This window comes from Furfurilactobacillus milii (assembly GCF_021654115.1).
Lineage (GTDB): Bacteria > Bacillota > Bacilli > Lactobacillales > Lactobacillaceae > Furfurilactobacillus > Furfurilactobacillus milii.
This window is the reverse complement of sequence record NZ_JAIWJF010000007.1, coordinates 1-164,634: the sequence shown is the minus strand read 5'-3', so window position 1 is coordinate 164,634 and position 164,634 is coordinate 1. Positions and strand designations below refer to the sequence as shown.

Here is a 164,634-nt window from a genome sequence, read left to right as displayed (position 1 = left end):
TAAACAACCGGCTACGGCGGTCATTGAACTATCGCTGCCCAGCCGATCTAATGCCTGAACTAGCTTAGCAACTAGACCACTTCTAAGAATAGATTCTTAGTGTTGCACTTGATTTGACAATTGAGGTCTTTTAAAATTCCGTTAACAGAATTACGAACAACTGCCTCTAGTTCGGACAGTGTAACGGTTTGTTTTGCTGATAATCGCTCTTGGACCAGCATAATAAATGGTCCAAACAGCAGTACCGTCACATAATCAAGATTGGTGATGTTTAGTGCATGCTGTTCAATTGCCCTATCAACCAACTGTTCAAGTGGTTTTGCCGACTCATTTCCCACCCTCAAAGCATTTTCATCAATCAGTTCCGGGTTAGCTCGGATGGCCGTGAGAAAAACGGCCTCAAGCGGATAATTGACATACATTCTAGCAAAGTGCATAACAGCCAAATAAATTTGGTCCGCAATTGTCTGCCCCTTGTCAATATCTGATGTCAGATTAGCATCAAACAAATTCTTTATCCTAAGGAACATTTTTGAAAGCATGTCAGTCTTATCCTTAAAGTAAACGTACGGTGTGCCTGAACTGACCTGTGCGTGTTTAGCAATCTTACCAAACGATAAACCTTGAATTCCCTCTTCCTTGGTAATCACTAGAACGGCCTGCTCAATTAACTGTCGCTTTTGATCATCTCTTTTTCGCATGTTCATTATACTAAACGATCATTTAAAAAAGTCAATAACTAAATGAATATTTAGTCATCGACTTTTTTCGCATTTACCAATTGAAGGAGGATTGGGGCCCTGTTATTCTCACTAACACTCTAACTTTATGCCACTTCCAAGTCGTGGGTATCCCCTGTGAATGCAATTCATTGAATTGCCGAAATAAAACATGACGAAGCCTTGCAAACAATAGTATTTGCACGGTTAAAAGGGATACCCGCGGATATTCGGCCCCATTCCTTTTAAATTTTCACTCGATTAACTGTGATTAACCGAAAAGTCCGCGAATTGATCACTAGCTGTACGAAATAGTTCGAGTTTGTTATGTAATAGTTCTTGCCTTTTTGTTTCAACGTAGTAGCTGAATCAGTTAGTATTTCACTTACCATCCTTTCGATATCTGAAATTGATAACTTATCATTTAATTTCTTATTCACCCGCTGATACACTAACTCTGTATAGCACACACTTTTTTTAATAGTTGATAGTGTCGCCAGTCGTTGTTCTTTATCGATGGATTGCTTAATTGGTGACGCTTGATATACCTTATCGTTCATCATTATTCAGTTCTTTTCCCTAACACCCAAGTATTTCAGTCAAGTTTCATTTAATACCCTCAAACAGTGTACAAGCCCTTCAACCGACAAGTGATTGAGGGGCTTGTTACATCTGAATTATATAATTCTCTTGCTATCAATATTAGTGGCCCCATAAAGTAGGGAACCAGCCCAATAGCAAAATAATTACCAAAATAACCCACCAGTACCCTGACATAAAATCCCAAAAGTTCATCTTGCCAAATCGCCGGACATAACGATTCTTCCTGGGATCATATGTGAATTGAGTAGGATCGACTTTAGCATCCTGTTCTTCAGTGCCAAAAACCAGTGTGTCCAAACTAACATTGAAAATATCAGTGAGCTTAATTAAGTTTGCTAAATCAGGCGTGGCATCCCCTGACTCCCACTTGGAAATTGCCTGACGGGTTACAAACAGTTTGCTCGCCAAATCGTCTTGAGTGGTGTTGGTTTCTTTACGCATCTTTTTCAGTTGCGCCGGAAATTTGTTCATTGTTGAAAATCCTCCATCAATTTAAAAGCGTTTCTTTCTAAAGATTAAATAACCAACCGTCACGAAAATCCCAATGTAGCTTGTGGTACTACAAAGCAGCTGCACATTCGAGAGATGACTCGTATCAACGTAAGTCGCGTAATTGTAGTATTGCCGCGTTAAATTCGTTAAGTTAAACGGATTCCACCGTAAAATATGTACTGCCTTATTGCCATTGAGTAAGCTAGCGGAAATAAACTGGCCAACAAAAATCATCAGCAGATTCACACTAATCACGACGGCATTGTTGTTAATCAAACAAGACAGCAAAAAAATCAGGCTAATAATGAACGTCGTTGTCAGCACATCTATTGCAGACGTCTTCAACATGTTCTCCCACAATGGTTGGTGATACAGATAAACTGTTGACCACGAAACTGGGCGACTGAGCGGCGTCATCCCTAGAATAATTGTAAAAGCCGTTGCAATAGCGTGCAGCAAAATGTTGTAGCCTAAAATCACAATATACTTTGAGAAATACACTGTCCGCTTATTAGCGGACTTATAAATCAACGTTAAAATGGCATTATTTTGAAATTCCATTGAGAAAAATGTCGCCCCAACTACAGCCAAAATCAATATGATCCAATCAGGCGCATCGTAACAAGTCGTCATTAGTAACTTACTTTCATTATAGCCAATCGTGAATCCCGTTGTCACCATCAGTCCAAGCAAGACTAATGGTGAAATCCAAACCATCTTTTGATGAATTAATTTATAAAACTCTTGGTATAGACTAAAACGCATTTTATTGCCCCTTCCCTACGCGAGATCAAACGTATCGTCGTTTGAACAATTGATAGCCAATAAATCCAAAACCAGCAGCGTAAATCAGATTAGCCACGACGATTTCTAAGTTATTCAAGTGAGACATGTTGGCATACGGTGAATTGGCCAATTGCTGTGTTACAAAAATCATGTTTAATGGATTCCAGCGCACAACTGTTGTCAAAGAAGTAAACGAATCCATGAGGGCCACCGAAATGGACGCACCGAGAAAACCCAGTGCTAATCCAATACCGATAACGGCAGTGTTCATTTTTAAGAGTGTAATCAGTAGAAAAGCCAACGTCACAATAAAAAGACTATAAACTAACGTTCCGATAACATTACCAAGCAACAAGTTAATGCGCGTAGGCTGTCCAGTGGAATACGTGAACCACCCGTACTGACGCCCAACCATCAAGAATTTCAAAACGAACGTTAAAACAACGGCAACCACCGTTAATAAAAGACTGTATAGCCAAACAACTACTAGTTTTGCCAAGTACGTTTGCCACTTGTGAGAATTCTTATATAACACCACAAGAATGGTGTGATACTGGTATTCCATCGCTAAAAAGGTTGACGCAACGCCAATAATAATCACTGGAATCCACTGAACGGCGCCGAACTCAAAGACTAAAGTAGTTGTATTTACACGCACCGTTAACACGTTGTACAACATTAAAATAACTAACAGAACGATACCGCCGACAAACGTTCTTTGGTGAATAAATTTAAAGGTTTCTTCAAGTAGACTACGCTTCATGATCGGCCCTCCGCTGCTGTTCAAGAATCGTGACCACAACTTGTTCAAAATTAGTTTCAATTGGCGCCAGTTCCTTGAGGTGAATCTGCTGCTGATACAAGGCATCCTGAACATCAAAAATGTTGTCTCGCTTAACCCTAAAAGTATTGCCCTCTTGTTTGTAATGAATTGCCCGCTGTTTCAATACCTGCGCAGTTAACACATCGTTTTCTGTTAAAAGTTTGTAATCTCGATGATGTAGTTGTTCAAATTTCTCAAACGGCTGGTTCACAATGATTTGACCATGATTAATGAGCACCACATGCGTCATAACCTTTTGCAGTTCACTCAGAATGTGGCTTGAAATTAGGAATGCAGTTCCTTGATCGGCATATTGCTTGATAAGTTTGCGGACACCAATCGTTGCTTCAACATCCAACCCGTTCATTGGTTCATCTAGAATAACTAGCTGGGGATGGTTCAACAACGCGATGGCAATGCCCAACTTCTGCTTCATTCCCAGTGAATAGCCTTTTGCTTTTTGCTGAATGTAGTCAGTCATCCCCAAATCAGCAATAAGTCGCGCCATGTCTTGATGATCATGAGAATAAAGCGCTAGATTTTGGCGACCTGATAAAAATGGATAAATTGCTGGGTGCTCAATCAACGCACCAACGCTGTTCAGTGCCTCGTGTTGATTTTCTGTAACGGGTTGGTGATTGATTTGAATACTACCTTCAAATTTAGTCAGTCCAAGAATAGTTTTCATAATGGTCGTTTTTCCGGCACCATTGGGTCCAATCAACCCAACAATATTTCCCGCATTAATGTCAAAGGACGCACGTTTGACGATTTTAGTTCGACCAATATAGGTCGTTACGTTTTGAACTTTGAGCATAATAATTCACCCTCCAAATTGCTTTTTGACTACCTCCACTATTTGCTATAAATCCGCTCGCAGACAAGCAAACAAATACTACTTTTCCGCAAATTGAAAGCCACATTCGCGCAACTGGTGGTGACGCAATCAAAGTGCAAACGCCGACATACCAACGTTCAGTTAGGTTGCATAGTGGAAAATGACGATAACCACCTTTCCATCTCTCTTTCTAATCGATTCGTCTACAAGTGGTAACAAAAAACGCCCAAATTAAGGGCTATTTTCGTGTAGATGCTGGAATATAATGACCCAACTCAAATCCTGGTGAATCGACAACAAACAATTTTTCTTTACCCGCAAAAGGTCATGCGGATGAAAAATCACCTTAAATGTGAGACATAACACTGGCTTCTGATCACCTAACACGAATAAGGCGTTCATGGGAGAATTACCCATGAACGCCTTATTCGTGTTGCCTGAGTTTCGTTGACTACTTGCAATCAAACTCAATCATCGTGCGGGGGACCTGATACATTTCATCCAGTTTCAACAAACTCATATTTTTCTTTTAGACCTGAACTAGTCACACCTTTTTATCATCAAGTGACTAATGTTAATCGCAATTTGTTCACGGGTCAGTCCCTGCTCACGTTGGTAAGCATAGCTATCACTTTTCAGCATTGAAATAAGCATGTCGGCTCGAAATTTCAATTCGCTCTCGCTAATGTTATCGCTGATTGGTTTTAGTGCCTGCATGGTCAAGTTAACTAACTGTTGATATAACGGGCTGTGATAAAACGTGCTCATGACAGATGGCCCAGTTTCAATTTCAGTCAACAACTGTATTCTACGCTCACGAAACTCAAGCCATCGAGTCAAAAAATTCTCGAACTGTTTAGTTACCGATGACGCAGAATTATGCAGTTGTGCCTCTTCACCCGTGATAAATTGCTGAATGTAGTCAAGTGACAGTGCCATGCAAAGTTCACTCTTATTTGGAAAGTTACGGTATAGCGTACCTGTTCCAATGCCGGCGACTTGCGCAATGTCCTTCATGCTGACAGTTGAAACCGCTCTTTCCTTAAATAACTTGGCAGCGGCATTTAAGATTTTTTGCTGATTAATTTGCGCATCTTTTCGCATCAATTAGCCCTCCATTATTACAACTAGTACCATACGCTAAAAGCGTGTTCTTGACAAATGGAGTATGCTCCGTTTATTATCAATGCAGACTCTTAACGCAAAGAAGGTTTATCTAATGCTCATTTTTGCCTATGGTTTAGTAATTGGAATTTTTGTTAGCTTGATTGGTGGTGGCGGTGCTGCTTTATACCTCGGAGTGTTGACCAGCCAATTAGGCTTGTCATCTGCGGTTGCAGTACCAACGTCATTACTCGTAGCATTACCGGCCTTATTCTTCGGTTTTCTGACACAATTACGTGTTAAAAACGTTAATTTTCATGTCGGCAACCAAATGATTGTCGCCGCTATACCTGGCATTTTAATCGGTACATACAGCGCACAATTCATCCCTAAAACACTGTACAACTGGATTGTCGGCACCATTTTCATTGTTATGGGCGCAATGGTTTTGTTTAAATCAATTCATCAAACGCACAATACTCACACAGACTCAACACAGGTATGGTTGGCGCGATTTTTTGGTTTACTAAGTGGTCTAATGGTCGGCATCGGCGGTTTAAGCGGCGGTGCAACAACAGCTGCAGGTCTCACATTATTAGGATTAACTGCCGTTGAATCCGCAGGTACGGCTACATATGTGCTCATGACCATGTCATCAATTAGCCTAATCGGTCACTTATTTATCAGTACGTTTGCTTGGCAAGCAGGTTGGTTGCTGATGCTGGGCGCTATCGTTGGCGCGGTGATTACGCCGGTGATTATTCAACACCTTGATTTGCGTCGAGTAAATCGTGTGCTAACTCCCTTCTTGGGACTGCTCATTATTTATTTTGGGGTAAAAATGTTTATTTAACATTTTAAATGCTAGGCCATTCACTGCGGTAAAAACTTGAGGCTCATAGACTACAAATAACAGCAAAAAACGCCCATCTAGAAAAAATTCTAGATGAGCGTTTTTAATTTGAATTATTTTAATTCGAGTTTCTCAGTAATTTGATCGTAGACAGCTTGCGTATTCATACCGGTTAATAATGGAACCCCATTAATAACCTTATCCTTAACGTTGTCTGGTACTAGCGTAGTACTAACAACAGCATCGTAATCATCGATGTGGTTAACTTCGTCAGAAATTTTGCTTTGCAACATCTTGACTTGACCATCAAAGCCTTCGTCAGCTAACCAATTCTTGATTTTTCCTGTAACAACCGTGGATGTTGCCACGCCAGAGCCACAAACTACCATTAATGTTTTCATATTTTCGACCTCCAATGTCGAGTTTCCTGAACAACTAATTCAAACGTTACTTTTTATCTGAAACCGTTGTTGCAGTTTTACGGAATTTGTTTTGCCAAATCATCAAACCTAATACCACGATACCAATTAAACCAATACCACCCCAGCTGATCAGTTTGCCCAAACCAACAATTAACAATGTGGTCCAAGTCCCACCATCACTTAATACAGAAATGGAAGAATTCCCTTGCAGACTGAAGTGAGCGCCCTTTGCGGCAGCGGTAACCAGCGGTGCAACCCATGATGCAATGTACAAACTAACCACGATATCGACAATACCGCCCAAGATAGTCCGTAAAATATCACCACGGAAAACAGCGGCCATAACAGCAATCATGAATGGAATGGTTGCCAAATCACCGAATGGCAACACAGTGTTACCAGGTAAAATAACGGCAATCAACAGTGTTAGTGGCACCAAGATCAAAGCTGAAGATAAAACAGCTTGCTGTCCAACAGCCAAAGCACTATCCATCCCAATGTATAAGTCACGACCAGGGAACCGTTTCTGAACAAAGGCGTTGGCCCCTTCTGAAATTGGTGTCAAACCTTCCATCAATAAGGACACCATCCGTGGCATCAATAACAAGACGGCAGCGGTGTTAACACCAAGTTGGAGGGTTTTAGCAACTGAGTAATGTGCTAGAGCACCGATGACTAATCCAATTACCAAACCAATGACAGTTGAATCACCAAAGATACCCATCCGCTTTTGGACTGTTTCTGGGGTAATCTTAACCTTGTTGATCCCAGGAATGCGGTCAAACAACCAGTTTAATGGCAATGCCATCAAGAAGCCAGGTGCTGAGGCCCCTTGTGGGAATGAAATACCTTCCAATCCGTAATACTTCTGAACGGTTGGCGCAGCTAAATCCGCCAATAAATAAATCAACATAACGTGAACAATCATGGTAAATAACCCGAGGGCAAAATCATGTGTCACAACATAGACAAGTGAACCTGTAAAAGCTATGTGCCAGTAATTCCAAACATCGACGTCCAATGTTTTCGTCAAGCCAACTAGTAACAAGATGACGTTTGCAATAACCCCAACTGGAATTGCCAAACTACCTAAAACAGTTCCGTAGGCGATGGCAGATGCTGCGGGCCAACCAATGTCAATAGAGGTCAGATGCAGACCAAAATTTTTAACCATCGCTTGAGCGGCCGGTCCAAGGTTTTTAGTCAACAGACTGATGACCAAGTTTAGACCAACGAACCCAACCCCGACCGTTAACCCAGCCTTGAATGCCTTACCGGGTTTGATGCGTAAAATAAGTGCAAAAATAAATAATAAAACTGGGAGCATAACACTCGCTCCTAAATTAACAAACCACTGTAACGCTGCCATTACAATTCCTCCAATAATTAATCAATCTCTGCTTGTTTCATAATGTCTTTGAAGTCAGCAGTAGTACTGATAGTCGTCAACTTCTTCATTAGGTCATCGTTCTGGAATAGTCCCATTAACCGCTGCAGCATCGCTAACTGCAAATCAGGATCATTCAGTGCCAACATAAAAATCAATTTAGCTGATACGTCGGCGTTGTCGCCCATTTGATTAAAATGAACTGGTTCCCTTAATTGAAGGAAGCCAATTTGTGGTTTAATCACGTGAACCGCGTCCGTATGCGGAATGGCCACTCCCATTGATGGTGCAAGCAATCCCGTTGGAAATTGCTTTTCACGACTTAAAATGCCTTCTTTAAAACTTGGTTTAACAACGCCAGCTTTTTGTAATGCATCGGCTAACGTCGTTAAGGCTGTGGTTTGATCGGTCATTGACTGGTCGAATAAAATCACATCTTTGTCAAAATACACGTGCGACTACCCCTTTCACTTCTTTTACTGCAATAATAATTGGACCTGTGACACCGTTTTTTGTGCCACTAATTTTTCTGTGACCTGCTCATCAGCTAGCTTCGTTAGCAAAGCCATCAACTGCGGATCCGTTTGTGCCGCGGAGGCATTGGGCGTTGCCAGCATCACAATCAATCGAACGCTTAGTACTTGGTTCCAATGCTGGGCTGTGGGAAATAAGCCAACCAAAACTGTGTTCTTAAGGACAACGGATCCCACAGCGTGTGGCATTAAGATTTGGGGCGCAATCATGGTCATCCCCTGTTGCTCACGTTTGACAATCAAGTCATTAAACGCGGTCACGTTGTTAATGCGATTCAATTGGCTCAAGCGTTGTGCCATGTGTTGAAACGTCTCTAAAGAACTGTCTGAAGGTGATAGTGACATGAAAAATAGCTCTTGCGGATCAATCATCAGCTGTCCCTCCGTTCAATCCAATTAGCGACTTGATCCCGATCAGCCTTTGTAAACATCGCACTAACCATCACCACACTGGTATCGTCAGCCGGTGTTACGTTGACCGTCGTGATAATAAGGTCAATGTGCCCGTAGTTAGCCGCATGCTTTAGATACCCGTCTTTTGAAACAACGGCCACCACATCCAAGTCTGGGAAAGCCTTCTGAACTTTCACCCGGATCAGTTGTGATGTCCCAACGCCGCTGGCACACATAATGAGAATTCGTTTGGCCGGCTTAGCCTGCTCTAGATACTTCGCAAAGTACAGGGTAATAAAACCACTTTCGTCAGCACTAATCGCTGCTGGCAAAGCAAATTTCGTTTGCGCCTCACTGGACAGTTGCTTAACTTGGGCAAGTTCATCAGGGTATTCGGATCCAATTTCCTTCAATAAATGATTGGCCACCGAAATGCCATTTTTCAATCGATTGACCATTGGCTTGATATGATTACGTAAATCCGCAACCAGCGCAGTTCGATCCACGGCACGGCCATTAAAATCAAAACCATCGACATAGAACACGACAAGTTGATCAACCAACTGATCTTCATGATTCGTACTCGGCAATTCACGGTCGTACCGCATTGAGACCATGTACTGAAGTAGATAAAAGTCTTCGATGGCAGGCAATGTTGTGTTAAGGTAGCGGCCAATTTTCCCGATAATTTCTCGAGCCACTTCTGCAAACTTGGGGTTGCGCTCTGTCAACGCCTTTTGATCAGCAGTCAGCCGATTCTGCTCCGGATCATCAACGACCTTGCCCTCACGAAAACGACTCATCAAAATATAGAGATGTGAAAAAATATTTATGTTATACGGGTAAGGAATCGTTAGCTTCAATGAACGCTCCAAGTATTCCAGTTGAGCGATTAAAAACCGCTCATCAAACGATGACAGCTCATGGAAATCATCGATAAAATCATCGATGCTTTCTTTATCCATGAGGTCACCCTTATTGATCGTATTTCGAATCGCCTGACGAATGTTTGGTTCGGGACCAGTTATAGATAAACGACGATAGCGATGCTTTAGTACCAGTCCAAAAGACAACGCTAGCTTATTCATCAAGGAAATATCGTTTTCAATCACCGTTTCACTCACGTAATAATGTTCATACAAGCGGTCAACGTTTAAATCAAACGGCGCGTTGAACAATAGCTCCAGTAAAATCCGGTTCCGTCGCTCAATTGGTGAATAGTCCAAGGTGTTATCCACGCTGGTATTCCGTTCATAAATATACCGATCGTAATTTAGGCGATACCCCCTTCCACGTACTGCCTCAATAACATCACCAGACTCGGAACTATCATTAATGCTGCGGACATTTCGATAAATCGTTTTAGTAGATGTGTTGGTGACCTCAGAAAGTTTGTGGGCAGTGATGTAATCGTTTTGTCGCATCAAAATATCAATCAAAGCTTGTTGCTGATCATTTAATTGCATAAACGCCCCACCCCTTTTAATATAATAGGCTAGAAAAAGTATCCGCTTTCACAAGATAATGTCCTTTGCAAGGGACATTTTGAGCGGGATTCCACCTAATCGCTCTTAAGTTTTTCAAAGTTGTTCAGGGAAAGTTTGCCCTGAAGCTATTCTCCTCGCGGTATTACGGATCTTTATTTTGCCTGATCCATCAAGGTTTCAGCAATTATTCTGCCTATTGGTCAACGATATATAGGATAAACCGTGCAACTAAAAAAAGGTTCTCAACCTGCACCAGTTGGTTGAGAACCTTAATATGAGTTATTTAATACTTTATATCTTGATGCTCCGCTTTTGCATTAAGCATCTCCGTCAAATAATTACGATACTGTATTGCTAAGGATTCAGGATACTCAATTTTCATGTTTTTGCCGTAACTTAGCAGGTATTCAACCATGTACGTTTCTTCAGCAATATTATAGCCACCGCAGACGTAAGTTTTATCGTTTTCCTCAACTAACCGCATATTCGGATAATGATCCCGTAAAAAGTGATCACGCCCTGCTTTGTTCACAACACATCTAAATTGGATATTGTGGTACGTCGCTTCATATTTATCCTGTAGCTGTCGTAGTTCAGCGTTCGAAAACAGTTCTACTTGGCCATCGTATAGGCTAATTTCGGTTAATTTATCGCAGCGGTAGGTTCCCCATTCATGTGTTGCCAAATCAACGGCACTACAAAACCAAATGCCATTTCGATAGAATAATTCAAAAACTTGAATGATGCTTTTTCTCACTACATGTTGCGTATCTGTGATTGAAAGTGCCTGTTCATTTAAAATCGATTGCATCACGATATCCAAACTAGCGACACTTTTAACCGGTGCTGTGCTATAGAAATAAACGGCGCTAGCCATCGAGTCAATGCCCTGCCGTTGCTTCTTTGGCAGTGTTTCCAATAGTTTCTTTTGAATTTGCGGAAATGACTTTTCAAACGGATTACTGGATAGTCCCTTCATCCCTGACAAAGCAAAGAAAATCGCCTGAACTTCCTGAACACTGAAGGTAACCGGCGGCAACAAGGTTTGGTTCAATAACGTATAGCCGCCATATCGGCCTGCATCTGTATAATACGGCAAACCAATTTCCGACAACTCGTCAAGGTCTCTTAATGCCGTCCGTTTGGAAATGTTAAATTCACTGGTCAAATCTTCAAGATGAAATCGTCTTTTATTATTGAGATAAAAAAGTTCTTGATTGAGTCGTTCTGATTTTTTCATAATGTCCTTAATGGTGACTTATTATGACACCTTTAACTGATAACCTTATGTTATCAAATCAAAAGGAGAAACGGAAACCATGAAAACATTATTAATCAATGCGCATCCAGATTTTGACAATCCTGAATCATATTCAAATACACTTGAGCAGAAGTTTATGAGCGACTATAACGAGAAATTCGAAGCCGATGATTTAACCATCCTTAATTTGTATGATATGGAAATACCTCGAATTGAAAAGGGGCAGCTCTTATCCGTTTGGAAAAAAGAAGCTGATCACATTGAACTAACGCCGACGGAACAACATATTGCTGATCTATCCGCTGAATTATTGAAACAATTGGAAGAAAACCATCGTGTGGTGATTTCTCTGCCGACCCACAATTTTAACGTCCCTTCTAAATTGAAGGATTGGATTGACAACATTCTGATTGCTAGAGAAACGTTCAAATATTTATCACAGCCATTAGCAAGTGGACAGTCTTCAAGAGGTTTAATGACGAACGACTATCGATTGATGATTCTTATCGCCAGTGGTTCAATTTATACGCGCGATGACTTCTACTCAGGAATGGACTTTGCAGTGCAATACTTAAAAGCTATCTTTGCCGGCGTGATGGCGTTTGGTCAAGTCAACATTGTCCGTGCAGAAGGCACTTCCATTATGCCGATTTCACGAGAGAATATTTTAAATGCTGCTTTTGCGGAATTGGATACTCAGTTTAATGAGTTCTACGAGAAACAGTAGAAATTCTGCACCGGTCTCGTTCTAAAATCAGACAGCAACGTCAAAACGACCTATTCTCTCAAAATTGTGAATAGGTCGTTTGGGTGGTTATGCAACATCAGTTAGATACCCATTCTAAATACACTTTTTTAAACCACCTTAGTCTGGATCGTCGGATTCTTGTCTGCAGAATTAAGCAAACGTGGCACAATCTGTAGGAAGATAACACCTGAAAAGATTGCGGCAACAACATCACAAATTGGTTGCGCTGCAAAGGCCATATAAGGTTGAAATAATACTGGTAATAACAGTACGCCAAGCACATACAATTCCTTACGAAATAACGAACAAATCAATGCAATCCTCGTTTGTTCCATCGCAATGCTCATGTCTGTTACCGTCCATTGAACAGCCATGAACAAAACACCGGCCGAATAAAGTTTGATGTATGGTACTGCTCGTTCAATTAGCGTGGTATCAGATGTAAATAAGTGCACAAATAGTGGTGTGGCAAACAAACTAAACAACAACATAAGTGAACAAAATGTTAAACAGACAAAGAAAACTGACCACAAAGTACGTTTAACCCGACCATATTCACGGGCACCTAAGTTAAAGCTCACAATCCCCTGTGACCCCATCGTAATTCCACTCAGAGGGGAGGTAATTAATAGCATGTAACTTTGAATAATAGTGGCACAAGTCACTAAAACATTGCCATTTTTTGGTCCGCCTGTTCGTTGCAAAACTGTATTTAATAGAATTAACAAACCACTGTCTAGTGCGTAGGTTAAAAATGGTGCAAGTCCTAATCGCACTATTTTTTGACACAAATGCCAATCTATTTTTCTCCAATGTAACCGAGCCGCTAATGGTAACTGACACAAGCAAGCAATTGCAAAGGTAGCCGAAACTGCCTGCGAGATAACAGTAGCAATGGCCGCTCCAGCGACGCCTAAATGAGCGCCAAAAATTAAAATCGGATCCAATATTATGTTAAGTACAGTTCCCATTAATACAGTTCCGACACCAATACCAGCATGGCCCTGCGCGATTAAGAAGCTATTCATACCCCCAGATAAAAGTGCAAAAACGGTTCCACACAAATATATTGATAAAAATTCTAAAGCGTACGGATAAATAGCAGTGCTTGCACCAAACCACCATAAAAGCTGTTTTCTCAACAACCAAAAAACAACTGTTAAGCTTAAACCAATTCCAATTAATAGTCGCAAAGAGTTCGCAATAACTGTTTCAGCCTTAGGAAAATTCCCAGCGCCCAATGCCATTGCCATAACTGGCGTACCACCTTGCCCAATCAAATACGAAAAAGCGTATAAAACTGCGATAATTGGACTACAAATACCGACACCAGCAAGCGCATCTGTCCCAATTCCAGAAATATGACCGATGAACATTCTGTCGACCACACTGTATAAAACATTAACGAACTGCGCCAACATTGTTGGAACCACCAATCGTAACACTAGCGGTAATATCTTATCCTGTCCTAAATTGTTTTCTCTCTTTTGAAACATTGCCAGTTCCCCTCTAATTCATTGCATTAAGGGAGCTTACATGAAATTGTATTTAATAGTTTTGAATAATCTTTTTGGCAGTTGACAACAGCAATTCACGTGCCTCAGTTGGGCGTACTAATTGAACTTGATTACCAAATGACAAAAGCCACCGAACCAGGCTCTGAATGTCACTGTACTTACCTGCAAGAAGTAGACGACCATCATCTTCAACATGCAACTGTTCCGGACTAAATTCGTCCATAACACGCCACTTAACTGATGAATCAAACAATGCCGTAAATTGAATCGCATTCTTGTCATGTTGAACTGGTCTCATATCCGGCATTGGCACCTCTCTAGGCCTAAAATGCGTTTCTTGCATCTTCATATCCGTCATTCGATTCAGCTTGTAAAGGCGACATTCATCGTTCTGAAGACTCCACCCCCACAAATACCAATTAGCCCACCTAAACACGACAAAATAAGGTTCAACTCTTCGCAATCCCTCATGTGATTTTGAAACATACATAAACGTTAGTAGATGGTGCTGTTCGATTGCATCTTGAATGACTGAAATTTTAGGTGCCAAACGTGCGTGATACCAAGAAGAAAGATCAATCAACATATAATCGCGTCCGTTGACAATTTCTGTTGAACCTACCTGGATTTTTTCCATGAGTTCTTCATAATAATGACTACCGCTAACACTATCTAGGCTCCGTAAACCCGCAAGAATGCTTTGCATGTCTCGTGATGTCAATAAGGTTCGGTCCATTCGGTAACTATCAACGATTGAAATTCCACCACCGGTACCACGGGTCGTGTATAGCGGCACGCCAGCCTGTGTCAACACATCAATATCGCGATTAATTGTTCGTTTAGAGACTTCAAATTGCGTAGCTAATTCTGGCGCGGTCACTTTATCCTTTTGCAAAAGAATGGCTAGAATACCAATCAACCGATTAATTTTCATGTAAACTCCCTCACTTGATTAGATTAGCAAAGTCAACGTGACACCAGTATGTCATGTTAGACAAAAAAAGAAAATTACTTTTAAATAAGAAATTACCAGACACGACTTGCTAAGCTTATTGGCAATTTTTTCTATCCGCGGTATGATTTAGTTAACATTTTGTTTTGGGGGAATAATCATGAATAAAGCGCGCCTTGAAGCGTTTACCGATGCCGTTTTGGCCATAATTTTCACGATTATGATTTTAGAATTCAAGACACCAAAATCACTAAAATTCAGCGCAATTTTTAGTCAGGTTCCTTATTTGATTTCATATGCCATCGGCTATCTATTTATCGGTGCAGCTTGGTACAATCACCACTTTTTATTCGGTAAGGCAAAAATCATTACACGTCATGTATTTTGGGCAAATAATCTGTGGTTGTTTGGCACCTCATTTTTACCAGTAGCAACTGCGTGGGTGAAGGCATTTTCGCCCGCGGCCCGCAGACTTTCTACATGCTAATTTATGCAGTTTGGACGATTGCGTTTGTCATCTTGGCCAAACAAATTATCAAGGCTAACGAGAACCATCCAGCTGTCGTCAACAGTATTAAACACCTGACGCTTTATCGTTATTTAACCTACTGGCCCGCTGTTACGGTACAGGTTGCGTTACAGATTTTGTCACTTCTATTCTTCCCTGCCGGCAACCTGATTCTGATTACTTTGCAGATCATTACGTCTGCCATTTTTTCGAATAAGGAAAGTGACAAGATTACTGGCCCTTAATTAACACGCATAAGGTCTATTTACCAATAATCGAATGATCACCTGTATTAATTAAAAACAATGTTTTCCCGTCCTCAGAAATTGTAAATAGTAATAACCAATTCTGAGATAAATGGACATCAAAAACGCCAGCAAGGTCACCACGCAAAGTGTGATAAAGATACTGACGTTTTAGCGTTTCTGTATCGTTGGCAATAATTAGATCAACAACTTGACTGACACATTTAACTGGATAATGCTTCTTAGCAAGTCGTTTCAAATTGCGTCTAAACTGTGGCGTGGTTTGCACAAATTCAATCATCCTGATCCTCATCTAACTGGCTAAGGTATTGTTCAAATTCGTCAACTGAGTATTTCTTTAATCCCTGACCATTTTGTATCGCCTTAAGGGCCTCGGCTGTTTCAAACGGCATATTTTTGTTTGTGGGTCTAAAGGGCATGCCATCATCCTTAATCATCTGTTCCACAAAGACCTGAATTGCACTACTCAGACTTAATCCCATCCTATTGGCAACACTTTCTGCTCGTGTCTTCTTTTCAGTTGAAATAGTAAAAGTAACTCTGGTTGTCGCTTTTTCAGACATAATCATGTCTCCTTTGCTGTGCATGAATGTAACATTTTATACACATTTTAGCACACAGATAAGAATTCAAAAATTATTTAACTTCACTTTTTTTAACAGTAAATTAACTTATTAATAGAATTCACCGCATAACAAAAGGCTCCCAACCAATCCGGTTGAGGGCCTCATTTTATATCAAATATTACTTGTCTAACTTAACCTTGCTTTGAACTTCCAACTTGTCGTTGAAGTCGTAAACAACTGGTTCACCAGTTGCCATTTCCAATGAGACGATGTCTTCGTCAGAAATGTTTTCAATGTACTTGGACAAAGCACGTAATGAGTTACCGTGGGCAGCGATGATAACGTTCTTGCCATCAAGCAACTTAGGTGCAATTTCGTCTTCCCACAAAGGCATAACACGTTCCAAAGTAACCTTCAGGTTTTCACCACCGGGAACGATCTTTGGATCCAAGTTAGCGTAACGACGGTCCTTTGATGCAGAACCTTCGTCATCAGCACTCAACAATGGAGGCAAAACATCGTATGAACGACGCCAAGTGTGAACTTGGTCATCGCCCCACTTTTTAGCAGCTTCAGCCTTGTTTTGGCCTTGTAAAGCGCCGTAATGACGTTCGTTTAAACGCCAAGTCTTGGTTTCAGGAACCCATAATTGGTCGGATTCTTCCAAAGCGTAGTGTAAGGTCTTGATTGCACGAGTCAAAACTGAAGTGAAGGCGTAGTCAAATTCCAAACCATGTTCCTTGATCAATTGACCAGCATGCTTTGCTTCTTCAACACCCTTGTCGCTCAAGTCAACGTCAACCCAGCCAGTAAACTGGTTAGATAAGTTCCATTGTGATTGACCGTGACGAATCAATACTAATTTAGCCATCTCTAATAACCTCTTCCTTAAATGTAATAATCAATTCATTATAACCGAAATCCGACACAAATTACATAGGTCACACTACTTTCCGTCATTCACGCTGGACTCACGTTTGGCACGTCGGCGTTCCCGCATCCGTTTGATACTCGGTCGTTCGCGACCAATTGACTTAACGCCCAGTAGATCAAGGAAAAATGTAAATAGTGGCACGCCGAAAATCAGTCCCCAGACACCGAATAAACGCTCACCAACTAGTAAAACGACAAACGTATAGAAGATGGGCAACTCGGTTCGACTAGCATAAAACTGTGGATTCAACACATAGGCTTCCAACGTGTGCACCACGAGGATCATTACCAAAATATAAATGACGTAGTCCAGACCACCGACAGAATAACCAATTAAGCCAAGCGGAACTACGGAAATAATTACCCCTGCCACCGGAATCAAACTTAGAATAAAGATCATTAACGCCAAGGTTGGCAACTGTGGCATCCGCATGAAAGCCAGCGTGACCGTTGTAATCACTGTATTGCAGATAGCAATGAAAAATTGCGCTTCAATAACAACACCAAACGTGTTGATGAACTTCTTAAATAGATAGGAAACGTCTTGAAAGAACCACCCGTATGTAGAGTCCAAAAACAGGTGTGAAAATTCGCGCACCCGCTTGTTCTCGACAGTGAAGAAGAAACTCAGAATCAACGAGAAGAACAAGGTTAACGCCATTTGCCCGATATAGCCGACGTAATTCAAAATGATGGTCGCCCAGTTTTTAAGCTGATTCATGAAGTCTAACCGTTTGGCATACTGATTAATGAAATTCACCACATAGTTCGTGTCATGCGATGGATTTCGATAAAAATTGTAAACGGTATTCGCCATTTTGACCGTTTCATCAATTAGTTTGGGAATATAATTCGTAATCCCTGAATATAATCCCAGAATCACTAACAAGTAAATGGCAATCACAATCACTGCCGCTGGTATCTTCACAAATCGGCGGATAAACTGTGTCAGCCGAGTAACCAAAAAGGTAAACACAAATGTTAACAGGACAATGCTAATCATAGAACGCATTAGCCACAGCGCCAGCACGATGAATCCCAACACGGTCCAACGCCGCAGCGACACGTTTTTCACAAATCGTTGATAGTATGTTGTCACAACCAAATCCCCCAATAATTTCTCTGCTCTAACTGTAACTCACTGCCCATTTTTCAGCCACTCACAGCACCACAAACTCATGAAGAACTTAATTTTTGGACTAAAAAAAGTAGTCGGCACTATTAGTCGACTACCCTTTGAAAATCGTCAGAAACGATTTTAATCATTGAAATTAATACTATTCGGCAACACTTTCAGCCTTGGCCTGGAAATCCAGCTTCAAATCATCGAGTCCCAGCGCGTGGTGAATGATATATGAAGTGGCCCCCAACAAAGCAGATTCAGTGTATCCCTTGGTCAGAATGACAGGCGTGTCGCCATCGGGCATCATCTGAACAAGTGAATTACGAACAGATTGAAGAATCTGTGGGAAACGTTTGAACATATCCCCATTTAAGATCACCACGTCCGGAGCAAAACTCGTGGAAAGATTCGTCAAAACCCGAGACAGGTAGTAGGCAAAATCATCAATCGGTTCCATAACCCGCTCATCCTTGTGGTAATAGGCCTCGGTAAGCTTTGCAAAGTCCATTTCCTGCCAACCCATACGTTCCCGAATCGCCTTGTTTAGGGCTGGTTCAGACGCATAAACGTCGGCGGCAGCCATCTTACTATGGTCATAACGATCTACAAGGTAGGCTTCACCAACTTCACCAGCATGACCCTCATGACCGGTATACAGATGCTGGTCTGCAACGATACCTGCCCGCAAGTGTTTACCAATCATCAATGTAACCAGATTCTTAAACAGCTCATTGTCATGAAAATCACGCTCATAAATAGCTGACAGATTAGCTGCGTTTTCAATCAATACCGGCACCTGGAATTTATCAGCAAAGTACTTAGCCAGGTCAAAGTTTTCCAGGCCTTTGAGTTCTGTATTAATAATGTGATTGTTATAAACAGTGCCGTCAATCACAAACGCAATACCAGCCAATGATTCGTCACTTAATTGACCAACCGCCTTAGCAATCGCCGCCGTAATCATATCCATAACAGTAGTTAAATTAATACCCTCTGTATCAATCGTTTGGGCGCTTAACTTAGATGCGTTAAAGCGACTAATTAAGATATCAACACTACTGCTGCCCAGGTTAATTGCCATAACGTAGTTTTTGCTAACGTTAAGTTCTCCCATTACTGGTCGGCGACCACCGTTTTTAGTGCTAACACCGTGACCAACCTCACGAATAACACCGGACTTCAATAACTGATTATAAATATCAGAAACAGTCTCCTTATTTAACTCCAGATTACGTGAAATCTGGCTACGCGAAATTGGTCCTTCATTAATAATTTGTTGGAGCACCTGCTTTTCATTGGTGCTGCGCATGATGTGCTTATTAATAATCATTTTAACGCGATAACAAATGATCTAAATCTAATTGCCCATTAAGTGTCTTAACAGAACGATTAGATTTAATTCGTTATCTCTACCCTCCTAACGTCGCCTATAAACATCTTTATATATTCATAATAAAATGCTAGTACGTAAAAGTACACAAAATAGGCATTTTTAGCCCTGTATTGAACAATGTTTTGTCTAATTCCTTTCGTGTCCGCTTTACAAACTAACTAACCGATGCTTTTCGAGTGACGTTACAACCTTAAATAAAGGACCTACTATATTTAAAACCAATTAATCAAAAGATGATTACACCGTCAGTATAACAAGATAGCATAGTCTATACCAATACAATCATCCGGCTTTTCTAAACTACTGAATTTTATATCCTGAAGAAATTTCCTGCAAATCTTTTGTTAGAAAGAATTGGTAAATTAACTGACAATCTAAATCAAGTTTGTTTGCGTTCTGAACAAATCGACTTATATAAAGCATTTTTAGCCATGTTTAAAGCGTTGGGTGTTTTGGCAAACAGCGTTATACTGAAGATTGTATTTTTAAAAAACATGATGGCATTTTTGCCATACGGGCACTACCATCAAACGGTTAACGAGAAAGGAACAGAAGGATTCATGCTGGATAAGACATTTTACAAGACATTTCTCAGTCACTCATTCAACATCCCTGTGCGTGTCAATTATTGGGACGGCACCAGCGATGTTTATGGTGGTGACGGCGAACCACAGGTGACAGTTACCTTTCATGAACTTGTGCCAATCAAGTCATTAACGCGCAACGCGTCATTGGCACTTGGTGAAGCTGTTATGGACGGCCGCATCGAGATTGACGGAAGTATTCAAAAGCTGATCGAGTCCGCTTATGAAAGTGCTGGCAGTTTCTTTAACAACAGTAAGTTCAAACGGTTCATGCCAAAGCAGTCACACAGTGAGTCACATTCTAAGGAAGACATTCAAAAACATTACGATGTTGGTAATGACTTCTATAAATTGTGGTTGGATCCAACGTTAACTTACTCATGTGCTTACTTCGAGCATGATGATGACACCTTGGAACAAGCACAGTTGAACAAGGTTCATCACATTATCAAGAAGCTTGACCCTCAACCTGGCAAACGTCTGTTGGACATTGGTTGTGGCTGGGGTACTTTAATGCTCACGGCTGCCAAAGAATACGGTTTAAAGGTCACTGGGATCACGCTAAGCCAAGAACAATATGACTTGGTTAAACAACGGATTATCGATGAAGACTTACAAGACGTTGCCGAAGTTCGTTTGGAAGACTACCGCGAATTAGGTAACGAAACGTGGGATTACATCACCTCAGTTGGGATGTTTGAACATGTTGGTAAGGAAAACTTGGGCGCCTACTTCAAGTGTGTGGCCAAATACCTGACTGATGACGGTGTCGCCTTGATTCATGGCATTACTCGTCAACAAGGCGGTGCCACGAACGCTTGGCTCGACAAATACATCTTCCCAGGTGGTTATGTTCCCGGTTTAACGGAAAACATCGACCACATGATCGACGCTGGTCTGCAGGTCGACGACATGGAACCACTACGTCGTCATTATCAACGGACCACGGAAATCTGGGACAAGAATTTCAATGAGCATCGTGACGAAATTGCCAAACAATTCGACGAACGCTTCATGCGTATGTGGGACTTGTACCTGCAGGCATGTGCGGCTTCGTTCCAGTCTGGTAACATCGACGTCATTCAGTTCCTGCTCACTAAAGGTGCATCTGGTCGCGTGCTGCCAATGACACGGGATTATATGTACAAATAATGTTTCACACCAACAACTGTCAATTTCTTGACAGTTGTTTTTTATTTCCGTCAAGCTAAGTTACAGTAGTCAAAAAAACGGAAAGGCCTGCACGTAGTTTCCCGTTCCGTCTGGCAGGGATGCCATTCCGTGGGACCGGTCCTCAGCCTCCCCAAACCGGAGTCTTTAACCTCGATTTTGAGCCACAAACCGTCTCAAAAGTCGTCCCGCAACACTACGTGGCCAAGACCCGCCACCAAGTGTTGCCTTCACGGAATTCTCTCCCTGCCCGACTTCACTCACATTATGGATTATTGACAACTTTAGCAATTGTAAGTGCAAGACAAGACAGCATATTCGACAACAGGCGGAAAGTTACCAGGCGATAACTTTATTCAGCATAACGATGTGAGAAAGTAGCTTGCATGCACAAAAAAACTGACCATCAAGAAACGATAGTCAGCTGTAAATTCATTTAATTTTATAAGAATGTTGTTAATGCCCACATGAGCAACAACCCCAATACCACGGACAGTGTCATTGAACGCGTGAAGTACGCGATGACAATGACAAGCACTGCGGAAATCATAGCGGCAATGTTACCTACAGAAAACGTATACGTCGAGGTGACGAAAATTTGCTTCACAATTAACGCGGTGAACAACGACACAGGCACAAAGCCCATCCACTCGTTGAACCAGTCTGGAATTTTACGTTTGGAAAAAAACAACATTGGGAAGTACCGCGGAATAAAGGCCGCCACTCCCGCCAATAACACTAAGGCTAAATCATTCATGGTCGTGATCCTTGTCTTTCTCTTGTTCTTCCTTCAACAGTCGCTCTTCAGTCAGCTCCTGTTCGTTAATCGTCTCGCGCGTTCCCGAAGGACCACGAACCTTGTACAGTAGGGAACTGCCCGGTGCCATCGAACGAATCACCCGATCAGCCAAGAATCCAGCTGTTGAGGCAAGCAACGTCGCAATCACAATCCCTAAGGTACTCTTTAACGCAACACAGAAGAAAGCAGATAATGCGCCCGCTAAAATGGCTGTCAGCAGCGTTAAACGGCGCTTAACCTGCATCGTAACCATAAACAAGAATAAAGCAGTCAATGCAAAGTCAACAATCACTAAATTAATGTGTAATGATGACCCGATTAAACTCCCAACCACGTTTGAAAATGCCCAGGTGTACAACGCATAGTGTTCAACCAATAAGGCATTACTTGGTGTCCAATATTTATCCGTGGCAAACTTCAAATAGTTTACCGCGTAGTTTTCGTCGTTTAGTGAAAACGCGAAACCCAAAATAAATTTGTGGGATGACTTTTTGAGATAGTGTGACAAACTAGAACCCAATAGTGCATACCGTAATTCAAGGAAAAACAGCATAATCACAATCTGGGAAATTGGTGCATGAATCGTTAACATGGTGGCAATCAAAAATTGCGCACCACCTGAATACACGATCAATGACACAAGTGCCACCAACCATGTATTCAAACCGCCCGCATGCAATAGCACACCACAAGCCAAGCCAATGGGAATATAGCTTAAACATAGCGGCATCGCAATCTTTAGCACTGCCAGCCAGTTCGCCGGTTCCTTTTTCAAAATGCATCCTCCATCATTAAAGCACGCTCAGTTAAACCCTCACCGTTCGTTTGAATGAAACTGAGCGGTTCGCTTTAGAAACAAGTAAGACTCAATGAATATCTCGAAACAATGCGAGTATATTTTACCATGATTAAAATGTCTTTGTAACCATGCAGATGGAGATTGACGAACATCGAGACAAATGAAAGCGTTTTTATTTAACAAAGGAGGAACATTCGGTAAAAAAAGACAGCAATATATCTGAAATGTTTAAAAATTCAGATATATTACTATCTCATAAAAAACTATTCAAGTTTAGTATCTTCAAGAAGATGAGCAAAAGCTGCGAAGTCAGTATGCAGCCGCATCATTTCTGCTTCACCCATGTTATTCAAGACTTGTGAGGCCATATCTTTTGCCTGGGCAACTTCATGATCGGCCACTTTTTGACCCTTGAAAGTCAATTTAACGATGTGACGCCGACGATCGTTGGGATCTTCGTCCATCTCAATCAGTTTGGCTTTCATTAACTCAGAAATTTGAATTGAAATTGCGCCCTTAGTCACGTGGTTTTTTTCTGCCAGATCAGACACATTTGCGCTTTGGTTCGTGGCCAACTGGTTTAAAATTGATAGTCCACTCCAGCCAACACCAAACTTGCTTGAAACCTTCCCAAGAACCTTTTCAATTTGGCGGAAGCTCGACAAATACCCTTCTGTCATCATATCAACGACCATTTGTTGCTGTTTTGTTGTTTCGTCCATGAGTGCACCACCTTCGTTTGTTGATGGAAACACCTTTAAACCAAGGTTTCGGCCACTGATTGCCTTAAACTCACTAAAATAGCAAAAATGGTGACTTTGTGCTCTAAAAACGCCGCTGTAGCAGTAACAATTTATTCGTGTTTTATTGGAAACACAATAATAAACTAAAATCAGCAAAATGCCGTGCGTTAGCTCGCTCAAAATAAACCAGTCGGGAATATTACTAATTTTGAAAAATGCCAATACACTGGGAATACTGTAAAATTCACTACTTGAACGATTCATATTATTAATGAATATATGTTATAATTTTATTAGTGGAACATTTTAGGCTAAGTCACGATTCTTGCTAGAGTCGTGACTTTTTTATTTTCCCAAACGAAAACCTCGCAACGCATTTTGAATGTCGAGCTCTTCGATGCCCAGGTAACGTTTGGTAACAGACTCACTGGAATGGTTTAACAAAATCATTAACGTCGCAATATCATGTGTTTGCTGATAATAATGATATCCAAATGTTTTCCGTAATGTGTGTGTCCCGATATCTTGACGATTGAGCTGCAAGGCCGCCTTTTGAAAGATTTTGTAAACCGAATTAACACGTAGCGGTTGTCCATAACTACTGACGAAAAGATAAGCACTATCAGGTAAGCCGTCAATGTAAGTCATCACTTCTTCACGAATACTTGCCAAATATAGTATTCGCTTTTTACCAGTCTTCTGCTCCGTAATCGTACAATTGTGAATTCGTCTAACGTCCGCGACCCGCAAACGGACAATGTCACTCATCCGTAGCCCTGTGTTCATGCCTAATAACACCAAAAAACGATTACGTTTACTAAACCGTCCAACGCTGACCGCATGAATAAACTGTTGAATTTCAACTGCTGTTCGCAATGGTTGCACATTATATGTCATAAAATAGTTTCCCGCTTTTTTATCCAACGATTATTGCCATTAATAGTTTACTCGATGCAATCATTAATACAGCGGTTGATGCCTAATTAAGGACAAAAAAAGCGCAGAATAATCTGCGCTTACTTTGTCCTGTATGTATCTTACAACCCAGCTCACTTAATTGGTGTGCTATTCAACGTTTCCGCGAATGTTGCAAAATTTTGGTGCAGGCGTTGCATTTCAGTTAATGGCATTTCATTCAAAACCCGTTGTGCAATCTCAGTCGCCTGAGTATGAACTCGATCAGCCACTTTTTCCCCACGTTTGGTCAGTTCAAGTCGATGTCGACGCCGGTCATTTTCATCTTCACTAATTTTAATCAAATTTCGGTTGAGTAATTCGGTAATTTGAAGTGACACGGCTCCCTTGGAAATATGGTTTTGCTGAATCAGATCAGCCGTGGTGACGCTGGCATCACTTGCTATCTGATTCAAAATAGAAAGGCTACTCCAACCTAGTCCAAATTTTTTGGCAACCCGTTTCAGCGTTTTCTCTATCGACCGGAAACTAGCCAAATAGCCTTCTGACATCATAGTAATCACCATTTCAAGTTGTTGCTCATTTTGCATTTGACTTCTCCTAATATATCCGTAACTTGCGCAACCATTTTTAATACGAATGGTTTAATGTCAATCCCGTCAATCTGTTAAACATTTATTTTTATATGATGTTTATAGTCAATGGGATTAATTTATATTTAAAGTATATCACGCACAATCAAATTATTGCATAAACGAGCACTTATTTATTTTTATTAAAGTCATTATCATTTGCGCACACCTGCTGTAACGCAAAAAAATTGCCACAGTCATTACGACTGTGGCAATTTTTTATAAAAGACTACTTTTCAACATCTTGTAACTTTTGATTGTCATCAAGCTGAGAGAAGCCTTGCAAATGCATGCGTTGCAATAACAACATTGATAACCATAACAGGAATGCGAAGATTACTGCCATGAGCAATAATAATCCAACTGCCTGTGTAACCGTGTCATTACCCAAGCCGGATGTTAATCCCTGACGTAAGCCAAGAATTGAGTATGTCATCGGCAAGTATGGATGAATGGCATTGTAGAAACCGTTTGTTACTTGCATTGGGAAGGTACCGCCTGAACCACCAAGTTGCAACATCAGAAGAACCATGGTGATAAAACGACCAGGGTTATCCAGTAACATGGACAGGAACATGACGAGGAACATCGACGCTATCGAGAAACTAATTGAGACGGCAAACATCTGACCAGGATGATCAGCTGACAAGCCGAATAACATCATCAAACCAGTTTCAGCAACTGCTTGAACCACGGCAACAACTAAACCAATCGTGGTCTTACTGAAGAACCAAGCCGTTGCACTTTGCCCAGACATCGAAACCTTCCGAATTGGGTAGGCAAAGTTGAAGACGATTGCTCCAACATACAAGGCAACTGAAAGCACGTATGGTGCCAATGCGTGACCGTAGTTGGCAACCTTACTGTAACTCTTGTGTGTCAACTTGGTTGGTGCACTAAACATGTCAGAGGTCTTAGAAGTTAATGGCATTGCGTTAACTTGATCAGCACCTTTGCCAAGTGCGTCTGACAGCTTAACAGAACCAGTAACCAGCTTCTTCGTACCGTCCTTCAAGGCTGGCGAGTTGCTGTTCAATTGAGAAGTACCATCAGCAAGCTGGTTAACACCATCTGTTAAGGCTGGGATCTGACTGTTCAGTTGATCCAAACCACCAGAAAGCTGGTAAGACCCATTAGCCAATTGTTGAACACCGCCGACTAATTGAGGTACCTGAGCGTTCAACTGACCGATACCACCGTTCAACTGGTTAGCACCTGATACAAGTGCACCAGAGTTGGCGTTCAGTTGTGATGAACCATTTGCTAATTGTTGAACACCGTTTGTTAACGTTGGAATCTGGCTGTTCAATTGGCCAAGACCACCGTTCAATTGGTTGGCACCTGATACAAGAGAACCAGAGTTAGCATTTAGTTGACCCAAACCACCGTTGATCTGGTTAGCACCATTTACTAGTGCTGCAGAATTGTTGCTCAATTGTGAAGAACCATTTGCTAACTGTGAAACCCCTCCAGTTAATGCAGGAATTTGACCGTTTAGCTGACCCAAACCATCTGAAAGCTGGCTTACACCTTGAACAAGCGTGGTCGACCCGTCCGTTGGATTAACTTTAGAATTCAACTGACCAACACTGTTAGCAAATAACCGCAATTGATCAATCTGACCACCCTTTGCTAAAGCAGCATTTATCGTCTTAGGCATTGAATCTAATGCCGCCTGAGTTTGTGGACTTTGCAACGTTGCTAACGTTTTCGAACCCTCAATAGTCGCTAACTGTTTTTGCAAGTCGGACAAACTTGACAGTGTCTTAATATCTGCATCAGATAAATTAATCTGTCCTAACTCGTCGGCCAACGATTTAACATTAGTCAATTGACCACCTGCTGTGCCCAATTGGTCGCTTAAACTTCCCGCACCCTCGGCCGATTGTTGTAGCCCTTTAGCTATTCCTTGCAATTGTGCTTTCAAATTAGCATCACTCTGACTATCAGCCAAACCATTTAAAGCAGTAACAGCACTTGAGTTTCCGTCTTTAATTGCGTTAGCACCAGCCTGAGCCTTAGAAAGTTGATCCGCCATACCAGAAATTTGTGAAGCCTGCTGCTTCATTGCAGGTAATTGTGGTGCTAACTTAATCAGAGGTTGAAGATCATTTAATGCTGTATCAAGACCTGAATTTTTCAATTGACTCTGTAACGCTTGTATCTGTGAAACAGTCTGAACACGATCGCTCATTCCATCCATTAAACCTTGAGCCTGCGTTAATTGGTTCGTTAAATTATCAAGACCAGAATTAACCTGACCAACATTCGATCCCAAGGCTGCTACACCAGTCGATAGTTCTTGAGTCTTCGTTAGTAGATCCTTTGATCCTGTATTTAGCTGGCCAACTCCGCCAGCCAACTGACTAGTTTTGCCATTCAACTCTTGGATACCAGAGTTCAAGGAACCAACACCGTTTGTGTATGTCTGTAAGCCGCTAGCTAATTGGCCTGAACCACCGGCTAACTGGCCGACACCGTTCGTGTACGTCTGCACACCATTAGCTAGGGCACTCGAACCACCAGCAAGTTGACCGACACCACCGGCTAATTGACCAGTACTGCCGTTCAACGTTTGAATACCAGAGTTCAGTGTTCCAACACCGTTAGTGTACGTTTGCACACCACTGGCTAACTGGCCTGAACCGCTGGCAAGCTGATTTACACCGCCAGCCAATTGACCAGTACTGCCGTTCAACGTCTGTAAACCATTGTTCAGCGTCTTACCGCCATCAGCCAACTTACCAACACCAGATGACAATGGGCCAACACTCATTTTCATGGTTTGGACACCATCATTCACCTGGCTCACGTAAGCCGTATAGGTATCGATACCAGTGCCAAGTGTCTTTTGACCCTTAGATAGAGTCTTAGCACCCTTAGCAGCGGTATTCATCCCCTTCCCAACCTTCTTAACTTGTTGGAAAGTTGCGTCGGCATAAGCCTTGATGATTGTTTGACGAATTTTTTCGTTTAACCCAGTGGCACCAATCTGACTGATAACTTCACCAATGTAGTTTAACGATCCATTGGTTTCGTATTGGATATCCATCTTTTTAGGGTTCTTGCTTAGCACGGACGCAGCGTTCTTAGATGTGTCCTTTGGGAAAGTAACAATCGTGTAGTACTTCTTGTCCTTTAACCCTTGCTTAGCCTTCTTTTCGGAAACGAAACGCCAGCCAAGCTGATGATCCTTCTTCAAGGATTTAATTGCTTGGTCCCCGACGTTCATCGTCTGGCCTTGATATTTTACCGGTTGGTCGTTGTTAACAACGGCAACAGGCAGATGCTGTGTTTCCCCATATGGGTTCCAAACAGACTTTAAGAAGAAAATACTGTACAAGAACGGAATGATCATAATGGCAAGAACGGAAATCAGAATTAACCGATTCTTTCCAATAAACTTCCATTCATTCGCAATCATCTTCACGTGGTGCCACCTCTTTTTCTCTCGTCATTCTAAGTTACATACAAACATTTTTATACGACCGTGCCCACAAAAAATAAGCATTTCATTGCGGACATTACAAGTCCACAATATACACCGATTGTTAACAAACCTCAACCATTTATCAGTGCACTAAAACGTTTTCTTAATTATTCCACTTCGTTGACAGCGCTTAACAATGCGGTTCTACGGCATTTCAAAAACACAAAAAAATCCGTTTCGAAACGAATTTTTTCGTTTGAAACGGATTATCTCTTCTATATAACAGCAGTTATTTAGGGCTGTTGCAATGGCTGATCGTGATGAATCGGTAAGTGGATCACAAAACTCGTGAGGTTTTCATCGGACTCAGCAAAGATATAGCCACCATGACGCTCGACGATACTTTGCGCAATGGCCAAGCCTAGTCCAGTCCCGCCAGTTTCCTTCGAACGTGATTCTTCAACGCGGTAGAAACGTTCAAACAGCTGATTTAACGCCGCCGTTGGAATTTCACGACCATCGTTGGAAACACGCACGATAACTTCGTTGCCCTTTAGCTTGGCATTCAGTTCGATAAACGTTGCGTTCTCACCATACTTAAGCGCGTTTGAAATCAGGTTATTGAACACACGCCCCAACTTCTCAGCATCAGCCTCCATCATAATGTTGTCAGGAACAGTCGTCGACGTAATTGTCAGTTGTTTCCGACTCGCTTCTAATTCGTAACTGGCAGCTAACTGTTCGAGCATTTGACTGAAGTTAATTTCATTAATGGTTAGCTCAGCTTCAGTACCGCGCATTTTCAGGTACTCAAACAGATCTTCCACCAGCGATTTCATCTGAGTGGCCTTCAAATAGGCAATGTGAGAGTATTTGACCAAATCTTCATCTGTCTGGTACTGGTTATTCTCAATCAAGCCCAAATAGCCAATAATGGACGTTAGTGGTGTTCGAATGTCATGACTGACGTTTGTAATCAATTCATCCTTAGAACGTTCTGCCTGGCGTTCATCATTCATTGACTGAGTGGCGGAATCAACCAAGGAGTTGACCGAATCCACGACCCGCTGCAAACGATGATTCAGTTTGAATGAAATACGATGCTCCAAGTGACCGTCTGAAATGTAGTGCAATTCGTCGATGATATGATTCATCTGATAAAGATGGTAGCGTCTGATTAACCGCCAATACAAAACAGCACAATCGATAAGAATCATGACTGCAATAAAAATATTTTGATAGCTCCAAATGTACCGTCCACCAATCACCAGTGACCGTTTGATCATGTACACCCCACCGGCAATTCCCGGATTAGAGTGCAACAGATCGTTCAAAATCACAACCAGCGATAGATTTAAAAGGAGCAGCAACACAATGGTTACTACCCCTTCAAAAATTAACGACCACTTTTCGCGTGGAGTTAGTTTCATCATTAGTGTGCCTCAATCTTGTAACCAACGCCCCAAACGGTTTCGATGACTTTCTCGCCGTTAGTTGCTTCTTCAATCTTGTCACGTAGATGACTCACGTGAACCATAACCGTTTTAGCGGACACAACGGATTCTTGTTGCCAAACACGTTCAAAGATATCATCAGCTGAGAAAACACGGTTTGGATGACTCGCCAACAGGTATAAAATACCAAATTCCAAAGCTGTTAATTGAATCGTTTGCCCATCAATCGTTTTGACTTCGTGTGAGTCTTTATTGATGGTCAATGGTCCAATGTCTAAGACGTCAGGTGTGTCACTGGTAACGTGATCTTCGGACCGACGTAATAATGACTTTACCCGAGCCATCACTTCAAGTGGGTTGAATGGCTTAGTAACGTAGTCGTCAGCTCCAGAGATTAATCCCTGAATCTTGTCCATATCACCAGTTTTAGCCGATAGAATCAAAATCGGAATTTGTGAGTCCTTACGAACTTGTTTAACCACTTCAATCCCGTTCATTTCAGGCATCATAATGTCCAAAATCATCAAGCCAATATCAGGATTGGTGTTCAGCTTTGTTAAAGCGTCCTTACCGGTATAGGCTGAAATTGGTTCGTAACCTTCATTTTTAATGTAAATTTCTAATAACTGTGCGATTTCTTTGTCGTCGTCAACCACTAAAATCTTCATCGACATTTTCCTCCATTATTGGAACACGTGGTGTGCTCAACGTAATCAAGTCGACTACGGAGCGAAATACCTGTGGTCTATTCTACTAGACATTGACGGCTGGGACAAATTAAGAAAGAGCAAAGGAAAAAGCCACCATACTTATGGCAGCTTTAGAATTCACAAATTTACTTACGTTGATTCTGTCTGTTCCGCGCATTGTTGGGGTTAGCAAACATCCCACCAATGATGTTGAAACGGCGACGGAGCCACAAATCAGCACCAAATGCAGCCAAGGCCAGCAAGATGTACAACCATGCTGGCAAGATCGGGTTAACGACTGGTGGTAACAAACTGACACCCATGAAGAGAACCAGAATCAATACCAGTAGTCCTGCCATCGCTAACAAGATTCGCCATAGTGGCAAACGTTTGCGACGATCAGTTGGGTTCAACATTGGCGTTAACCATGACCAACCCAGACCAAAGACAATTGACACGATCAGAATACCGACAATGCCCATTTGACCAGACTGCTGTGCTGGCTGTTTGGAGAAGAAGCCCAAGATTCCATACATCGCCGTGAAAATGGCCAAGATACTCAGAGCACTGTCAGCAGCGGTTGGCCAGAATCCTGCTGGTTCAGCGCCGTCACCATTTGTATTCTTGGCAGGTCCGTTAATCAGCTCATCGGCGTGGGCCGTTGGCGTGCCAAACAACTGTTTAGCAGTTTGACCAGTCTTTTGGCCTTCCTTCAGCTTATTTAACGTATCTTCTACCTTAACGTTACGCTGTTCGCCAGTATAATCCCGTTGATCCAAGATTTTGTTTAACTGGTACATAAATTCTTCGTTACGTTTAGTCAACCCTTGATCGTTAAATCGGCTTGTATCAGTCCGAATTTGACCATGATGCTCTTGTTTAGCACCCGCGTTACGTTCGCGATTTTCTTCAGTCACAATAAATCTCCTTATGTGTCAATTTCTAAACGTTGAACCGGAATTCAACGATGTCGCCGTCTTGCATGACGTAGTCCTTACCTTCAAGCCGTAACTTACCAGCCTCACGGACTTTTTGGACACTGCCGAGACTGTCTAAATCGTTAAAGGACATAACTTCGGCACGAATAAACCCACGTTCGAAGTCAGAGTGAATAATTCCGGCAGCTTGTGGTGCCTTTGTGCCAGCACGATAAGTCCAAGCGCGTGTTTCCTTACCACCAGCGGTAAAGAAGGTTTCCAAACCGAGAAGTTTGTATGAAGCACGAATCAGCTTGTTCAAACCTGGTTCGTCAACACCTTCAGCTTCAAGGAATTCTGGCTTATCTTCATCGTCCATTTCGGCAATTTCTTCTTCAGTCTTCGCCGAAACAGCAACCACACCACTACCTTCTGTTGCTGCAAACTTTTCAATCTGCTTAACGTACTCAGAAGCTTCCGGGTCAGCCATGTCATCTTCAGCAATGTTGGCCACGTACAGAACTGGCTTGGATGTTAATAAGAACAAGCCGTTGACAATTTTCTGTTCATCCTTGTCAAAGTCCAACGTCCGCACGGATTTACCGGCCTCCAAAACTGGTTTAATGCGCTTCAGCACACCATATTCAGCAATGGCATCCTTTTCCTTAGCGTTCGTAGCTGCCTTTTCAACCTTGGCATACCGTTTGTTCACAGCGTCCAAGTCGGCAATAATCAGCTCAGTATTAATGGTGTCGATATCTTCCAATGGGTCAACCGTGCCTGTAACACTGGTGATGTTGTCATCATCAAAGGCCCGGACCACATGAACGATCGCGTTAACCTGGCGAATGTTTTCAAGGAACTTGTTGCCAAGTCCTTCACCCTTGCTGGCACCCTTAACGATCCCAGCAATGTCGGTGAATTCAAACGTTGTTGGCACAACCTTGTCAGCTGGTTCGATTTCTTGAATCCGGTCAAGCCGTGAGTCGGGCACTTCAACCATCCCCACGTTTGGTTCAATCGTTGCGAACGGGTAGTTTGCCATCTCGGCACCCGCCTTGGTAATTGCGTTGAAAAGCGTGGACTTACCAACGTTTGGTAGTCCAACAATTCCTGCTGTTAAAGCCATGTTAACCCTTCACACTTTCTTTGTTTATTCGGCTGCCGATGCCTTGCGGAGAATCTTCTTGAGTTTCTTTTCAAACTCCCGCCGTGGCATCATAATCATGTGCCCACAACCGAGGCATTTAATCTTAATGTCTGCGCCTAAACGCAAAATTTCCCACTCATTAGTGCCACACGGATGTGGCTTTTTCATTTCAACAACGTCGCCTTTGTCGTACATCGCTTAACCTCCGCTGTTTTCGTGTTGCGTGACTAACAATTAATCCAATGAGATGCCTAAAATATCTAAGATCCGGCTAAGATCGTCATTTGACATATAGTCAATTTCGATGTGCCCTTGACCTTCATTGTTGGCGTTTGAAATTTGGACTTTCGTGCCAAATTTCTCTTGTAGCTGGTCCTCAGAAGCCCGCACATAGGCAGATTTCTTTACCGGTGTCTTGGCAACCTTTTGCTTATCGCCATTCATCTCACCAACCACTTTTTCCAACTCGCGCACGGTCATACCGTTCTTAACGACGCGGCGTGCCAGCGCAACCACTTTACGCTTATCCTTCAGACCAAGCAATGTTCTTGCTTGACCCATCGATAACTCGTTATCAGCTAACATTTTTTTAATGACATCTGGTAATCCGAGCAAACGAATGTAGTTAGCAATATAAGGCCGGCTCTTACCTAAACGTGCTGATACCTCAGCTTGCGTCAGGTTGAGCTTACTCATCAACGTTTGGTAGGCCTCAGCTTCTTCAAGCGGAGTCAGGTCCTCACGTTGCAAGTTTTCCAACACGGCAACTTCCATCATTTCCTGTTCGTTCATAGTCCGAACAATGGCAGGAATACTACTCTTACCAGCTAATTTGGACGCCCGAAAACGACGTTCACCGGCAATGATTTCGTAACGATTTAATTTTTCATCAGGTTGTCGAACGATGATTGGTTGAAAGACTCCTGATTTTTCAATTGAGCTTGCGAGTTCTTTTAGCGCCTTGCGGTCAAACGTGCGCCGTGGTTGATAAGGATTAGGCCGAATGTCTGACAGTGCAACATCCTCGACTTGTTCAGCAGTCACATCATTAAGACTGTCAGCCAACCCATTTTCCTCGAACAACGCGTTAATTCCCTTGCCGAGGCCTTTTCCAGTCGTTTTCTTACTTGCCATGCGCTTCGAGGACCTCCTCTGCTAATTGTGAATAAACTTCGGCGCCCCGTGACTTCGGATCGTAATCAATGATGGCGAGTCCGTGACTAGGCGCTTCTGACAAACGAACGTTACGCGGAATAATTGTTTTATAGACGCGATCACCAAAGTATTTTTGAACTTCGGCATTAACCTGAGCACCCAAGTTAGTCCGCGCATCAAACATGGTTAGTAATACCCCTTCGATGCGCAAACTACGGTTAAAGTGTTTCTGAACCAGTTTAATTGTGTTTAATAGCTGGCTAAGCCCTTCCAAAGCGTAATATTCACTTTGAACGGGAATCAAAATGGAATCACTGGCCGTAAAGGCGTTAATCGTAAGCAGTCCAAGTGACGGTGGGCAGTCGATTAAGATGAAGTCATAGTCGTCATGCACCTCTTGAAGGGCATCCTTAAGCCGTGTTTCACGGGCCATCAAGTTGGTCAGTTCAATTTCAGCACCGGACAACTGAATCGTTGCGGGTACAATATCCATGCCTGGATGATTAGTCGGTAAAATAACTTCTGAAATTGGGGTTTCATTAACCAACACATCATAAATATCCTTTTGAATATTGGCCTTTTGAATCCCAATCCCACTCGTTGCATTACCCTGAGCATCTGTGTCGACTAATAGAATCTTTTGACCCTGATTAGCCAGGCACGCACCAAGGTTGACGCTGGTTGTTGTTTTACCAACACCACCCTTTTGATTTGCGAGCGCAATTACATATCCCATCAACGTTAACTCCTCATATCCCTTTGCTTAATTCTTACTGCTACTATGACCATCTTTTGGTAAATCAATGACGATGCGATAACCGTCATCAGTGTTTTCTTCGTGCACATGAACGGATAAGCCAGTGTCGCGAATCATCTTGGCCGACTCTTTAATCGTATTAACCGCGATGCGAGTATCGGACGTCAAGCCTCGCAACCGTTTCTTTGGCCGCTGCGGTGTAACTGGCTTTTCTGTCGTTAGTTCTGAAACCAACCGTTCAGTAGCCTTAACGTTCATATCGCGATCTTCAATCTGCATTAACACGTGTCGTTGCTGATCAGCATTTAACGGTAGCAACGCCCGCCCGTGACGCTCAGAAATCTTCTTGGCACTGATGGCATCCAAGACTGGCTGACTGAGCTTCAACAAACGTAATTTGTTGGCAACCGCCGATTGACTCTTGCCGACACCTTTAGCCAGTTGGGTTTGAGTAACATCGTTAAGCGCCATCAATTGTTGATAGGCCTGAGCCTCCTCAACAGCCGACAGCTCTTCGCGTTGCAAGTTTTCAATCAACGCTAATGACGCTGTCTCATGATCGTCCATCTTTTCAACGATGGCCGGAATGGTTTCCCAATTCAACGAAGTCACCGCACGAAAACGACGTTCACCAGCAATGATTTCATACTTGCCGGTCTCGTATTCACGAACGACAATCGGCTGCAGCAACCCATGTGCCCTAATCGTCTCAGCCAACTCAGCAATAGCATGTTCATCAAACACCTGCCGCGGTTGAAAACGGTTCGGTTCAATGGCAGTCAACGCTAACTGTTCAATTTTCTGTTGCGGTTTTTCATCGCTCTTATTTCGATTCCCAAATAATGAAAAAGGCATCCGTTAATTTCCTTTCACCAACCATTAGTGTGCGTGTAACGGTTCTTTGTTTGGCGTTCCGGGACGACGTGGATAACGTCCAGGCGTTGCCCGCACCTTATCCAAAACAATGATTTCCCGTGGGTCTCCAGAAACTGGCAGCTCGAACTGATGACTTTGACTGACCTTCCCACCAAGCGTGTGAATTGCGTATGTCGCATCCGTCAGTTCTTCGTTGGCGCCACTAGCCTTCATTGCCAACATTTGTCCACCAACTTTAACCAGCGGTAAGCACAACTCACTCATGACGCTCATTCGAGCCAGCGCACGCCCTGTAACGTAGTCAAATTGCTCACGTTGCGGCGACTTTCTTGCACCAAACGTCTCTGCACGATCATGGACCAATGTGACGTCACGCAATCCCAAAGTGGCCACTAATTCTTGCAAAAAGTTAATCCGCTTGTTCAACGAATCAACAATGGTGACCTTCAATTGTGGGAACAAGATTTTCAGCGGAATCGATGGAAAACCAGCACCCGCACCAACATCGCATAAAGTCACAGATTGCGTTTGCAATTCCGGCACAAACAACGCGACTGTGATGGAGTCATAAAAGTGCTTGAGATAAACGTCTGACTCAGCCGTAATCGTGGTTAAATTAAATTTTTTATTGGTTTCGACCAGTAAATTAAAATACTGATCAAAAGCATCCCGTTGCTGATCCGTTAAGGTAATCCCGTGATCAGCTAGGGCAGTCTTGAACTGTTCTGGGTTCATAAAAACTCCTTTAATGTGAAACAACAGTGTGTTTCACGTACTTACACATTTTACCGAAAAAAAGGCAATAAAACAACCGCGCCCAGCGATGTCAACAAGGTTTTAACCCAGTTGCCTGCGCAAGGTCGCGGTTGTAAATTGATATCTCATTTTGATTACGTTTCATCTTAGGTTCGTTGCCAAATCGCCAGCCCAACCTTGAGTAGAATCCACCCAAGTAATCCACCTAGCGTGTTTAAAAGCAGATCGTTCAAATCAAATGTGCGCTCACCGAAGTTAAAGTAATTCATGACAAGTTGAGATGTTTCGATAAAAAGCGATGTACCAAACGCCAGTCCAATTGCGCGCCAGAATGGGCGTAGCTTGGCAGACAAGCCACCGCACAGTAAAGTCAGTGGCAATAACATCAAGCCGTTACCAGCTAATTGATACAGAACCGTTGGTTGGCGCCAGTTATACCACATCGCTAACGGGTGCACATCAATGGCCCCTTGGAAGGTGTAGCCACTGGCCGCCAACGTGCCAATATTGCGACTAATGTTAATCGGAAACAGCGTCATGTCAAAAACCGTCCATAGATAAACACATAAAACGGCTTGAAAAAGCACACGAACAAACTTTAGCCGATGGTGGCGAACGTCGCTTATGACGAGCAAAGTAAAGAAAAGCAACAGTGGCACAATTAAAATTTGACTGGTTACCAGCCCATTGTGATCGAAAATCGTCATCGTTGCATTCCTCCTCGTCGTCTTCATAAGTAAGCTTAACGCTGACCAGCGATGATTTGGGCTTCACGTGCTTAGACTTGGTAAATTCATAAACAAGTTGCGTAAAACTCTCTGGACATTGTTTCAGTGACAAGAATAATTTTGAAGTTAAGATTTCATTTCGTCGACTGTGGACGCCGTTTCATGGGACCGGCTCAAGCCCCAAAAGCGGTCTCGAGTTTTGATTTTGAGCCCCTAAAACCAGGTCTCAAAAGTCATCCTGCAATCCTAAGTGGCACAAGCCCCTGCCACTAACGATTGCGACCATGAAACTCTGTCCACTGTCGACTCCACTCATTCTCCATGTTGCCGTGCACTGTTACGTTTTCACCTAAGATTTCGAGTAAGCCCATCAATTTTTCGATTTGATAGTAACAAAAAAGGCGCCACAAGGGCGTCTTTTTATATTTGAGAAAATGAAGTTTTCTAAATCGAGTAAATGGGGCTTATTACCAAACGAATAAACCAACCATACCAGCTGAGAGTAATGAAACTAAGATACCTGAAAGTAACATGTAACCAACGTTGCTAGAAATCATGTCGTTCTTTTCTTTACCAACCATACCTTTGAAGGCACCGATAATCATACCAGTAGTCCCAAAGTTAGCGAAGGAAGTTAAGAAGACAGTCAAGATAGCGCGGTAGTGAGGGGCAAAGTGGTTAATTTTACCAGTAATTTCACCCATAACAACGAATTCGTTCGTTACTAACTTCAAGCCCATCAATTGAGAGAAGTCCCAAGCAGTGTGGACGTTCAAACCCATCAACCAAGCTGGGATGAACATGATAACACCAAGGATACTTTCCAATGACAATGGCTTCCAAATCAAGCCAAGTAACTTATCGATCAAACCAGCTAAGGCAACAAAGGCAATAACGTTGGCAGTGATAATCAGAACCAAAGTACCGGCACCTAAGATGGAGTCACCCAAGAATGAGAAGAATGGTTGACGTTTGCCGTTTGATTCAACAGCGCCAGTTTCTTCAGCAGCTGCTTCACTTTCGCCGCCTTCGTCACCAACGTTACCGATTTTAGCAATCGTGTCATCTTCAGGGTCAACTTCAACAGGGTTCAACATGTTGGTTACGATCAAAGCGTTGATACAGTTCAAAGGAACGGCGGTCAAAACAAATTGACCAGGAACCATTTGCGTGTAAGCACCAAGAATTGAAGCCGTAACACAACTCATTGACATCATTGCCAAAGTAACATCACGTTCAGCCTTCATGGTGGTCAATTGTAACTTAGAAACGGCAAGCGCTTCAGTGTTACCTAAGAACATCATTTCAACGGCGAAGAATGATTCGAACTTTGGTTGACCAGTGATAAAGCTTAAACCGCGACCAATCCATTTGATGATCCATGGCAATACACCAATGTATGTCAGGATATCGAATAATGGCACAATCAACAGAATTGGTAGCAAAGCACTGGTAATGAAGTTAACTGGTGCTGGGTGTGTACCCGTAGCACCAACCCAGTTAGGCAATGCGAAGTTGATTCCTTTGTAGGCAACTTGCACCAACCAGTTGAATCCATCAGCAGCACCCTTAACAACGGCACGGCCACCGGCGAAACTGGTTAATAACCAGGCAATAACTAAGTTTAAGACAACCATGATGCCAACAGAACGCCACTTAATCTTCGAGCGGTTCTTGGACAGTGCCCAAGCAATCGCCAAGTAGACGATAACACCAATGATGTTAACAACTAAATACATAACATATGTCCTTCTTTCCAAAATGATGGTATGTTTCAGCCCAAATGCTCCCATTTGAGCCACTCAGCGTTATGCATCGATTTTTCGACGCACACCTCGATGTCGAAAACCTCACCCCTCCTTCAGTTGAAAAGCGGACTTTAGAATAATTTTCACGAAATAATGGCTTGGTTGAAAACGCCTCCGCAAACGGAAAGGTACAGTCCGCCTTCCCTGACCAATTAATAGTACCGTTAATCGAGCTAGGTGTAAACATTGATTCCTCCGGTGAAGCTTCTTTTTAATTTTTAGAGCGGTTACGTGAATATTGAAAACGAATGAAAACGTTTACTGACAGTAATTTCCGAACGGAACGCCATTTTTATGATTTTAATTATTTTCTAACTTAGTACAACGCTTCACCTATTGATATATCGGCTTTACTGGCATTCTATCCTTAGCAAAGAATCAGCTATCACTAATGGTTTTGAAAATAACCGAATGTCGCAACATTATTCGGAATTTCCAATAATGAAAATGAGAGAAGAAAAAAGGACCTGCCACATGATGGCAGGCCCCTTTGGGTGGGAAAACGTTTTTTCGGTCTAGTGAAGGTGCGAGTAACACCCTGTTATGGTCGATCATTTTATTGTGGCAATGGTCTCACTTTCCTTCTACGCTGTGAATATCGAACACAAAGTCCGCTCCTAAGCGATTTCACTTCATTTTCTGACACGTTGTAAAAGTTGAACTTAACTTGACTGCGACGATCAAACACCCAAGTACCACTAGACCTCAACCGTTTTCTTGAGAGTAGTTTACGACCTGCTTTCCTTTTAAACCGTGAAAAGCCCTCGAAATAGCTTGATAGTGACAAAAATTCTCCGCCAAGTTTTATCAATTGACTAACATGCCAGATCGCGTTAGTCTATTACCATTAAATGAAAGGGGGTGATGTCTTTTGACCATTGGAAATAATCTTAAGGCATCAGCCCACGATGAGAGTGTCGCACGCTTCTAGCGTAAAACAGTCTTTATCCGGACTGATGCAGTAAGAAAGGCCCTGGGAAATTTTCTCCCAGGGCTTTTTGTTTACCCTGCTTCCTGCTACACTCAACATAATTCATTCAAACGAGGTTACGTTCATGGCCACTTCATCCTTTGCCTATCAGGTGTTTGCCACCGTGGTCGATAAGCATACATTCATTGCTGCCGCCGAAACACTTAATATCACACCAAGTGCGGTCAGCCACTCAATCAGTCAGTTGGAAACTCAACTTGGTTTTCCACTGTTTATTCGTAGTCGCACAGGGGTCACCCTCACTGCCGACGGGAACACCGTGTATCCAATCATTCAAGATATTCTCAATTCTGAGCAACGGTTGGCACAAGAAGCTGCCAATATTAACGGGTTAACACACGGGACGATTCGAATCGGTGCTTTCTCATCTGTACTGCTTAATTGGCTGCCCAGTATCATTCGTGAGTTTCGCCAGCAGTATCCTGATATCAACATCACCGTTTACCAAGGAAACTTCAACGATATTGCAGAGCGCGTTCGTTTGGGAACATTGGACATGGGTTTTTCGGCGCTACCACTCGATGAGAACATCGTGATTCATCCCCTCATCAAGGACGAAGTGTACTGTTTGACGCCGACGGACTTTGTGCCTAAGAACGGCCATGTCATGACCAGCGCTGACGTAGCGGATAAAACCTTTATTCTGCAACATTCTGACTACGATCGCGATACTAAGTTGACGCTGGACCGATACAATGTCACACCCAATTCGCTAAACTACTCCATTGATGACGCCTCAATCATTTCAATGGTTGAAGCGGGCTTAGGGTTTGGTGTTCTACCCGATTTGGCGCTCAAACGAATTTCTGGGAACATTAATATCTATCCATTTGATGAACCACATTATCGAACCTTATGTTTGGCCGTGAACAAGTCACTGGCACAAGCGCCCACCACTACACGGCTAACACGAATCATTCGAGAAAACTTAAGCCACGAGTACGGTGACAAATTATTGTGGCAATAAGCATAAAAAAGTATCTCCATCACGGTGTGACGGGGATACTTTTTTATCCGAAACAGGTTCAACTAAACGAGTCTAATTTCCAATTCTTTTCCAACACTCTGTGCAATTTTTTGAAGTGTCGACAATTTTAAATCCAAATTGCCATTTTCAATTCTAACAATTGTAGATTGCGCTGTCCCAGACACTTGTGCCAATTCACGTTGAGAAATTCCCATTTCTTCTCGTAAGTTTTTAACAGCCAAAGCAGCAACAATTTCTCGATCAGCCTTATCATACTCACGTTTGAATTCGGGATCATTTAGCTGACCAGCAACATACTCATCTAAATCATAACTTTTCTTCATCTCTGTGCCTCCGAATCTTCTCATCCCGAATTGACTTGGCATGATCAATCTCACGCTGTGGTGTTTTGCTCCTTTTTGCCTTTTTTACACTTAGGATCCGTTGCTCTAAGCGCCCTGTCTCATCAACAAATCAACCAATTCATTTTCGGTGACTTTACCGAAGTATTTTGAGACATCCGTGCTGTCGAAGACTTTCTTCACCGCGTTAAGTTCGTACTTAGTCCCAATCAAACGGTTTTCAACATCTTTAATATCTGCCTGACCAAAGAAGTCGCCAGTAATCTGAATATCCGTGATGTGACCCTCATCTACGTTCAGCGAGAATTCCACCGTTCCCGCCTCAAAGTGCTCACGACGTTTGACATTAAACGCTGGTGACTTGCCATAAATCCAGTCCCAGTTCTCAAAGTAACGTTGTTCCAAATCGTGAACGCCAGCCAACGCCTCATTATCTAATACATACGCATTTGCATCTTCGATGTTTTTAATGTTCAAAATTTTCTTTGCTAATGCATCTCTGAATTCTTCAATAGTCAGGTTTTGATAGGCTGGCGCAAAGTGTGGTTTCAGGTTGGTAACCCGACTCCGAACCGATTTAATACCCTTCGATGCAATCTTATCAGTTGGCACGTTCAAGGCCTTAGTTAACACTGATTGGTCGACATCATACATCAAGGTGCCGTGCGAAAACATCCGTCCTTTCTCAACGTGCATCGCATTACCAGAAAACTTCTTGCCACCGATTGTAAGATCATTACGGCCGGTCATTGCAGCGCCCGTCGCACCCATCTCGTGCAACGCGTTAATGACAGGATCCGTAAACCGTTTGAAATTGCCCACTGCATCCCCGTCATCCTTGGTAATAAAGCTAAAACTAACATTCCCAAGATCGTCGTATACAGCACCGCCACCAGAAGTTCGACGTGTCAAAATGATATGGTGTTGGTCAACGTAATCTTGATTGATTTCCTCAAGCACGTTTTGGTATCGACCGACGATAATACATGGAGAGTTAATGTAGAAATATAAAATTGGTTCATCTAAATTAGCGTGCTCCATTAAATATGTTTCAATCGCCAAATTTTCACGAATGTCCGTGCTTGGACTAGCTAAATAACGCATGTTATCACCTCAAGATTTTTCAAACGAACAAATGACTTCAACTCACGTCTATTTTACTACGTTTCACCAAATCAATTGCCGCATAACAAGTTGCTTCATACTTAATTCCTTGTGCATATTCATTTTTGTCTTGATACCTGTGCCACAATTTTTTAAGTGTGTCATTCACGCTTAACTCTTCAATGATTGAAACATAGCTGCCTACTAGTGTGCTTGTACCTCTCACTTTAGAAGTTGCTAATATGGCTAAATGTAATGTTTTGAAATCAATGTTTTGTATTTGTGTTTTATCAAATAGATACAAGTCATAGTACTCCTTTAAACGTGTATTTAGATCCTTTCTTGCCACCATTGACTCCAACTTTTCGGCCAAAATCGTTTCAACATTATAAGCCATGACTAAAATATCCTGATTATTAAATATCGTATGATGATGCCATGAAACTTCTCTTGGCGTAATCGTGTCTCCAGTCGATACGTCAATCTTTGCTTCAACTTCGCTAGCATAAATATCTGCGTGCAAGTGAACACGAAAACCCGCATAGTCTGCTCCAACACGAATGTCATCAATTTTCACGATGCGAATAATGATGTCATCATCCGGATTGCTTGCATTGATAATTTCTGTAAAAACCTTTTGCACTTCTCCCCTACTAACCGGCAATCCCTTAACTGCAGTATCAATGTCCCTTGTAGAGCGGGTGTCAACGCCCAACATCGACGCAATTAAAAAACCACCTTTTAGAATAAGATTATGACGATACCTAGAATGTGCAATACGATCTGCCACTTCATCTAGAACAACTTCTTGCATAAGCATTTGCGGGTTAACATGCTTTTGTCTCGCAAGCATCCGAACTTTAGATTTGAACTGTTGTCCATTGGTGAAGCCAAGTTTCATAGAAGAACCTCCATGTACGCTCTAATTTTATCTTTCACCTTAAAGATATCCGCATATTCACTTAAACGGTGTAAATCTTTATTCTTCATTTGTGCGAAGTACACCATAGCTTGTTTAATTGTTTCGACGTCCGAGGCATCACGTGTCCTCAATAGGTCACACAAAGTTCTTTCAACATTATAGGTACGAACCAGATGGTTCCCCGGACTCTTCACCAACTCCACACCAATTTTTTGCCATTCGGGTTTTTGACGATAAACTTTGACTGGATATCGACCAATTGCTGTAGGGTGATAGCTCTGTGGAAAATTCATTTCATAAATACCAGGTGTTCGGTCAATCATTCCATGCAAAAATAACGCAGAATCTTTGAAAAATACACCTTTACTGAAACGATATTGCAAAATATACATATCATCTTCAAAAATTTCGGGATCAATATAAACGCCTCGATCGACACGTTCTAAACTACCAGTTCGTGTAAGTTCGACCAACAAGTGTGGATCAATCCCTGCTTGAAGAATTTGTTGTCGTGTAATTTGGCCATTGTTAGACCGTAACAACTTTTTTAAAGAATCCTTTTGCATATTTGCCCCCCATGTTTAAACACTATATTACCATATAACTATGTTTAAACATGTAAAAAAGTATAATTTAACATCTGAATGTGTCGGAATCGGTTAAAATGCATTTTTTCGAAAACAAAAAAATCACTGTACGGACAGGCTTCTGTCCACACAGTGATTTTTGCAATGATTTAACTTTTAAACGGAGAATGTCATGCTCACTATTCCACCGCCAACGATTCAATTGGATCCAGTTTAGCAGCCTGATGCGATGGTGCTAGAGCTGCTAATAAGCTGATAATGATGCTTGCCAGTAATCCGAAGATAATGTAGCCAGGTGTCATCTGGATGATGCTGTAGTGAATCAAGCCATTAATACCGTGGTTGATCAGTAATTGAACAATCCAAGCCAGCACAATTCCTAAGATGGCACTGAACAAACCGATGAAGAACGCCTCGGAAACAAACAGGTTCCGAATGTCTCGACGACGAACTCCGAGAGCCCGTAAAACACCGATTTCTTTAGTTCGTTCAGACACACTGATGTACAAGACAACAATGATCATAATCGCGGAAACCAGTAACGAAATGGCCGCAATCCCTGCCAGTACATAGAATGCCAGCGAAATGTACGTGTTCAACGTATCAAGAATAGACCCGACACCAGTAATGGCATATGCTGTCTTACCGTTCGTCTTTAAGGCTTTGATCTTATTCTGAACGGTTTTGGTTGTTTGCACGTCCTTGGTTGATACCGCGACAAAATTAGCACGTAATTTTGCACCTTTGGCAGCGTACATCGACTTCAAGTTGTCAAACGACATTGCGTCAGTACCAGAGTTGATAATCCCTGAAACTTTGAGTTTTTGGGTCATCGCAACGGGCTGATTATTGTCATCCATCGCGGTCACACTCAAGGTGACTGTCTTACCTACTAGTGACTTGTAATCTTTGCTGATCTTCTTAGCATTCCGTTTGGTCAGTAAGATTTCCTTATCGCCAGGTTTGGACCCCGTCTTGATATCACTTTCTTTTTCAGTCTTATTCCAAGTTTGGAATTGCTGAATTTGCTGCGTTTTGCCGTTGTAATCGACCTGGACGCCGTTTGGAACATAGGTACCAAGAATGGCTTCTTTTACACCTTTGACCTTCGCCAACCGGTCGCGGTCAGACGGTTTCATCTCAACTGCTTCCGCCGTCTGTTTGTCAGTCTTTTGAGCGACTTGAATGGTCGTCGGATTAATTTGGTCCATGATTTGGTTATTCATGTACCCCTTAACCCCGTTACCAAGTGCAAGCATCAAGATAACACTGAAAATCCCGATGGAACCGCCAAACACAATAAGTAAGTTACGCTTCGTGTTGTACCGCATATGCTGCAAACTCATCTTCAACGTTGAACGGAAACTCAGGTGCTTTGTCTTCGTTGACAACTGTTTGCCTTCTATTGGGAAAGGATCCTTTAACTCACGATCTTCATTGATCTTCCCATCTTCCATGTGAACGATTCGCGTACCATGGTTGGCTACATCCTGACTATGCGTGACACAGATGACTAGCTTGCCACTTTCGGCAATGCCATCCATCAACTCGAGAATTTCTTTGGTGTTCTGAGAATCCAACGCACCAGTCGGTTCATCCGCGATAATAACGTCAGGGTCTGAAGCTAACGCACGTGCGATCGCCACACGCTGCTTCTGCCCACCAGAAATTTGGTTAGGATACTTATGAATATGATCTTCTAAGCCAACTTGCTTCAATAAACTCGTGGCACGTTCCACTTGTTCATGATGAGTCATGTTGGTCATTTCCAAACTGACCATGACGTTGTCCAGCAACGTTAAGTGGCTAATCAGATTGAAACTCTGGAAAATGAATCCAATTGTTTGTCGACGGTACGCATCCATTGCCTGTTCCTTCGCGGAATGCATGGACTTGCCGTTCAGTAACACATCACCCTCATAGTTGTGATCAAGGCCACCGATAATATTCATTAATGTTGACTTACCACCACCAGATTCACCCAGGATGGAAACAAACTCACCCCGTTCAAACTTAAGACTAATTCCCTTTAAAACAGGAAACGGTTCTTTATTCACGTAGTACGATTTGTGAATGTCCTTCAACTCTAGAAAGCTCATCAAATTGCCCTCGTTTTCAAAATTTTATGATTAATTCAAATTGGTCTTAACAGTAGCAAATTCACCCCCGTTATACAAATGATAACGGGGGTGAACTGATAGTCGTAATGCTTTCTTATTAAATTGTTTCCTGTGGAAAGAAACGTAATAACCCTTTATTAATTGCGTACGAAAAACTATTTAAAGAATTTTCTATTTTAAATATAAAATAGAACTTTCAAAGCATTTAATTGTCATCCTTATTGATTTTGCCAACTATAACCAAAAGTTAATTATTGTTCTGAGTTGCCACCCCACTGTCCCGTTGATTAGCCCCCAAAAACCAAGTTGTCGCGTTTTAAATCGACATTTGGCTACCTGTTGACAATCTGTTCTTTCCACATCTGACTAACATTAGAATTCATGAACCTTGTAACACCTTTCCTTGCGTCATCAGACATATTTTGCAATAACGTCGGATTTCGAATAAGCTTGACTATCCGATCCGCTAATTCTTGATTGTGACCATCCGAGACTAAAATACCGTTCTTACCATCATTAATAATTTCAGCAGGTCCATAAGCTACATCAAAGGCACACAGTGGTAAACCACAAGCTGCCGCCTCTGTCATGGCTAGTGGCTCAACATCTTGCTCCGTTGTCGTAACAAACAACTTGCTGGAAAAATATTCACTGATCAATTCTGTTGGCTTAAGGTATCCTTCAAATTTCACAACATCTTTTAACCCAGCTTTTTCAACAGCTTTTTTTGCGTCGTCTTTTACATTTCCGTAACCACAGATTTTAAGTACTAAGCCGGTTTCGTGGTTATGAATAATCTTAAAAACATCGACCAGTCTAGTAATTCCCTTACCATTTCCAAGCCGACCCGCAAAGATGATTTGATTCTTGCGGACACCCTCAATTTTAGGCAACTGGTCTTCGATTGTAGCTGCAGGTAAAGCGTACACAGCAACTTGTCCTTTAACCCGACGTTCAATATCCAGCTTTTGCTGCTCTGTTGCCACAATGATGCCGGTCAATTTAGCTAAATTTTCTGGTTTAAAGGCCTGTGTATAGATTTCATCCAATGCCCCATCAACCAACGAATACTTACTATCTGTCTGAAGCATAGGCAAGTAAATAAATTTCCGTGTTTCATTACTGAGTGCAAGAACCGGAGCATATGTTGATAATGGCCGATCAGCAATAAACGTATTAGGTTCATTACTTGATTGATCTAATTGCTGCAAAAAGTAAGTAAACAGTTCATCAATATTTTCGAAATAACGCTTATAACCGTCTCGTGAAGTTAGCTGAATGAAGGTTATGTTTTCTGGATTTGAGTCAACATTTGAATAGCCAAACTCTAACACTGGCGATCCCTGTGTATTGAAATATTCCTCGTGAATGAGATGCTTGTTAATATCATAATATTTTGTACAGCTTTTAAAGCCACGCCAGTCCCAAACCTCAGCCTTAGTTAAATTTTGGTATCTATCAAAATACTCAACAGTATCCAGTTGACCATATGTCCCAGCCATAAAGATAATTCTGTTAACTAGCCGATCACCCTTATATGACTTACTAACAGTGCTATCTGGGCTAACTTCATATTCAGGATTTATTTTGGCATCCGCAATAAGTGCCTTTTTGGGAGTTAAATTTACCGCATCTTGAAAAAAGTCAAACATGTTAATAATGCTTTCGTCATTTATTGGTAAATCGGCAATAAATCTATGAAGTTGCGGATTAAACATTCTGGTAACCAACTTTGCTGGCACGTTCATTTGTTTAAACAAAGATAAACGTTTAAACTCGGCAAATTCAATTCCTGAATTAAGTGGATAAATATATTCATTCACAAAGTAATACATAATTTTCCCTCACTTAGTTATTGAAATAATTATGAGCCGCCACATCCAACTTTTCCCATGCATGCCAGACGTTTTCAGACGAATATTTATTACGATCTTCATACGCACCGCGGCTCAACTTTTGCCGCAATTCATCATCACTCATTACTTTGATAATTTTTTTGGCAATTTCGTCTATATCGCCGCCCTTAACAAGATAACCATCTTTTCCATCATTAATAACATCTCGTGGTCCATAATTAATATCGTATGAAATTAGTGGAACACCGTAAGATTGTGCTTCTATTAAGGAAAGAGGTAATCCCTCAACCGTACTCGTTAAAATTGACAGTTGAGCATTCTCATAAACATCACGAATATCAGTTACGTACCCTTTAAAATGAATCGAATCAGTCAAATGCTTTTCCTTAACCAGTTGTTTGACTTCATCTCCGGTTTTACCATTTGCATATCCATAGATATTTAACTGAACGTTCGGACAAACCTTTAATACCTTTTCCATTGCCTGAACCGCATGATTTATTCTTTTCTCTGGAGACAAACGGGCAATCATAACAATTTCATTTGGATGACGTTTACTAATTGGTATTTGCGGCGACTTCAAGACTTTATCTTCGATGACACCCACTGGGATTAAAAATGTTTCAGGATGCTTGCCAAAACGTCGAACCACATTGGTCACCTGTGTCTGAGTCGGAGCAGTCACACCCTGCCACTTGGAAAAGTGACGTAGTGTATATTCATAATTGAAATTTAAGCTTGAATGTAAGGGCTCGTCCGCATCATTTGTATGATTATTATGCAATTGCATAAGTTTAAAAGATTTTTCCGTCGTGTCTAACAACGCTTTACCAAGTTGTAGACTAGCATCATTAACAAAAATATCATTTTCACCATTTTGTCGATCATACTTGATTAATTCATCAAAGAAAAATGTTGCCATTTCCTTGAAGCCATCAAATTCATAGTCATAACCATGATAATTAAGTATCCTGTACAAACAATTGGTAGATTTATCATATTTTTTGCCAAAATGATACGTTTCATAGAAAACAACCCCTTGTTGATTTACACCACGCTCAACATCAATTTTTTCATCCTTGTTATAATACTGTTCAAGAATCTTAAATCCTCTGGGATCCCACCAGTCAGTTTCTCGTGTCGCACCATTTTTGTCGTAATAAGTAACCTTTTTAACTTGGGACGTATCATCTGAAAACATTTCAACTTTTAGAATCAGTCGATTACCTTTTCTAACGTTGAACACTAAATTAACATTTTCAACCGCGTACTCTTTGGAAATATTAAGATCATCAAATGTGAATGACCTTTTTTTTAGACCAACCATTCCGCCAAAAAAGTCGAACATATTAATGTTTTCATTTGGTGAAATTCCTTTTTCTTCCAAAGCTTTCGGACGACGCAAGTCAAAATCAGTAGTTATCAACTTCACGGGAACACGGTTTTGTTTAAAAAGGAAAAACCGTTTGAGCTGTGCATGACCGATTCCTGACATGGTTGAGGTAAACGCGTTATTTATGAAATAATACATAATTTTCCCATCCTTTAGAATTAATTTGCTGCTATGTATAAAGAACAGACCATAAGTCTGTTCTTTTTATATGCCTCGATTATCTAACTTGAAAGTCTACTAATCAAACCTCACTCCAAGCTATTTAATCTAAGTCGTCATCTTGCTTCTTTCCTCTCTTTAAAATAAGGAAGAGGAACAATCCCGCAATAGCTGCAACTGCAATTCCAGTTTCAACCATTAAAGCATCGTTATTACCATTAGATTTCTTCGCTGACTTTGAAACCTTTGCTGAATGTTTCGACTTTTCAGTCGGAACATTCTTTTCATTAGAGGTATTAGCCGACTTTGCAGTTTTAACACTCTTTCGCTCAGTCGTCTTGGCGTCAGCAGCCTTCGTCCTTGTCTCGGTAGCACCAACGGTCGATGCAACGTTCAATGTATCACTCGCTTGTCCAGTGGTACCACCGGTTAAGTCATTGATACCCATCTGCGTCGCGCTTTGACTAGATACACCTGTTGTCAATTGATAATTGTTTGCAACAAGGACATATGCAGAATGCATTGGGTTAAGGACAGGCATACTCAATTTCGAGTTAGATACAGAAGCATAAGTGGCCAAGAACTGAGCAGGCACATTATCCATTGTCGTAACTCTAAATTCAAGGCCGGCACTGGCATCAGAAGCTGCTGCACTAGCCTTCTTTGAAGCATCGCTGGCCGCACTCGCATCCGACTTAACCGCACTGGTACTTGGCGTCTCTTGGCCCGCCGCACTCGCGTCACTCGCTGCTGCACTGGCATCACTTGAGGAAGCTGATGCATCACTCGCTGCCTTGCCGGCATCGCTGGCTTCCGCCTTCGCGGCGTCGCTCTTGGCCGCACTCGCGTCACTGGCCGCGTCACTGGCTTTCGTCTTAGCGTCACTGGCATCAGAAGCTGCGTCACTAGCCGCATCACTGGCCGCTTTCGCATCACTGCTTGGATCAAGACCGGCTTTCGCATCACTCGCCGCGTCGCTGGCCTTCGCCTTGGCGTCACTAGCTTCATCACTAGCCTTCGTAGCCGCATCACTCGCTGCTTTCGCGTCACTAGTTGCTGCGGAAACATCCGACTTAACCGCACTGTCACTTGGTGCTTCGCTACCCGCTTTGTTGGCGTCACTGGCTGCCTTACCGGCATCACTGGCCGCTGCGCTCGCATCACTTGTAGCCGCACCAGCCTTCGTGCCGGCGTCACTGGATGCCTTCGCGGCGTCACTCGTGGCCGCACTCGCATCACTAGCCGCATCGCTGGCTTTCGCCTTAGCGTCACTAGCCGCTACCTTCGCATCACTCGCTGCCTTACCGGCCGCGCTGGCATCACTTTGAGCCGCACTCGTATCGCTGCTTGGATCAAGGCCCGCACTCGCATCGCTGGCCGCCGCACTCGCATCAGAAGCTGCCGCACTAGCCGCGGCACTGGCATCAGAAGCTGCTGCACTAGCCTTCTTTGAAGCATCGCTGGCCGCACTCGCATCCGACTTAACCGCACTGGTACTTGGCGTCTCTTGGCCCGCCGCACTCGCGTCACTCGCTGCTGCACTGGCATCACTTGAGGCATCACTTGAGGAAGCTGATGCATCACTCGCTGCCTTGCCGGCATCGCTGGCTTCCGCCTGGAAGACATTAGAATAATCAATTGTAATCGCCTGACTAGCTTCGCCATCAACTGTATAGGTAAAACTCTTGCCATCAGTGTTCTTAACAATCGTTCCAGAACCAGACGTTAATTTAACGTCTGGCAGCACATTGTCAACAGCCGTTGGTGTAATAACCACAACATCGCCATATTTCAATGATAACGATCCCGGAAAATCAGACGACTGACTAGTTCCATCATTAACCGTATAGGCAAAGGAACTAACATTCTTAGGCTTATTCAAAACTGCAACACTAACTGTTTCTGAAGCGCCAACAACGACTAATGCTAATGCATTCAACCCATCGCTTAACTGTAAATGTTGTACAGAATCCTTACTTGATACTTCATATCCTGCAGATAATACATCACTTCCAAGCCAAACACTGACGTTTTGTCCATACGAAACCCCAGAAATTGACCCAGTCAGCTGACCATCCTTGGCCCCATTAGCCAAAGCAACAGACTTTGTATCAGAAGTTCCATCAACCTGGTAATAAGCAGTGCTAACTTTCAAGCCTGCCGGAACTGTCACTGTTAACGTAGCAGTTTCATCATTCAAACCATAAATGAGTTTAACTGTCTGATCCGCAGTTCCGAACGACCCTGAAAGGGTCTGCCCAGCTTTCAAGGTATAGCCCGTTAGCTTCGAAACTATTGTATTTGTGACATCATAGTTTGTTCCTGTTAGGCCAGTGGTAGTCCACGATGTTGATTCATTCGATGTACCAACAATATTTTGTCCATTAGCATCAACGGCCTGAAAAGTGTAGACAACATTTTTGGCAGGAACCAGTGAGTAGACAACATTAACCGTGTCCGTACTATTTTGAAAAGTTCCTTGCAGTTGACTCTTATCAACGACAATATATGAATCTGAACCCTTGCTAATCGAAACATGTGAGGACTCATCAAAAGTTCCACCAATAACGCCACTGTCAGTCCAAGAATCACCGATAGCATTACCAGACGTATCTACTGGTGTAAACGTCTTTTGCGAAGTCTGAATTAATTTAACTGTATATGAATAACTAGTGCTATATTTGGAGACCAAAAGTGCGTCGTTCTGCTTAATTGCCGTAGAGTTTGTCGCATATGACCAGCCAGAAGGTGTGTTAGGAAGTAAGTCTTTGCCCAAAAGATAAGTCGTATTAACTGGTTGCCCTTGTGCATCGTCATCAACAGCTGCCAATTGAACTGGCACTTTTGTATTCAGAGCAGCAATATCAGCATTCGTTACTGGATTATTGTTCGCATCTACACCAACAAATTTAACGGTAATAACTGAATATTTAGTTTTGTCTAATCCAGACAAGTACACATCGTAGTACAACTGCTTAGTTGCACCACTGAAACTGGCGTAATTTGAAGCAGCAGTATAACCAAGCGCACCCGAATCAGCAATCTTATCTTTATCAGATGAATTGGTCATTATCTGACTAGCAAACAAATTTTGCCCAGTAGCACTTTCCATCCAATTATCGAATGCAGACTGCGTCGTCAGAACACCACTGCCAGCATTTGTATCGCTATCTGTAGTAGCCTTGGTCTGTAAAGCAATAAGCTGAGCCATCTGATACTTAGCTACACTATCAGCAAGAACAGTAGCAGCCTCACTGGTATCTGAAAATGAAGGTGGTGTACTCAAACTATTCTTTAAATCCTCAAAATTGCTTGCATTTGTCCCTGTATCGCCATCTTTAATTATTTGCAAATATTTATTCCGTGCCGTGGCATATGCACCAGCAACAGAGTAAACAATTGAGTGTCGTAATGATGTATAAATTTGATCAAACAAACCGTACTGAGTGGGTATGCCATACTTTTGTAAATTTTCTAGATTGACCTGCAACCCATTAGTTTCATACCCAGTAGTATCAACTCCGCTTGCAGGATTAAAAATAATAGGCTTTCCAGTAGCTTTGTCTACTCCAGCAACATATAAAACATCACCTTTAGACGAAATCAAATGAGTATAACCATAAATGACACGGTAGTCACTGGACATTGGGTTTCCACCATCATACAGGTCCCCAAAATGAAGTTCTGGCAATTGTTGGACCAATTCCGAAATCGTTAGCGGCATCCCCAATTCGCCAGAAACAACATCAAGGTTATTAGCAATGGCATTGTAGACACTTTTGGCATCTGTGTCTTGAGTTGGCGACAACCCTAATGTATTCATCGAAGAACTGGACAAAAACGCATTAGCAATCGTGTTAAAAGTAGCCTCATCTGCAATCAGTGAAATATATGGCACAAATACAGCTCCAACAACAGGTTCAAGTTCTGTCAAATCTATAATTCGGTCATAGCCACTCGCTGTATTTGTTTTTAAAAATGTGTAAGAATCATCAGACGCTTTATAACCAACATATTTATAAACTTCATAGTCTGTGTTCAAATATGGTCCAACAGGAATTTGACTGCCATCAGCGTCCTTTGTTGGGGTTAAAACTGTATTTGAAGTCGCATTAGAAAATCCCATCAAAAGTTTCGCAACAGCATTTATACTGTTTTTAACAGTACCAGTTTGTGCCTGATTTGCAGTTTCGAAGAACGCATTTGAAAGCTCATCATAGTAATTAGTAGAGGTTGAAGAGGTTGCGACAGGTAAATCATGCAAAATGGCTTTAGTGTACGCCATCGCTTCGTTGTAAACCTTAGCCATATAGAATCGATATCCAGCCACAAACGATTGCACTTGATTAGTTGTCATACTAGAAAAAGCAGTCATTTTAAACCACTGACCGGTAGCTAGTTGTGCAAGATAACCTGAAATATCAGATGTGCCAGCCAACGCGCTGGTCAGCCAAAGACCCAGGCCATAAAATTGACTTGGCCCCATTATATTAGTGTCTTTCCCAGCTGTATTGTAGCCATTTTGATAGTCACTATCATTGGCAGTCACATAGCTAGCACCTGCAACTTCGTCGGGATTAATTGTCAATCCATTTAGATTCTCAGAAGCATCATTCCGAACAATATCTACTTCTTGTTGTATCCCTGCAGCTGTAATAATTGCTTTAGCGACCGAAAGTTGAGCACTTTGCAAGCCACTAACAATTATCTTTCCATCCTGTGCAGTAACAACCGCATTTGTTGGTAATTGACTAATTAATTTATTCACATTATCGGAACTAGTTGCTGCCGAACTTTGTGTCTGTTCAGGTACTTGCTGAGCAGAATCACTCATTACACCAGTTGTTGATACAGACGTTGAATTCAAGGCTCCAACTGCAGATTGAGACTGCACACTCTCCTGTGAAACTGATGCGCTGGCATTATTGAGCGGTGCAAGCACACTACTAGTTTGACTATTATCAGATTGTTTTCCCGAAACCGTGTCAGAATTGAGCGTTGAATCACTTGTTTGAGTTGTTTTTGCTTCGCTAGTGTCTGAACCATTCACAGTAGATGCCGACTGATCCGTCGTACTTTGCTGAACAGATAATGAGTCTTTAGATGTGATTACTGAACTTTCTGTGCTTGATGAATCAGACTTAGAATCTGTGCTTTGACTTGTCCCAGTTGCCGCCGCATCGCTCAACTTTGTATTTGAGGAAGACACACTTGATGCATCTGCTGCGCCTTCTATTTTTGTTGTATCTGACCCAGAGCTCACACTTTGGTTTATTTTAGATGTATCAGCATTGCTTTGTTGCTGTTGTACTGCTGATACATTAGCCGAAGAATTATCTGGAGTCGTTTGCGTACTGTTTGACGTTGAAAGGCTCTGATCACTTGACGATGAAACAGAAGATACTCCAACATTGTTTGCAACACTCGCTTTTAATACGACTGACTGAGAATTGACAGTAGCTGAATCACTGCTAATATTTGATTCATCAGTCGAACTTGAGCTTACACTTTCGTCAGTACTGGCCTGAGCACTAAGACCAGTCATGCCCAATCCAGCACCAAGTGTTAACAGCGTTAGCCCTGCAAAAAGCCACTGTTTACCTGCTTTGTACATTTTGTAGTGAAGTTTTTCTTGTGTTTCAGCAGCAAGAAGATTTTTTTTATTTCGATGTATCATTTCAATATACCCCCTAGTTTGTTGATCCATTCAACTTTTTCGCTACCGAAAAAATATTTACACGACAACCGTTAATATGTGACAATGATTTTGCTATCATCCATGTGCAGCTGTTCATAATAAAAAATTCTATGGTGATTCGTGATATGTTATAAAAACCGTTATTTTCTAATATGTCCAACTGTTATTTAACCTTATTTGCTGGCTTTGCTCACACGTTTCGACGTAATTAATGCGTATAGGGGACGAAGCCGTTTAGTGATAATTAGTTTTAGTGAAATCTTAGTTTAGATATAATTCTTATTTAGTTGCTAAAACTTTTGCTGATTTACTATGTCATTTTTTTGCAAAAGCTTTAGCAGAGAAAGTTGGTTTAAACATTGAAAAATAAACTCGGGCCATCTTTAGATGCCCTTCGCCAACTAAATAATGTTAGTATTCACCAACTTATTACTGGGATTATGTCATCGAGTACTTATTATCGTTTCACCCATGATGGGACAGACATATCAGCAGCTAAGTTTATTCAACTGCTAGATCGACTAGACAGTTCTCTGACGGACTTTATCAATTTGCATAGTCCTGAAGACATCACAAACCAGCAATTTTTCACCACTTATTTGCATTCGGTTTCGACAGGTAAAATAAACGAACGCGCCTTGCAAACATTGTTACTGCTGCTGCAAAAAGCCAACAACGATTACCCAACGCCGCGTTATCTCCACTACATTTGGTTGACTCAATCTTGTTTAGATAGAGCACATGGTCATCCTTACCACTATCAACAAGACCTCAATCGATATTTCACAAGTGTTACCACGTGGACATCATCAAGTTTAATTATGTTAGGGTTATCAACACAGTTCATTCCATTTCTTGCGTTAAGTTCCCTATTCAGTCCAGCCTGTAAGGCTTTTGAATCTCATCTAGACCGTTTCGATGTTCAGAAAGCCTACGGTTATTTTCTTGTCAACTTTGCTTTATTGGCCATCATGAATCAGTCGCAATTTGATTTTATGCGCGTTAGCAAACAATTCCGCAAACACAAGGTTCTTGATAGTACGTTGGCTATGTCTGTTTATATTCGTTTGATTAACTCTCTAAATACTTGGCTCAGCCATCCGCAAAAATTTGCTTCCAGTCAGTTAAGCTCGTTGACCAGCATCTTGCGCGATCTCGATGAACCTGTTTATGCTGATCAACTCAATGAATTTATTCAATTGTTCGAACGCAACTTTATTAGTGAAAGCCTGGGAAATCTCGGTCACCCACTGTATCAAGTGTTTTAAGCATTATCAAATGACAATTTCAATCAACTTCCTTAAACTTTCATAACGACAATTAAAAAGTACACAATCCCTATTCACAGGGCGCGTAAGCCATGCTACGATACTGTCAAAATATGCTGACGGTGGTGATGGTTTTAATGAGTCGACTGGGGAATTTCTTTATTCATCGAGCAAGTCATGAGAATGGCAAGGTGACGTTTGAAATCGGGGTGGATACGCACGCGCCAATGTTAGTGAACGCCTTTACGGAATCGCTGGACGACGTGGCGCATCTGACGATTAATTATTCGGCGGCTGACATTGTGTTACAGTCCACGGATCGTTCCGAACTAACGGTGCGTGAATATATGTTGGTAGATGAAGCTTCGTATTATGCGCATGTCAAACATGAGGACGACACGTTGGCCATCATAGCTGGTGAACGGCCAGCACGTGACAACCTCAACATTCGCATTGAACTGGAGATTCCGACCACCTATCATGGCCGTCTGGAAATCAGTTCAGTCAGTGGTCCAATCGAAATCGATAATTTGCATAAGTTGCGTAGTTTAGCGATTACGTCAACCAGCGGTGCTATATCGTTAGATGATGTAGAAACGAGCAGCCTAAGTATTGATTCCATCACTGGTACCATTAAAGGTCGCAGCCTTACTGCTGATGACTACACAATTAATGCCATGAGTGGCAACGTCCATTTGATGAACACCCGCGGTAATTACTCCGTTCGTTGCTCAGCCGGTTCGCTTCGGCTGGATGACGCTCATGGTCACGGTCGCTTTGAAGTAACCAGTGGCACGGCCAAACTGTGTTTTGCGGAAGTTGACGGCAACCTATCCGCCGAGTCATCTGCCGGTTCCGTCCGTTTGCAAGTGCCACGAGAATTAGATTATGGTTTCAACTTGGAAACATCGATTGGGAGTCTAAAGACACCTGATAACGCGCATTATTCAAATAACGAGCGCAACTACCAAACTGGCGCCATCGGTGATCCATCTGACTTGATGATCAGCATGATGACAGTTGTTGGTTCGTTGGCACTCGAAACACGATAAGGACACTAAAAAACAGGCTTCAGTCCATGACATCTCGCCATGGCACTGAAGCCTGTTTCGTTTGTTTCATGCTTTAAATTAATCTGACTGCCGGTACCAGTCATACACTGAATAAATCGCTTCATCCGGTAAATAACGCACAGTCACTTTACGCCCTTCGCTGCCAGCACGAACATTAAGTGTTAGTGACGCAAAGTGGCGTTGTTGCAGCCACTTGCTCTGTTTGACCAACAACGATTGCACGTTTTGCCGCGGCAAATAATATTGCTCACGAGTAAATAAAAAGTTCGTCTGAGCAAACGCAAAACGAGCATTCAACACCTGTACTTGTGTTCGCCGTGCCGTTAGATAAGCAGGAATGATCAGCAACAAGACCACCAGCACAATGGTGATACTGTCTGCAATCACCGCCACCCGCGGCCACGGAAATGTCATCCCCGTCATCGCAAGGACTATTCCCAGCGCAACTAGTCCAAAATTGCGTAGTTGATAGTATAAAGTACGTCCACTTTGACGACTAGGGCTAACCTGCCCAGTAGGAATGTCAGTGACAAACCGTTGCAAGAAGTCATCTACATCAGATTCCGCAATCAATGGCATAATCACCACGTTTTCCGTGTCTTTTTCTTTTTTCGAGTTCGACACCACGATTAGTTTGACTGTCGCCATGTGCAACCAAGACCGCAACAATGGTTGGCTAACTCGCACAGCCTGAATGCGACTTTGCGCTAACGTCACCGTGTTCCGCTGAAACAACCCACGGACCGTGGTCAGTTGACCGTCTGACAAGCTCAATGTAAATCGATAGTACTGAATGACAATGACGACAATTGAGCCCAGATACAAAACAAGCACCACCGCCAACATTCCCAGCGCAATTACGACCCAACCAGCCTGGCCCAAGTCTTTGACAGCCGTATTTAATAACTGTTCAGAAATGAGTTTTTGCAAACGACCATACACCGCCATAATCGCTAATAATGCTGTTAGGAACGCTGGTGAGGTCACCGCAAACTTCAACAGATCCCTTGTCGCGATTTCGTAAACGGCAGTTGGTTGACTGATCGTCCCGTTCGTCGCTGACTGTGACTCAGGTGACGCTCTGTTTGCAGGCCTAGGCACTGTTTGATTCTCACCATCGGCGATGTTTGCCAAACGCCGCCGGGACGCAAGTTCATCACGTAAACTCAACGGCACAGCGATGAGTGTCACTTCCGGTCCCTCATCGGAATGGCCAGCCGTTTCGACTTCTAGTGTGACTAAATCAAATGGCTTGAGAAAAAACCACTGTTTGACTGCCACATTTTGGATGCGATCGTAAGGAACGTGATTCTGCTTCCGAAAAATTAACCCATGTTTGACATAAATTTCCTGGTCAAGTAGTTGATACGTAAAGGTAAAGTACTTCAACAGCGGCCACACCAGCGCAAAGACTGCCAATATTGCAATGACGCCGGCAAAAGTGTCGGATGTTTGCGGTAAAGCGCCAAACTACCGATAACACCACCCGCGATGGGCACAATCCACTCGCGCAGCGTTTCGATAAAGAAACCGACTAACGCAATGGCATGTAAATGTCGCGCTGGCGTTGGCTCATGAGAACCACCATTAGAGGTCATTACGCGCCTCCTTTGCCAGTTTCATGATTAACTCTTTCAGCTGCTCGGCTGTTTCGGGGCTGACACCATCAATCTTATGAGAGGTCGCCGCTGTCACAATAGCGATCTCCTGTAGTTTCTGCCACCGCAGAAATGGTCCCTGATCCAACTGCACATTCTGAACACGAGCGATTGGAATCACAATTTGTTTGCGGAAAAAGTACCCCTTATGCAATTCAACATCGCGGTCACTAATCCGATAAGTCCAAAACCGCCAACGATACGGCACTAGTGCCAACATGGCGATTAAGGTTACCAATGCAATGCCAATAATAAGCCACCCACAAACTGTAAAAAACATCAGGCTGTTGCTCAGTCCAATCGCCAGACTGCCCCCGCCGATTGCACCGATAATAACTGCCGTTACTACGGCTGTTAATTGCCAAACATGCGTAATCTGACGCGGCAGCTGTTCCGTTTCATTTTCCAAGATTTCTCCCCCACCTGTTGCCTAGATCTCCATCAACAGCAACACAATTCAAACTTGTTAGTCACACTATACCGAAAAAGTGGCGGTGTACCAATAACACCGCCACTTTTTTGAATAAAATTTTTTTGAATAGCGTTTACTACCACAGTATCAACAGAGTGGCATCTCTCACATGTGGCTGCAATGAAGTGAAGTCGATTAGAGACAGAGCACCGTGTCGACAACACTTATGGCCTGATTTGGGGCCATTTAGTGTTGTGGGACGAGTTCTGAGACGATGAACTATTCGGCTCAGAATCGAGGTAGAAGACTCCGGTTCTCAGGAGGCTGAGACCGGTCCCCACGCTACGACGTCTCTAATCGACGTAACGGCAAACACTCTCCCCACACGTTTTGTGGAAAACTATTTGCCGTTATCCGATGCGCTAATTAACTGTTGTTGGTCATTAAAGAAACGGCGGTAAGCGATGTAACAAGCGCTGACAGAACCAAGGCTCGTCGCTGACAGTAACATAAACACCACCATAATCTGATATTTAATGGCATAAACCGGGTCAACACCGGCGAAAATCAGTCCGGACATCATCCCCGGTAAACTAACGATCCCGTAAGTCTTAGATGCGTCAATCGTTGGCTGCATTCCCGTTTTGATACACTCGCGGACGATGCCAATTGCGGAATCGTGCACACTGGCACCTAAGGCTAAACGTTCCAACACTTGTTGGCGTTGGTCCCGAAAAAGCGTCCGCATATTGCGATAACAAAGGCCAATCGCAACCATTGAGTTACTGGCAATCATGCCTGAAATTGGAATCATCTGTGACGGGACAAACTTAATCGCGCCCGCCAAAACTAAACCACTTAGCGTCACTGAAGTGCTGATTAGGATGGACCAAAAAGATGACCAAAAAATGTTTGGAATTCCCTTTCCCCGTTTCATCGCATTATAAGCCGCATTAAAGATGATGACCAAAATCATCGCTAATGTGAGCAACACGTTGTTGACTGCAAAGATATATTTCAGTAAGAAACCAACAATTGTTAGCTGAATAATGGCACGAACCACGCCGATAATCATATCGCGGTCAACACCAAGCTTCTGACGCCAGCCAATAAATAGTGCAACCAGCACGAGGCCAGCTGCAAACGCTAAACTTACATTATTAACATTCACCGCATTATGCATGACGTACCTCCTGAGTGTGTTTGCCCGCTACAACTTCATATAAATCATCCGCGGCAGCAATTTCACTTTCATCATGAGTAATCCACACCACGGTGCCCCCGCGATCACGATAATGATCAACTAGGCTGTGCACGATGGCTTTATTATCTGTATCCAAACCAGTCGTTACTTCATCGAGCAACAAAATGTCTGGTACAAACACCAGATTACGAATAAGTGCCACTCGTTGTCGCTCACCCCCTGACAACCCTGTGATGTCATGATTCAAATAATCCGGGGATAGGTTTACTTGGGCGAGCAATTCGTGCTGGCGCGTTTCATCAACACTTTGGTTACGAATTTCAAACGGAAAGTTAAGGTTGTCAGCCACCGTTTTGCCAAACAGTGTTGGTTGTTGAAAACAATACGAAACCCGACGACGGTAGACCATCGGATCGTAAGTAAACGCATCATGACCATCAAATGTCATTTGACCAGCGCTCGGCGAGATCATCCGCGCCATAATTTGGAGAATCGTGCTTTTACCCGAACCAGAGGGGCCCACTACCATCAAGTTACTCTCTTTTTCTAACCGCAAATTGATTTTCGTCAGAATTTGGCGCTCCCCAACTCGGTAGTCAATATCGGTCATTGTCAGTAATGCTGTCATTGTGTCACCACTTTCATCATTTAATCTAAAGTAAGCATAAAACATCACTTTCCGTTTGTCCGTTTACAAGACTTCACATGGGTTCTGACAATACGCAAACCACACCTTGATGCTCAAACATGCTATGATGGTTCTAATTATTACTAGAGTTAGCATCGGAGGACAATATGAAACCTCAATCACGAAATAACAGCAATCACCGCTCAGAACGCGGCGGTTCGCACTTTGATCACAACAATCACCAAACACATTCACAGCACCGCAACGACCACCGTTCGTTTGATCATTCACGAAACAATGATCACAATGGGTATCATCGTCAGCGTAGTACTCAATCAGAACAAACTGACGTTCAGGTCGAGGTTGGCCAACGTTTTCCATTAACCATCAAACGACTCGGCATTAACGGCGAAGGGATCGGCTATTATCGTCATAAGATTACGTTTGTACCAGGCGCCCTTCCAGACGAAGTGGTCGTCGCCGAAGTTACGCACGTAGCGGCTCATTTTCTAAACGCTAAAGTACATCAAATCCGTAAAGAAAGTGACCACCGGGTAACACCACCAGATACACAGTCAGCCGAAGTCGGTGGGTTCGAACTTTCCCATCTTGATTACCCGTCACAACTGGCCTTCAAACGTGATGTTATTCGCCAAGCGCTGGAAAAGTTTCAGCCCCGCGGCTGGGAAAACTATGACCTGCGCCCAACAATCGGAATGGCAGATCCCTATCACTACCGCAACAAAGCCCAATTCCAAGTACGGCAGGATGCGGACGGTAATGTGATTGCCGGTCTATATAAGGAAGGCACGCATGATCTTGTTGATCTTCCGGAAGCCAGCACTCAAAATGAAGCAACCATGACCGTCATTCGCGCATTAGTCAAAATGCTGCAAGAATTACAAGTTCCCATTTACAATGAAGAGGCCAATTCAGGCATTATCAAAACGCTCGTTGTCCGTTCATCCGAAGCCAGTGGCGAAGTTCAGGTCACGTTTGTCACAAACTCACAAAAGTTGCCGCACAAACGGGAATTATTAGCGTTGATCGAAGAACGTTTGCCACAGGTTGTTTCCGTCATGCAAAATGTTAACCAAAGCAAAACTTCGTTAGTTTGGGGAGATAAGACCACTAAATTAATGGGCCAAGACTACATTACTGAAACCCTATTAGGTAAGCAGTTCCAATTATCGCCACGGGCATTCTTACAGTTAAATCCTAAGCAAACCACTCGCTTATACGAAGAGACGATTAAAGCTTTGGACCTAACGCATGCCGACCACTTGGTAGATGCCTACTCAGGGGTGGGTACAATTGGATTATCCTTGGCAGACCGTGCCGGCGAAGTGCGTGGCATGGACACGATTGAAGAATCTGTTGATGACGCCAACCGTAACGCTGAATTGAACGGCATTACCAACGCCGAATACAGTGTGGGAACCGCCGAAGACTTATTACCACAATGGGTCAGCCAGGGATGGCGACCAGATGCATTGGTCGTTGACCCACCTCGCGCAGGCTTAGCCGACACAATGATTGATACCATTATGCAAGTACAGCCTGAAAAGTTTGTCTATGTTTCATGTAACCCGTCAACGCTGGCCCAAAACTTAGTTGAGTTAGGTCGCGTCTATCGCGTTGAATACATTCAATCCATCGACATGTTTCCCCAAACGGCACGCGTTGAAGCTATCGTAAAGTTGGTTCTGCGTTAATTTTTAGTAGTCCTGGCTAAATTTGACATGCTATAATACAAGAAGAAGGAAATGTCAGTCGCATGACATTTCCTCCTGCAAGCGCCGCCGAAACGGCTGGCATTAGATGAATATGAAACCGTTAATCATCCTCCAAAAGTTAGATTAGCGGTTTTTTCTTTGCCAAAACTCCGGATTAAGATCACGATGAAGGTTAGCAACGCAAGAACAAACATTCCAAACGTTAGCATCATCATAATCGCATTTCCGCAAGACAAAGTGGCGCCTCCCTCCACACAGATTTTCTGTATCGCCCATAGGCAACACCTCTTTGTGTTAGAATTTGCCAACCGCTTCAACTTAACTTGCTCAGTAATTTTATCATGTTAAATCAGTCATAATAACTAAAAGTTCTGGTTATAAAAAAATAAATTTTGACTATGTAAAATTTGATTAAGCAGCTCTTTTTGTCCATGGAGGTTTTCATGAAGCAACGCTCACAATGGATCTTATTAATGGCGACATCCTCGGTATCGTTCATGTCGACGCTAGATGCCAGTATTGTTAACATCGCCATTCCCCACATCAGCCGCGAACTTAATGTACCAATGAATGAAGCCGAATGGGTCGTTTCCGTCTACTTAGTGCTCATCTGCGTGCTCCTGATTTTCTTTGGCCGATTGTCTGATCAAATCGGACGCATCCCCGTTTTTCAAGTCGGTACTCTGGTGTTTATCACAGGCTCACTGTTTTGTGGTTTGAGCACAAACTTACCACTGTTGCTGGGTGCTCGGGCACTGCAGGCGCTTGGTTCTTCAATGGTGATGGCCACCAACTTTGGCATCATCACCCAAATATTTCCTTCAAACCAGCACGGTCGGGCTTTAGGACTCAATAGTTCGGTAGTTCAAATCGGTAACATTGCTGGACCAGGACTCGGTGGGCTTATCTTATCCGTTGTCAGTTGGCACTGGATATTCTTCATCAACGTCCCAATTGGTATTATCGCTTTTCTGTTTGGACACCGCATCTTTCCTCACCAGCAAATCCACTTCGATAAAATTGTGGTTGATTGGCCTGGTTATGCAACGTTTGCGACCATGATTAGTGCCTTTTTTATCGCCATCTACTGGGGCCAGGCGATCGGTTTCCATTCTGCCGGCGTACTTAGTTTGTTTGGTCTAGCCATTGTGATGTTGGCGGCCTTTACATTAATCGAACGACGCGTACAACAACCACTGATTCAACTTAAAATTTTCGCCAATCGTGGCTTCTCACTCGGCATTATTTCTGCGATGCTCGTTTACATGACGGGCTTTTTCAATAATGTCATTATGCCCTTTTACCTTCAGGAAACATTGATGCTATCATCGGCAACGGCAGGGCTAATCCTGATGGCCGTGCCGTTATTAAATATCTTCAGCGCCCCAGCTGGTGGCATCATTTCAGATCATATCGGTGCCGAACGTGTGTCGTTTTTTGCGCTTTTTCTCTTTTTGATTCCAGAGTTAATTTTTATCTTTGTGCAGCCCACATGGTCACTGGCTTGGCTCGTGTTCGGACTAGCATTCTTTGGCATTGCAAACGGGACCTTCCAAAACAATCCAATGATTATGGGCAATGCTGGCCCAGAATTTCAGGGTATCGCTGGATCTATTGCCGCATTGGGACGTAACCTAGGCATGGCAATTGGGCTCTCATTAGCGACATCACTACTTTATTCTGGTATCAGTCAACGTGCCGGGCATCATATGACTGCCTATCCGCACGGTCACGCCAGTTGGTTCGTTTATGGCATGCATTTCAGTTATCTATTTGCCCTCGGGTTAATCGTGATTGCCATTGGCTTACTTGGCTGGCTATTGTGGTCGAGAAAAAAGGCCTTACCTTCGCACAATTAAGTTATAACTAATCTGCGTTGGAATTATTTTTTCGGAAGAAATTGAACCACAGAACCGGCAAACGAAATTGCTTATTGGTCCTATTTTTCATCAAATCGGCTGGATTTCCAGTTTTAGATAATGCCACATCTTGTCCTAATGAAAAACACTTCTCTAATGTATCGCAATTATCTGCGACTACATCAAAGAAGTGTTTTTGAATTTAATTTGTTATTTTACATCAATATCGATTTGCATTGCGGTCTGTTCGTCTGGATTCAACTTTTCGTTATACGTCAGCTCCGCACGATCCAATTCATGAACAATTTCCTTTTCAACAACATCCAAGGGCCGTTTGTCATTCTTCAATTGGTTAACCATCAACGTAATCTTGTTATCATGCGGTTCTGAGATTGTGTATGAAACATCTTCTGTATTCAAAATCTCAGTAATTAACTTCCGTTCTTCCATCAGTCAAACCTCCAACAGTTTAATAACTCCATCATAGGTCTTGTGGCCGGAATTGTGAACCAGTACTTAGCTTGATTTTACCCGGATCCGTTTAACATAGTACCAAATGCCGCCAACCAAGAGCAAAATGGCCAACACAACAACCGTTACTGTTGAAAAAGTATCAACTGCTGCCGAGACCTGTGTCCAAGCATGACCTGCCAGACGACCGAGCACAATCAACACAACATTCCAAATCAGCGTTCCGATTGTCGTAAACAAAATAAACGATTGCCACTTCATCCGAGTCATTCCCGCTGGAATCGAGATCAAGCTACGGATTACCGGGATAAAGCGCCCAAAGAAAACGGTCTTGCCGCCATGTTTCTTGAATAAATTAGCCGTTTTAGTAACATCACTCTGTTTGAGGCGTAACAAACGCCCAAAACGGCTTTGCACCAAACGTTGTAATCGTTCCTCGTTTAACCAGTGACCGATTCCATACAGAATAACGGCTCCCAAAACTGCACCAATCGTGGCTGCAATCACACTGCCAGTAATCGTCAAATCCGCGGCCAACGTCATGAAGCCAGCAAACGTCAGAATCACTTCTGAGGGGATTGGTGGGAAAACATTTTCTAAGGCAATCAGCAAAACGATGCCCAAATAGCCAAATTGGTTCATAAAATCAATTAACTGTTGTTCCATACGGTGTCACCTTTCATTTACGAAGTGGTCAGAGCTGTGGGACGCGCAGTCATGCGCAACAAAGCGTGGTTTTATTATTCCTGATTCACATCAAAAAAGCGATTAATAACGTTTGAACTGAGAAAATCTTAAACATTGGTCCAATTTCGATTATACTAACCATATACTTTGTGAAAAGAGGACAGTCCCGTGCACATGAAAGATGCGAAACAGCGTTTTACCTGGCTCATCATTTCAATCATTTTGAATTCTGCCTTTAATGCACTCACGATTTCCACCAATATGGGAAGTGCCGTGTGGACAGCATCTGCCGTTAACCTTACCCATTGGTTATTGCATACGACGAGCCCCGCTGTGGCCAGTCAAGGACTGGGAATTGTCCTCACCGGTTACGGCGTGGTCATCGCCTTTCTGGATCAATTACTCATCGGCCGTTTTGACTGGGGCCGACTCATTCGTAACATCCTATATATCGTCCCGTTTAGCTATTTAATTCAGTTTATCGTCCCATTTTGGTCAGATGTGCTTGGCATCAAATACTTGCACGGCGATTTCAGTCACCCATGGCAGCTCACTGCATTAATCGTCATTGATATCATCGGCTTGTTTGGTGTTGGTGCCGCCGTTTCCCTCTATCAACGGGCAAACATCATCATGCATCCAAACGATGACTTATCCTATATCATTCGTTTCCGTTACTTACGTGGTCTCGCAACGGCTTCACAAATGTTGAGTTATATTCCACCAGTTATTATCATGGTCATTTGCCTGTTCACGAACCACTTCCAGCTGTGGGCGGTCAACTTCGGTACTGTTTGGGCCTTCCTCACGCAGGGTTGGGTTCAAGGTTGGTCTGACAAACATTTCATCCCATCATTAAAGCATCACTTCACAACACGAGTAGCTACAGAAAATAATAAATAAACAACAAAGCAGGTGAGCTTTTCCAATATTGGAAGCTCACCTGCTTTGTATTTATTGGCCTACAATTGTGGCTAAGACAGAACCGACTAGATATGCCGATTTATTAACTGTCTCGCTTTAACATAGGTAACGTAGCGGAAGGGCGTCAACATTGAGACAAAGCCGTGAAAATGTTGTTAATTCGAATGGTTTACTCGGATTTACAACATGGACGGTCGCAGAGACTCGGATTCTCACGAGACTATGCGGCGAGGTGAAAGACTCCGAACTAGGGATGCTCGAACCGGTCCCACGGCGTGTCTCAATGTTGACAACCGGACGCGCCATCTATCCTACTTTTAGTATTTTCTAGAGAAAAAGTAGCACACAAAGAACTGCAAACAGTGCGGGTAGTCCTTGGACAACAAAGATGCGCCGGCTCACCGTAACTGCGCCGACAATTGCAGCAACAACGACGAAGCCTGTAAAGAGAATCAATACGGATCGCATTTCCATTGTTGGCAACGCAAACAAACTCCATAAAATTCCGACGCCAACAAAACCGTTGTAGATGCCCATATTTTTGAAAATTGCCTTAACCTGTGGTTGTTCCAAAAATGATGCATCGCTGCCAAACGTTTGTTGTGCAATACGGCCGGTGGACCAGAACATCTCTAAACACATAATGAATAAATGTTCCAAACCAACTACGGCAACTAATCCCAAAGTGAATGCTAACATTATTTACCAACCTACTTTTCTAATTGTGGATTCCATACGGAGATTACACGTTTTCCGCGTTCATGTCCACTACCAACCACTTTAAGTGCTGCTCTGATAGCAGGTGCTGTGAATGGAATCACCTTTTCAACTAGCGGTTTCACCTGTCGTTTGGCCACTAGCGTTAACAATTGACCCAGCACACCGACACTTGGCTGTAATTGGAAGAACTCTCCAGCAAACGCACCACCTTCTGCAACAAGTAAATCTGGAGCGGCTTCAATCGACACTAAATGCCCACCCTGGCGTACGTAATTCATACTATCAACCAGCACTTTATCGCCCACCGTATCCAAAACAGCATCAACTGGTTGAATCACCTGACGAAAATCGACTACCTGATAGTCAATCGCTTGGTCAGCCCATAGCGCAATCCCGAACTTTTCATCGCGGCGTGGCACCGTGGCAATAACGTGCGCACCTAGTACATGGGCGATTTGGATTGCAAAGCTACCGACACCCCCAGCACCGCCCTGAATTAAAATTGTTTGATTATTATGCAATTTCAAAACATCTACAATCACCTCATAGGCTGTCTCTCCCGAAGTAGGTAAGGTAGCAGCCTGAATCGCACTAACTTGCCGAGGACGAACCAATGCTTGGCTTGCCGGCACCACCGTATATTCAGCAAACGTCCCTAACTGCTGTTCAGGTTGGTAGGCCACGACCTCATCTCCCAAACTAAACAACTTCACCCGGCTCCCCTTGCCAACCACCTTTCCAGCAACATCTCGTCCTAAAATTAACGGGAATGCATATGCACGATCATGTTGGCCCGTGATCATCTGAAAATCCAAGGGATTGAGCGCGGTTGCCTCCACACGTAATAACAGATCATCAGGTCCAACTTCTGGTATCAACATAGTTTGTTCCTGCAGTGTCGCCACACTTCCTAGACGGTTACTTACCATGGCCTTCATGAAAAACGCTCCTTTCAACGAGAAGCATGTCATTATCAACCCAATTATATGGAATCAACTGATTGAGCCCCAGCGAACTGCCTAGTTTGGCTCCCTCAGGGTTCTTTTTGGTCGGTTGGTTTGTTAATGGGTATAATAAAGGTTAGGAGGTCCTGTCCAATGTCATTAAATGCTGACGAAATTTGGCAACAATTCATCCAAAAGCATCCAACCGCTAAAAATACGCCACATCACGCGTGGTCGTTTGGCGGTGGCTCTGAGGCCGCCGATATTGAATCAATGCGTGTTGTTGCCGGTATGAAACAGGCCACGACAACGCTAGCGGCCCTGTACGAGCATGACAAACAAACCATGCCCATCCCCAATCATGATTATGAAATTTTGTTTGATGGCTCCGTTCATGCGGTGGCTATCCTTCAATATGTCGCCGTCCAACAAATGCCGTTTGACCACGTTACCGCGGAGCACGCATACCTAGAAGACGGCACTTCCCTATCCATCTGGCAAACGTCTCACCGCGCTCGATTACAAACGCAGGCCGAAGCAATTGGGCAACACTTCACGGATCAATCACCAGTGGTGGCTCTAACGTTTAAGGTGGTTTACCTGCCTACCAGCCTTTAACATAAAATGATTGTATAAAAAAAGAATCATCCGTTTGAGCACTGCCGCATTAATCGGTAGGTCAAACGAATGATCTTTTTTATTTTGATTTTATTGGATGTCAGTCCGCGTAGCTGTTATTACAAAGCTGTCCAACGTTTTCATCTGCGTTAAATCATAAGTCTGCAATGTACGAATTTCGGTTTCCATCAGTTGTTTAAACTTATCTGGCAAGGACATTTTAGTCACAGCCGCCAATCCGGTTTCGGCCGTGTAACTGGCTTCCCAATACCCATCCTCCATCTTCATCGCATCTTGACTGATTATTTGTACGGTATACCCGAGTTCATGGAGCACCTCAACGAGCCATTCCTTAGTTACCAGTGTTCTCACATTAGCAAAACTGTTAGGCGTAAACGCGGCCAGTTGTGTCTCGATCAACACAGCCAATTGATGAGGAACTTGGTTCACTAATCGCGGCGTAATATCCCAGTCAGCAAAGAAAATTCGTTTGCACCACGGTGCGACCTTCCGCAAGGTGGTCTGTAACTGTTCTAGACTGTCGAAATACCACGAAGCGTGCGCAATCACCAGCCCGTCAAAGTAATTGTCTGGATACGTGACGTCTTCCTGCATCACGTCAGTTGCCAAATGCACCTCAAGTTGTTTGCCAAACGATGAATTGGCCAGATGTTGCTGAGCGTCACCAATCGTAATCGGCGCGCCATAATCTTGCGGTGCCGGATCATAGGCTATCACGTGCCCATTTTCACCAACAGCTGCACCCAAAACAGCGGTCATGTCGCCTTGTCCACAGCCAAGTTCCAACAACTTCATGCCTGGTTCAACCTGCCAATCCTCAGCCAAGGCAATTCTGTACGCCGTTTGATGTTCCTGTACTGGTCGACCGTTGGGGGCCAGCGCCATTGCGTTAACAATAGTGGTTAAATCTAAGTGATTCATGTGTCCATCTCCAATGCATTTTATCTAGTTCGTTTGCACCGGTTTGTTGCTCATATCATCAGGGGCTTTCTCTTATTAATTATTCTAAGCATACTCGTTTTATCATTTGTTGATAAGTTGGCAAACTTGATATGGCAGCTTTTTAAATAACGTCATACCGTTACGCTGATCAGAAACGCCGTTCCATGAGGACCGGTCTCAGCCTCCTGAAACCCGGAGTCTTCTACCTTGATTATGAGCCGAAGTACACGTCTCATAAGTCATCCCGCAACACTAAGCGGCCAAGTTCTTGCCGCCAAGTGTTGCCGACATGGAACTCTGTTTCTGGTCAGCTCCACTACTATCATAAAATTGGGGCTGCATTTACAAAAAAAGTTTGTCGTTATAATTTGTCGTTATAATAATACATACTAAAAGCTTGCCACTATGTGAGCTGAAGGGCGTCAACATTGGTACCGAGCCGTGAAGGTGTTGTTAATCCGAATGGTTCTCTCGGATTTACAACATGGACGGTCGCGGAGACTCGGATTTCCACGAGGCTCTGCGGCGAGGTGAAAGACGGTGTGCTTCCGGCTTGAACCGGTCCCACGGCGAGCGTATCAATGTTGACAACCGCAAGCGTAAGCGTAATCAAAACAAGCCTCTAAATCATTATCTGTATAATTATGACCACCCAACCAGCTTGTTTGTTGCTGAAATGAACAATCGCGTGTAAACTAAGACGGTCGCATTGTTCGGCCATGCCGCAAACATCATCGCACAGACTGTGCCGTGATCATTTGCTACATAATATAACTAAAACAAAATTTTAATCCTCGCTGAGGAGGTTTTATTTTCATGTCTGACAAAACGAAACAGGCTGTCAAACACAGTAGTTGGTTGTTACTCGGCATTATCTTGCTGGGTTCCAGTTTGCGGATGGTCATCACCGTCATCCCACCAATTCTGGCACCCATTCAACACACGTTGCACTTATCAAGTGGACTGGCCGGTAGTTTAACCACTATTCCACTACTATGTTTTGCGGTTCTGTCCCCGACTGCCCCGCGTGTGTCCGCTAAGGTAGGAACCGAAGTGGCATTGTTGTTTGCATTAATTATTCTGGTAATTGGGAACTGGATGCGTGTTTATTCTGCAACAGCACTGATCATCGGAACTTTGCTCGTCGGTATCGGGGTTGCCTTTCTAAATGTCCTGTTACCAGCTCTGGTTGCAGAAAACTACCCCCACAAAATTGGTGAAATGACGAGTTTATATTCATTTTCCATGACGTTCTTCTCCGCCATTTCGGCCGGCGTTTCTGCGCCGCTGGCTGGCAAGATTGGCTGGCAATTAACCATCCAAATTTTCTCCATCGTGGCCATTATCAACATCATTACGTGGTTGCCAAACTTACGGTACAACCACAAAGCACAACCGGTTGACGAGCAAACAGCGACTACCCCACACGAGTCCGTTTGGAAACAACCCACAGCATGGATGATGACAATTTTCATGGGTCTGCAATCATTTGTCTTCTACACGCTGATTACGTGGTTGCCAACACTGATGACTGATCGTGGTGTGTCTGCCAACACCGCCAGCTTGTTGCTTGGACTATATCAGATTGCGTCACTGCCAGCCGCCTATGCGGTACCAATTATCTCAGCACGCGTTAAAAATCAATTTACGCTGCTGATGACGATTGGTGCAGGCTTTGTCATCGGAATCGGTGGCCTATTGTTACCGATTCACACGATTTGGTATTTTGCTATCATCTGTATCATCCTCGGATGTGCAACAACGGCATCATTCGCATTAGCTATGACACTGTTCAACCTTAAGACACGTACACCGCAAGAAACGGCTGACCTGTCAGGAATGGCACAATCTTTGGGCTATCTGATCGCTGCCGTTGGGCCAATCGCTTACGGCACGTTACACGTGATGCTAGGCGGTTGGAACATTTTGATGGCTGTTCTGTTGGTAATTTCAATTTTGACCATCGCAGCGGCCTTGTACGTTAATAGCAAGGAAGATGTATTTCATTAAGACTTTTCGTTTTAAAAACCACGCTTGGCTTTTGCCTAACGTGGTTTTTAATTTCTAAACATTATTTTTCTTATAACTAGTTGGCCTTGGCAGCGCTATCATGATACGCTATGACTACCCTTAGAAAGGTGGTTTGACTCACTATGACTATTAAAATGATTGCAACTGACATTGATGGCACGTTTATCACCAACGATCATGACTTTGATCGTATGCATTTCAAACGTGTACTAGATCAGCTTGAGCAGCGTCACGTTCGTTTTGTCATTGCGAGCGGCAATCAGCTTAAACATCTAACCGACATGTTTGCCGATTACGACAATATTGCGTTTCTGGCTGAAAACGGTGGTCTTGTCAGTTTAAATGATCAGGTCATTTTTGCAGATACCGTTTCGGCGACTGATCTCAATCAAGCACTCACCATGATTCGCACCGACCCTGTGCTGACCGGCGGTATGGTGATTCTTTCTGGTCGGCACGGTGCTTATGTTGAACGAGATACAAACACAGAGTTGATGGAGCAGGCCAACTATTTCTACAGTGGTCTACAGTTGTGCGACCGTTTGACTGACATTCATGACGATATGTTCAAACTGGATTTGGTGTGGCTGGACGATCAGGCAGGCCGACGAGCTGAGTATCTCAACCAACACTTGCCGAAAACATTAGCGGCGACAGCAAGTGGCTTTGGTGGCCTAGACATTATTCCCGCTCATATCAACAAACAGGTCGGCCTGCACGCACTTGAACAATACTGGCACATTAATCCTGACGACGTGATGGCATTTGGTGACAATGATAACGATATCGCGATGCTGTCCCACGCCGGCCACAGTTATGCCATGGCAAACGCGTCAGTCAAAGTTCAGCAAAGCGCTAAGGCCGTTACCGAATGGACCAACGACGATGACGGTGTGTTACGGACGATTGACATGGTTCTTAATTTAACTGCCTAACGCTAAGCAGCGTTGGCGCCCTTCCAGCAACTCAATTTCGCGCTTACTTAAGCGCGCTAAGGTGATCCTGAACGACCTGCACACAGGTGTTGATATACTGTTCTATTTGATCAAACGACAGCATTACTAATTGACGTTTGGGAACCGGTTCGAAATCATCCCGCAAGTCTTTAACCACTTGCATCACATCGCCATCACCAATTTCACGAACGACTGTGAAATCGTGAGCGGAATCCGGCACAGACAACGGCTGCAGTTTGTGGTGATTCGCAATCAAGAGATTGAGCGTATGAAAATCAGCGTAGTAAGCGGCCAATTTTTGATCACGCTGTGTGTTTAATTGCGGTCTGATGAATGGATTGAATACGGTGTCTAACCACACTTTGTCCTCTAATAAATGCGCATAATAGCCACAAACAAACATATTCGGTAATAGTTGTCGTTGATATTCTTCGGCAAACATCTCTGGATGAATCGAGCGCGTTTTACCATCTTCATTTAAAGTCATGTAGTGAGTCTGCGATTTAAAGTCAAAATTATGGCCGCTCACATCTGGTGCCAAACTACCAATCGAAAAAGCTGTACTTTCAGGTGTTAGTTGCTGTGCAATGGCATAATGCATCATTCTTGAACCCATTTTTTCCGCCACCTTTCTGGTCAATTGCATCGTTTCATGGTTAAATTAAAACACTAACCAACACAATGTCACTTTTCCTGTTTTAAATACAGTCTTTTCAAGTGACTTAATTTAGGCTTGATAAATATCAGCCAATCAAAATATTAAGGATATTATGAAAACAGATACGTACCACTATTTCTCACTACCTGCCACTGATAAAGCAGCGATAGCCGAACTCAGCCATCATTATTGGCCCAATGTCGAAGACGCTGACGAAAACGATTTGCGCTACTATCTTGAACAACAGATTGTCGTTGTCATGCATGACAAAAACGGGCAACTGGCGGGATCACTGAAAATCCCAACCACGTCCGTCACGCTTAATGATCAACGCTATCAAGTCAGCGGCCTATCCGAAGTGATGATTGCACCTCAATATCTCCATAAAGGGTTTGGCACGTCACTTATCATGACCGCCTTTGCTTTAATTCAACACGATGACGCCGACTTTAGCATTTTCACTTGTCCACCAGACTTAGTCCCATTTTACGAACTCGGCGGTTGGACAACCTCTCCCCAAACCGTTTTGATCGGCGGTTCCTCAAGTGAACCCATCAAAAGCGATAACATTGGCACCGTGTCAATGTTAAGTTGTTTTACGCCTGTCGCACTTGATCACCAAGAGCAAATTGCTAACTCAACCATTGCTCTAAACGTTGGTCCTAATGTGATGTGGTGATCGCTAAAAGCGCCGGTGACGAGAAATTCGGCCCTCTTCGCGATCTAAATTACGTTTTTTTAGAAGATCAGCATCCAATTGACGATGCTGATCTTCTTTTAGTTGGCTCATTCCCTGACGGATGGCCGCTAACCGCGTTTGTGTCGCGTCACTGAGCCGATCGGCTGGCAGCCAGTCAGTCAACTCATCCAACGCTGCTAGACGTGGTGTCACCTTTTCAGCAACTACCGCATCATAATCCCGCTGTGACCGGCTGTGTTTCTTTAACCGATTCGTTTCATTCAGCAATGACGTCACGCTTAACCACAAACCATCGACGATTTCGCTAATTGCAGCTGACGATAACATATTTTGCCTCCTCGAATTTTACCTTTATTAAAGAACTAATATCGTCTTTACACAAACGATACATAATTAACACAAAAAACTGTAGTTAACTTTTACATTGTTTTGCCAAACTTAAGCTGTATAGAGTCATTAGCAAAACTTTTATAGCGTTTTCCTGTCGTTTCAACTCAGCATCATCACCAACATGGAGGGTATTTGGGATGAAGAGAAATCATTGGTTAACTTGGTTGCTTGCAGTGCCGTTGTTAGTTGGATTTGCCACGGTGATCAAACCACAGCCGGCATCTGCCAGCCAAACAAAGAAGCGGGTCAACATCACACTGTGGCATGCCATGACGGGCCCGTCAGAAAAGGCATTAGCAGATATGGTTACAGATTATAATCACGCACAATCCAAGGTCCACGTCACTGCACTATATCAAGGCAACTATGGCGATCTCCAGAAAAAAATCATGGCCGCTGGTAAATCGAATACGTTACCTGCTCTGGGACAATTAGGTTACTCTGCCGTCCCAGATTTGCAAAGCCACCAATTAATTCAACCCATTACTAAATTGGTGAACGGCAAGCAAGGTTTAACTAAGAAAGATTTTGCCGATTTATATCCCACATTCACTAAAAACATGACTTACAAAAAGAGTTACTACACGACTCCGCTCAATAAGTCACCACGTTTGTTATTTTACAACAAGGCACTCCTCAAAAAGTATCATTTAACTGTCCCCAAAACATGGCAGGACATCGCTAATGATGGCGCTAAAGTTAAACAGGATAATATTACAGCACTAGGCATCGATGCTGGTTTTGACATCGAATTTGCCGGGATTGCTCAAGAATTTGGCAGTCCGATTATCAATAATCGTTTGAAGCCAGAAATGAACAGCAAAGGACCTAAGGCAACCAGCGCTTACTTTGTTGATAACATCAAAAAAGGCTACATCAAGCCGGCTGGATCTGACAAATACTATTCCGGCGCATTTACGCAAGGCAAGTCACTCTTTTACATCAGCTCTTCAAGTGCAATTCAAGCCATTCAAACACATGCCCCAAAGGACTTTAGCTGGGGAACGGCGGAAATGCCCGCTTATAAGTCGACCCGTTTATCCGCAGTCGGCGGTGCGGATTTAATGATGTTTAAGGGCCTGTCCACTGCCAAACAAAAAGCAGCTTGGAACTTTATGAAGTACTCCATGTCTACGAAGGCCAGCGCGAAATGGTCACAGGCATCTGGTTATGTACCAGTCAGAAAATCGTCAGTTAAGTTGGCCAGTTACAAACAGTACCTGAAGCAGAATCCAAACCAACAGACGGCCGTCGATTCTTTAAACATTGGTGTTCAGCAACCAACGTTTAAAGGGTACTCCGCTTTCCGTCAAGACTATATCACCGCCATTGATGATATGTTTTCACTGCGTAAGACACCAAAACAAGTTTTACCAGATCTTCAAAATAAAGCGCTAGCAGCACAGAAAAACGGCAACTAACGAACTTCTCTATAAACAATTTTCTAACTAACATGGAAGTGTTGGACTCCCTGTTCTCATTAGCCAACTCAAAAAATGTCGCTCCTGATTTTTAAGGAGCGGCATTTTTAAGATGAACATTCTTCATTACTGACAAGTATTTCTTAGTTGGTAATGCCCTCATGCGAACCGTTCAATATTGCTCGCATGCTCGTACCGCATCGATACTTAGCAATCCGATGTTCCGGTACCGTTGCCGGCTGACCACTGATGTCACTGATGACACGTGTTTTATTTGTATGAACGACAAATGTGCCAAAGCGGCGCAACTCAACATCCCGCCCGGCAGCAAGTTCCTCACCGATGCAGTCAAATAGGGCATCAATCACTTGTTGTGATGTACTTTGCGAGACCTCCGCATGTTTGGCAACCATCTTAACTATTTCTTTTTTCGTTGTTTTCTCTTTCATTATCTCAGTACCCCCTTAATTTGTTAACTGTGGAACGCTGCTATAACATTTCATGTTTGGCAAACCTAGCGCTATTTAAACCGCGCTTAATTTCAATTTGAACGGTCACGTGACAAATATTGAACCGTTGCTGTAACAGCTGTGTTTCTTGAGCAGTAATCCACTCGATGTCTTCAATCGCATCAGGCGTAATATTCACGTGAGCGGAAAAGATGATATCCTTCTCGTCTTCCATCCATGCGTGAAGATGATGCACATCGACCACCCCTGGCACCTGCGTCATTGCTTCAATAATGGCGTCATAATCGAGTAATGGTGCGTTTTGCAGCAAAATTTTGGACGTTTGTTTCACAACACCAACGGTCTCATAAATAATGTAAAGCGACACGGCAATGGTTAACGCTGCATCAATCCAATAAATGTGAAACGCCATCACCATCAAGGACCCAATAATTACCGCAATTGAGGCCAATGCATCCGCCAATAAATGTAAATACGTGGCCTTAATATTCAGGCTCCCCCGTGAATCTGCATGCATTAATACAGCGGACCCCATATTAAAGCAAAAGCTAACCAATGCCGTCCAAAACATGACAGATCCATTGATTGCTTGTTGGTGTAACAGTCGTTGAATCCCCTCCCACACCAAAACAATGGAAATCAAAATCAATACAAGGCTGTTGACAAACGCTGTCAAGATCTCAACACGATGGTAGCCAAACGTCGCCCGCTCATCCTGGTCGCGCTGGCCAATCCGCTGTGCTGAATAACTCAATACAATGGACAAGGAATCGCCAAAATTGTGAATGGCATCTGTGATCAGTGCCAACGACCCTGCTAATAAACCACCAATAATTTCAACAACCGTAATTGAGATGTTGAGCAGCGTCACAAACGCAAATTTGCCACCCGTAAGTGGTCGTTCATGTTCTTCCATAATCATCTGTCTTTCTGTACGTCAAATGTGAAAGGGACAGTTCAAAAAGAACTCACATTATTTCTACTAAGTTACTCTGATGTAAAAGTTCCACTAAGTTTGTTTGCTTAACCCATGCTGGTTAAACCTATGTAAGCTGACCTACGCAATCAAACTTAATGTTGCTTCTCGTTATCTTCGAAAATAATCCAATCTATGCCCCAAATATGAAAGGCGCGGGGCTTTTATCATCATGCCGTCTCCATTTAACATCATCGATTCAGGGACCTGTTGCATAATTGCACCAACCGTGTCGCATCGTTTGTGTAATACACGAACTTTATTATGACCAAATTGAGTTAACGTATATATTTTTTGGCCCGTGATTTCGTTCAATAAACGACGCTTTTTCAATAATGAAACCGTTTTTACAAGTCTATTGTTACCCGTCCCTAAAAATAGTGCTAGGTTCGTCTCACTTGTTTCGTGCCCCGATAGCGCCAATGTATCAATCGCTATCAGAATTCTGTTCGATAGTAAAATGACTTTCACATCCTTTCATTTAATTTTAGCCATCCCTTAAAAATAATATACCCAATTTTAAATTAAGTGTCCACAAATCTAAAAAGATGTTGTATTATATTCGGGTACCAATACTACAAAAGGAGGTATTTGCTTTTGGACACAACAAGCAAAAAACCGAAAAAAGAGCATTTGATTCATTATGCTAATGGCCGTTCGCTCGAAGAAATTAACGGTACCGTTAAAGTTCCGATGGGGAAGGGATTCTGGAAAACCCTACTTGCCTACTCTGGACCGGGTGCACTAGTTGCCGTAGGTTACATGGATCCCGGTAACTGGTCAACATCTATTACCGGTGGTCAAAACTTCCAGTATCTGCTGATGTCCATTATCTTGATATCAAGTTTAATCGCAATGTTGTTACAGGCCATGGCGGCTAAACTGGGTATCGTGAGTCAAATGGACTTGGCACAAATGATTCGTGCCCGCACTAGTAAGGCACTTGGTATCGTACTTTGGTTAATGACAGAATTTGCCATTATGGCAACGGATATCGCCGAAGTTATCGGCGCTGCCATTGCGTTATATCTTTTATTCCATATTCCATTGGTTATTTCAGTTTTCATTACTGTTTTTGATGTCTTGCTATTATTGTTATTAACTAAAATTGGTTTCCGAAAAATTGAAGCAATCGTTGTCGCATTGATCGTCGTTATTTTCGTCGTCTTTGCTTATCAAGTTGCCTTGTCAAACCCTGACTGGGGTGCTGCCATTGTGGGCTTGATTCCTAGCGCCAAGACCATTTCAAAAGGACCCGTAATTGGTGGTATTTCACCATTAACTGGTTCACTTGGGATTATTGGTGCCACGGTTATGCCACATAACTTGTACTTACACTCAGCCATTTCACAAACGCGTCAACTCGACCACAATGATGAAAACCAAGTTGCTCAAACGGTGCGCTTCACTATGTGGGACTCAAACATTCAATTAACAGTTGCTTTCTTCGTTAACGCATTGCTGTTAGTCATGGGTGTTGCCGTATTCAAGAGTGGTGCCGTTAAGGACCCTTCATTCTTCGGTTTGTACCAAGCTTTGAATGACACGTCGACCATGAGTAATGGTGTGCTAGCCAGTGTTGCTCGGACAGGAATCTTGTCCACACTGTTCGCTGTCGCTCTATTAGCTTCTGGTCAAAACTCAACCATCACTGGTACCTTAACTGGTCAAGTCATCATGGAAGGCTTCATCCACATGAAGATGCCACTATGGATGCGTCGTTTAGTTACCCGACTGATTTCAGTCGTTCCTGTTTTAATCTGTGTTGGTTTGACTAGCGGTCAGTCAGCTGTTCATCAACACGAAGCGCTAAATGATTTAATGAATAACTCACAGGTGTTCCTAGCCTTTGCCCTGCCTTTCTCAATGTTGCCATTACTGATGTTTACTAACAGCAAAGTTGAAATGGGTAAGCGATTCACCAACCATTGGTACACTCAGATTGCAGGGTGGGCAGCCGTATTGCTCTTAATTGGGTTGAACATCTACAACATGCCCGCTCAAATTCAAGCATTCTTCCCAGCAAAAGACATCAACATCGCTAACATTGTCGCTTACATCGTCATCGCTGCCATTGTTGCTCTACTCGTTTGGATGGTCATCGATCTCTATCACGGTAACAAACGTTACGAAGCACAACTTGCCGAAGCAGCCGAAGAAAACAATGCCACTGCTGAAGCTAAGTAGTCGATTTCAAATCTAATTTGAGGAGAATGAATAGACATGTCGGAAGATGTAGATAAGGTTTTCAAACGAATTTTAGTCGGGGTTGATGACTCCGCTGATGCTCAACTTGCGTTTAAATACGCCGTTCGTCGCGCAGCTAAAGATGGCGCCACATTGATTATCACTTCCATTCTGGAAAGCGACGATATGAACGTCTATCAAGCACTCACTAAGGACTATGTTCATGGCGAACATGATGAATTAGTCGCCCACGTTCAAGGTTACAAAAAGATTGCCGAAGATGGTGGCGTAGAAAACGTTGAAGTCATCGTTGATGAAGGCGATCCTGGTGAAACAATCGTTAAAAATGTAATTCCTGAAGTTAGCGCTGACCTGCTGATCATTGGCTCATTATCTAAAAAAGGAATTCGCAAGTACTTCGGTTCTCAAGCCGCATATATGGCAAAGTACTCGCCTATTTCTGTTATGATCCTGCGTTAATTTGAACTATCCCTGCTGTTTGAATGTACGCAAATAAGGTATCTAAGAAGTCTAATCACTTCTCGGATACCTTATTTTTTTACTTTCTGTTCACTTAAAATTCAACTGTTAATCTGATACATAAAACCTTGCCGTTACGCCGAACGAAGACGCCGTTCCATGAGAACCGGTCTCAGCCTCCTGAAGCCCGGAGTCTTCAACCTTGATTATGAGCCGAAGTACACGTCTCATAAGTCATCCCGCAACACTAAGCGGCTAAGGTCCCGCCGCCAAGTGTTGCCGACACGGAACTCTGTCTTCATTCAGCTCCACTCCTGTAGTCAATATTTCACTGTTCAGTGATTTACCGCTTAAACAGCAAATGAAAGTTAGCTGAAACTTGCTACTATTTAGCTGGAGGGCGTCAACATTGATACCGAGCCGTGAAAGTAACGTTAATTCGGTGGTTTATCCGAATTTAGGTTACGGACGGTCGCATAGACTCGATGGGCTTACGAGGCTGTGCAACGAGGTGAAAGACTCCGAACTGGGGAGGCTTGAACCGGTCCCACGGCGAGCGTGTCAAGGTTGACAACCGTAAGCAAACTCAAAGCCTCTATTTTTCAGCAAACTTCATCAAACAACGTTGAAGTTAGTTGACCCAAACTTGATTGGCATGGTGAATCTCAGCTAACTGGGACTTTCGGACCAGCCACAATCCAATCAGAAGAACTGGCAAATAATGAATCGCATCGCTGATCAGAGAAATCATCAATTCTTCCCCTGACATCGAGCCGCTAAGAACGTTGGCGTGTTCAGCAAATTCAAGGTAGAACGACGGCAAATCAAACGTTGCATGCATCACCATCGGCCAAAATAATGAACCGGTGCGCAGCGTCACCGCAGAGAAATACACGCCTAAACAAATAGCATAACCAATCTGAAGCGTTGTGTTAATTCCACTTTGACCGAAGTTGTCGAAAAAGTGGCCAGCATGCATAAGTCCAAAGAGAACACTGCTAACCAAAACGGCATTTACAATGCGATGACGCCCCTTAAAGTTATGCACGAGCTGCCCTAAAATGATGCCACGAAAGAGACTTTCTTCATAAAAACCGACGAGCAACGACATGACAACTGCTTCAATGCCTGGTACAAATTTTGTATTAACAAAATAACTACCAATAAATACCCCACCTTTAATGAATACAAGGAGTAATCCCAGCCAACAAACATTCCAAAACAAGCCATGCGTTTGCCAACGATAAGATAACGGCACGTGGAGCCAGTATTTATTCATAACCACAATGGCGATCACGGCAATCAGTTCGACGCTTAACTCCCACGCCGTCTTATCCATAAACTGACCAAACAATCGTCGAAGGACAATTAAGCCAATCATCATTGCCACTGTAATGCCTGTCAGAATACTAATTGTTTGGCCTACAGACCATTTTTTCATTGCAACATCTCCAAGGACAAATTTCACCGAATTTTTTAGTTCACGTTTACAATATTCTCAATACAGTAATAGTAATGGAGGCGTTTATGATGCAAAAACAAGCCATCAATACTGCGACAAATAACTGGTGGGTGCTCGTCGCCATAGGCATTTTCGCATTTATGTCCAATTTGGACGCCAGCATCGTTAATATCGCCATCCCCGTTATGGGACGTCAGTTGAACATTCCCCTAAACCAAGCGGAGCGGGTAGTTTCACTTTACCTCATTTTCATGTGTGCGTTACTACTTTTCTTTGGCCGTCTTGGTGATATGTATGGAAAAGTGCGCATTTTTCGCATTGGTACTGGTGTCTTCGTTCTTGGATCCCTGTTAGCGGCCGTCAGCACGACATTTTGGTTACTACTATTGTCACGCATCGTCCAAGCATTTGGTGGTGCCCTAACCCTTTCCAACACATACGGCATTGTAACCAGTACGTTTGATATCAACCGGCGTGGCCGGGCGATGGGATTTGTTGGCACATTTGTCGCGCTCGGTTCGGTCGCCGGACCAGCGCTAGGCGGACTCATCTTAGCGACGGGATCCTGGCATGATATTTTCTGGATCAACGTTCCAATCGGCTTAATTGCCATTATAATCGGTGCTTTTGCACTGCCTAAAACCGAATCACGGCCAGGTGGTGAGATTGACTGGTTTGGCTTGATTAGTTGGTCAATCTTCATTATCGGTCTGTTCGGCGGTGTATTCATCGGCCAACAAGTTGGCTTCACCGCTGCCATACCAATTATTGGTTTTGTCTTGGCACTAATTGCCATCGTGGTTTTTCTTCAACGAGAACGGCGCACATCAGCACCCATGATGTCACTGCATATTTTTAGTAACCGACCGTTTACACTCGGTGTGAGTGCTGCCGTCCTGATTTTCTTATCAAACTTTTTTAGCGTCGTCCTCATGCCATTCTACCTGGAAAATGCTCGTCGGTTCACACCTGGACAAGCCGGAATTTTACTGATGGTCTTCCCGATCACGCTGGTTATCGCCGGACCAATTGGCGGTTTTCTGGCAGACAAACTGTCACAGGCGACTGTTGCCAGCAGCGGGCTTGCCATTATCGCACTGTCGCAATTAGGCTTCGTGCTACTCTTGAACGGGACTACTCCCATTTGGCAGTACATTGTGATCACAATCATCATGGGGTTGGGAACCGGTCTGTTTCAGTCGCCAAACGGTGATATCGTTATGTCAGTTGTCGATAAGTCAGAACTTGGCATCGCAGGCAGCATTAATTCGCTAGCCCGTAACTTAGGCCTGGTTACGGGCACTGCAGCCGCAACCACGACCTTATTCGGGGCGATGAGCCACTTCATGGGCTATCATGTCACGACTTATTTGCCAGCACATCCAGACGCGTTTTACTACGGCCTTCGCGTCTCGTTTGTCGTATCGTTCATCATGATTGTCCTGGCGTTGTTGACCTCACTGCGTTTGTCTCACGTACTACGCGGTCGCGAATTAAAGTAGGTCTTGTAATTGTTGATTCTTGGCAATCTTGACGCGCAATAAGGTTTTCCGTTTGTCTTCGGCCACCCGCCGGAAATCAGACAGGTAAATCTCCTTGTGCGCCTTTTCTGTGCGTTCATAACCTTCATTGTGAAGAAAATAGTCGAGCCGCTCAAAATCTTCCTGTTCAGTGTCAAACGAACCAACGTGCAACAGCATCCCCACAAGACCTTCAGCAACCGTTGTGAGTTTCACCTCAGCTAGCAGTTCAGCGGGCACCTTCTCCTTAACCATTGTCTTCGCTTGCGCTAACACCTGTTCGTTCACGAAGGCTGGTTGTTTGATCATAATCGTATATAACAATTGCGTTTTATCAATTGTCGGTTGATTATAGCCTTCTGGCAGCGTCCAGCGTCCCTCAAGTGGATAAACGGTGTAATCAAACGCACCAGGAAAGACAATATCCTTTTTAGGTGCCATTTTAATGGCGTAGCTGATTGCGTACAGTGCAGCCACCTTATCACCAAACGGCGCGGTGTTTGGATCACCTTGCCCAGTTAAAGTAATAAACGTTTGCGCCGGGATGGTCGTAATCGTTGGTCGCTTCATGGTTGGATAAATGGCGCGCTCAGCTTTCCGCCATTCATATTTTTCTGTCATTCTTAGACCCTCCATACAATTCAAGCTCGGATTCTTTGGTAAAGTTACGCTACTTTCATTATACTGTTGCTAGAGTGCCGTAAACCATCACGACAACATAAATTGTAAACGAGGAGTAATTTAAAATTATGAAAATTGGCATTATCGGAGCCACAAACCGAACTGGAAACGTTATCCTACGGGAAGCGCAATCACGAGACATCGATGTTGAGGTCATCTTACGTGACCGCCGTCGAGTATCTTCGGACGCCGAGGTATTGGAAATTGAACCTACGTTATTAACCAGCGATGATATTGAAGATTTGGACGTACTCGTTTGCGCGTTTGGCACAGGTAAATTAAATGATAGTAGTCGTTTATATCCAGCCTTGATCAAACATTTAATTGAAATCACGAAGCAATCCAGTGTTCGGTTGATGGTCGTTGGCAGTTCCAGTTGCCTATACACCGATGCCGAGCGCTCACAACGGTTGTTTGATGAACCAGGATTTCCAGAAGCTGCCAAAAATTCAGCAAACAGTTTAAATGACGTCCTCAAACTTCTGCGGGCTAGCGATGGCGTTGATTGGACTTATATTTCACCAGCAGAAAAGTTTGTCTTTCGAGCACCTCGCACCGGTCACTATCAACTGGGAACTGATTTTCGTAGCTATAATGCCGCAGGTCTATGTGAAGTCAGTTACGCTGATTATGCGATTGCATTCGTCGATGAGATTCAGAATCACCAACATATCAACGAACACATTTCTGTCGTTTCACGTTAGTTTTCAAGAATAGTTCTTTTACCTGTTTCGTTTGCGAAATTGCTCGTGCATTGGCCACTCCGGCTGCGTTACAATCTTAGGTGACGCAAAAATTCTGAGGAGGCCTTTTTATGTCTAAATCTTTTGAAATTGAACCCGCATTCTGGAACCTGTTTCCTGACACAACGATTGGCATTGCCACATTGCACAACTTCGACAATCACGGTGAGTTCCCCCAAGCTGTGCTGGATGACGCTAATCAACAAGCACAACAGTTAGTTCCTGAAACGCCCATCGCTCAAAACGGTGTGGTTGCCGATTGGCGGGAAGCCTACCGCAAGTTCAAAACGAAAAAAGGTGCGCGTTCATCCATTGAAAACCTGCTCAAACGCGCCCAACAGGGTAAACCAGTTAGCAGCATCAACCCACTAGTTGATCTGTACAACGTTATTTCACTGCGTCACGCCCTCCCCTGCGGTGGTGAAAACATCGATGCTATGGTCGGCGATATCAAGCTAACCGTGGCAGATGGTGGCGAACCTTTCCATCCACTGGGTGAAGATGACGAAGAACCAGCTCTGGCAGGCGAAGTTGTGTACAAAGATGACGCTGGTATCATCTGTCGTTGCTGGAACTGGCGCGATGGTGAACGGACCATGCTTACCGAAGACACAACTAATGCCTTTCTATGCTTAGAATGTGTCAATCCAGAACGAAAAGACGCACTGGAAGCAGCGTTGACTGACTTAAAAGAGTTGACCAAGACCTACCTCAACGCCGATGCCGAAACCAGTATTTTAACAATCGATCAACCACGAGTAGTCATTAACTAACATGTTTGTTGACCAATAACACATATCATTTTTGATTCAAATAAAGCAGGACTGTGGGTGCGATAAGCATCTGCGGTCCTGCTTTGTTGTAATAAATATTTTAATTCCAATCAAAGTCGAACGATGCCCTGCGGTTGTCGACATTGACACACTCACCGTGGGACCGGTTCAAGCCCACAGTTCACGGTCTTTCACCTCGCCGCACAGCCTCGTGAAGTTCCGAGTCTATGCGACCGTCCGTGTTGTAAATCCGAAAGAACCCTTCGGATTAACAACACCTTCACGACTCGGTATCAATGTCGACGCCCTCCAGAGTACATTCGCCAGAAAATATTGTCCTAGCCCGACCACCCTTAACAATCAGAACCTGGCCACATATGGGTCTGTTTTAACACCCGCATTGTTTAAATATCAAAACGTAACTTCAAGGCCTCCGTTAACACACCAGACACATTGACCTTCTGCTCTTTTGCGATTCTGTCCAAATAATCCGGAATTGTGACACTTTTTCGAATAGTCTTCGAATGTTTACGTCTGTATGCAGCCAAATCTACTGGAATCAAAGCAACGGTTTCATCCTTTTTTAAATGGATGTCCTTTAAGTCTGTCGCAATCGGATAATCTGTTTTATCTTCAAGTAAAATTCCAATTGCATCCTCCGCCATTTTCACTGCGTCAACTAAATCTTCTCCCTGAGTTACCGCACCAGGAACATCCGGGATTTTGACCAAAATGTATTTACCATCCTTAGCAAAAACGGCCGGATAAATAACTGTTTGTTTTTCCATAATTGTCTCCTCCACAAAGCCAAACACTCAACTGAGTAAAATTTTTTACCCTCGTTCAATGCCTGCTTCTTTTAAAATTTCCGCCTCTAAACCCCTTCCAAGCTCTTTCGCATGTATTGGTACAATCACAGTTGTATTCGTCACAGCATTATACATTTTTAAATGCGACGAGCTATTTTGCGACTTTTTACGAAAACCATTATTTTTTAATAACTTAATCATTTCGCGCGGCTTCATTGGCATTTCTGTCACCTAAGTTAGATAAGATAATACATATTGTATATGCATTGATTTCGAAAAACAATTCATTTGACTTCTCCCGTAGAAAAAAAGACGGCTTCAATGCCGTCCTCATCGCTTATTCCAAATACAGTTGTTTTAGCATTTCAATTTTATCTGGCGTTAACCCGATCTTATCAGTTAGGTAATGTTTCATGTCACCCGACTGAACCCTGACTTCTTCCATGGCAGCGCCGAAGTAATCTTCACTAACGGTCCACAAGGCAGTCACGTTATCCTTTACCGCCTGTGATGCCCCTTCGTCTTCCAAACGTTGCTGATTTTCTGCCAGCATTGCCTTTGAGGCCAACCGAGTCAACAAATAATCTTCTAAAATCGTTTGCTGAGGAACGTCCAAAGCAGACAGCAACATGATTGCCCCTAAACCAGTTCGGTCTTTTCCTGCTGTACAGTGAAACAGAACGGCACCACTCTGATTGGCCAACAAGTAATCAAAAAACATCCTGTAGGCATTCTGTGAGAAATCGTCAGCAACCATCTCATGGTACGTTTGGACCATTTGACGATGTCCATAACCTGGCTCACTCAAATCATCACGTAATTCTTCACGTGAGGCGGAACTACGCGTATCATCAACAGCCAAGATCGGCGTATGGTAGTCCTTGGCACCGCCGGGAACACGATCCGGTGCGCTAAGCAATTCTTTGTTCGTTCGAAAATCAAGAATGGTGTGAACACCATAGTCAGAGAGTACCTGAAGATCTGCTCGGTCAAGTGTATTTAACTTTGCTGACCGAACAACGCGCCGCCAAGCGGTCGTGCGGCCATCGTTTGTCTGATAACCACCCAAATCCCGGAAGTTGTGCCCATTCTTAATTGGTAATATGCGTTCGATAGTTGCCGCCTCCTAAAGTTTTCGTTTGCTCTACTATTATACCTTTTCGAGCGGAAGCTTGTACAACCACAAACGTAGCAACTTTCAATTAAACTGCGACTTAATCAACACATTTGGTCGGCAAGCGTCTTCATTCATTAGAAAATGTTCATAATGTGCGAAAGCGTTTTCTTTTTGTTCGATTTTTTAGTATGATGAAAGAGAACCGTCGGTAGCGTCAGTGAGCGTTACGCCACGGAAGAATATACTGGAGGAATCATATTATGACTTACAAAGTAATTATGGACACTGACCCAGGTATTGATGACGCAGCTGCTTTATCAATGGCTTTAAACGACCCACAAATCGACCTGCAACTCATCACTGCTGTGGCCGGTAACGTTACGGTTGATAAAACGACGAAAAACGCACTGACCATCGATAACTTCTATGGCAAACACGTTCCTGTTGCAGGTGGTGCCAAAACGCCTTTGATTAAAGAATTCGAAGATGCTGCCCGCATCCACGGTGCTTCAGGAATGGCCGGATACGACTTCCCTGAACCAACTGACAAAGCAATCGACAAGTCTGCCGTAGAAGCTTTGCACGATGCCATTATGGCTAGCGATGAAAAAATTGTCCTTGTACCAACGGGTTCATACACAAACATCGCGCTATTGTTTATCCAATACCCAGAAGTTAAGGATCACATTGAAAAAATCATCGCCATGGGTGGTTCGTTAGGTCACGGTAACATGACCAGTGCCGCAGAATTCAACGTCTTCACTGACCCACACGCTGCCAAAATCATGTACGATTCTGGTGTGCCAATTGTGATGGTCGGTTTGGACGTTACCATGAAGGCCTTGATTACCGACGAAACGTTGGAAACCATCGACAAGTTTGGCCGCGCAGGTCACATGTTGCACGAAATCATCAGTCATGACTTCGATCACAACGAAAATGGGACCGCCGTTCACGATGCCAACACCATCTTCTACCTCTTGCACCCTGAAGCCTACACAACCAAAGATTACTGGGTTGATGTTGTGACAGATGGCCCAGCAAACGGTGAAACGGTTGCCGATGTCCGTGGAGCCTACCACGATGGTAAGACTAACGCCAGTGTCTGTGTCGACGTTGACGCCGCTGCCTTTAACAAGTGGTTCATTGACGAAGTTAAAAACTTTAAAGACTAATTTTAAACGTTTTAAAAGGGTCTACAACCTCTGTATTTTAAACGCTGACTAGACTGATGTTTTTATATTAGCTGTTGATCGCGATTCAGCAATCGTGATTAACAGCTTTTTGTGTGTCTTTCTTTATTTCTCTACACGCCCACTGCCCGAAAATGTTTCGACACTCATACATAATGTTAAAAGGATAAATAATTAGCAGACGTAAATTTCAGACATTTATAGCTCAACTACTTATTAATTTGAAAACAAAAAACATGTTAATTAGAATTATTCATCCCCTGTATTAGACATCTTATAATGCCCTGCTACAATCTCTTAGAGTTTTAAAATGCTGGCGTATCGGCATTTACAGCAACTAATGGTTATCTTTACAACTAAAGTTTCAATAAGACAAACGGGGGACTATTTGCAATGGGACAAACTAACAAAGAAATAAAAAAACATTACAAAATGTACAAAAAGGGACGGACATGGCTATTTGCTGCAACCATCTCCACAATTATTGTTGGTTGGGGAACTATAACTGCTAACGCGGAGTCAGCAACGAGCGCACCATTGGTAAACGTCACATCTCAAACTAATCAAGCGCCTGCCTCGTCAATATCACCGAACAATCAAAAACAACCGCTCAGCGCGGCGTCCAACGCAGCCAGTCAGGACCCTAAACAACAAGAATCACAGACGAGCGGTGTCTCCGCTACAGATAGCACTCCTGAGCCCCTAGCCCTGCCAACTAGTCAAGTGAATGCAGAGACAACCGTAAGCAGTCCGCATAGTCAATCTAATATCATGAGTACACAATCGGTGTCAGATGCAAGCCAAACAATCACTGAAACATCTAACGCCGCAAATGTAACTCCCAAAGCTAACTCATCGACAAATCAAAGCTATGTTTCGTCAATCCAATCTAGAGCATTGCCTTTAGACTTCATTCAGACTACTGAAACCCCTAACTTGAATAACGTCACGAAAAATAATATTGATGACTTTTTTAACGTTAATGGTAATGCCAGTTATGACAAAACTAATGGCATAGTCACACTAACTCCTAATCAAACGAATCAATCAGGAAACATCACGTTAAAAGACAAAATCAACATGGACGAAAGCTTCACATTGACTGGTCAAATTAACCTAGGTGACAAAGCACAACATGCCGGTGCTGATGGTATTTCTTTTGGGTTTCACGATGGTAATCCAGATGAAGTCGGCCTAAAAGGCGGAGCAATGGGGCTTGGAGGGCTTTCTAACGCCTTTGGATGGAAAGCAGATACATACTGGAATCAGGCTGGAACTGCTGAGGACGCTGGCTACTTTGAAGCTGACCCCACTAAATTTCGGGGTAATAGTGGAACCTCAGGTCATCATTACGACGGCGAAGGTTTTCCTTTCGGCTCATTTGTCTACACTCAAAACAACAACAATGTTCAAGAAGCACTAAATTACACTGGCTCGGACGCGCCAGCTCAAGAAATAAATAGTCCAGCAGGAAATGTGTTTGAACCTATTTCGTTTCAATATAACGGTCAAACCAAAATAATGACACTAAACTTTGAGGGAAAAAAATGGACGAAAGATGTTTCTTCCTGGATTCATTCGAACGCCGAAGCATTCTTTATAACCGCATCAACGGGTGGATCAAATAACTTACAACAATTCCTTTTAGACTCCTTTGTTTATTCGACGGCAGCCACCGTTAATGTTAAATATGTCAACCAACAAGGTACTGAGCTCGCACAAGATACGGCTCAATATCCTGATGGTGCGTACACTGGAAAACCATACACAACTACACAAAAAGAAATCGCCAATTATAATTTCATTAAGATGGGCGAGAAAAGTTTGGCAAAATCTGGCACATTAACAAAACCCGGTGACAATGGCACGGTTGTTTATGTGTATGCCCCTGCATACACGACAACATTTAAGAATGTAAAACAAGAAATTGACTATGTAGATCAAACCGGTGCTCAACTATCCCCTAAGCATGACACCACTGTCACTTTTATTACTGTAAAAAATCCATTAGACACCACTACAACGATTTATTTTTCAAACGGGTCATATACTTCAGCAACACTCAACGATAACGGGATTCCTGAAGGCACAAACTGGACTAAAGGAACGGGAACAAACTTCGGCGAGGTCAAAAATCCCACCGTTTCAGGTTACTATGTTACGAGCAACAATGCCCCACTTAGCAATTTAACGGCTGTGGCACAACAATCTGTTACCGTCAACGACAACGACCAACTTTTTACCGTGGTATACTCTCCAATTTTCTCAGTTGCTAACACAAAAACTGTTAACGAAACTATCAATTACGTTGACGAAAATAATCAAATTGTCTCACCTCAATTTAAAGCACATCCCATTACTTTCGTTACTATTGAGAATAATCAGAGTTCCTCGCAAACCGTATATTATTCAAACACTCTGTCCACGCCGAAAATTGACATCGATACCGGCATCCCAAAGGGGGATTGGCACACGGGCACGCCTAACTTTATAAGTGTGGTAAATCCAGTTATTAACGGACTTCATGTCGTTCATACAAATGCACTAAACTCTGATTTGGTACAAGTAGCTGCGCAAACTGTCACTGGTACAAGTCAAGATTTGGTTTTTACTATTGTTTATGCGAATGATGAGAGGACGTATCCCGTCCAGCCTGAAATCCCAGTAACACCTTCCCACCCTGGCACACCGGTACCACCATCTTTGCCTCAAACCCCGCAAGAACAATATGTACCATCAATTCCTTCCGAACCGGCAACATCATTTACACCATCAGTTCAACCTAAAACTTCCAATCAACCCTCAACGCCAACAGCTTTAGTAAACGAACCTGTTGTTCCAATCGAGTCAATGCCAAATGAACGCACACAGTCCAATCCCCCTATTTCAAAAGAACTTTCATTTAGTTCGGAGGCTGCACAGCAAAACATCGTCAATTCAGATGTTAGGCCTACTTACCGCAAAACGGTCGAGCCAATGATGAAGGATCACCGGATTTCAACAAAAGCCGCCATCCTGCCTAAAACAAATGAAGACAGTGATAAGCCCATGCGAACATTGGGCGCCAGCATACTAGCTCTGATAAGTTCCTTATGGACACTAGGTCGCTATAAGAGAAGGCATTAAATAAAAGTTCCCCTACTCTGGGTGCGTTGTGAAATGACCTGTAGTAGGGGAACTTTTTCATTAAAACAATCAGTGTTTTTAACTGGTTCATTACCATTTCAAAAAACCAATTTTAAAAATATTCCTCCCTGCACTAGATTACTCTTAGGCAAATTTACTTATCTAAAAATGGAATGTTTTTAAATCACTAATATTATTCTTTTGAAAAATCACTCAATTCAAATGAGTCAACAATTAATGCGCAATTGTTATCATGAAATTCCTAAGTGAGCTGAAGGGCGTCAATATTGATACCGAGCCGTGAAGGTGTTGTTAATCCGAGAGAACCATTCGGATTTACAACACGGACAGTCGTAAAGACCCAGGTTTCCACGGGGCTTGGCGGCGAGGTGAGAAACTCCGGTCCTCAGGAGAGTCGAACCGGTCCCACGGCGAGCGTGCCAATATTGACAACCGTAAGCGGCAGCTTAATCCACAACCTGCATCCTAATTGATACCGAAGTTTGAAATCGCTCTAATGATAAATCCATGCACTTTCACTCACGAAGAAATATACTAGTGGCAGTTACTTTATTGTGTTGGAGGCAGAACTATGGACATTGACTTAATTGGGGCTGGACCCCGCGGACTGGTAGCCGCTGAACGCTTAATTGAATGGCAGCGTCAGACAAAACAGTATGACCACCTGAACTTAACGTTTATCGATCCATATGGTATTGGCGGCCGCGTGTGGCCTGTCGGTCAACCCCACGAATTGCTTATGAACACGAATCCGGATTACATCACATTGTTCACTGACGAGAGTGTCCAAATGGAAGGTCCCATCGTTAAAGGACCAAACTTATATGAATGGGCACATAAACAAGCACCAGCTTTTTTGTTTGGACACCAATTGCCCAACCGGGCTGACTTACTCAATGAAGCAGCAGCATTAGTGCACAACGGCTACGCATCCCGCAGTCTCTTTGGCGCCTATCAACGCTGGTTCTATAACTATTTACAACAACGTTTACCTGACTCAGTTTCACTGACTCTCAAAAAAGAACAAGTCGTGTCAATTCGTCACATTGAGGATACGCATCGCTACTTGTTAAAGACGGGGGCGCATCGTTTCCAAACGGACGCTGTCATCATGGCTCTGGGTCATTATGAAGATGAACTCACTGATGAACAACAGGCACTTTTAAACTTTGCCGACGAAAACAACTTGCACTACACAGCACCGACTCAGCCACAAGAATACAATTTTACTGATTTAAAAGCTGGCGAAAACATTATTTTGCGCGGATTGGGACTGAGTTTCTTTGATGCCATAACGATGCTCACGCAAGGTCGTGGCGGTCATTTCAATCAAGCTCAAGATGGTGAACTCACTTACCACCCGTCTGGTATCGAACCTCACATTATTGCCGGTTCACGTCGCGGCTTTCCACTACGAGCTAAGGGGCGTAATGAAAAAGGCTATGGCGAGCTTGATCAACCACACTTTCTTACACCAGACTGGTTTTCACACTATCAATCAACTGGCTCCTTAATTGGTTCGAGGTTCATTGAGCAAGTTCATCACGAAGCGGAGTACGTTTACTATCAACGTTTGCTCGCTTTGAAGTATCCACAAGTGGATGCTGACGAGTTCTTGCGTGAGTTTGTGGCCGCTAAGGAACCATCAGCGATTGTGTTCCGCTCTCCCATTGTTGAGAGCGACTACCTTAATTGGAATCAACTGCTAAATCCGGCTGAGTTTGTCGCTAACAGTGACAAACCCGAAACCATGGCCGACTATTTGCAAACGGACGTTGAAGCGGCGCTGCTAGGCACCAAGACAGGCCCGCTCACTTCCGCGCTAGAAATGTTTCGTGATCTGCGTGATGTGGTTCGTAAAGTTGTTGATAACCAGCTGTTGCGACCGGAAGATTACCGCAACACGTTCCTCGGTCAATTTAACAATGAAAATTCGTATCTATCTGTTGGCCCACCTGAAACTCGCATTGCCGAATTGCGAGCGTTGATTCAGTCCGGTATTGTGACACTTCTTGGACCCAGCATGATGGCTGAAGCCGACACACAAACCCATCAGTTTGCCACATGGTCAAAGATGAAGCCTGAGGAACGCTACGAAGCCAGTTGGCTGATTGAGGCTCGTCTGCCTTCCGTTTCTGCCAGCCATACGCTGAACCCCCTAATCCAAAATCTAATCAAAGAAGGACTGGGCCGACCAGAACGCGTTACTATGGAAGATGGAAGCACCTTTGAACCTGGTGGCGTTGATGTCGACATGAGTCGGAATGAACTCATTGATAGTAATGGTCAGCATCGAACAGGTCTTTACTTTTGGGGCGTCCCAACAGAAGGCCGGCACTGGTTTACAACTGCTAGCCCACGGCCAGGGGTGAATGACAACCTCCTACGAACTGCCGACGCTACCGTTGCTGACCTATTCCACACCTTCACGAGCGTTCAATAATTCTTTGATTAAGGAAGCGTATCCCATTATGGCAACAACGTACATTACGGCAGCACAATCACAGGCATTTGACGCATACACGATGAATCAAATTGGTGTCCCTTCAATGGTTCTGATGGAACGGGCGGCGCTTGCTGTCGCCCATCAAATCGTAACCAGCACCAGTTTTGATCTAAAAAGTGTGTTAGTGGTTGCGGGCACCGGTAACAACGGCGGTGATGGCGTAGCCGTTGCCAGATTGCTGCACCTAAATCACATCCCAGTAACGATTTGGTTGCTCGGTAATCGAGACCATGCTTCTGAACAGACGCAACAACAACTGGCCATTACCGATCACTACAACATTTCCGTTGTCACCGATCAACCTGACATGGCGAATTACACAACAATCGTGGATGCTATCTTTGGCGTCGGGCTATCACGTAACGTTACTGGTAAGTTTGCCGACGTGGTCGACGCCATTAACGCCGCCAAGGCTAATGTGATGGCGGTTGACATGCCCACTGGCCTCGGTACAAACAACGGCCAGGTAATGGGCACCGTCATTGAGGCAACAGAGACAGTGACGATGAGTTATAACAAACTTGGTTTGGCAACTGATAACGGTCGTCGTTTTGGCGGCATTGTGACAGTTGCCGATATTGGTATTTACGATCCAGCAACACTGGCTGAAAGGAAGTCTTGAATCATGGCAGAAAAGAATAAAACGCTAGATGATTTTGAAACGAACGTTCCTGAAGTAGCAAATTTGTTGGCTAATGACCGTGAGATGCAAACCTTCTTTAGAAAGCTGACCCCGGGGTACCAACGTGAATGGGCGCGCTACATTTTCGATGTTAAATCGGAAGCAACCAAAGAAGCCCACATCGCCACCATGAAAACAGTGTTCAAAGCTGGTTATAAATCCAAACGTGCATACGATCAACGTGAGACTGAATAAAGAAAATGCTGCCCAGAGTTATGTGACTCTGAGCAGCATTTTAATTCAAAAACTATATTTTGTGATTATCTTTTTTGATTCGATTAACCGCATTGTGATAAACAATGTCATCCTGCCGCCGACCGATTGCAACGATATCAATGATTGCAATCGTATCCTTCTCTTGACCAAACACGATTCGCAGGCCCATCTTACGATTTTTCAATTTGCGATATCCTATGAGATCCCCTAGCAATGGTTGACCACAGTTAAGTCCTAAAATTTGAATTCTGGAGATTGCTTTATCAACAAAAACCTTTTGTGAGCCGTCAAGCTTTTGATAATCCCGTGCAGCATCCTTCAGATAACGAACACTAAATTTATTTGCCATTATTACTCCCAACCATCATCTGGATCTAGTTGATTGGGAATACTATTTTTGGATACTTTATCGGCCGAAATTCTAGTTCCATCATCATTGTTAATTGCTTCTCGTGCCTTTTCCTCAGCTTCAATATCTAAAAGCCTTTCTTGTGCTTCAACTAATTGTTGATACTGTTTCGGAGTTAAGGTCACACTAACAGCTTTACCTCGATTTAACACGTATACGCCTGTATTGAGATCGGCGGCCATTTTGGCAATTTTAGCTGGACTTTTTTTAACATCAGTCGTGCTGACGGTTGGAACATCCAAAATTTTCATAGTAGCCATCCTCCTTTTCTTTAGTTTATTATATCGCATCATTAAAAGTCTATAAAGAAACTTTAATTAGGCTTTTAAAATATCTTTGAAGCAAAAAGATATCCAATGTATTGTCCATTGGATATCTTAGTCTCGGCTCTTATATAAATTTATTTTGCAGCTTCCGCAACAGCAGCATTAACTTTGGCTTGTTCAGCTTCAATCAGTGCAACCCGACTTTCGATAACCTTAGTATCCATTTGGATCTCACGAGTTAAGCCAGGTGTGTTGAGTTTTGGTTCAAAGAAGGCTTTGAATTCAGCTAAGCGTTCTGGTGTCTTGAAGACATCAGCAGTCCGTGTGATAAATGTTGCAAATTCCATATCACCGCCAACAGTCTTTTCAAGCCATGACCATTCGTCACGAATCCAGTCCCATGCGGCTTGCTGACCATCTTTGTTCAGCAATAGTTCATAGTACCAACCGCGAAGATCTTGTGGCTTAATGACATCAGCATTTTCAAACTGTGCAATGGTCTTCTTCACCAAAGCAGCATCCTTGGTTGCCGTGATTCCTTCCAGCAAAGATGTCTTGTAGCTGGCATCAGAAGTCTTCTGATAAGCCGTCAAGAACTTGTTGAAGAGTTCCTCACTACCAAACTCACGCATTTCATTGATCAAAATGTACGGACGTAAAGTTGCGTTCAACGTTTCCAACTTATCCGCATTGGCTTGGTATAAGTCATGAGCGGCCGCAATTGAATCGGCATTCTTGGCAAACATTGAGGCGCCCAAAACGATTGGCCGTGTCATCTGGTCATCATTGGACTCACCAGCCTTGGCTTTCCAACCCAAACGAGCAACCTGCTTTGCACTCAGTTTGCCATACAATTGACGCAATTGCGTTTCTTCCGGTGTGTCAGGTAGCGTAAATTTGCGCAAGTTGCCTGCAACCGTGTATAAAGCAGTATTGACGATTGTTGATTTGCTGTCGGCAAATTGTGTCAACAATGGCACGATTGCTGCATATGACAGTTGCCGACCATCAGCCAGCATCCGCATGTCTTGCAATAATTGCAACTCATCAATACTGTCTAACTCATCTTTATGAGCTAAAATATCCTGCATCAAGGTGTCATCATATTCCACAACGAAGTGGGAGTTGTTGCCGACATTCAAACGGAATGGTTTGCCATTTGATTGACGTAAAGCATCGTAATCGCCTAAGACAATCTGCTTTTCTTTCATGATGGTTGGTGTTTCCTTGAAGTTACCGTTCAACGGAATCTGCCATTCACGGCCGGCATCCTTGCCGTCACCAACAAAGAATTGTTTTTGTGACAACGTCAGTTTGCCGTCAACCACAGCGGCGTTAACGACTGGGTAACCTGGCTGTTCCAACCATGAGTTCATGATTGCACCAACATCCATGCCAGAAGCTTCACCCAAGGCTGCCCATAAGTCAGCACCAGTAGCATTGCTGTAATGATGTGCAGCGAAGTAAGCTTTTAAGCCAGCACGTAACTTGTCGTCACCGAGCAATGCACGCACCATAACCAACATCCGCGCACCCTTGGCGTAAACGATATCTGCATCAAATAATGAGTCAATTTCGGCTGGGTTGTTAACCTGTACGTGAACAGGCTGAACCCCGTCCGTTGCATCACGGTTCAACGCACCAGGAACATCAGATGTTTGGAACAATTCCCAAACGTGCCAATCTGGCTCCAAGGCATCAACGGCCACGTATTCCATCATGTTGGCAAAACTTTCGTTCAACCAGAGATCATCCCACCACTTCATGGTTACGAGATCACCGAACCATTGGTGAGCTAGTTCATGCGCGATAACCGTTGCAACGAGTTGTTTCATCCGTAGTGAGGTGTTATCTGGATCCAATACTAGGTAAGCTTCACGGTACGTAACTAAGCCCCAGTTTTCCATCGCACCAGCTGAGAAATCAGGCAGTGCCAATTGCCATGAATGTGGTAGTGGATATGGCGTTTGATAGAAGTCTTCATAGAATTCAATCGAGCGTTTGGCGATGTCCAAGGCAAAGTCCAGTTCGTTAGCTTTGTGGGCCTTGGTTGCGAACACGCCAACCTTCACGCCACTTTTCGTGGTTGTCTGCTTGCTTTGTAAATCACCAAAGGCAAAGGCAATCAGATACGTCGACATCCGTACTGTTGTATCGAAGTAGTGCACACCATTTTCAGTGCGCACTTCTGGCATGTTGGCCAACACTGTTTCACCAGGTTGTTCGTCAAACTTCAATGCTAAGTCAAAGGTAGCCTTGGCTTCTGGTTCATCGACAGATGGAAAAGCCTGACGAGCAAACGTTGTTTCAAACTGAGTCCCGATGATTTGCTTCTTTTCACCATTTAACTCGTAGTATGAGGGGTAAATGCCCATCATGCTGTCAGTTAGTGGTGCCGAGTACTCGATTGCCACCGTCGCTTCACCAGTCTTAGGTAAAGTGATGTTGATCACTTCAGCATCGTCATCCGTTGTAAACGGAACGTCCTGACCATCAGCTTTAACGCTGGCAATGGTCATGCCCTTTTGATTAACCTGAATGTCCGTGGTCTTGGCATCCCCAGTAATGGTAGATGTCCCACTAATTTTCTTTGTATCACGTTCAACATCAATAAATAAGTTGTAGTGACTTGGTTGGAATTTCTGATAAAGTCGTGTTATTTCGGCCATAATTTCCCCTCGATTACATTAGAATACTCTAATTATACGCCATTCCATTTATCTTTTGTGGTTCAACTAGGATTACCGCTGCGCAATAATTTTGTTGGCTTCGTTTTCCAAACGGAATAAAGTGCCTTCTGGACTTTGCCGATAATCATTGGCAAACGTGGCACTCATCGGCTTCACACGGCCAACCCGTTTGCCCATAATGTCTTCAATTACAAGATCTTCACCATCCCAGAGCACGTCATCGTAGTGCCCATCAAGCAAATAGTCGGCCCAGTACTGCAACGTGTCATGAACAGCGTCTTTCATAACTTCCTCTTCAGTCACAACATCCGCGCCATGACGTGTTTCGTTTAATTCCTGCACTTTTAAAACGACTTCATGCATGTTTTCTGGTATTTCTTGACTCATTTTTTCACCTCATTGATAAAACTACATAATTTAAAATAACAAATCCAAACGTGCATGTGCGACCGCTACGTAGTGGAAATTCGTAACAGCCAATGTCTGCTCTAATTATACCGTTTACCATTACTTTCGCATAAAGGTTTGCACCGCAATTTTTGACGTGCTTCGGCTCACACAAAGTTAACCGCAAGCATTCATTGTATTTAATCCTAATTACGCACTGCTGAGTGCCATGGCCCTAATATAAATACTGTAATGAAATCAAACTAACAAATTTGTTGCCGAACGCCAATCTGGGCAAACACGCCTAAAGTACAAAAAACTGCGTAATTGCTGAAAATTTGGTACCCTTGCGTCGTAGTGAAAAAGATTTACTAACATGTGCTTAGCTTAGGAGGTTACACTTATGGCAAATATTGGTATTAACGGTTTTGGACGCATCGGTCGGGACTCCTTCCGGCGGATGTTGGCACTTAACGATCCTGATTTAAACGTGGTCGCTATTAATGATTTGACGAGTCCCGCAATGCTGGCTTACCTACTTAAATACGATTCAACCTTTGGTATTTTTGATGCCGACGTTAGCTCCACCGATGATTCATTAGTTGTTAACGGCAAAAAGATTCGGGTTTACGCTGAACGTAATGCCGCTCAAATTCCGTGGGTCGCAAACGACGGTGTCGATATCGTCCTTGAATGTACAGGCTTCTATACATCGAAGGAGAAGTCTCAAGCACATTTAGACGCAGGTGCCAAGAAAGTAGTCATTTCCGCACCGGCCGGCCCTATCAAGACCCTTGTTGAAGGGGTTAACGATGATTTGATTGCCCACGATGACCAAATTGTGTCTGTCGGTTCCTGTACGACTAACGCCTTAGCACCAATGGCTTACTTCTTGAATAAGGAATTCGGTTTGGAAGTTGGCACGATTACTGCAATCCATGCCTTCACCAGCTCACAAAACCTACTCGACGGTCCTAAAGGTAAAAACTTCCGACCAAATCGGACCGCATCATCCAACACCATTCCTCATTCAACAGGTGCGGCTAGCGCAATTGGCTTGGTCATTCCAGAACTTGAAGGCCATCTAAACGGTCACGCACAGCGGGTTGCTGTTATTGATGGTTCCATCTGTGAACTCGTTTCTATTTTGGACAAAAAGGTAACTGCTGACGAAGTCAATGCAGCCATCAAGCCCTACACAGAAAACAATCCAGCATTCGGTTGGAACGAAGATGAGATCGTTTCTAGCGATATTATCGGTGACACCCACGGTGCCGTCTTTGACCCAACACAAACAGAAGTTACTCAAAATGGAGACTTCCAAGTTGTTAAGACCCACACTTGGTTCGACAACGAATTCGGTTTTGTCTGCAACATGATTCGAATTCTGAAAAAAGAAGCTGTAGCATAAATAACATTCATTAGTAAAAAGAAGGAAACAGGCTGATATCATCAGCTTGTTTCCTTCTTTTTTTGCAGGGCCACATTAATAACAACTAGGCTTCTTTTTCATTTTTGTTTGGATAAAGAACGTCTAAAATTTTTCTGCTACGCTCTCTTGCACCGGCCCGAATGTAGGCCTCTTTCTCGTCATCAGTAGCATTATCTTCAAATTCATCTGAATTGTTATGATACTTTTCAACTAGTTCACGCATAAACTTCTGATCTTTAGTTTCCATTGACTATTGCCTCCAGCCTGTCTCTCGAAATGTCATTTGGCAAGTGTTCTATCACAGCTTCCACGCCGCGATAAATATGTTGTTGATGCCCCAAACCCGAGTACATCTCTATTTCTATTCGATCTCCATATTCATCCAAAATCTGAGCGATATTTTGTGGAATATTGAGGAAACCATTAATAAATGCCGCTTGGGGAACTTGGCGACCTGTTTTTATAGCCCGTTGAACAACAAACCGCCAATCAATTTCAGGTTCAAGGTAAGTATAGACTATCCTAACAGACTAATCATGATTCAACGCACGCTTAATATTACTAGCTGAGCTTTGGGAGTTGAATGTACCTTCAAAAATAAACGACTGATTTTCATTTAAGGCCCTTCTAAACGCCCTGTCAACTAACTTCGTCGCACCTTTCTGATAGTCAGCCGCATTAGCACCATTATATTTCGGAAAAAGTTTTCTAAAATCGTCGGCATCTATGTGCACAAAATCCTGCATCACTGGACCATAAATACTATCAATTACTTCTGACTTTCCAGATCCTGGCGCACCGGCGGTCAGTATTGCCCACCTGTTTTTCTTCTTTCTAACATCTGAAAATATCGGATTTAGGAACTCATCCTCGTGCGCACTCGCATATTCCCGCCAATGTTGCTTTAATTCGTCCTCGCTCATAAAATGAATATCCTTCTCCCCAGCCATCGTTCCGCATCCTCCTGCAACCTTCATCACATAGCAATCAAAATTTCAACATCAACCAGAGTTCGACCAGTTCCACGTCCTCTATGCGACTAACATAGCAAACTGAAATCCGGAAGTAAATTAGGGACACCTAGAAATGAAAAATGGATATTTTCGACTAATAATAAGCGATTTATGCACAAATTTTGTAATACTGACCACTTTTTGATCGATATCCGCAATTTTTGTCGCCTATAAACAATAATTGCTTTACGTGATCACTGACTCAAACGAAATAACCCACATGCCGGCAAAAGCCAGTATGTGGGTTATTTTAAATCAATTCACAATTCTACAAGTTAATGTCAAAATCAAATGTCAGTTTAGAACGGTTAAGTCCTTCAGTGACAAAGTGACCGATGATTGCCATCGTCTTGTCACGCATGACATCAACGATGTGGTGGTTTTGCTCTGTCAGATAGGCTGTCAAAGCATCGCCAGTCAAGCCCTTAGCCTGTGCTTCCTTGTCAATCCCGTCGATCAAGCGACGTAACTCTTCATGGCAGTCTTTAAGATAGTCAACATCGTCTTGGACAAAGTGACTGTAGTGACTTTCTGTCAGCATGGAAACCGTCCGGTACATCCAGTAAGCATCCTTGACATTGTAAGTCATGGATGTGTTGCTGTAACTAGGGTCCGTATCCGTTGCGTTGGCATAGAATGGCAGATATGGCGTAAAGGCAGGAATACCAATACAAATCCACATAACGGCAGACAACGCTTCTGGTACATCGTTACGGATTTGCAAAACATGACTTTGCTGTGTCCGGTTTAATGAAATTGCCCGGTAACGCAATTTGTCTTCATCAGAACCATGACCGAGTGGATCATACTTCGTTTCGTTATAGTGTGAGCCTTCGATATACTCAACATCTTCAACACTGATCAACCGATTGGCGTGGTTGATGAATGGCAAATCACTGGATTCTGGATCTTGTTCGATTTCTGGGTTCAGATAGCGTTGTGCAAACCAAACCCGTGGTGTGTTGTAGTAACGGTCCTTTTCGGTATCCGTTCCAAAAATGTGCCGGAAGTTCCAACCAGTCTTATCAGGGTTCAAATGATGTTCATCGACAAACTCGCGAATACCATCAGACCACATAAAGTTGTCTGGGTCATCGAAATCAATTTGTTCCTGACCAACCTGGTTAGCAGCAACGACGTAAGCATCATCGGGAATTCGGGAAGCAACCCAGTGATGACCAGTAACGATTTCCATGTACCAAATATCGTTCTTATCAGCGAAGATAACCCCGTTACCTTCTGGTGAGCCATACTTGGCAACCAACTTACCTAAATACTCAACCCCTTCTTTAGCGGAGTTGATGAATGGCAGAACCATCGTTTGCATAGTGTCTTCAGCCATGCCATCAGGCAACAATGGGTCATAAGCTAAAACTTTTTCGTTGGCGTAAACACTTTCAGTAGCGGACATGGCAACATTCTTCTCGTTGAAGCCACTTTCGTCATAGATGCCTTCGCTTTGAACATCCACATTTGGCGTTGCTTGATAACGATAACCACTTTCTGGCAGTGGTGCCTTAAAACCGTTCTGAGTAGATGCTAATTCCTCATGGCGCCCATTAGCAGCTGGTTTCATTTCAAACTTTTGTGGTGTGATTGGCAAGAATGTGTCGTCGTTACGTGCTACCATTACGGAGCCATCAACAGACGCCTTTTTCCCAACTAAAACGGTCGTACAAGCTTTATCCCATTTCATGTGTTTACTCAATCCTTCCAGTACATTTTTAACTACTTAACTGCCATTTTAACGCACCCAGTCAGGTTTTCACAACAGCGGACGGGACTAGAAAATTCTGTCAAAAACAGCAGTCTGCTATAATGATGGTAAATTCCGTTTATATTCTGGTATGGAGGATTATTTATGCAAAACTTTGTGTTTGATGTGGATGGTACACTGATTGATTCTGAGAAAATGTACATGTTGTCCATGCAGCGTGCACTAGCCGCTAGCGGTCGCCAATTCGACTATGACCAGCTGTCGCCAACGTTTGGTACAACTGGCAAAATTGCCTTACAAGAAATTGGCATTCCTGACAACGAAATCGACGGGTTACTCGATACGTGGCAAACGTACACAAAGGATACATATGACACCATGCACGTTTACCCAGGAATCACTTCCGCACTCGCCCAATTACATGAAAATCCGCGTCTAAAAACCGCCATCGTGACATCTAAAGCCGCACCAGAGTATCAGCGCGACCTTGTCGAAAACTTTCCGCTAGATCAATACATGGATGATCACGTTACCGCTGACGAAGTGGAACGCGGTAAACCGGCGCCAGACTCTCTGTTTGCCATCATTCATAAAATGAAACTCGATCCGACACAAACTATTTATGTCGGCGATACCATTTACGATCTACAAGCAGCCCACGCCGCTGGCCTAGCATTTGCTTTAGCTACTTGGGGCGGCCCCAAGGATCAAAACCTCATTCGCGACAGTGAAGAAGTGCTGGATAAACCACATGATTTACTTAATTTAATTTAATTTAGATATGAGATCAGTACCGTTCAATCCTGACATTCAGGAAATGGACGGTACTTTTGTTTTTGAAGACATCCGTTATGTTAGCTGTAGGGCGTCAATATTGATACCGAGCCGTGAAAGTGATGTTAATTCGAGAGAATCATTCGAATTTACATCACGGACGGTCGCAGAGACTCGTTTTCCCACGAGGCTGTGCGGCGAGGTGAAAGACTCTGGTTTCAGGAGGCTTGAACCGGTCCCACGGCGAGTGTGTCAATATTGACAACCGTAAGCGCCATTCTTGCCATAAAGATGAACTTGAAACGACAAAGAAGTCACGGTTTTAAGCCAAAAATAAAAGGAAAGAGCCAAGGCAGTGAAAAACCACATTGCTTTGGTTCTTTCCTTTTTCGAAATAGCAGTCAATCAGTCCAAGCCCAACACCCGTATGTTAAACGTCAGGACTTGTGTTTCAAAATCGCAACCGTTAGCTACGTACGTCCCAGACTTCAACAACTCGCCACCATGCGACTGGTAAAATCCGAGTGCCGGTACGTTACTGCTGAGACAATCAATGGTAAACGGTAGCAAACGTTCATTAAGCAGTTCCGCCCGTTTGCTATAAAACAACCGCGTCCCGATACCATGGTGCTCTAATTTAGGATCGACATATAAGCCGTAAATTTCGCCTGGATAATCTGTCATCTCTGGATGCGAACGTTGCGGTCCACCGGTGATGAAGCCCAACAAACGCCCACTGTGCTCATCAATGGCAACTAACGTGCGGTCTGACTGATAAATCTTTTCCCACAGAGCCAAACGGTCCGGATATGAATGCTGATCAATCACTTTGCGTGGCAACAAACCTGAGTATGTTTGCTGCCAACTGTCAACGTGAATTCTGGCAATTACTGGAACATCACTGGCCCGTGCTAACCGAATTTCCACGTTGCGTCGCCCCCCTCAAGGATTACTTACACTTTAAGTATCGAACGCAATGTGTAAACCCGTCAATTGAAAACCATTAGAAACAGGAAACTTTTATCGTAACCCAACCAATGTTGCAAAAATCGGCACTACCAGATCAACTACGATGCCAATAATAACCACCGCGATGGCCCCCATCGAGCCTTCGATGGTGCCTAACTCCAAAGCAAACGCCGACCCAATGGTGTGACCAGAAGTTCCTAATCCCAAACCAGTACCGATTGGATCAGACTTCAAACGGAAAATTTTAACGAGCCAGTTACCCAGTGCGTAAATAATCACAGCGTTTAAAATACATGCCATCGCTGTAACTGCCGCATTGCCGCCAATAGCTGTCGAGATCGGTAACGCAATCGCTGTTGTCGCAGCTTGTGGCAACATGGATGCCAGACCAACTTTGCTGAGACCAAATCCTTTGGCAACCAAGAAAATCAACGATAGTGCAATGAAGACACCAACAATCAATGACAATAAAATTTCGAGCCAGAACTTTTTCACGATGTCGTTACGTTTGTATAAAGGAATCGCAAAGGCAATCGTCGCTGGATTCAAGAACCAGAAAATGATATCACCGCCGGGTTTGTATGCCTGCGTATAAAAAGCAGCGGTGTCCATCCCTAACCACTTTGCAAGAATTGCTAACGCTAAGATTCCCATTACCATACCAACAAATAATGGTTGAAATAAAAAGAAGCCTTTTGAAATTTTAAATAACCACTGGCCCAATAAATAAACGGCAATTGATAATACGATACCAAAGAATGGCGTCACAAAATAAGCGAGTGGCCCCTTAATGACTGGTGCAGCAGCGGCTAAAATGAATGTGCTTGCCATGTTTGCCACCTACCCTTCATCCTTGGTATCCGCATCCACTTGCGCATCCTTATGCAAGACGTGCACGCGGAGCCAAATAAAGAAGCGCGTACAGTATGCAACAGAAACTAATAAGATCACGGTTGAAATAATGATGACAACGATTAATTTCCAGCCTTCGTTTTCCAAAATATTGAGCGTTCCTGCCAACTGGATACCGGAAGGCACAAACAGAAATCCAATAATACTAATTAAAAAAGCGCCTAAATCCTCAACCCACTCTACCTTAATAATGTGCAACGTTAACGCTAAATACATAAGGACTAATCCCACAACCGGTGTCGGTAACGGGAATTTAGGAAATGTCTTGTTACCCCACTCGGAAATAAGCCACGATATAAACAGAATTGTTGCGTAGATCCCAATTTGAATCAAAATTGGTGCACGGTTCGATGTCTTCTGTGGATGCTTACCCTGTGTTGCCATCTTTAATCGCCTCCAAAAAGGTCTGCCTATGCTTGTGAACAAAACTCTTCATCAGCAAAATTATAACGGATTATTTATGCTATGAACACCAATATCATAGCGATTGTAACCGTTTTCTTAGAGGACGACAGAATCGTTAAGTTTGTTCACAAAGTAAGTCTTTTTGGTAGTAATGTTGCCATTTTGGCGTACAAAAAAACGTCACCAACACATCCGTTTGGCGACGTTTATAAAATCATTTTAGAATTAACCGAGACCAACTAAGGCAGCAAAGATTGGCACAACGATATCGATAACGATACTGATGATAACCACCGCAATAGCAGCCATAGAACCTTGAACGGATCCTAACTGTAAAGCAAATGCTGAACCAACTGTGTGCCCAGAAGTTCCTAAGCCAAGCCCAGTCCCAATTGGATCTGAGTTCAAACGGAAGACTTTAACAAGCCAACCACCCAATGCGTAAATGATAACCGCATTCAGGATACATGCCATCGCCGTTACAGCAGCGTTACCACCGACAGCTGTTGAAATTGGCAATGCAATCGCAGTCGTTGCAGCTTGTGGCAACATGGATGCAATACCGACGTTGCTGAGACCGAACAGTTTGGAAATACCGAAGATAACAAACAGTGAGACGAACGCCCCGACGATTAGTGACAATAGAATTTCCAACCAGAACTTTTTGACAATATCGTTACGTTTGTACAACGGAACAGCAAACGCAATCGTTGCTGGGTTCAAGAACCAGAAGATAATGTCACCACCGGGCTTGTAAGCCGTGGTGTAGAACTTAGCTGTGTCCATGCCCAACATTTTAGCCATGATAACCAACACGATGATCCCCAGGACCATCCCAACAAATAATGGCTGAAATAAGAAGAACCCGTTAAATTTCTTGAATAACCATTGACCCAATAAATAAACAGCGATGGACAAGAAGATTCCGAAGAATGGTGTCGCAAAGTAAGCCAGTGGTCCTTTAATGACCGGTGCCGCAGCAGCCGCTAAAATTGAAACAGACATAAAGCAATCCTCCTTTTACTTTTGATCATCCTGATTAACAGTTGCATCGCCGTGGAACCAGTGAACCCGGATCCAGATAAAGAGCCGCGCAGTGTAAGCCACAACAACCAGCAATACGATAGTGGATAGAATAATAACAATAACTAACTTCCAGCCTTCATTTTGCAGGATGCCAAGCGTGCCTGCCAATTGGATACCAGAAGGAACAAAAAGAAAACCAATGAGACTGATCATAAAGCTACCAAAGGAATCAACCCACTCCACTTTAATAATTTTGAACGTCAATGCTAAGTAGAGTAGTACCAGCCCAATAACCGGCGTTGGTAGTGGGAACTTTGGAAAAGTCTTTGCAACAAACTCAGAAATGAGCCAGGAAATAAATAGTACCGTGGCATAAATACCAATTTGAACCAGAATGGGCGCATCTTTTTTAGTTGATGTCGCCGTCTTAGATTTATTATTTTCTGCCATGACAAACGTCCTTTCCATTATTGTGAATAGTGTCACTAGTGACGACAGAGTCTGTCGTACCAGCGCTTTCTAACAGTTAAAGTGTAGTCGCCAATTCACAAAAAAACGTGATTCACTTGTCAAACGCACATTTTGCCAGTTGAAATACCCTGCTCGGGAAGTGATTTACTGCTAGAGATTTGTTAGCTAACTTCACTAAGTTCATGATTGTTCAATCCATACTCAGTTCACGCTCATACACCTGTTTTTGGGTAAACACTCGGTAGCCATCTTACCGTTAGACATTAAAAGATATGCATATGAAGCTAACTACTATATAGCATAGCTGGAGGGCGTCAACATTGATACCGAGCCGTGAAGCTGTTGTTAATCCGAATGCTTCTCTCGGATTTACAACACGGACGGTCGCATAGACTCGGAACTTCACGAGGCTGTGCGGCGAGGTGAAAGACTCCGAACTTGGGAGGCTTGAACCGGTCCCACGGCGAGTGTGTCAATGTTGACAACCGGAAGCGGCATACAGAATAGTTACATGTTCAGACGATCTTTCATCGACTTAACGAAGGAACGGCTGACCGGCACCTTATCGCCATTGGTCAGCTTAATTTGATAGGTATGGTTAAACCACGGTTCGACCTCAGAAATGGCGGTGATATTAACGACAATACTTCGATGTACCTGCATAAACTGATCCTCTGACAATCGTGTCATCAACCAGCTTAACGTCTGATGGGTGTGGAAGCGACCGTCTTTGGTCGTCAATATTAACTCGCCGTTTTCAACGAAACCAGCGAGAATGTCACCCTGCTTAAGAACACGTGTCTTCTCGTTTTCGGTTATTGAAATCATCCCCAGTTGCTTACGTGGCTTGGTTTTGGCAACTGGATTGGCCTCTTCGCGAAGTTGAAGTACCTCGTCAACTCTTGATAACGCCTGATTGATTCGTTGCTGCTCAAATGGTTTAAGTACGTAATCGACCGCATTAATGTTAAATGCGCGAACCGCATAATCATCATAGGCCGTTGCTACGACCACTAATGGTGGATTCGCTAACTGATCAAGTTTGTTCGCCAAATCAAAGCCGTTTTCGTTATTCAGAGAAATATCAAGAAAAACGAGGTCACTGGGGGTAGTTAATAATTGGGTCAACGCCTGACTGATTGATTCCGCTTGAGACACCTGATCAACCAGTGGATTCTGCTTAAGCAAGTATTCTAGCTCGTTACGGGCGAGCGGTTCATCATCAACGATTAAGACTTTCATGAATTGCCTCCTGCTTATTTGGAATTGTTAAACTTACCGTCGTGCCAGTTGAAGATGTTTTAAAATGTAGCTGACTGTTTGGACCATAAAGACCTACCAGCCGCGCATTCAAGTTTTCCAACGCTGTACCACTGCCATTTGTAGAAGTTACCACTTGATGACCAAGTTGCGGTAAAACATCTTGGTCAATCCCGAAACCATTGTCGCTGACACTAATCTCAGTCGCATAGCGTTGGGCTTCAACCTTTACCCATACTCGATTACCGTATCGTCGATCATCAAACGCATGGCGAATCGCGTTTTCAACCAACACTTGAATGGTAAACGGTGGAATCAACACGTTATCATCCGTTGGCGTATCAAACGTAATGTCGTATTTATCCGGGAACCGCGTTTGCTCCAGCGATAGGTATGCATCAACATGTTCGCGTTCCTGACGCAACGGAATTTCCGTTTGCCGGACACCTTGTAGGTTTGTTCGGAAGTACGTCGATAATTGCAATAACAGCGTGCGCGCCTTGTCAGCGTCCGTTCGCATCAACGCAGATATCGTATTGATCGCATTGAAGAAGAAGTGGGGATTTACTTGAGCTTGTAAGGACTTAATTTCAGCATCCTTGACGAGCTTGGACTGTTCTTCAGCAGCCCCTAATGCTAATTGGCTCGAAAAAATTGAAGCGAGACCCGTTGCCAACTGTTCCTCAACCGGCGTTAAATCTTTCGGATTGGTAAAGTACATCTTCAGCGTACCCACAACGTGGTTTTGGACGACTAGTGGAATCACCACTGCGGCCGCCAATGGACATCCTGGATGTGGACAACCAATTTCGGCCTTAGAATGAGCAATTCTCATCTGGCCGGTCGCAATGACCCGTTTGGACAAGTCCGTCTTGATTTCTTTTTCTGGAATATGGTGGTCACTCCCCGGCCCCACATGAGCTAAAACGTCCGTCGTATCCGTAATGCCGATTGCGTCAAAGTTTGTATAATTGCGAATGATGGTCGCGACCTGTTGGGCGTTGGCTTCGGTTAAGCCGGAACTGAAGAATGGCAATGTACGGTCTGCCAGTTCCAACACATCGTGCGTTTGCACAGCCCGCAACTGTTCTTCCTGCCTAATGTAAGCGGAAATGACTGACATAAAGATGGCCGTTCCGGCACTATTCAAAATCATCATGGGGAAAAAGATGAGTTTTACCAAACTGAATCCAGAAGCGCTGAAAATGAAGATAAACAACATCTGGACTGATTCCATCATCAACCCGATCAGTGCTGACGTCGTCATGCTTGGATATCGGCTCTCGTTGAGATAACGTTTGCCAATCATCCCAGAAAGAAAACCAACGATAATTGAACTGAAAATATAGAATAAATCGGAGCCATTACCCTGAATCACACGATGGACACCGGCAATCAAACCAACCACTGTTCCGACCAGCGGTCCACCAACTAATCCAGACACCGTAATCGCTAAAGTTCTCGTGTTAGCGATTGAATCAGTAGCTGGCAGACCAGTTAGCCATGTTGTTGATACCAACGTGTTGTGGGAAGTAATCTCAACCCCCGTTAAGTTTGAAATAATCGCAAAAACAGCGAAAATGAGAATCAACATTCCCTTCGCTGTCCATGTATCATCAGCTTTGACTAATTGTCTGAAATAACTGACATTTACCAAAAGAAAGGCGAGGATAATGATCAGCCCAACCCGCTGCATCAGTAACAAAAATAGCGTTAACATGATTTCTCCTTGTCTCTTAAACCTTTATCATTATTGGTACTCATTTGTGTCCCATTGAATTATACCCGCGCAAAAACTTGTGAAACAGGGGCAAGTTTAAAAACGTTTGTGTGTCGGGCTTAAAGAGCATATATTAATATTATTCGATTGGTGGTGAGCAAATTGACTCAAAGTACTCCAAAAAATCCGGCAAGCGTGCAGGCTCTTTTCACTCGCATTGCGCCGGATTATGACCGCATGAACAACATTATTTCTCTTGGCTTACAACACAGATGGCGACGATATGCCATGCGTCAAGCCCATTTTTTGCCTGGCGACACAGTCCTCGACTTGTGCTGTGGGACGGGCGATTGGACAGTTGCGCTGGCCAGTAGTATTGGCCGTAACGGTCAGGTTATCGGGGTGGACTTCAGTAAGGCAATGGTTGAGCTGGCTCAACAAAAAATTGCCGATAACAATTTATCAAATGAGGCGACCGTTTCTTTTGGTGACGCGCTTCACTTGCCCTTTCCTGATGACAGCTTTGATCTGATTACAATTGGTTTTGGCATGCGCAATCTAGCGGACTTAAACGCTGGTTTAACGGAGATGCTACGCGTCTTGCGTCCTGGTGGCCAGCTCGTATGCTTGGAAAGTTCTCAACCAACCGCGCCAATTATCAAGCCCATTTGGCAATGGTATTTCGGCACCGTCATGCCGTGGTTGGGAGCCGTATTTGCCCATGCTCATGATGATTACGATTATCTTCAGCGAACTACTCAGGCGTTTGCCAATTATCAAACGTTGGCCGAAGCATTCACGACAGCCGGCTTTGAAGATGTCCATTACCGCCGTTTTACGTTTGGTGCCGCAGCTTGTCATACAGGAATTAAACCAACTAAGTAGTCGTTTACTAATGTGACAAATTTCGTTAAACTGGAGCCATTGCATTAACAGAAAGGATGGCGCTCGTGTCAGAAGATCGGTATTATCAGCCCAAAGATAGCAAAGATGCAATGCGGTATATTGAGCGATTATTTAACCGCTACAAGGATGCCCCGATTACGCAAGAACTGGTTGATTATAATCACAACTTAACTGCTGCTCTACGCAGTGATATTGCCCAAGCAGCCTTGACTGAAAATGCACCGCAACGTCATGACGCGGCCATCAACATGGCTGATGAAATGGACAAGTGGGCCCGCACACGAGCGGCCGGACAGCCATTTCATGGTCAGCTAAAACACTTCAAGTTCGTCGGCGAAGCGGCAACGCCACGGTTTAAAGCACACACAGTTAAAAACCATCAACGTGGCAGCTTACGCGCGTCACGCCATTAACCCATTCACATAAAAATCCTGTCGATTAGTTATCACTAATTAACAGGATTTTTGATTACAACCATGATTTTTATGTTAGCGTGATCTGCCGTTACGTCATTGAGAAACGCCATTCCATGGGACCGGTATCAGCCTCTGAAAACCTAGGCTTCACCCTCGACTTCGAGCCCCAAGCCCAGGTCTCGAAGCTCGTCCTGCAATGCTAAGTGGCAAAACCGGCCACTAACCATTGTTTTCACGGAACTCTATTTCTCACTGCCTTCACTCTTGTTCCAAAAATAAGCAGTGCAACCTCCCCATAACTAGGAAGTACTTAAAATCGACGATTAACTTCTATGTGAGCCGAAGGGCGGCAGCATTGATACCGAGCCGTGAAGGTAACGTTAATTCGGTGGTTTTCCCGAATTTAGGTTACGGACGGTCGTTAAGACTCGGCACTCCACGAGGCTTGATGGCGAGGTGAAAGACTCCGAACCTGGGAGGCTCGAACCGGTCCCACGGCGAGTGTGTTAATGCTGCCAACCGGAGGCGTACGTAATGACTAACTTAATTGTAAGCTTAAGGTCGGTTCCCTGGTTTGCCAAAGAGTAAGTTGGTGACTAGCTTGTAGCTACGGATTGTGGTGTGAATCTGATGGTGGTTGGTGTTTTTCATCAGAATTTCGTGATACTGCGGCACAATATCATGAACTAAATAACGTAAGGCCTGCGCCTGCACAATGGGCACGGAGTTGTCTGTATCTTCGCCGTTAGCAGAGCCGTAAACGTTAAAGATTTGTGCCTGACTATTAGCCCACAAATTGTTGCGGTCTGCGATCAACTGACGATAACTGTGTGATGAACGTTTAGGCTTTCCGCTGGGCAATACATCTTTAGGACGATCAATACTTTCATCGACAGGTGCGCTCAACAACACCATTTTATGCAACTTTGGCAGTCGCTCATCGTTACCATAACGGATCAACTGAGTGACCATCGCACTGCCGCCCCATGAATGGCCAACGGCATTGTACTCGTTAACGTGATAGCGACGTTTGAGCAACATCAGAATCTGATTGAGCCACTTTGCCTGTGGTTGATAACTGTTGCCCAGATTGCGATCAAACGTGACTTGAATGAGCGGATTAATATCCGTTTTTTTAAGACGGCCAGTCACGTGAATGCGACCAAAAAAGTCGACATTGATTCGCATAACTTTGCCTGCAGTACGTTCGCCTTGCATATAACCAATCATGGCGTTAAATGAATTAGCCGAAGTGGCCCAACCAGGCATGAAGATTGTCGGCGTGTGCGTTTGTATAACACTCTTGTTAACTTGGCTACTCTCCAGCGGTTCGGCAGTCACGCCAATGCTGGTTACTTTATGGAACAACACAAAACTTGCGCCCAGCACTAAAACGAGCGCACTAGTAATTGTCCAAATCCGTCGATGCACGTGCAAACCTCCCCATCGCTGAAGTTTCCCACTCAGCCGTTTATTTCTAATTAACTTTAACGCTTTCGAATCTTTGTGACCAGTCGCAACGCGTGACTTAACAGCAAATTAAGTTTGCCACAATAAGAATAATCAGCTCGTTTACAAACCGTTAGCTAACAATTATTCTGTTTTGTCGAAATAACGAGCATTATTTTCTGAGTTTTTCTGATCAATCATCTATACTGTTGCCAGACTTATATTGAAAGTGAATTGGAGGGATTATTATGACACAACCCGTTGTTGCAATCGTCGGTGTTGGTAAAACTGGATTAGCCCAAGCTCAGGCCGCACTTTTTGGCCGCCAAGGCTTCCAAATTGCTTTACTATCCCGCGATGAAAATATCCTAAAACAAACTGCCGACGACCTTCAACATCAGCAGATCAACGCCACTATTTTTCCAGTTGATCTAACGAAGGCAGCCACTATTGATGAAGCATTTGATCAGGTCAAACAGTTGGGCCAACTGACAGCCGTCATCTTTAACGCCACGTTCCGTCCTGGCATTAAGCCACGAGCACTCACGGCCGAGACAGCCGAAACTGGCATGCTGATTGGTGCCGTTGCGCCGGTAGCAGTAGCTCACGCAGCCATTCCGGCCCTACTTGAAAGTTCACAACCGACGGCCTTGCTGTTCACTAACAGCATCGCGGCTACCAAACCATCAACAGGTGCGCCTCTGCAAAGCATGGAAAAAGCGGCAATGAAGAATTTCGTCCTAGCCCTCAATCAAGATTTGGAAAAAACTAATATTTTTGCTGGCCAGGTCACGATCAACACGTATATCCGTGACGGACACCGTGAAAATCAGGACCCTGTTAACATTGCAAAGGCTTACTACAAACTATTTACAGAACGTGAGCCCGTCGACTTGGCATACCACGACCTCATTAAAGAGGACTATTAATTCGTACAGTCATACGAAAATGGTTCAAACGCAGATTATTGTGTTTGAACCATTTTCGTTTATTTAAGATTTTTGGTGCTTAACAAATACAAGTCGAATCAACAGCCAAGCATCGATCACAACCGCAAAAATATACACTAGGCCATATAACATAAATGTCAGCAGCGCTGAGCCACCGTTTGGAGAACCATGTGAAGCCCACGCGCTGTTGTATTCCGTTTGTGCAAAAGATTCGCCGTTTTCATCATAAGCACGCCGGATAAACCCCCGGTTATCATCTGCCTTGCCCTGCCGTCGGAGTTGACGCCAGCGACTAACACTCGCGCGGGCAAACGGATAAAGCAGTAGCCAATTTACGAGATTGCCATAATCAAACGCCGTAAGTGTGTAAAATAAGCCACCAGCTGGTTTCAAATGCGCTACCAAGGTAAAAAAGGCAAAGAAGATCAGTCCCAATGTATAGGAAATTACGAGCTGTAGCCACTTATTCATACCCGTCACCTGCCTCTAAAAGTCTTAAAATAAATTCATTTGTTCAGAATCATCTGACGCAGCATTACCGGAGTCATTACCAGCCACCGCTTGGTCCGTAATTGTCGCTAACGGGTTCACTTCGGGCCGTTTGCCGATCGGATTTTCCTCACTCATGGCATCCATTGTTTGATTCAACAGTTCATCCACAAACACGTTACCAGAATTGTCGGCGTGACCCTTCGTCCACTCAAAGCGTAGATGTGGAAAGGCTGTCAACTGGTCGCTCATTGCTTGCCACAGCTCTTTGTTTGCCAGTGGCGCACCGTTACTGCGTGCCCATCCCCGTCGTTTCCAACCGGCTAACCAACGTTTGGTAATCGCATCCAGGACATATTTTGAATCCAGTACAGCCAAAATTGGTTCTTTATTCAAACCTGATTGTTGTAAAGCCTGTAGCGCCCGCAACAAGCCAGTGATTTCCATTTTATTGTTGGTTGCGCCAAATTCGCCCAGTGAATCGTAATACTGCTGACCATCTTTTTTAATCAGGTATGCCCACGCCGCCTTGTCGCCTTGTCGTACGTGCCCACCAGCCACGTTACCCGTATTTCGAGAACCACCGTCAGAATACATGACGATTTTTTTTGTTACCGGTTGACTGGTTGTCGTGTGCTGCCGTGAAGCTGTTGCTACCGGTTTACGTCCTGACGCAGTGTATTGCCCACCAGCATCCAACCATTGCTGGGCGGCGTCACGCGTTGGAAAACTCTTGTATCGTGCTCCTGCCATCCCGTCAACTTGCTGCTTAGCGGCGGCCCAAGTTGTGAAGATGCCCGTTTTGCGACCATGAGCGACTGCATAAAACTTTTTTCCTGCCATAATAACCTCACTTTTTTGATGCAGCTTGCCAACGTCGCCATAGCTTTTGTTGTACAACTGGCATCGGATATTGATCAAACGCCGATTCAGCCACAATTTCACCCGCAAACAAACTGATGTCTGGGACTGTCGATAGCTCGGCAGAAACCAATCGAATTTGCCACTTTAAATGAGTGAATGTGTGTGTCACAGCGCGGCCACCAATCAAGGCTAATGAAACCGGAATTTCCGTTTCCGTTTCGAATGCTTGCTCAGCACGTGACACGATATCGACATCCATCAAGTCTGTTTTCTGCTCATCATCCTTCAACAAATCGCTTACCTTAACCAACGGAAAGGTCCATAAGTTGGCCAGTAATCCCGTCGATGGTCGTTTCGTCATTAAATATCCGGCCGGTGTATGGATGACTAGCGCAACATAATCGACTGGAACTGGTCGGGGCTTGGCCGTTTTAACCGGATAATCAAGTACATGGCCGGTTTCGTATGAACGGTCAAACATCTTTACTGGTGAGTGCTCAACATCCGGATTTTTCGCTGTCATATAGCTGCTGCCCAAGTCCATAATTGCTTGATTAAAATCGCCGGGTCGCTGTGGATCAATAATTCGATCAATCGTCTCGGCAAACAGCTGGCGAGTTGCCGGTTTGGTAATATCAGCATCAATCATCAGCAAGCGGCCAAATACCCGGAAAGCATTCCCATCGACCGCCGCCACCGGTTCGCCAAACGCAATGCTGGCAATTGCACCCGCCGTGTACGGACCAATGCCAGTTAGTTCCTGCAAGCCCGCGTCCGTTGTCGGCCATTCACCACGCCGGTCGTTGACAATTTCCTGCGCCGCTCGTTGCAGATTGCGGGCTCTTGAATAGTAGCCAAGGCCCTCCCACGCTTTCAACAATTGTTCTGGTTTAGCCGCTGCCAAATCATTAATTGTGGGAAACATGCTCATAAAGCGTTCATAGTAAGGAATAACCGTATTCACTTGCGTTTGTTGCAGCATAATTTCCGATACCCACACGTGATACGGATCATGATCACGACGCCATGGTAAATCCCGTTTATTTTCGTCATACCACTTTAATAATGTTTTTCGAAACGCTGCAATCGTTTCTTCTGACCACTGTTCCATTGCTGCGCTCCCATCCGTTTGTTAGTGGTGTTATCTTAGCATATTTCAGCTAACTGATGTGTAGTCTTAATCCCCATTATCATTCGAATCCACGTTATCAGAATCGACACTGACACTATTATTGCTATCTTGAGAACTACTGTCATCTTCACTCGATTGAGAATCTGAGGTCTCATCGCTTGAATCACTATCGTTGTTACTTTGCGAATCATCACTCACTGAATCTGACGAGTCATCATTGATCGAATCTGCATCGCTTTGCGAATCAGTATTTGAATCACCTTCATCCTGTTCTGTATGAGTTTGAATGCCAAAATAACTCAACATGTTTTCATAATTTCCAGATAAGTTTTCATTGCTTAATATTGAGCCATTTTTAGCATCGACAACCAGTTTCATATCAGGCTCAGAGGCTGCACCACTGCCTAAAATAATTGTAACGGTACGGTTATTGTTTTTTGTCAACACAATTCCACCATCACCGGCACCACTTTTGTTTACGTACATAACAAAGATACTATTGCCTGGTATTTTGTTCGAAGGCCAAGCATACGATGAGTCAGACACTCCTGTTAAATCAATGACATCTAAACCAATATATTCATGACCTTCAGGCGAAGCGCCGTACACCTTTTGTAGGAACGATGAAGCTGTCGCAAATGTCCAAGGTGCCTGAATAAATGCGTCAGTTTGGTCATTGTCATTCGCCGATTCATCGTTTTGATTTGAGTCTTGACTAGCATCACTAGTTGACGAATCAGCATGAGAACTCACATTTGTTTTGGAATGTTTAACAACCTTCTCGCTTTTATTAGTCGCAGCTCTAGAATTCTGTCCATTGCTTGAATTACCACAAGCAGTCAGCATAAGTAACGAAGCTGTTGATATCAGCAGCACAACAGTCTTTTCCATACTTAAATAGCTCTCCTGAATATGTATTTTCCCTTAACTCTCCGTATAAAATTATAAGTCAAACATTTGAAAACAAACGGCTTAGTTTTAGAACTGTTAATATCAGTTTTGTCAGACTTCCGAATGGTATTAGTAGTGTAGCCAGACAGGGACATAGTTCTGTGATACCAATACTTAGCGGCGCTTTACGGCCGCTTAGTATTGCAGGGCGACTTCAGAGACGGTTTGTGGCTCTGAATCGAGGTAGAAGACCGCAAAGCGGGCTGAGACCGGTCCCACAGAACGGCCGTCCCTGTCTGGCGAAACGGTCAAGATTTTTTCGTTTCTCAAGACACTAAAAAAGACACTCAATATAGAAGTGCCTTTCTGATAGCTATCATATTAAAGAACAACAGTTGCCACTTCTAATTCATCGTTAGCCAGATTTACCGCCCGCCGAATCTGGGTGTGATCATGATGATCCGAACCCATCACCAATACATCAAACGAAAAATCAGTGCAGTACACTTCTTCCGTTAACCGGGCCAGATTACTACCTCGCTTGATGGAAACTTTCACGCTCCTGGCACCCATCGCTTTAGCAACATCACTTAAATCTGTTGCAAACTTATCAGCCTGATCATGTTGTTTGTGAACGTATCTTGGGTTCAATGCATTAAAAACACTTAAATTATCATCATCTATCCATACAATAATGTTGAGACTGGCGTTATCATGAACTGCCGTCTGCAAAGCATAATCAAACGCGTCAATATTTTCTGTGGCCGCGTTAACCACAACAGAAACCATATCAAAACGAGTTGCTTCTGCTAAATCCATAAGATCACTTCCGTTTAAAAAATGATTGTTTCTTTTGGAAACAAAAACGAGTATAGCACCTATTGTTTCCAAAAGAAACATTTCGCGGTAAAATAAATATATTAATTCAAATGGAGGAATGGATATGGACCATTCACGTGCACAAGAAATCAACGATCTTTATACGGGCCTGCTCAATTTTGAAACGGCCAACCACCCGTTTGACATGCGTTTTCAGCAAGCCATGATGATGCACAAACGTTTTGGGGGTGGACCAGGAAATATGGGCCATCATAATCACCATGATCAACGTAATATGCAAGACTGGACCAATCATATCGACCAACATTTCCGTGGACCTCTTCGCGATGTTATGGAAACAATTCAGGCACATCCCCAAATCAATGCACATGGTATCAGTGACGCCCTCGACATTTTACCAGGTACGCTGTCCAAATATCTCAAACGCCTGATTTCACGACGCTTAGTCGATGAACAAACTAATCCAGAAAATCGGCGAGAAAAGTTTTATAGCCTGACGGATGCCGGCACATGGCTACTTTCTTTGGCCCATGGGATTCAGGATGATGATAAAGAAGCAAAGGAAACTGTCGTAAATGAATTTTCACCAGAAGAACAAGATGTCATCGTTCGTTTTTTAGTTGCCATGCGACACCGTAACGACAATGCTGAATCAACTAGTGATACTAACGATGTCAATACAAACAAATAACCACCAACGGTTAAAAGACTGAACCGTTGGTGGTTATCGACACGAATTATTAATCTGCATAAAGTGATGTTGAGAGATAACGTTCGCCATTATCGGCAGCTAAGGCAAGCACTTTATGGCCTGCACCCAATGTTTTAGCACGTTCAATCGCTGCCCAAACGGCTGCACCGCCTGAGAAGCCCAACAGGATTCCCTCTTGGCGGGCAATTAGCCGCGCAGTGGCAACTGCATCTTCACCAGTGACATCGGTGACACTGTCATACACATGAGTGTCCAAAATATCCGGCACAAAACCAGTTCCGATACCTTGAATCGGGTGTTTGCCCGGTTGACCGCCATTTAAAACGGCCGATGCAGCGGGCTCAACCCCAACGATTTCAACATTGGCATTAGTCTCTCTCAGGAATCGACCCGTACCTGAAATCGTGCCCCCGGTGCCAATTCCGGCAACAAAAACATCCGGCGTACCATCAAAGTAGTCAACAATTTCGGGGCCAGTCGTTTCATAGTGCGCCTGCGGGTTCAGTTCATTAATGAATTGTCCCAAACGGAAGTAGCCACCTTCCTTGAGTTTGTCATTCACCAAGTTAATGGCGCCCGTAATGCCTTCGCTACCTGGCGTTTCAATTAATTCGGCACCGTAAGCTTTCATAATTTGCTTACGTTCCTCGCTGGCCGTATCTGGCATAACTAGCACTGCATGGTATCCCTTAGCGGCGGCTACCGCAGCAATCCCAATACCAGTGTTTCCCGAAGTAGGTTCAATGAGCGTCATGCCATGCGTTAAAGTACCTGCCGTTTCTGCGGCTTCAATCATTTTTAAGGCGATACGGTCCTTAACGGAACCAGCCTCGTTAAAGAATTCCAACTTCACATAAACATCAGCGGCACCATCTGGCACCGAACGTTGGAGCTTAACAATTGGTGTGTGACCGATATAATCTAAAATGTTTTCTTTTTTAATCATGTTGATGACCTACCTTTGTATTTGTTTGAGTGTCTTCTAAATGCGTAACCGGTTCATTGGGATGCCATGTTCGAACGACCTTCGCCGGATTGCCAGCAACGGTATTGCCAGTGCCAACGTCGTGAAGTACAACGGCACCAGCGCCAACTTTAGCAAAGTCATGAACCGTAATATCGCCTAACAACATGGCATTTGCGCCAAGGAGTACGTGGCTACCAATGGTCGCTGATCATGACGTGAACCTAAAGTGACACCGTGAAGCATCGTCACATCATCACCAATCACTGCGGTTGCGCCAATGACAACCCCCATGCCATGGTCAATGAAAAGCCGCTCGCCAATAGTCGCCGCCGGATGAATATCTACGCCGGTATGATGACGTGTCCAGTGACTAATCAACTCTGAAAGCAATAAATGTTGCCTGACCCAGAGCCAGTGCGCCAATCGATATCCGACCAACGCCTGATATCCCGAATAAGTTAGCATAACCTGCCAACGCGTTCGTGCTGCCGGGTCTTCCTTGATAATACGGTCAACCGTTTTAAACATGGCAACCTCCTTTCTGTTACTGATAATTATGCGTTCCTACGGGATTACAGATAAACAAAAAAGCATCCACCACACCTGTCCTGGCCCTAGAACCAAGCAGATGGGTGAATGCTAACAAAATTTTCTCGATATCAATTGTTGAATGTCAGTTACGACACAGACAATTCAGATGTGTTAGCGGTTGTTAGACTTCCCCATAAACTTGGTCGGTTGATCAATCCGCTACAACAGTTCATGTTCATCATCGCTAACACCTCTTCCATAAATTTATACATGTAGTATACGTGCTTATCTTTTGTAAGTCAACGATTTGTATATTAATCGGTAAACGTCCTGGCTAACGTTTCTGCAAGACTCGCGCGTATAATAAAGCCAAATTCAACGTAAGGTTTGTGAACAAATATGAGCTTAGCTTTCTTTATTGGTATTTTGATTTTAGCCGTCATTGCCGCTGAAATCGTTTATAACCAGTACCCCGCAATTCCGCTGGCGTTCTATCAAATTGCGGCGGGCATTGCGTTATCATTCATCACTTTTTATCATCATTATCAGTTTGATCCAAAAATCTTTCTGTTTGCGATCATCGCGCCCATTATGTTTAATGACGCACAGGAAACATCAAACAGTCGGTTGAGGCGCAATTTTTCTGATACACTGTCGTTGGCAATTTTGCTCGTGATTACGACCGTCATTATTGTCGGCTTTGGTGTTCACTGGATATACCCAGACTTCGCCCTGCCACTCGCGTTCATGCTGATTTCTATTGTCAGTCCAACTGACGCCACGGCGGTTAGTTCAATCACCAAAAATCTGCAGCTACCTTCTGGGTTAATGGAAACGTTGAAAAGCGAGTCACTCTTCAACGACGCTTCTGGTATTGTAGCTTTTGACTTGGCATTAACGGCCTTTTCGTCTGGTAACTTTTCACCTGCCAGTGGTGTGCTAACTTTCTTGGAAACTTTCTTCGGTGGGATTCTAGTCGGCTTGATCCTCGGCTGGGCCATTGTTGGGTTGCGCATCAGCTTAATTCACTGGAATGTTGATAATGCTTCTACCAGTGTGCCAATCCAGCTATTGACGCCATTCTTAGTTTACTATGTTGCTGAAGAACTCGGTGTTTCCGGTATCTTAGCCGTTGTGGCAGCCGGTCTAATCCATAGTGTTGAACGAAACCAGTTACACCTAACCTCTACCAAAATGCAGGTCGTTAGCTCAAGCGTCTGGGGGTTACTCACGGACATTTTAAACGGATTTGTGTTCGTTCTTCTTGGCGTAAGTCTGCCAACCATCATGGACAATTTGTTCACCAAACACCAAGTTTCGATCTTAATCCTGCTTGGTTTAGCCGTCGGCATTTACTTATTGATGATTGTGATTCGGTTCCTTTGGATTCGCCGTTTTCTCAACTTACCATTTCGTAAAGACCCCAACCAGTCTGCGGCGCTACTGGCATTGAGTGGTGTTCATGGGACCGTCACGCTAGCAATGGCTTTCTCCCTGCCCTTAACACTGCACGGTGGGGCATTTCCGATGCGTAACGAGCTTATCTTCATCTCTGCGATTATTATTTTAATCAGTCTAGTCGTTCCTTTATTCACAATTCCGTTTATTTTACCTAAACAATATGACGACAATAAAGAAGACTTTCAGGTTTCACACCAAAACATGTTGGACTATGCGATTGCCTGGTTGAAGAATAACGTGCCAAACAACTCCGCTCGTCACACCGTTATTGAAACGTTAGTCGATGAAAAAGGCAACCTGCACCGTCCAGACAAAAAGACCGTATCCGCCCTGTTTGACGGTACGGCTCAGGCTGAGGCAGATGCTATCAATGACGCGATTGAAAATGGCAACCTCAATACCAGTGAACAACAGATTTACCGCAAATATCTGTTGATGATCACTAGTCGCCGAGCCAACGCTACTGTCAGCACTCAGTTCAAATTGCGTTTGAAATTTGTGTTGATGCGCTTACTCCACCCCGGCAAGCAACGACAAATTCGCAAACGTGGCCGGCAGATGTACAAGCAACACTTAGCCTCCTATCAAAACGAATCAGATCAAACAACTACGGTCATTGACGCGCCCGTTGATACGATTAAGGACATTACGCCCAAGACACAAATTGCGACTGATTCCGCATCGATTAGTGATGATGCGGCTACAAGTAATAAGTCCTCAGAACCTACTAGTGCGGCAAAGAGTGTTTCCTCTGCTACGGTAACCGTTCGTTCAGCTAACGATTTGCCGGCCAGTCTTAGCGGTGAAGAGGCCGTCTCTAGTGCCACTGCTGAAGCATTGACGAAGAATGACACGGCCTCCACCAACGCCCTCATTCAGGTTCTCCATGATAACCCTCACGCTGCTCGTTCCTACACCCGTCGTTTAATGCAAACCATCGAAAAACTTGGTAACGACGCTGCCATGGAGTGGCTATTCAACCAGGACATCACCCGTGATCCGGCGGCTATCAACGCTGTTCGTGATTCTTACATTAAGCGTTCGCAACGATTCAGTCGTGATCAAACGGACCAAAGTGAGGCCATCAACTCGCTTTTCCTGTCCGCCTTTCAGGCCGAGTATCAGTATATTCAAGACGCGCTTAGCGCCGATGAAATCTCAATGGATATGGCTAAAACGTTGCGAGAACAGGTGTCCTACGATCAAATGGTCTATATGAAGAATGCGGAAAGTGACAGTTAACTTTTCCTTCGAGCCTTCTAAGAACAAAAGAACAGCCAATCTGCTGATGTAATTTCAGCAGGTTGGCTGTTCTTTTTAAACGGCTCACTGCCGTTACGCTGACCGAAGACGCCGTTCCATGCGGACCGGTCTCAGCCTCCTAAAACCCGGAGTCTTTAACCTTGATTATGAGCCGAAACCCACGTCTCATAAGTCATCCCGCAACACTAAGCGGCGAAGTTCCCACCGCCAAGTGTTGCCGACACGGAACTCTGTCTTCGGTCAGCTCCACTCCTATAGTCAATATTTCAGCGTTCGCTGATTTACCCATCAAAAAGGTAAACGAAAGTTAGCCAAAACTTGCTACTATGTCAGCTGAAGGGCGCCAACATTGATACCGAGCCGTGAAGGTAACGTTAATTCGGTGGTTTATCCGAATTTAGGTTACAGACGGTCGTCAAGACTCACGGGCCTCACGAGGCTTGACGGCGAGGTGAAAGACCGTGAACTTCGGGCTTGAACCGGTCCCACGGCGAGCGTGTCAATGTGGGCAACCGGCAGCGGCATTCACAACTATTCTTTCTCTAAGATCAGATTAACCAGATCGTTAACGTCAATATCGCCAATGTTCTGTTTGTAGTTACCATCATTGAGTCCTTCTGTTAGCCCATCCTTGGTGTAAGCAACACCAAGCATTGCCTTATCAACAATTGCTGGATCACCACCATTGATAAAATCACCATAGGTTTTAAAATCGGCAATTTTATTATCTTTAAGCGTAAAGTTAAACGCCACGGTGCCAATCTGAAAATGTTTGGAGCGATACTCATCAAAGCCTGGATTCTCACCATAGTTCCAGGCATCCGTATCGTATTTTCCAGCTAACCGCTTGTCAATAATCTCCCAGTCATGATCATTCAGATGATACGTTTCAATTTTACTTACATCATCCACATGGAATAACCGCTTTAATAATTCTGCACGAAATGTTTCAATATCCAAATTTTGAAACTCTGGATTCAAATAAGGCATTACGTTGGTTACCCGACTATCAACCGATTTAACGCCCTTCGATGCCAACTTGTCAGCTTCGGGTGTCAGTACGTCGCTCGCGGCTGTCAAATCTAAGTTGTACATCAATGTCCCACCGGCAGCGTAGGAATCGCCAACTTTAAACATCGTCATGCCAGAAAACTTTTTCCCATCGATCACCATATCATTACGCCCGCGGAGTTGCGCATTCGTTGCTCCCATATCATGAAGAGCATCCAGAATTGGGTTGGCAAATGCATCAAAATGACCAAACTTACTCGTGTCACCGATAACAATGTTTTCAAAAATAATATTACCAAAATCATGGTACACCGCGCCGCCACCAGAAGTACGGCGCACTAGCTTAATATTTTTCTTTTTCAAATATGGCAGATCAACTTCTGCATAGGCGTTTTGATGAACCCCAACAATAACGGACGGCTGATTTACATACACGATAAGACCGTGTCCTGGCAGACGCAGATCGTTTACTAAATAATTGTCTAACGACTGATTAACAACCGGGTCATACACCGGTTTGCCATTGCGACTAACATCAATTAAAAACATGCTTTATCCTCCCTTGGCTTCACAACGAGACTAAATCGGTTATATTGTAAGCCTTTTCATGTTCGATAAAACAGTTTTATTCTCAACTGAGCGAAATGGGTTTCACATCATCAATATGAGCGAGAGGGCGCCAACATTGATACCGAGCCGTGAAGGTAACGTTAATTCGGTGGTTTATCCGAATTTAGGTTACGGACGGTCGTCAAGACTCGCGGGCCTCACGAGGCTTGACGACGAGGTGAAAGACCGTGAACTTCGGGCTTGAACCGGTCCCACGGCGAGCGTGTCAATGTGGGCAACCGGCAGCGAAAGTGCAATGCCTACAACCCGTCAGTAATATTGTTTGAGGAACGTAATTGCTCAACAAGGTCATCACTGATACGCTCGCTAGTGAACCGTTGCATCGGCGTCCACTGGTGACGTTCTTTGAATGGCACTGGATAAGCTGCAATAACGGCCACCATCAAGTTGTTTTCAGTTAGAAACAGTTGTCCCAAACGATCGAACTTGCCCTTCGTATGTTTGCCAACCCGCCATTCATGTGGTTTGCCATCACCGCTCACAACATATTTACCACTATCATCAGTCGTCATCGGAATGCCGACAAATCGTGTCACTTCGTACTTACCCTTCATTTGTTAAGCCTCCAAATTATCTATTTTGATGTTACCACATCGTTTTCAAAAAAATTTCAATTAATTGGTTCACATTGGTCAAAAAGGACTACCATAGATGGTGATCATAAAAGAAAGGGAGGCTGATTTCAACATGGCACAAGCAGTTGAAATGACAAAGTTACTAGATCAACCAATGAACGAAGTGTTTGACTGGAGCGACAGCACCCTACCGATTCGCGACGCAGTATGGAACCACTACATGGACGAGGACACTCACGACACCAACAAGACGGCCGACGAAGTAGCTCCTTACATGTCCATGAAGGACGACGAACTTAAGGCAGCGGTTGAAAAGTTGTTAAAGAAGTAGTCGCGAACGACAATTAAACATTCCATTAATAAATACCAGTCAGACGAATTTATCGTTCATCTGACTGGTATTTTGTTTGTCTATCTAATGCTTCTTGTGTTTGTGAATGGTGGCAGGGTCTGGCACAGTGGCCACGTCAGTATCAGTAATGCCGTATCGATGCCGCATCAAACGTTCAATGTGTTCACTCAAACCATAGCTGTCCATAATATTCATCTCTGCATCTACATAGATCATGACGTCTAATGTCACAAGGTTACCGTTATAGTGAGCTTTTAATTCACCCACGCCACGCACACCGTCCACATCTTCAATCGCATCACGATATGTGGCTTCCATTCGTGGGTCGAAGTAATCCGCCAGGTTAAGACTACTATCTAAAAAAATCTTCAACCCGGCAACTAGAATAAACAGACCAACCACAATACTAGCCGCACCATCCAGCCATGATAGATTAAACAACAGTGCCCCAGCAATTGATACAAATGTCCCAATGCTGGTAAACGCATCACTTAGACTATCTTGCGCAGAAGCTGTTAATGCAGCGTTCTTTAACTTTCTGCCGGCCTGCCGGTTCAGATACCACACAATCAGCATGATGACACTGGCAATCGCTGCCCCAATCAGTGCCACCGGTTGTGGAACGACCCGCGTATCTGGATTAATTAGTCCACGAATGCCGCTGTAGATAACCTGCAGAGAAATCCCAATCATAATGATACCGGTAACTAGTGTAAAAATCGTTTCAGCCCGAAACCGGGTGAATCTAACCCGCTGCATCGTTCCCATCGTTTGTCTCTGATTGGTCATACTAATGCCGCGGTCAAAGGCATCATCGTCTGTATCCCGAGCAATATGTATGCCAAGCATCAACAGCAGACTCGACACAATTCCTGACAAATTGTTAAATGCATCAGCTCGTAATGTTTGTGATTGGCTCATTTCCGCCAATGCGTACTCAATAACTGAAATTGATAAATAAGCTACCAAATTCAGGCTCAAATGTCGCATTGCCCCGCCAAGTTTGCTAATTTCAGCGGCTTGCGTTTGTAGCCAATTATTTTGTTCTCGTTCTAAATGTCGTCCAATATGATTCTTGATGATTGTCGCACTCCATTTTTGTTTCCGCCATCAAGCTTAGTGACTTTAAAGCTATGACACAAGTAAAGTGAGTTGGTACCCAATTCAAATAATCTGCCAATTAAGATTGCCACTTTCGTGCACAAAATTATGCAAACTTTCAGTGAAACGACTACAATAATAATTGTAATTGAGATTTGTGTTATGAATTTTCATAACCGCTGAAAGAGGTGAACATACATGGCAGAAGAATTCCCAGAAGGCCAAGAAGCCAAAGAAGAACGTCGTACCATCAATGTTGATGGTGTTGAAGTCACCCTGTTCGTTCGTGACGATAAGTTCAGCAAGTAATGTTTGTTTACACTAAACAAGTAATGTTTGTTTACACTAAATAAGTCCACCGAATGCCGTTTTCAAACGACGCCGGTGGACTTATTTTTCTACTTTTATTTTGAAGATTAACGCGCGTTCCGCCAGGCAGAGGCTCCGTTTCATGGGACCGGTCTCGGCCCGCGATACTAAGTGACTAAAACCTTGTCACCAAGTATTGCTCTCACGAAACTGCACCTCTGCCTGACTACACTAACATTAGCTGTTGATATAGTTTGCACACATCATCCAAAATGGTGTCGCTTAATTAGTCATTTAATTTTGCCTGAACACTAACACTTTCAAGTGTCCGCTCTACTTTAAAGTGGAGACCCGTATAAAAGTCTCCGGCAGCCTGCTTCCTGAGCGGCCAATTTAAGTGAACTTTCTTTTGGTCGAGATTTTGAAGGCACATCGTTTTGATTAATGAACGAGCAATTCCCTGATGACGATAGTGGTTATCCACAATAATATAGTTAAGGAATAGATCTTCACCATCACGCGCATACAGGTTAAATCCAACAATTTGTTGATTAGAAAAACAACAAATCATCGTCGATTGATCATAGTCAGCCAAAATTGTGTCAAACGCAGCTGAGCCACCAGGAAAATTGTCATTGAATAGTTTGAGACAGCCAGACTTCACTGTATCTGTTAATACTGCGTCATGGCTAAGCTGATACGTTTGCATTTCAACGTGACAAGTGGCGCCTGTAGCAAATTGACTAAGTCGAGTAACGTCCGCAATCAAGCGTCTGTGACCAGTAGTTTTAAGTGAACGATTTTTTCGACTGAGCTTTGCAAAGTAATGAGTCAAATTCGTACCGAAAAAATGAATTTCTGACGATTCTCTTTCATACAAGTAGCACACTAGCATCTGTCGACTTTTAAAGTCATTTCCAAACGGGCCCCATGTCTCGGCAATCCAGCGGCTATTTTCCTGATATCGTTCAACTAGCAAAATCCCAGTTAACTTGTCTTCGTCGATGTTACAAAGAAAGTAGTGATCATCCATTTCAGAAATATCCTGAATCATTTCATCGACATTATCTGACACAAAACCACAAAAAGTGGGCTCGTGATTATGGTCAATTAAATAAGTCATCCATGTATTTGGCACCGTTTCAAATCGTTTGATCACCATAAGAACTCCATTAAGATTTATTTGCCATTTGGCTGTCTGTCAACGGCCAGTATCAGCAGCCCCGCGCCAACAACATCAGCGGCACATAGCCACAGGAACATGGCAGGATATGACGTGGCTTCAATGATTAAACTGCCTAATAGTGGTCCGACTGCCCGACCAAAACCGCCTGCCAGACTGCTGATGGACTGAATGGTCCCCCGGTTGTCTGGCGTCGCAAATTCATTCAGCCAAGCCGGAATCGTTGGCATTACGATCATTTCGCCAAACGTCAGTAGTAACATCCCCATCACAAAATTAATATAATGTGGCTGGTGAATAATCATTAAAAAGGAACAGGCAAATACTACCGTACCGAAAATGACTTGATATTTCTTGCGTGGAAAGATGCGCGGTAGGATTCGATTCCCAAATGGCTGAATCAGTACAAGAACAACAGCATTCAGCGTGAATAAAGCACTATACTCAGCCACACTAGCGCCATGACTAGTCATATATGTGGATAAATTAGTGTTCCACTGGGAATACCCAATCCAAATCACAAAGAAAGCGAACGCAATCAAAACAATTGAACGAAGCGCACCATGGATTGGTTTGGAAACAACATTATTCGTCGATCCTTTAACCGCCTGAGCGTTCCCGTCCTCCAGTTTGAAAATGTCAATGAGGACAGCTAGACCAAACAAGATGCCTGGAACCAGAAATGTTAGGTGAATGCTGATGGCAAACAGTACGCCGGCGCTCAGGGACCCGACCGCCATCCCCACGTTTGCCGCGAGAAACGAATAGTTAAACATCAAAGGTTCATCAGCTTGCAGGATTGCGACAAGCCCGTTAAAGGATGCAAACGCCGTTCCGATGCCTAGCCCATAAAAGACCAAAACAATCGGATACAACGGCCAAGTTGGTGACAGTGCAATAATTAATAACGATATTGACGCGACCGTTTGACCAACAATAACTGGACCTTTATGGCTCCATCGATCAAACAACCGCCCACCAATCACGTTGCCGACCATCGACGCACCAGAGAAAAATAATAACGTCGTGCCCGCCACCGACAGCGGCTTTCCCAGAACTGTATGAATATAGATTGTGGTAATTGGCATCACTAGTCCGATTCCCATGTTGATTAACATGCTGATGAGTAACACCCATTTGTGCTTTAACACATGACAAAACATCCTTCCACAAGAACAGCGCCTGTCAAACGCCTTCCATGAATCCGGTTAAACCGGTTGCTACCTATTATGGCAAAACAATAAACATTTACAATGACTAATTCTCATATTGTTGGTATACCAATGTTTTGAAATGACTCTCAAAACAATTTAAAAGAATTTCTTAAGTTGGCGAGTTTTTCTTTTGTAAGCGGTTACGTTTCGTGTTACTATACTTGTGAGGAAAGGAATTACCTCCTCAGTCGACGCCTTCTCATAGAAACTGTGCCGGGCTGGTTCTTGGAACCACGGTTGACAGTTTGATTGCTACCCCGGCATTTTCAGCCGGTAGTCCGCAGGCCACGTAAAGTTGTGATGTTGAAAGACATCTATCGCGCATTGATGACGCAATTAGCCATCCGCGCCAAAAGTCGGTGACTAGTAGGTTATGGTAGCTACCTGAATTAAAGTTCCAACAAGTTCTGTTTCATCTGTTTCAAAAGTTCTATACCAAAGTTTCAAGTTGAGCATGTGATGTTGGTTGTTTTTCAACTCTCTAAGCAGGCGATACCAATGACCAAGTTTGTATAAAAGAAACCCGATGCTTTGAGTTTCTGCGTTTCCCGTACCAAAACCGTAAAGGATTCACTTGGGAGGTGTATGGCCGATACAGAGTCATATGTGTTCCACGCGTAATACCGATACCGCCGTTTGCCTGTCGATCAAATGGTGATGAGCGGCCAGTGGTAATGTTGATTACTACTCCGCCCACATTAGCAGACAGTTTACAAGTGGGCAGGTAGGTCAGGACACGGCGTTACGTAAATTAAATATTGAGGTGTTAGCTCATTCCGAATTGTAAAACGAATGTCACGCCGATTGAGGATCTTTCCTTGATGTAACAGGTTCCGGGTAGAGAAGGCTCGGAGCCTTTTTTTGTGAAAAAAATAGTGATATCACACGTTTGAGCTTTCCCAGATAACACTAAGACGATGTTCATGGGAAAAGTCCATAAACATCGTCTTTATGATAAATAAGCGAAAAGCACTGTTAGGTCTCGTGTTTGCGGCAATCTTTCATCCGCATAAACTTTTTCGATTGAAGAAAAATTGCTTGTTATCGTTTCACTAAGGTTCAGTTTGATGTGTTATGTCCCAGTTTCAGGCCACAAATATTTCCGTATCTAGACATAAGGGTCATCGTAGCAACAAGCCAAACAGCATGGTTTTACTGGGTCTCAGTCTTTGAGGTATCGCTCGGAACTTTGATGGTCGTAATAAATTGCTGATCATCAATAACTTGTTCAACCTCAATCCCCTGTTTGGCTAACCGACGAATATTATTCATCCCAATTCCCATGTGTCCTTCTTTTGTCGTCACTCCGATTTTAGACGCGTGGCTGATGTCCAATTTTTGGTCACTAGGAATCGTATTACGAACCTCAAACAAATTGACTTGTTCACTTGGCACTGCACTAAGTCGAACAACTTGATCACTTTCCTTAGCAGCATCAATTGCGTTATCAATGACATTGCCGAATATTCTGACTAGGTCAACAGACTGCTCTTCACGCAGTTTAATTTCTTGATTAATCAAGACCGAAAATTTGATTTTGTTCTTTTCAGCAAGTAACAGTTTCGAATAAATCAAACCTTTAATGTAGCCGCTGTTCAGATAACGTAATCTTTCAATGTCTCCCGTTCCCATGTTAGCAAAGCGGTTATTGCTATCCTTCGTGACCTGCGCAAAATACTTTTGAAGTTCGACATCATTAGAACGCTTTACAAAATAGCTAAGGCCTAGCAAAACATTCTGGTAATCATGAGAAAAGCGATGCATTTCTTCGTTCATGCGACTGACCGAAGCATCATATCCCCGTAAATTTTCAATCAGTTGATCGTTAGTCAGCTGCTCAAAACGAGATAAAACAAGATAATAATAGAACGTTCCTAAAACTATGCCGAGCAAAAACGTGAATTGTGTTTGTAACTGTAATTTTTCCTGCATAACGATCTGCAGGGAAATAAAATAAAATATAAAGTAAATTGAGACGAGCGTGTAGTCAAAACCATCAACTCTGATTTTACGCAGACGGCTCACAAATTCGAATCGCTCGTCAGCATCGCTAGCAAAAAACGCTAATGGAATAAATATTGCAAAGGCAAATATCATCGCAATCATTTGGTTTAATTCAGCGTTCAACGTAACATATTGGCTTGTGATTGAATGCGTGTAGATTGTTAATCCAGGAGTTAAGACTAATTCCACCAATAATCCAATAACACCACCCACAAATCTACCTAGGGCGTTAAAAATAATTAGAATTGGAACAACGTTAACTAATTTAAGCTTAGAAACCCACCTTAGCATTAGACTGTTGAGAATGAAAAATGGCAGCATCCCTTCATATACGTTTGGTAAATTCGGCCAAGTTGCTGCAATTCCCATGGATATGAATTCTGTTAAAAATGTCAAAATAAACCATAGCCATGCCTGTCTCTTCGAGATTTGTTTGCGAAATAAAATACAGAAAAAAACAACAGTAATCATGGCGCTTTGGTTGGCAATTAGTCCTACTATGGTCAGTAACATGGATTCTCTCCCTCTCCCTCGATCATAAATAAATAATATAACTAAATTGACTATTAGTAATGAAAATAATCGATTATTTGTACAAAAACTTTTTCAATCAATGCAATAAGTCTTTGTCTGTACACAACGCTGAGTTTAAATTTACCTACCCTTCATAGGAGGTGCCTTTATGCCATTTCAAATTAGTCCAAACACAAATATTAGTCATGTAACTCTTCGCGTTCATGACCTTTCAAAAATGACGACGTTTTATACAGAGATCGTTGGTCTAGAGTTACAACAAGAAACATCGAAAACAGCAATTCTGACCATTCCGGGAGATGATCGACCGCAGTTGACACTCAAACAGGGATACGATACTACCCGCAATCTGCACACTACCGGCTTATATCATACCGCTTGGGTTCAGCCAACACGGCAAGATTTAGCAAACACATTACAACACTACCAGCAACATCACATTCCTGTATTCTTGGCAGCTGATCATCGTTTCAGTCAATCCTTGTATGTTTGGGATCCGGAGATGAACGCTGTCGAAGTTTACTATGACTTGCCCCGTAATGAATGGCTCATTCTTCCAAATGGTCGTATGCCTCAACGTACTATTCCCTTAGACAAAGATTCATTGCTGCATGAAGCCAACAACCAGTGGCACGGCCTAGCAATCGGAACTCGACTCGGACACATTCATTTGCGTGTGAGTCTGTTAAAGCCCAGCACCGACTTTTATCAACATGTACTTGGCTTCGATTTAAAGGATTGGGAAGTGCCACAAGCCTCATTTTTAGCTGCAGACGGTTATCACCATCATATTGCCTTAAATGATTGGCATGGCCCATACCCACAAATGGCCGCTAACCAAACTGGCTTACTAGATTTTAATATCGATGTAGGAAGTGCGTCCGCATGGTCAGCATTACGAAAGCATTTAACAGCTGAACAGTGGCCCTTTGACGAAATGAATCACCAGTTACAACTGCATGACCCAGACCACAATTTATTGTATCTTGTCTATCATCAAGACGAATGATACTAAAAAGACTTCCATCCATTCATCATACATTGTGTAATCTTGAACGGATGGAAGTCTTTATTTTTGAATTTGGAATTAACAATCGTTAATGTGCGTTGTCGTTCAGTACCAACTAGGTTTGGCACCATCCGTATCGGGTTTATTAACTCCTAGCGAAGTGCGAATATGCTTAGTTGGATCCTGAATCAAACTGGTAACTACAGCTGCAATGCTCTTACGAGAAACTTCTGTCCCCTTAAACGCATCGCCTTTGTTTGTCAGTTCGTAATTCACTTCATCTTGATTTTGTAACCACGCGGGTCGAATAATTGTGTAATCCAAGTCGGAACCCTCAATTACTTTTGCTGCTGCCGCATACGTTGGTAAATAGCCATCATCCAACATCTGGTGATTCCATTTGCCAAACGCACCAGGAACTTCATCATAAATACCTAACGTTGAGATCCAAACTAGCCGATTAACTTTCGCTTCATCCATCGACTTAACGACCTGTTGTGCTTGAGTCTCAATATTTGATCCCGCTAAATTAGCATAAACGACATCCTGCCCTCTCATTGCTCGAGCAAGGTCATCCACATTAGCTGCATCCCCAGTAACCACCGTTTCACGCTGTTCATCGCTAACTGTAACCTTTTCAGGATGGCGCAGAAACAGTGTTAAAGTCGCATCTGTTTCTTTTAATAACATGCTTTCAGTCAACTTTGCAATCTTTCCACCAGCACCTAAAATTAACACGTGTTGCATAATGAACCTCCTAAATGGTCATGTGATTTTTTGATTTCAATTGTAATTATAATCATTACAGTTATAAATTCAACCAAAGTCACTTCAAAGCCTTATAAAAAATGCTTCATCCTCAACCAAGCCGTTGAGTGTGAAGCACTTCATAGTTTCGTTATTAGATTAACGTTTTTAACATCTTTAAATCATCCTCGACAAGCGGTCGTTTGCTAGGAAAACGACGCACATAAGATGGATGGAATAATGGAAATAATGAGTATACTCGTGAACCAGGTTTGAACTGATCCGTGGCCGAATGAAATCTCAAAATCGGCATTTTCATTAACTCACCGTGAACCTGGGTAATCTTCATCTTATTGCCTAGTAACCGTTGCAAACCAGTATTTCCAAGTGGAACCAGTAAAGTTCCCTCCGGCAACGCTGCTAATTCATGATCTAATAACGGCGCAAATGCCTTTAATTCAACCTGCGTTGGGCGGCGATCCCGCTTACGACCCTTGGATTCCGTAAATGGCCTTGCCCGGATCGCCCCAGTCATATAAATTTCATCTCGGCTAATGCCTAACGATGCTAACCACTGGTTCAATTCTGTACCGGCTGGCCCCTGAAACCCATGACTAAGTTCTGCTTCTTTAGCGCCAGGCGCTTCACTAACCAGCACTAGCTTTGGCGTTAGTGACCCTTCACCTGGCACGAAGCCCTCCAAATTATCATTAGCATCGATTAATTCATGCGCACGCTGAATGAGTGCTGGGGTTAAAAACGTCGCCATACTAAGACTCCTTTGTTTGTGGTAATGTCGTCTGTTTCCAAAATGCGTCAATACAGGCTGAAAGGGCCTGTACATTATTGACGCCTCGCCAAAAGCGCCAATGCGGCGGAAATAAGTTTGAATAACGTGACTGACTAAAACGCTGATCCATCAAGAGGACAATGCCCTGATCGTGACTACTGCGAATTAATCGACCGGCCGCCTGCAGCACATTATTCAAACCCGGCAGCTGGTACGCGTATTCGAAACCGTGACCATTTGTTCCATCAAAATAATCACGAATAAGATCGGTTTCTACATTCAAACCAGGCAGACCAACACTCACGATGCCCACGCCAATCAGTCGGTCTGCTGGCAAGTCAATTCCTTCAGAAAAAATGCCGCCGAGCACGGCAAAACCAACTAATGACTGAGCGGCGTCTGGCTGAAACTTTGCCAAAAAGGCATCCCGATCCTGACTTTGCATCGCCGGTTCCTGCTGGATGACCCGCTCATCTGGGTAAGCCTGCCGATACGCTTCAACAACAGTCGTCAAATAACCGTGTGATGGAAAGAAAATCAGATAGTTGCCAATCTTGCCGGCTACTAATGTATGAATACTCGTCAGAATCTTCGTCAAGTTAGCATCCCGCTGACGATATGTCGTTTGAATATAATTTGCTACCAGGATTGCTTGGTGCCGCGGTTCAAACGGCGACGGCAACTGATACGTGATGCCATCGTCGTCAACACCTAAGACCTGCTGATAATAACTAAGCGGCGTCACGGTTGCTGAGAATAAGACAGCTCCCCGGCCTAGATGCATTGATTGATTAAGAAATGTGCTTGGATCCAGACAAACTAATCTCACACAGAGCCCACGGTTCGTTTGAAATAATCGCGTTCGGTACTCTTCACCATAATTATCGCTTAACCGAACATAATCTAGACAGGCAAAATACGCATCTAGTACTTTCTGCAGCTCCTCACCATCTTCCTGTTTTGGCAGCCAGTCAGAAATAAAATCATTAAAATGTTGTAGTTCCTCGACAAATGAGGTGAGCGGCGGCTGAATAGTGAGGTCATCTGATTGTTCATCATCCAGCAACGATGACAACGCCTTAAAGGTTTTAATCAATGTATTAACGTGGCGGTGAAAACCTTTGTCCCCTTTAAACAATGGCTTGAGATCCTTGATTTCTTGCTCATCAACACTAGTCGAATACATCTCTCGCGCCCGACTCAGCAAATTATGAACTTCATCAATGAGGAAGAAGTTATCCTCATCAGGTTCACTAAAAAATCGTTGTAAGTATACTAACGGATCAAAAAGGTAATTGTAATCGCAAACAATAACATCACAAAACAAGCTTACGTCCAGTGAAAACTCAAACGGATCTAGCGTATGTTTGTGAGCGTACGTTTCAATAACCGCACGGGTAATTTGCTGTTCATGCGTCAAAATGTCCATGAGAGCGGGTTTCAAGCGATCGTAGTAGCCCAACATAAATGGATTGTCCGCCGGGGCAACGTCAGCTTCCTCTGGAAACGTAATTGTCTCCTTGGCAGTTAGCGTAATACTTTTCAACAAGAGGCCTTGCGTCGCCATTAAGGATAAGGCATCCTCTGCCACGCGCCGAGTGCTTTGCTTGGCAGTTAGGTAAAATGTCCGTTGAATGAGCCCTTCCCCCATTGCTTTTATGGTCGGAAACAGCGTCGATATCGTTTTACCTGTGCCCGTGGGTGCCTCGACCAACATCTGCTTTTTAAGCATAATGGATTTATAAGTCGCTACGGCCAGCTCATGTTGACCTGTGCGATAAGCCGGATACGGAAACTTTAAGGCCGCAATCGTTTGATCACGCTGAGTACGCATGTCGGCCCGCAAAATCAGCCAAGATTCGTACTCATCAATAAGGGATTGAAAGAATTTTTGAGACTCTTCAAACGACCAATCTTGTTCTTGAGTCGTCACCTTATCTTCGTTTGTCTGATAATACGTCAGTTGCAATGTCACATGGTCACGGTGCTGATCCTTCATCAGCAGATAACCATAGACCTTGACCTGCCCCCAGTAGAGCGTCAGTGTGCTTTCTGGCACATCTTCAAACACTAAATCAGATGTTTTGATTTCCTCAATGTGTGCCTGATCATCCACCTCGAAAACACCATCGGCACGCCCATGAATGCTATAACTTTGATCATTCATTGTCACGGTAGTCTTCAGACCAACTTCTTTTTGGTAATCGGGATGATCTTTAAGTCGCTGTTTTTGCAGTCGTCGATGAATGTTGGCGCCAGCGAGTGCCGTATTGGTGCTGGCATCCGTCTGTGGATTGAGATCACCACTGCGAAGCACAAACTCCACCAATTCACGAATACCTAATTTAATCGTCGCCACGTCACTCACCTCGCCCCTGTTGAAAATGTCTCCGTCTACTTTATCACAAGGCGATGTTTAATTCAGAAGTTAGACGGCCATAAATAACGAGTTGCTTTTTAGTTTAGATAAACAAAAAGAGCCCACTCTTCATTAGAATTGGGCCCATTTGCCGTTCTTACCAAATACAAATTTTATCAACGCAGCCCTTTGTAAGGGATGGCTGTTGACTTAACACGTCTTATGACTTCACCCCAGCAACTAACTTCGTTTAATTAGCTGCGGAGGCTAAATCATCAATTAAATTGAAGAACTGTTCATTATTTACCGTATCCACTAATCTAATTGTCCGACCATCAGCAGTTAATATCGTCCGTCCAAGTGATGGTCCATTTGTAATGACGTCGCCGTGAACTAGCTTGGTTGTTGTTATTTCCGGGTGAGTTAAATAGCAGGTAGCTAAAACGTCCCATAAAAAATACTTTGAATTTGTGACAAAATGTCGTAATTCTGGCACTAATGCATAACTGTTACCCAAAAAATCAAAACCGACTTGTTGGCGACGATGTGCCCAATGCCGTCGTACAGCAGATGTTAGCGGCACATTATTGGTACTTTCCAAACCAACCATTTCAATATCAATGTCGCCCTCCCACACTGTCTTAACGGCCTCAGCATCCCAAAAGGCGTTCCATTCTGCATGTCCATCCGCTTCTGGCTCTTCAACATTACCACGTTCAAGAAAAGTGCCGCCCATCCAGACCAATCGACTAATTTTATTCGTTAATTCAGGCTGTGCACGAATGACTGTCGCTAAATCTGTCAATGGACCTGTGAATAATAATGTGATTGGTTCGGAAGTCTCACTCAGAATTATCCGTAAATGTTCCGCTGCAGAATCACTCCGTAACGGTGTTTTAATTGGCTCGTGCTCGTTAAGTAATGGCAATGCGGTCATCGAAAAAGTTTCGAGGCGCCAAGGTGTTGGGAAAGGATGTCGTGTCCCAGCATCTGAACTAGCCACTTCAATAGTCTGTCCTTTTCCAAAACGATCAATAATTTTTTGAGTAGCTGAAGTAGCAGGTTCTACATAACTGTCCGCCCCCATTACGCCAACACCAAGCAACGTCACTTCTGGCATTTGAAGTAGCAGAAACAAGGAAGTTAAATCATCAACACCACCATCATGATTAAAATAGACTTTCATATCATTTATTCCTTTCCCTTTAACCGAGCTGCTTTCGTAACCAACCTGATAAATAATCAATAATCGTCACCGTAATAATAATGCCGATGAGAATTATGCCAACCCGATTCCAAGAACGGGTCTGAATTGCGAACAGCAGTGGCGTGCCAACACCGCCAGCACCAACCATTCCCAAAATAGTAGCAGAACGAACTGATATTTCAAATCGATAAAGACTATATGAGGCGAAAGCTGGCAACACTTGTGGTAGCGTTGCAAATACAAGCCCGTTCACAGCGTTTCCACCAACACTAACAATGGATTCGCTGGGACCAACATCAATTGTTTCAATTGACTCAGCAAATAGTTTGCCTAACATCCCGACTGAATGAACGCCAAGTGCTAGCACACCTGCGAAAGCGCCCGGCCCAACTGCTTTAATGAACATAATCGCCAACACAATTTCCGGAAAAGTTCTCACGACTGCTAGCACGATCCGGCCACTAGTAGACATTACTGAAAAGTGATGACGACGTCGTTTAGCCGCCCAGAAAGCAAACGGGACACTAATAAGCGCCGAGATAATGGTGCCAACGAAAGCAATGGCCAATGTCTGTAACATCACGCTAACTAAGTCCTCACCGTTGCCCTGATAAACATAATGCCAATCAGGATGAATGATGCCCATTAATACAGCCTTAGTAACTGCTCCCGCCGACGATTGGATTTTGCTGAAATTGATTCCAAAGATTCCCCAGACATAGACAATAACGATTAGTAATCCCAAAAGCCATGATCTTGTCCGATGCCAAACGCCAGCTGACCTATGTTGTATTGAACCCATCATTGAAGACGCTCCCTTGCAAAATTGCTAAGACCATCAATAGCCAAAACCATAATTAAAATTGCCAAAATAATCACTGCAGTTTGGTCATACCGAAATTGTGATAACGACGTTTGTAACTGCTGACCAATCCCGCCTGCACCTAAATATCCCAATACAGTCGAGGCTCGCACATTAATTTCAAAGGTATAGAGAATGTAGCTAATAAAGCGACTAGATACTTGCGGTAAAATAGCAAACATCACCATCGCGCTACGTTTGCCACCAGTTGTTAAAATAGCCTCAAGCGGACCATTATCAATCGTTTCAATACATTCGTAAAACAATTTCGTAATCATGCCGAAAGAAAAAATCGTCAGTGTTAGCACACCAGCATATGGTCCAATACCAACAATCGCCACAAAAAGCGCCGCAAGTAATAAATCTGGCAACGTGCGGATCATGTTAAAAATGATTCGCACGAAACCCGTGATCCATTTGTTTGTGACGACATTACGGGCTGCAATAATGGCCGCTGGAATTGCCAAAAGGGTACCAAGCGTGGTACCAATTAGGGCCATTTGAATGGTTTCCAACATGGGCTGAACAACAAATGGTGCTGACTTCCAATCTGGATGCATCATCTCTTTAAAAAGAGCCAGAAACTGATCAAAATTCTGAATGAGCGCGCCAAAATCAAGCTTCAAAAAATTATTGCTGGCAATCAACAAGACCAGTAAAATAATCAAACCGCCGAAGAATCGAATGTGAAAACGTTGCGCAACTGTTTGTTTAGGAAGTTTCATTGATCCTCACCAACTAACGAACCATCGTTGTAAATATCTGCCAAATCGACGTCCGTCACATCCTGAATTTGCTCGTCATAAACAATCCGGCCTGCACGAAGACCAATGATTCGGGTTCCGTATTCTTTAGCCAAGGCAACTGAATGTAAATTGGCCACCACAGTTTTACCGAGCTCCTGATTCATGCTTTTAAGATCATTCATGACTAAATGAGCCGTTTTAGGATCCAGAGAAGCAGTCGGTTCATCTGCCAAAACAATTTTAGGATCTTGAACAAAGGCTCGGGCAACGGCAACCCGTTGTTGTTGACCGCCGGATAATTGATCAACGCGCTGATACACTTTATCCAATAAATTAACTCTTTCCAACGCTTTATAAGCGCGTTGCTTATCTGCTTCTTTAAAGAGTCCTAGACTACTTTGCCACGTTGGATAATAGCCCAATCGACCAGCTAAAACATTACGAAGCACCGTTGATTGCTTAACTAAATTAAAGTTTTGAAAAATCATGGCCACATCACGGCGTAACCGACGCAAATTTCTGCCTTTGGCTTCAGTAATCGACTGGCCATCAATTAACACATGTCCTTCTGTCACTTGATGCAGACGGTTTAAGCTTCGCATCAGCGTGCTCTTACCGGCCCCAGAAAGCCCCACAATCACAACGAACTCTCCAGGCTTAATTTGTAGATTGATATCGGTCAGCCCATTTGTCCCATTTTCATAAACTTTAGAAACGTGTTGCACGTCAATTACCGGTTTCAATTCCGGTTTTGTCATAAATATTTCCCTCTTCACAAAAATAAAGTGAGAGAAGCTAGCCCCGTTCACCTTATGATTCGAATTACATCTTATTCAGCATCTTTAACTTGTTTGTCGTACTGACGAATAATATTGAAGGTACTGTCCTTGGCTGGTGCATAACCTTCATGGCTGTACACCGACTTAATGATTTTGCGACCTTCCTTGGACTTACCAATCTTGATAAAGGCACGGGAAATCTTCTTTTGCCATTTAGGACTCATATCGCCACGAACGGAAATCGTGTCGTTAGGAATTTTGTTTGTCAGGTAGAGCGGCTTAGTTGTCTGGAATACATCCTTAACATCTTTTTGAACAATCTGACGTGCGTCGGCAAAGACGAAGGCCGCGTCTGTGTTCCCGTTAACCACCGACATCACGCCTTGGTCATGTCCTGTGACAGTAACAGTTTTGATATTGTCTTTCTTAATGTTGACACCGTGCTTGGCTAGTTCCGCCACCGGAAAGATATAACCAGCAGTTGACGTTGTATCTTGTACGGCAATCTTCTTACCCTTTAAATCCTTTAACGACTTAATACCACTATTCTTTTTAACCAAAATCATTGAACGATAGTAGTTAACCAACTTTTTGTTGTTCTTGCCACTTGGTTCATCTACGCCATAGCGCAGTGCTTGCAGAAGCACTTTTGCATGGTTCATCTTGTGCGCCTGGACGTATCCATCAGGTGGTAAAAAACCAACATCAACTTTCTTAGATCCCATGGCTTCAACAATCGTATTGTAGTTAGTCGAAACACTGACCTTCACCGGTACATGTAGCTGTTTTTGAAGTAAACCTTCCAAGGGTTTGGCCTTTGCCTCAATGGAGCTCGCGTTTGATGATGGAACAAACTGAACAGTCAAAGATTTAGGTGTGTATGTAGACTTGGCCGATACAGTACTTGGATGTCCGAAAGTCATTAACGTGGCGGCAGCTAGCGTACTCGTCAAACCAATCAACAACCGTTTTAAATTACGATGCATTCGTGTGAATCCCCCTCACAAAATTTGGTGTTTAAGTACACGAGTTATTGTAAACGACAATTCCATGACATTTCAACGAAATTAACGAACTTCTAATGTATAAATATCGTAATAGTTTGTGTTTGATGTTAAAATATTATTTTTATATTTTGTAAAAGGTTTTATTTGCCGTTTTAACGAACTTTCTTATTTTTCTTTTCAAAAAAACTGACAAACATTCATAAATATCAGTTGTTAAAGTTTACTTAGAAAAACAAACCATTTACGTAAAGCTTTGATTCTTTTCAATTATTCAATCTCGTCATGCAGTATGATATGAAACGATGCTTTTATGAAGGGAAGAACATTATGAAATCACGACATCGTTCGCTACTCATCACTTTTATCGTCGTTATCACCATTTCTGTAATGCAAATCCATGTTTACGCAGCCAATCAACAACGCGAAAATGGTCAGTTCAATGGGATCACACTTGATGTTGCCCGCCGTTATTACCAACCAGATACGATCAAATCATTTATTTCACAGATTGCGCAAAACCATGGCCAGTTTATTCAACTGCATCTTAGTGATGCACAGTCGTTTGCAATTGAAAACGAAACGGTCGGTCAAACGTTAGCCAATGCGACTCAAACTAATGGTGTCTGGCGTAACAACACTACGCATCAAGTCTTTTACAGTAAAGCGCAAGTTGCTGATCTAGTGACGTTTGCTAAACAAAAACACGTAACCTTAATTCCTGAAGTTGATACGCCTGCTCATATCGACGGAATGGTTAAAACGATGCGCGCTAATCATCAAACGCAACAAGTTGATCAATTGACGTACAATAATAAAAGCTACGGTCGCGAGTTTCATCTAAATACGGCCAGTACAACGTTTGTTAAACGGCTCGATACTGAGGTGGCTCAATCATTCACCGGTCAGCAAAACATGCGGTTTCACCTTGGTAGCGATGAGTTTACCGATCAAACTGGGGTTAACAAGCCTTATATCACCTATTTGAACGCTCTAGCCAAAAACGTTCGCTCCCTGGGATTCATCCCCGAGGCGTGGAACGATGGGTACATTAGTCAGGCACTTAATCAATATGACAAACATATTCAAATTACGTACTGGAATTGGACAGCCGATGAAAAAGGCGCTCCTGGCAAGGAACGACAAAAAGCGTGGGCCACAATGCCAGAATTAATTCATCACGGTTTCAAAGTGCTGAACTATAACGATTATTATCTTTATTTCAACTTGTCAAAAAAGAACGTCAGATCCAGCAATGTCGCTTACATGACTTCTGACATGAAACAAAATTGGGATCCAACCATTTGGGATAACGACAACGACTCAAGCCTGAACACACTGCACAATATTGTCGGCAGTAGCGTGTCCATTTGGGCAGATAAGGATCCCCACAGCAACATCAACGACAAACAAGTGTTAAAGGCTTCTCAAAAATTCTTGAGTCAATTTCTGCAACTTGCACGACAACCTATCTAACAATCATCGGGGAGTATCATGAACTTAATTAGCACATACGTTATTTTATATCCGGTAATTGTTTCGATTATCTGGATCATCAGCTCGATCTTCTTTTCAATTCAACAGAGAACAGTCCCACTCGTCAATCAGCCCGCTGGTCAACCAGACGACTTGGTATCAGTCCTTATTCCTGCGCATAACGAAGGCGCGACCCTTAGCGGAGTTGTCGAGTCCGTCGCCGCATTAAGCTATCAACATATCGAATTAATCCTGATTGACGATGGTAGCGACGATAATACGTTTGATGTTATGCAAAAATTGGCGCGACAATATGCCAAACGTTGTGATATCAAGCTTGTCCCTTTAATGCCTAACCGTGGCAAAGCCAACGCCCTTAATGAGGGGGCTAAACAGGCTCATGGTAAATTCTTGTTGTGTCTTGACGCCGACTGCTACGTCGATGCTGATGTTTTGCAGCCAATGCTTGCGCGTTTCTACGACAATAAAAAACTTGGCGCTGTCGCCGGTAAACCCATTGTCCGCAACCGGACCAGTTTATTAGGACGTCTTGAATTATTGGAATATATCGGGGTTATTGACATTATCAAACGTGGTCAAGCCTTTATTACTGGCCACATTACCACCGTTTCTGGCGTTGTAGTCGCCTACCGACGTGAAGCACTAGCACAAGTCGGCTGGTGGAATCCGCAAGCTTTGACTGAAGATATCGACATCACGTGGCGCTTGTATCAACACCAATGGCAAGTTAGCTGTTGCCCTGACGCCGTTGCGTGGATTTTGGTACCCGAACATGTCGGTGCCCTGGTTCATCAACGACAACGTTGGGCTCGTGGTGGTTTTGAAGTACTCTGGCGCAATAAAGGCATGTTGTTACGCGGACCGCTGAGTGCACAGTGGTTATTATTAGACATGGTTCTCAGCGATACATGGGCATTAGCCTGTGCGTTTGTACTACTTTTCTATGTATTTACCATTGCCTTCACGCAAACATTAATTATGGATGGCGTAGTACTATTTTTATTAGTGCTGATCAGCATCATTCAATTTCTAATCGGCTTCGCGGACTCAAAACAATCCGATTTTATCGCTTGGCAAGACTTATTATTACTGCCTGTTTACATTATTTTCTACTGGTTTATCAATTTGGTCAGTTGCCTGTCAGCACTGGCCTCATTCTTCTTGGATCCGCACCATGCAGGCACATGGCGCAGTCCAGATCGGGGGTTATAATGCGTCAACAAAAAGATCCTCGTTCATTGATTATCCGCAAACGACCATCAATTTGGGCACGTCTGCGTCGGGCAGCGATTTTATTAGTCCTTTGGTTAATTACTGGATTTATTATCTACATCAATGTTTGTTTTTTGCTAGGCGTCTATTCTGACGCCCTCGTTTCGGATTACCTTGTCCTGAATTTATCACTACATTTGTACAAAACACTGGCAATTCTCGTCATCATTGTTGCCGTTTTGATCACTTTTTTCGGCACACTGCACATCAACACTTTGAAACGGAGGGCAAAGCATCGTGAGCAAAACAACGCGTAAATGGATTTTAGCCGGCTTTTTACTACTCGTTTTGGGCGCGCTAGCGGTGAGCGTTAAACGCAATATTGCATTCGAACTAGGTAACAAACCTAGTTATGCTATTTCCACTCATGATGAAAAAAAGCCTGCCGGTATCATGGTTTTCTGTTATCACCGGATCTTGGACGACAACAAAACAGTCAAATTAGACGAACGTTTATCCCCCAACAGTCAGTTTCACGATTTCAACGTCAATCTCAGCGACTTCAAAAAGCAAATGGCCACTTTAGCCCGTGAACATGTTAAAGTAATCTCCACGGCACAAATGGTGCAAATGGTGGAATCACACCGGCGCATTCATGGCCGTTACGTTGTCTTAACGTTTGATGATATCGATCGAACTACTGTGGATAACGCCGCCCCAGTGATGATCAAACACCACTTTCCGTTTACAGTTTCCATCATTACTGGCAATACTGGCGCCTACCGAGCAGGTACCAAACTGGCAACATGGCCGCAGATCTTGACCATGAGAAAACGAGCTGGCGACTTGGCGACATTTGCCGTGCATACTAACAACATGCATTATCTGAATAGTGCCGGCACACCAATCTTCAACGTTCCTCGCAACTTCATGCGTTTCAAACGCGATTATGCAACTAGCCAAAACGTGATGCAAAAAAAGATTGACGCCGAAACGCCAATCTTTACGTATCCTTATGGTAGTGGTGATGCACAGGTTCAAGAATTTTTGGAACGTCAGCCACTGGAGGTCATCTACACACTAAACACTGGTATTGTTGATGAAAACACGGATCTGAAAAACACGCCGCGGGTTATTATTAATACAAATAGTTGGCCCAGCGTTCATCAGTGGTTAAAGCAAACGCGACTGTAAGCATGAAAATGGCTAGCTTAAGGCAATTCAATTCCTTCTTGATGCAACGCATTTAAATAGCTCGTCGTAAACGTGGATCGGACATTGCTCTGGTCCCCGTTTTTTACATACATCGTAACTGAAATTGCCAACAGGTGGGTCTTAGGCAAAATCGTTGGTCCCTGAATAACCGCGCGACCAACGACCTCCGGGTGTTTAGGTAACAGTCGGTCATTCACAGATTTAACCGTTTTAATGGCCTGATTCGTAGCTGTATCAGCTTTCAACGGTAAATCAATCTGGACCCGCATGTTTGTGCGTGACTGGTTTGTAATTGTAGTAATACTGCTGTTGGTGATGTAATTCAGGCCACCATCAGCATCTTTAATCGTTGTCAAACGCAGGCCAAACGCAACTACGCGCCCCGATGTCGTGCCATTGATGATGACGTTGTCGCCGACTTCCATCTGTTGCTCCATTAAGATCAGAAAACCGGCAATCACGTCGCGAATAATGCCCTGAGCACCTAGCCCAACAACAACCGTTACAATTCCAGCACTGGCAATCAACGTTCCAATTGGAAAACCAAGAACGCTCAAAATCGTATAGAGGAAAAAGAAGACAACAATATAACGCGTTGTATTGCGAACTAAGGTATGTAACGTTTCTGCTCGTTTTTGGTTAATTCGCCGATTCTTCATATAAGTGCCAAAACTACGGTCAATCAAAAAGATAATTGCCCGGTTGATTAGCCAAAAAAGAACTGAATACAATGCAATTTGAAGCATCATATTCAATAGATGCGGGCCAAACGTCCGCCACTTAAACTGTTCAAAAAATTCGCTAAAGCTCGCTACGGCCATCATTATCATTTGCTACTCCAGTTCTTCTGTGATGATTTACTAATCACAACTTTAGCATACTCGTCAGTTCAATTTGAGGTGAGTTAATTGTTTGTGAGAAAAATTTGAAAAAATACAGGACTATCAGCTGTTGCATCTTACTGAATCGACCGAGAAAACGATTTCTTCCATTTTTTCTCATTTACTCATTGACTTCTCATAAGTTGCTTGATAATATTAACAAATCAACTTGATTGATATTGCTCGGTGGCACAATGGTACTGCGTTCGACTGTTAATCGAAAGTGTGTTGGTTCGATTCCAACCCGAGCAGTTTTAAACCTTAGTTTTACTATGAATTTGTTAATCTCTACAATGCATGGTTTTAGTCATCATGTGTTGTAGAGATTTTTTATTGGTCTCCCATCTTTTCACGGGCCAACATTAATATCGTCTGCACGACTCAAAAAATGGGTAGCCACATTTACTTGTGGTTGCCCATATTTTTTAATCATCATCATTCTCGTTATTGTCATCGTTGCTATCAACGCTACTATCAGTACTATTACTTTCAGGATTCTGTCCCATAACATTGCCGCCTATGCTTGGGTACGCTGAATGAATTCGATTATAGAACCCCGCAATATCTTCTCCAGCACCTTCAGAAGCAGTATATTGTTGAACTAAAGTGCCATCTGGCACCGAGGCCAGCGCCGCCGAATCACAGCCAAACTGACTAGCTAAAGAATCACGCATACTTTGGGCAGTTTCACCGGCTGGACCCGTTGGAGCGGTGGAAGAAGATTGAGCTTGTGATGAACTGCTTGCAATCGATACTGCCGAACTAGTACTAGCACTGCTTGCATCAGAGCTAACACTATCGCTTTCCGTACTGACCGAGTTCTGAGTTGAGGAGTTTGCCTCTTTCTTACTCTTCGCTTTTAATTGTTTGTTTTCCCGTTTTAAACTAGCTAGGCTGCTGCTCCTAGCCACGTCTGACTTATTGCTCGAACTGTTCGAATTATTACTGCTACAGGCTGCCAGCAAGCCTAATTGTAAGACCGCTGCAGCTACTAGGACCGCTTTCTTCATTTTAAATCTTACCTCTCAGTTCACTTATTTTGAGAAATTAACTGTTTTAATTCATTTTGAGCGGCACTATCTTGTGAGACTTGGAAAGTCTGATTACCATCGCCTGCACCTTCTCCATTAGTAAAACCAGTAGTCGGCGAAGCGCTGGTGCCAGCAGGTATTTTAAGCTCATAGACAACTCCATTGTTAGCTAATAAATACTTACTAATCGGCTTGCTAAAACTCATATTTGTTGAATAGCCGTCAGCATTGCTGCCACTGTTTAGTCCACTATCTAGACCTGTTGTTCCATCCTTAGCTGAGTAAAATACGACGCCGCCGATCGCTTGAATTTTGTAGTTTGCAGAACCAGGATTACCGTTATCTTGCACTAACACTTTTCCATCAGAAGTCATTGCCACCCAATCAGAATCTCCAGCTGATCCATGATCAAAATACCAATCGCTAACAGCCATATTCCCCATCTGGGCCCGATGAGCCGCCCAGCTTGTAAATGCAGATGAAATTGCCGATTTTTGAGATGAACTTAATGGGGTAACGTTATTAGAGCTTGTTTGTGTCGAAGGCGCAGCACTCGAACTCGAGTTTGTACTTGAACTTGAATTCGTAGACTTCGTATTCGTAATGCCCTCTTTAGTCTTTTTCAAACGCTCATTTTCTTTTTTCAAGCTACTTGCTTCACTATCATGACGGGTACTTCTTGATTCAGTATTCATCCCCCCAATGTTGATTCGACCAGTATCGTAAAGCCAATAACCCAGCCCAGAGACAAGCAATAAAATTATCATTATCAGGACTAGCCAAAGGCAGCCATGATGTTTGCGCACAACTTTTGCATTATTTTGATCGTTATTCGATCTGCTATCACTGTGTGGATTACTGGTTAAAGGCGTACCACACTTTTGACAGAACTTTGCTGAGTCGGGATTTAAATGCCCGCAATTCGCACATTTTTTCATTTATTCCCCTTCTGAATCTGAATCAATAAAATAAAGGACCATATCGAATCTATTTTTACTACCGGCTACGGCTACATAAAAATCACCAGACTGATTTCGCCCATCTTCAGTAGGACTGTCAACATGAAAACTATATTTTCCGGGAAACAGCCCATTTCTAAAATCTTGTGCCGTAGCCTTTATATGTTTCCCACCATTTGTAATGGTAATTCGCATTTTTTCTGTATCATCCGTGGTCATAAAATGAACAGATGTTGGTTTTGCCGCCAAGTAATATGAGTCAAACAGCCCAAATACTTTCTTTGACTCTACATAAAACTTGTATTTAACGGATGGACCAGCGATTGTATGCCCGTCCGTGATACGCTTCCCGATTTCCGCTGTCGGAACTGAAGCATGGTTATGCCATTGTTCAACAACACTCTGTGCCCCTGTTTTGGCGAAACCTAAATTTTGGCTATCCTTATCAAACTGTTTTAGAAACAATTCACCATCTTCATCTTGGGCTGCCTTAGTGATGTTGGCAGCCAATTGATCCTTTGAAATAATGAACTGATTCTTGATTCCAACTACTCCAGTAACAAAAACAACCAAAATGATTATTGCAATTATTATTTTTGGACCCTTTTTCATTGCATCCACCCACTACGTTAAGCTCACAGGTTCTGGCCCAAACTGATTACTATATTCATTTCCTGGTTCCGCCATAAACACTTGTAAAACAGGGCCGCCAATGACTGGAATAAATATCAGGCAATAGTATCCGCCAGATCGATTCGTATCATGACATCTACGTATACTCAGAGCAATCGAAACGATGGCCAGCGCCACATAAATCAATGTCACCAATATGACACCGATAATTGGAATAAATATCGGAATAAGGCCCAATGCAGCAATAACTGTCAATCCGACCTGCGCATACCAATAATCGGTTTGCGATGTCCGCCCACTAAACTCAAATACTTTGTTTAAAGCGTCCTTAGTGGCTGCAAACGATTTTGAAGCAAATGTGTTACTAGCCGAATCATTTTCGTGATTTTCATTTGGACTAATCACCTTTGCACTAGAATCACTGCCATTGTTGGCTTGCCTTTGGTTCACAGATTGATTTTTTAAAGTACTACTTTCGGCCGTTTCGTTAGAAAAATCATTCTCTTTAGTATTTTGTATTGCACCACAAAAAGGACAAAATTTAACCTGTGTGCTAATTTTTTGTCCACAATTTGTACAGAATTTCGTTTCTTCCATGATAAAGTTCCCCTCAACTATTATTTTTTGCTAATTTAATTACTTGACGAGCCCAGCGTTTGGTAAAACCATACTGTTTTGCTAGGGCATCTAAATTTGAACCATTGTAACTTTCAATTATCTTCGGCTTTACCTTGTCACGATCATTTAAATGAATTGGAAAATTAATCTCCTCACCCTTAAATGCGTCCCACAGTAATAACAGCTTGTCTTCACCCAGCAAATCATAGATTCGCCGATATACGTCCGGTAATGTGGTAGGATCAACTTTTTGTTTGTCCATAAGCCCCCTCCTCACCTTCGTTTTTCATCATAGCAACAACCTTGTGCAGTTACTAACGCGGCCTGCAAGGCACATGTCCGTATAAACGTAGTGAAGATTTCACGAGATTCGTCCTGAACTATGCAAAATCATTCCGTTTTTGAATCATTTTGACGAATAATTTGGCGAATCCATCGTTGGGAATAATCATATTTATGAGTCAATTGCACTAAGTTATGCCCGTTATATTCAGCGATGATTTTTTTTGCTACCTTCTTTCGATCATATAAACGCATTGGAAACGAAATTTGACGTCCACGATATATCTCAAACACTTTCATCATTTGCTCGGTGCCCAACACTTCATCTAGTTGTGCATATGACTCTTGAAGTAATTCCGACGTCACATCCATATGATGACCCCCACGAATCAATTTTTAAGATAAGATTATCAGACCCATAATGACTCCTGTAATGTAAATGTCATTACAGGTTGAAGGTGTTCCGGCTACCTTTGCTCCTATCAATGATTCGATAAATTGTTCTTTCACTGTACTGATGTCGAATTGCCAAATCTGTTATTGTGAGACCACTTCTATACTCTTCCATAATTTGTTCGTACTCATATTGGGGCTTCAATAGTCGTTTCGGGAAACTAATTTGATTGCCAGAATAAGTTTGATATATCTTTAACGTTGCCTCTTTACCAACGCTTTCATAAAATTCTTGATAAATTTGTTTCCACATATAAATCTCGTTCATAACTGGCCTCCTTGTATACTCAGTAAATTCAGTCTAAAATTTTACATAGACACAATAAGTCTATTTATAAATAAAAATGACCTGAATAATATTTCAAATTCAAGTCGCTTCAAGGACGGTGTACATATTGAATGCCGCATACCGACAATTATTTATTTTTCAACAATTATTAAGTGGTCTAGTGATCCACAAACAAGATTTAGTTAAACGATTTAATGTCAACGCACGTGTTATTCAAAGAGACTTTAGTCAAATTCGTCAGTTCATTGATGATCAACAGCTTTTCTACCAAATGCAGTACAAGCGAGGCCTAAACGGTTATGTTTTAGAGACAGACCAAGATAGCATTTCAAAACAATCTATTTTAGTCATTATCAAAACATTATTGGCTAGTCGATCTTTGACGAGCAAAGAAATGAAAACGACAGTGAGCGGCTTATTGAATCTTGCAACGCCTGAAGAACAGCATGAAATTCGACCGATTATTCAAAATGAAAGTTTCTACTATCTTCCAGTCCATCATGATCAACCACTTCTACGAACAATTTGGCAATTTAGCCAGTTTATTATTAAAAAACAAGCAATCCAAATAACTTATCAACGTCAACATGGTGAATATAAAACATATATTATCCTGCCGGAATCCGTCATTTTTTCCGAATACTATTTTTATATAATTGCATTTAATCCTCAGGGAAAAGGTAATCGCTTCTTTCGAGCTGATCGAATAAAGGATTATCATCAGATTAACAAGAAAATAACTCAAAACTATGCTGACAGATTCGAAGATGGTAAGTTACGCCAACAGATTCAATATATGCAACCTGGTCAGACAATCACTCTTCTCTTTGAGTTTTCTGGCATTGTTGAAGCTGCTTTAGATCGTTTTCCAAACTCCGTTGTAAAAAAAAGAGATTCAGTTCGTCATTGCGTTCTGATTGAAGCAAAAACATACGATACCGGCGCTAAGATGTGGTTACTTAGTCAAGGCAATTTGGTCAACGTTTTAAAACCGACAAAATTGCGCGATGAGATAAGGGATGAACTTCGCGCCATGCTTCATAAATATGAAAAGAGGGAGTAATTTATAATCGATTTTAATCTCTTAACTTTTTTATCATAACAACAAACAGCGCCGATGATTCGAATTCGAAAATTCAGATCATCGGCGCTATTTTTGTAGGAACCATGATACAACCTTTTTTTCATATTTGTGTCTTAAAAATTCGTACAAAAGCTATCTAAGCAAATAAGACAACCTCACTCATCAAGGATTTTATCAAAATACTGTGACTGTGTCCTCCTGACCCTCACACACTGACGTATACACGATGCACAGCATCAGCGAACTTTGCCAAACACATTCGTCCTTTTCTCGTCAGTATCAGCTTTTCATGACGCCTATCTTCAACCGTTGGTTCTGCAGTAATCAAACCGCTCTTCATTAAATGACTAAAACGGATAGAGAGGGAAGACCGACTAACATCTAGTTCTGTTGCCAAGTCTTTAATAAAGTTGCTACTTTGTGCTTCATCGATACGATACAGCACATATATCGTGACCAAATCGAAACCTGCCGTTGCGAGCAGTTCTTTATTGATGTTGCGGCTACGTGTTTGCAACTTTATCAGTGATCTAATTTCTTCTTTTAATTCTGCATTATCCATATGATTGCCCCATAAACCCGACATCTTCAATTTCTATCAATGCCTTCTCCTATAACCCGCCGTCAAACCCATCACGCTCAACAAAGTAAGGCCTAACGCCACTAGACCGGTTTCCCTTTGTTCGTCTGTGTGTGGTAATCGTGCCGCGTGTTGTAATTTTTGTGGGACCTTTGCTGATACTACAGATACGGTTTTACGAGGTGCCCGAGCACTATGAACAGACGCCATCTCTGATACGTTTGAAACGGCGATTGGTCCAAACACAGGCAATATATTATCAGGTACGTTTGAGATAGGTTTTGGCATAATTGATTGTTGCTGTGGCACTATCTTACCAGGCGTTGACGCTACCGGATTGCTTGGTACCGAAGGCGTGTTGAATGTGAGCGGCGTCAATACAGAGGGTATCTTCGGCGTCACGTTATTTGGCACCGGATTCACTGGCTCTATTGGTGTTGGCGTGTTAACAAAAAAGGGTACCGGCGTTTCGGGATGTTGTGGTGTAAAAGGCGTTTCAGGCGTCTTTGGCGTGCTAGGTGGTGTCACAGCAGCTTTCGCATAAACAACTTTATAAACTAAATCACTACTGGTGCTATCCACGTTCTGTGCGGCAGTCTCGGTTAATCCTGAGTGCAACGCATTAGTACTGAGCACGTAATATCCAGTAACGGTAGGATCTGGCACGGCCGCAAAACTAGCACCATCAGATTGCCAACCGTCTCCTACTGGCTTACCAGTTGCTGGGTCAATTGTGGCGGTTGCTGCGGACTGTGTTGTTGAATAATAAACTGTATCTTTATTTGTAGATGAGTCGTGAACTGTTAAGAAATCAATCGCTGTTGCTTTTTTCTGTGGTGCAACGACTGTTCCTTGCTCATCCACATAATTGATTGTTTCATTGACTGTCTTATGATTTTTGATCGAATAGTTTGAAAAATAAACGTAAGTCACGACGGCCGGTGCCCCGTATGCTGGATTTTCTATAGCAATTTGCCCACCTGCACCATTAATATCTTTATAGTTATATATCTGCCAGGTATAATCGCCGGCTTTCAAATGAAAGACCTGCGTCGTTGTCGGTGTTTTAGTCTTCGTGTTATCAAACAGATGCTCATCTGTTACTGTCACATCGACATCGCCTTCGTCCGTTAATTGAACATACGTCGCTGAAACCCCGCTACCGTAGTCCAAAGTCCCAGACCAACCTTTTCCAAACAATGACAATTGACCCGATTGAACTTTAGGCAGCTTTGTTGTGTCCAATGTATAGCCGCTAATCATAGGTGGCTTGTCTGTGTATTGTTGCCAGCTTAAGCCTTGTTGTACAGACTTCGGTTTAATCGCCTGGCCGGACTCATTCACAAAATTCGTCGTGACATTAACAAGTCTTGGTACCCACATAACATGATCCGATTCGCGGTTGACACCATCGCTATTTGTTATCATGAACGTGCTGTAATGCTGCCCATTCAATAAGGTCAGACCGTAATTTTGGTTATTATAGGTAAAACCATACTTTGCTGATGTAACGGATTGACCCGCTTTGACCGTGTAAGTCACATCATCGTGGTAAGTCTTTGGCGATAGTTCATGTACATAAACAGTACCGTTGCCCGTTCGATCTGTTGACACCACGATTAGTCCGCCGTCGTTAATTGCTGTTTGGCTAAACGTAAAATGATTTGAATCTGGGTCTAACCATGCGTACGCTTTATAGGAAGGCGGATTTGCAAACGTAACTGTGTTTGTCGTCGTGTCCGTTGGTGGTACCACTGCCGTGCCAGACGCAACCAATGGCACGCCAACTCGGGTGATTTTTTGAGGGAGACCTGTCTGTTGATAAATCACACCAGCAACTAGCTTTGCCGTATCCGTCACAATGTCATCCGCCTCGCCAAGGTCAGTGATTTCAGTCAGTGGACTAGTGACACCTGGTTCCGGCTTCACCGAATTTGGAACAGCTGACTGTGTATTATTGGCAACAACTTCCCCTGCGTTACTGGCATTCGCAGTGGTGGCTTGTTCACTAGTGGCACTACTGTTTGCAATATTCGAAGTGGATGATGTAGTACCCGTTTTTTTTGAATCATCAGTGGCCAAAAAATCAAATGTGTTAGGCACGGTCGCTGAAGGTGGCGTCTGTGTGGCCGACGAAGACGTACTAACAGATGCTGGCTGACTTGCTGACGACGCAGTGCTAATAGATGCTACCTGACTCTCAACTGAAACAGCTGAAGACTGACTTGTCGGCGCACTGAGTGTGACCTGCGAACCTGCTAATGCTGCCTCACTGCCATTTGTTATCTCGGGTGTGCTCGAAGTTGTTTGCTGTTCATCAGCATGGACAATAGCTGTGCCAGTGCCAATCACAGTCAGCGCTGTTGCAGCTATCACTGTCCATCGTTTACCATTATTATGTACTGTTTTAGTGATTCTAAATTCGTTTTTCCGCATGTACCCACCCTCATAAACAAAAAATCCAAAAGATAGCTTATTCAAATTTATCGTTAGATTTCAATAAATTATTACTTCGTAGGATTTCCCTAATCCAGCGTCTTGAATAACCATAGTAATCCGCTAGAAACCGCAAATTATGTCCGTTATAATCTCGCTTAACTGCGATAATTACTTTTTCACGTCCATAAACATGCAGTGGAAAGGAAATCTGTTCCCCTTTACAAAGGTCGTAAACCTTCATCATTGCCTCTACTCCAATTTCGTCGGCAATTCTGGCATACGTCTCTTGCAATGCGCCTCTATCAACGTTGTGGCCGGCCATAGCAAGCCCTCCTCATCATTACTTTTATATAATATCAAGGTCGTTAAAACATTTAAAAAACCGACCGTATTCATTGTTATATGCATAGTTGCACGCAACTATGCATATAAATATTATTTTACTAATAGATTTATTTGTGATACGAATAATTGATGGACTATTAAAATAATGGTAAATCATAAGTTTGTAACGCTGTTTAGATGATTCCTAATACACATCAAAATATCGATTTTCGTTAAAATATGCTTTAACAAATACAAAGCCCTTTAACACAAAAAAACAGATTGAGAATAAATTCTCAATCTGTCTTTTACGTTAAGTTCTAAAAGTTGAAATACAAAAGATACTTTGTACATCGATTTTCAACAGTCGAAGTATCTGTTCAAGACATACATATTTTTGGGTTTTAGTGATGGTCTCCCAACATAAACCGTCTAATCTTACCGGTACTCGTCTTAGGTAACGCGTCAACTTGATAAAACTTCACCGGCACCTTATAGTGGGCCAAATGCTGCCGACCAAACTCTTTTAAAGAATCAATATCGACACGACCATCATGATCTACGACATAAGCCACAGGCACCGCACCCCACTTAGAATCTGGTTCACTCGTAACGGCCATTTCATCGATTTCACTCACCTCAGAGTAAGCACGTTCGACTTCTTCAGGAAAGACATGCTCACCACCAGAAATAATCATGTTGTCCAAACGACCATCTACATATAGATATTGAGCATCATCAAAATGACCAACATCCCCCGTTTTATACCAGCCATCGGCCGTTAACTTTTGCTGAAATAAATCTGGTTGATTCAGATAACCAATGGTGAGTGCTGGCGTCTTAAGGAGAATTTCAGAATTGTCTTCGCTCAATCGGAGTTGTGTCGAGAAAAATGGTTTCCCGACTGACTGAAAACGTGAATCAACATCTTCATACCCAGAGGCAACAATTTGTGAACAGGTTTCGGTCATCCCGTATGAACGAATGACCGTAAGACCTAGTTCGTGACAGCGATTAATCAACGTTCCCGAAGTCTTTTCACCACCGAGGATGAATCCTTTGAAGGCTTTTGAATATGGTACTTTATCAACCTCATATAACGATACTAATGGTTTCAACATTGTTGGCACGACGGACATCCAACTGATGGGTTCGTCTTGCAGAATATGTGCCACCTTTTCAGCGTCAAAGCGATCTATAAGGCGAACCGTCACACCTAGTAAGATTCCGCGCATCATAATAGAGAATCCACTGATATGAAATATTGGCACAGCGCACAGCCACTCATCGTTGACGGACAAGCCTAGGTTATTTGTCACACTGATAGTTGACGTATAGTGGTTAAGCACCGTTTGCTGAACACCCTTGGGCTTCCCTGTACTACCAGATGTGAACATGACACTGACAACCTGGTCATTTTCAAACTCTGCCGGAATCAGTGCATCTTTCGCTTCTGAACAATTAGTTACTTGGTCAAATGTTAGGCTATCCCTCACTGACAAGGGTCGAGCCAAACTATCTTCTTGAAGACAACAGTCAACATCAGCATCCGCCAACTGTTGATTTAACTCTTTGTCTGTCAGTCGCTTATTCAACCAGACAATTGTTTTTCCATGTAATAACAGTGTCATGGCCATTAAATAACCCGTCACGGTGTTATTAGTAAGAATTGCAATCCGTTTCTTAGCAAACGCGCCTAAGTAACTTAACTGTGTTCCCAATTTTTTGGTAATCTCTAATAGGTCATTATAGGTATAGTTCTCACTGCCATCTGTTACGGCCACTCGATCAGGTGTCAGCATCGCTCGCTTTAGAATCCAGTTATCCATCATTTCTCCTTCAACTCGGTACTATAGCGTATGCCGTTAACGCCTGCTATTTATGGAAATTTAGGGAACTTGTCAAAGTCTGGTTTTCGCTTTTCATTAAACGCATCGCGACCTTCTTTTGCTTCGTCGGACTCATAAAACAGCATTGTCGCATCCCCACCGAATTGTTGGAGTCCAGCCAATCCATCCGTGTCAGCGTTCATGGCAGCTTTAATGAACCGCAATGCGGTTGGTGATTTAGTCAACATTTCGTCACACCACTTCAGTGTTTCAGTCTCAACATCCTTTAGTGGTACTACTTTATTGATCCAGCCCATCTGCAACGCCTCATCAGCCGTATAGAAATGTCCAAGGAACCAAACTTCTTTCGCACGTTTCTGACCAATAACACGTGAAAGCAATCCTGAACCATAACCGGCATCGAAGCTGCCTACCTTTGGCCCTGTTTGACCAAACTTAGCATTGTCAGCTGCAATCGTTAAATCGCACACTAGCTGCAAAACATTACCACCGCCAACGGACCAGCCACGAACCATGGCAACAACTGGCTTAGGAATAATTCGAATCAGATGCTGTAGGTCAAGAACATTCAGTCGAGGAACATTGTCATCCCCCACATAGCCACCATTACCACGCACACCTTGATCACCGCCGGAAGAAAAGGCCAAATCGCCAGCACCAGTTAAAATAATGACACCAACATTCGCATCGTCTCGACAAATAGTAAAAGCATCAATCATTTCAGATACCGTTTTCGGCGTAAAAGCATTCCGCCTTTCCGGACGATTCATGGTAATCTTAGCAATGTGACCCGCTTCTTCAAACAAAATTTCGTCATATTCTTTTACTGTTTTAAAATCACTAACACTTGTCATAAATCTTATTCTCCTAAATTTACATATTTTAGAAATCGAGGTAATCAAATGTCCCTTACTGACACGTTTGGAATTCACATTCAAACCGCATCTGCAACTAAAGTTATTCTAGCACTCCCCATTAGCGATGCCCTGAAGCAGCCCTTCGGCATCGTCCACGGCGGTATCAATGCCATTCTAGCAGAAGAGGCAGCCAGTCGCGGCGCTTTGGCAACTGTAGATGGTGCGCACGTCCCTGTCGGTGTTGACATTAATGTTCATCATTTTCACGCAGCACAAACAGGCACATTAGTGGCCACTGCGACACCACTATTTATCGGTCACACCATGCAAACCTGGCAAGTCGACATCAAGTTAGGTGATACGCTAACTAGTTCAGCCACGGTCACGCTCGCAATCAAATCAAAACACAAAAAGGAAGGTGACTAGAATATGCGAGCCAAGAAAATCTCAATTAGTATTTTTACCATTCTCTGCTTAGGGCTACTGGCGTTATGGTTCATGCCAGCCCCAGCACATGTTCAAATGGTCGGTTGGAACAGCTTTTTAATTGTGCTGTTCTTTCTCGCAGGTTGTGTTCTTAACGTGGCACCACTTTCTGTATTGTCACTTACAATGATGACCTTGCTAGGGCTCACTAAAACAATGGCGATGCCTGTTATTCTATCCTTCTTTGGCGCACCGCCTGTTTGGTTAGTGTTATTTGCCTTTTTCATGGCTATCGGTTTTCGTAAAACTAATCTCGGCAACCGCATGGCCTATTTCTTAATTAGCCATTTTGGGCACAATCCGATTAGTCTGGCTTATGTCATGGCTCTATGTGATCTGATTCTCGCACCAGTTATTCCTAATACAAATGCTCGTGGCGCTGGCATTCTTTTTCCAATTAATCAATCCTTAACCGGTGCTTTGCACGATGTCAAAGATTCCAACACCGCTACGGTGAGCTCATATTTAACATTAGTTACCTTTCACCTGAACCTTATCATTGGTGGTTTATTCTTCACCTCAATGGCCACAAACCCGCTGGTAGCTAGCCTCGCCGCCAGTACATTTCACATCAAGATTTCGTGGTTGCAGTGGTTTATCTATGCAAGCGTGCCGACTATTTTAGCGGTCATCGTCACACCGTTACTAATTTTCAAACTGCATCATCCAAAACACACCGATTTAACCTCAGTTCGTCAGACGGCCATTAAGTCCTTATCAAATATGAAGCAGATTTCGGCAAACGAAGTGAAGATGGTCATCGTCTTTCTTGCGGTTGTTGTACTCTGGGCAACGTCAGCGCTAACTGGACTCGATAACACGTTAATTGCCATGTTTGGGCTAACCGTTTTACTCATCTTGCGGATTCTCACAATTGATGATGTTCTGCATGAAAAGCAAGGTTGGAATATCTTTCTATGGTTGGCACCATTAATTGGCGTCACCGAATACTTAAACAAAACTGGCGTAGTCAACTGGATCAAGCTGACACTAACAAATAGCGTTCATGGTATCAATGTTGGCCTTGCCATTGTTTTATTAGTTCTACTATACTTTTACGTTCACTACCTGCTTACCAGCGTATTGATTCACGTACAAACATTTTTCATTCCGTTTGCTCTGATCCTTGTTTCACTCGGTGTACGCCCGATTGTGGCAACTATGCTGTTAGGATTACTAACTTGTCTGTCGCCAGGAACTACGCATTACGGTACAGGAACGGCTTCTATTTACTTTTCCACTGGTTTTCTATCACAAAAGGAATGGTGGCGTATTGGCTTTCTCGTGTCCCTCAGTAACATTCTAATTTACGGTGTTATTGGCGTATTGTGGTGGAAAGTTCTTGGTCTGTGGTAAAAACACGGTCAAAAAATCGGCCCTCAATACTAAACCTTATTACATTTGCAATTATCAGATTTTATTTGAGGCCGTTAGGATTATACTGCTAGTAATTAATTAAACTTTTAAATTCATATTGGAGTCTTTCACATGTCCCTTACCCTAACAATTGCAAACCAATCCGATCTTCCAACTATTGTTAGCATCTATAATCAAAGCATCCCCAGCCATGCCGTGACTGCTGATTTAGTGCCCGTGACCATTGATAATCGTCAGTCATGGTTCGAAGCGCACCAACCAGACAGTTATCCCATTTGGATGGTTAAAGATGACGATAACATCATTGGCTGGGTCAGCCTGTCACCTTTCTATGGGCGCGGTGGGTATGCTCATACGACCGAGATTTCGATTTACTTAGATCAACAAACGACTGGTCACGGCTATGGTAGTCAGGTGATGTCGTTACTAGCACGACAGATTGCCAACTTTCATTTCACCAGCGTAGTGGCTTACATTTTCGACTCCAACGCAGCCAGCCTGCATTTGTTTCATAAGTTTGGTTATGAAGAGTGGGGACATTTGCCAAAAATCGCTAATATGGCAGGCACTCCTCGCGACCTGATCATTTTGGGTCGTCACTATTAATGCATAATAAAAAGGCGTTTGAACGTAATGGCTTCTAAAATAGAGTCATCAGTTCAAACGTTTTTTACACTATCCAAAATCATTTCAAAGTTGCATCAATGGCAGTCAGTTCGTCATCGCTAAAGTCTAAGTGTTTTAAGGCACCCAAGTTGTCTCTAAGTTGTTCCGGACGACTAGCCCCAATCAGCACGCTTGTGACTTGTTGATGATGCAATAACCAGGCAATTGCCATATCTGCCAGCGATTGATCTCGCTGTTGAGCGATCTCATTCAACCGTTTAACCGTACTCAGTGTTTGCTCGACCTGATCCTCATGCAAAAACGGACTCGTGGACCGATGTGCACGTGAGTCTTCAGGAATGCCGTTCAGGTAACGATCCGTCAGCAAGCCCTGCGCTAACGAGCTAAATGTAACTAGTCCCGTTTGGTCGGTCGCCAACTTGTCTAGCAAACCATCTTCAATGTGGCGGTCAAACAGATTGTAACGATCTTGATGGACAATGTATGGTGTGTGTAAATCGTCAAAGACTGCCTCAATGGCAGCCGTCTGCTCTGGATTGTATTTCGAAATCCCGATGTATAAGGCTTTGCCCTCCCGTACCAGCTTATCTAAGGCATACGCCGTTTCTTCAACCGGTGTGTCAGGGTCCGGGCGATGTGAATAAAAAATGTCCACGTAATCCAAGTGCATACGTTGAAGGCTCTGATCGGCACTTGCTAAAATATTCTTCATCGAACCATCGTCACCGTAAGGGCCATCCCACATACGATGTCCAGCCTTACTGGCAATAACCAGTTCATCACGATAGGGTTTTAAGTCTTCATCCATCAAGTGGCCAAAGTTTGTTTCAGCACTGCCTGCTACTGGACCATAATTATTCGCCAAATCGAAATAGGTTATGCCTGCATCAAACGCCGTTCGGACGATCTGCTTTTGGGTCTCATACTCGTCCACACTACCAAAATTGTGCCAGAATCCGAGACCGAGAACGGATAATTTCAAGCCACTCTTACCTGCTCGCCGATACATCATCTGTTCATACCGATGTTCGTTTGCTAAATACATACTCTGCCTCCACTTAAATTGCGACCAACGCCGATTTGACGCGGTTATACTGTTGTTAATTATAGGCTTTTACCTATTTTTATTGCAAACGTTTTCAAACAAACTCAGCTCACTATAAAAGAGCATCAACCGCTGTGATATCAGTGAATTGATGCTCTTTCATTTAACCTGCTACTTAAAGCAGATTTGTTGCCAATCTTATATATAATCACGTACGCTCGACCCAATAAATATATAAAACAATCAACGTAATTCAATTTGAAACTTTTCAGGCCCGTCCAACGTTTGCACATTTACTGTCATACCGTTCTTTAACGGACGATCAACCCAAAAACTGGGGTGCAAATGATAATTAAAATCGAAACTGTATCGGGTTTGACCAGCGCCCTCAGTTTCTGCCTCAACTTCACCACGACTGCCATCGGACAATTCAACGCTTTGCTGCTTCACATTTGGTGCCACATAAATCGTTGTCATGGACTCCACCTCCAACAACATTATAGCAGGAAAAATATTTTAGGTTAAATTAAAACAATTATTTCGCGTACCAAATCATAATAGAAAAAGCGCTCAAATTGCATTTCTTAGGAAAAAGCGTACAATTGGTGATAATCTTATTTATCACTTGATAAATGAAAATAAATCTACGGAAAAAAGGAGAAATCATCATGTATTTAGGGCTAAAAGAAATGCGCTATGAAAAGCTACGCTATAGTCTGTTAACTGGTGTGATGGTTCTGATTGCGCTTGTTGTCTTCATTCTAGCCGGACTGGCTGGTGGTCTCTCTCAAGGGAACCGTTTAGCAGTCGATCAATGGCAAGCTAAATACGTTTATTTGAACAAAGACGCTAATAAAAACATCATGGCATCACAGTTAACCACCGATGCAACTAACGATGTTAAGGGTAAACAGGTTGCAAACATTGCACTTGATAGTACCGTCGTTCGCAAAGTTGGGAGTAATAATAAAATCGACATTTCCGCGTTGGGAACTGCCAACAACAGCTTTATTATGCCTAAGGTTACTAGCGGCCATAAAGTCCAGCGTGATAATCAAATCATCATTTCACAAAACTTGAAGGATCAAGGGATTAAGATTGGTGACAAGGTTCGTTTGGGCTCAAATGACACCAAATTAACCGTTGTCGGCAGTTACGGTAAGAGCACATACAGTATTGCCCCAACCATGTATATGAATTTGGCAACATTGGCCAAAATTAAGGCTGCTGGCACGCCTGTCACAAAGCCGCTCGGCATCAATGCAATTATCACCAAAGACAGCCAGTTATCTGCGAACAAACACAATTTGCAACGGCTGCCTATCAATGATTTCATTCAAAATCTGCCTGGTTACAGTGCTGAACAAACAACTTTAAACACCATGATCTACTTCCTGTTCGCGATGTCACTGGCCATTATCGGGATATTTATGTATGTTCTAACCTTACAAAAGCAGTCATTGTTCGGCGTTCTGAAGGTTGAGGGAATTGGCACACGCCACATTCTGGCTAGTGTTGTAACACAGGCTGCCGTTATGAGCGTGATCAGTGTTGCCGTCGGATTATTGATCACGATTGGCATCGGTGCCATCGCACCAACCGGTATGCCGTTTGCACTAAACTACCCACAACTCGGCATTTATGCTGTGTCATTAATTCTCGCCTCAATTCTGGGTTCCTTACTATCCTGGCGCACAATTGCCAAAATTAACCCAGTCACGGCAATTAAATAGAGTGATGCCGAAGCCCAAGAGAAGCTGAGCACTAACAAGACGTAAAGGAGAAAAAACATGGCAAACGTAATGGAACTTGTTAACGTATCAAAACGTTTTGGGAGCGGCCATACCGCAGTCAACGCACTTAGTGATGTGAATTTCGAAATCCAGCAGGGCCAATTTGTTTCAATCATCGGGCCATCAGGATCTGGTAAGAGTACGTTTTTGACCATCGCGGCCGGACTACAAACACCGACAAGTGGTAAAGTTTTGCTAAATGGCACAGACCTAGCCACCCAGACAGAAAAGCAGCGTCTACAATACAGATTTGATCATGTCGGCTTTATTCTACAAAGTTCAAACTTGATTCCTTATCTAACAGTCTCTGAACAGTTTAAGCTCATTGACCGTTTGGCCCACCAAAAATTTCAAGAAAAGGAAATGCGTCAATTACTGGATAGACTAGATTTGAAGAACCTAGATGATGCCTATCCAAACGCACTGTCCGGTGGTGAACGCCAGCGTGTCGCAATCGCTAAAGCGCTATATCACGAACCTGACATTATCCTAGCTGACGAACCAACGGCCAGCTTGGACTCGACCCGTTCGTTTGACGTCGTTGATCGTTTGGTTAGCGAGGCTCATGACTTAAATAAAGCGATTATCATGGTAACCCATGATGAACGGTTGATTACTAAAAGCGATGTCGTGTATCAAATCGACGATGGTAAAATGCAAAAGCTTGAGAACAAAGAAGCTGTCGAATCACAGAATTAAAAAATCGTATGTTGCGGAAGATCAATGTGAAGTGAACCCCCAAGGTTGGACAACAAATTCAACCTTGGGGGTTTTACTATGTCTAAATTCACTTTCGAGTTTCGTACAAAGGTGGTCACTGAGTACCTGACCGGTAAAAGCAGCACTTCTCTAG

160 protein-coding genes, 1 tRNA gene and 2 pseudogenes are annotated in these 164,634 nt (G+C 43.3%); 46 read left to right on the top strand and 117 right to left on the bottom strand.

The features are described 5' to 3' along the window. Positions 1 to 71: 71 nt before the first annotated feature. The 7 genes from LDK34_RS09830 to LDK34_RS09800 form a co-directional block, all read right to left on the bottom strand. Positions 72 to 701, bottom strand: coding sequence for a TetR/AcrR family transcriptional regulator (locus LDK34_RS09830; RefSeq protein ID WP_236941801.1), 630 nt, complete (start codon positions 699 to 701; stop codon positions 72 to 74). Positions 702 to 964: 263 nt separating this feature from the next. Continuing rightward, a complete protein-coding gene (locus tag LDK34_RS09825) occupies positions 965 to 1,279 on the bottom strand; it encodes a DUF3781 domain-containing protein (protein ID WP_236941804.1) in 315 nt (104 codons plus the stop codon). A 142-nt stretch (positions 1,280 to 1,421) separates the two neighbouring features. Further along, complete coding sequence (locus tag LDK34_RS09820) at positions 1,422 to 1,793, bottom strand: helix-turn-helix domain-containing protein (protein ID WP_178941944.1); 372 nt, start codon at positions 1,791 to 1,793, stop codon at positions 1,422 to 1,424. A 21-nt stretch (positions 1,794 to 1,814) separates the two neighbouring features. After that, positions 1,815 to 2,579, bottom strand: coding sequence for an ABC transporter permease (locus LDK34_RS09815; protein ID WP_178941943.1), 765 nt, complete (start codon positions 2,577 to 2,579; stop codon positions 1,815 to 1,817). Between the two features lie 25 nt (positions 2,580 to 2,604). Next, the gene (locus LDK34_RS09810; protein ID WP_178941942.1) at positions 2,605 to 3,363 is read right to left on the bottom strand and encodes a DUF2705 family protein; all 759 of its coding nucleotides are present in this window, start codon (positions 3,361 to 3,363) and stop codon (positions 2,605 to 2,607) included. Beyond that, the gene (locus tag LDK34_RS09805; RefSeq protein ID WP_178941941.1) at positions 3,353 to 4,240 is read right to left on the bottom strand and encodes an ABC transporter ATP-binding protein; all 888 of its coding nucleotides are present in this window, start codon (positions 4,238 to 4,240) and stop codon (positions 3,353 to 3,355) included. Before LDK34_RS09805 ends, LDK34_RS09810 begins: the two co-directional genes overlap by 11 nt. Positions 4,241 to 4,801: 561 nt before the next feature. After that, complete coding sequence (locus LDK34_RS09800) at positions 4,802 to 5,365, bottom strand: TetR/AcrR family transcriptional regulator (protein ID WP_178941940.1); 564 nt, start codon at positions 5,363 to 5,365, stop codon at positions 4,802 to 4,804. 115 nt (positions 5,366 to 5,480) lie between these two features. Between LDK34_RS09800 and LDK34_RS09795 the strand changes: the two genes are divergently transcribed. Then, positions 5,481 to 6,218 carry a sulfite exporter TauE/SafE family protein gene (locus tag LDK34_RS09795; protein WP_236941800.1) on the top strand — a complete coding sequence of 246 codons (738 nt, stop codon included), beginning with the start codon at positions 5,481 to 5,483 and terminating at the stop codon, positions 6,216 to 6,218. Between the two features lie 113 nt (positions 6,219 to 6,331). Here LDK34_RS09795 and LDK34_RS09790 read toward each other — a convergent pair whose 3' ends face one another. From LDK34_RS09790 to LDK34_RS09765, 6 genes are all read right to left on the bottom strand, one after another. Then, positions 6,332 to 6,619 carry a PTS sugar transporter subunit IIB gene (locus LDK34_RS09790; RefSeq protein ID WP_017263080.1) on the bottom strand — a complete coding sequence of 96 codons (288 nt, stop codon included), beginning with the start codon at positions 6,617 to 6,619 and terminating at the stop codon, positions 6,332 to 6,334. 46 nt (positions 6,620 to 6,665) lie between these two features. Next, positions 6,666 to 8,009 carry a PTS galactitol transporter subunit IIC gene (locus tag LDK34_RS09785; RefSeq protein ID WP_017263081.1) on the bottom strand — a complete coding sequence of 448 codons (1,344 nt, stop codon included), beginning with the start codon at positions 8,007 to 8,009 and terminating at the stop codon, positions 6,666 to 6,668. Positions 8,010 to 8,026: 17 nt separating this feature from the next. Then, positions 8,027 to 8,479 (bottom strand): PTS sugar transporter subunit IIA, encoded by a 453-nt coding sequence (locus tag LDK34_RS09780; protein WP_178941938.1) that lies wholly within the window; start codon positions 8,477 to 8,479, stop codon positions 8,027 to 8,029. 24 nt (positions 8,480 to 8,503) lie between these two features. Continuing rightward, the gene (locus LDK34_RS09775; protein ID WP_178941937.1) at positions 8,504 to 8,932 is read right to left on the bottom strand and encodes a PTS sugar transporter subunit IIA; all 429 of its coding nucleotides are present in this window, start codon (positions 8,930 to 8,932) and stop codon (positions 8,504 to 8,506) included. Then, positions 8,932 to 10,419: a BglG family transcription antiterminator gene (locus LDK34_RS09770; RefSeq protein ID WP_178941936.1), complete on the bottom strand. Its 1,488-nt coding sequence runs from the start codon at positions 10,417 to 10,419 to the stop codon at positions 8,932 to 8,934. The genes LDK34_RS09775 and LDK34_RS09770 overlap by 1 nt, the downstream gene beginning before the upstream one ends. A 304-nt stretch (positions 10,420 to 10,723) precedes the next feature. After that, positions 10,724 to 11,680, bottom strand: a complete 957-nt coding sequence (locus LDK34_RS09765; protein WP_178941935.1) for a helix-turn-helix transcriptional regulator — start codon at positions 11,678 to 11,680, stop codon at positions 10,724 to 10,726. A 79-nt stretch (positions 11,681 to 11,759) separates the two neighbouring features. Here LDK34_RS09765 and LDK34_RS09760 point away from each other — a divergent pair, with 79 nt between their 5' ends. Further along, positions 11,760 to 12,428, top strand: coding sequence for an FMN-dependent NADH-azoreductase (locus LDK34_RS09760; RefSeq protein ID WP_178941934.1), 669 nt, complete (start codon positions 11,760 to 11,762; stop codon positions 12,426 to 12,428). Between the two features lie 128 nt (positions 12,429 to 12,556). On the opposite strand, the gene LDK34_RS09755 is transcribed toward LDK34_RS09760, so the two are convergent. Both LDK34_RS09755 and LDK34_RS09750 read right to left on the bottom strand, forming a co-directional pair. Next, positions 12,557 to 13,945, bottom strand: a complete 1,389-nt coding sequence (locus tag LDK34_RS09755; protein ID WP_225439146.1) for an MATE family efflux transporter — start codon at positions 13,943 to 13,945, stop codon at positions 12,557 to 12,559. 52 nt (positions 13,946 to 13,997) lie between these two features. After that, positions 13,998 to 14,900: a helix-turn-helix transcriptional regulator gene (locus tag LDK34_RS09750; protein ID WP_178941933.1), complete on the bottom strand. Its 903-nt coding sequence runs from the start codon at positions 14,898 to 14,900 to the stop codon at positions 13,998 to 14,000. A gap of 178 nt (positions 14,901 to 15,078) precedes the next feature. Here LDK34_RS09750 and LDK34_RS09745 point away from each other — a divergent pair, with 178 nt between their 5' ends. Together LDK34_RS09745 and LDK34_RS09740 are read left to right on the top strand one after the other, a co-directional pair. Continuing rightward, positions 15,079 to 15,405 carry a TMEM175 family protein gene (locus LDK34_RS09745; protein WP_225439145.1) on the top strand — a complete coding sequence of 109 codons (327 nt, stop codon included), beginning with the start codon at positions 15,079 to 15,081 and terminating at the stop codon, positions 15,403 to 15,405. Beyond that, positions 15,399 to 15,671 carry a hypothetical protein gene (locus LDK34_RS09740; protein ID WP_225439144.1) on the top strand — a complete coding sequence of 91 codons (273 nt, stop codon included), beginning with the start codon at positions 15,399 to 15,401 and terminating at the stop codon, positions 15,669 to 15,671. Before LDK34_RS09745 ends, LDK34_RS09740 begins: the two co-directional genes overlap by 7 nt. Positions 15,672 to 15,687: 16 nt before the next feature. Here LDK34_RS09740 and LDK34_RS09735 read toward each other — a convergent pair whose 3' ends face one another. The 5 genes from LDK34_RS09735 to LDK34_RS09715 form a co-directional block, all read right to left on the bottom strand. Further along, positions 15,688 to 15,972: a type II toxin-antitoxin system RelE/ParE family toxin gene (locus LDK34_RS09735; RefSeq protein WP_178941932.1), complete on the bottom strand. Its 285-nt coding sequence runs from the start codon at positions 15,970 to 15,972 to the stop codon at positions 15,688 to 15,690. Then, entirely contained in the window at positions 15,965 to 16,255 is a 291-nt protein-coding gene (locus LDK34_RS09730) for a type II toxin-antitoxin system RelB/DinJ family antitoxin (protein WP_178941931.1), read from the bottom strand. The genes LDK34_RS09735 and LDK34_RS09730 overlap by 8 nt, the downstream gene beginning before the upstream one ends. Positions 16,256 to 16,436: 181 nt before the next feature. Beyond that, positions 16,437 to 17,129 carry a 2,3-diphosphoglycerate-dependent phosphoglycerate mutase gene (locus tag LDK34_RS09725; RefSeq protein ID WP_017263091.1) on the bottom strand — a complete coding sequence of 231 codons (693 nt, stop codon included), beginning with the start codon at positions 17,127 to 17,129 and terminating at the stop codon, positions 16,437 to 16,439. A 75-nt stretch (positions 17,130 to 17,204) separates the two neighbouring features. Further along, on the bottom strand, positions 17,205 to 18,290 hold the full coding sequence (locus LDK34_RS09720; RefSeq protein WP_178941930.1) for an AI-2E family transporter: 1,086 nt from the start codon (positions 18,288 to 18,290) through the stop codon (positions 17,205 to 17,207). Positions 18,291 to 18,468: 178 nt separating this feature from the next. Further along, positions 18,469 to 19,644 (bottom strand): ROK family protein, encoded by a 1,176-nt coding sequence (locus LDK34_RS09715; protein ID WP_236941799.1) that lies wholly within the window; start codon positions 19,642 to 19,644, stop codon positions 18,469 to 18,471. A 623-nt stretch (positions 19,645 to 20,267) separates the two neighbouring features. Here LDK34_RS09715 and LDK34_RS09710 point away from each other — a divergent pair. Continuing rightward, positions 20,268 to 21,443 carry an SAM-dependent methyltransferase gene (locus LDK34_RS09710; protein ID WP_017263094.1) on the top strand — a complete coding sequence of 392 codons (1,176 nt, stop codon included), beginning with the start codon at positions 20,268 to 20,270 and terminating at the stop codon, positions 21,441 to 21,443. Positions 21,444 to 21,903: 460 nt separating this feature from the next. On the opposite strand, the gene LDK34_RS09705 is transcribed toward LDK34_RS09710, so the two are convergent. The 17 genes from LDK34_RS09705 to LDK34_RS09625 form a co-directional block, all read right to left on the bottom strand. Further along, complete coding sequence (locus tag LDK34_RS09705) at positions 21,904 to 22,218, bottom strand: AzlD domain-containing protein (RefSeq protein ID WP_236941798.1); 315 nt, start codon at positions 22,216 to 22,218, stop codon at positions 21,904 to 21,906. After that, on the bottom strand, positions 22,211 to 23,035 hold the full coding sequence (locus tag LDK34_RS09700) for an AzlC family ABC transporter permease (RefSeq protein WP_017263096.1): 825 nt from the start codon (positions 23,033 to 23,035) through the stop codon (positions 22,211 to 22,213). Before LDK34_RS09700 ends, LDK34_RS09705 begins: the two co-directional genes overlap by 8 nt. Positions 23,036 to 23,322: 287 nt before the next feature. Then, positions 23,323 to 23,781 carry a MarR family winged helix-turn-helix transcriptional regulator gene (locus LDK34_RS09695; RefSeq protein ID WP_178941928.1) on the bottom strand — a complete coding sequence of 153 codons (459 nt, stop codon included), beginning with the start codon at positions 23,779 to 23,781 and terminating at the stop codon, positions 23,323 to 23,325. A gap of 366 nt (positions 23,782 to 24,147) precedes the next feature. Further along, positions 24,148 to 24,699 (bottom strand): tyrosine-type recombinase/integrase, encoded by a 552-nt coding sequence (locus tag LDK34_RS09690; RefSeq protein WP_178941927.1) that lies wholly within the window; start codon positions 24,697 to 24,699, stop codon positions 24,148 to 24,150. A 152-nt stretch (positions 24,700 to 24,851) separates the two neighbouring features. Further along, a complete protein-coding gene (locus tag LDK34_RS09685) occupies positions 24,852 to 25,307 on the bottom strand; it encodes a MarR family winged helix-turn-helix transcriptional regulator (protein ID WP_178941926.1) in 456 nt (151 codons plus the stop codon). A 271-nt stretch (positions 25,308 to 25,578) separates the two neighbouring features. Further along, positions 25,579 to 28,773, bottom strand: coding sequence for a YhgE/Pip domain-containing protein (locus LDK34_RS09680; protein WP_236941803.1), 3,195 nt, complete (start codon positions 28,771 to 28,773; stop codon positions 25,579 to 25,581). A 299-nt stretch (positions 28,774 to 29,072) separates the two neighbouring features. Then, positions 29,073 to 30,209, bottom strand: a complete 1,137-nt coding sequence (locus tag LDK34_RS09675; protein WP_026017036.1) for a sensor histidine kinase — start codon at positions 30,207 to 30,209, stop codon at positions 29,073 to 29,075. A gap of 2 nt (positions 30,210 to 30,211) precedes the next feature. After that, a complete protein-coding gene (gene croR, locus LDK34_RS09670) occupies positions 30,212 to 30,901 on the bottom strand; it encodes a response regulator transcription factor CroR (RefSeq protein ID WP_017260801.1) in 690 nt (229 codons plus the stop codon). A gap of 167 nt (positions 30,902 to 31,068) precedes the next feature. Further along, positions 31,069 to 31,839, bottom strand: coding sequence for a DUF1129 domain-containing protein (locus LDK34_RS09665; protein ID WP_178941925.1), 771 nt, complete (start codon positions 31,837 to 31,839; stop codon positions 31,069 to 31,071). 25 nt (positions 31,840 to 31,864) lie between these two features. Further along, positions 31,865 to 32,968, bottom strand: a complete 1,104-nt coding sequence (ychF, locus tag LDK34_RS09660) for a redox-regulated ATPase YchF (RefSeq protein ID WP_178941924.1) — start codon at positions 32,966 to 32,968, stop codon at positions 31,865 to 31,867. A gap of 24 nt (positions 32,969 to 32,992) precedes the next feature. After that, positions 32,993 to 33,184, bottom strand: coding sequence for a DUF951 domain-containing protein (locus tag LDK34_RS09655; protein WP_017260804.1), 192 nt, complete (start codon positions 33,182 to 33,184; stop codon positions 32,993 to 32,995). Between the two features lie 39 nt (positions 33,185 to 33,223). Continuing rightward, a complete protein-coding gene (locus LDK34_RS09650) occupies positions 33,224 to 34,123 on the bottom strand; it encodes a ParB/RepB/Spo0J family partition protein (protein WP_161001961.1) in 900 nt (299 codons plus the stop codon). After that, positions 34,113 to 34,880: a ParA family protein gene (locus tag LDK34_RS09645; RefSeq protein WP_017260806.1), complete on the bottom strand. Its 768-nt coding sequence runs from the start codon at positions 34,878 to 34,880 to the stop codon at positions 34,113 to 34,115. Before LDK34_RS09645 ends, LDK34_RS09650 begins: the two co-directional genes overlap by 11 nt. A 27-nt stretch (positions 34,881 to 34,907) precedes the next feature. Then, positions 34,908 to 35,756: a nucleoid occlusion protein gene (noc, locus tag LDK34_RS09640; RefSeq protein WP_178941923.1), complete on the bottom strand. Its 849-nt coding sequence runs from the start codon at positions 35,754 to 35,756 to the stop codon at positions 34,908 to 34,910. Positions 35,757 to 35,780: 24 nt separating this feature from the next. Beyond that, positions 35,781 to 36,512 (bottom strand): 16S rRNA (guanine(527)-N(7))-methyltransferase RsmG, encoded by a 732-nt coding sequence (rsmG, locus tag LDK34_RS09635; RefSeq protein WP_178941922.1) that lies wholly within the window; start codon positions 36,510 to 36,512, stop codon positions 35,781 to 35,783. Between the two features lie 167 nt (positions 36,513 to 36,679). Beyond that, positions 36,680 to 37,240 (bottom strand): VanZ family protein, encoded by a 561-nt coding sequence (locus LDK34_RS09630; RefSeq protein WP_178941921.1) that lies wholly within the window; start codon positions 37,238 to 37,240, stop codon positions 36,680 to 36,682. Positions 37,241 to 37,728: 488 nt separating this feature from the next. Further along, a complete protein-coding gene (locus LDK34_RS09625) occupies positions 37,729 to 39,000 on the bottom strand; it encodes a NupC/NupG family nucleoside CNT transporter (protein ID WP_178913628.1) in 1,272 nt (423 codons plus the stop codon). A gap of 1,124 nt (positions 39,001 to 40,124) precedes the next feature. Here LDK34_RS09625 and LDK34_RS09620 point away from each other — a divergent pair. Next, positions 40,125 to 41,027: a LysR family transcriptional regulator gene (locus LDK34_RS09620; RefSeq protein WP_178941920.1), complete on the top strand. Its 903-nt coding sequence runs from the start codon at positions 40,125 to 40,127 to the stop codon at positions 41,025 to 41,027. Positions 41,028 to 41,089: 62 nt separating this feature from the next. Here LDK34_RS09620 and LDK34_RS09615 read toward each other — a convergent pair whose 3' ends face one another. From LDK34_RS09615 to LDK34_RS09580, 8 genes are all read right to left on the bottom strand, one after another. After that, positions 41,090 to 41,371: a helix-turn-helix domain-containing protein gene (locus LDK34_RS09615; RefSeq protein WP_178941919.1), complete on the bottom strand. Its 282-nt coding sequence runs from the start codon at positions 41,369 to 41,371 to the stop codon at positions 41,090 to 41,092. 105 nt (positions 41,372 to 41,476) lie between these two features. Beyond that, positions 41,477 to 42,493, bottom strand: a complete 1,017-nt coding sequence (gene lplA / locus LDK34_RS09610; RefSeq protein WP_178941918.1) for a lipoate--protein ligase — start codon at positions 42,491 to 42,493, stop codon at positions 41,477 to 41,479. A 37-nt stretch (positions 42,494 to 42,530) separates the two neighbouring features. Further along, the gene (locus tag LDK34_RS09605) at positions 42,531 to 43,394 is read right to left on the bottom strand and encodes a nucleotidyl transferase AbiEii/AbiGii toxin family protein (RefSeq protein WP_178941917.1); all 864 of its coding nucleotides are present in this window, start codon (positions 43,392 to 43,394) and stop codon (positions 42,531 to 42,533) included. After that, positions 43,391 to 43,981, bottom strand: coding sequence for a type IV toxin-antitoxin system AbiEi family antitoxin domain-containing protein (locus tag LDK34_RS09600; protein ID WP_178913624.1), 591 nt, complete (start codon positions 43,979 to 43,981; stop codon positions 43,391 to 43,393). The genes LDK34_RS09605 and LDK34_RS09600 overlap by 4 nt, the downstream gene beginning before the upstream one ends. 200 nt (positions 43,982 to 44,181) lie before the next feature. After that, on the bottom strand, positions 44,182 to 46,101 hold the full coding sequence (locus tag LDK34_RS09595) for an ABC transporter ATP-binding protein/permease (protein WP_178941916.1): 1,920 nt from the start codon (positions 46,099 to 46,101) through the stop codon (positions 44,182 to 44,184). A 353-nt stretch (positions 46,102 to 46,454) separates the two neighbouring features. After that, positions 46,455 to 47,957: an accessory Sec system glycosyltransferase Asp1 gene (asp1, locus tag LDK34_RS09590; protein ID WP_178941915.1), complete on the bottom strand. Its 1,503-nt coding sequence runs from the start codon at positions 47,955 to 47,957 to the stop codon at positions 46,455 to 46,457. Positions 47,958 to 47,970: 13 nt separating this feature from the next. Then, a complete protein-coding gene (locus LDK34_RS09585; RefSeq protein WP_236941797.1) occupies positions 47,971 to 49,473 on the bottom strand; it encodes a glycosyltransferase in 1,503 nt (500 codons plus the stop codon). Between the two features lie 160 nt (positions 49,474 to 49,633). Further along, a complete protein-coding gene (locus LDK34_RS09580) occupies positions 49,634 to 55,207 on the bottom strand; it encodes a KxYKxGKxW signal peptide domain-containing protein (RefSeq protein WP_236941796.1) in 5,574 nt (1,857 codons plus the stop codon). Between the two features lie 380 nt (positions 55,208 to 55,587). Here LDK34_RS09580 and LDK34_RS09575 point away from each other — a divergent pair, with 380 nt between their 5' ends. Together LDK34_RS09575 and LDK34_RS09570 are read left to right on the top strand one after the other, a co-directional pair. Further along, the gene (locus tag LDK34_RS09575) at positions 55,588 to 56,496 is read left to right on the top strand and encodes a hypothetical protein (RefSeq protein ID WP_178941911.1); all 909 of its coding nucleotides are present in this window, start codon (positions 55,588 to 55,590) and stop codon (positions 56,494 to 56,496) included. A gap of 92 nt (positions 56,497 to 56,588) precedes the next feature. Beyond that, positions 56,589 to 57,548: a DUF4097 family beta strand repeat-containing protein gene (locus LDK34_RS09570; protein ID WP_236941795.1), complete on the top strand. Its 960-nt coding sequence runs from the start codon at positions 56,589 to 56,591 to the stop codon at positions 57,546 to 57,548. A gap of 78 nt (positions 57,549 to 57,626) precedes the next feature. Here LDK34_RS09570 and LDK34_RS09565 read toward each other — a convergent pair whose 3' ends face one another. The 5 genes from LDK34_RS09565 to LDK34_RS09545 all read right to left on the bottom strand — a co-directional run bounded on the left by LDK34_RS09565 (position 57,627) and on the right by LDK34_RS09545 (position 61,471). After that, positions 57,627 to 58,988 (bottom strand): PH domain-containing protein, encoded by a 1,362-nt coding sequence (locus LDK34_RS09565; protein WP_236941794.1) that lies wholly within the window; start codon positions 58,986 to 58,988, stop codon positions 57,627 to 57,629. Further along, the gene (locus tag LDK34_RS09560; protein ID WP_236941793.1) at positions 58,955 to 59,167 is read right to left on the bottom strand and encodes a hypothetical protein; all 213 of its coding nucleotides are present in this window, start codon (positions 59,165 to 59,167) and stop codon (positions 58,955 to 58,957) included. Before LDK34_RS09560 ends, LDK34_RS09565 begins: the two co-directional genes overlap by 34 nt. Continuing rightward, positions 59,157 to 59,636, bottom strand: a complete 480-nt coding sequence (locus LDK34_RS09555; RefSeq protein ID WP_236941792.1) for a PH domain-containing protein — start codon at positions 59,634 to 59,636, stop codon at positions 59,157 to 59,159. The genes LDK34_RS09560 and LDK34_RS09555 overlap by 11 nt, the downstream gene beginning before the upstream one ends. A 403-nt stretch (positions 59,637 to 60,039) precedes the next feature. Beyond that, a complete protein-coding gene (locus LDK34_RS09550) occupies positions 60,040 to 60,822 on the bottom strand; it encodes an ABC transporter permease (RefSeq protein WP_017260826.1) in 783 nt (260 codons plus the stop codon). Continuing rightward, positions 60,815 to 61,471, bottom strand: coding sequence for an ABC transporter ATP-binding protein (locus LDK34_RS09545; protein WP_178941907.1), 657 nt, complete (start codon positions 61,469 to 61,471; stop codon positions 60,815 to 60,817). Before LDK34_RS09545 ends, LDK34_RS09550 begins: the two co-directional genes overlap by 8 nt. 167 nt (positions 61,472 to 61,638) lie before the next feature. Between LDK34_RS09545 and rlmD the strand changes: the two genes are divergently transcribed. Next, complete coding sequence (rlmD, locus tag LDK34_RS09540) at positions 61,639 to 63,186, top strand: 23S rRNA (uracil(1939)-C(5))-methyltransferase RlmD (RefSeq protein ID WP_236941791.1); 1,548 nt, start codon at positions 61,639 to 61,641, stop codon at positions 63,184 to 63,186. A 125-nt stretch (positions 63,187 to 63,311) separates the two neighbouring features. On the opposite strand, the gene LDK34_RS09535 is transcribed toward rlmD, so the two are convergent. Further along, entirely contained in the window at positions 63,312 to 63,419 is a 108-nt protein-coding gene (locus LDK34_RS09535; RefSeq protein WP_347880579.1) for a putative holin-like toxin, read from the bottom strand. A 231-nt stretch (positions 63,420 to 63,650) separates the two neighbouring features. Here LDK34_RS09535 and LDK34_RS09530 point away from each other — a divergent pair, with 231 nt between their 5' ends. After that, the gene (locus LDK34_RS09530) at positions 63,651 to 65,066 is read left to right on the top strand and encodes an MFS transporter (protein WP_236941790.1); all 1,416 of its coding nucleotides are present in this window, start codon (positions 63,651 to 63,653) and stop codon (positions 65,064 to 65,066) included. A gap of 210 nt (positions 65,067 to 65,276) precedes the next feature. Here the strand turns inward: LDK34_RS09530 and LDK34_RS09525 are convergent, their stop codons facing one another. Both LDK34_RS09525 and LDK34_RS09520 read right to left on the bottom strand, forming a co-directional pair. Beyond that, positions 65,277 to 65,516, bottom strand: coding sequence for a hypothetical protein (locus LDK34_RS09525; protein WP_017260831.1), 240 nt, complete (start codon positions 65,514 to 65,516; stop codon positions 65,277 to 65,279). 66 nt (positions 65,517 to 65,582) lie between these two features. Then, positions 65,583 to 66,203, bottom strand: coding sequence for a DedA family protein (locus LDK34_RS09520; RefSeq protein ID WP_178941904.1), 621 nt, complete (start codon positions 66,201 to 66,203; stop codon positions 65,583 to 65,585). 189 nt (positions 66,204 to 66,392) lie between these two features. On the opposite strand from LDK34_RS09520, the gene LDK34_RS09515 reads away from it, so the two are divergent. Continuing rightward, a complete protein-coding gene (locus tag LDK34_RS09515; RefSeq protein ID WP_420871571.1) occupies positions 66,393 to 67,127 on the top strand; it encodes a DUF6198 family protein in 735 nt (244 codons plus the stop codon). A gap of 348 nt (positions 67,128 to 67,475) precedes the next feature. Here the strand turns inward: LDK34_RS09515 and LDK34_RS09510 are convergent, their stop codons facing one another. Together LDK34_RS09510 and LDK34_RS09505 are read right to left on the bottom strand one after the other, a co-directional pair. After that, entirely contained in the window at positions 67,476 to 67,847 is a 372-nt protein-coding gene (locus LDK34_RS09510; protein ID WP_178941902.1) for a DUF1304 domain-containing protein, read from the bottom strand. An 11-nt stretch (positions 67,848 to 67,858) separates the two neighbouring features. Further along, positions 67,859 to 68,806, bottom strand: coding sequence for an NADP-dependent oxidoreductase (locus LDK34_RS09505; protein WP_236941789.1), 948 nt, complete (start codon positions 68,804 to 68,806; stop codon positions 67,859 to 67,861). A 159-nt stretch (positions 68,807 to 68,965) separates the two neighbouring features. Between LDK34_RS09505 and LDK34_RS09500 the strand changes: the two genes are divergently transcribed. Further along, positions 68,966 to 69,430 (top strand): ASCH domain-containing protein, encoded by a 465-nt coding sequence (locus LDK34_RS09500; protein ID WP_178941900.1) that lies wholly within the window; start codon positions 68,966 to 68,968, stop codon positions 69,428 to 69,430. Between the two features lie 90 nt (positions 69,431 to 69,520). Here LDK34_RS09500 and LDK34_RS09495 read toward each other — a convergent pair whose 3' ends face one another. Continuing rightward, positions 69,521 to 70,372: a class I SAM-dependent methyltransferase gene (locus LDK34_RS09495; protein ID WP_178941899.1), complete on the bottom strand. Its 852-nt coding sequence runs from the start codon at positions 70,370 to 70,372 to the stop codon at positions 69,521 to 69,523. 837 nt (positions 70,373 to 71,209) lie between these two features. On the opposite strand from LDK34_RS09495, the gene LDK34_RS09490 reads away from it, so the two are divergent. Further along, positions 71,210 to 72,403 (top strand): CynX/NimT family MFS transporter, encoded by a 1,194-nt coding sequence (locus tag LDK34_RS09490; RefSeq protein ID WP_178941898.1) that lies wholly within the window; start codon positions 71,210 to 71,212, stop codon positions 72,401 to 72,403. A 143-nt stretch (positions 72,404 to 72,546) separates the two neighbouring features. Next, positions 72,547 to 73,359 (top strand): Cof-type HAD-IIB family hydrolase, encoded by an 813-nt coding sequence (locus tag LDK34_RS09485; protein WP_178941897.1) that lies wholly within the window; start codon positions 72,547 to 72,549, stop codon positions 73,357 to 73,359. A 43-nt stretch (positions 73,360 to 73,402) separates the two neighbouring features. On the opposite strand, the gene LDK34_RS09480 is transcribed toward LDK34_RS09485, so the two are convergent. Then, positions 73,403 to 73,996, bottom strand: a complete 594-nt coding sequence (locus LDK34_RS09480) for a hypothetical protein (protein WP_178941896.1) — start codon at positions 73,994 to 73,996, stop codon at positions 73,403 to 73,405. 154 nt (positions 73,997 to 74,150) lie between these two features. Between LDK34_RS09480 and LDK34_RS09475 the strand changes: the two genes are divergently transcribed. After that, positions 74,151 to 74,717, top strand: a complete 567-nt coding sequence (locus tag LDK34_RS09475) for a GNAT family N-acetyltransferase (protein ID WP_178941895.1) — start codon at positions 74,151 to 74,153, stop codon at positions 74,715 to 74,717. 3 nt (positions 74,718 to 74,720) lie between these two features. Here the strand turns inward: LDK34_RS09475 and LDK34_RS09470 are convergent, their stop codons facing one another. After that, on the bottom strand, positions 74,721 to 75,065 hold the full coding sequence (locus LDK34_RS09470; protein ID WP_178941894.1) for a hypothetical protein: 345 nt from the start codon (positions 75,063 to 75,065) through the stop codon (positions 74,721 to 74,723). Positions 75,066 to 75,265: 200 nt separating this feature from the next. On the opposite strand from LDK34_RS09470, the gene LDK34_RS09465 reads away from it, so the two are divergent. Further along, positions 75,266 to 76,549 carry an ABC transporter substrate-binding protein gene (locus tag LDK34_RS09465; RefSeq protein ID WP_178941893.1) on the top strand — a complete coding sequence of 428 codons (1,284 nt, stop codon included), beginning with the start codon at positions 75,266 to 75,268 and terminating at the stop codon, positions 76,547 to 76,549. A gap of 143 nt (positions 76,550 to 76,692) precedes the next feature. Here the strand turns inward: LDK34_RS09465 and LDK34_RS09460 are convergent, their stop codons facing one another. Beyond that, positions 76,693 to 76,998 (bottom strand): HU family DNA-binding protein, encoded by a 306-nt coding sequence (locus LDK34_RS09460; RefSeq protein ID WP_161004105.1) that lies wholly within the window; start codon positions 76,996 to 76,998, stop codon positions 76,693 to 76,695. 40 nt (positions 76,999 to 77,038) lie between these two features. Beyond that, complete coding sequence (locus LDK34_RS09455; protein WP_178941892.1) at positions 77,039 to 77,935, bottom strand: cation diffusion facilitator family transporter; 897 nt, start codon at positions 77,933 to 77,935, stop codon at positions 77,039 to 77,041. Between the two features lie 657 nt (positions 77,936 to 78,592). Here LDK34_RS09455 and LDK34_RS09450 point away from each other — a divergent pair. Together LDK34_RS09450 and LDK34_RS09445 are read left to right on the top strand one after the other, a co-directional pair. Further along, on the top strand, positions 78,593 to 80,182 hold the full coding sequence (locus LDK34_RS09450; protein WP_178941891.1) for an Nramp family divalent metal transporter: 1,590 nt from the start codon (positions 78,593 to 78,595) through the stop codon (positions 80,180 to 80,182). 36 nt (positions 80,183 to 80,218) lie between these two features. Beyond that, on the top strand, positions 80,219 to 80,662 hold the full coding sequence (locus LDK34_RS09445) for a universal stress protein (RefSeq protein ID WP_017260771.1): 444 nt from the start codon (positions 80,219 to 80,221) through the stop codon (positions 80,660 to 80,662). A 631-nt stretch (positions 80,663 to 81,293) separates the two neighbouring features. On the opposite strand, the gene LDK34_RS09440 is transcribed toward LDK34_RS09445, so the two are convergent. After that, the gene (locus tag LDK34_RS09440) at positions 81,294 to 82,103 is read right to left on the bottom strand and encodes a CPBP family intramembrane glutamic endopeptidase (protein ID WP_178941890.1); all 810 of its coding nucleotides are present in this window, start codon (positions 82,101 to 82,103) and stop codon (positions 81,294 to 81,296) included. Between the two features lie 89 nt (positions 82,104 to 82,192). Between LDK34_RS09440 and LDK34_RS09435 the strand changes: the two genes are divergently transcribed. Continuing rightward, entirely contained in the window at positions 82,193 to 83,626 is a 1,434-nt protein-coding gene (locus LDK34_RS09435) for an MFS transporter (RefSeq protein WP_236941802.1), read from the top strand. Here the strand turns inward: LDK34_RS09435 and LDK34_RS09430 are convergent. After that, positions 83,618 to 84,265, bottom strand: coding sequence for a GyrI-like domain-containing protein (locus LDK34_RS09430; RefSeq protein WP_178941889.1), 648 nt, complete (start codon positions 84,263 to 84,265; stop codon positions 83,618 to 83,620). The genes LDK34_RS09435 and LDK34_RS09430 overlap by 9 nt on opposite strands. Before the next feature lie 128 nt (positions 84,266 to 84,393). On the opposite strand from LDK34_RS09430, the gene LDK34_RS09425 reads away from it, so the two are divergent. Then, positions 84,394 to 85,029 carry an NAD(P)-dependent oxidoreductase gene (locus LDK34_RS09425; RefSeq protein ID WP_178941888.1) on the top strand — a complete coding sequence of 212 codons (636 nt, stop codon included), beginning with the start codon at positions 84,394 to 84,396 and terminating at the stop codon, positions 85,027 to 85,029. Positions 85,030 to 85,139: 110 nt separating this feature from the next. Then, positions 85,140 to 85,841, top strand: coding sequence for a B3/B4 domain-containing protein (locus tag LDK34_RS09420; RefSeq protein WP_178941887.1), 702 nt, complete (start codon positions 85,140 to 85,142; stop codon positions 85,839 to 85,841). Between the two features lie 404 nt (positions 85,842 to 86,245). Here the strand turns inward: LDK34_RS09420 and LDK34_RS09415 are convergent, their stop codons facing one another. The 3 genes from LDK34_RS09415 to LDK34_RS09405 form a co-directional block, all read right to left on the bottom strand. Then, a complete protein-coding gene (locus LDK34_RS09415; RefSeq protein WP_161004112.1) occupies positions 86,246 to 86,629 on the bottom strand; it encodes a type II toxin-antitoxin system HicB family antitoxin in 384 nt (127 codons plus the stop codon). A gap of 45 nt (positions 86,630 to 86,674) precedes the next feature. Beyond that, positions 86,675 to 86,872 (bottom strand): type II toxin-antitoxin system HicA family toxin, encoded by a 198-nt coding sequence (locus tag LDK34_RS09410; RefSeq protein WP_161004113.1) that lies wholly within the window; start codon positions 86,870 to 86,872, stop codon positions 86,675 to 86,677. Positions 86,873 to 86,987: 115 nt separating this feature from the next. Further along, on the bottom strand, positions 86,988 to 87,746 hold the full coding sequence (locus LDK34_RS09405) for a tyrosine-protein phosphatase (protein ID WP_225439162.1): 759 nt from the start codon (positions 87,744 to 87,746) through the stop codon (positions 86,988 to 86,990). Positions 87,747 to 88,027: 281 nt separating this feature from the next. Between LDK34_RS09405 and rihC the strand changes: the two genes are divergently transcribed. From rihC to LDK34_RS09380, 5 genes are all read left to right on the top strand, one after another. Then, a complete protein-coding gene (rihC, locus tag LDK34_RS09400; protein WP_178941885.1) occupies positions 88,028 to 88,942 on the top strand; it encodes a ribonucleoside hydrolase RihC in 915 nt (304 codons plus the stop codon). Between the two features lie 411 nt (positions 88,943 to 89,353). Beyond that, positions 89,354 to 92,086: a lectin-like domain-containing protein gene (locus tag LDK34_RS09395; protein WP_236941788.1), complete on the top strand. Its 2,733-nt coding sequence runs from the start codon at positions 89,354 to 89,356 to the stop codon at positions 92,084 to 92,086. A gap of 592 nt (positions 92,087 to 92,678) precedes the next feature. Next, entirely contained in the window at positions 92,679 to 94,550 is a 1,872-nt protein-coding gene (locus LDK34_RS09390; RefSeq protein WP_236941787.1) for an FAD/NAD(P)-binding protein, read from the top strand. A gap of 28 nt (positions 94,551 to 94,578) precedes the next feature. Next, entirely contained in the window at positions 94,579 to 95,235 is a 657-nt protein-coding gene (locus tag LDK34_RS09385; RefSeq protein ID WP_178941881.1) for an NAD(P)H-hydrate epimerase, read from the top strand. A 3-nt stretch (positions 95,236 to 95,238) separates the two neighbouring features. Next, a complete protein-coding gene (locus tag LDK34_RS09380; protein WP_161002217.1) occupies positions 95,239 to 95,490 on the top strand; it encodes a YdeI/OmpD-associated family protein in 252 nt (83 codons plus the stop codon). Positions 95,491 to 95,542: 52 nt separating this feature from the next. Here the strand turns inward: LDK34_RS09380 and LDK34_RS09375 are convergent, their stop codons facing one another. The 4 genes from LDK34_RS09375 to LDK34_RS09360 form a co-directional block, all read right to left on the bottom strand. Then, positions 95,543 to 95,860 carry a type II toxin-antitoxin system RelE family toxin gene (locus tag LDK34_RS09375; protein WP_178941880.1) on the bottom strand — a complete coding sequence of 106 codons (318 nt, stop codon included), beginning with the start codon at positions 95,858 to 95,860 and terminating at the stop codon, positions 95,543 to 95,545. A gap of 2 nt (positions 95,861 to 95,862) precedes the next feature. Next, entirely contained in the window at positions 95,863 to 96,171 is a 309-nt protein-coding gene (locus tag LDK34_RS09370; protein ID WP_178941879.1) for a type II toxin-antitoxin system Phd/YefM family antitoxin, read from the bottom strand. Positions 96,172 to 96,320: 149 nt separating this feature from the next. Continuing rightward, a complete protein-coding gene (locus LDK34_RS09365; protein ID WP_178941878.1) occupies positions 96,321 to 98,855 on the bottom strand; it encodes a M1 family metallopeptidase in 2,535 nt (844 codons plus the stop codon). A 72-nt stretch (positions 98,856 to 98,927) separates the two neighbouring features. Then, positions 98,928 to 99,263, bottom strand: a complete 336-nt coding sequence (locus LDK34_RS09360) for a hypothetical protein (protein WP_161002215.1) — start codon at positions 99,261 to 99,263, stop codon at positions 98,928 to 98,930. 403 nt (positions 99,264 to 99,666) lie between these two features. On the opposite strand from LDK34_RS09360, the gene gap reads away from it, so the two are divergent. After that, complete coding sequence (gap, locus tag LDK34_RS09355; protein WP_178941877.1) at positions 99,667 to 100,674, top strand: type I glyceraldehyde-3-phosphate dehydrogenase; 1,008 nt, start codon at positions 99,667 to 99,669, stop codon at positions 100,672 to 100,674. 85 nt (positions 100,675 to 100,759) lie between these two features. Here gap and LDK34_RS09350 read toward each other — a convergent pair whose 3' ends face one another. The 3 genes from LDK34_RS09350 to LDK34_RS09340 all read right to left on the bottom strand — a co-directional run bounded on the left by LDK34_RS09350 (position 100,760) and on the right by LDK34_RS09340 (position 103,404). Further along, complete coding sequence (locus LDK34_RS09350) at positions 100,760 to 100,942, bottom strand: hypothetical protein (RefSeq protein ID WP_178941876.1); 183 nt, start codon at positions 100,940 to 100,942, stop codon at positions 100,760 to 100,762. Between the two features lie 283 nt (positions 100,943 to 101,225). Next, on the bottom strand, positions 101,226 to 101,645 hold the full coding sequence (locus tag LDK34_RS09345) for a zeta toxin family protein (protein ID WP_178941875.1): 420 nt from the start codon (positions 101,643 to 101,645) through the stop codon (positions 101,226 to 101,228). A 331-nt stretch (positions 101,646 to 101,976) separates the two neighbouring features. Beyond that, the gene (locus LDK34_RS09340) at positions 101,977 to 103,404 is read right to left on the bottom strand and encodes a C69 family dipeptidase (protein WP_178941874.1); all 1,428 of its coding nucleotides are present in this window, start codon (positions 103,402 to 103,404) and stop codon (positions 101,977 to 101,979) included. A gap of 165 nt (positions 103,405 to 103,569) precedes the next feature. Between LDK34_RS09340 and LDK34_RS09335 the strand changes: the two genes are divergently transcribed. Continuing rightward, positions 103,570 to 104,199, top strand: coding sequence for an HAD family hydrolase (locus LDK34_RS09335; RefSeq protein WP_236941786.1), 630 nt, complete (start codon positions 103,570 to 103,572; stop codon positions 104,197 to 104,199). Positions 104,200 to 104,604: 405 nt separating this feature from the next. On the opposite strand, the gene LDK34_RS09330 is transcribed toward LDK34_RS09335, so the two are convergent. The 7 genes from LDK34_RS09330 to LDK34_RS09300 all read right to left on the bottom strand — a co-directional run bounded on the left by LDK34_RS09330 (position 104,605) and on the right by LDK34_RS09300 (position 110,962). Further along, on the bottom strand, positions 104,605 to 105,126 hold the full coding sequence (locus tag LDK34_RS09330) for a GNAT family N-acetyltransferase (protein ID WP_178941872.1): 522 nt from the start codon (positions 105,124 to 105,126) through the stop codon (positions 104,605 to 104,607). Between the two features lie 93 nt (positions 105,127 to 105,219). After that, positions 105,220 to 105,999, bottom strand: a complete 780-nt coding sequence (gene lrgB, locus LDK34_RS09325) for an antiholin-like protein LrgB (protein ID WP_236941785.1) — start codon at positions 105,997 to 105,999, stop codon at positions 105,220 to 105,222. 9 nt (positions 106,000 to 106,008) lie between these two features. Then, a complete protein-coding gene (locus LDK34_RS09320) occupies positions 106,009 to 106,464 on the bottom strand; it encodes a CidA/LrgA family protein (protein WP_236941784.1) in 456 nt (151 codons plus the stop codon). Between the two features lie 246 nt (positions 106,465 to 106,710). Continuing rightward, entirely contained in the window at positions 106,711 to 107,490 is a 780-nt protein-coding gene (lrgB, locus tag LDK34_RS09315) for an antiholin-like protein LrgB (RefSeq protein ID WP_236941783.1), read from the bottom strand. Between the two features lie 15 nt (positions 107,491 to 107,505). Next, positions 107,506 to 107,961 carry a CidA/LrgA family protein gene (locus LDK34_RS09310; RefSeq protein ID WP_017260747.1) on the bottom strand — a complete coding sequence of 152 codons (456 nt, stop codon included), beginning with the start codon at positions 107,959 to 107,961 and terminating at the stop codon, positions 107,506 to 107,508. Between the two features lie 528 nt (positions 107,962 to 108,489). Next, on the bottom strand, positions 108,490 to 109,224 hold the full coding sequence (locus LDK34_RS09305; RefSeq protein WP_236941782.1) for a LytTR family transcriptional regulator DNA-binding domain-containing protein: 735 nt from the start codon (positions 109,222 to 109,224) through the stop codon (positions 108,490 to 108,492). Next, entirely contained in the window at positions 109,205 to 110,962 is a 1,758-nt protein-coding gene (locus LDK34_RS09300; protein WP_236941781.1) for a sensor histidine kinase, read from the bottom strand. Before LDK34_RS09300 ends, LDK34_RS09305 begins: the two co-directional genes overlap by 20 nt. Positions 110,963 to 111,115: 153 nt before the next feature. Here LDK34_RS09300 and LDK34_RS09295 point away from each other — a divergent pair, with 153 nt between their 5' ends. Then, positions 111,116 to 111,847 carry a demethylmenaquinone methyltransferase gene (locus LDK34_RS09295; protein ID WP_431190215.1) on the top strand — a complete coding sequence of 244 codons (732 nt, stop codon included), beginning with the start codon at positions 111,116 to 111,118 and terminating at the stop codon, positions 111,845 to 111,847. A gap of 56 nt (positions 111,848 to 111,903) precedes the next feature. Then, positions 111,904 to 112,281: a hypothetical protein gene (locus LDK34_RS09290; RefSeq protein ID WP_236941779.1), complete on the top strand. Its 378-nt coding sequence runs from the start codon at positions 111,904 to 111,906 to the stop codon at positions 112,279 to 112,281. 558 nt (positions 112,282 to 112,839) lie between these two features. Here the strand turns inward: LDK34_RS09290 and LDK34_RS09285 are convergent. Beyond that, positions 112,840 to 113,715 carry an alpha/beta hydrolase gene (locus LDK34_RS09285; RefSeq protein ID WP_236941778.1) on the bottom strand — a complete coding sequence of 292 codons (876 nt, stop codon included), beginning with the start codon at positions 113,713 to 113,715 and terminating at the stop codon, positions 112,840 to 112,842. A 266-nt stretch (positions 113,716 to 113,981) separates the two neighbouring features. Here LDK34_RS09285 and LDK34_RS09280 point away from each other — a divergent pair, with 266 nt between their 5' ends. Then, complete coding sequence (locus LDK34_RS09280; protein WP_236941777.1) at positions 113,982 to 114,662, top strand: SDR family oxidoreductase; 681 nt, start codon at positions 113,982 to 113,984, stop codon at positions 114,660 to 114,662. 63 nt (positions 114,663 to 114,725) lie between these two features. Here LDK34_RS09280 and LDK34_RS09275 read toward each other — a convergent pair whose 3' ends face one another. The 5 genes from LDK34_RS09275 to LDK34_RS09255 all read right to left on the bottom strand — a co-directional run bounded on the left by LDK34_RS09275 (position 114,726) and on the right by LDK34_RS09255 (position 118,878). After that, positions 114,726 to 115,154, bottom strand: a complete 429-nt coding sequence (locus tag LDK34_RS09275; protein ID WP_236941776.1) for a hypothetical protein — start codon at positions 115,152 to 115,154, stop codon at positions 114,726 to 114,728. Between the two features lie 24 nt (positions 115,155 to 115,178). Continuing rightward, entirely contained in the window at positions 115,179 to 116,015 is an 837-nt protein-coding gene (locus LDK34_RS09270; protein WP_236941775.1) for a ribonuclease H family protein, read from the bottom strand. Between the two features lie 7 nt (positions 116,016 to 116,022). Further along, the gene (gene mutY, locus LDK34_RS09265) at positions 116,023 to 117,147 is read right to left on the bottom strand and encodes an A/G-specific adenine glycosylase (RefSeq protein ID WP_236941774.1); all 1,125 of its coding nucleotides are present in this window, start codon (positions 117,145 to 117,147) and stop codon (positions 116,023 to 116,025) included. Positions 117,148 to 117,213: 66 nt separating this feature from the next. Then, positions 117,214 to 118,059, bottom strand: a complete 846-nt coding sequence (locus LDK34_RS09260; RefSeq protein WP_236941773.1) for a hypothetical protein — start codon at positions 118,057 to 118,059, stop codon at positions 117,214 to 117,216. A 381-nt stretch (positions 118,060 to 118,440) separates the two neighbouring features. Further along, positions 118,441 to 118,878 (bottom strand): hypothetical protein, encoded by a 438-nt coding sequence (locus LDK34_RS09255; protein WP_236941772.1) that lies wholly within the window; start codon positions 118,876 to 118,878, stop codon positions 118,441 to 118,443. Positions 118,879 to 119,002: 124 nt separating this feature from the next. Here LDK34_RS09255 and LDK34_RS09250 point away from each other — a divergent pair, with 124 nt between their 5' ends. Further along, complete coding sequence (locus tag LDK34_RS09250; protein WP_236941771.1) at positions 119,003 to 119,590, top strand: MarR family winged helix-turn-helix transcriptional regulator; 588 nt, start codon at positions 119,003 to 119,005, stop codon at positions 119,588 to 119,590. A gap of 49 nt (positions 119,591 to 119,639) precedes the next feature. On the opposite strand, the gene cysK is transcribed toward LDK34_RS09250, so the two are convergent. Both cysK and epsC read right to left on the bottom strand, forming a co-directional pair. Continuing rightward, the gene (cysK, locus tag LDK34_RS09245) at positions 119,640 to 120,557 is read right to left on the bottom strand and encodes a cysteine synthase A (protein ID WP_161003419.1); all 918 of its coding nucleotides are present in this window, start codon (positions 120,555 to 120,557) and stop codon (positions 119,640 to 119,642) included. After that, positions 120,550 to 121,106 (bottom strand): annotated as a pseudogene (gene epsC, locus LDK34_RS09240) (serine O-acetyltransferase EpsC). Before epsC ends, cysK begins: the two are co-directional and overlap by 8 nt. A 402-nt stretch (positions 121,107 to 121,508) precedes the next feature. Here epsC and LDK34_RS09235 point away from each other — a divergent pair. Continuing rightward, a complete protein-coding gene (locus LDK34_RS09235; RefSeq protein ID WP_236941770.1) occupies positions 121,509 to 123,812 on the top strand; it encodes a cation:proton antiporter in 2,304 nt (767 codons plus the stop codon). A gap of 552 nt (positions 123,813 to 124,364) precedes the next feature. Here LDK34_RS09235 and lplA (LDK34_RS09230) read toward each other — a convergent pair. Both lplA (LDK34_RS09230) and LDK34_RS09225 read right to left on the bottom strand, forming a co-directional pair. Beyond that, positions 124,365 to 125,393 carry a lipoate--protein ligase gene (gene lplA / locus LDK34_RS09230; protein ID WP_236941769.1) on the bottom strand — a complete coding sequence of 343 codons (1,029 nt, stop codon included), beginning with the start codon at positions 125,391 to 125,393 and terminating at the stop codon, positions 124,365 to 124,367. A gap of 320 nt (positions 125,394 to 125,713) precedes the next feature. Then, positions 125,714 to 126,028: a DUF7671 family protein gene (locus LDK34_RS09225; protein ID WP_236941768.1), complete on the bottom strand. Its 315-nt coding sequence runs from the start codon at positions 126,026 to 126,028 to the stop codon at positions 125,714 to 125,716. Between the two features lie 133 nt (positions 126,029 to 126,161). Here LDK34_RS09225 and LDK34_RS09220 point away from each other — a divergent pair, with 133 nt between their 5' ends. Continuing rightward, the gene (locus tag LDK34_RS09220) at positions 126,162 to 126,380 is read left to right on the top strand and encodes a P8 family protein (protein ID WP_161003424.1); all 219 of its coding nucleotides are present in this window, start codon (positions 126,162 to 126,164) and stop codon (positions 126,378 to 126,380) included. A gap of 84 nt (positions 126,381 to 126,464) precedes the next feature. On the opposite strand, the gene LDK34_RS09215 is transcribed toward LDK34_RS09220, so the two are convergent. The 4 genes from LDK34_RS09215 to LDK34_RS09200 form a co-directional block, all read right to left on the bottom strand. Beyond that, positions 126,465 to 127,391 (bottom strand): cation diffusion facilitator family transporter, encoded by a 927-nt coding sequence (locus LDK34_RS09215; protein ID WP_236941767.1) that lies wholly within the window; start codon positions 127,389 to 127,391, stop codon positions 126,465 to 126,467. 706 nt (positions 127,392 to 128,097) lie between these two features. Continuing rightward, entirely contained in the window at positions 128,098 to 128,973 is an 876-nt protein-coding gene (locus LDK34_RS09210; RefSeq protein WP_236941766.1) for a GNAT family N-acetyltransferase, read from the bottom strand. Between the two features lie 17 nt (positions 128,974 to 128,990). Continuing rightward, positions 128,991 to 130,145, bottom strand: coding sequence for an MFS transporter (locus tag LDK34_RS09205; protein ID WP_236941765.1), 1,155 nt, complete (start codon positions 130,143 to 130,145; stop codon positions 128,991 to 128,993). A gap of 1,215 nt (positions 130,146 to 131,360) precedes the next feature. Next, positions 131,361 to 132,725 carry a sensor histidine kinase gene (locus LDK34_RS09200; protein ID WP_236941764.1) on the bottom strand — a complete coding sequence of 455 codons (1,365 nt, stop codon included), beginning with the start codon at positions 132,723 to 132,725 and terminating at the stop codon, positions 131,361 to 131,363. 169 nt (positions 132,726 to 132,894) lie between these two features. Here LDK34_RS09200 and LDK34_RS09195 point away from each other — a divergent pair, with 169 nt between their 5' ends. Beyond that, on the top strand, positions 132,895 to 133,755 hold the full coding sequence (locus LDK34_RS09195; RefSeq protein ID WP_236941763.1) for a VOC family protein: 861 nt from the start codon (positions 132,895 to 132,897) through the stop codon (positions 133,753 to 133,755). Between the two features lie 105 nt (positions 133,756 to 133,860). On the opposite strand, the gene LDK34_RS09190 is transcribed toward LDK34_RS09195, so the two are convergent. The 8 genes from LDK34_RS09190 to LDK34_RS09155 all read right to left on the bottom strand — a co-directional run bounded on the left by LDK34_RS09190 (position 133,861) and on the right by LDK34_RS09155 (position 142,231). Further along, positions 133,861 to 134,502, bottom strand: a complete 642-nt coding sequence (locus tag LDK34_RS09190) for an SDR family oxidoreductase (RefSeq protein ID WP_236941762.1) — start codon at positions 134,500 to 134,502, stop codon at positions 133,861 to 133,863. Positions 134,503 to 134,656: 154 nt separating this feature from the next. Then, complete coding sequence (locus LDK34_RS09185; RefSeq protein ID WP_236941761.1) at positions 134,657 to 135,271, bottom strand: uracil-DNA glycosylase; 615 nt, start codon at positions 135,269 to 135,271, stop codon at positions 134,657 to 134,659. 1 nt (position 135,272) lies between these two features. Continuing rightward, positions 135,273 to 137,651 (bottom strand): ATP-dependent DNA helicase, encoded by a 2,379-nt coding sequence (locus LDK34_RS09180; protein WP_236941760.1) that lies wholly within the window; start codon positions 137,649 to 137,651, stop codon positions 135,273 to 135,275. A gap of 250 nt (positions 137,652 to 137,901) precedes the next feature. Next, entirely contained in the window at positions 137,902 to 138,837 is a 936-nt protein-coding gene (locus tag LDK34_RS09175; RefSeq protein ID WP_236941759.1) for a nucleoside hydrolase, read from the bottom strand. Positions 138,838 to 138,856: 19 nt separating this feature from the next. Then, a complete protein-coding gene (phnE, locus tag LDK34_RS09170; protein WP_431190216.1) occupies positions 138,857 to 139,660 on the bottom strand; it encodes a phosphonate ABC transporter, permease protein PhnE in 804 nt (267 codons plus the stop codon). After that, entirely contained in the window at positions 139,660 to 140,445 is a 786-nt protein-coding gene (gene phnE / locus LDK34_RS09165; RefSeq protein ID WP_236941757.1) for a phosphonate ABC transporter, permease protein PhnE, read from the bottom strand. Before phnE (LDK34_RS09165) ends, phnE (LDK34_RS09170) begins: the two co-directional genes overlap by 1 nt. Next, complete coding sequence (phnC, locus tag LDK34_RS09160; RefSeq protein WP_236941756.1) at positions 140,442 to 141,224, bottom strand: phosphonate ABC transporter ATP-binding protein; 783 nt, start codon at positions 141,222 to 141,224, stop codon at positions 140,442 to 140,444. Before phnC ends, phnE (LDK34_RS09165) begins: the two co-directional genes overlap by 4 nt. Positions 141,225 to 141,295: 71 nt before the next feature. Beyond that, entirely contained in the window at positions 141,296 to 142,231 is a 936-nt protein-coding gene (locus tag LDK34_RS09155; protein ID WP_236941755.1) for a phosphate/phosphite/phosphonate ABC transporter substrate-binding protein, read from the bottom strand. A gap of 348 nt (positions 142,232 to 142,579) precedes the next feature. Here LDK34_RS09155 and LDK34_RS09150 point away from each other — a divergent pair, with 348 nt between their 5' ends. The 4 genes from LDK34_RS09150 to LDK34_RS09135 are packed head-to-tail and all read left to right on the top strand — an operon-like array spanning position 142,580 to position 146,152. Beyond that, positions 142,580 to 143,725, top strand: coding sequence for a family 20 glycosylhydrolase (locus LDK34_RS09150; RefSeq protein WP_236941754.1), 1,146 nt, complete (start codon positions 142,580 to 142,582; stop codon positions 143,723 to 143,725). An 18-nt stretch (positions 143,726 to 143,743) separates the two neighbouring features. Then, on the top strand, positions 143,744 to 144,958 hold the full coding sequence (locus LDK34_RS09145) for a glycosyltransferase family 2 protein (RefSeq protein WP_236941753.1): 1,215 nt from the start codon (positions 143,744 to 143,746) through the stop codon (positions 144,956 to 144,958). Beyond that, on the top strand, positions 144,958 to 145,275 hold the full coding sequence (locus LDK34_RS09140) for a hypothetical protein (RefSeq protein WP_236941752.1): 318 nt from the start codon (positions 144,958 to 144,960) through the stop codon (positions 145,273 to 145,275). The genes LDK34_RS09145 and LDK34_RS09140 overlap by 1 nt, the downstream gene beginning before the upstream one ends. After that, positions 145,256 to 146,152, top strand: coding sequence for a polysaccharide deacetylase family protein (locus LDK34_RS09135; RefSeq protein WP_236941751.1), 897 nt, complete (start codon positions 145,256 to 145,258; stop codon positions 146,150 to 146,152). The genes LDK34_RS09140 and LDK34_RS09135 overlap by 20 nt, the downstream gene beginning before the upstream one ends. Positions 146,153 to 146,169: 17 nt before the next feature. Here LDK34_RS09135 and LDK34_RS09130 read toward each other — a convergent pair whose 3' ends face one another. After that, entirely contained in the window at positions 146,170 to 146,997 is an 828-nt protein-coding gene (locus tag LDK34_RS09130) for a mechanosensitive ion channel family protein (protein ID WP_236941750.1), read from the bottom strand. A gap of 237 nt (positions 146,998 to 147,234) precedes the next feature. On the opposite strand from LDK34_RS09130, the gene LDK34_RS09125 reads away from it, so the two are divergent. Then, positions 147,235 to 147,306 (top strand) — tRNA-Asn (locus tag LDK34_RS09125). Positions 147,307 to 147,479: 173 nt separating this feature from the next. Here LDK34_RS09125 and LDK34_RS09120 read toward each other — a convergent pair. The 8 genes and pseudogenes from LDK34_RS09120 to LDK34_RS09090 form a co-directional block, all read right to left on the bottom strand. Further along, positions 147,480 to 148,064 (bottom strand): hypothetical protein, encoded by a 585-nt coding sequence (locus tag LDK34_RS09120; RefSeq protein WP_236941749.1) that lies wholly within the window; start codon positions 148,062 to 148,064, stop codon positions 147,480 to 147,482. A gap of 20 nt (positions 148,065 to 148,084) precedes the next feature. Beyond that, positions 148,085 to 148,780 carry a hypothetical protein gene (locus LDK34_RS09115; RefSeq protein ID WP_236941748.1) on the bottom strand — a complete coding sequence of 232 codons (696 nt, stop codon included), beginning with the start codon at positions 148,778 to 148,780 and terminating at the stop codon, positions 148,085 to 148,087. Between the two features lie 171 nt (positions 148,781 to 148,951). Then, positions 148,952 to 149,023 (bottom strand): annotated as a pseudogene (locus tag LDK34_RS12690) (zinc-ribbon domain-containing protein); the annotation flags it as partial. After that, positions 149,024 to 149,656 (bottom strand): hypothetical protein, encoded by a 633-nt coding sequence (locus LDK34_RS09110; protein WP_236941747.1) that lies wholly within the window; start codon positions 149,654 to 149,656, stop codon positions 149,024 to 149,026. It lies immediately after the preceding pseudogene. 12 nt (positions 149,657 to 149,668) lie between these two features. After that, on the bottom strand, positions 149,669 to 150,274 hold the full coding sequence (locus tag LDK34_RS09105) for a DUF805 domain-containing protein (RefSeq protein ID WP_236941746.1): 606 nt from the start codon (positions 150,272 to 150,274) through the stop codon (positions 149,669 to 149,671). Positions 150,275 to 150,287: 13 nt separating this feature from the next. Next, positions 150,288 to 150,557, bottom strand: coding sequence for a Mor transcription activator family protein (locus LDK34_RS09100; protein WP_017263001.1), 270 nt, complete (start codon positions 150,555 to 150,557; stop codon positions 150,288 to 150,290). A gap of 128 nt (positions 150,558 to 150,685) precedes the next feature. After that, a complete protein-coding gene (locus LDK34_RS09095; RefSeq protein WP_236941745.1) occupies positions 150,686 to 150,949 on the bottom strand; it encodes a Mor transcription activator family protein in 264 nt (87 codons plus the stop codon). Between the two features lie 73 nt (positions 150,950 to 151,022). Continuing rightward, a complete protein-coding gene (locus LDK34_RS09090; RefSeq protein ID WP_236941744.1) occupies positions 151,023 to 151,298 on the bottom strand; it encodes a Mor transcription activator family protein in 276 nt (91 codons plus the stop codon). 127 nt (positions 151,299 to 151,425) lie between these two features. Between LDK34_RS09090 and LDK34_RS09085 the strand changes: the two genes are divergently transcribed. Further along, positions 151,426 to 152,382, top strand: coding sequence for a helix-turn-helix transcriptional regulator (locus LDK34_RS09085; RefSeq protein WP_236941743.1), 957 nt, complete (start codon positions 151,426 to 151,428; stop codon positions 152,380 to 152,382). Between the two features lie 226 nt (positions 152,383 to 152,608). Here LDK34_RS09085 and LDK34_RS09080 read toward each other — a convergent pair whose 3' ends face one another. The 5 genes from LDK34_RS09080 to menB all read right to left on the bottom strand — a co-directional run bounded on the left by LDK34_RS09080 (position 152,609) and on the right by menB (position 158,450). Next, the gene (locus LDK34_RS09080; protein ID WP_236941742.1) at positions 152,609 to 152,965 is read right to left on the bottom strand and encodes a helix-turn-helix domain-containing protein; all 357 of its coding nucleotides are present in this window, start codon (positions 152,963 to 152,965) and stop codon (positions 152,609 to 152,611) included. A 36-nt stretch (positions 152,966 to 153,001) separates the two neighbouring features. Continuing rightward, on the bottom strand, positions 153,002 to 155,419 hold the full coding sequence (locus tag LDK34_RS09075) for a mucin-binding protein (protein ID WP_236941741.1): 2,418 nt from the start codon (positions 155,417 to 155,419) through the stop codon (positions 153,002 to 153,004). Between the two features lie 37 nt (positions 155,420 to 155,456). Continuing rightward, a complete protein-coding gene (locus tag LDK34_RS09070; RefSeq protein WP_236941740.1) occupies positions 155,457 to 155,744 on the bottom strand; it encodes a Mor transcription activator family protein in 288 nt (95 codons plus the stop codon). A 406-nt stretch (positions 155,745 to 156,150) separates the two neighbouring features. Then, a complete protein-coding gene (menE, locus tag LDK34_RS09065) occupies positions 156,151 to 157,575 on the bottom strand; it encodes an o-succinylbenzoate--CoA ligase (protein WP_236941739.1) in 1,425 nt (474 codons plus the stop codon). A gap of 50 nt (positions 157,576 to 157,625) precedes the next feature. After that, positions 157,626 to 158,450, bottom strand: a complete 825-nt coding sequence (menB, locus tag LDK34_RS09060) for a 1,4-dihydroxy-2-naphthoyl-CoA synthase (protein WP_236941738.1) — start codon at positions 158,448 to 158,450, stop codon at positions 157,626 to 157,628. A gap of 48 nt (positions 158,451 to 158,498) precedes the next feature. Here menB and LDK34_RS09055 point away from each other — a divergent pair, with 48 nt between their 5' ends. The 3 genes from LDK34_RS09055 to LDK34_RS09045 all read left to right on the top strand — a co-directional run bounded on the left by LDK34_RS09055 (position 158,499) and on the right by LDK34_RS09045 (position 160,922). Beyond that, a complete protein-coding gene (locus LDK34_RS09055) occupies positions 158,499 to 158,879 on the top strand; it encodes a PaaI family thioesterase (protein ID WP_236941737.1) in 381 nt (126 codons plus the stop codon). Between the two features lie 3 nt (positions 158,880 to 158,882). Beyond that, positions 158,883 to 160,295, top strand: a complete 1,413-nt coding sequence (locus LDK34_RS09050) for a DASS family sodium-coupled anion symporter (RefSeq protein ID WP_236941736.1) — start codon at positions 158,883 to 158,885, stop codon at positions 160,293 to 160,295. A 132-nt stretch (positions 160,296 to 160,427) separates the two neighbouring features. Then, a complete protein-coding gene (locus tag LDK34_RS09045) occupies positions 160,428 to 160,922 on the top strand; it encodes a GNAT family N-acetyltransferase (protein ID WP_236941735.1) in 495 nt (164 codons plus the stop codon). Between the two features lie 79 nt (positions 160,923 to 161,001). On the opposite strand, the gene LDK34_RS09040 is transcribed toward LDK34_RS09045, so the two are convergent. Both LDK34_RS09040 and LDK34_RS09035 read right to left on the bottom strand, forming a co-directional pair. Beyond that, positions 161,002 to 161,988, bottom strand: a complete 987-nt coding sequence (locus LDK34_RS09040) for an aldo/keto reductase (RefSeq protein ID WP_236941734.1) — start codon at positions 161,986 to 161,988, stop codon at positions 161,002 to 161,004. A 243-nt stretch (positions 161,989 to 162,231) separates the two neighbouring features. After that, positions 162,232 to 162,465, bottom strand: coding sequence for a hypothetical protein (locus LDK34_RS09035; RefSeq protein ID WP_017263007.1), 234 nt, complete (start codon positions 162,463 to 162,465; stop codon positions 162,232 to 162,234). Between the two features lie 191 nt (positions 162,466 to 162,656). On the opposite strand from LDK34_RS09035, the gene LDK34_RS09030 reads away from it, so the two are divergent. Both LDK34_RS09030 and LDK34_RS09025 read left to right on the top strand, forming a co-directional pair. Then, positions 162,657 to 163,721, top strand: a complete 1,065-nt coding sequence (locus LDK34_RS09030; RefSeq protein ID WP_236941733.1) for an ABC transporter permease — start codon at positions 162,657 to 162,659, stop codon at positions 163,719 to 163,721. 57 nt (positions 163,722 to 163,778) lie between these two features. After that, the gene (locus tag LDK34_RS09025; RefSeq protein ID WP_161002363.1) at positions 163,779 to 164,480 is read left to right on the top strand and encodes an ABC transporter ATP-binding protein; all 702 of its coding nucleotides are present in this window, start codon (positions 163,779 to 163,781) and stop codon (positions 164,478 to 164,480) included. The last annotated feature ends 154 nt before the right edge of the window (positions 164,481 to 164,634 follow it).

Coding starts and splice junctions, on each gene's coding strand:
- LDK34_RS09830 (WP_236941801.1), bottom strand. CDS start 701: ATGCGAAAAAGAGATGATCAAAAGCGACAGTTAATTGAGCAGGCCGTT.
- LDK34_RS09825 (WP_236941804.1), bottom strand. CDS start 1,279: ATGAACGATAAGGTATATCAAGCGTCACCAATTAAGCAATCCATCGAT.
- LDK34_RS09820 (WP_178941944.1), bottom strand. CDS start 1,793: ATGAACAAATTTCCGGCGCAACTGAAAAAGATGCGTAAAGAAACCAAC.
- LDK34_RS09815 (WP_178941943.1), bottom strand. CDS start 2,579: ATGCGTTTTAGTCTATACCAAGAGTTTTATAAATTAATTCATCAAAAG.
- LDK34_RS09810 (WP_178941942.1), bottom strand. CDS start 3,363: ATGAAGCGTAGTCTACTTGAAGAAACCTTTAAATTTATTCACCAAAGA.
- LDK34_RS09805 (WP_178941941.1), bottom strand. CDS start 4,240: ATGCTCAAAGTTCAAAACGTAACGACCTATATTGGTCGAACTAAAATC.
- LDK34_RS09800 (WP_178941940.1), bottom strand. CDS start 5,365: ATGCGAAAAGATGCGCAAATTAATCAGCAAAAAATCTTAAATGCCGCT.
- LDK34_RS09795 (WP_236941800.1), top strand. CDS start 5,481: ATGCTCATTTTTGCCTATGGTTTAGTAATTGGAATTTTTGTTAGCTTG.
- LDK34_RS09790 (WP_017263080.1), bottom strand. CDS start 6,619: ATGAAAACATTAATGGTAGTTTGTGGCTCTGGCGTGGCAACATCCACG.
- LDK34_RS09785 (WP_017263081.1), bottom strand. CDS start 8,009: ATGGCAGCGTTACAGTGGTTTGTTAATTTAGGAGCGAGTGTTATGCTC.
- LDK34_RS09775 (WP_178941937.1), bottom strand. CDS start 8,932: ATGATTGATCCGCAAGAGCTATTTTTCATGTCACTATCACCTTCAGAC.
- LDK34_RS09770 (WP_178941936.1), bottom strand. CDS start 10,419: ATGCAATTAAATGATCAGCAACAAGCTTTGATTGATATTTTGATGCGA.
- LDK34_RS09765 (WP_178941935.1), bottom strand. CDS start 11,680: ATGAAAAAATCAGAACGACTCAATCAAGAACTTTTTTATCTCAATAAT.
- LDK34_RS09760 (WP_178941934.1), top strand. CDS start 11,760: ATGAAAACATTATTAATCAATGCGCATCCAGATTTTGACAATCCTGAA.
- LDK34_RS09755 (WP_225439146.1), bottom strand. CDS start 13,945: ATGTTTCAAAAGAGAGAAAACAATTTAGGACAGGATAAGATATTACCG.
- LDK34_RS09750 (WP_178941933.1), bottom strand. CDS start 14,900: ATGAAAATTAATCGGTTGATTGGTATTCTAGCCATTCTTTTGCAAAAG.
- LDK34_RS09745 (WP_225439145.1), top strand. CDS start 15,079: ATGAATAAAGCGCGCCTTGAAGCGTTTACCGATGCCGTTTTGGCCATA.
- LDK34_RS09740 (WP_225439144.1), top strand. CDS start 15,399: ATGCTAATTTATGCAGTTTGGACGATTGCGTTTGTCATCTTGGCCAAA.
- LDK34_RS09735 (WP_178941932.1), bottom strand. CDS start 15,972: ATGATTGAATTTGTGCAAACCACGCCACAGTTTAGACGCAATTTGAAA.
- LDK34_RS09730 (WP_178941931.1), bottom strand. CDS start 16,255: ATGTCTGAAAAAGCGACAACCAGAGTTACTTTTACTATTTCAACTGAA.
- LDK34_RS09725 (WP_017263091.1), bottom strand. CDS start 17,129: ATGGCTAAATTAGTATTGATTCGTCACGGTCAATCACAATGGAACTTA.
- LDK34_RS09715 (WP_236941799.1), bottom strand. CDS start 19,644: ATGATTATTAATAAGCACATCATGCGCAGCACCAATGAAAAGCAGGTG.
- LDK34_RS09710 (WP_017263094.1), top strand. CDS start 20,268: ATGCTGGATAAGACATTTTACAAGACATTTCTCAGTCACTCATTCAAC.
- LDK34_RS09705 (WP_236941798.1), bottom strand. CDS start 22,218: ATGAATGATTTAGCCTTAGTGTTATTGGCGGGAGTGGCGGCCTTTATT.
- LDK34_RS09695 (WP_178941928.1), bottom strand. CDS start 23,781: ATGGACGAAACAACAAAACAGCAACAAATGGTCGTTGATATGATGACA.
- LDK34_RS09690 (WP_178941927.1), bottom strand. CDS start 24,699: ATGACATATAATGTGCAACCATTGCGAACAGCAGTTGAAATTCAACAG.
- LDK34_RS09685 (WP_178941926.1), bottom strand. CDS start 25,307: ATGCAAAATGAGCAACAACTTGAAATGGTGATTACTATGATGTCAGAA.
- LDK34_RS09680 (WP_236941803.1), bottom strand. CDS start 28,773: ATGATTGCGAATGAATGGAAGTTTATTGGAAAGAATCGGTTAATTCTG.
- LDK34_RS09675 (WP_026017036.1), bottom strand. CDS start 30,209: ATGAAACTAACTCCACGCGAAAAGTGGTCGTTAATTTTTGAAGGGGTA.
- croR (WP_017260801.1), bottom strand. CDS start 30,901: ATGAAGATTTTAGTGGTTGACGACGACAAAGAAATCGCACAGTTATTA.
- ychF (WP_178941924.1), bottom strand. CDS start 32,968: ATGGCTTTAACAGCAGGAATTGTTGGACTACCAAACGTTGGTAAGTCC.
- LDK34_RS09655 (WP_017260804.1), bottom strand. CDS start 33,184: ATGTACGACAAAGGCGACGTTGTTGAAATGAAAAAGCCACATCCGTGT.
- LDK34_RS09650 (WP_161001961.1), bottom strand. CDS start 34,123: ATGGCAAGTAAGAAAACGACTGGAAAAGGCCTCGGCAAGGGAATTAAC.
- LDK34_RS09645 (WP_017260806.1), bottom strand. CDS start 34,880: ATGGGATATGTAATTGCGCTCGCAAATCAAAAGGGTGGTGTTGGTAAA.
- noc (WP_178941923.1), bottom strand. CDS start 35,756: ATGCCTTTTTCATTATTTGGGAATCGAAATAAGAGCGATGAAAAACCG.
- rsmG (WP_178941922.1), bottom strand. CDS start 36,512: ATGAACCCAGAACAGTTCAAGACTGCCCTAGCTGATCACGGGATTACC.
- LDK34_RS09630 (WP_178941921.1), bottom strand. CDS start 37,240: ATGACGATTTTCGATCACAATGGGCTGGTAACCAGTCAAATTTTAATT.
- LDK34_RS09625 (WP_178913628.1), bottom strand. CDS start 39,000: ATGTATTTAGTTGTTAACATCATTGGTGTTATCGTCTACTTGGCGATT.
- LDK34_RS09620 (WP_178941920.1), top strand. CDS start 40,125: ATGGCCACTTCATCCTTTGCCTATCAGGTGTTTGCCACCGTGGTCGAT.
- LDK34_RS09615 (WP_178941919.1), bottom strand. CDS start 41,371: ATGAAGAAAAGTTATGATTTAGATGAGTATGTTGCTGGTCAGCTAAAT.
- lplA (WP_178941918.1), bottom strand. CDS start 42,493: ATGCGTTATTTAGCTAGTCCAAGCACGGACATTCGTGAAAATTTGGCG.
- LDK34_RS09605 (WP_178941917.1), bottom strand. CDS start 43,394: ATGAAACTTGGCTTCACCAATGGACAACAGTTCAAATCTAAAGTTCGG.
- LDK34_RS09600 (WP_178913624.1), bottom strand. CDS start 43,981: ATGCAAAAGGATTCTTTAAAAAAGTTGTTACGGTCTAACAATGGCCAA.
- LDK34_RS09595 (WP_178941916.1), bottom strand. CDS start 46,101: ATGAGCTTTCTAGAGTTGAAGGACATTCACAAATCGTACTACGTGAAT.
- asp1 (WP_178941915.1), bottom strand. CDS start 47,957: ATGTATTACTTTGTGAATGAATATATTTATCCACTTAATTCAGGAATT.
- LDK34_RS09585 (WP_236941797.1), bottom strand. CDS start 49,473: ATGTCAGGAATCGGTCATGCACAGCTCAAACGGTTTTTCCTTTTTAAA.
- LDK34_RS09580 (WP_236941796.1), bottom strand. CDS start 55,207: ATGATACATCGAAATAAAAAAAATCTTCTTGCTGCTGAAACACAAGAA.
- LDK34_RS09570 (WP_236941795.1), top strand. CDS start 56,589: ATGCTACGATACTGTCAAAATATGCTGACGGTGGTGATGGTTTTAATG.
- LDK34_RS09560 (WP_236941793.1), bottom strand. CDS start 59,167: ATGACCTCTAATGGTGGTTCTCATGAGCCAACGCCAGCGCGACATTTA.
- LDK34_RS09550 (WP_017260826.1), bottom strand. CDS start 60,822: ATGCATAATGCGGTGAATGTTAATAATGTAAGTTTAGCGTTTGCAGCT.
- LDK34_RS09545 (WP_178941907.1), bottom strand. CDS start 61,471: ATGACAGCATTACTGACAATGACCGATATTGACTACCGAGTTGGGGAG.
- rlmD (WP_236941791.1), top strand. CDS start 61,639: ATGAAACCTCAATCACGAAATAACAGCAATCACCGCTCAGAACGCGGC.
- LDK34_RS09535 (WP_347880579.1), bottom strand. CDS start 63,419: ATGATGCTAACGTTTGGAATGTTTGTTCTTGCGTTGCTAACCTTCATC.
- LDK34_RS09530 (WP_236941790.1), top strand. CDS start 63,651: ATGAAGCAACGCTCACAATGGATCTTATTAATGGCGACATCCTCGGTA.
- LDK34_RS09525 (WP_017260831.1), bottom strand. CDS start 65,516: ATGGAAGAACGGAAGTTAATTACTGAGATTTTGAATACAGAAGATGTT.
- LDK34_RS09520 (WP_178941904.1), bottom strand. CDS start 66,203: ATGGAACAACAGTTAATTGATTTTATGAACCAATTTGGCTATTTGGGC.
- LDK34_RS09510 (WP_178941902.1), bottom strand. CDS start 67,847: ATGTTAGCATTCACTTTGGGATTAGTTGCCGTAGTTGGTTTGGAACAT.
- LDK34_RS09505 (WP_236941789.1), bottom strand. CDS start 68,806: ATGAAGGCCATGGTAAGTAACCGTCTAGGAAGTGTGGCGACACTGCAG.
- LDK34_RS09500 (WP_178941900.1), top strand. CDS start 68,966: ATGTCATTAAATGCTGACGAAATTTGGCAACAATTCATCCAAAAGCAT.
- LDK34_RS09495 (WP_178941899.1), bottom strand. CDS start 70,372: ATGAATCACTTAGATTTAACCACTATTGTTAACGCAATGGCGCTGGCC.
- LDK34_RS09490 (WP_178941898.1), top strand. CDS start 71,210: ATGTCTGACAAAACGAAACAGGCTGTCAAACACAGTAGTTGGTTGTTA.
- LDK34_RS09485 (WP_178941897.1), top strand. CDS start 72,547: ATGACTATTAAAATGATTGCAACTGACATTGATGGCACGTTTATCACC.
- LDK34_RS09480 (WP_178941896.1), bottom strand. CDS start 73,996: ATGGGTTCAAGAATGATGCATTATGCCATTGCACAGCAACTAACACCT.
- LDK34_RS09475 (WP_178941895.1), top strand. CDS start 74,151: ATGAAAACAGATACGTACCACTATTTCTCACTACCTGCCACTGATAAA.
- LDK34_RS09470 (WP_178941894.1), bottom strand. CDS start 75,065: ATGTTATCGTCAGCTGCAATTAGCGAAATCGTCGATGGTTTGTGGTTA.
- LDK34_RS09465 (WP_178941893.1), top strand. CDS start 75,266: ATGAAGAGAAATCATTGGTTAACTTGGTTGCTTGCAGTGCCGTTGTTA.
- LDK34_RS09460 (WP_161004105.1), bottom strand. CDS start 76,998: ATGAAAGAGAAAACAACGAAAAAAGAAATAGTTAAGATGGTTGCCAAA.
- LDK34_RS09455 (WP_178941892.1), bottom strand. CDS start 77,935: ATGGAAGAACATGAACGACCACTTACGGGTGGCAAATTTGCGTTTGTG.
- LDK34_RS09445 (WP_017260771.1), top strand. CDS start 80,219: ATGTCGGAAGATGTAGATAAGGTTTTCAAACGAATTTTAGTCGGGGTT.
- LDK34_RS09440 (WP_178941890.1), bottom strand. CDS start 82,103: ATGAAAAAATGGTCTGTAGGCCAAACAATTAGTATTCTGACAGGCATT.
- LDK34_RS09435 (WP_236941802.1), top strand. CDS start 82,193: ATGCAAAAACAAGCCATCAATACTGCGACAAATAACTGGTGGGTGCTC.
- LDK34_RS09430 (WP_178941889.1), bottom strand. CDS start 84,265: ATGACAGAAAAATATGAATGGCGGAAAGCTGAGCGCGCCATTTATCCA.
- LDK34_RS09425 (WP_178941888.1), top strand. CDS start 84,394: ATGAAAATTGGCATTATCGGAGCCACAAACCGAACTGGAAACGTTATC.
- LDK34_RS09420 (WP_178941887.1), top strand. CDS start 85,140: ATGTCTAAATCTTTTGAAATTGAACCCGCATTCTGGAACCTGTTTCCT.
- LDK34_RS09415 (WP_161004112.1), bottom strand. CDS start 86,629: ATGGAAAAACAAACAGTTATTTATCCGGCCGTTTTTGCTAAGGATGGT.
- LDK34_RS09410 (WP_161004113.1), bottom strand. CDS start 86,872: ATGCCAATGAAGCCGCGCGAAATGATTAAGTTATTAAAAAATAATGGT.
- rihC (WP_178941885.1), top strand. CDS start 88,028: ATGACTTACAAAGTAATTATGGACACTGACCCAGGTATTGATGACGCA.
- LDK34_RS09395 (WP_236941788.1), top strand. CDS start 89,354: ATGGGACAAACTAACAAAGAAATAAAAAAACATTACAAAATGTACAAA.
- LDK34_RS09390 (WP_236941787.1), top strand. CDS start 92,679: ATGGACATTGACTTAATTGGGGCTGGACCCCGCGGACTGGTAGCCGCT.
- LDK34_RS09385 (WP_178941881.1), top strand. CDS start 94,579: ATGGCAACAACGTACATTACGGCAGCACAATCACAGGCATTTGACGCA.
- LDK34_RS09380 (WP_161002217.1), top strand. CDS start 95,239: ATGGCAGAAAAGAATAAAACGCTAGATGATTTTGAAACGAACGTTCCT.
- LDK34_RS09375 (WP_178941880.1), bottom strand. CDS start 95,860: ATGGCAAATAAATTTAGTGTTCGTTATCTGAAGGATGCTGCACGGGAT.
- LDK34_RS09370 (WP_178941879.1), bottom strand. CDS start 96,171: ATGAAAATTTTGGATGTTCCAACCGTCAGCACGACTGATGTTAAAAAA.
- LDK34_RS09365 (WP_178941878.1), bottom strand. CDS start 98,855: ATGGCCGAAATAACACGACTTTATCAGAAATTCCAACCAAGTCACTAC.
- LDK34_RS09360 (WP_161002215.1), bottom strand. CDS start 99,263: ATGAGTCAAGAAATACCAGAAAACATGCATGAAGTCGTTTTAAAAGTG.
- gap (WP_178941877.1), top strand. CDS start 99,667: ATGGCAAATATTGGTATTAACGGTTTTGGACGCATCGGTCGGGACTCC.
- LDK34_RS09350 (WP_178941876.1), bottom strand. CDS start 100,942: ATGGAAACTAAAGATCAGAAGTTTATGCGTGAACTAGTTGAAAAGTAT.
- LDK34_RS09345 (WP_178941875.1), bottom strand. CDS start 101,645: ATGGCTGGGGAGAAGGATATTCATTTTATGAGCGAGGACGAATTAAAG.
- LDK34_RS09340 (WP_178941874.1), bottom strand. CDS start 103,404: ATGAAATGGGATAAAGCTTGTACGACCGTTTTAGTTGGGAAAAAGGCG.
- LDK34_RS09335 (WP_236941786.1), top strand. CDS start 103,570: ATGCAAAACTTTGTGTTTGATGTGGATGGTACACTGATTGATTCTGAG.
- lrgB (WP_236941785.1), bottom strand. CDS start 105,999: ATGGCAAGCACATTCATTTTAGCCGCTGCTGCACCAGTCATTAAGGGG.
- LDK34_RS09320 (WP_236941784.1), bottom strand. CDS start 106,464: ATGGCAACACAGGGTAAGCATCCACAGAAGACATCGAACCGTGCACCA.
- lrgB (WP_236941783.1), bottom strand. CDS start 107,490: ATGTCTGTTTCAATTTTAGCGGCTGCTGCGGCACCGGTCATTAAAGGA.
- LDK34_RS09310 (WP_017260747.1), bottom strand. CDS start 107,961: ATGGCAGAAAATAATAAATCTAAGACGGCGACATCAACTAAAAAAGAT.
- LDK34_RS09305 (WP_236941782.1), bottom strand. CDS start 109,224: ATGAAAGTCTTAATCGTTGATGATGAACCGCTCGCCCGTAACGAGCTA.
- LDK34_RS09300 (WP_236941781.1), bottom strand. CDS start 110,962: ATGTTAACGCTATTTTTGTTACTGATGCAGCGGGTTGGGCTGATCATT.
- LDK34_RS09290 (WP_236941779.1), top strand. CDS start 111,904: ATGGCGCTCGTGTCAGAAGATCGGTATTATCAGCCCAAAGATAGCAAA.
- LDK34_RS09280 (WP_236941777.1), top strand. CDS start 113,982: ATGACACAACCCGTTGTTGCAATCGTCGGTGTTGGTAAAACTGGATTA.
- LDK34_RS09275 (WP_236941776.1), bottom strand. CDS start 115,154: ATGAATAAGTGGCTACAGCTCGTAATTTCCTATACATTGGGACTGATC.
- LDK34_RS09270 (WP_236941775.1), bottom strand. CDS start 116,015: ATGGCAGGAAAAAAGTTTTATGCAGTCGCTCATGGTCGCAAAACGGGC.
- mutY (WP_236941774.1), bottom strand. CDS start 117,147: ATGGAACAGTGGTCAGAAGAAACGATTGCAGCGTTTCGAAAAACATTA.
- LDK34_RS09260 (WP_236941773.1), bottom strand. CDS start 118,059: ATGGAAAAGACTGTTGTGCTGCTGATATCAACAGCTTCGTTACTTATG.
- LDK34_RS09255 (WP_236941772.1), bottom strand. CDS start 118,878: ATGGATTTAGCAGAAGCAACTCGTTTTGATATGGTTTCTGTTGTGGTT.
- LDK34_RS09250 (WP_236941771.1), top strand. CDS start 119,003: ATGGACCATTCACGTGCACAAGAAATCAACGATCTTTATACGGGCCTG.
- cysK (WP_161003419.1), bottom strand. CDS start 120,557: ATGATTAAAAAAGAAAACATTTTAGATTATATCGGTCACACACCAATT.
- LDK34_RS09235 (WP_236941770.1), top strand. CDS start 121,509: ATGAGCTTAGCTTTCTTTATTGGTATTTTGATTTTAGCCGTCATTGCC.
- lplA (WP_236941769.1), bottom strand. CDS start 125,393: ATGTTTTTAATTGATGTTAGTCGCAATGGCAAACCGGTGTATGACCCG.
- LDK34_RS09225 (WP_236941768.1), bottom strand. CDS start 126,028: ATGAAGGGTAAGTACGAAGTGACACGATTTGTCGGCATTCCGATGACG.
- LDK34_RS09220 (WP_161003424.1), top strand. CDS start 126,162: ATGGCACAAGCAGTTGAAATGACAAAGTTACTAGATCAACCAATGAAC.
- LDK34_RS09215 (WP_236941767.1), bottom strand. CDS start 127,391: ATGCGACATTTGAGCCTGAATTTGGTAGCTTATTTATCAATTTCAGTT.
- LDK34_RS09210 (WP_236941766.1), bottom strand. CDS start 128,973: ATGGTGATCAAACGATTTGAAACGGTGCCAAATACATGGATGACTTAT.
- LDK34_RS09200 (WP_236941764.1), bottom strand. CDS start 132,725: ATGTTACTGACCATAGTAGGACTAATTGCCAACCAAAGCGCCATGATT.
- LDK34_RS09195 (WP_236941763.1), top strand. CDS start 132,895: ATGCCATTTCAAATTAGTCCAAACACAAATATTAGTCATGTAACTCTT.
- LDK34_RS09190 (WP_236941762.1), bottom strand. CDS start 134,502: ATGCAACACGTGTTAATTTTAGGTGCTGGTGGAAAGATTGCAAAGTTG.
- LDK34_RS09185 (WP_236941761.1), bottom strand. CDS start 135,271: ATGGCGACGTTTTTAACCCCAGCACTCATTCAGCGTGCGCATGAATTA.
- LDK34_RS09175 (WP_236941759.1), bottom strand. CDS start 138,837: ATGAAAGTCTATTTTAATCATGATGGTGGTGTTGATGATTTAACTTCC.
- phnE (WP_431190216.1), bottom strand. CDS start 139,660: ATGGGTTCAATACAACATAGGTCAGCTGGCGTTTGGCATCGGACAAGA.
- phnE (WP_236941757.1), bottom strand. CDS start 140,445: ATGAAACTTCCTAAACAAACAGTTGCGCAACGTTTTCACATTCGATTC.
- phnC (WP_236941756.1), bottom strand. CDS start 141,224: ATGACAAAACCGGAATTGAAACCGGTAATTGACGTGCAACACGTTTCT.
- LDK34_RS09155 (WP_236941755.1), bottom strand. CDS start 142,231: ATGCATCGTAATTTAAAACGGTTGTTGATTGGTTTGACGAGTACGCTA.
- LDK34_RS09150 (WP_236941754.1), top strand. CDS start 142,580: ATGAAATCACGACATCGTTCGCTACTCATCACTTTTATCGTCGTTATC.
- LDK34_RS09145 (WP_236941753.1), top strand. CDS start 143,744: ATGAACTTAATTAGCACATACGTTATTTTATATCCGGTAATTGTTTCG.
- LDK34_RS09140 (WP_236941752.1), top strand. CDS start 144,958: ATGCGTCAACAAAAAGATCCTCGTTCATTGATTATCCGCAAACGACCA.
- LDK34_RS09130 (WP_236941750.1), bottom strand. CDS start 146,997: ATGATGGCCGTAGCGAGCTTTAGCGAATTTTTTGAACAGTTTAAGTGG.
- LDK34_RS09120 (WP_236941749.1), bottom strand. CDS start 148,064: ATGAAGAAAGCGGTCCTAGTAGCTGCAGCGGTCTTACAATTAGGCTTG.
- LDK34_RS09115 (WP_236941748.1), bottom strand. CDS start 148,780: ATGAATACTGAATCAAGAAGTACCCGTCATGATAGTGAAGCAAGTAGC.
- LDK34_RS09110 (WP_236941747.1), bottom strand. CDS start 149,656: ATGAAAAAGGGTCCAAAAATAATAATTGCAATAATCATTTTGGTTGTT.
- LDK34_RS09105 (WP_236941746.1), bottom strand. CDS start 150,274: ATGGAAGAAACGAAATTCTGTACAAATTGTGGACAAAAAATTAGCACA.
- LDK34_RS09100 (WP_017263001.1), bottom strand. CDS start 150,557: ATGGACAAACAAAAAGTTGATCCTACCACATTACCGGACGTATATCGG.
- LDK34_RS09095 (WP_236941745.1), bottom strand. CDS start 150,949: ATGGATGTGACGTCGGAATTACTTCAAGAGTCATATGCACAACTAGAT.
- LDK34_RS09090 (WP_236941744.1), bottom strand. CDS start 151,298: ATGAACGAGATTTATATGTGGAAACAAATTTATCAAGAATTTTATGAA.
- LDK34_RS09080 (WP_236941742.1), bottom strand. CDS start 152,965: ATGGATAATGCAGAATTAAAAGAAGAAATTAGATCACTGATAAAGTTG.
- LDK34_RS09075 (WP_236941741.1), bottom strand. CDS start 155,419: ATGCGGAAAAACGAATTTAGAATCACTAAAACAGTACATAATAATGGT.
- LDK34_RS09070 (WP_236941740.1), bottom strand. CDS start 155,744: ATGGCCGGCCACAACGTTGATAGAGGCGCATTGCAAGAGACGTATGCC.
- menE (WP_236941739.1), bottom strand. CDS start 157,575: ATGGATAACTGGATTCTAAAGCGAGCGATGCTGACACCTGATCGAGTG.
- menB (WP_236941738.1), bottom strand. CDS start 158,450: ATGACAAGTGTTAGTGATTTTAAAACAGTAAAAGAATATGACGAAATT.
- LDK34_RS09055 (WP_236941737.1), top strand. CDS start 158,499: ATGTCCCTTACTGACACGTTTGGAATTCACATTCAAACCGCATCTGCA.
- LDK34_RS09050 (WP_236941736.1), top strand. CDS start 158,883: ATGCGAGCCAAGAAAATCTCAATTAGTATTTTTACCATTCTCTGCTTA.
- LDK34_RS09045 (WP_236941735.1), top strand. CDS start 160,428: ATGTCCCTTACCCTAACAATTGCAAACCAATCCGATCTTCCAACTATT.
- LDK34_RS09040 (WP_236941734.1), bottom strand. CDS start 161,988: ATGTATTTAGCAAACGAACATCGGTATGAACAGATGATGTATCGGCGA.
- LDK34_RS09035 (WP_017263007.1), bottom strand. CDS start 162,465: ATGACAACGATTTATGTGGCACCAAATGTGAAGCAGCAAAGCGTTGAA.
- LDK34_RS09030 (WP_236941733.1), top strand. CDS start 162,657: ATGTATTTAGGGCTAAAAGAAATGCGCTATGAAAAGCTACGCTATAGT.
- LDK34_RS09025 (WP_161002363.1), top strand. CDS start 163,779: ATGGCAAACGTAATGGAACTTGTTAACGTATCAAAACGTTTTGGGAGC.